At 55.2% G+C, this 227,170-nt stretch carries 230 protein-coding genes (2 of these 230 running past the window's edge); 122 read left to right on the plus strand and 108 right to left on the minus strand.

The genetic code is table 11. The annotated features are described in order from the left end of the window. The 4 genes from AC2T28_RS02890 to AC2T28_RS02905 form a co-directional block, all read right to left on the minus strand. On the minus strand, positions 1-916 hold the 5' portion of the coding sequence (locus tag AC2T28_RS02890; protein WP_486747439.1) for a DUF4139 domain-containing protein. It extends 707 nt beyond the left edge of the window; the window shows 916 of its 1,623 coding nt (coding positions 1-916); it begins with the start codon at positions 914-916; its stop codon lies off the left edge, out of view. Positions 917-1,189: 273 nt separating this feature from the next. After that, positions 1,190-1,522 (minus strand): hypothetical protein, encoded by a 333-nt coding sequence (locus AC2T28_RS02895; protein ID WP_486747440.1) that lies wholly within the window; start codon positions 1,520-1,522, stop codon positions 1,190-1,192. A 589-nt stretch (positions 1,523-2,111) separates the two neighbouring features. Further along, on the minus strand, positions 2,112-2,447 hold the full coding sequence (locus AC2T28_RS02900; RefSeq protein WP_486747441.1) for a hypothetical protein: 336 nt from the start codon (positions 2,445-2,447) through the stop codon (positions 2,112-2,114). Positions 2,448-2,574: 127 nt separating this feature from the next. Beyond that, positions 2,575-3,597, minus strand: coding sequence for an aspartate-semialdehyde dehydrogenase (locus tag AC2T28_RS02905; protein ID WP_486747442.1), 1,023 nt, complete (start codon positions 3,595-3,597; stop codon positions 2,575-2,577). A gap of 222 nt (positions 3,598-3,819) precedes the next feature. Between AC2T28_RS02905 and AC2T28_RS02910 the strand changes: the two genes are divergently transcribed. Further along, positions 3,820-4,974: a DUF3095 domain-containing protein gene (locus tag AC2T28_RS02910; protein WP_486747443.1), complete on the plus strand. Its 1,155-nt coding sequence runs from the start codon at positions 3,820-3,822 to the stop codon at positions 4,972-4,974. On the opposite strand, the gene AC2T28_RS02915 is transcribed toward AC2T28_RS02910, so the two are convergent. Further along, a complete protein-coding gene (locus AC2T28_RS02915; RefSeq protein ID WP_486747444.1) occupies positions 4,961-5,611 on the minus strand; it encodes a carbonic anhydrase in 651 nt (216 codons plus the stop codon). The two genes, AC2T28_RS02910 and AC2T28_RS02915, sit on opposite strands and share 14 nt — an antisense overlap. Before the next feature lie 175 nt (positions 5,612-5,786). Here AC2T28_RS02915 and AC2T28_RS02920 point away from each other — a divergent pair, with 175 nt between their 5' ends. The 3 genes from AC2T28_RS02920 to AC2T28_RS02930 all read left to right on the plus strand — a co-directional run bounded on the left by AC2T28_RS02920 (position 5,787) and on the right by AC2T28_RS02930 (position 8,359). Continuing rightward, complete coding sequence (locus AC2T28_RS02920) at positions 5,787-6,146, plus strand: hypothetical protein (RefSeq protein WP_486748007.1); 360 nt, start codon at positions 5,787-5,789, stop codon at positions 6,144-6,146. Positions 6,147-6,239: 93 nt separating this feature from the next. Next, the gene (locus AC2T28_RS02925; protein ID WP_486747445.1) at positions 6,240-7,622 is read left to right on the plus strand and encodes a leucyl aminopeptidase family protein; all 1,383 of its coding nucleotides are present in this window, start codon (positions 6,240-6,242) and stop codon (positions 7,620-7,622) included. Further along, on the plus strand, positions 7,619-8,359 hold the full coding sequence (locus AC2T28_RS02930; RefSeq protein ID WP_486747446.1) for a C40 family peptidase: 741 nt from the start codon (positions 7,619-7,621) through the stop codon (positions 8,357-8,359). Before AC2T28_RS02925 ends, AC2T28_RS02930 begins: the two co-directional genes overlap by 4 nt. A 22-nt stretch (positions 8,360-8,381) precedes the next feature. Here AC2T28_RS02930 and AC2T28_RS02935 read toward each other — a convergent pair whose 3' ends face one another. Then, positions 8,382-8,726: a DUF2794 domain-containing protein gene (locus tag AC2T28_RS02935; protein WP_486747447.1), complete on the minus strand. Its 345-nt coding sequence runs from the start codon at positions 8,724-8,726 to the stop codon at positions 8,382-8,384. 108 nt (positions 8,727-8,834) lie between these two features. Continuing rightward, positions 8,835-9,524 carry an ArsR/SmtB family transcription factor gene (locus AC2T28_RS02940; RefSeq protein ID WP_486747448.1) on the minus strand — a complete coding sequence of 230 codons (690 nt, stop codon included), beginning with the start codon at positions 9,522-9,524 and terminating at the stop codon, positions 8,835-8,837. Positions 9,525-9,883: 359 nt separating this feature from the next. On the opposite strand from AC2T28_RS02940, the gene AC2T28_RS02945 reads away from it, so the two are divergent. Further along, positions 9,884-10,360: a c-type cytochrome gene (locus AC2T28_RS02945; RefSeq protein ID WP_486747449.1), complete on the plus strand. Its 477-nt coding sequence runs from the start codon at positions 9,884-9,886 to the stop codon at positions 10,358-10,360. A 95-nt stretch (positions 10,361-10,455) separates the two neighbouring features. Here AC2T28_RS02945 and AC2T28_RS02950 read toward each other — a convergent pair whose 3' ends face one another. Beyond that, on the minus strand, positions 10,456-11,073 hold the full coding sequence (locus AC2T28_RS02950) for a TetR/AcrR family transcriptional regulator (RefSeq protein WP_486747450.1): 618 nt from the start codon (positions 11,071-11,073) through the stop codon (positions 10,456-10,458). Between the two features lie 138 nt (positions 11,074-11,211). On the opposite strand from AC2T28_RS02950, the gene mbfA reads away from it, so the two are divergent. The 6 genes from mbfA to AC2T28_RS02980 all read left to right on the plus strand — a co-directional run bounded on the left by mbfA (position 11,212) and on the right by AC2T28_RS02980 (position 16,679). Then, complete coding sequence (gene mbfA, locus AC2T28_RS02955; protein ID WP_486747451.1) at positions 11,212-12,186, plus strand: iron exporter MbfA; 975 nt, start codon at positions 11,212-11,214, stop codon at positions 12,184-12,186. A 108-nt stretch (positions 12,187-12,294) separates the two neighbouring features. Beyond that, entirely contained in the window at positions 12,295-12,645 is a 351-nt protein-coding gene (locus AC2T28_RS02960) for a hypothetical protein (RefSeq protein WP_486747452.1), read from the plus strand. A gap of 209 nt (positions 12,646-12,854) precedes the next feature. Then, complete coding sequence (locus tag AC2T28_RS02965) at positions 12,855-13,796, plus strand: AEC family transporter (RefSeq protein ID WP_486747453.1); 942 nt, start codon at positions 12,855-12,857, stop codon at positions 13,794-13,796. 121 nt (positions 13,797-13,917) lie between these two features. Further along, positions 13,918-14,751 (plus strand): S-formylglutathione hydrolase, encoded by an 834-nt coding sequence (fghA, locus tag AC2T28_RS02970; protein WP_486747454.1) that lies wholly within the window; start codon positions 13,918-13,920, stop codon positions 14,749-14,751. A gap of 3 nt (positions 14,752-14,754) precedes the next feature. Next, positions 14,755-16,224, plus strand: a complete 1,470-nt coding sequence (gene sthA, locus AC2T28_RS02975) for a Si-specific NAD(P)(+) transhydrogenase (protein WP_486747455.1) — start codon at positions 14,755-14,757, stop codon at positions 16,222-16,224. Further along, positions 16,224-16,679, plus strand: coding sequence for a YaiI/YqxD family protein (locus AC2T28_RS02980; protein ID WP_486747456.1), 456 nt, complete (start codon positions 16,224-16,226; stop codon positions 16,677-16,679). Before sthA ends, AC2T28_RS02980 begins: the two co-directional genes overlap by 1 nt. A gap of 87 nt (positions 16,680-16,766) precedes the next feature. Here AC2T28_RS02980 and AC2T28_RS02985 read toward each other — a convergent pair whose 3' ends face one another. Beyond that, complete coding sequence (locus tag AC2T28_RS02985) at positions 16,767-17,321, minus strand: hypothetical protein (protein ID WP_486747457.1); 555 nt, start codon at positions 17,319-17,321, stop codon at positions 16,767-16,769. A gap of 248 nt (positions 17,322-17,569) precedes the next feature. On the opposite strand from AC2T28_RS02985, the gene AC2T28_RS02990 reads away from it, so the two are divergent. The 3 genes from AC2T28_RS02990 to AC2T28_RS03000 are packed head-to-tail and all read left to right on the plus strand — an operon-like array spanning position 17,570 to position 20,083. Beyond that, positions 17,570-18,532 carry a DMT family transporter gene (locus AC2T28_RS02990; RefSeq protein ID WP_486747458.1) on the plus strand — a complete coding sequence of 321 codons (963 nt, stop codon included), beginning with the start codon at positions 17,570-17,572 and terminating at the stop codon, positions 18,530-18,532. A 16-nt stretch (positions 18,533-18,548) separates the two neighbouring features. Then, positions 18,549-19,169, plus strand: coding sequence for an HAD family hydrolase (locus AC2T28_RS02995; protein WP_486747459.1), 621 nt, complete (start codon positions 18,549-18,551; stop codon positions 19,167-19,169). Then, positions 19,166-20,083, plus strand: coding sequence for an ornithine cyclodeaminase family protein (locus AC2T28_RS03000; protein WP_486747460.1), 918 nt, complete (start codon positions 19,166-19,168; stop codon positions 20,081-20,083). Before AC2T28_RS02995 ends, AC2T28_RS03000 begins: the two co-directional genes overlap by 4 nt. Positions 20,084-20,241: 158 nt before the next feature. Here AC2T28_RS03000 and AC2T28_RS03005 read toward each other — a convergent pair whose 3' ends face one another. After that, positions 20,242-21,489 (minus strand): MFS transporter, encoded by a 1,248-nt coding sequence (locus AC2T28_RS03005; protein ID WP_486747461.1) that lies wholly within the window; start codon positions 21,487-21,489, stop codon positions 20,242-20,244. A gap of 158 nt (positions 21,490-21,647) precedes the next feature. Between AC2T28_RS03005 and zapE the strand changes: the two genes are divergently transcribed. Then, positions 21,648-22,721 carry a cell division protein ZapE gene (zapE, locus tag AC2T28_RS03010; protein WP_486747462.1) on the plus strand — a complete coding sequence of 358 codons (1,074 nt, stop codon included), beginning with the start codon at positions 21,648-21,650 and terminating at the stop codon, positions 22,719-22,721. A gap of 135 nt (positions 22,722-22,856) precedes the next feature. Here the strand turns inward: zapE and AC2T28_RS03015 are convergent, their stop codons facing one another. The 4 genes from AC2T28_RS03015 to AC2T28_RS03030 are packed head-to-tail and all read right to left on the minus strand — an operon-like array spanning position 22,857 to position 26,453. After that, complete coding sequence (locus AC2T28_RS03015) at positions 22,857-24,131, minus strand: bifunctional folylpolyglutamate synthase/dihydrofolate synthase (protein ID WP_486747463.1); 1,275 nt, start codon at positions 24,129-24,131, stop codon at positions 22,857-22,859. Further along, a complete protein-coding gene (locus AC2T28_RS03020; RefSeq protein ID WP_486747464.1) occupies positions 24,128-24,541 on the minus strand; it encodes a hypothetical protein in 414 nt (137 codons plus the stop codon). Before AC2T28_RS03020 ends, AC2T28_RS03015 begins: the two co-directional genes overlap by 4 nt. A 5-nt stretch (positions 24,542-24,546) precedes the next feature. After that, complete coding sequence (gene accD, locus AC2T28_RS03025; RefSeq protein WP_486747465.1) at positions 24,547-25,503, minus strand: acetyl-CoA carboxylase, carboxyltransferase subunit beta; 957 nt, start codon at positions 25,501-25,503, stop codon at positions 24,547-24,549. Positions 25,504-25,562: 59 nt separating this feature from the next. Continuing rightward, positions 25,563-26,453 carry a CPBP family intramembrane glutamic endopeptidase gene (locus tag AC2T28_RS03030; RefSeq protein ID WP_486747466.1) on the minus strand — a complete coding sequence of 297 codons (891 nt, stop codon included), beginning with the start codon at positions 26,451-26,453 and terminating at the stop codon, positions 25,563-25,565. Positions 26,454-26,754: 301 nt separating this feature from the next. On the opposite strand from AC2T28_RS03030, the gene AC2T28_RS03035 reads away from it, so the two are divergent. Both AC2T28_RS03035 and AC2T28_RS03040 read left to right on the plus strand, forming a co-directional pair. Continuing rightward, entirely contained in the window at positions 26,755-27,516 is a 762-nt protein-coding gene (locus AC2T28_RS03035; protein WP_486748008.1) for a DUF6478 family protein, read from the plus strand. Positions 27,517-27,527: 11 nt separating this feature from the next. Then, positions 27,528-27,905 carry a hypothetical protein gene (locus tag AC2T28_RS03040; RefSeq protein ID WP_486747467.1) on the plus strand — a complete coding sequence of 126 codons (378 nt, stop codon included), beginning with the start codon at positions 27,528-27,530 and terminating at the stop codon, positions 27,903-27,905. Here AC2T28_RS03040 and AC2T28_RS03045 read toward each other — a convergent pair. The 5 genes from AC2T28_RS03045 to gpmI form a co-directional block, all read right to left on the minus strand. Then, positions 27,902-28,654 (minus strand): isocitrate lyase/PEP mutase family protein, encoded by a 753-nt coding sequence (locus AC2T28_RS03045; protein WP_486747468.1) that lies wholly within the window; start codon positions 28,652-28,654, stop codon positions 27,902-27,904. The two genes, AC2T28_RS03040 and AC2T28_RS03045, sit on opposite strands and share 4 nt — an antisense overlap. After that, on the minus strand, positions 28,651-29,709 hold the full coding sequence (locus AC2T28_RS03050; protein ID WP_486748009.1) for a bifunctional transcriptional activator/DNA repair enzyme AdaA: 1,059 nt from the start codon (positions 29,707-29,709) through the stop codon (positions 28,651-28,653). Before AC2T28_RS03050 ends, AC2T28_RS03045 begins: the two co-directional genes overlap by 4 nt. A 137-nt stretch (positions 29,710-29,846) precedes the next feature. Then, the gene (locus AC2T28_RS03055; RefSeq protein ID WP_486747469.1) at positions 29,847-31,181 is read right to left on the minus strand and encodes a S41 family peptidase; all 1,335 of its coding nucleotides are present in this window, start codon (positions 31,179-31,181) and stop codon (positions 29,847-29,849) included. A 6-nt stretch (positions 31,182-31,187) separates the two neighbouring features. After that, positions 31,188-32,321: a murein hydrolase activator EnvC family protein gene (locus tag AC2T28_RS03060; protein ID WP_486747470.1), complete on the minus strand. Its 1,134-nt coding sequence runs from the start codon at positions 32,319-32,321 to the stop codon at positions 31,188-31,190. Then, positions 32,318-33,865, minus strand: coding sequence for a 2,3-bisphosphoglycerate-independent phosphoglycerate mutase (gene gpmI / locus AC2T28_RS03065; protein ID WP_486747471.1), 1,548 nt, complete (start codon positions 33,863-33,865; stop codon positions 32,318-32,320). Before gpmI ends, AC2T28_RS03060 begins: the two co-directional genes overlap by 4 nt. 234 nt (positions 33,866-34,099) lie before the next feature. Between gpmI and AC2T28_RS03070 the strand changes: the two genes are divergently transcribed. Then, positions 34,100-34,564, plus strand: coding sequence for a DUF1203 domain-containing protein (locus AC2T28_RS03070; RefSeq protein ID WP_486747472.1), 465 nt, complete (start codon positions 34,100-34,102; stop codon positions 34,562-34,564). Between the two features lie 20 nt (positions 34,565-34,584). On the opposite strand, the gene AC2T28_RS03075 is transcribed toward AC2T28_RS03070, so the two are convergent. Both AC2T28_RS03075 and AC2T28_RS03080 read right to left on the minus strand, forming a co-directional pair. Continuing rightward, positions 34,585-34,887, minus strand: coding sequence for a hypothetical protein (locus AC2T28_RS03075; protein ID WP_486747473.1), 303 nt, complete (start codon positions 34,885-34,887; stop codon positions 34,585-34,587). Positions 34,888-34,997: 110 nt separating this feature from the next. Continuing rightward, positions 34,998-35,489: a DUF6428 family protein gene (locus AC2T28_RS03080; protein WP_486747474.1), complete on the minus strand. Its 492-nt coding sequence runs from the start codon at positions 35,487-35,489 to the stop codon at positions 34,998-35,000. Positions 35,490-35,572: 83 nt separating this feature from the next. On the opposite strand from AC2T28_RS03080, the gene AC2T28_RS03085 reads away from it, so the two are divergent. Continuing rightward, on the plus strand, positions 35,573-35,899 hold the full coding sequence (locus AC2T28_RS03085) for an ArsR/SmtB family transcription factor (protein WP_486747475.1): 327 nt from the start codon (positions 35,573-35,575) through the stop codon (positions 35,897-35,899). 174 nt (positions 35,900-36,073) lie between these two features. Continuing rightward, positions 36,074-36,799 (plus strand): hypothetical protein, encoded by a 726-nt coding sequence (locus AC2T28_RS03090; RefSeq protein WP_486747476.1) that lies wholly within the window; start codon positions 36,074-36,076, stop codon positions 36,797-36,799. A 21-nt stretch (positions 36,800-36,820) separates the two neighbouring features. Here the strand turns inward: AC2T28_RS03090 and AC2T28_RS03095 are convergent, their stop codons facing one another. After that, entirely contained in the window at positions 36,821-37,750 is a 930-nt protein-coding gene (locus tag AC2T28_RS03095; RefSeq protein WP_486748010.1) for an ABC transporter ATP-binding protein, read from the minus strand. Positions 37,751-37,820: 70 nt separating this feature from the next. Between AC2T28_RS03095 and AC2T28_RS03100 the strand changes: the two genes are divergently transcribed. From AC2T28_RS03100 to AC2T28_RS03110, 3 genes are all read left to right on the plus strand, one after another. After that, positions 37,821-37,997, plus strand: a complete 177-nt coding sequence (locus tag AC2T28_RS03100) for a zinc-finger domain-containing protein (protein ID WP_486747477.1) — start codon at positions 37,821-37,823, stop codon at positions 37,995-37,997. Next, a complete protein-coding gene (locus AC2T28_RS03105; RefSeq protein ID WP_486747478.1) occupies positions 37,994-38,671 on the plus strand; it encodes a TIGR02117 family protein in 678 nt (225 codons plus the stop codon). The genes AC2T28_RS03100 and AC2T28_RS03105 overlap by 4 nt, the downstream gene beginning before the upstream one ends. A gap of 411 nt (positions 38,672-39,082) precedes the next feature. After that, entirely contained in the window at positions 39,083-39,313 is a 231-nt protein-coding gene (locus AC2T28_RS03110) for a hypothetical protein (RefSeq protein WP_486747479.1), read from the plus strand. Positions 39,314-39,430: 117 nt separating this feature from the next. Here the strand turns inward: AC2T28_RS03110 and AC2T28_RS03115 are convergent, their stop codons facing one another. Further along, complete coding sequence (locus tag AC2T28_RS03115) at positions 39,431-39,892, minus strand: hypothetical protein (protein WP_486747480.1); 462 nt, start codon at positions 39,890-39,892, stop codon at positions 39,431-39,433. Positions 39,893-39,935: 43 nt separating this feature from the next. On the opposite strand from AC2T28_RS03115, the gene polA reads away from it, so the two are divergent. Both polA and AC2T28_RS03125 read left to right on the plus strand, forming a co-directional pair. After that, the gene (gene polA, locus AC2T28_RS03120; RefSeq protein ID WP_486747481.1) at positions 39,936-42,737 is read left to right on the plus strand and encodes a DNA polymerase I; all 2,802 of its coding nucleotides are present in this window, start codon (positions 39,936-39,938) and stop codon (positions 42,735-42,737) included. A 203-nt stretch (positions 42,738-42,940) separates the two neighbouring features. After that, positions 42,941-43,318 (plus strand): hypothetical protein, encoded by a 378-nt coding sequence (locus AC2T28_RS03125; RefSeq protein ID WP_486747482.1) that lies wholly within the window; start codon positions 42,941-42,943, stop codon positions 43,316-43,318. Between the two features lie 36 nt (positions 43,319-43,354). On the opposite strand, the gene AC2T28_RS03130 is transcribed toward AC2T28_RS03125, so the two are convergent. The 3 genes from AC2T28_RS03130 to AC2T28_RS03140 all read right to left on the minus strand — a co-directional run bounded on the left by AC2T28_RS03130 (position 43,355) and on the right by AC2T28_RS03140 (position 45,177). Next, a complete protein-coding gene (locus tag AC2T28_RS03130) occupies positions 43,355-43,591 on the minus strand; it encodes a DUF2798 domain-containing protein (RefSeq protein ID WP_486747483.1) in 237 nt (78 codons plus the stop codon). A gap of 94 nt (positions 43,592-43,685) precedes the next feature. Beyond that, the gene (locus AC2T28_RS03135; RefSeq protein WP_486747484.1) at positions 43,686-44,438 is read right to left on the minus strand and encodes a hydroxypyruvate isomerase family protein; all 753 of its coding nucleotides are present in this window, start codon (positions 44,436-44,438) and stop codon (positions 43,686-43,688) included. A 160-nt stretch (positions 44,439-44,598) separates the two neighbouring features. Next, positions 44,599-45,177, minus strand: coding sequence for a DUF1285 domain-containing protein (locus AC2T28_RS03140; RefSeq protein ID WP_486747485.1), 579 nt, complete (start codon positions 45,175-45,177; stop codon positions 44,599-44,601). A gap of 64 nt (positions 45,178-45,241) precedes the next feature. Between AC2T28_RS03140 and AC2T28_RS03145 the strand changes: the two genes are divergently transcribed. The 4 genes from AC2T28_RS03145 to AC2T28_RS03160 are packed head-to-tail and all read left to right on the plus strand — an operon-like array spanning position 45,242 to position 51,943. Beyond that, positions 45,242-46,249 carry an AAA family ATPase gene (locus AC2T28_RS03145; RefSeq protein WP_486747486.1) on the plus strand — a complete coding sequence of 336 codons (1,008 nt, stop codon included), beginning with the start codon at positions 45,242-45,244 and terminating at the stop codon, positions 46,247-46,249. Continuing rightward, positions 46,246-47,136, plus strand: a complete 891-nt coding sequence (locus AC2T28_RS03150) for a DUF58 domain-containing protein (RefSeq protein ID WP_486747487.1) — start codon at positions 46,246-46,248, stop codon at positions 47,134-47,136. Before AC2T28_RS03145 ends, AC2T28_RS03150 begins: the two co-directional genes overlap by 4 nt. Next, entirely contained in the window at positions 47,133-49,904 is a 2,772-nt protein-coding gene (locus tag AC2T28_RS03155; RefSeq protein WP_486747488.1) for a DUF4159 domain-containing protein, read from the plus strand. Before AC2T28_RS03150 ends, AC2T28_RS03155 begins: the two co-directional genes overlap by 4 nt. Beyond that, positions 49,901-51,943, plus strand: coding sequence for a hypothetical protein (locus AC2T28_RS03160; protein WP_486747489.1), 2,043 nt, complete (start codon positions 49,901-49,903; stop codon positions 51,941-51,943). The genes AC2T28_RS03155 and AC2T28_RS03160 overlap by 4 nt, the downstream gene beginning before the upstream one ends. Positions 51,944-52,059: 116 nt before the next feature. Here AC2T28_RS03160 and pbpC read toward each other — a convergent pair whose 3' ends face one another. Further along, positions 52,060-54,060, minus strand: coding sequence for a penicillin-binding protein 1C (pbpC, locus tag AC2T28_RS03165; protein ID WP_486747490.1), 2,001 nt, complete (start codon positions 54,058-54,060; stop codon positions 52,060-52,062). Positions 54,061-54,155: 95 nt separating this feature from the next. Beyond that, positions 54,156-59,597 carry an alpha-2-macroglobulin family protein gene (locus AC2T28_RS03170; RefSeq protein ID WP_486747491.1) on the minus strand — a complete coding sequence of 1,814 codons (5,442 nt, stop codon included), beginning with the start codon at positions 59,595-59,597 and terminating at the stop codon, positions 54,156-54,158. 144 nt (positions 59,598-59,741) lie between these two features. Here AC2T28_RS03170 and AC2T28_RS03175 point away from each other — a divergent pair, with 144 nt between their 5' ends. Further along, positions 59,742-62,120, plus strand: a complete 2,379-nt coding sequence (locus AC2T28_RS03175) for a response regulator (protein WP_486747492.1) — start codon at positions 59,742-59,744, stop codon at positions 62,118-62,120. A 12-nt stretch (positions 62,121-62,132) separates the two neighbouring features. Here AC2T28_RS03175 and yaaA read toward each other — a convergent pair whose 3' ends face one another. The 3 genes from yaaA to AC2T28_RS03190 form a co-directional block, all read right to left on the minus strand. Continuing rightward, positions 62,133-62,906, minus strand: a complete 774-nt coding sequence (yaaA, locus tag AC2T28_RS03180) for a peroxide stress protein YaaA (protein WP_486747493.1) — start codon at positions 62,904-62,906, stop codon at positions 62,133-62,135. A 30-nt stretch (positions 62,907-62,936) separates the two neighbouring features. Continuing rightward, a complete protein-coding gene (gene recQ / locus AC2T28_RS03185; protein WP_486747494.1) occupies positions 62,937-64,994 on the minus strand; it encodes a DNA helicase RecQ in 2,058 nt (685 codons plus the stop codon). Positions 64,995-65,111: 117 nt separating this feature from the next. Continuing rightward, positions 65,112-65,399: a YggT family protein gene (locus tag AC2T28_RS03190; protein WP_486747495.1), complete on the minus strand. Its 288-nt coding sequence runs from the start codon at positions 65,397-65,399 to the stop codon at positions 65,112-65,114. A 130-nt stretch (positions 65,400-65,529) separates the two neighbouring features. Between AC2T28_RS03190 and AC2T28_RS03195 the strand changes: the two genes are divergently transcribed. The 5 genes from AC2T28_RS03195 (at position 65,530) to AC2T28_RS03215 (ending at position 70,161) form a co-directional block, all read left to right on the plus strand. Then, a complete protein-coding gene (locus AC2T28_RS03195; RefSeq protein ID WP_486747496.1) occupies positions 65,530-66,078 on the plus strand; it encodes an acyl-CoA thioesterase in 549 nt (182 codons plus the stop codon). Between the two features lie 48 nt (positions 66,079-66,126). Next, on the plus strand, positions 66,127-67,491 hold the full coding sequence (locus tag AC2T28_RS03200; RefSeq protein WP_486747497.1) for an MFS transporter: 1,365 nt from the start codon (positions 66,127-66,129) through the stop codon (positions 67,489-67,491). Continuing rightward, positions 67,488-68,357 carry a penicillin-insensitive murein endopeptidase gene (mepA, locus tag AC2T28_RS03205; protein WP_486747498.1) on the plus strand — a complete coding sequence of 290 codons (870 nt, stop codon included), beginning with the start codon at positions 67,488-67,490 and terminating at the stop codon, positions 68,355-68,357. The genes AC2T28_RS03200 and mepA overlap by 4 nt, the downstream gene beginning before the upstream one ends. Beyond that, positions 68,330-69,244, plus strand: coding sequence for an esterase-like activity of phytase family protein (locus AC2T28_RS03210; RefSeq protein ID WP_486747499.1), 915 nt, complete (start codon positions 68,330-68,332; stop codon positions 69,242-69,244). The genes mepA and AC2T28_RS03210 overlap by 28 nt, the downstream gene beginning before the upstream one ends. Positions 69,245-69,516: 272 nt before the next feature. After that, entirely contained in the window at positions 69,517-70,161 is a 645-nt protein-coding gene (locus AC2T28_RS03215; protein ID WP_486747500.1) for a queuosine precursor transporter, read from the plus strand. Between the two features lie 262 nt (positions 70,162-70,423). Here the strand turns inward: AC2T28_RS03215 and AC2T28_RS03220 are convergent, their stop codons facing one another. After that, positions 70,424-71,272 carry an aminoglycoside phosphotransferase family protein gene (locus AC2T28_RS03220; protein WP_486747501.1) on the minus strand — a complete coding sequence of 283 codons (849 nt, stop codon included), beginning with the start codon at positions 71,270-71,272 and terminating at the stop codon, positions 70,424-70,426. Positions 71,273-71,425: 153 nt separating this feature from the next. Between AC2T28_RS03220 and arfB the strand changes: the two genes are divergently transcribed. The 7 genes from arfB (at position 71,426) to AC2T28_RS03255 (ending at position 76,664) form a co-directional block, all read left to right on the plus strand. Beyond that, a complete protein-coding gene (arfB, locus tag AC2T28_RS03225) occupies positions 71,426-71,845 on the plus strand; it encodes an alternative ribosome rescue aminoacyl-tRNA hydrolase ArfB (protein ID WP_486747502.1) in 420 nt (139 codons plus the stop codon). A gap of 62 nt (positions 71,846-71,907) precedes the next feature. Beyond that, entirely contained in the window at positions 71,908-72,654 is a 747-nt protein-coding gene (locus AC2T28_RS03230; protein ID WP_486747503.1) for an SDR family oxidoreductase, read from the plus strand. After that, a complete protein-coding gene (locus AC2T28_RS03235) occupies positions 72,651-73,010 on the plus strand; it encodes a cupin domain-containing protein (RefSeq protein ID WP_486747504.1) in 360 nt (119 codons plus the stop codon). Before AC2T28_RS03230 ends, AC2T28_RS03235 begins: the two co-directional genes overlap by 4 nt. A gap of 3 nt (positions 73,011-73,013) precedes the next feature. Next, on the plus strand, positions 73,014-74,039 hold the full coding sequence (locus AC2T28_RS03240; RefSeq protein WP_486747505.1) for a P1 family peptidase: 1,026 nt from the start codon (positions 73,014-73,016) through the stop codon (positions 74,037-74,039). A gap of 113 nt (positions 74,040-74,152) precedes the next feature. Continuing rightward, entirely contained in the window at positions 74,153-74,638 is a 486-nt protein-coding gene (locus tag AC2T28_RS03245; RefSeq protein WP_486747506.1) for a c-type cytochrome, read from the plus strand. Between the two features lie 145 nt (positions 74,639-74,783). Further along, positions 74,784-75,326 carry an isopentenyl-diphosphate Delta-isomerase gene (locus AC2T28_RS03250; RefSeq protein ID WP_486747507.1) on the plus strand — a complete coding sequence of 181 codons (543 nt, stop codon included), beginning with the start codon at positions 74,784-74,786 and terminating at the stop codon, positions 75,324-75,326. 84 nt (positions 75,327-75,410) lie between these two features. Continuing rightward, the gene (locus AC2T28_RS03255) at positions 75,411-76,664 is read left to right on the plus strand and encodes a flavin-dependent oxidoreductase (protein ID WP_486747508.1); all 1,254 of its coding nucleotides are present in this window, start codon (positions 75,411-75,413) and stop codon (positions 76,662-76,664) included. Positions 76,665-76,764: 100 nt separating this feature from the next. Here the strand turns inward: AC2T28_RS03255 and glpK are convergent, their stop codons facing one another. The 3 genes from glpK to panB all read right to left on the minus strand — a co-directional run bounded on the left by glpK (position 76,765) and on the right by panB (position 80,009). After that, on the minus strand, positions 76,765-78,249 hold the full coding sequence (gene glpK, locus AC2T28_RS03260) for a glycerol kinase GlpK (protein WP_486747509.1): 1,485 nt from the start codon (positions 78,247-78,249) through the stop codon (positions 76,765-76,767). A 66-nt stretch (positions 78,250-78,315) separates the two neighbouring features. Further along, positions 78,316-79,173, minus strand: a complete 858-nt coding sequence (gene panC, locus AC2T28_RS03265) for a pantoate--beta-alanine ligase (protein WP_486747510.1) — start codon at positions 79,171-79,173, stop codon at positions 78,316-78,318. Further along, positions 79,170-80,009, minus strand: coding sequence for a 3-methyl-2-oxobutanoate hydroxymethyltransferase (panB, locus tag AC2T28_RS03270; RefSeq protein WP_486747511.1), 840 nt, complete (start codon positions 80,007-80,009; stop codon positions 79,170-79,172). Before panB ends, panC begins: the two co-directional genes overlap by 4 nt. Positions 80,010-80,174: 165 nt before the next feature. On the opposite strand from panB, the gene AC2T28_RS03275 reads away from it, so the two are divergent. From AC2T28_RS03275 to AC2T28_RS03300, 6 genes are all read left to right on the plus strand, one after another. Then, positions 80,175-81,653 carry an ABC transporter substrate-binding protein gene (locus tag AC2T28_RS03275; RefSeq protein ID WP_486747512.1) on the plus strand — a complete coding sequence of 493 codons (1,479 nt, stop codon included), beginning with the start codon at positions 80,175-80,177 and terminating at the stop codon, positions 81,651-81,653. Positions 81,654-81,825: 172 nt separating this feature from the next. Continuing rightward, on the plus strand, positions 81,826-82,773 hold the full coding sequence (locus AC2T28_RS03280) for an ABC transporter permease (protein ID WP_486747513.1): 948 nt from the start codon (positions 81,826-81,828) through the stop codon (positions 82,771-82,773). Next, on the plus strand, positions 82,770-83,585 hold the full coding sequence (locus AC2T28_RS03285) for an ABC transporter permease (protein ID WP_486747514.1): 816 nt from the start codon (positions 82,770-82,772) through the stop codon (positions 83,583-83,585). Before AC2T28_RS03280 ends, AC2T28_RS03285 begins: the two co-directional genes overlap by 4 nt. After that, entirely contained in the window at positions 83,582-85,180 is a 1,599-nt protein-coding gene (locus AC2T28_RS03290) for an ABC transporter ATP-binding protein (protein WP_486747515.1), read from the plus strand. The genes AC2T28_RS03285 and AC2T28_RS03290 overlap by 4 nt, the downstream gene beginning before the upstream one ends. After that, entirely contained in the window at positions 85,177-85,650 is a 474-nt protein-coding gene (locus AC2T28_RS03295; RefSeq protein WP_486747516.1) for a GNAT family N-acetyltransferase, read from the plus strand. The genes AC2T28_RS03290 and AC2T28_RS03295 overlap by 4 nt, the downstream gene beginning before the upstream one ends. After that, complete coding sequence (locus AC2T28_RS03300) at positions 85,643-87,100, plus strand: aldehyde dehydrogenase family protein (protein WP_486747517.1); 1,458 nt, start codon at positions 85,643-85,645, stop codon at positions 87,098-87,100. The genes AC2T28_RS03295 and AC2T28_RS03300 overlap by 8 nt, the downstream gene beginning before the upstream one ends. 71 nt (positions 87,101-87,171) lie before the next feature. Here the strand turns inward: AC2T28_RS03300 and pncB are convergent, their stop codons facing one another. From pncB to pncA, 3 genes are all read right to left on the minus strand, one after another. Continuing rightward, complete coding sequence (pncB, locus tag AC2T28_RS03305; RefSeq protein ID WP_486747518.1) at positions 87,172-88,461, minus strand: nicotinate phosphoribosyltransferase; 1,290 nt, start codon at positions 88,459-88,461, stop codon at positions 87,172-87,174. 61 nt (positions 88,462-88,522) lie between these two features. Continuing rightward, the gene (locus AC2T28_RS03310; protein WP_486747519.1) at positions 88,523-90,736 is read right to left on the minus strand and encodes a PAS domain-containing hybrid sensor histidine kinase/response regulator; all 2,214 of its coding nucleotides are present in this window, start codon (positions 90,734-90,736) and stop codon (positions 88,523-88,525) included. Between the two features lie 104 nt (positions 90,737-90,840). Then, entirely contained in the window at positions 90,841-91,434 is a 594-nt protein-coding gene (gene pncA, locus AC2T28_RS03315) for a bifunctional nicotinamidase/pyrazinamidase (RefSeq protein ID WP_486747520.1), read from the minus strand. A 97-nt stretch (positions 91,435-91,531) separates the two neighbouring features. Between pncA and trhO the strand changes: the two genes are divergently transcribed. Beyond that, positions 91,532-92,440: an oxygen-dependent tRNA uridine(34) hydroxylase TrhO gene (gene trhO / locus AC2T28_RS03320; protein WP_486747521.1), complete on the plus strand. Its 909-nt coding sequence runs from the start codon at positions 91,532-91,534 to the stop codon at positions 92,438-92,440. A gap of 63 nt (positions 92,441-92,503) precedes the next feature. Here trhO and gyrB read toward each other — a convergent pair whose 3' ends face one another. Both gyrB and AC2T28_RS03330 read right to left on the minus strand, forming a co-directional pair. Next, the gene (gene gyrB / locus AC2T28_RS03325; protein WP_486747522.1) at positions 92,504-94,921 is read right to left on the minus strand and encodes a DNA topoisomerase (ATP-hydrolyzing) subunit B; all 2,418 of its coding nucleotides are present in this window, start codon (positions 94,919-94,921) and stop codon (positions 92,504-92,506) included. Between the two features lie 84 nt (positions 94,922-95,005). Further along, entirely contained in the window at positions 95,006-95,599 is a 594-nt protein-coding gene (locus AC2T28_RS03330; protein ID WP_486747523.1) for an NAD(P)H-dependent oxidoreductase, read from the minus strand. A gap of 117 nt (positions 95,600-95,716) precedes the next feature. Between AC2T28_RS03330 and AC2T28_RS03335 the strand changes: the two genes are divergently transcribed. Continuing rightward, entirely contained in the window at positions 95,717-96,283 is a 567-nt protein-coding gene (locus AC2T28_RS03335; protein ID WP_486747524.1) for a TetR/AcrR family transcriptional regulator, read from the plus strand. Here the strand turns inward: AC2T28_RS03335 and AC2T28_RS03340 are convergent. The 8 genes from AC2T28_RS03340 to AC2T28_RS03375 all read right to left on the minus strand — a co-directional run bounded on the left by AC2T28_RS03340 (position 96,280) and on the right by AC2T28_RS03375 (position 104,179). Further along, complete coding sequence (locus AC2T28_RS03340; RefSeq protein WP_486747525.1) at positions 96,280-96,900, minus strand: LysE family translocator; 621 nt, start codon at positions 96,898-96,900, stop codon at positions 96,280-96,282. The genes AC2T28_RS03335 and AC2T28_RS03340 overlap by 4 nt on opposite strands. Next, the gene (gene recF, locus AC2T28_RS03345) at positions 96,897-97,994 is read right to left on the minus strand and encodes a DNA replication/repair protein RecF (protein WP_486747526.1); all 1,098 of its coding nucleotides are present in this window, start codon (positions 97,992-97,994) and stop codon (positions 96,897-96,899) included. The genes AC2T28_RS03340 and recF overlap by 4 nt, the downstream gene beginning before the upstream one ends. A 60-nt stretch (positions 97,995-98,054) precedes the next feature. Then, complete coding sequence (dnaN, locus tag AC2T28_RS03350) at positions 98,055-99,173, minus strand: DNA polymerase III subunit beta (RefSeq protein WP_486747527.1); 1,119 nt, start codon at positions 99,171-99,173, stop codon at positions 98,055-98,057. A 207-nt stretch (positions 99,174-99,380) separates the two neighbouring features. After that, entirely contained in the window at positions 99,381-100,793 is a 1,413-nt protein-coding gene (dnaA, locus tag AC2T28_RS03355; protein ID WP_486747528.1) for a chromosomal replication initiator protein DnaA, read from the minus strand. Between the two features lie 545 nt (positions 100,794-101,338). After that, entirely contained in the window at positions 101,339-101,602 is a 264-nt protein-coding gene (gene rpsT, locus AC2T28_RS03360; RefSeq protein WP_486747529.1) for a 30S ribosomal protein S20, read from the minus strand. Between the two features lie 219 nt (positions 101,603-101,821). Continuing rightward, positions 101,822-102,598, minus strand: a complete 777-nt coding sequence (locus tag AC2T28_RS03365) for an enoyl-CoA hydratase (protein WP_486748011.1) — start codon at positions 102,596-102,598, stop codon at positions 101,822-101,824. Between the two features lie 62 nt (positions 102,599-102,660). Then, a complete protein-coding gene (gene mutM, locus AC2T28_RS03370; RefSeq protein WP_486747530.1) occupies positions 102,661-103,512 on the minus strand; it encodes a bifunctional DNA-formamidopyrimidine glycosylase/DNA-(apurinic or apyrimidinic site) lyase in 852 nt (283 codons plus the stop codon). Next, positions 103,505-104,179 (minus strand): hypothetical protein, encoded by a 675-nt coding sequence (locus AC2T28_RS03375; RefSeq protein ID WP_486747531.1) that lies wholly within the window; start codon positions 104,177-104,179, stop codon positions 103,505-103,507. The genes mutM and AC2T28_RS03375 overlap by 8 nt, the downstream gene beginning before the upstream one ends. 83 nt (positions 104,180-104,262) lie before the next feature. Between AC2T28_RS03375 and ubiE the strand changes: the two genes are divergently transcribed. Together ubiE and ubiB are read left to right on the plus strand one after the other, a co-directional pair. Beyond that, positions 104,263-105,015: a bifunctional demethylmenaquinone methyltransferase/2-methoxy-6-polyprenyl-1,4-benzoquinol methylase UbiE gene (gene ubiE / locus AC2T28_RS03380; protein WP_486747532.1), complete on the plus strand. Its 753-nt coding sequence runs from the start codon at positions 104,263-104,265 to the stop codon at positions 105,013-105,015. Positions 105,016-105,018: 3 nt separating this feature from the next. After that, positions 105,019-106,548 carry a 2-polyprenylphenol 6-hydroxylase gene (ubiB, locus tag AC2T28_RS03385; RefSeq protein ID WP_486747533.1) on the plus strand — a complete coding sequence of 510 codons (1,530 nt, stop codon included), beginning with the start codon at positions 105,019-105,021 and terminating at the stop codon, positions 106,546-106,548. A 91-nt stretch (positions 106,549-106,639) separates the two neighbouring features. Here the strand turns inward: ubiB and AC2T28_RS03390 are convergent, their stop codons facing one another. Next, on the minus strand, positions 106,640-107,815 hold the full coding sequence (locus tag AC2T28_RS03390; protein ID WP_486747534.1) for an acetyl-CoA C-acyltransferase family protein: 1,176 nt from the start codon (positions 107,813-107,815) through the stop codon (positions 106,640-106,642). 219 nt (positions 107,816-108,034) lie between these two features. Between AC2T28_RS03390 and AC2T28_RS03395 the strand changes: the two genes are divergently transcribed. Continuing rightward, positions 108,035-108,601, plus strand: coding sequence for a helix-turn-helix domain-containing protein (locus tag AC2T28_RS03395; RefSeq protein ID WP_486747535.1), 567 nt, complete (start codon positions 108,035-108,037; stop codon positions 108,599-108,601). Here the strand turns inward: AC2T28_RS03395 and AC2T28_RS03400 are convergent. From AC2T28_RS03400 to AC2T28_RS03425, 6 genes are all read right to left on the minus strand, one after another. After that, positions 108,598-109,059: a hypothetical protein gene (locus tag AC2T28_RS03400; RefSeq protein ID WP_486747536.1), complete on the minus strand. Its 462-nt coding sequence runs from the start codon at positions 109,057-109,059 to the stop codon at positions 108,598-108,600. The two genes, AC2T28_RS03395 and AC2T28_RS03400, sit on opposite strands and share 4 nt — an antisense overlap. A gap of 377 nt (positions 109,060-109,436) precedes the next feature. Continuing rightward, positions 109,437-109,991 (minus strand): AAA family ATPase, encoded by a 555-nt coding sequence (locus AC2T28_RS03405; RefSeq protein WP_486747537.1) that lies wholly within the window; start codon positions 109,989-109,991, stop codon positions 109,437-109,439. A gap of 184 nt (positions 109,992-110,175) precedes the next feature. Next, positions 110,176-110,655 (minus strand): DUF1579 domain-containing protein, encoded by a 480-nt coding sequence (locus AC2T28_RS03410; protein WP_486747538.1) that lies wholly within the window; start codon positions 110,653-110,655, stop codon positions 110,176-110,178. Positions 110,656-110,822: 167 nt separating this feature from the next. After that, positions 110,823-111,173, minus strand: a complete 351-nt coding sequence (locus AC2T28_RS03415) for a hypothetical protein (protein WP_486747539.1) — start codon at positions 111,171-111,173, stop codon at positions 110,823-110,825. Positions 111,174-111,231: 58 nt separating this feature from the next. Further along, positions 111,232-111,726 carry a GAF domain-containing protein gene (locus AC2T28_RS03420; protein WP_486747540.1) on the minus strand — a complete coding sequence of 165 codons (495 nt, stop codon included), beginning with the start codon at positions 111,724-111,726 and terminating at the stop codon, positions 111,232-111,234. Between the two features lie 103 nt (positions 111,727-111,829). Beyond that, positions 111,830-112,216 carry a VOC family protein gene (locus AC2T28_RS03425; RefSeq protein WP_486747541.1) on the minus strand — a complete coding sequence of 129 codons (387 nt, stop codon included), beginning with the start codon at positions 112,214-112,216 and terminating at the stop codon, positions 111,830-111,832. Positions 112,217-112,396: 180 nt separating this feature from the next. On the opposite strand from AC2T28_RS03425, the gene AC2T28_RS03430 reads away from it, so the two are divergent. Both AC2T28_RS03430 and tdh read left to right on the plus strand, forming a co-directional pair. Continuing rightward, on the plus strand, positions 112,397-113,584 hold the full coding sequence (locus AC2T28_RS03430; protein WP_486747542.1) for a glycine C-acetyltransferase: 1,188 nt from the start codon (positions 112,397-112,399) through the stop codon (positions 113,582-113,584). Positions 113,585-113,598: 14 nt separating this feature from the next. Continuing rightward, complete coding sequence (gene tdh / locus AC2T28_RS03435) at positions 113,599-114,627, plus strand: L-threonine 3-dehydrogenase (RefSeq protein WP_486748012.1); 1,029 nt, start codon at positions 113,599-113,601, stop codon at positions 114,625-114,627. A 207-nt stretch (positions 114,628-114,834) separates the two neighbouring features. On the opposite strand, the gene AC2T28_RS03440 is transcribed toward tdh, so the two are convergent. Further along, positions 114,835-115,566, minus strand: a complete 732-nt coding sequence (locus tag AC2T28_RS03440; RefSeq protein WP_486747543.1) for a metallophosphoesterase family protein — start codon at positions 115,564-115,566, stop codon at positions 114,835-114,837. A gap of 173 nt (positions 115,567-115,739) precedes the next feature. On the opposite strand from AC2T28_RS03440, the gene AC2T28_RS03445 reads away from it, so the two are divergent. Then, positions 115,740-116,111, plus strand: a complete 372-nt coding sequence (locus AC2T28_RS03445) for a hypothetical protein (RefSeq protein WP_486747544.1) — start codon at positions 115,740-115,742, stop codon at positions 116,109-116,111. 13 nt (positions 116,112-116,124) lie between these two features. Here AC2T28_RS03445 and AC2T28_RS03450 read toward each other — a convergent pair whose 3' ends face one another. From AC2T28_RS03450 to AC2T28_RS03460, 3 genes are all read right to left on the minus strand, one after another. Further along, positions 116,125-116,718, minus strand: a complete 594-nt coding sequence (locus AC2T28_RS03450; RefSeq protein ID WP_486747545.1) for an ATP-dependent Clp protease proteolytic subunit — start codon at positions 116,716-116,718, stop codon at positions 116,125-116,127. A 144-nt stretch (positions 116,719-116,862) separates the two neighbouring features. Further along, positions 116,863-118,458: a phosphoglycerate dehydrogenase gene (gene serA, locus AC2T28_RS03455; protein WP_486747546.1), complete on the minus strand. Its 1,596-nt coding sequence runs from the start codon at positions 118,456-118,458 to the stop codon at positions 116,863-116,865. Positions 118,459-118,537: 79 nt separating this feature from the next. Beyond that, positions 118,538-119,686 (minus strand): phosphoserine transaminase, encoded by a 1,149-nt coding sequence (locus AC2T28_RS03460; protein ID WP_486747547.1) that lies wholly within the window; start codon positions 119,684-119,686, stop codon positions 118,538-118,540. Positions 119,687-119,984: 298 nt separating this feature from the next. Between AC2T28_RS03460 and AC2T28_RS03465 the strand changes: the two genes are divergently transcribed. The 7 genes from AC2T28_RS03465 (at position 119,985) to AC2T28_RS03495 (ending at position 125,433) form a co-directional block, all read left to right on the plus strand. Continuing rightward, positions 119,985-121,280: a DUF2330 domain-containing protein gene (locus AC2T28_RS03465; protein ID WP_486747548.1), complete on the plus strand. Its 1,296-nt coding sequence runs from the start codon at positions 119,985-119,987 to the stop codon at positions 121,278-121,280. A gap of 103 nt (positions 121,281-121,383) precedes the next feature. After that, positions 121,384-122,424 carry an AI-2E family transporter gene (locus AC2T28_RS03470; protein WP_486747549.1) on the plus strand — a complete coding sequence of 347 codons (1,041 nt, stop codon included), beginning with the start codon at positions 121,384-121,386 and terminating at the stop codon, positions 122,422-122,424. 192 nt (positions 122,425-122,616) lie between these two features. Further along, positions 122,617-123,492, plus strand: coding sequence for a phosphoserine phosphatase SerB (gene serB / locus AC2T28_RS03475; protein WP_486747550.1), 876 nt, complete (start codon positions 122,617-122,619; stop codon positions 123,490-123,492). Positions 123,493-123,497: 5 nt separating this feature from the next. Then, positions 123,498-124,256 (plus strand): TSUP family transporter, encoded by a 759-nt coding sequence (locus AC2T28_RS03480; protein ID WP_486747551.1) that lies wholly within the window; start codon positions 123,498-123,500, stop codon positions 124,254-124,256. A 70-nt stretch (positions 124,257-124,326) separates the two neighbouring features. After that, positions 124,327-124,647 (plus strand): ArsR/SmtB family transcription factor, encoded by a 321-nt coding sequence (locus AC2T28_RS03485; RefSeq protein ID WP_486747552.1) that lies wholly within the window; start codon positions 124,327-124,329, stop codon positions 124,645-124,647. Continuing rightward, positions 124,644-125,072: an SRPBCC family protein gene (locus AC2T28_RS03490; protein ID WP_486747553.1), complete on the plus strand. Its 429-nt coding sequence runs from the start codon at positions 124,644-124,646 to the stop codon at positions 125,070-125,072. Before AC2T28_RS03485 ends, AC2T28_RS03490 begins: the two co-directional genes overlap by 4 nt. A 46-nt stretch (positions 125,073-125,118) precedes the next feature. Then, on the plus strand, positions 125,119-125,433 hold the full coding sequence (locus tag AC2T28_RS03495) for a YciI family protein (protein WP_486747554.1): 315 nt from the start codon (positions 125,119-125,121) through the stop codon (positions 125,431-125,433). Between the two features lie 37 nt (positions 125,434-125,470). Here the strand turns inward: AC2T28_RS03495 and AC2T28_RS03500 are convergent, their stop codons facing one another. Further along, positions 125,471-126,469, minus strand: a complete 999-nt coding sequence (locus tag AC2T28_RS03500) for an asparaginase (protein ID WP_486747555.1) — start codon at positions 126,467-126,469, stop codon at positions 125,471-125,473. Positions 126,470-126,640: 171 nt separating this feature from the next. Between AC2T28_RS03500 and AC2T28_RS03505 the strand changes: the two genes are divergently transcribed. Both AC2T28_RS03505 and rlmN read left to right on the plus strand, forming a co-directional pair. After that, positions 126,641-127,177, plus strand: a complete 537-nt coding sequence (locus AC2T28_RS03505; protein ID WP_486747556.1) for an invasion associated locus B family protein — start codon at positions 126,641-126,643, stop codon at positions 127,175-127,177. Positions 127,178-127,365: 188 nt separating this feature from the next. Beyond that, a complete protein-coding gene (gene rlmN, locus AC2T28_RS03510) occupies positions 127,366-128,553 on the plus strand; it encodes a dual-specificity RNA methyltransferase RlmN (protein ID WP_486747557.1) in 1,188 nt (395 codons plus the stop codon). A 105-nt stretch (positions 128,554-128,658) separates the two neighbouring features. Here rlmN and AC2T28_RS03515 read toward each other — a convergent pair whose 3' ends face one another. Further along, positions 128,659-129,105: a hypothetical protein gene (locus AC2T28_RS03515; protein ID WP_486747558.1), complete on the minus strand. Its 447-nt coding sequence runs from the start codon at positions 129,103-129,105 to the stop codon at positions 128,659-128,661. Positions 129,106-129,331: 226 nt separating this feature from the next. On the opposite strand from AC2T28_RS03515, the gene AC2T28_RS03520 reads away from it, so the two are divergent. Beyond that, positions 129,332-129,541, plus strand: coding sequence for a hypothetical protein (locus AC2T28_RS03520; RefSeq protein WP_486747559.1), 210 nt, complete (start codon positions 129,332-129,334; stop codon positions 129,539-129,541). Positions 129,542-129,583: 42 nt separating this feature from the next. Here the strand turns inward: AC2T28_RS03520 and AC2T28_RS03525 are convergent, their stop codons facing one another. After that, a complete protein-coding gene (locus AC2T28_RS03525) occupies positions 129,584-130,432 on the minus strand; it encodes an LOG family protein (RefSeq protein ID WP_486747560.1) in 849 nt (282 codons plus the stop codon). Between the two features lie 74 nt (positions 130,433-130,506). Here AC2T28_RS03525 and AC2T28_RS03530 point away from each other — a divergent pair, with 74 nt between their 5' ends. The 4 genes from AC2T28_RS03530 to dapD all read left to right on the plus strand — a co-directional run bounded on the left by AC2T28_RS03530 (position 130,507) and on the right by dapD (position 133,461). After that, positions 130,507-131,427: a threonine/serine dehydratase gene (locus tag AC2T28_RS03530; protein WP_486747561.1), complete on the plus strand. Its 921-nt coding sequence runs from the start codon at positions 130,507-130,509 to the stop codon at positions 131,425-131,427. A gap of 38 nt (positions 131,428-131,465) precedes the next feature. After that, positions 131,466-132,065, plus strand: coding sequence for a GntR family transcriptional regulator (locus AC2T28_RS03535; RefSeq protein WP_486747562.1), 600 nt, complete (start codon positions 131,466-131,468; stop codon positions 132,063-132,065). Between the two features lie 72 nt (positions 132,066-132,137). Beyond that, entirely contained in the window at positions 132,138-132,575 is a 438-nt protein-coding gene (locus tag AC2T28_RS03540) for a hypothetical protein (protein WP_486747563.1), read from the plus strand. Between the two features lie 58 nt (positions 132,576-132,633). Beyond that, the gene (gene dapD / locus AC2T28_RS03545) at positions 132,634-133,461 is read left to right on the plus strand and encodes a 2,3,4,5-tetrahydropyridine-2,6-dicarboxylate N-succinyltransferase (RefSeq protein WP_486747564.1); all 828 of its coding nucleotides are present in this window, start codon (positions 132,634-132,636) and stop codon (positions 133,459-133,461) included. A gap of 77 nt (positions 133,462-133,538) precedes the next feature. On the opposite strand, the gene hutU is transcribed toward dapD, so the two are convergent. From hutU to hutI, 4 genes are read right to left on the minus strand one after another with little or no spacing between them, the layout of a single operon-like run. Then, entirely contained in the window at positions 133,539-135,218 is a 1,680-nt protein-coding gene (gene hutU, locus AC2T28_RS03550; RefSeq protein WP_486747565.1) for a urocanate hydratase, read from the minus strand. Continuing rightward, entirely contained in the window at positions 135,215-136,000 is a 786-nt protein-coding gene (hutG, locus tag AC2T28_RS03555) for an N-formylglutamate deformylase (protein WP_486747566.1), read from the minus strand. The genes hutU and hutG overlap by 4 nt, the downstream gene beginning before the upstream one ends. Further along, complete coding sequence (gene hutH / locus AC2T28_RS03560; protein ID WP_486747567.1) at positions 135,997-137,520, minus strand: histidine ammonia-lyase; 1,524 nt, start codon at positions 137,518-137,520, stop codon at positions 135,997-135,999. Before hutH ends, hutG begins: the two co-directional genes overlap by 4 nt. After that, positions 137,517-138,683, minus strand: coding sequence for an imidazolonepropionase (hutI, locus tag AC2T28_RS03565; RefSeq protein ID WP_486747568.1), 1,167 nt, complete (start codon positions 138,681-138,683; stop codon positions 137,517-137,519). The genes hutH and hutI overlap by 4 nt, the downstream gene beginning before the upstream one ends. 122 nt (positions 138,684-138,805) lie before the next feature. Here hutI and AC2T28_RS03570 point away from each other — a divergent pair, with 122 nt between their 5' ends. After that, entirely contained in the window at positions 138,806-140,173 is a 1,368-nt protein-coding gene (locus tag AC2T28_RS03570; RefSeq protein WP_486747569.1) for a formimidoylglutamate deiminase, read from the plus strand. On the opposite strand, the gene AC2T28_RS03575 is transcribed toward AC2T28_RS03570, so the two are convergent. Continuing rightward, positions 140,170-140,703 carry a HutD/Ves family protein gene (locus tag AC2T28_RS03575; RefSeq protein ID WP_486747570.1) on the minus strand — a complete coding sequence of 178 codons (534 nt, stop codon included), beginning with the start codon at positions 140,701-140,703 and terminating at the stop codon, positions 140,170-140,172. The genes AC2T28_RS03570 and AC2T28_RS03575 overlap by 4 nt on opposite strands. Positions 140,704-140,781: 78 nt before the next feature. Between AC2T28_RS03575 and hutC the strand changes: the two genes are divergently transcribed. Beyond that, positions 140,782-141,483 (plus strand): histidine utilization transcriptional repressor HutC, encoded by a 702-nt coding sequence (hutC, locus tag AC2T28_RS03580; RefSeq protein WP_486747571.1) that lies wholly within the window; start codon positions 140,782-140,784, stop codon positions 141,481-141,483. A 290-nt stretch (positions 141,484-141,773) separates the two neighbouring features. Here the strand turns inward: hutC and AC2T28_RS03585 are convergent, their stop codons facing one another. After that, entirely contained in the window at positions 141,774-143,345 is a 1,572-nt protein-coding gene (locus tag AC2T28_RS03585) for a choice-of-anchor L domain-containing protein (protein WP_486747572.1), read from the minus strand. A 137-nt stretch (positions 143,346-143,482) separates the two neighbouring features. Between AC2T28_RS03585 and AC2T28_RS03590 the strand changes: the two genes are divergently transcribed. After that, entirely contained in the window at positions 143,483-143,830 is a 348-nt protein-coding gene (locus AC2T28_RS03590) for a hypothetical protein (RefSeq protein ID WP_486747573.1), read from the plus strand. 17 nt (positions 143,831-143,847) lie between these two features. On the opposite strand, the gene AC2T28_RS03595 is transcribed toward AC2T28_RS03590, so the two are convergent. From AC2T28_RS03595 to AC2T28_RS03605, 3 genes are all read right to left on the minus strand, one after another. Next, entirely contained in the window at positions 143,848-144,903 is a 1,056-nt protein-coding gene (locus AC2T28_RS03595) for a transporter substrate-binding domain-containing protein (RefSeq protein ID WP_486747574.1), read from the minus strand. A gap of 77 nt (positions 144,904-144,980) precedes the next feature. After that, positions 144,981-146,048 carry a Hint domain-containing protein gene (locus AC2T28_RS03600; protein ID WP_486747575.1) on the minus strand — a complete coding sequence of 356 codons (1,068 nt, stop codon included), beginning with the start codon at positions 146,046-146,048 and terminating at the stop codon, positions 144,981-144,983. A gap of 4 nt (positions 146,049-146,052) precedes the next feature. Further along, on the minus strand, positions 146,053-147,624 hold the full coding sequence (locus AC2T28_RS03605) for a Hint domain-containing protein (RefSeq protein WP_486747576.1): 1,572 nt from the start codon (positions 147,622-147,624) through the stop codon (positions 146,053-146,055). A 318-nt stretch (positions 147,625-147,942) separates the two neighbouring features. Between AC2T28_RS03605 and dapE the strand changes: the two genes are divergently transcribed. The 3 genes from dapE to rnr all read left to right on the plus strand — a co-directional run bounded on the left by dapE (position 147,943) and on the right by rnr (position 151,852). Further along, positions 147,943-149,088 carry a succinyl-diaminopimelate desuccinylase gene (dapE, locus tag AC2T28_RS03610; protein WP_486747577.1) on the plus strand — a complete coding sequence of 382 codons (1,146 nt, stop codon included), beginning with the start codon at positions 147,943-147,945 and terminating at the stop codon, positions 149,086-149,088. After that, complete coding sequence (locus AC2T28_RS03615; protein WP_486747578.1) at positions 149,085-149,510, plus strand: GNAT family N-acetyltransferase; 426 nt, start codon at positions 149,085-149,087, stop codon at positions 149,508-149,510. Before dapE ends, AC2T28_RS03615 begins: the two co-directional genes overlap by 4 nt. An 80-nt stretch (positions 149,511-149,590) precedes the next feature. Continuing rightward, complete coding sequence (gene rnr / locus AC2T28_RS03620; protein ID WP_486747579.1) at positions 149,591-151,852, plus strand: ribonuclease R; 2,262 nt, start codon at positions 149,591-149,593, stop codon at positions 151,850-151,852. Positions 151,853-151,886: 34 nt separating this feature from the next. On the opposite strand, the gene AC2T28_RS03625 is transcribed toward rnr, so the two are convergent. Both AC2T28_RS03625 and AC2T28_RS03630 read right to left on the minus strand, forming a co-directional pair. Beyond that, entirely contained in the window at positions 151,887-152,303 is a 417-nt protein-coding gene (locus AC2T28_RS03625; RefSeq protein ID WP_486747580.1) for a DUF1801 domain-containing protein, read from the minus strand. Then, the gene (locus tag AC2T28_RS03630; RefSeq protein WP_486747581.1) at positions 152,300-153,001 is read right to left on the minus strand and encodes a glutathione S-transferase family protein; all 702 of its coding nucleotides are present in this window, start codon (positions 152,999-153,001) and stop codon (positions 152,300-152,302) included. The genes AC2T28_RS03625 and AC2T28_RS03630 overlap by 4 nt, the downstream gene beginning before the upstream one ends. An 85-nt stretch (positions 153,002-153,086) precedes the next feature. On the opposite strand from AC2T28_RS03630, the gene AC2T28_RS03635 reads away from it, so the two are divergent. Further along, entirely contained in the window at positions 153,087-153,812 is a 726-nt protein-coding gene (locus AC2T28_RS03635; protein ID WP_486747582.1) for a helix-turn-helix transcriptional regulator, read from the plus strand. Positions 153,813-153,872: 60 nt separating this feature from the next. Here AC2T28_RS03635 and AC2T28_RS03640 read toward each other — a convergent pair whose 3' ends face one another. The 6 genes from AC2T28_RS03640 to AC2T28_RS03665 all read right to left on the minus strand — a co-directional run bounded on the left by AC2T28_RS03640 (position 153,873) and on the right by AC2T28_RS03665 (position 161,136). Then, on the minus strand, positions 153,873-155,048 hold the full coding sequence (locus AC2T28_RS03640) for an ABC transporter permease (RefSeq protein WP_486747583.1): 1,176 nt from the start codon (positions 155,046-155,048) through the stop codon (positions 153,873-153,875). Between the two features lie 5 nt (positions 155,049-155,053). After that, the gene (locus AC2T28_RS03645) at positions 155,054-156,325 is read right to left on the minus strand and encodes an ABC transporter permease (RefSeq protein ID WP_486747584.1); all 1,272 of its coding nucleotides are present in this window, start codon (positions 156,323-156,325) and stop codon (positions 155,054-155,056) included. A gap of 87 nt (positions 156,326-156,412) precedes the next feature. Continuing rightward, the gene (locus AC2T28_RS03650) at positions 156,413-157,516 is read right to left on the minus strand and encodes an extracellular solute-binding protein (protein WP_486747585.1); all 1,104 of its coding nucleotides are present in this window, start codon (positions 157,514-157,516) and stop codon (positions 156,413-156,415) included. 84 nt (positions 157,517-157,600) lie between these two features. Further along, a complete protein-coding gene (locus AC2T28_RS03655) occupies positions 157,601-158,701 on the minus strand; it encodes an ABC transporter ATP-binding protein (protein WP_486747586.1) in 1,101 nt (366 codons plus the stop codon). Positions 158,702-158,994: 293 nt separating this feature from the next. Next, on the minus strand, positions 158,995-160,386 hold the full coding sequence (locus AC2T28_RS03660; protein ID WP_486747587.1) for an aspartate aminotransferase family protein: 1,392 nt from the start codon (positions 160,384-160,386) through the stop codon (positions 158,995-158,997). Between the two features lie 63 nt (positions 160,387-160,449). Next, on the minus strand, positions 160,450-161,136 hold the full coding sequence (locus tag AC2T28_RS03665) for a GntR family transcriptional regulator (protein WP_486747588.1): 687 nt from the start codon (positions 161,134-161,136) through the stop codon (positions 160,450-160,452). 140 nt (positions 161,137-161,276) lie between these two features. Between AC2T28_RS03665 and AC2T28_RS03670 the strand changes: the two genes are divergently transcribed. The 5 genes from AC2T28_RS03670 to AC2T28_RS03690 all read left to right on the plus strand — a co-directional run bounded on the left by AC2T28_RS03670 (position 161,277) and on the right by AC2T28_RS03690 (position 166,615). Beyond that, complete coding sequence (locus AC2T28_RS03670; RefSeq protein WP_486747589.1) at positions 161,277-162,362, plus strand: polyamine ABC transporter substrate-binding protein; 1,086 nt, start codon at positions 161,277-161,279, stop codon at positions 162,360-162,362. 113 nt (positions 162,363-162,475) lie between these two features. Continuing rightward, complete coding sequence (locus AC2T28_RS03675; protein ID WP_486747590.1) at positions 162,476-163,603, plus strand: ABC transporter ATP-binding protein; 1,128 nt, start codon at positions 162,476-162,478, stop codon at positions 163,601-163,603. Further along, positions 163,603-164,484 carry an ABC transporter permease subunit gene (locus AC2T28_RS03680; RefSeq protein ID WP_486747591.1) on the plus strand — a complete coding sequence of 294 codons (882 nt, stop codon included), beginning with the start codon at positions 163,603-163,605 and terminating at the stop codon, positions 164,482-164,484. Before AC2T28_RS03675 ends, AC2T28_RS03680 begins: the two co-directional genes overlap by 1 nt. Further along, entirely contained in the window at positions 164,481-165,296 is an 816-nt protein-coding gene (locus AC2T28_RS03685) for an ABC transporter permease (protein WP_486747592.1), read from the plus strand. Before AC2T28_RS03680 ends, AC2T28_RS03685 begins: the two co-directional genes overlap by 4 nt. Next, a complete protein-coding gene (locus AC2T28_RS03690; protein WP_486747593.1) occupies positions 165,296-166,615 on the plus strand; it encodes an NAD(P)/FAD-dependent oxidoreductase in 1,320 nt (439 codons plus the stop codon). The genes AC2T28_RS03685 and AC2T28_RS03690 overlap by 1 nt, the downstream gene beginning before the upstream one ends. Here AC2T28_RS03690 and AC2T28_RS03695 read toward each other — a convergent pair. From AC2T28_RS03695 to AC2T28_RS03705, 3 genes are all read right to left on the minus strand, one after another. Further along, positions 166,588-167,364, minus strand: a complete 777-nt coding sequence (locus tag AC2T28_RS03695) for a phosphotransferase (RefSeq protein ID WP_486748013.1) — start codon at positions 167,362-167,364, stop codon at positions 166,588-166,590. The two genes, AC2T28_RS03690 and AC2T28_RS03695, sit on opposite strands and share 28 nt — an antisense overlap. 151 nt (positions 167,365-167,515) lie before the next feature. Next, on the minus strand, positions 167,516-168,187 hold the full coding sequence (locus AC2T28_RS03700) for a flagellar hook capping FlgD N-terminal domain-containing protein (RefSeq protein WP_486747594.1): 672 nt from the start codon (positions 168,185-168,187) through the stop codon (positions 167,516-167,518). Between the two features lie 4 nt (positions 168,188-168,191). Next, a complete protein-coding gene (locus tag AC2T28_RS03705; protein WP_486747595.1) occupies positions 168,192-169,682 on the minus strand; it encodes a flagellar hook-length control protein FliK in 1,491 nt (496 codons plus the stop codon). Between the two features lie 239 nt (positions 169,683-169,921). Here AC2T28_RS03705 and AC2T28_RS03710 point away from each other — a divergent pair, with 239 nt between their 5' ends. From AC2T28_RS03710 to AC2T28_RS03735, 6 genes are all read left to right on the plus strand, one after another. After that, complete coding sequence (locus AC2T28_RS03710; protein WP_486747596.1) at positions 169,922-170,215, plus strand: rod-binding protein; 294 nt, start codon at positions 169,922-169,924, stop codon at positions 170,213-170,215. Continuing rightward, positions 170,208-170,567 (plus strand): flagellar export chaperone FlgN, encoded by a 360-nt coding sequence (gene flgN / locus AC2T28_RS03715; RefSeq protein WP_486747597.1) that lies wholly within the window; start codon positions 170,208-170,210, stop codon positions 170,565-170,567. The genes AC2T28_RS03710 and flgN overlap by 8 nt, the downstream gene beginning before the upstream one ends. 210 nt (positions 170,568-170,777) lie before the next feature. Next, a complete protein-coding gene (locus AC2T28_RS03720) occupies positions 170,778-171,626 on the plus strand; it encodes a flagellin N-terminal helical domain-containing protein (RefSeq protein WP_486747598.1) in 849 nt (282 codons plus the stop codon). 78 nt (positions 171,627-171,704) lie between these two features. After that, complete coding sequence (gene flaF, locus AC2T28_RS03725; RefSeq protein WP_486747599.1) at positions 171,705-172,076, plus strand: flagellar biosynthesis regulator FlaF; 372 nt, start codon at positions 171,705-171,707, stop codon at positions 172,074-172,076. A gap of 1 nt (position 172,077) precedes the next feature. Then, on the plus strand, positions 172,078-172,482 hold the full coding sequence (flbT, locus tag AC2T28_RS03730) for a flagellar biosynthesis repressor FlbT (protein WP_486747600.1): 405 nt from the start codon (positions 172,078-172,080) through the stop codon (positions 172,480-172,482). Continuing rightward, entirely contained in the window at positions 172,479-173,270 is a 792-nt protein-coding gene (locus AC2T28_RS03735) for a DUF1217 domain-containing protein (RefSeq protein WP_486747601.1), read from the plus strand. Before flbT ends, AC2T28_RS03735 begins: the two co-directional genes overlap by 4 nt. Before the next feature lie 94 nt (positions 173,271-173,364). Here AC2T28_RS03735 and AC2T28_RS03740 read toward each other — a convergent pair whose 3' ends face one another. Beyond that, complete coding sequence (locus tag AC2T28_RS03740; protein ID WP_486747602.1) at positions 173,365-174,693, minus strand: FliI/YscN family ATPase; 1,329 nt, start codon at positions 174,691-174,693, stop codon at positions 173,365-173,367. Between the two features lie 86 nt (positions 174,694-174,779). Between AC2T28_RS03740 and AC2T28_RS03745 the strand changes: the two genes are divergently transcribed. From AC2T28_RS03745 to AC2T28_RS03785, 9 genes are read left to right on the plus strand one after another with little or no spacing between them, the layout of a single operon-like run. Continuing rightward, positions 174,780-175,169 (plus strand): FlgB family protein, encoded by a 390-nt coding sequence (locus tag AC2T28_RS03745; protein WP_486747603.1) that lies wholly within the window; start codon positions 174,780-174,782, stop codon positions 175,167-175,169. 14 nt (positions 175,170-175,183) lie between these two features. After that, positions 175,184-175,576: a flagellar basal body rod protein FlgC gene (gene flgC / locus AC2T28_RS03750; protein WP_486747604.1), complete on the plus strand. Its 393-nt coding sequence runs from the start codon at positions 175,184-175,186 to the stop codon at positions 175,574-175,576. A gap of 22 nt (positions 175,577-175,598) precedes the next feature. After that, the gene (fliE, locus tag AC2T28_RS03755) at positions 175,599-175,895 is read left to right on the plus strand and encodes a flagellar hook-basal body complex protein FliE (RefSeq protein WP_486747605.1); all 297 of its coding nucleotides are present in this window, start codon (positions 175,599-175,601) and stop codon (positions 175,893-175,895) included. Positions 175,896-175,898: 3 nt separating this feature from the next. Next, a complete protein-coding gene (locus tag AC2T28_RS03760; RefSeq protein ID WP_486747606.1) occupies positions 175,899-176,171 on the plus strand; it encodes a flagellar biosynthetic protein FliQ in 273 nt (90 codons plus the stop codon). After that, the gene (locus AC2T28_RS03765) at positions 176,171-176,884 is read left to right on the plus strand and encodes a flagellar hook-basal body complex protein (protein WP_486747607.1); all 714 of its coding nucleotides are present in this window, start codon (positions 176,171-176,173) and stop codon (positions 176,882-176,884) included. The genes AC2T28_RS03760 and AC2T28_RS03765 overlap by 1 nt, the downstream gene beginning before the upstream one ends. Before the next feature lie 20 nt (positions 176,885-176,904). Continuing rightward, a complete protein-coding gene (gene flgG / locus AC2T28_RS03770; protein ID WP_486747608.1) occupies positions 176,905-177,690 on the plus strand; it encodes a flagellar basal-body rod protein FlgG in 786 nt (261 codons plus the stop codon). After that, complete coding sequence (gene flgA, locus AC2T28_RS03775) at positions 177,690-178,106, plus strand: flagellar basal body P-ring formation chaperone FlgA (protein WP_486747609.1); 417 nt, start codon at positions 177,690-177,692, stop codon at positions 178,104-178,106. Before flgG ends, flgA begins: the two co-directional genes overlap by 1 nt. After that, positions 178,106-178,846, plus strand: a complete 741-nt coding sequence (gene flgH / locus AC2T28_RS03780) for a flagellar basal body L-ring protein FlgH (RefSeq protein WP_486747610.1) — start codon at positions 178,106-178,108, stop codon at positions 178,844-178,846. The genes flgA and flgH overlap by 1 nt, the downstream gene beginning before the upstream one ends. Before the next feature lie 7 nt (positions 178,847-178,853). Next, complete coding sequence (locus AC2T28_RS03785; protein ID WP_486747611.1) at positions 178,854-179,351, plus strand: flagellar basal body-associated protein FliL; 498 nt, start codon at positions 178,854-178,856, stop codon at positions 179,349-179,351. A gap of 186 nt (positions 179,352-179,537) precedes the next feature. On the opposite strand, the gene AC2T28_RS03790 is transcribed toward AC2T28_RS03785, so the two are convergent. The 10 genes from AC2T28_RS03790 to AC2T28_RS03835 all read right to left on the minus strand — a co-directional run bounded on the left by AC2T28_RS03790 (position 179,538) and on the right by AC2T28_RS03835 (position 189,766). Beyond that, a complete protein-coding gene (locus AC2T28_RS03790; protein WP_486747612.1) occupies positions 179,538-179,939 on the minus strand; it encodes a hypothetical protein in 402 nt (133 codons plus the stop codon). Then, positions 179,939-181,024: a flagellar type III secretion system protein FlhB gene (flhB, locus tag AC2T28_RS03795; protein ID WP_486747613.1), complete on the minus strand. Its 1,086-nt coding sequence runs from the start codon at positions 181,022-181,024 to the stop codon at positions 179,939-179,941. The genes AC2T28_RS03790 and flhB overlap by 1 nt, the downstream gene beginning before the upstream one ends. After that, positions 181,021-181,797 (minus strand): flagellar biosynthetic protein FliR, encoded by a 777-nt coding sequence (locus AC2T28_RS03800; protein WP_486747614.1) that lies wholly within the window; start codon positions 181,795-181,797, stop codon positions 181,021-181,023. Before AC2T28_RS03800 ends, flhB begins: the two co-directional genes overlap by 4 nt. Next, positions 181,794-183,863 carry a flagellar biosynthesis protein FlhA gene (gene flhA, locus AC2T28_RS03805; RefSeq protein WP_486747615.1) on the minus strand — a complete coding sequence of 690 codons (2,070 nt, stop codon included), beginning with the start codon at positions 183,861-183,863 and terminating at the stop codon, positions 181,794-181,796. The genes AC2T28_RS03800 and flhA overlap by 4 nt, the downstream gene beginning before the upstream one ends. Positions 183,864-183,899: 36 nt before the next feature. Further along, entirely contained in the window at positions 183,900-184,541 is a 642-nt protein-coding gene (locus AC2T28_RS03810) for a transglycosylase SLT domain-containing protein (protein WP_486747616.1), read from the minus strand. 308 nt (positions 184,542-184,849) lie between these two features. Next, positions 184,850-187,231, minus strand: coding sequence for a hypothetical protein (locus AC2T28_RS03815; RefSeq protein WP_486747617.1), 2,382 nt, complete (start codon positions 187,229-187,231; stop codon positions 184,850-184,852). Continuing rightward, positions 187,228-188,097, minus strand: a complete 870-nt coding sequence (gene motA, locus AC2T28_RS03820; protein WP_486747618.1) for a flagellar motor stator protein MotA — start codon at positions 188,095-188,097, stop codon at positions 187,228-187,230. The genes AC2T28_RS03815 and motA overlap by 4 nt, the downstream gene beginning before the upstream one ends. A 77-nt stretch (positions 188,098-188,174) precedes the next feature. Beyond that, positions 188,175-188,786, minus strand: coding sequence for a MotE family protein (locus tag AC2T28_RS03825; RefSeq protein WP_486747619.1), 612 nt, complete (start codon positions 188,784-188,786; stop codon positions 188,175-188,177). Continuing rightward, complete coding sequence (locus tag AC2T28_RS03830; protein ID WP_486747620.1) at positions 188,786-189,235, minus strand: hypothetical protein; 450 nt, start codon at positions 189,233-189,235, stop codon at positions 188,786-188,788. Before AC2T28_RS03830 ends, AC2T28_RS03825 begins: the two co-directional genes overlap by 1 nt. A 9-nt stretch (positions 189,236-189,244) precedes the next feature. Further along, positions 189,245-189,766, minus strand: coding sequence for a flagellar basal body-associated FliL family protein (locus AC2T28_RS03835; RefSeq protein ID WP_486747621.1), 522 nt, complete (start codon positions 189,764-189,766; stop codon positions 189,245-189,247). 119 nt (positions 189,767-189,885) lie between these two features. On the opposite strand from AC2T28_RS03835, the gene fliF reads away from it, so the two are divergent. Genes fliF through fliP form a run of 4 tightly spaced genes read left to right on the plus strand, consistent with a single transcriptional unit; the run spans position 189,886 to position 193,187 of the window. Beyond that, on the plus strand, positions 189,886-191,562 hold the full coding sequence (fliF, locus tag AC2T28_RS03840) for a flagellar basal-body MS-ring/collar protein FliF (protein WP_486747622.1): 1,677 nt from the start codon (positions 189,886-189,888) through the stop codon (positions 191,560-191,562). Then, complete coding sequence (locus AC2T28_RS03845) at positions 191,562-192,158, plus strand: ABC transporter ATP-binding protein (protein ID WP_486747623.1); 597 nt, start codon at positions 191,562-191,564, stop codon at positions 192,156-192,158. Before fliF ends, AC2T28_RS03845 begins: the two co-directional genes overlap by 1 nt. Beyond that, positions 192,151-192,447, plus strand: coding sequence for a FliM/FliN family flagellar motor switch protein (locus tag AC2T28_RS03850; RefSeq protein WP_486747624.1), 297 nt, complete (start codon positions 192,151-192,153; stop codon positions 192,445-192,447). The genes AC2T28_RS03845 and AC2T28_RS03850 overlap by 8 nt, the downstream gene beginning before the upstream one ends. Next, on the plus strand, positions 192,444-193,187 hold the full coding sequence (fliP, locus tag AC2T28_RS03855; RefSeq protein WP_486747625.1) for a flagellar type III secretion system pore protein FliP: 744 nt from the start codon (positions 192,444-192,446) through the stop codon (positions 193,185-193,187). The genes AC2T28_RS03850 and fliP overlap by 4 nt, the downstream gene beginning before the upstream one ends. A 506-nt stretch (positions 193,188-193,693) precedes the next feature. Here fliP and AC2T28_RS03860 read toward each other — a convergent pair. From AC2T28_RS03860 to AC2T28_RS03890, 7 genes are all read right to left on the minus strand, one after another. Next, positions 193,694-194,797 carry a flagellar basal body P-ring protein FlgI gene (locus AC2T28_RS03860; protein WP_486747626.1) on the minus strand — a complete coding sequence of 368 codons (1,104 nt, stop codon included), beginning with the start codon at positions 194,795-194,797 and terminating at the stop codon, positions 193,694-193,696. Continuing rightward, positions 194,797-195,801 (minus strand): flagellin, encoded by a 1,005-nt coding sequence (locus AC2T28_RS03865; RefSeq protein WP_486747627.1) that lies wholly within the window; start codon positions 195,799-195,801, stop codon positions 194,797-194,799. The genes AC2T28_RS03860 and AC2T28_RS03865 overlap by 1 nt, the downstream gene beginning before the upstream one ends. A gap of 3 nt (positions 195,802-195,804) precedes the next feature. Beyond that, a complete protein-coding gene (gene flgK, locus AC2T28_RS03870; RefSeq protein ID WP_486747628.1) occupies positions 195,805-197,250 on the minus strand; it encodes a flagellar hook-associated protein FlgK in 1,446 nt (481 codons plus the stop codon). Between the two features lie 44 nt (positions 197,251-197,294). After that, entirely contained in the window at positions 197,295-198,587 is a 1,293-nt protein-coding gene (locus AC2T28_RS03875; protein WP_486747629.1) for a flagellar hook protein FlgE, read from the minus strand. A gap of 116 nt (positions 198,588-198,703) precedes the next feature. Further along, positions 198,704-199,540: a flagellar motor protein MotB gene (locus tag AC2T28_RS03880; protein ID WP_486747630.1), complete on the minus strand. Its 837-nt coding sequence runs from the start codon at positions 199,538-199,540 to the stop codon at positions 198,704-198,706. Between the two features lie 198 nt (positions 199,541-199,738). Beyond that, positions 199,739-201,352, minus strand: coding sequence for a GMC family oxidoreductase (locus AC2T28_RS03885; RefSeq protein ID WP_486747631.1), 1,614 nt, complete (start codon positions 201,350-201,352; stop codon positions 199,739-199,741). Between the two features lie 80 nt (positions 201,353-201,432). Then, positions 201,433-201,882, minus strand: coding sequence for an Lrp/AsnC family transcriptional regulator (locus AC2T28_RS03890; RefSeq protein ID WP_486747632.1), 450 nt, complete (start codon positions 201,880-201,882; stop codon positions 201,433-201,435). Between the two features lie 120 nt (positions 201,883-202,002). On the opposite strand from AC2T28_RS03890, the gene AC2T28_RS03895 reads away from it, so the two are divergent. The 7 genes from AC2T28_RS03895 (at position 202,003) to AC2T28_RS03925 (ending at position 207,763) form a co-directional block, all read left to right on the plus strand. Continuing rightward, entirely contained in the window at positions 202,003-203,151 is a 1,149-nt protein-coding gene (locus tag AC2T28_RS03895) for an amidohydrolase (protein WP_486747633.1), read from the plus strand. A 2-nt stretch (positions 203,152-203,153) separates the two neighbouring features. Further along, positions 203,154-204,344: a diaminopropionate ammonia-lyase gene (locus AC2T28_RS03900; protein WP_486747634.1), complete on the plus strand. Its 1,191-nt coding sequence runs from the start codon at positions 203,154-203,156 to the stop codon at positions 204,342-204,344. After that, a complete protein-coding gene (locus AC2T28_RS03905) occupies positions 204,337-205,503 on the plus strand; it encodes a M24 family metallopeptidase (RefSeq protein ID WP_486747635.1) in 1,167 nt (388 codons plus the stop codon). Before AC2T28_RS03900 ends, AC2T28_RS03905 begins: the two co-directional genes overlap by 8 nt. A 10-nt stretch (positions 205,504-205,513) precedes the next feature. After that, complete coding sequence (locus AC2T28_RS03910) at positions 205,514-206,263, plus strand: maleate cis-trans isomerase family protein (protein ID WP_486747636.1); 750 nt, start codon at positions 205,514-205,516, stop codon at positions 206,261-206,263. 98 nt (positions 206,264-206,361) lie between these two features. Next, complete coding sequence (locus tag AC2T28_RS03915) at positions 206,362-206,721, plus strand: hypothetical protein (RefSeq protein WP_486747637.1); 360 nt, start codon at positions 206,362-206,364, stop codon at positions 206,719-206,721. 258 nt (positions 206,722-206,979) lie between these two features. Beyond that, a complete protein-coding gene (locus tag AC2T28_RS03920; RefSeq protein ID WP_486747638.1) occupies positions 206,980-207,312 on the plus strand; it encodes a PilZ domain-containing protein in 333 nt (110 codons plus the stop codon). 118 nt (positions 207,313-207,430) lie between these two features. Next, positions 207,431-207,763: a hypothetical protein gene (locus AC2T28_RS03925; protein WP_486747639.1), complete on the plus strand. Its 333-nt coding sequence runs from the start codon at positions 207,431-207,433 to the stop codon at positions 207,761-207,763. 112 nt (positions 207,764-207,875) lie between these two features. On the opposite strand, the gene AC2T28_RS03930 is transcribed toward AC2T28_RS03925, so the two are convergent. Genes AC2T28_RS03930 through AC2T28_RS03940 form a run of 3 tightly spaced genes read right to left on the minus strand, consistent with a single transcriptional unit; the run spans position 207,876 to position 211,343 of the window. After that, positions 207,876-209,354: a heme biosynthesis HemY N-terminal domain-containing protein gene (locus AC2T28_RS03930; protein ID WP_486747640.1), complete on the minus strand. Its 1,479-nt coding sequence runs from the start codon at positions 209,352-209,354 to the stop codon at positions 207,876-207,878. Between the two features lie 10 nt (positions 209,355-209,364). Beyond that, positions 209,365-210,579 carry a COG4223 family protein gene (locus AC2T28_RS03935; RefSeq protein WP_486747641.1) on the minus strand — a complete coding sequence of 405 codons (1,215 nt, stop codon included), beginning with the start codon at positions 210,577-210,579 and terminating at the stop codon, positions 209,365-209,367. 50 nt (positions 210,580-210,629) lie between these two features. Further along, the gene (locus tag AC2T28_RS03940) at positions 210,630-211,343 is read right to left on the minus strand and encodes a uroporphyrinogen-III synthase (protein WP_486748014.1); all 714 of its coding nucleotides are present in this window, start codon (positions 211,341-211,343) and stop codon (positions 210,630-210,632) included. An 88-nt stretch (positions 211,344-211,431) separates the two neighbouring features. On the opposite strand from AC2T28_RS03940, the gene tsaD reads away from it, so the two are divergent. Genes tsaD through AC2T28_RS03965 form a run of 5 tightly spaced genes read left to right on the plus strand, consistent with a single transcriptional unit; the run spans position 211,432 to position 214,622 of the window. Beyond that, on the plus strand, positions 211,432-212,529 hold the full coding sequence (gene tsaD / locus AC2T28_RS03945; RefSeq protein ID WP_486747642.1) for a tRNA (adenosine(37)-N6)-threonylcarbamoyltransferase complex transferase subunit TsaD: 1,098 nt from the start codon (positions 211,432-211,434) through the stop codon (positions 212,527-212,529). Then, the gene (locus AC2T28_RS03950) at positions 212,526-213,491 is read left to right on the plus strand and encodes an NAD(P)H-dependent glycerol-3-phosphate dehydrogenase (RefSeq protein WP_486747643.1); all 966 of its coding nucleotides are present in this window, start codon (positions 212,526-212,528) and stop codon (positions 213,489-213,491) included. The genes tsaD and AC2T28_RS03950 overlap by 4 nt, the downstream gene beginning before the upstream one ends. 1 nt (position 213,492) lies before the next feature. After that, entirely contained in the window at positions 213,493-213,765 is a 273-nt protein-coding gene (locus AC2T28_RS03955; protein WP_486747644.1) for a YciI family protein, read from the plus strand. Further along, a complete protein-coding gene (locus AC2T28_RS03960) occupies positions 213,765-214,187 on the plus strand; it encodes an EVE domain-containing protein (protein ID WP_486747645.1) in 423 nt (140 codons plus the stop codon). Before AC2T28_RS03955 ends, AC2T28_RS03960 begins: the two co-directional genes overlap by 1 nt. Before the next feature lie 42 nt (positions 214,188-214,229). Next, positions 214,230-214,622: a DUF1761 domain-containing protein gene (locus AC2T28_RS03965; RefSeq protein ID WP_486747646.1), complete on the plus strand. Its 393-nt coding sequence runs from the start codon at positions 214,230-214,232 to the stop codon at positions 214,620-214,622. 263 nt (positions 214,623-214,885) lie between these two features. On the opposite strand, the gene AC2T28_RS03970 is transcribed toward AC2T28_RS03965, so the two are convergent. Beyond that, entirely contained in the window at positions 214,886-215,737 is an 852-nt protein-coding gene (locus AC2T28_RS03970) for a LysR family transcriptional regulator (protein WP_486747647.1), read from the minus strand. A 93-nt stretch (positions 215,738-215,830) separates the two neighbouring features. On the opposite strand from AC2T28_RS03970, the gene AC2T28_RS03975 reads away from it, so the two are divergent. Further along, positions 215,831-216,130 (plus strand): hypothetical protein, encoded by a 300-nt coding sequence (locus AC2T28_RS03975; RefSeq protein ID WP_486747648.1) that lies wholly within the window; start codon positions 215,831-215,833, stop codon positions 216,128-216,130. Positions 216,131-216,134: 4 nt separating this feature from the next. Further along, positions 216,135-216,785: a hypothetical protein gene (locus AC2T28_RS03980; protein WP_486747649.1), complete on the plus strand. Its 651-nt coding sequence runs from the start codon at positions 216,135-216,137 to the stop codon at positions 216,783-216,785. 71 nt (positions 216,786-216,856) lie between these two features. On the opposite strand, the gene ahcY is transcribed toward AC2T28_RS03980, so the two are convergent. Both ahcY and AC2T28_RS03990 read right to left on the minus strand, forming a co-directional pair. Further along, positions 216,857-218,251 (minus strand): adenosylhomocysteinase, encoded by a 1,395-nt coding sequence (gene ahcY / locus AC2T28_RS03985; protein WP_486747650.1) that lies wholly within the window; start codon positions 218,249-218,251, stop codon positions 216,857-216,859. A gap of 107 nt (positions 218,252-218,358) precedes the next feature. After that, on the minus strand, positions 218,359-218,673 hold the full coding sequence (locus AC2T28_RS03990) for a hypothetical protein (protein WP_486747651.1): 315 nt from the start codon (positions 218,671-218,673) through the stop codon (positions 218,359-218,361). A 211-nt stretch (positions 218,674-218,884) separates the two neighbouring features. Between AC2T28_RS03990 and AC2T28_RS03995 the strand changes: the two genes are divergently transcribed. Next, positions 218,885-219,478, plus strand: a complete 594-nt coding sequence (locus AC2T28_RS03995) for an HD domain-containing protein (RefSeq protein WP_486747652.1) — start codon at positions 218,885-218,887, stop codon at positions 219,476-219,478. A 15-nt stretch (positions 219,479-219,493) separates the two neighbouring features. Here the strand turns inward: AC2T28_RS03995 and AC2T28_RS04000 are convergent, their stop codons facing one another. Together AC2T28_RS04000 and AC2T28_RS04005 are read right to left on the minus strand one after the other, a co-directional pair. After that, positions 219,494-220,048: an ActR/PrrA/RegA family redox response regulator transcription factor gene (locus AC2T28_RS04000; protein ID WP_486747653.1), complete on the minus strand. Its 555-nt coding sequence runs from the start codon at positions 220,046-220,048 to the stop codon at positions 219,494-219,496. A 74-nt stretch (positions 220,049-220,122) separates the two neighbouring features. Continuing rightward, positions 220,123-220,743, minus strand: a complete 621-nt coding sequence (locus AC2T28_RS04005) for an SCO family protein (protein WP_486747654.1) — start codon at positions 220,741-220,743, stop codon at positions 220,123-220,125. A gap of 92 nt (positions 220,744-220,835) precedes the next feature. Between AC2T28_RS04005 and regB the strand changes: the two genes are divergently transcribed. The 6 genes from regB to addB form a co-directional block, all read left to right on the plus strand. Further along, positions 220,836-222,233, plus strand: a complete 1,398-nt coding sequence (gene regB / locus AC2T28_RS04010) for a sensor histidine kinase RegB (protein ID WP_486747655.1) — start codon at positions 220,836-220,838, stop codon at positions 222,231-222,233. A gap of 88 nt (positions 222,234-222,321) precedes the next feature. Continuing rightward, a complete protein-coding gene (locus AC2T28_RS04015; RefSeq protein WP_486747656.1) occupies positions 222,322-223,872 on the plus strand; it encodes a PAS-domain containing protein in 1,551 nt (516 codons plus the stop codon). Positions 223,873-223,920: 48 nt separating this feature from the next. Then, positions 223,921-224,400, plus strand: coding sequence for a tRNA (adenosine(37)-N6)-threonylcarbamoyltransferase complex ATPase subunit type 1 TsaE (gene tsaE / locus AC2T28_RS04020; RefSeq protein WP_486747657.1), 480 nt, complete (start codon positions 223,921-223,923; stop codon positions 224,398-224,400). Further along, a complete protein-coding gene (locus AC2T28_RS04025) occupies positions 224,393-225,382 on the plus strand; it encodes an aminoglycoside phosphotransferase family protein (RefSeq protein ID WP_486747658.1) in 990 nt (329 codons plus the stop codon). Before tsaE ends, AC2T28_RS04025 begins: the two co-directional genes overlap by 8 nt. Further along, complete coding sequence (locus AC2T28_RS04030) at positions 225,379-226,074, plus strand: nucleotidyltransferase family protein (protein WP_486747659.1); 696 nt, start codon at positions 225,379-225,381, stop codon at positions 226,072-226,074. Before AC2T28_RS04025 ends, AC2T28_RS04030 begins: the two co-directional genes overlap by 4 nt. Next, positions 226,067-227,170 carry the 5' end (the start) of a double-strand break repair protein AddB gene (gene addB, locus AC2T28_RS04035; protein WP_486747660.1) on the plus strand. The gene runs 1,827 nt beyond the window's last position, so 1,104 of the gene's 2,931 nt are visible here — the first part of the coding sequence; the start codon lies at positions 226,067-226,069; the stop codon falls past the right edge of the window. The genes AC2T28_RS04030 and addB overlap by 8 nt, the downstream gene beginning before the upstream one ends.

A 227,170-nucleotide genomic window follows, 5' to 3' on the forward strand; every position in this document is an offset into this window, starting at 1 on the left:
GTGGAGGCTCTGGCTGCGGCTCCTCGATTCGGCGCTGGCGTGTGTGCAGCTTGCTAGGCTCGATCTGTCCGATTGGCTCCACCGTCGACAAAACCAGAGTGACATCGGTCCAGTTTTCGCCAGTTTCCTGCTGCAAATAGGCCGCTCTCTCGATTGTCAGCTGCGGAGCATCGCCGGTTTCCAACCTAAAGTCATAAACCGGAGCCCAAAAACTCTCGCCACCATCAAGATAGTTCAGAACGATTTCTCCATCGCTGGCCTCATCTGCCTCGACCTCGACCGCGATATACAAACGATCTTCGGTTTCCAGGTCGATGGCTTCCAGCATTTGTTCAGCTGCGGCAAGCTCCTCTTCCAGAGCAAGCAGTTGGCGCTCAATTTGACGGGCTTCAATCTCGGCGTCCAGGACAGCCTGCCCGGCGGATTCGGCCTCGGCAGAGATCATCTGAGCAATGTCACGCAAGGTATCGGGACCTGCCTGGGCCAACCCTTCGTTTTCGCCTAGCTGTTGCAGAAATCCGATCGAGACCTCGGCGGCCTCTCCTTTGAGACCGGCACGTGTGGCGTCGTCCCTGACCGCCTGCATGCGATGTTCGATCTCCTCAACACGCGCCTCCGCCTCCGCGACCCTTGGATCGCCAATCTTTTGCGGAAGCGCATATTCATCTCGGAACACCGTGCCGATCTGGCGGGCTCCTGTCAGATCAATGCGCAGGGTTTCGAGTTCGGCGGTATCTGGCACGCTTTGGATAACCAGTCGATGTTTACCCGCCGGGATCTGAAATGCAGCGGTCCGGGTGATGGCTGCACTGTCGGGATACATGGTGACTGTGGTCACTGCGCTGGGAACGGGGATGGTATCGGCCCAGGCTGCAGTGGCGGATAGGGCTACCAATAGGGAAAGTGAAAAACGCATGGAAAACCTCAATAAATTCTGAGGCTAACCTTGCAAGGTCATGACTTTAAATCAAGTCTTGTAAGGGCGGGCCGTAACGCCTTGTCCCAGACAAGAAAAAACCCAAGGAAGCAACCCGAAAGCTCCCCTGGGCTTGTTCATCTGAACCTGACCGCCTGCTCTTGTTTTTATTATTGGCCTGCGATTGTTTTGTTGGTCTGTTCAGTTTTTGACTGTCCCGATTTTTGTTTGTTTTCGTACCGGTCTATTTTGGTCTGCCGGTTTTGAAACTCTTTAGGCTGTCTTTGTGCCCCGGATCTCTTCGAATTTGGAGGTAAGTTCGGCTGAAGGAAATCCGAGATAGCGGCAAGAGCAGATATCTACGTTGCTGTAGGCGTCTCTTAGACGGACGCGATTATCAACCTGCTTGAGATAGAAACCCTTGCTTTTCAGGCGACGACGCAAGTCAAACCAGCTGCATGCCTTGGCGAATTCTTCATAGAGATACATCCGTAGCGAAATGCCCATTTCACTGTCCCAACGATTGGTGGCACGAGCGCTAGCCCAGGCAGATTGCTTGAAGGTAACGTCTTGAATTTCTTGTTTTATGCTATGCTTGGCAAACATGACCGTCTCCTTCGTTATAGTGTGTCTCTATGCATATTAATTTAGCGTGAAAGACTACCAGCGGTCGATACGTGCAAAGGGCGATGGTGCCCCTCTTTGGAAGATAGCGCTGACCTAAAGGATAGTCTGGGATGTGTCTTTAGGCGTAAACCACCGGATTTTCATAACAATTTTAGTGATCTTCCTTCACAAACACCCTGACCAAGAGGAAACACCGCGAAGCGGCCCAGAGTTCCATCCACTGCGGTTTGCTTTGTGTGACTATGTCATCGAGAGTTTTTGATACAGGTTGATGAAATAGAGTTGTCAGAAATATTATTTATCTCGTTCTTATCTCAGCAATACGGCTGTTGGTGTGTACCTTGCAAAGGGGGGCTTTTTGTCCGCACCGCTGTCCAGTACGACTTACACGCATGGCCCCCAAAAGAAAAAACACAAGAAAGCAACCCGAAAGCTTCCTTGTGTCTTTGATTGCATGAATACCGAACCTATTGTTATTGCTCTTGTGGCCGGTCTTTGTGGTATTCAACTGTCCCGTATTACGCCGATCTACTACTTCTTGTTATTGTTATTGTCGATTTTTAGGGGGTTAAGCCGCGACCGCCTCACGTAATGTCACGAACTTGGAATTGAGCTGTTTTGAAGGGAAGCCCAGAAAACGGCAGGAGCAGATGTCTACGTTGCTGTAAGCGTCTCTTAGACGGACGCTTGTTTCGCCTTGCTTCAAATAGAAGCCCTTGCCTTTTAGACGACGACGCAAGTCAAACCAACTCCGAGCCTTGATAAACTCTTCATATAGGTAGCTCCGCAGCGATACTGCCATTTCGGTGTCCAGCTCTTTTTTTGTTGTTTTTGCACTGGCCCATGCGGATTGCTTGAATGTTACGTCTTGTAGTTCCTGTTCTATGCTATGCTTGGCGAACATAACGTGTTCCTCCGAAACTAATTACCTGTAACTTTAAATTAGCCTCAAATATGCACCTTTACCATTCGTGCAAAAGACCAAGGGGCCCCTCTTTCGAGGTGCCCCTTGTCCAAAAGGATAGGTCGGCTTAGCCCTTCTTGAGAACTTCACGTCCCAAAAGTTCAGCAATCTGCACTGCATTCAGGGCAGCACCTTTGCGCAGGTTGTCGGAAACACACCATAGATTCAAACCGTTATCGATTGTGCTGTCCTGACGGATACGGCTGATGAAGGTGGCAAAGTCGCCAACACATTCCAGAGGTGTGACATAGCCACCATCTTCGCGTTTATCGATCACCATGATGCCTGGCGACTCACGTAGGATGTCGCGGGCCTCGTCTTCATCCAGGAAATCTTCGAATTCGATGTTGATGGATTCCGCGTGGCCGACAAAGACTGGGACGCGGACACAGGTAGCTGTGACCTTAATCGCCTTGTCAACAATCTTCTTGGTTTCAGCGACCATCTTCCACTCTTCTTTGGTGGAGCCATCGTCCAGGAACACATCGATGTGCGGGATGACGTTGAACGCGATCTGCTTAGTGTAGACCTTGGGTTCAACTTCCTGACCGGGGACATATACGCCCTTGGTCTGGTTCCACAGCTCATCAATCGCATCTTTGCCCGAGCCGGAGACCGACTGGTAAGTCGAGACAACAACTCGTTTGATCTTGGCGCGGTCATGCAGAGGCTTCAGTGCCACAACCATCTGCGCGGTCGAGCAGTTGGGGTTGGCGATGATATTCTTCTTGGCATAGCCGTGAACAGCCTCGGGGTTCACCTCGGGCACGATCAACGGAACGTCCGGATCATAGCGGTACAGCGACGAGTTATCGATCACCACACAGCCTGCAGCCGCGGCCTTGGGTGCGTACTGTTTAGTCGCGTCGGAGCCTACGGCGAACAGAGCCATGTCCCAACCGGTGAAATCAAAGGTATCCAGGTCCAGGGTTTTCAAAGTTCGCTCACCAAAGCTGACCTCAGTTCCCAATGATCTTCTGCTTGCCACAACGGCAAGTTCATCAACTGGAAACTGGCGCTCAGCCAGGATATTCAGCATTTCACGGCCCACGTTGCCCGTGGCGCCGACGATTACGACGCGATAACCCATATGATCTCTCCAAATAAAAACCGGTCCTATGACCGGCTGCGATTCCTTATCGGGAAATACCCCTGCCGGAAAGGTCAGAAGCGTCAAAGGCCTTGGCTAGGTGCAGATAAGTGACTTTGTGCCTAATAACTGTGCAATCCCGTGATTGCGTCCCATGGCGAGCCCATAGATCTGGTCGCAAAATCAACTTGTCTGTTGCTGGATGAGCAGCGAAGGTTGGGCATGGCAACAGACAGCTTTTATAAGAACCTGCCGTTTGCAACGCAGTTTTTCGATCTTGCACAAGCCAAGACTTACACCCCACTGCCAAGCGACTGGCTGGTTGGATGCTGCGACATTGTCAGCTCAACCGGGCTGATCGCAGACGGGCGATACAAGACTGTTAATATGATCGGGGCTTCGGTCATATCTGCATTGACCAACGCAATGCTTGGGCGTGTCTTTCCATATGTGTTTGGCGGCGATGGGGCCTCTTTTGCTGTGCCCGCTGATGAAGAGGCCATCTGTCGTGACGTATTATCGAACCTGCGCAGCTGGGTATCTTCTGAGTTTGATGTCGAGTTGCGCGCGGCCCTATTACCTGTTGCAAGAATTCACGCCGAGGGATTGGAGGTCAGCGTGGCGCGCCATGCAGTTTCAGACTTGGTGGACTATGCGATGTTTAATGGTGGCGGGTTAAGCTGGGCAGATCGGCAAATGAAGGCCGGTGTCTTTTCCATCCAGCCTGCCGAACATTTCACGCCCCCAGATTTGACCGGTCTTTCTTGTCGGTGGAGCAATATCAAGGCGCAGCATGGTTCGATTTTGTCGCTGGTGATGCTGCCCGTTCAGGAAAAAGGCAGCCCGACATTTTCCAAGATCGTGGCCGAGGTGCTCACATTGGCGCGTCAGCTTGATCGGAGCGGCCATCCTGTTCCAACCAAAGGTCCGCCACTTGGGTATCCGCCACCAGGATTGTCGCTTGAATCACATATGTCACGGGGGAGAGTGCCCCATATACTAAGAACTCTTCGGTTGTTGCTGAACACAGCGGTGGCCGGGCTGATGTTCTGGAGCGGTCGCAGATTTGGGTCATTTGATCCTGGCCACTATCGCACAATGCTGAGCGTCAACTCAGATTTCCGCAAGTTTGATGATGGATTGAAGATGACGCTCGACTGCGATTCACATACGCGCGATCAACTGGTCGACGTGTTGAAACAGGCCAGGGAAGATGGCCATATCCGTTTTGGGGTGCATGAGCAGGAAGAAGCCATGGTCACCTGTATTGTGCCGTCGGCAACGCGGGATGACCATGTGCATTTTGTCGATGGTGCGGCGGGGGGCTATACCCGCGCCGCCGCACAGATCAAGTTGACTGACGTCAAACCTGGCTGAATGATTTCTGTTCAGGGTCAAAGCATTCCAAACCGCCTTCGCCGATATCGGTCCACAACCCATGAAGACTGAGTTCGCCTGACTTCACCCGTTCCTCGATAAACGGGAAGGTCATCAGGTTCTCAAGAGAAGCAACCACCGACTGGCGTTCGAACTGGCGCGCCTGCTGCTCTGGGTCTTCGATATCCGCAACGGTTTCGAACTTGGGTTTCAATATGTCCATCCAGCGACCCACAAAGCTGGTTTTCTCTTCCAGCTGCGGTGCTTCGCCTTTGCACATGTCGATGCAGCCCTGCACACCACCACACTGTGAATGGCCCAAAACGATCAGATGTGAGACCTGAAGTGCCGTCACCGCATATTCAATCGCGGCACTGGTGCCGTGATGGTCGCCATCGGGTTGGAAAGGTGGGACCAAATTAGCGATATTTCTATGGATAAAGAACTCGCCCTGGTCGGCTCCAAAGATCGAAGTGACGTGCACGCGGCTGTCGCAACATGAGATAACCATGGCGCGTGGGCGCTGTCCTTCGGTGGCTAATCGGCGATACCAGCCCTTATTTTCCTCGTAAGAAGTGGCCTTCCATCCGTGATAACGTGTCACAAGATAACTTGGCAGAGGTTTGGCAAAATCCATTTGTCGATCCCTGAGTTTGATAGTCCGGTGGGCTGATACACTGCATTGTTAGCAAATTCGAGGCATTTGATCACCCTGAAGAAACCTTTTGAAAACCAGTAAAGGTCAATTTTGGTCCCGTGCCGTGGGGGTACAGATATTTAGGGTGACCATAGTGGCTAACGTACTTACAGTAATGCACAACGAAACGGTCCGGCTTGATCCGGGCAAACTAAGCGAGCTTTACGCCCAATTGGGTGAGGCAGGCGCCGAAGATGTCGTGTGCCGTGCAATCGAAGAACTGGCAGTGCGGCTTTCGCATTGTGAGCGTCTGTGGCGGCAAGCTGACATGCCAAACCTGCGCAAAAGCTCGCGGTCGCTGATCGCGATTGCGGACCAGATTGGCATGTGTGCCATGGCGGGTGTTGCGCGCGATGTGACTGGCGCAATTGACAGCGAAGACCAGGCCGCGATTTCCGCGACACTGTTCCGGTTGTTGCGGATCGGTGAACGCTCGCTGACGGCAGTTTGGGAACAGCAAGACCTGTCGGTCTGATCAAAACCAAAAACACAGTTGTAAGCAGGGCTTGCAGATAGCGTGGTGCCAGATACTCTGGGGCGATATTGTCCCCACATCCGGAGTATCGTGATGCCGCCTGTCTTTGCCCTGCCTACTGAACAAGCCATTCCTGTTCACATTATCGAACAAGATGGATGTGCAGATTGGTTGGACCAACAACCCCAACAGGTCGCAGACTGGGCACAGGCAAACGGTTTTTCCGCCGCCTGTGGTCAGGTATTGGTGGTTCCGGGGGCCGACGGCAAGCCAAGTATGGCGCTTGCCGGGTACGGCACAGCTGCACAGCGCGCCCGACGTCGATTTGTTATTGCCGGGGCTGCCGAGAAGCTGCCCCAGGGCACCTATTCCATAGCATCAGGACTGGATCAGCAGGCGCTGGAAACCGAGTGCTTTGGCTGGTTGCTCAGCGGTTACCGATTTGATCGTTATCGCGGCCAGGCCGCAAAGGGTGCAGCGCTTGTGGCCCCTGAGGGTGTTGATTCGGCGGCTATTGAATCGCTGGTGGCAGCGGAATGTTTGACCCGTGATCTGATTAATACGCCGTCCTCTGACATGGGGCCAGACGAGCTACAGGCCGCAGCCGAATCCCTGGCCAAGGAATTCAACGCTTCTGTTTCGGTGACACTGGATGAGCAGCTGCTGGATAAGAACCTGCCGATGATCCACGCAGTTGGGCGTGCCTCAGACCGTCGCCCACGCTTAATTGACATGAATTGGGGCTCCACAGGGCCCAAGCTAACGCTGGTTGGCAAAGGCGTCTGTTTTGACACCGGCGGGCTGAACCTGAAGCCCGGTGCCAGCATGGGGTTGATGAAAAAAGACATGGGCGGATCGGCGGCGGTGCTGGGGCTGGCCCGGATGATCATGGCGGCAAACCTGCCAGTGCAGTTGCGGGTCTTGATTCCTGCGGTGGAAAATTCCGTGTCCGGTTCCGCCTTTAGACCCGGCGACATCCTGACTTCGCGCAAGGGTCTGACGGTTGAAATCAACAACACCGACGCGGAAGGCCGACTAGTATTGGCAGATGCATTGGTGCTGGCGGATGAGGGCAAGCCGGATTTGCTTATTTCTATGGCGACACTGACTGGCGCGGCGCGCGTAGCTGTTGGGCCAGATTTGGCGCCCTTTTTCACCGATGACGAACAGGTTGCGACAGCCCTGTCGACCTCGGCCGCACCGATGGCCGATCCGGTTTGGCGACTGCCATTCCACGAGCCCTATGAGGCCAAGATAGAACCCGGAATTGCCGATCTCGACAACGCGCCAGCAGGTGGCTTTGCCGGATCGATCACGGCGGCTTTGTTCCTGCGGCGCTTTGCCGGTGACAGCCGCTATGTGCATTTCGACATATATGGCTGGAACCCAACAGCCGCCCCTGCCCGACCCAAAGGCGGCGCGGGCCAAGGCACACGTGCCTTGTTTGCGGCCCTGCCCGGATTGCTGAACCTATGAACCAAAGCCAGATCACCCAACCTGTTGTTGACTTGTTGCGCGCACCGGATGGCGCCCGTGACCGTCAATTGATTTTGGGGGATCTGGTTGTTGTCAAAGATGAAAGCGATGGCTGGGCGCAGGTCGAGGCCGTGAAAGACGGTTACGCTGGTTATCTACCCAGCAGTTGTCTGGGCCCAATCAATCCTGTCACGCATTGGGTGAGCAGTGCCGCGACACATGTCTATACACAGCCTGATTTCAAATCGCGCGAAACATGTAGCTTAAGTTTGGGCAGCCGGGTGCAGGTTTTGTCCCCAAACGGCCGCTTTGCCCAAACAACAGATGGCTTTGTGCCGACATCCCATCTTGCGCCCATTGGCACCTATTTGGATGATCCGGTTGCAGTGGCAGAACTGTTTCTGGGCACACCTTATCTGTGGGGCGGCAACAGTCGGTTTGGCATCGACTGTTCGGGGCTGGTGCAGGTGGCATTGCTGGCCTGTGGCATCCCCTGCCCCGGCGACACTGGCCCGCAGGAAACATCTTTGGGGAAAGCCTTACCCGAGAAAGCGTTATATCAACGCGGCGATCTGCTGTTCTGGAAAGGCCATGTGGCATTTGTCCGCGACAGTGACACTTTGATCCACGCTAATGTGCACCACATGGCAGTGGCGCTGGAACCTTTGCTGTCGGCTATTGATCGCATTCTGGAACAAGGCGATGGCCCGGTAACATCGCACCGGCGGCTAGCCTAAAAAATAGCCCTGAACTGCGGCTCTACTTTACCGCCCGGATCAGCTGGCGCTCAAGAACCCGCAAGACTGTTTTTAGCTCGTGCCCACGCTTCAGGATTTGCCCGTCCATACTAACAACCGAGTACATGCCCTGCCGCTGACGCAGCTTGGGACGTTTCTCAATCCGATACAGGGGGTGTTCAGCCGTGCGCTTGAAGACAGAAAATACGGCCAATTCACGCAGGCAAGAAATCCCATAATCCCGCCATTCACCAGCAGACACCATGCGCCCATACAGGGACATAATCACCGATAGTTCTCGCCTGTCAAAGGCAACCTGAAGGGGGGCAGATGGGCTTGGAAACGACGGGGTGTGTTGAAAGCTCATGTAATAAGAGTCGCCGCAAACGGCGTATAAATCAAGCCTCTTTGCAAAGTTTGGCAATTCCCGATTGGGATTGCAGAGGTAGTCAGGTCAAGCAGCTCTGACCTGAGATCACCCAAAAGCCAGGGTCTCGGGACAAAGATCCAGGATCTCATCAAAGGCCCGGCGACCAGGCGCTGTGACAATCAGCCCGCGTTTATGACTGTGACGCTGAAGCCATCCAGCCTGTAGCCCATACTCCAAGATTTGCCGACCCAGCGGTCCTGCAACATGGTGCTTACGTTCAGTCCAATCCAAACAAGGGCGGGCAAAGACGTCCCGTGTATCGCCGTCAGGCAAGACCACACCGATGCGGTGCCAATACTCGGATGGAACCGCGCAATATCTTCCTTGCTCTTCGGTCATCATGCCACGCGTGAGAAATGCATTTGTCAAACTCACCGCGAGTGGACCGGCAAGATGGTCATAACAACTGCGAACGGTGGCCAAACTGCCCGCCTTGCGCTGTTGAGCCCGATACAGGCTATCGGCCGGGGCAATGGCAGCCAGTTGTTCAAGCGCCTGTGCAATCTCTGGCCCGGCCAATCTGTGATACACGCAACGGCCGCTTTTTTCGGACAGCACCAACCCCGCGTCTTGCAACATCCGAAGATGTGCCGTGGCGGTTTGCGGGGTAACGCCTGCTGCACTTGCAAGCTCTTTGTTGGTGAAGGCCCGCCCCTCCATCAACTCACACAGCATGCGTGTGCGACTGGCATCACCGATGGCCTGGCCAATAATATCAAATCGTGGAGTTTCCATAGGACGAGTTTAGCCCAATTTACACCGGCTCCATATCGAAAAGACTTCGACCCGTAACGAAGCTTTGAGCAGGCCATTTTGACGCAGATCGATGGGCCAAATCATCGTTCCCCAAAAGCCAAACTTACAACCCGCCCAGAAAAAGCGAATTCATCTCGTGGCTTAACGCAGAAATAACCTAACCGCGCGATAGTCGCACAACTGATAGCTTATAGAGAGCCCAGAGAACGGGCGCGCATAAAGAATATGTCACAAGACCATTTTTTACAGATTAGCACTTAGGCAGGATGACAAATGTTCGTTAATTTTGCACATTATTCAAACCGACCCATTGGGCAACTTCACCAAAAGGGGCAGCAATGAACCGCCGTATCCTATACATTCCCATACTCTCTGCTCTGGCGGTTTCCCTGACCTTGGCCACTCCGGGTCTGACCGCCCAAGAGCAAATTGTTGATAAGGGCGTAAAAAAGCGGGTTGCCCTCATGTTGACGGCCCAGGCTGCAATCGCCACCCTGACCGATATGATGGCAGGACGGGTGACGTTTCAGAGCGACAAGGCCCGCGCTGCCCGACGCTCTTTGATAAAAACCAACAGCAATATCGCCCGGCGGTTCAAAAAACCACATTGGGATCCCTTGACCAATGCACGTCCCGAAATCTGGACTTACTGGAGCGATTTTGAGGTTCAAGCTGAACTGGCCGAAGACGCGGCCAGACAGCTCAGCGTAAACAACATCAACGGACTGCGTCGCACCTTGCCAAACATGTTGCAAAGCTGCTTGAGCTGCCATGACAGTTATCGCACTGAGCCCAATGAGTTTATTACGCATTAGGTCGTATACCTGTCTGCGACGGTACATTTGTCGCGCCGTTGCAGTTTCCCTTTCTGAAACACGAGCAGGAATCCGCGCTGGTGACTAAGCCAAGCTCAAGTTCCGTAACGCGCCAGAAAGGTCTCTACGGCACCTGCAATGACCCGTTCGCGTTCGGCTTCGCTGAATTCGGTATCGATGTTGAAAACCATCCGCGGAAATAGGTCTGCCTTGCACAATTCGGCCAGCTGGTCAGCTGCTAGATCAAAATCTTCGATCTTCAGCTCTCCCCTTTCGGTGGCTTGTTCAAGGTACTCTTTGACCCGAGCCCGAACCATCATCGGGCCACTTTCATAGAATTGGCGCCCCAAATCAGGGAAGCGGTCCGCCTCGGCCACGCAGATACGGAACATCTTTTGACCAAAGTCCGAAAGAATCACCGAAAGAATTTGCCGCGCAGCCACCGTGAGGGCTTCCTGCGGCGTGCAGCAGGTTTCAACCATATCAACCGCGTCGCAGGCCTGCCGCGCACACTCGTTCCGGGCCACTTCCATGAACAACAGGCGTTTGTCCGGGAAATAGCTATATAATGTGGCCTTAGAGACCCCAGCAGCCCGGGCGATGTCATCCACACTTGCGCCCTCAAAGCCATCCGCCATGAACACATCCCGCGCGCCTTCGAGCACCTGATCAAATTTGCGGCCGGTCCGCAGGATAGTGGCTGGCTGATTCATTGAAGTCCCTTCAAAGCGCTGGCGCGTGTCATTTGCTGTAACTTAGCCTGTCAGGGCTGCCTTCAACAACCATTCTCACACAGGCTTGTGTCCTCTCACAAAGATGATACTTCTAGAATCATTCTAAAAGAGGTGATCATGCGTTTTTTCTCACATCGCAAGAATTTTTCCGAGCTGAGCGAACAGGAAATCATCAGTTTGGCCATTTCGTCCGAGGAAGACGACGCGCGGATATACCGTGGCTTTGCCGAGCGGTTGCGGAGTGAATACCCCGCCACCGCCAAGGTATTTGAAGGCATGGCTGTTGAGGAAGACCAGCACCGCGCCCGGTTGATTTCGCTGTTTCAGGACAGGTTTGGGGCAACCATTCCCTTGATCCGTCGCGAACATGTGGCCGGGTTTCACACCCGTCGCCCGGTTTGGTTGCAAGAGTCGCTAAGCCTGGAGCAGATCCGCAACGAAGCCAAAGCGATGGAACGCAATGCCGAGCGGTTTTACATGGCGGCGGCGGCGCGCAGCCGCGATGCTGCAACGCGCAAGCTGCTGGGGGATCTGGCGGCCGAAGAGGCCGGGCACCAGCATGCAGCGGATGATCTGGAAAAGACGCATCTGACCAGCGAAACGCTGAGCCAAGAGAACGATACCGCGCGACGCCAGTTCATTTTGACTTGGGTGCAGCCGGGATTGGCGGGGTTGATGGATGGTTCGGTGTCGACTCTGGCACCCATCTTTGCAGTCGCCTTTGCGACCCAAGATACCTGGACAACGTTTCTGGTTGGCATCGCTGCCTCCGTGGGGGCCGGTATTTCGATGGGCTTTACCGAGGCGGCCTCGGATGACGGAGCCCTTTCGGGTCGCGGCTCGCCGCTCAAACGCGGTATTGCATCAGGCGTGATGACCACCGTTGGTGGTCTCGGCCATGCCCTGCCCTATTTGATCACTGATTTCTGGACGGCCACAACCATAGCCATTGCGGTGGTATTTGTTGAGCTTTGGGCCATCGCCTGGATCCAGAACAAATACATGGAAACCCCGTTTTGGCGCGCCACGCTGCAAGTGGTTGTGGGTGGGGCCTTGGTTCTTGGAGCAGGCGTTCTGATTGGTAGTGGATAGCAATAATCAGATAATCGACCTAGGGTCCGCCAAAGCAATCCACAAAAACTGTCACCCTTGCACCGGTGCAACCATAAAACGACGAGCCAAAACAGAGCAGCCTAACCCATGACCGAGAGTATTTTTATTGCCGCGCTGTGCAGCGCCATGTTTGGTGGCACGCCAGAGGTTACCCACAGCTTCACCTATCCCACCGGTGCGGCCAGTATCCGGGTTGACTGTGAAAACACCAATCGGGTGATCGAATTTGGTCTCGACAAGCGCAGCAGCCTCGACAGCGTTCAACAGGCGCTGTTTGCCTCCGAGGTCACCGGCAAGGAACCTGTAGTGGTGATCATCGACCGTGACGGTGACTTTGGGCGCATTGAATGGCGCATCGCCCGCGCGGCCAATATTGCTGACGTGCCCTTTATCCTGTTCCCGGCAGAGCTAGCTGCGGATCTCGGCGTGGGCGGCTGACCCCGCACGCCGAAGTATTTGGGGCAAAAAGAAGGACTATCCCCCAACTCAAATGTGCTGCCTACATGTTGAGCGCTGCCGCACCACGCCTTGGCGTGGTGCGCGGCCCAAGGGGAGGAGGTCTCTGACAAGAGGCCGACGACGGGCGGGAGGGCTTGGGCCGCTATTCCTGCTTTGCCTTTGCGGCCCAGCACGCTACCACTTGGCGCATGATCGAGATCTTCTTTAGAACACTCCCCTTTTTTGCCATTATCGGATTGGGCTATTGGGCCGGGCGCACACGGTTTTTCAGCGCTGAGGCGACCGCCTATCTCACCAAATTTGTGTTCTATTTTGCGCTTTCGGCGATGATTTTCCGCTTTGCGGCCAACCTGTCCTTTGCCGAGATTTTTGATCTGCGGTTGATCCTTGGCTATTTGGCGGGGACTTTGGCTGTCTATCTGCTAGTGACGTTGGTTGCGGCGCTGCGCGGGCTGGATATGCCGACTGCGGCCGTCGAGGCGCAATGCGCAGCCATTGGCAATGTTGGTTTCCTCGGCTTGCCAATGATGGTGATCCTGTTTGGTGAGGCTTCAATCGGGCCGATGATGCTGGTGCTGAGCGTGGACCTTGTGGTGTTTTCCTCGCTGATCGTGATCCTGATCAACGCTGGTCGAGGATCGGGTTTGGGGCTTGATACGCTGAAACTGGTTGCAACTGGGTTGGTCAAAAATCCGATGATCGTTTCAATTTGTGCAGGTCTAACTTGGTCAGCATTGGCGCTGCCGATCCCAGCCCCAGCGAATGAGTTTCTAACTATTCTTGGCGGCGCGGCAACGCCGGGGGCGTTGTTTGCAATTGGCGCCTCGCTGGCGGACAAATCTGCCGAGCGCGTGCAGATTGCCGCCTGGCTCGGCTTTGCCAAACTGGCGCTGCATCCGCTGTTTGTGGCAATTGGAGTGCTGTGGCTGCTGCCGCTGGATGCCTATTCTGCCACCGTGGTGATTGCGGCGGCGGCGCTGCCCGTGGCCGGGAACGTCTATATGCTGGCGCAGCATTATGGGGTGGCCCCGCAACGGGTTTCGGCGGCGATTCTGTTGTCGACCATGGCATCGATTCTGACCGTACCCGTTGTCATTACCTGGGTGGGCACATTGGTATCACTGCCATAGAGGGGCCTTTGGGGCTCAACTGCTCAGATTCTGGCCAAAATTCCGCGCATTACCCCTGCCTCCTCTGGACCCTTGGGCCGCTGCCGGGTAGCGATGTGTCCAGAAAATATGGAGGCGATTGATGGAAACTCTGTCAGAAAACCGAGCCTTTGGCGGCACACAGGGTGTGTACCGGCATGCCAGCACGGCAACCCAATGCGACATGACCTTTGGTCTGTTCCTGCCCGAAGAGGCCAGCGACGGGCCGGTACCTGTGTTGTGGTATCTGTCGGGGCTGACCTGCACCCATGAAAACGCTATGACCAAGGCGGGCGCACAGGCTTGGGCGGCAGAGCAAGGAATTGCGCTGGTTTTCCCTGATACCAGCCCCCGTGGTGAGGGTATCGCCGATGACGAGGCCTATGATCTGGGTCAGGGTGCGGGTTTCTATCTCAACGCAACCCAGGCTCCGTGGGCACCTCATTTCAATATGTGGGATTATCTGGCGAGCGAGCTGCCAACCCTACTGGGCGACAATTTCGCAGTGGATTTAAACCGTCAGGCCATTACCGGCCACTCGATGGGCGGGCATGGCGCGTTGACACTAGCAATGGGGCTACCGGGGCGGTTCCGCTCAGTCTCAGCCTTTGCGCCAATTTGTAATCCAAGCGCCAGTGATTGGGGGCGCAAGCAGCTGTCTGCCTATCTGGGTGAAGACGAGGCGACCTGGGCACGTCATGACGCAACGCTGATGATGCTGGAAACAGGGTTTGACGGCCCGATCCTGATCGACACTGGCACAACGGACCAGTTCATCGATTTGCTGCAACCCGAAGCCTTGGCGCAGGCCATGACAGCACGACGTCAGGAGGGCACGCTACGTTTGCAGCGTGGCTACGACCACAGCTATTTCTTTGTCTCCTCGTTTATCGAAGAGCACATCATATTCCACGCCGAAGCGCTTTACCGGGACTGATCCATGACTGAATACGACTATGACCTAGTGATCATTGGCTCTGGCCCTTCGGGTCGGACCGCCGCCATCCAAGCCGGCAAACTGAAACGTAAGGTGTTGGTTATTGACCGACAAGACCGGCTAGGCGGGGTTTCTGTCCATACCGGAACCGTGCCATCGAAAACCCTGCGCGAAACCGTGTTGAACCTGAGCGGTTGGCGCGAGCGCAGTTTTTATGGCCGGTCCTACCGGGTAAAAGACCAAATCGCCGCCGAGGATCTGAAAGCGCGTCTGCATATGACGCTGGATCACGAAGTTGACGTGTTGGAGCACCAGTTCAACCGTAACCATGTGGAATGGCTGCCCGGACTGGCCAAGTTTGTTGGCCCCAACGAGGTTGAGGTTGCGACCGAGGCTGGAGACACCACGCGTGTCACCGGTAAGAACTTCCTGATCGCCACAGGTACCCGTACTTATCGCCCGGACTATGTACCGTTCAACGGCAAGACCGTGGTAGACGGCGACGAGTTCCTTGAGATGGCCGAGATCCCGCGCTCGCTAATTGTTGTTGGCGCCGGCGTGATCGGGGTGGAATATGCCACCATGTTCTCGACCTTGGATGTGCGGGTAACCTTGGTTGAACCGCGCGACACTTTCCTTGATTTTATCGACAGTACTCTGATTCAGGATTTCACGCACCAGATCCGTGAAAACGGTGTCGACCTGCGTCTTGGTTCTGCCATCGACAAGATCGAAGACACTGGAAAACATATCGAAGTGTCGCTGGAAAACGGCCGCCATGTGCGTGGCGAGATGCTGCTGTTTGCAGCCGGGCGCATGGGCAATACCGATGGGCTAAACCTCGACGCTGTTGGGCTGAAGACAGACCACCGCGGACGGATCAGCGTGACCCGCAAGACATACCAGACCGATGTGCCGCATATCTATGCCACTGGTGATGTGATTGGTCATCCGTCGCTGGCCTCAACATCCTTGCAGCAGGGCCGCGTTGCCGCCTGCCACGCGCTACAGGTCCCTACCGTACCCGAAAGCCCTTGGTACCCCTATGGCATCTATTCGGTGCCGGAAATGTCCACCTGTGGCATGTCCGAGGAAGAGCTGCAGGAGCGCGGTGTACCCTACGAGGTTGGCGTGGCGCGGTTCCGCGAAACTTCGCGCGGGCACATCATGGGGCTGGAACACGGCATGCTGAAGATGCTGATCAGCTTGAAAACCCGCCGGGTGCTGGGTGTTCAGATCGTCGGCGAAGGTGCGACCGAGCTGATCCACATCGCCCAGGCGGTGCTGAACCTACAGGGCACCGTGGATTACTTTGTCCAGAACACGTTCAACTATCCAACCCTAGCCGAGGCCTATAAAATTGCTGGGCTGGATGCATTCAACCGGATGCCAATTCCGGATGAGTTCAAGGTCCAAAACGAACCTGAGCCGGAGAAGAATCCAGCTGCGAAGTCTAGTAAGGGCAAAAAGTAATGGCGCTCTACATCGATGCGGATGCCTGTCCGGTCAAGGACGAGGCTGAGCGGGTCACCACCCGCCATAAGCTGAAGATGTATGTGGTTTCTAACGGTGGATTGCGCCCCTCGCGCAATCCATTTGTCGAGAATATCATCGTGGATGCTGGCGCCGATGTTGCCGACATGTGGATTGCCGAACGCTGTGGCAAAGGCGATGTGGTGGTGACCGGGGATATCCCATTAGCCGCCAAATGCATTGCAACCGGCGCCCGCGTGCTGCGCCACAACGGCGAGGCATTCAGCGAGGCCAATATCGGCCAGCAACTGGCGATGCGAGATCTGATGGCCGATCTGCGCGCCGCCAACCCACTGGGGGCTGGTGGCAGTGGCAAGGGCTTTACCAAAGCCGACCGGTCGCGGTTTCTGGAAGCACTGGAGCGGGAAATTAGGGCGGCTGCTCGAGCAACATAGCCAATTTCGCTGACCAACTTCCAAGACAGAGGCTTTTAGAATGCCGCTGCAACTGTCTTTGCTTTGACATTTCCAAGTAAGATTAGGCTAACGCTCCTCGACTTCAATCCACCCTTTGCAGCGCTCGGCATTGCCAAAATGTTGCGCATTCCAGCTAGTTTCTGAAAACTTTGCCTCGACCAAACCTGCCGAGAAGCAAGACAGGAAACGGTTTTTTTCTATATCTCCAGTTGGGGTCTCAATTTCCAATTCACTGATGAACGCTTCGAGCCTGTCCATAAGAACCAACACAGTACGCCTCTCGAAAGGCTCTTTGGAAAGGTTTTCTGTAATATCATAAATATGTTCATCCATTTTCGGGAGGAGCGCTTTGAACATATTGAACCGGTTTGCCGGGACAAGATCCAAGTCATCCCTGTTCTTGGCGAAAACAAGAACAAAGTTGGCCTCTTTACTTGAGACCCATTCTCCACTTCTATCAAATCTTTCATCGCCATCTTGTAGCAACAGATACTCATAGAACATGGGCGGCGCAGCATGCAAAATTACTTTGAGTGGTTCTTTTGAGTGGGCAATGGACACACTCAACGCAATAAACAAAACAGACCAGCATAGACCCAGCCTTTGTTGCAATACGGACAAAACAATCACCTCTAATTAGATTTAGTTCTATTTCACCTCACCTACTTAAGTTTAGTTTCTCTGACAATCAAACTTGGGACCGCCCCCGACCCTGGGTCGGTGCAGTCGCTGCAGATGCCCCCTCCTGTAGGAAGGTCGAGCACGGTCCGGGCTTTCTGCCTGACCTGCGCACGATTCCCTCCACTCCCCCCATTGCCACTCCCCACTCTTTGCGCCACTGATCAGACATTCACCACGTGAGGTCCCCGATGAGCGCACAAACCAAGATCAACATCTGGGGCATATTGGCCGCCATTGGTGCTGGCATCTCGTTCTCGGTCATCGACACGATCTTCAAATTTCTGTCCGGCGATTACCCGCTGTACGAAGTGGTATTCTTCCGTTCTGTTGTCGCGCTTGCTGTTCTGATGACAGTGATTGTGCCGCTGGAAGGTGGGTTTCATTTGCTGCGCACCCATCAGCCCCGTCTGCACCTGCTGCGCTGTCTGGCGGTGCTATTCGCCAACCTTTGTTTCTTTACCGGATTGGCACTGATGCCCATTGCCGAGGCCGTGGCGATTGCCTTTGCCACACCACTGATCGTCACCACCCTGTCTGTCATTTTCCTGAAAGAGAAAGTCGGTCCCTGGCGCTGGGGCGCGGTGGCCATGGGGTTTCTGGGCGTATTGGTGATCATGCGACCCGGCGCCGATACATTCCAGCCTGTTGCGATCCTGCCGTTTCTGGGGGCCTGCGGCTATGCCACCTTACATGTGTTGACCCGACGGGCGGGCGGCTCCGAGGCGGGTTCGACACTCGCATTCTATCCCATGCTTGGCTTTTTGGTGGTTGGTGCAATCGTGGGTCTAACATTGGGTGATGGGCGGTTTTCTGATGGCAGCAATCCAGCCATCGACTTCATCCTGCGCGCATGGATCTGGCCCGCACCCAGTGACTGGTTGCTGATTGTCGGCGTTGGTATTGCCGGGTCCATTGGCGGCTATTTGGCCAGTCAGGCCTATCGATTGTGCGAGGCTGGATTGGTGGCGCCGTTTGAATATATCGCCATGCCGATGGCGGTAATGTGGGGCGTGTTGGTGTTCAATGAATGGCCCGATTTGCAGGTTTGGATCGGCAGTGGCTTGATCATTGCCTCGGGTCTTGTTTCAGTCTGGCGAGAAACCCGGGCTCACCGTCCTGCTATTCGCCCGCGACCTCGTGCTAACGGATAATATGAGGAATTCAAGCATGCCTATTCACGCCGTTGTATTTGATATTGGCAAAGTGTTGTTGGAATGGGACCCGGAAGGGTTTTATGACAAGACTATCGGCGCCGACCGTCGCCGTGCGCTATTTTCCGAAGTCGACCTGCACGGTATGAACATCGGCGTGGATCGTGGCGATGATTTTCGCAGTTCGGTCTATGGGCTGGCAGATCAGCATCCCGAGTGGCAGGATGAAATCCGTCTCTGGCATGATAGCTGGCTGCAAATGGCTTCGCCCGAAATCCCTCACTCTACCCGCTTGCTGCGCGCCCTGCGTTCCAATGGCACCCCGGTGTTTGCGCTCAGTAACTTTGGCATCGGCACCTTTGAAATTGCCTGCAAAGCCTATCCGGTGCTGACTGAATTCGACCGTAGCTATGTTTCGGGCTACATGCAGACCATAAAACCCGAAGTCGAAATCTATGAAAGGCTCGAAGTCGATTGTGGTGTCGACCCAGAACACCTGCTATTTGCCGATGACCGCCCCGAAAACACCGAAGCCGCCGCTGCACGGGGCTGGCAAACCCATCTGTTTACAACCCCTCAGGGCTGGGCTGAGCGGCTTATGTCCGAGGGGTTACTGACCAAGGACCAGGCCAAATGAGCATTCCCATTATCGGCTTTGGCGAGGGCGATGCCCTATTGGATTGGATCGAATTTGCCGAGGCCCTGGCCAAGGGGCACGACCTGCCCAAGGCCGAGATCGGCGATACCTTTCTGTACCGCTCTCCCGATACACTGCTCAGCCGGTCCGCCTGGATTGATGGCATGGGGCTAGCTGTCAAAACCGCTAATATCTTCCCCGGCAATCCGGCTGCAGGCAAGCCGATGATCAACGGTGCCGTGAACCTGTACTCAGACGAGGACGGCGCGCTTGAGGCCTTGGTGGACTTTCACCTGGTAACCAAGTGGAAAACCGCAGGTGACAGCCTGTTGGGCGCGTTGCGGCTGGCCAACCCGGATGCGGCTGAGGTGCTGATCGTCGGCGCTGGCACGGTTGGGGGGTCGCTGATTGATGCCTTCTCGACCGGGTTTCCCAAGGCACAAGTCAGGGTGTGGAACCGCACCTTGGCCAAGGCTTCGGATCTGGTCGACACACGCCCCGGCACTCAGGTTGCGCCGGATTTAGAGGCCGCAGTGCGCAATGCCGACATCATTGTCACCGCCACCATGTCCTCATCTCCGGTGATTAAGGGCGACTGGCTGCAGCCCGGTCAGCATCTGAATATGATCGGTGCCTATCGCCCCGACATGCGCGAGGCAGACGACACCGCCCTCACCCGTGCGCAAATCTATACCGACAGCTTTGACACCACACTGGATCATATTGGCGAATTCATGATCCCGCTGGCCGCAGGCGTGATCCAACGCGACGATGTGCTGGGTGATTTCTATAACATCGACCAATTCCCTCAGAACGATCCCAACCAGATCACCCTGTTCAAAAACGGCGGCGGTGCCCATCTGGACCTGATGACCAGCCACCACATTCTACAGAAATGGAAAGCACGGTCCTGATACAGCCTACCCAGAACAGTGTTTCTTTTTGCCCAGAATACTCCGGGGGCCAGGCCTGGCCCCGGCTGCGCCGCGCAGCGGCGCCAGGCCCAAGTCAGTAAGGGGTATCGGCAAAGCCGATGGACCGCACGGGCGCGGGAGCCCATCGGAAGTCGCTATTAAGCCGGTTCAGCATTCAGGGTTGGCTTTGGGTTTTCCCGGATCGGCAGGTGCACAATGGCGCTGAATGCCCCAACACCAACACCGATCCACCAGACCAGCGTATAATCGCCATAAATGTCATACATCCGACCGCCCAGCCACACACCCAGAAAGCTGCCCAGCTGATGGCTGAAGAAGACGATGCCATAAAGCGTGCCCATGTAACGCAACCCGTACAGATGGGCGACCAACCCCGAGGTCAACGGCACAGTCGCCAGCCACATCGATCCCATTGCGACTGAGAAAATTATCACAGACATTGGTGTAATTGGCATCATGATGAACAGGGCCGCCGCAATGGTTCGGCCTGTGTAAATTCCGGCCAGGAGATATTTCTTGGAGTATCGCTTACCTGCCCAACCAGCCAACAAGGTGCCGCCAACATTGGCCGCACCGATCAGTGAAATGGCAACAGCACCCAATGCGGATGTGGTGGTGATACCAAGGTTGTGCAGCGCTCCTCCTGGCAGGATCGGGCCGCACATTTCAGTGATAAAAGCCGGGAAATGCGCGGTAACAAAAGCCAGCTGATAGCCGCAGCTAAAGAAGCCCAGAAAAATCATTGTATAAGACGGATCCTTGAACGCCTTGATCAGGATCGCGCCCATGCTTTCTTCGAGCTCAGCTTTCGAGGCTGTGGCCGGAGCCCGCATCAGCGGCAAGGTCAGTGTCAGCGACATCACGACCCCGGCAAAAATCAAAAATATCTGCTGCCAGCTGAGAAAGCCCAGCATCCATTCGGCCGTTGGTGCGCCAAAGATTTGGCCAGCGGATCCGGCTGCGGTGACAATGGCCAGCGACATAGAACGGTTCTCGTCGGAACTGGCACGGCCAACCACTGCAAGGATTACGCCAAAGCCGGTTCCTGCGATGCCAAAGCCCACCAGCCATTCGTAGGACTGCATTTCAAACGGTGTGGTAGAACCAGCGCTGAGCACCAATCCGGCAGCATAGACCAAGGCCCCCAGAATGATGGCTTTGCGGTCACCAATCTTTTCGGCCAGCGCTCCAAAAATAGGTTGCCCGATACCCCAGGCTAGATTTTGGATGGCGATGGCCAGTGAAAACTCGCTACGCGCCCAGTTGAATTCTTCGGCAATTGGGATCTGGAACACACCAAACGAGGCCCGCACCGCAAAGCTGACCATGATGATGACGCAGCCAACAATCAGGACCGGGGTAAACAAGGGGGCTTGGCGTGGCATTAGTCTCTCCTGAAATGCGTTCGGAAACCCTAGCGGGCCAGAACCCGCTGCTCAAATCAGGTTTTTTGTTGTTATGGATAAGCATATTTGATGTGAACCTGTCGAGGTGACAGCCCGTGGTGCTTTTCAAGCTTTCCGAGCCACGCTATGGCTGACGGATGAGTAATTTGACAACGCTGTATACCGACAAGATCGCCAAGGGCGAATTACGCTCTGATTCTGCACAAGAGGCGGTGTTGCCTCAGTTCGACCGGATCAGCGACGGGCTGCGGGCGGCACCGATCAAACGGGGGGTGTTCCGCAAGAAAACACCCGCCCCTGCCCCAAAAGGTTTGTATCTGTGGGGTGGTGTTGGTCGCGGCAAGTCGATGCTGATGGATCTGTTTGTCGATAGCCTGGGTGATATCCCGGTGCGGCGTGTGCATTTCCACGCCTTCATGCAGGAAATTCATGCCGCGATGCATCAGGCCCGCCAGAACGGGATTGAGGATGCGCTGGCACCGGTTGCGGCTGATGTGGCTGCAAGTGTCCGGGTGCTGGCTTTTGACGAAATGCAGATCAGCGACATCACCGATGCAATGATAGTTGGTCGCCTATTCGAAGCGCTGTTTGAGGCTGATGTTGTGGTGGTGACCACATCCAACCGGGTGCCGGACGATCTGTACAGGAACGGCTTGAATCGACAGCTGTTCCTGCCGTTCATTGATCTGATCAAGGACAAGATGGAAACTTGGGAGATGGTCAGCCCAACTGATTATCGACAGGACCGTTTGCAGGGATCGCAGGTCTATTTCACGCCGAACAACCATGAGGCATCCTTGGCCATTCAAACGATCTGGCATGATCTGTCTGGCGGTGAGGCGCAGCCCCTCGTGCTGCAGGTCAAAGGGCGCGAAGTCACCTTGCCCGCCTTTCGCAACGGGGTCGCCCGGGCGGCGTTTTATGACCTCTGCGGCAAGATGTTGGGGCCCGGTGATTACCTGGCGATTGCGGCTGAGGTGAAGGTTTTGATCCTAGAGGACATCCCCAGCCTGTCGCGCAGCAATTTCAACGAAGCAAAGCGTTTTGTGACCCTGATCGACGCCCTGTACGAAGCTCAAGTGCGGTTGATTTGCTCGGCGGCTGCAGTGCCCGAGATGTTGTATCTGGAAGGTGAAGGCACGTTTGAATTTGAGCGCACCGCCAGCCGTTTGCGTGAAATGCAGGGCGAGGACTGGGGACACGAGGACTAGAGCAATCAGCTCACAACCTCGCAACAAGGGGCGCTGCCCACTGTCTTATTTGGGGGCCCTGCCCCCGGGTCCGGCAAGCCACCCCTCCCCTAGGATATTTGCGGCCAGATGAAGAGCGGATTGGCGCGCTGAGGGTTAGCCGTTTTCCCGCAGGATGGCACCAGCCAGATAGAGCGACCCGCAGATCAGCACCCTCGCCCCTGGATCTTGCGCAATTATGGCAGCGAGGGCCAGAGAGGCACTGTCGGCGGTGGTTGTTATCATGCCAACCTTGGCAGCGGCGGCTGATGTGTCTTCGGCTGGGAGAGTGTTCACCTCGTCCGGGATAGAGATCGCAGTCAGACTGTCGGCGTGTTTGGCCAATGGGGCCATGTAGCCGGTTGCATCCTTGGTGTTGAGCATGCCGCAGATCAGGTGGGTTGGGCGTTTGGGCAGTTTAGCCAAAACATCCGCTAGGGCCTGTCCTGCAGCGGCGTTGTGACCGCCATCTAGCCAAAGCTCTGCTTTGGGCGCGGTTTCAACCAGCGGACCACTTTTCAATCGCTGCATCCGCGCTGGCCAGCTGGCATTGGTCATCGCGGATTCGCAGGCAGCCTCGTCAGCGCCAAGATGGCGCAGGGAGGCAAGGGCGGCACCGGCGTTTTGGATTTGGTGGGCACCCAGCAAAGCAGGGAGTGGCAGATCGAGCAGTCCCCGTTCGTCCTGGAACACCAGTCGCCCATGTTCTTCATACACATGCCAGTGTTGGCCATGCGCAATCAGCGGCGCGCCAAGTCGGGCGGCGGTGGCCTCGATGACCTCCATCGCTTCATCAGATTGCGGGCCAACCACGCAAGGAACTCCACGCTTGATAATCCCTGCTTTTTCAGTGGCGATTTTGGTCAGTGTGTCGCCCAGGAACTGCTCGTGGTCTATCGAGATAGGGGTGATGATGGTCAGCTCTGGCTTGTCGATCACATTGGTGGCGTCCAGCCGCCCGCCAAGCCCGACTTCGAGTAAGGTGTAATCAGCCGGAGTGCGGGCAAAGGCCAGCAGGCCAGCCACCGTGGTGATTTCGAAGTAGGTGATGGTTTCACCACCGTTCTGCTCGTAGCACTCGTCGAGGATCTTGGTCAGATGCTCTTCGGTGATCAGCTCTCCAGCCAAACGGATACGTTCGTGAAAACGGGCCAGATGAGGCGATGTATAGGCATGAACCGTTTTGCCAGCCCCTTCGAGACCGGCGCGGATCATCGCCTGGGTCGAGCCCTTGCCATTGGTGCCGGCCAGATGGATGACGGGCGAGAGCTTTTCCTGTGGGTTGTCCAGGACTGCCAGCAGGTTCCATACCCGGTCCAGTGTCAGATCAATGATCTTGGGGTGTAGCGCCATCATGCGGGCGAGGATTACGTCTGAGGTGTCTTGTGTCATAGCCAATTATCACATCGCTTGCTGTGTTCGTTCCAGAAACAGAACAGGCCACGACTGTACCCAAGTTCGTAGCTCTGATTCAAAGAGACAAAGAAGTAAAAAATCCAGAATGGTTGAGCGCGCGCAACAGGTTGTTGCCAACCATCCCCTGTCTCAACTGGATGCACGAACACAGAAAGGCCTTTTATTACCAAAGGAAAGTTGTCTGACGGAAATCCGCGTCCCCACTGGTATTCATCCATCGTGCCACCCATGGGCGGCCCCAATTCTGCCTGAACAGCTTTGATATCCTGCCTTGCCCAATTCGGGTTCGGGCCAATTTTGAAGTTCAGAACGACAATCGCCACCACGTTAAACAAAACGAAGGCGGCGATTGCCCATGACAGGAACCTGCCTATGACGCGAAGCAAGCGGCTTAGCTCGCAGCAGGTTGTGTTTCTTCAGAAGAAGCTGTTTCTTCCGCTTTCACATCTGGAGCTTCATCTGCCTCATCCGGAGCAGGAAGATCGCCAACAATCTGTGGCGGCATGTCCATCAACATACGGATGATTGTAATCAGCTCGCCCCGCAGCTCGGTCCGTTTGGTCACGCGGTCCAGAATACCGTGGTCGAGCAGGTATTCGGCGCGCTGGAAGCCCTCGGGCAGCTTTTCGCGGATTGTCTGTTCGATCACCCGTGCACCAGCAAAGCCGATCAGCGCGTTAGGTTCCGCAATGTGGACATCGCCCAGCATCGCATAAGACGCGGTGACACCACCGGTGGTTGGGTGGGTCAGAACAACGATGTAGGGCAGGCCTGCATCCTTGAGCATCTGCACCGCAATCGTGGTGCGTGGCATCTGCATCAGGCCCAAGATGCCTTCCTGCATGCGGGCCCCACCAGCGGCGGAGAACAGAACCAGCGGGCGTTTAAGCTCGACCGCGCGTTCAGCAGCGGCCAGAATTGCGTTGCCCACATACATGCTCATGGAACCGCCCATAAACGAGAAGTCCTGGGCAGCGGCCACAATCGGGGTGCGCCCGATGTCGCCTTCGACCACCAGCATGGCTTCTTTTTCGCCGGTCTTTTTCTGTGCTGCCTTCATCCGGTCAGGATAGCGTTTCTGATCCTTGAATTTCAGCGGATCGGCAACAGGCTCGGGCACGGCAATTTCTGTGAAAATACCGCCATCGAACAGCGCATCAAAGCGGGCACGCGGTGTGATTCCCATGTGGTGATCACAGTTGGTGCAGACCATTTGATTGTCGCTCAACTCGCGATGGAACAACATGGTTCCGCACTCTGAGCATTTCTGCCAGAGGTTCTCGGGGACTTCGCGGCGCGAGAAGATCGAATTGATCCGCGGCCGGACGTAATTTGTAATCCAGTTCATTGCAGGCCTCTGCTGGGGCAGTTTGACCCCCAGATAAGGCCCTACGCCGATAAATGCAATCAGCGGCGTATCGCAAGGCGCGCAACAAGCCAGCCGATCATCATCAACACGAAGTCTACCGCCATCCAAGGGCGCAGAGCTTCGACATCGGACATCTCATATGGCAGTAGGAACAGCGCGAGCCCATTCAGGCTGCTAGGCGAGGCAAACAGAACCAAAGCAGTAAAATTGTTGAAGAAATGAACTGCAATTGCTGGCCCTAATGTTCCAGAGCGGGCGGTAAGGTCTGCCATCAACAGACCAAACAAACCAGCCCAACACGCGATCAAAAGGGCATTGTCACCTGCCTCGGCTGGCAGGTAATGGCCCAGTGCGAAGAAGATTGACGGTGCGAGCAGCCAAACCAAGGGGTGACGGAATCGTGCCGCGAGCGTTTGCTGGATATAGCCCCGAAACAGAATTTCTTCGGCACCTGTTTGCACCAATAAAACCATCAGCGAGAAGGGGAGCAATGCAAGCCAAATCAGCAGCGGCAAGTTTGGCTGCATTGGGGCGCCCATCTGATAGGGCGGCAACACAAGTATAGCAGCACCCAAAGCCATCAGATACAGGCTGACCCGGCCAAACTGCTTCACCAACAAGCGTGGAGAACCGGTGATGCTAAATAGCGAGCGCTTTTGCATCAGGCCCGCGGCCACCGCTATGCCAGCGATGATAAACCCAAACCCACCAAGCAGTGCCAGCATCGCCGCAGGGTTAGACCCATCTATCAGCCCATCGTGCCAAGGGCCCGGAAAGGCGGCCGTTAGAAAGGAATTCGCGATCCAGAACAACAGATAGGCAACCAGAACCATAACCACAAAGCCAACGAGTAGGCGCCATAGCTGCGGATGCCGACGCGCTGTTTGAACAAGTGCCTCGTGCGCGTCATAGGCATGTCTGGCTGGCATTATCATTTACTCCATTCGAACCACGGCCCCCCTGAACGGGGTTTGAAACGTTGCACAAAAGAACTCTTAGGGGATGTCATGGGGAACCATATTCAGCCCGGTCAATGTATGTTGTGCTGACGGTATGCAGGAAAATACCCAATTTCAAGTCAGCCAAACCTCCACGCGTTACAGGCATGAAAAATTGGTTTTGATGAAGTGCTGAAATGGAACGAAAGCGAATTGCCCGTTTGTTTAACTAACGTTACATTGCTGGCAAATGCAGGGTAAAGAAGCGCCTGCCAAACAGTTCGAGGGCATTATGGGCGGGATTTTGGACAGGCTGTTTCATCAACGCGCCTTACGTCACTGGCGCCGGGATGCACGCCAGGCCGACCAGACAACGCTGTCCGAGCTGCGTGGGCAACGCAACCGGGCACGACAGTTGCGAACACATTTGGATCGCTTGTTGCACGTGGCCGAGGGGCGCTTGGCCTTGCCGCAGATCGGATCCTCGTTTTTCCCTAAACCCCATGGCACTGACTGGTCGTGGCGCCCTAGCCTATGGCGGGGGCCTTTGCCCGTTCCTGGCATTTCTTCGGTCCCGTCCAAGTCCAAACTGGGGGATGAAGTCCAGCTGTTTCACGATTGCACCTATTCGGAACTGACCCTGCGCCAGTTACGAAACACACGAGAGCAGGACCTGGCTCCGTTTGGGCTGCGCATGGATGTGTTCAAGTTTGATGGGTCGTTTCTGTCACTGGTCATTGACCTGCCACCCGGTGCGACAGAGGGCATGACCCGTCAGCACTTGGTACGCATCGACACCATCATCGAAACCGAGAAGCCGCAGGAAATATTTGCACGATTGAACATCAAGCACGGCCCCAACACCGAGCAATTGGTGCGGGAATTGCCACAGGGCGAGGCTGGCGTGGTGGTGGAATTCGATCTTGCCTATTCTCGTCTCAACGAAAAACGGATTGAAAAAATCTGGCTCGATCTGATTTTTGAATCCCCTGACATGAACCAAGTGATCCTGAGGGATCTGACGTTCTCACGTCATCTACGCGCCGCCATTTGAGGACCATAGATATGAGCGATCTGACACTCACCAAGATCCGGTTTAGCAACGGCGTTTGGGAAGGCAAGTTGAGCAACGCACCCGACACCGGGGCGCGGCCGGAAATCCAGGTGCGCCTGCTGGATCAATTGGTTGATGGCGTAACCCTGAAGGAAGGCGGCACCGGGACAGAATGGGATCTACATGTGACCGTGCCAAGCCATGCCTTGGCTGATGGCGTGCACAGCTTTGTCATTTATGATGCGGTAGCCGATACCAAGTTGGGCGATTTTACACTAATTGCAGGCGAAGCTGCAGCCGATGACCTGCGCGCCGAAGTCGAACTGCTGCGCGCAGAGCTAGATATGCTGAAACGGGCTTTTCGCCGTCACTGCCTGGAAACCACCTAAGTGATCGCCTGATAGCGGTCCGTTACGTCCTGCATAGCCCAGGCAAAGGGCTGCGGACCATAACTGGTGCGCGCAACACCGGCATTGGCCACTGTCTCACGTATCAGCCCCTCGCCGCGCATCATAACATTGACGGGTAGCGAACTGGCGTCACATATGCGCGCAATCAAATCCAAATCAGTCAAGCCCGGCACGAAAAAGCCACTGGCACCCGCCGCGGCAAAGGCTTTGGCACGATCAATCGCTTCCTCCAGAAGCCCCGCGTGCTGACTGGTATCCTTTTGTTTGAGAAACAAATCGGTTCGCGCGTTGATGAACAGTTCATCGCTTGCCGCACGAACAGCACGCAGCCGATCGCTTTGCTCGTCGATACCATAAAGCCCAGTTTCCCCAACGATCTGATCTTCAAAATTGATACCCACTGCGCCCGCTGCAATAATTTTGGCAACATTGCTGGTTAGCTCTGCGCCACCTGTCGCATAGCCGCCCTCAAAATCCACGCTAAGCGGCACATCCACCGTCTGAGCGATGCGCTCGGCGATCTGAGCCAAGAATGACAGCGGAATTTGCTCACCATCTCTGTACCCTTGTGCCTCGGCCACCGACCAGCTTCCCGTTGCAACAGCTAGGGCTCCGGCCTTGGCCACTGCAGCCGCGCTGCCTGCATCCCAGATGTTGTACAACACAAGTGGATTTCCCGGCACATGCAACGCGGCAAAATCCTGCGCCAATTGTGATTGTTTCGTCATTTCGAACCTCTGTAACTATTTTCAATTTCAATCAGCCGCTGCTTGCGCCACAGCCCGCCGCCGTATCCCGTCAATGTCCCATCTGCCCCCAGCACTCGATGGCAAGGAACAACCAGTGCCAGTTGATTGCTGCCATTTGCCCGCGCCACCGCGCGTGCAGCTGAGGGGCGGTCGATGGCCTGTGCGATCTGCGAATAGCTGCGGGTTTCACCGGCTGGTATGTTTCTCAACGCGCGCCAGACCTGTTGTTCAAACGCAGTCCCATGTTGTGCCAATGGGGTTTTGAAATCCGCATGCTCGCCCGAGAAGAAATGCCCCAGTTCCTTTGCCACTTGTGTCGTAGGGACCGGGCGGCCAAAACCGATGCCACCACTTACATTTTTTTCCAACTTGGCCAGCTCTCGAGGCAGTGCCTTGCGATCTATGAACTCCAATAAATGCAGCGCATGTTGACAGCTTACCGCGATCATCGATCCCAGTGGGGTTTCGATCCAGTCCGCTTGCAGCAAGGCATCGCTGGAAAACTGGCCGGGCGATTTCCCCAACAACCGGCCAAAGGCCTCACGAAAGGCACTGGCCGACTCAAAGCCCGCATCTATCTGCGCCGCAATGACCGGATCCCCAGAACTCAGTGCGGTAAAGCCTTCGCGCAGCCGCCGCTGTCGGGCCATTTCCAGAAAAGTCATGCCAAAGTGACGCTTGAAGCTACGTCTCACGGTTGAGGCATCCAAGCCCATCTCGGCGATGTCACCTTCAGACCATCGGTAGCTGGGACGCGCCTCAAGCGCCTTGAGCAGACGATCCACAATAGGGTCAGCAGCGGCCATCGGAGCCAGTGGATGACACCGCTTGCAGGCGCGAAATCCCGCCTCGATGCAGCCACCCGTTGTGGCATAGAATTGGCAGTTTTCAGGTTTTGGTTTGCGCGCCGGACAGGTCAGGCGGCAAAATATGCCTGTTGAAGTCACGCCAACATAGGCGCGCCCTTCGTAGCTGGCATCTCGGGCGAGCAGCGCATCGTACAGGGTGTTGGCATCGGGTAGGTCAAACATCATGCAGCTCTGATAACCAATGTGAACCCGCCCCGTCGCCGGAAATCGGGCGTCCATTTAAAATTGTGATCCTGAACAACAATAGCACAAAAAAGGGCCACCCAACTGGGCGGCCCTTAGTGTGCAATATTGCGTTGAACTTATTTGCCTGGAGCCAGAGCCGACATGCCAGTCAGAATGTCGATTGCATAAGCCAGCTGATAGTCGTTTTCGCGAAGCTCGGCTGCGGCCTCTGCCTTGGCGCGATCTTCTTCGATCTGACGAATTTCATCCTCGGACAGGCTGTCATTGTTCAGGCTGCCGCGCAGATCGGCCTCGGACCGGGAACGACGGGTATCTGCCTCGTCCTCGTCTGTGCTTGGGGCACGGCGCGGCTGTTCAACCACGATGTCAGGGGAAACGCCCAGCGCCTGGATCGAACGACCCGACGGGGTGTAGTACCGCGCTGTGGTCAGACGCATCGCACCATCACCGCGCAGCGGCATAACGGTCTGCACCGAGCCTTTGCCAAAGCTTTTGGTTCCCACAACAATCGCACGACGGTGATCCTGCAACGCACCGGCAACGATCTCAGATGCCGAAGCCGAACCGCCATTGATCAGCACAACAATCGGCAGGCCTTGGGCCAGATCACCCACTGTTGCGTTGAACCGTTCACCATCTTCGGGGTTGCGGCCACGAGTCGAAACAATTTCACCGCTGTCCAGGAATTCGTCGGAAACGCGGATCGCCTGATTCAACAAACCACCAGGGTTATTCCGCAAATCCAGGATCACGCCGTTGACGTTTTCAATGCCACCTGCCTCTTCGACCTGTTCGTTCAGGCCCGCAATCAGGTTTGGCGTTGTCTGGTCATTGAACGTAGAGATCCGCAGAACGACCGAAGAGCCCTCGGTACGGGCGCGCACGGCAGTCAGCTTGATGGTGTCACGAACGATCGACACATCAAACGGCTCTTCTTCACCCTCGCGCACAACAGTGATGATGATTTCAGACCCAACGGGCCCGCGCATCATGTCCACTGCCTCGTCCAGTGACAGGCCCAGCACGCTTTCACCATCTACGTGAGTGATGAAGTCGCCAGCTTCCATGCCAGCCTCGTCCGCCGGGGTGCCATCCATAGGCGACACAACTTTGACAAAGCCTTCTTCCTGCGTGACTTCGATACCAAGGCCGCCAAACGAACCACGTGTCTGCACGCGCATTTGATTAGCATCATCAGGCGACAAATAGCTGGAGTGGGGATCCAGCGACGAAAGCATGCCGCCAATGGCCGCTTCGATTAGTTCGGTTTCATCGACTTCTTCGACATACTGGACGCGGATACGCTCAAAAATGTCACCAAACAGGTCAAGCTGTTCGTAGACAGTTGCTGAGCGGGCGTTTTCTTGTGCCAGCAGCGGTCCTGCCACGTAAGTCGTCGCAAGGATTCCCGCCAGCGTACCGCCGACAGCTGCCATCGCAAACTTTTTCATGTACCTTTATCCATCCTTGTCGGTGCGGAACCAGATCTCTGGGTCCACGGGGCTGTCATTTGTTCTGACCTCTATATAGAGCGTTTCTGACCGGTCAGTTCCAGCCCCTTCACCGCTTAGTGACAATATCGCACCAATTTCTGGGGTTTGTCCGCCCATAAGCCCTATCGGAGTGCCCTTTGGGATGACCTGACCAGCTTCGCCAAACACTTCGGCCAACCCGGATAACACAAACAGCATATCAGGTTGCGGTTCCAGAATCACCACATTCCCTAAATCCAACAGCGGCCCTCGATATCGAATAGTGGCGGCCGTGGGCGAGGTCACAAGCGCACGAGGCCGCGCAGCAATCAATAATCCGGGACGAGAAATACCAGCAGCGTCCTGGGCCCCAAAGCCTCGCAAGACCAATCCTTGCACTGGGAGCGAGACCTCTCCCTTTTGATCACTGATGTCAGCGCCGATTTCTGCGATCTCACCTTCAACAATATGGGCAAGCCCACTGGCAAAACCCTCAAGTGTCTCAGTTGACGAGATTAAAATGGACGTGCGAACGGGGTCATGCGCAAACCGACGAGGCAGGTCTGTACGATCTGCAATTGCTGTTGAAAGCTTAGCACGCGCCTGCTGCACCCCGGCCAGTCCGGATTGTAGTGTATTGGCTGCGTTTTGCTGCAGCAATCGCAACATCTGCACCTCTTCCAAATTCAGCTTCAAGGCTTCGGCGCGGGCCTGCAACCCGGGTGTGACTTCGGCCAGCATCATCGCAGAGCGCGCCGACCCCAGAGGCCCCGACGGATGTAACAACAGCACGGGCGGAGCTGAGGTTTCAATGGTCTGCAAAATACCAAGTAGATCTGCCACTTCACTCTCTCGCGCTTTTAACTGCGCCAGCAGCTGTGCCTCGCGTCGGGCCACCTGCCGCAGCCCATCACGCATCGCCGCCAAACCCGCCTCATAGGCGCGCACGGTTTCAGTCAACGCCCTTACCCGATCACGCGCACTTTCGGCATCTTGCAGCTGCACTGTCGCCGCTTCCAACTGTTCACTTGCTCGCCGCGCGGCCTTGGCCGGGTTTTCCGCCGCGATTGCAGGAATTCCCGACAGAAACAGAATAAAAAATGCAGCACGTAAGATCATGCCAACAGGCTCTTTCCGGTCATTTCCTCAGGCTTGTCCAGCCCCATCAGCTCTAGCAGTGTCGGTGCCAGATCGGCCAGCCGCCCGTCGCGCAACTTGGCACCTTCGGGACCACCAACCAAGGCCAGCGGTACGAGATTAAGAGTATGGGCGGTATGTGGCTCACCGGTTTCGGGATCCACCATCACTTCACAGTTGCCATGATCTGCAGTGACCAACATAGCGCCGCCTGTTTTTTCAAGTGCGGCTACAACATGCGCCAACCCATGATCAACTGCCTCACAGGCCTTCATTGCGGCCTGCAAATCACCAGTGTGGCCAACCATGTCAGGATTGGCAAAGTTGGTTACGACCAGATCATATCCAGCCTCGATCGCCTCGACAAATTTCTGTGTCACCTCGGGGGCCGACATTTCGGGCTGTAGATCATAGGTCGCCACGTTTGGAGACTTTGGCATGAAACGATCTTCGCCCTGTTCCGGCTCTTCTTTGCCACCATTTAGGAAGAAGGTGACATGCGGATATTTCTCGGTCTCGGCCAGTCGGAACTGTGTTTTTCCCTGCTGTGAAACCCAAGCGCCTAGCGTATTGACGATTTCTTGTTTTGGATAAGCGGTCGTCATGTAGGTGTTGTGATCGTCCGAGTACCCCACCATGCCTAGCAAGGCAGCCAGTTTGGGACGTCGGCCTGTATCAAAGGCCTCAAAATCAGGCTGCCCAATGGCTGCCAGAATTTCTCGCGCCCGATCTGCGCGGAAATTTGTACAGAAGAAACCGTCCCCATCTTTGATTCCTTCATAACCCTCAATAACGGAGGGCTTGATGAACTCATCGCTATCTTCATGTAAGTCGTAGGCGACCCCAACAACATCTTCGGCATTTGGAAAGAATCCACAGGTCGGATAAGAACTATATTCGACATCTTTGTAGGCTGTCATGGCTCTGTAAGCGGCTTCGACACGTTCCCAGCGGTTGTCCCGATCCATTGCAAAATAGCGCCCCATCACGGTCGCTATTCGTGCGTTTTCGGGCAGACCTGCCTCAAGGGTCTCAAAATACTGCAGCGCGGATTTTGGTGCCACATCCCGCCCATCCGTTATGGCGTGCAGCCAGACCGGAACCCCCGCATCTGTAATCGCCTTAATTGATGCCAGGATGTGGTTGATGTGCCCATGCACCCCACCATCTGACACCAGCCCCATCAGATGAGCAGCCCCGCCAGTGGCCTTCAACTTGGCGATGAAATCCTGCAGCGCCGCGTTTTCAAAAAACGAGCCCTCTTCGATGGCTAAGTCAATCTGGCCCAGATCCATCGCCACAACCCGACCCGCACCGATATTGGTGTGGCCAACTTCCGAATTGCCCATTTGGCCGCTGGGCAATCCGACATCCGGCCCATGGGTGATCAACCGTGCCTGCGGTCCCTTGGACATGATTGCATCAAAGGTCGGTGTCTGTGCCAAATGCGGTGCGTCCGTTGCACCACCTTCACCACTGCCCCAACCATCTAGGATACACAAAACAACGGGTTTGGGCGTAGGCATGTCGGGGCTCCGGGCTCAGGGATAGTTGCCCGTCTTCTACAACCTCTGAACTGCGGGGGAAACAAGGTTCTCAGCGCGAACAGCATCGCGCCTTGGCGCGGTGCCATGCCCAACGGGAGGACGCCCTGTCAGGGGCAGACGACGGACGGGAGAGCTTTGGTCAGATGCGCAGGATCCGGGTCGCTTTGAACAGATCACTTAGGTCAGATTGGCAGCAACCAAAGGAGACACCCAATGACCAAGTTCACTGCTCTGCCAACCGACATTGTCCGCGCCTTGCAAAATGGCGGGCCGGATGCCCACGGGCAAACACCAGAACGCACTTTGTCAGACGGAGGTGGCAATCCCTGCCGCCATTGCCTGAAGTACATCCCCAAAGGGGCCGGAATGCTGATTCTGGCGCACCGCCCTTTTCCATCCGCCCAACCCTATGCCGAGACCGGGCCAATATTTCTGTGCGCCGACACCTGCGAACAACATTCCGGCGATCAAATCCCTGAAGTTTTCATCCAGTCACCGGACTATTTGATCAAGGGCTATAGCCAGGATGATCGTATCGTCTATGGCACCGGTGTCGTGACCCCCAAAACAGAGTTGAGGAGCCAGGCAGATATCATCTTTTCCGATCGCCGGGTGGCGTATATTCACATTCGATCATCACGGAACAACTGTTATCAGGCTCGGGTTGATCGGAGCTAAGCATCAGCCCTCCCAACGGCTCACCAGTCTACTCCTCCCCGCGACTGAGCACGCATTGCCTTAGCAAAGGTTTGCTGGAACCCACTTACTGAAATGTAGCCTCCGCCTTTGAGCGCACCGGCGGGGGCTGCCACGGACACACGGCCCGAGACCGAAAAGGTGCCGCGCCGGGGGTTGTAGTTTAGGCACTGGTTATCCCAGCAGTTCCGACCATCCTGCAACAGCATTTCAGAACTGCCATTCGCAGCTTGTCGCGTTGGATTGTTCGGAACATCGCAAGCCGCCACAAGTAGAAGAACCGGGACAACAAACAACGTCTTCATATTGATCTCCAAAAAAGCGTAGCGCCACAATGCAACGACGCTACTCTAATGTATGCTCGCGTTTCGCGTCTTAAAGCCTTCACTGGATCCTATGGCTATCGAAACCTCAGTTACGTGCAGCAGTTTGATTGGCTTTTAGCGGTTCCGCAATAAGCGGACGAAGCTGGCATCAAATTTATCGCAGCAACTGGTTTGCATTGAGCCGCCCCTTCGCTCAACATAACGCTGACTTTTTGAGCTTCAGGCGTTACCGATGCGATCTGGTAGCGTCGAAGACCTTTGTTCTTTAGCCCAAACTCGAAGTACAGCGGTGCATCTGCTAGATGCTTTACCTGTGATATACTCTTGGTCGCAATTGCTGAAAACTTGCTGGTGCTCATATGGGTCCCCATCTGCCCATCCAGCAGTTGCACATGGGTTTCTCGCCATTCACCGACATTGCCGCCGCAATCAATGCTGGTGATCGTGTTCTGTTTCAATTCGGTGACATGATACCCCCCACCGATCTCACCCTCGGCAGTTGCAAAAACCAGTGGCAGATCTTTCTCTTGGGTTTTCAATAGTGCCAGCACATCGTTCAGCGTTGTCAGTTCTTGTGTCATCGTGTAGATCTCCATGATATTTCAACATTTCAAGTATTGTTGAAATAATGCAATGTCAACGGCATTTCAACAGGAGTTGAATTATGAACGAAAGCCAAGTCATCGAGGCTTTGGGCGCACTGGCCCAAGAAACACGGCTACGCATTCTCAGGTTTTTGGTCACCAAGGGCAGCGATGGTGCCTCTGCCGGAGAGATCGGCGAAGCGGTTGACGCTGCATCTTCCCGAGCCTCGTTTCACCTGTCGACCCTTGCCAACGCCGGGCTGGTTACCGCTGAACGCAAGTCTCGCCATATCATCTATCGCGTCGATTTTAACGCCGTCGGAGGCATGATCGGTTATCTGATCAAAGACTGTTGCGGCAATCATAAGGACGTTGTGGCCTGCTGCGGGACCTCTCCCAACTGTTGAGAGGCATCAGTTACGCCCTAAGCCGGAACCAGATTGAGCGGAGGCATTTCGCTCGCTAAAATTACAGAGCCGACACCTAAGCGAGACAAAAGGATACCCACAAGTTTGAGACGCCCTGTACGAAGAAACCGGCGCATTGGCACCGAAGATTCAGGTTTCAAACGTCGCAACCAAATGCGCATTCCGGAAAGCTGGTGCGACAGGTATGGAAGTTATGCGTCCGACTACAAATCTCGGCTCGATCCTGACCTCATTATCTCGCTAGAAATCGGGCAAAATCAACTCAGTATGCTGTACGAAAACCCGTTGTCTGAATTTGGGTATGGGTGTTCACCCAGTGACGTCGAATACCTGCTCAGAAACTGCCAGGATACCGATGAACCCCTGCCAGAGCTCATCCTGTTCCGACAACCCACGCGTAAACAGACCATGCTAGACCCGGTTTGGGGTCGATTTATGTATTACGCGGAAGTTGAGAAATTTTCAGGTGCCGCCATTGTTCTAGAGGCTCAACACTATGGGAAGAAGTTGTATTGGCCGAGGAAGCTGACCCCAGACGATCAGAGCGAGCTCACCAGGCTTGCCTCGGATGGGCACATCTTTGCGCAAGACAAGCGCGGCTTTACTAGTCTGCTTACCGAGAGCGCACATCGAAATACAGTTTTATACCGCACGCTGCTACATGAGCTTGGCCATTTCCACCACCATCATACAGATGTTTTCAATCCAGACACGAGACTGTCAGAGGATACGGAAATCGCTGAAGACCTGCACTGGGCACGGCCGTCGACTGAGAAAGAAGCCTATGCACATCGCTATGCAGAGGATTGTTACCAGTCACTGCTTAGCAGGGGACTGGTTCCCTTTGACCCGATCAAAATGCCTTCAGAAGAAGCCTAGCCAGATCCGGCGTTAATTGCTCTAAGAGCTGGACGTTAGTGCCAGGAAAACATCTTCCAGGTCGGCTTCTTCGGTCTTCACATCGCGAATGGTGATCCCTGCGTTTCGCACGGCAGCCAGAACCTGTTCGGCGCTGGTGGTATTGCCGTGATACCGCAACACAACCGCCCCATCGCTGCGTAGTTCGGCCTCGATACCTGATGCCCGGGGCAGGTCCGTGACTGGCGCATCCGGGTGAACCACCATGGCCTTGGCATCCAGCCGACCCAGCAGATTGCTGGTGCTGTCGCGCGCGACCACCTCGCCTTGATTGATGATGGCGATCTCGTCGCACATCTCTTCGGCCTCTTCCAGGTAATGGGTGGTCAGGATGATGGTCATGCCCTGTTCATTCAGCTTGCGGATATTGTTCCACAGCATCTGACGAAGTTCGATATCCACGCCAGCGGTGGGTTCATCCAGCACCAGAATGTTTGGGTGATGCACCAGCGCCTTGCCCAGCAGCAACCGCCGCTGCATCCCACCCGACAGGGTGCGGGCATAGGCTTCGGCCTTGTCCTCAAGCCCGATCATGCGCAGGATCTCGTCACTGCGGCGTTCGGATTTCGGAACCCCGTACAGACCCGCTTGTACTTCCAATGCACCGCGAGGGCTAAAGAACGGATCCAGGTTCAGCTCTTGCGGCATCACGCCGATAGCAGCGCGGGATTGGCGTGGGTTGGTGTCCTGATCAAAACCCCAGATCTCGACCTTACCCGCGGTTTTCAGAACCAGACCAGCAAGGATATTGATCAGCGTCGACTTGCCCGCACCATTGGGCCCCAACAGGCCAAACACCGACCCGCGCGGCACTGTCAGGTCAACCCCTTTGAGCGCGTGCTTCTCGGGTTGTCCCTTGGCTGCTTTGTAGGTTTTGCGCAAACCTGTCAGCCGGATTGCATCCTGTGTCATCGCTGCTCTTGCCCCCAGTTTTGCCATGGCTCATAAAGCCCCTAACGGATTAGCAAGAGGACTGCCAGCGATGACCATCCAAGCGCCAGAAACCAAGATCGTCGACAGCTATAAAGTTGTCTGTGACGGCAGCGAGGGTGCATTGGGCCATCCCCGCGTCTATCTCCAAATCCCCGAGGATCTGGGTTGGGTCGAATGCGGCTATTGCGATTGCAAATACGTGCACAAAGATCACGCCGAAAAGTGAGCCGTTGGGGCAGGCGACTGCTGATCTGGCCTTTGGGTGTTGTTGCACTTTATTTGTCGGCAGCCCTGATTGGCGCGGTTGTTCCCGGGTCTTTGAAACCGGCAGCACAACGGGATGGGCCTGACACCGAGATCCTGCTGGTCGCTGGCCCAATTCACTATGATTTCCTGCTGCCACTCAACGCGTCCACCCAGGCGCGTTTTTCATTTTTGAACGACACAGACCTGCCTTTACAGCACCCAAATGCGCAGTGGCTGGTTATCGGTTGGGGCGCGCGCGACTTTTACACAACTGTCGGAAGCTATAATCAAGTTTCCGCAAGGGCGGTTTTCAAAGGTATCTTTGGAGACAGAGCGGTCATGCGGGTAGATGTTATAGGCGCTCTTAGAGACGACCTGGACCTGCCAGGGTTCACACTGAACAGCGGTGAATACGCTGCTTTGATGGAAGCCATTGCCGATAGCTTTAGACAAGACCCAAACGGAGAGCCCCGCCCTATCGACTTTACCGGCTTTAATGACACCGATCAGTTCTACGAAGCCAAAGGTTGGTTCAACATCCTGCGCACCTGCAACACATGGGTTGGCCGAATGCTACGCGCCAGCGGACAAAGGTTTGGAGCTTGGACGCCGCTCCCCTATTCAGTCACCCTTTCGAGATGGCTACACTGGTAGCTTCAGATGTACACTTAACACATAAAGGGGACGGGTAGATCCCACCCCACGGCCCCTAATTGTAACTCCAGCTAGGGGAAACTCAGGTGTAAACGCCAGCTACCCTAACCGCTCTGAGCGCAGAACGCCTGGATACCGCTCTTCTTTTTGCCGACGAAGCGAGCAAGATTGGGACCCGTCCATGCCCGAAATTCGGTACCATCGGAAAGGGTGCCATCACCCCAAACCGAATGCGTGGCAAAATCAGCGTAGCCAAAAGTAGCTTTGCCGCTGCGCCCATCTGAACATTTAAGATTGGCAGAACCATAGTTCCCCCAGGTGTTCTGCACCTGCCAATCGCCGCTACAAGACAGACCTGTTTCTGTCTGGCCAGACAACCTACCCTTGAGCCACCCAGTTGCGGAGCCAATCATGACTTCGCCGGTGCTAAAACAGGCCACCAACGGCGTGCAGCTATCCGGTTGTCCATTTTTAGGAACACAGTCTTTTGGCAACTGCGCAACAAGCGCGCTGCTGTCGGAGGTTTCTTGGACGCATGCAACCAAACCAAGCACAAGAACGGTTGCCGTTGTCACTCCAAATATCGACTTTCGCCCTTTTGGGGCTTTCATTCCTAGAAATTCCATAAAATCACTGTCCTAAATAAATCATCCGAGCAAAATGTAATAGCCATTGGCGACTGATAAAAGCAGCCTTCCATAGCTATTACAACAGGTTACTTTGCGCGTTGGATTTACCCACAGACCCCAAAACGGGGAACTAGGAACAAGGGTCGTCCATCAACAACTGCCCCGTCTGAACATCAATATGGTCCTGCGCCGCGTATCCGGATGCCCAATGAACAATCCCACCATCAACAGTGTCGCCCAGGCCATTGGGAAAACCAATTGCCCCCTTTACGGGATCCATCACTACGATCTCAGTCTCAAGACCATCAGCGCAGGATAAGGTCACGATCCTCATAAAATCGTCATCGCCGGGTATCGTACCTGTGCAAATCGTACCGTCGTTCAAATTGCCACTAATCGTACTGTCTTTGATACCGTTTACAGTGCCTAGGAACCAACGTGTTGTTTCGGTGCTAATGCACGCGAAAACGCGCTGGCAGTGGAATTTGTCCAAACTCATTGGGCAATTCGGGGCACCATAGGTTTCGGCCCGGGCGGTGGTTGTTGCCAGTGCGAGGGCACAAACAACGGCTGGCAGGTGAAGAACATTCATGCGATGTATTCCTTCGAAAAACGCGATCCGAGGAGCAGTAGATATGGACGGAACTTTTGGCAAGGGATGCCATCTGCATCTGATCGACGGCTCGGCCTTTATCTTTCGCGCTTATCACGCGCTGCCACCGCTGACGCGTAAATCCGACGGGTTGCCGATTGGCGCCGTGGCCGGGTTCTGCAACATGCTGCAGCGCTATGTCGAGGGCAACACTGGCCCGGACGCGCCAACCCATGTGGCGGTGATCTTTGACCATTCAGGCAAGACATTCCGCAACGACCTGTATGACCTCTACAAAGCCAACCGCCCCCCTGCCCCCGAAGACCTGCGCCCGCAGTTTCCGCTGACCCGTGACGCTACCCGGGCCTTCAACATCGCCTGCAAAGAAGTCGAAGGGTTTGAGGCCGATGACATCATGGCGACGCTGGCCTGCCAAGCGCGCGACGCTGGTGGGCGCTGCACCATCATCAGCTCGGACAAAGACCTGATGCAGCTGGTTGGCGGCGGCGTGGAAATGCTGGATGCGATGAAGAACAAACGCATCGACCGCGATGGCGTGATGGAGAAATTCGGCGTTGGTCCAGAGCGGGTAGTCGATGTGCAGGCGCTGGCTGGTGATAGCGTCGATAACGTCCCCGGCGCACCCGGCATTGGTATCAAGACCGCAGCCCTGCTGATCAATGAATACGGATCACTGGAAGAGTTGCTAGACCGCGCCGAGGAGATCAAACAGCCCAAACGTCGCCAGACGCTGATCGACAAGCGCGAGCAGATCGAGATGTCCAAGACTCTGGTGCAGTTGGACTGCAACATGGAGCTGGATTTCACTATCGAAGATCTTGAGGTGCTGGACCCGGACCCTGAGGTGCTGCTGGCTTTCCTTGCCGAAATGGAGTTCCGCACCCTGACAAAACGGATGGCCGATCAATTGGGCCAAGAGGCTCCGGTCATCCCCGAGGCATCGCCGCAGGCGGCCGAAGTTACAGCACCCGAAACGGTTCCGTTTGATCGTGACGCATACACCTGCGTGACCAGCGCCGAAGAGCTGCTGCCTTGGATCGACCAGATCCACCAGCGCGGCTGGGTGGCGGTGGATACCGAAACCACTGGTCTCGATTCAATGGTGGTGAACCTTGTCGGCATCTCGCTTTGTGTCGAACCGGGGCAGGCCTGCTACATCCCGCTGACCCACCGCGAGGCTGCTGCGGATGATTTGTTTGGGTCCGATGATCTAGCCGAAGGACAAATGCCTGTGGCCCAGGCGTTGGAGATGCTGAAACCGGTTCTGGAAGACCCCGCGATCATCAAGATTGGCCAGAACATGAAATACGACGCCAAGATTCTTGCCCGCCAGGACATTGTGGTAGCGCCGATTGATGACACCATGCTGATGTCCTACGCGTTGAACGGCGGCAAACATAATCACGGCATGGACACCCTGTCTGAACGCTATCTGGATCACACCCCAATCCCGATCAAACCGCTGCTGGGCACGGGTAAGTCCGCGATCACTTTTGACAAGGTGCCAATTAGCGATGCGGTCCCCTATGCCGCCGAGGATGCCGATATCACCCTGCGCCTGTGGCAAGTGTTCAAACCACAGCTGCATCAGGAAAAAGTCACCACCGTTTATGAAACGCTGGAACGCCCGCTGGTGCCAGTGCTGGCCAAGATGGAGATGGACGGCATCAAGGTCGACCGCGACACACTCAGCCGCATGTCCAACGCCTTTGCCCAGAAAATGGCGGGACTTGAGGCCGAGATTTATGAGCTGGCTGGGGAAACCTTCAACGTCGGTTCCCCCAAGCAACTGGGTGAGATCCTGTTCGGAAAGCTGGAACTACCCGGCGGTAAAAAGGGTAAGACTGGGGCCTATGCCACTGGGGCCGATATCCTTGAGGATCTGGCCACCGAACACGACTTGCCGGCGCGGGTGTTGGACTGGCGGCAGCTGTCGAAGTTGAAGTCGACTTATACCGACGCCTTGCAGGACCACATCAACGCCGACACTGGTCGCGTACATACCTCGTACCTGCAAACTGGGGCCAACACCGGCCGCATGGCCTCGTCCGATCCCAACCTGCAAAACATCCCGGTACGGTCCGAGGAAGGGCGCCGCATTCGCGAGGCCTTTATCCCCGAAGAGGGCAACGTGCTGCTGTCGCTCGACTACAGCCAGATCGAATTGCGCATTCTGGCACATATCGCAGGCATCGATGCGCTGAAACAGGCCTTTGCGGATGGCATCGACATTCACGCAATGACCGCGTCAGAGATGTTCAATGTGCCACTGGACGAGATGACACCTGACATTCGTCGACAAGCCAAAGGCATCAACTTTGGTGTCATCTATGGGATTTCCGGCTTTGGCCTGGCCCGCAACTTGCGTATTCCCAGGGCCGAGGCTCAGGGCTTTATCGACCGCTATTTCGAGCGCTTCCCCGGCATCCGCAAATACATGGACAACACGGTGGAGTTCGCCAAGGAGCACGGATACGTACAGACGCTGTTTGGACGCAAGATCCACACGCCCGAAATTGCTGCCAAGGGGCCGCGCGCTGGATTTGCCAAACGCGCCGCGATCAACGCACCGATCCAGGGCACGGCAGCTGACGTAATCCGCCGCGCGATGATCCGGATGCCGAACGCCATCGCCCACCTACCAGCGCGGATGTTGTTGCAGGTTCACGATGAACTGCTGTTCGAAGTGCCCAAGGACGCTGTGGAAGATACTATCACCACGGCAAAATCGGTGATGGAGAACGCCGCTGACCCGGCGGTGCATCTGGACGTTAAGCTGATCGTTGACGCAGGTCGCGGTGCCAACTGGGCAGAAGCCCACTAAAACGCTTCCGGCCTCACATCAGATCACACCCGCATGAAGCGCTCCATTGGAGCGTTTCATGCCACGCCCAACGGAAAGAGCGCCTCTGAAAAGAGGCCGATGACGGGCGGGAGCCCCCCTTCACTTTTGCATACCCCTTGCCATATCAAGATGACTGACAACACTCTTTTGCGTTGGACAGACCAAGCGGGGTATCACGGGCCATGAAATATGTCATTTCCACTTTAGCCTTCGCAATCCACTTAGGGCTTCCGAATGCCGTCGCAAGCCAAGATGCCTGGGGTTATGTTTCTCTAGAAGGCCACCAATACAGCGCAAGCCTGAACGAAGACGGAGCAGTGCTGGTGTCACGCTACCCTGTTGCTCGGTTTTCTGGCAGCGGGGTCATGACCGAAGTGATCACCGGTATTGAAACCATGTATCTAGGACGCGATTGCGATGCCTATTCCAAGGTATTGGGCACAGGAACGTGGGCCTGGGGCAATGGTGGGTTTGTTGTTCGGTTTGACTACAAGGAAATCTGGTTTCCGCGTCAGGAAATTGATGCAAACAACGATTTGGACTGCCCGCGTCAGTACTAGATGGTCACAAGTAGATCGCCGGAGCGCCTGCCTTGGTTAGCTCTCGCTTGGCTGGCGCACCAGTTTGGTCACAAGTTTCCGCACCATCGGGGCCACACCCAGCACCACAACAAAGGCAATGGGCCAGCTGAAAGTCCAGGCGGAAACCCAGGCGCCGAGGGTGTGCGTTTCAAAACCAAGGTTCTTGAGTGATACGACCAACGTAACAATACCTGACATCACGCCTGACAGGATGAACCCAAACAGGATCGGGGCAAAGCGGGCTGGGATCATTTAAAGCGGCCTCTGCAGTTGTGCGTCTGGGCAAAGTAGCAGCAATTGGAACGGTACTGCCAGTGCGCCTGTGCACACAAATGCGTGCATTCGCTCAGGACATCCAGGCCAGGCTGTCCTCGGTTCGTTTGGTTGATGGGGTGTACTCAGCACTGACCCACCCTTGATAGCCACTGGCATCAAACGCCGCGAAAAGGGCCTCAAAATCCACCGGTCCCTGCCCCGGTTCGCTGCGGGCGGGAGCCGCGCCAATTTGGATATGCGCGGCATGAGACGCAAAAGTCTCCCAGACCTGGGCCGCGTCGCCATGGATCATTTGCGCGTGATAGGCATCATACTGCAGGCCAACATTTTGCCGACCCACAGCTGCAAGCACTTCGATCGCCAAGTTGTAGTCGTCCAGGAAATACCCAGGCTGGTCGCCACTGTTCAACGGTTCGATGGTGAACTGTTGTTTCGGAGCCTGATCTGCGGCCCACTGCAAATTGCGGATAAAGGTCTGCTTTGCCTCTTCGCCTTTTTCATAGCCCGCCATCACATGGATCATCCCCGGTCGAAGCACCTCGGCGTAGCGCAGCACCCGGCGGATATCACGTTGAAAGCGATCCTCTCCCCCAGGAATGGCCGCATACCCAGGCTCCCCGCCGGTATAATTTGGTGGCGGTGCATTGATGAGCAGCAGTTCCAGACCATTACTCATCAAGGCCCGCTGGGTTTCCGTGGCTGCGGTCTCATAGGGGAACAGAATTTCCACAGCCTCAAACCCAGCTTCTGCCGCAGCTGAGAAACGGTCCAGATAGGGCAGTTCAGAAAATAGCAGAGATATGTTGGCTGCAAATTTGGGCATTGGGCACCTTTCGCGATTAAGGCTATCTGGTCCGGAGTTGGAGCTTATGAATTACTGCCACAAGATATGTAACAAGTGGTGCAGCGTTTCATTCAAATTGCGCACAATTGACGACCTTGAGCTACAGATTGCCGATATCAGCTACACAGGTTCTACTTCATCACTCCTCAAGCTCGGACGATGGGATGACCGGGAAAAACTGGCCTGACGACCACAGGCCAAACCACCCATCATGATGGGCGCCAAGATCAATCAAACGATAGAAACTTTTGCGATCAATCAGTGCCTCAAGATCGGCCCGGATCAGCACATACGGTGAGGGTTCTCCGGTCTCGGGATCTCGTTCAACGCGGATGGGGTGGTCTGGCCCGGCGATAGCATGATCGCCAACATGGGTGGTAAAGCTAAGTACCTGTTCAGGCCCGCTTCCCCGCGTTTCGAAATCTACCGCCACAAAGGGCGCGTCATCGACGATGATACCGACTTTTTCAACGGGGGTGACCAGGAAATACTTGCCGTCCTCACGTTTGAGAATCGACGAAAACAGTTTGACCAGCTCAAACCGGCCTATCGGAGTTCCGAGGTAGAACCAGGTGCCATCGCGGGCGATGCGCATGTCTAGATCACCGCAAAAAGCAGGGTTCCACAGGTGTACAGGCGGCAATCCGCCACCCCGGGCTGCTTTGACAGACGCAGCAATGCCCTCGGCAGATGGGCTCACGTGATTTTGTCCGCTCATTGGTTTTGCCATTCTCCCGCAACACGATAGAGTACCACCATATATTCGCGAGGAAGGGAATGTCATGTCCGAACCCGACGACCTGATGACTGAAATTGAGACTTTGCAGAAAAAGCTACAGCAGGCGCGGGAGTCCATCACCCGGCAATTCATTGGTCAGGAACGCGTTGTGGATCTCGCCTTATCGACCCTTTTATGTGGTGGTCATGGGCTGTTGATCGGTCTTCCCGGCCTGGGAAAAACACTGTTGGTGGAAACCCTCTCTACAGTCATGGGACTGGACGGAAACCGGATACAGTTCACACCTGATCTGATGCCTGCCGACATCCTTGGGTCCGAGGTCTTGGATACCGACAGTGATGGCCATCGCTCGTTTCGCTTTGTGCCGGGGCCAGTGTTCTGCCAGTTGCTGATGGCGGATGAGATCAACCGCGCCAGCCCCCGCACCCAATCAGCGCTGCTGCAGGCGATGCAGGAAAAAACCGTGACGGTTGCCGGCGAGGATCGTTCATTGGGCCAGCCATTCCATGTGTTGGCGACCCAAAACCCCATCGAGCAAGAAGGCACCTATCCCTTGCCCGAAGCCCAGTTGGACCGTTTCCTCCTGCAAATTGATGTTGACTACCCAACGCGCGACACCGAGCGAGATATTCTTCTGGCGACCACCGGCATAGAAGGCAGCAAGGCCACACGGGTTTTCTCGGCCGACGAGCTGATAGCGGCGCAAACCCTGCTGCGCCGGATGCCCGTGGGGGAATCAGTCATGGAACTGATCCTGGATCTGGTTCGTGCGTTTCGCCCCACAGAACCCGGTGTCTCTGAGCGGGTGGCACAGACTGTGGCCTGGGGCCCTGGCCCACGCGCGGCGCAAGCGCTGATGTTGGCGGTTCGGGCACGTGCCTTGTTGCAGGGACACATTGTCCCCAGCGCCGAGGACGTCATCGATATGGCTCAACCAGTATTGAGCCACCGCATGGCGCTGAACTTTGCCGCACGGGCGCGTGGAGACAGCCTGATTGAACTGATCGCAGACACGGCAGCTGAAATCACTCGGTCCAAGGCCGCTGCGTGACAGGCTCTATCGCCTCTCAAGCCACTGGGCTCCGGCACCGTGCCGAAGTAGAGGCGGGTAACCTGCCGCCATTGCTGGTGCAGGCAGAGCAGTTGGCTGGATCTGTCCTTCTTGGGGAGCACGGGCGCAGGCGTGCCGGAATGGGCGACGATTTCTGGCAGTACCGACCAGCCCAGCCTGGTGACGCCCGTAACATGATCGACCATCGTCGCTCGGCCATGGGGGATCAACAGTTCATTCGTGAACGAGAATGGCAAATTGCGCAGACCGTGCATGTGTGGGTCGATCAAGGTGGCTCCATGCAATTTGCATCGTCGCCCGACCTGCCACGAAAAATTGACCGGGCACGCAAGCTGGCGCTGGCGGCCTCGATTCTGATGGTTCGGGGTGGTGAACGGGTTGGCCTAACAGGCACCACGTTGCCACCCCGCAGTGGCAACATGCAGATCCTGCGTATGGCCGAAGCGTTGAGTATCGAAGACGACACCGACTATACCCCGCCCGAGCACCACGCGATGATCCCACATGCGCGTGGCATATTCATCTCTGATTTTCTTGGGCCGTTTGATGAGCTACAACTGGCCTTGGGCAAAGCCGCAGATCGGGGCCTACGGGGCGTCCTGTTACAGGTTCTGGACCCCAGCGAGGAACAGTTCCCATTTACGGGCCGCACCGTTTTTGAAAGCGTCAGTGGCGGTATGCGGCACGAAACACTCAAGGCATCGGCCCTGCGGGATCGCTACCTTGAACGTTTGGCTGAACGACGCGACGCACTTGATCAACTCTGCCGTGCGACTGGCTGGCGGATGGGGCTGCACCATACCGGAGACAGCGCCCAGTCTGCTTTGCTGTGGCTCTATCACGCGTTGGAAAGAACAACATCATGACGACCTTCGCTGGCATTGGCTTTACCGCACCCTGGCTTTTGCTAGGGCTGTTGGCGCTGCCAATTTTGTGGCTGTTGTTGCGCGCTGTGCCACCTGCACCGGTCCGTCGCGTATTCCCAGCAGTGACCCTGCTGTTGGGGCTCAGCGATGACGACAGTCTGTCTGACCGCACCCCTTGGTGGCTGTTGCTGCTGCGCATGCTGGCCGTTGCAGCAGCGATCATCGGCCTGTCCGGCCCTGTCCTGAACCCAGCGCAAAACGATACCGGCAGTGGTCCACTGTTACTGGTTCTGGACGCAAGCTGGGCCGGAGCAGACAACTGGCAGCAAACCAGCGAACAAATCTCGACCCAGCTTGGCGAAGCAGGCCGCGCAGGCCGCACGGTGGCTGTGTTGCGCCTGACCACCCCAGAACCGCTGCAGTTCCAGTCTGCCGATGCCTGGCGCAAGCGTGTGGCTGGATTGTTACCCCAGCCCTGGCAGCCATCAACTGAACAGATAACCGCCTCGTTTGACCAAATTGCCGCCGTTGAGACTGGGTTTGATACCCTGTGGTTCAGCGATGGTGTCCACTATGCCGAGCGAGAGCAGCTGACCACCGTGCTGCGCAGCCGCGGTGATTTGACAGTCCATCAGACCGCAACAAATACTCTAGGTCTGTTGCCTGCACAATTCTCAGACGGCGCTGTTGAGCTAAAGGCCATTCGCAGTGCGCCCGGACCGGCGCAACAGGTCTCAATTCTGGCCCAGGGGTTAGATCCGGGCGGCACCATGCGGAGCCTAGCTTCGGCCACTGCCGATTTCGCCGAAGAAAGCAAAACTGCCAGCGCCCGTCTGATCCTGCCTTCCGAACTGCGGGCACGGATCACTCGGTTTGAGCTGCAGGGGGCCGGATCGGCTGGAATGATTGCCCTGACCGACGACAGCCTGCGGCGGCGTGAGGTGGCGCTGATCTCTTCGCAGACCGACAACGAAGGACTGATCTTGTTGTCACCCCTGCATTATTTGCGTCAGGCCCTGCAACCTACCGCCGAGTTGTTCGAGGGATCCCTGGAAGATCTGCTGCCCGCCAACCCAGATGTCATAATCCTGGCAGATATGGCGCAGTTGCCGCCTGACGCGGAACAAGCACTGACCGAATGGATTGAGAGTGGCGGGATGCTATTGCGGTTTGCCGGGCCTCGGTTGGCAGCCAGCGATATCTCACGTTCCCAAGAGCACCCCTTGATGCCCGTGCGGTTGCGCAGTGGCGGCCGCAGCCTTGGCGGCGCCATGAGCTGGGGAGAACCAAAGACGCTCGCCCCTTTCCACGAAGAATCGCCCTTTTATGGGCTGCCAATCCCAGACGAAGTCACAGTCAGTTCGCAAGTGGTTGCACAGCCAGATCCGAACCTTGCTGACCGCGTCATTGCCGAGCTGGGCGATGGTACACCGCTTGTCACACGCAAGCCTTTGGGTCAGGGGCAAGTGGTTCTGTTCCATGTCACCGCCAATGCAGAGTGGAGCAATTTGCCGCTGTCCGGCCTGTTTGTTGACATGCTGGAGCGACTGGCGGTGTCCACCGCCGCCAAGCCACCCACCGCTACTGAACTGGAGGGAACCACCTGGACGCCACTCGGCGTTCTTGATGGCTTTGGCCGCCTGAATGATGCTGGATCACTGGCCGGGGTCGAGGGTGCCGATCTGATGGACGCGCCAGCAGGACCGAACCTGCGCCCCGGCCTTTATGACAGTGGCAGTCGAAAACTGGCCCGCAACGTGTTGCGACCTGGGGACGAGCTGTTGCCTGCATCTTGGCCTGTTGGCGTCCCCGTTATAGGAGCGTTTTCGGCCCCCGAGCGCGCGCTGGGTGGTGCGTTTCTCAGCCTTTCCCTTGTGTTTTTGATGCTGGACGTCGCTGCCTCTTTGGCGGTGTCAGGGCTACTGCATCTGTCGCGCGTAACTGGGTTGGTTTTGGGCTTGGCATTGGCTGCTTCGATTGGGCTAACTCCTGGCTCGACCCAAGCCCAGCAAAGCGTTGCGCCAATGGATCTCAGCTCTGAACTGGCATTGGCACATGTATTGACCGGGAATTCTGAGGTGGACTCGATTGCCCACAATGGGCTGCGTGGACTGTCTGAAACCTTGCTCTTTCGCACCTCGATCGAGCCGTCGGCTCCGGTAGGAGTAGATCTGGAACAGGATGAGCTTGCCTTTTACCCGATGTTATACTGGCCCATCACACCAGATCAGCCACAGCCTTCGGCCGAAGCCTATGCCAAGTTGAACAGCTATCTGCGAACCGGAGGCATGATCCTGTTCGACACCCGCGATGCCAATCTATCAGGGTCTGGAGCCAGCAGCGCCAATGCCCGCAAGCTCCAGCAACTTGCGCGACCTTTGGATATTCCGCCGCTGGAAACACTGCCAAGCGATCATGTGCTGACCCGCACTTTCTACCTTTTGCAAGCCTTTCCCGGCCGCCACCAGCGCGGCGAGCTTTGGGTTGAAGCCGCCCCCGCGAATGCCGAACAAATTGAAGGCATGCCATTTCGCAATCTCAACGACGGTGTCACACCGGTCGTGATTGGCGGCAACGATTGGGCGGCAGCCTGGGCTATTGATCAAAATGGGCGGGCCTTGTTGCCCGTTGGGCGTGGCTTTGCGGGTGAACGTCAGCGTGAACTGGCCTATCGGTTTGGCGTAAATCTGGTGATGCATGTTCTAACCGGAAATTACAAATCCGATCAGGTCCATGTGCCTGCGCTATTGGACAGGTTGGGACAATGACACAAACGATCCTGTTCGATCCCCTTGTCAACTGGGCGCTACTGTGGGTGCTGGCTGCTTTGTCACTGGTTAGTGTGGGCATTGCCCTTTGGCGGGGGCTATCCGGTTGGGCGCTGCGTGGTCTGGCGGCGCTGATACTGATCGCGGCACTCTCTGGTCCGGTGTATCAGGTCGAGGATCGATCCCCGCTTAGCGACATCGTTCTGCTTGTTTCAGACGAGACCGCCAGTAACCTGCTGTCTGACCGTTCGGCGCAGATGGTCAAAGCGCTGGACGAACTATCTGAACGGCTGGCGGCTCGGCCAAATACTGAAGTGCGACACGTCAAATTAAGCGATGGCGAAGGCGACACCGGTTCACAATTGATGGGCACAATTGCCGGGGCTCTGGCCGAAGAACCCCGTGCTCGCGTTGCAGGGATCATCGCTGTGTCAGACGGCCAGATCCACGATGCCGCTTCGGCGCCTATACTGCCCGCACCATTGCACCTGTTGATGACCGGCAAAGAAAGTGATTGGGACCGGCGCCTGATTGTCAGCAATGCGCCCAGCTTTGCCATCATCGGCGAACCGGTAAACCTGACCCTGCGGATCGAGGATCAGGGAGCCGCGCCCAACGATAGCCCACTAGCTCCGCTTGATATCTCCATCGACGGCGCCCCGCCCCAGCGGTTTTCCCTGCCGATTGGAAGTGACGTTGAGCTCCCACTGACCCTGCCGCACGGAGGGCGCAATGTCATTCAGTTTACAGTGCCCATGGAAGACGGCGAGCTGACCAATCGCAACAACACGGCATTGGTGCAGATCAACGGTGTACGCGACCGGCTGCGGGTGCTTTTGGTCTCGGGTGAGCCCCACCCCGGCGGTCGCACTTGGCGCAATCTGCTCAAATCCGATAGTTCGGTTGATCTGGTGCATTTCACAATTCTGCGCCCACCGGAGAAGCAAGATGGCGTACCTGTGGACGAGTTGTCACTGATCGCCTTTCCCACGCGCGAGCTGTTTCTTGAGAAGATCGATGATTTTGATCTGATCATTTTTGACCGCTACCAAAGGCGTGGCATTCTACCTGCAGTCTACCTCGACAATGTGGCCAGTTACGTAAACAAGGGCGGCGCAGTTCTCGTTGCGGCAGGGCCTGACTTTGCGACAGCTGACAGTATTTACCGCTCGCCCCTATCCACTGTATTACCCGCACGCCCAACAGCACGTGTGGTTGATTTACCCTACAAACCATCCGTCACTGAGTTGGGTAAGCGGCATCCTGTCACCGCCGAATTGGGCAACTCAGAGAACTGGGGCCGCTGGCTACGCCAGATCGAGGTGGATCTGCCGCAGGGACATACCGTCATGTCAGGCCTCGAGGATCGTCCGCTTCTGGTTCTGAACCGTGTTGGCGAAGGGCGCGTGGCTCTTTTGGCGTCTGATCATGCCTGGCTTTGGAGCAGGGGCTATGAAGGCGGCGGCCCACAGCTTGAGTTGCTACGCCGTTTGGCCCACTGGATGATGAAGGAGCCTGAACTGGAAGAAGAGGCCCTGAGCGCGGAGGCCACCGGGCAACGGATGCGTATCCTGCGCCGCACTCTTGACAGCTCCATAGGGCCTGTCACCATTACCCAACCTGACGGCAGCACGGTTGATCTTGAACTGAGCGAAGGAGCGTCCGGTCAATGGGAGACGCAATATGAAGGCCCCGAAATTGGCCTGTACCGGCTTAGCGAAGGGGAACAATCTGCTGTCATCGGCCTTGGCCCAGCCGCACCGCGAGAGTTCGAAGAAACCATTGCAACAGCTGACGTACTCAGGCCGGTGATCTCCCCCACGCGTGGCGGCTTGCTTCGCTTACAGGACGGAGTTCCGGTTTTACGTGATGTCCGGGCCGGGCGACCCGCAGCTGGGCGCGGTTGGATTGGGCTGACACCGCGAAATGCCTATGAGACGCTATCGGTGGTGCAGTCCCAGTTGCTACCGCCTTGGTTGGTGTTGCTACTGATGACGTTTTTCATAACCATTGCATGGATGCGCGAAGGGCGGCGGTAGCAAAACCAAGCCCTCCCATCCATCGTTGACCTCCTGACGGTGGTCGAACTCTCGTTGGGCATGGCGTATCGGCAAGAGCCGATGCACCGTATGGGCGCGGGAGTTTTTGAGGTGATCTATTCGACCCGCACAGTAGCACGGGTTGAGCGCCCTTCCCCATCAACCACCACAAGTGCCGAAAAGCCTTGACCTGGATTGGGAATTTCAAATTCGCGTTGGTGCTCGCCCTGCAGCACCGGCAGTCCATTTGCCAAAACCAAAAACGGTGCAGCCCCGCCCCGTAACTTCAGGGTGAGGGGCGCATCTTGAAGAGCCAGCCGGGCGCCATCAGGTGGGAATACCAATTGTGGTGCGTCGGCAGGTTCTTCAAAGGTCGCATCTCGAGGACGGAACCGGCGCAGAGGTTGGGGCAACTCGGCCGAGCTGACAATCAGCGTTGCGGGCGGCGGCGGTGGTAGCGGGTCGAAATCTGGCTTCAGGCGGCCAAAAGCCTCGAACAGGATTGGCGCGGCCATATCACCGCCAAACGCACCGGGCACAGGCGTACCATCGGCCCGGCCCATCCAGACACCAATCACATGCTGCCCATCCCAGCCCAGCGCCCAGGCATCACGGTGCCCATAGGATGTACCGGTCTTATAAGCCAAAACCTTGGCCCGAGCACCGGGAGGCGGCGACAGGCCACGCAAGATGTCCATCAAGTGCCAGGCCGCTTCGTCCGAGATCAAACGCCCGAGCTGGGCCATTGGGATTTCTTTTCGAACACGCAGGGCTGCGCCCTGCCCTCCAGCCGCCAACCCAGCATAGAGCTGCACCAGATCCTGCAGGCTGGTGCCGATGCCACCTATTGAGATGGCCAATCCCGGTGCGCCTCCGGGAAGTTCCGGTGTAGCCCCAGACTGGCGCAGGGCAGACATGATGCGCGGGGCACCCAGCTCGTGTGTCAGCTTGACCACCGGTATGTTCAGCGACAGCTGCAATGCTTCGCGCACCCGCAGATCGCCGCGAAATTCGCCGTCAAAATTCTGCGGTGCGTAGCCGTCAAAGTTGACCGGCCCATCGTGGATTAGGGTTTCAGGATGAACCAGCCCCTGATCAAAGGCCAATCCATAGATCAGCGGTTTCAGCGTTGAGCCGGGAGAGCGCAACGCCTGTGTCATATCGACAAAACCCTGACGGTTGTCATCACGGTATCCAGGCGACCCAACCGATGCCAATATTTCGCCCGACTTGTAATCCGCGACCATCATCGCCGCTGACAGGCGGTCGCCCCCTTGCTGGGCGGCAGTTTTCAACAACTGTTCCATCCGCGCCTGAACACCGGCGTCTATTGTCAAATCAAAGCGTTGCGTTTCAAGGTCGGACGCCAGCAAGCGATCTGCCAGATGCGGTGCCAACTGGGCAAAGGGCTGCATCTGACTCGGCATCGCCTCAGCCTGTGCCATTTGCATTTCATCAGCGTCGATCACTCCCTGCCGCTCCATCCGCACCAGCACCCGATCGCGTGCGTTGTGGGCAGCATCGAAAGCTCGGTCAGGACGGCGGCGTTCAGGAGACTGCGGCAGTGCCACCAACAGCGCTGCCTCCGATGCTGTCAAACGCCGGGGCTCTTTGCCAAACCATGCCAAGGTTGCGGCTCGTATCCCCTCAAGGTTTCCTCCGTAGGGTGCATGGGTTAAGTAGAGGGTCAGGATCTGTTGCTTGGTGAGTTGCCGTTCCAACGCCAAAGCCAGCCGGATTTGACGCAACTTACCTGACCAACGCCCGGTGCTGCCATCCTCCAGCAACCTTGCTACTTGCATAGTGAGGGTAGAGCCACCCGACACCGTGCGCCCATTCCAAACGGCCTGACCTACCGCTCGCAGCATAGCCCGGAAGTCCACACCTGAGTGTGTCCAGAACCGCTTATCTTCGTACCGCACAAGCATGGCCAGATAGTCTGGATCGACCTGATCAAGGTGAACAGACAGCCGCCAGATGCCATTCCCAACCGGATAGGCGCGTAGCAATTCACCATTGCGATCCCGCACCTCGGTTGAGGTTTCGGCGAGAGTGACCGGAAGATCGGTTCGGTCAATCCATCTGTCGAAAACTTGAAAACCAGCCACAAGCAGCACGGCAAGGAAGGAGGTACAGGCAAGCGCCCACCATTTCCTTCGTCGGTCCGGCCTCAAGTTCGGGCCGGACCCCTCAGTTGGTTTCGTCGGAGATGTCACCGGACTATGACACGGCCCGTTTCAGTGCGGGCGCGATAGGCTGGGCGGTACATATCCTCGACCGAGGCTGCCGGGTGGTGGAAGCTGCCGGGGGTAACAGCGCGGGCAATATAGCCCAGCGTCACCCGCCCAGTGCCCCGCAAATCTACGGCTGACAGGAACCGATCCGATCGGAACTCGCTATGCTCGGCCTCGCCCAGATCGAGCCAGTCCAAGTCACGCAGATCACCCGAGCGCAGCAGGTTGGGATTGTCGATCTCGATCCCGGCGGGCAGCGGATCATTGATCATCAGCCGCGCGCCCAGATCCTCGTGTGGGATGATGCGCAGAACGGTGACAAACCGATCGCCCACCGCAAACTCGCGGTCATCAATTCGGGTGCCGTCCAGCGTGTAGTATTCCCGTTCAAGCGTGAAGCCAGTACCACCTGCGTCGGGCGCGACCAAAGGCACGCCTAACGTGGTCAGGGTGATATCAGTGCTTCGCCCCGAAGCTGCAGAGATATCAATCGCTTGCCCTGCGGCATCCGCTTCCAGCACCTGAACAAAAGCCCCAGTCACGGGCTGGCCATCAACCAACAGGCCCGATTCCTCGGGTGTATCGATCAAGGCCTGCGCAGCCATCAAGGTCCATACGGCTTCTTGCGTGGACTTTTGCGCACTAACACGAACGATACGGTTGCTCAGGTCATCTCGATTGATGGCATCACTGCCTGCCTCGGCTGCCAAGGCCAGAACACCTGCCATATCACGATGATTGGTGCCAAAATCGGTCCGCCACAGCGAGGCTTCGGGCTTGATCCGGCCCAGCATATAACTGGCCCGTGTGAACATCTTATCGGCACGGGTTTGATCGCCGTAGGCCGCCAAGGCTGCCCCCAGTTGGGCCGCTGCCAGTGGGGTATCAAAAGCCTCGCCCTTCACATCCGAATAATACCGCAGATCCCCGATCGAGGCAGCGCCTTCCCGGGCAAGAACCAACAAGGCATAGGCTAAGTCACGGCCGCCCTTGTCGAAGTCTGAGGCATAGTTCACCCGGTTGCGCAGGTTATCCATTGCCTGGCGGAAAGCCTGATCAGGGACATCGTATCCTTGAGCCCGTGCGCGGCTCAGAAAATCACTGGCATAGGCATCCAGCCAGAAATACCCGCTTTCGGCCCGCCACAGACCAAAGGCCCCATTGCTGGCCTGGCGGGTCAGAACCTTGGCAATGGCATCCTCTACCCGTGCCTGCACCGCTGGTCCATTGCCTAGCCCCGAGGCCTGCGCGACCGAGGACAGATACAGCAACGGCATCGCCTTGGATGTGACCTGCTCGGTGCAGCCATATGGGTACTGATCCAACGAGCTGAGCAGTCCCGGAACGTCGAATTTCGCCAAAGGACCAGCCGAGAGAACCGCCTTGCCTGTTCCGGGGCGCAGGTTGGCAAAAACATCTTCGCTGAAACGGAAGTTATCCCCCGCCCCCAACGAAAACCGCCGGGTTTGTGAGACAACCGGATCATTGGCGCGCACAGGCAGACGCAGGGTCTGCGTCAGTATTTTGCCGTCAGGAGTAGTCACGTTCAGCTCAATCTCGGGGTCGCCAACTTGGGTCGCAACAACCAACAGGTCCAGAACCGCCTTGCCCTGTTCATTTAGATTGAAGCTCTCCGGCAAAGTTCCCAATTGCAGCCCAACCCCCAAGGCCTTGGCCGAGAGTCGCATCTCGCCACTTGGGCCATCGGCATGCACGACCTCAAGCAACACACGGCTTTCATCGCCGGGTGCCAGGAACCGAGGGGCCGAGGCGGTGACAACCACTGGATCGCGCACCAGCATGTCCTGCTCGGCTTGTCCAACCGCATGGCCGGACCAAGCGACCACCATTAGCCGCACCGTGCCATTAAAGGCAGGTAGATCTACGGGGAATTGGACCTCGCCATTGCCATCCACCTGCAACGGGCCTGAGAACACGGCCATCAGATCCTGCGTTGGAGGAGGCGACTGCATCCGCATGCCGCTGTCGGCGTCACCACCGGAGCGAACCCGTCCCAGCGCGCCGTTTTGACCATCGATCAGGCGACCATAGACATCACGCAGCTCCATGCCCAAACGGCGCTGACCATAAAAGTGCGCACTTGGGTCCGGGCTCTCAAAACCGGTGAGGTTCAGGATACCCAGATCCACAGCTGCCACGCTGAGCCAGACCTCGTCATCTGGTTTGGCCCCCTCAACACGAATTGTCGCGGTTTCTGTTCTGCGGGGGCGTGCCACTTCGGGCACATCCACGGTTACCGTCAACTGCTGGCCGGGTTGTTCGATACTGGCATGGGCCAGTCCCAGCGCCCGCGCAGGAGTTTTGTCATTGGCACCTTCCATCGGCTTGATCACCATGGCGCTGACATAGGCGCTGCTGCCCCAATCGTCGGTTACGGTCAGTGGAATCACGGTTTCCCCGGCGGGCACTTCAACCGCGTGACGTTCGATCAACCCGCTTGCCATCACCGAAATCAACGCAGTCCCAGCAGCCCTTGGCACAATGCGGAGCTGGGCAGTGTCGCCCGGCTGATAAGCCTCGCGGTCCAGTGACAGTTCCAGCCGGTCTGGCGTAGCAGACCCATCGGACGGAGCATACCAGCCTGCATAGAAATCCATTGCCGCCGAAACATGCTCGCTGCCGTCCAGCCGTTCGATCACCAGCTCATAGCGCCCCCAGTCAACTGGCTGCGACAGGGACAGAGGCGCGTCAGACAGTGTCGCCTCGCCAGTTGCAATACGGGTGCGGCGCGTTGTTGGCTCCCAGTTCCAGTTACCGTACAGCTGATACCATTGGTAATGGGTTCGAACCCGGTTCAGGGTCCATTTCACCTGCATCGGCATCGCTTCAAGTTCGGGGCTTAGGCCAATGATCTCAAATCCAGCCTCGCTCCCCTCACCGACAACATCTTCGAACAAGGGTTTGATACCGATAACCGGAGCTTCGGGGCGCACTGGCACGGTCAAACGACGTTCAACAGGACGAGCCGAACCATCGGCAAGCCGTGTTGTGACTGTGGCTGACATCGGCTTACCCTCAGCCGCCCCTGTTGGAATCGTGATCCCAACATTCGCCAATCCTTGGGCATCCGTTGTATCAGTACCAAAATAGCTGGTTTGGGTGGTGCTGCGATCATCGTAGCGGCCAAACTTATAGCCGGGCCAATCTTCAACCGTTGCAGCTGCGCGCAGGCTGACTTCGCCTTCAATTTTCAAACCGGCGCCGGGTGCGCCAAACAGGTAACGGGCCTCGATTGACAATGGCGGGCTATCGCCCGGACGCACGCCCCCCGAGGGCAGCTCTTGTGTGAAATCAATCCGCTCTGGCAAGAAATCCTCGACCAAAATCTGGCGACTGGCCAGAGCCGGAGCCTTGGGGTCGCTTTTTATGTCCAATCTCCAGGAACCACGAGGGGCTGACACACCGACAGGAAGTGAAAAGACGTGGCCACCAACCTGACCGCCATCAGAAATATGGCGACTGTATTCCACGCCATCCGGACGCGACAGGATCGCAATGAGTGGCAACCCACGAATGGCCTGTGCCTGGCTATCCCGCGCCAATGCGGTCACATGCATGACTTCACCCGCGCGATAAGCCCCGCGGTCAGTGGCCAGGAATACATCAACTGGACCAGGAGCCGGGCGGCCCTCTACCCCACGGTCAGACAAGTCAAATCCCGGATCTGTCAGAGACAGAAAACCAAAATCCGAATCGCCATTTTGAGCTAATATCAATGCTGGCGCGGCAGACCCGCGGCCACGCGACAGTCCCGGAGCAAAGCTGGCATAGCCGGTCTTGTCAGTGATGGCAGTGCCCAGCACCGCGTTGGCCCGCGACACCAGAGTGATCTCGACCCCGGATTTTGCCATAGCATCAGACAGGCCATTGATTTGCAAATGCAGACCATCGGCACCCGACATCGAACTGATCCCTAGATCAGACAGCACAAACCACTGCGTCGCTGCCGGGTTGTCATACGGGTCGGCTCCGGGGATCTTGGCGCTTAGCGCATAAATACCAACCGGTTGACCCTCGATAGCCTCGGCCAATGGCAGTCGGGTGGTCATAGTGCGATTTAAATCGCTCTGCACCTCGGCGCTGCCGGTCCAAACTTCCTGCGCGATGTCACTGGAAAAATACTCGTCCTGCCACTGAGACAGGGGGCGGCCAAACATGCCCTCTTGTACCGCGCGCAATAGATTCCGGTCGCTAACCCGGCGCAGTTGCAGTTCAACCTCGGTCAGGTTGACGGTTTCAATCGGTAGCGCAGCTAGATCGGACTTGGGCAAAACATAAGACCGTCCGGGGAAGCGGACCGATGGGCTGCGGTCGCGAACGTAGTGGGATAGCTCAATATCCTTGTACAATGTTTCACCGCTGGCGGCGGGCATTCCCCGACGCAGTGTCAGGCTGTAACGCTGACCATGTTCTGCCCCGTCGATACACAGCTGGCGCCCTGAGGCTTCGGCCACCATGCGGTCATCAGGAAGTTTCAAGTAGTCGCCATAGTCGACACCCGTTTTGACAAGCGCCTCAGAGAACTCGATGCAGATACGCGGTGCAGCGCTGTCGCTCTCAATTGTGCTATCGCTGACCCGGAATCCATATTTGGCGATGGCTTTGTCGAGCATTTCAGCCGTCGCCAGACGCGGTTGGATATCTTCGGCCAAACGCAACACAGGTAGCATGTCCCGACCACGACCAAGAACATCCAACGCCTTGGCCGCCGTAATCAGTGCGTTGACTTGGCCACCTTTGGATTCGCTACGCAAATAGCTGTTAATTGCCGCTGATAGGGCCCGTTCGCGCAGCAGGCGTTTCTGTCGGCTGCTATCGTTATGAACCTTCAGCAAATAGTCGGCGTAATCTGCCCAAAGATCCGCCCGATCGCCCACTGAAACAGCAGCGCCCATCCAACGCATTGCGGCCAGATTGCTCCCCACTTGTGCGCGAGAGCGGGCAGTTTTGATCAGCTGATCCAAACCACGATCACCTGCTGGATGACGCAGTCCAACGTCACGTGCCAGATCACGTGCACGCTCCAAGTCAGCCGCCCTCAAGAAGTCGATTTCTGAGGCGCGTCGCTCTCCCATAGAGCGAATCGACTCTGGGATTTGGCGTTTTTCAGCCGAAAACGCCCCTTCATATGGTGACGATTGGCCTATTGCGCTCTTGGGAAAGCAGGAATTCGATCTCGAATTGAAGGAGAAACCCGCACAGTTGCTCTGGCTTGCGCAGACGCGTACGCAACTCTGGAGGTCCGTATCAAAAATCGCTTGCAGATCAGACCCATAGAAGTCGACATCCTTGGTTGCGACAAATCGAAACGGCGGAACCGGCGACTCGGCCACCGCCGGAAGAATACTCGATAAGCCAATGATAAAAAACGAAAATACACCCAATATCGCGCGCAACATGACACCCTCCAAATCCACGTTCAGGCTGGCACGCAGTTAACCACATAGCAAGGACGTCAAAGTAGTTATCTCGGAACGCTTTTTACGCTCTGGATTGAACTGGGTGTCTAAACGCCCCATTTTTCGCCGTTGGAGTCCGCAGGGATGGCCATTGCTAATAAACTTGCTGATGAGCGGCGGGCCCGCTTAGCTGCAGAACGCTTGCTTGAGTTAAAGCAAGCGGAGCTGTCGGCTGCTAATCGCAAGTTGGGCCGCCACGCCCTTGCATTGACCAAACAAATCGGTGCGACACAGGCAGAGGTTGCCACCTTTAAAGACGAAGTTGCCACGGTCCGAGACGAGAATGAAAAGGTTAAATCCGACCTTCACGTCGCCAATGAAAAGATCGAAGTTGCCGAACGACGGCTGTGGCATTCGATCCAGACCATTCAGGATGGATTTGCGTTCTTTGATGCCGATAGCAAACTTATTGGCGCAAATACCTCCTATTTGAACATGTTCGATGAGCTGGAAGAGGTTTGCCCCGGAGTTTCCTATATTCGGATCCTGCAAATCCTGACAGACGAGGGCCTGGTTAACACCGGCAAGCACAACCCGGACGAATGGCGCAGTATGATGACCGACCGGTGGTTGTCCCCGACACCAGAACCGGTTGTGATCAGGCTTTGGAACAATAACTATATCAAACTCATTGACCAGCGGGGTCATGGCGGCGACGTCGTAAGCCTTGCCTTGGATATAACGTCAACGGTTCACTATGAAGAAGAGCTGCGTACGTCCCGTGCGCGGGCTGAGGCCGCAAATCGTGCAAAATCTGCGTTCCTGGCCAACATGTCCCATGAGATCCGCACCCCGATGAACGGGGTTGTGGGCATGGCTGAATTGCTGAATGACACCAGTCTGTCCGATGAGCAGCGGCTCTATGCCGAAACCATCAAAAACTCGGGCGAGGCCCTGCTCGTTATCATCAACGATGTGCTCGACTACTCCAAAATCGAAGCCGACAAGCTGGTCATACACAGCGAAGACTTTGATATGGAACGTTGCCTCCACGAGGTGGTGATGCTGCTGCAACCCACTGCTCGCGACAAAGGGTTGTCCATGCTGGTGGATTACGACCTGTTCCTGCCTACCCGCTTTGTCGGAGATCCAGGTCGCATGCGCCAAGTCCTGACCAACCTGGTTGGCAACGCGGTAAAATTCACCAAAGAAGGCCATGTGGCCCTGCGCATCACAGGCGTTCCCGACGTGGATGGTGCAACCTGCGCCGTTCATGTCTCCATCGAAGATACAGGGATCGGCATCCCCGAAGAAAAGATCCAGCACATCTTTGGTGAATTCAATCAGGTCGAAGATGAACGCAATCGCCAGTTTGAAGGCACCGGTCTGGGATTGGCAATTTCCAAGCGCCTGATCGAATTGATGGGCGGATCTGTCTGGGTCGAAAGCGAAGAAGGACAAGGATCCTGCTTTGGCTTCAGAATCCCGCTGCCAATAGCAGAGGGACCGCAGCCCGAGATTGCTGCTCTACCGGCTACTTTACGTCACGTCCTGATTGTCGATGACTTGTCCATGAATCGTGAGATTCTGGAAAAACAAATGCAGTTGCTGGGAGCAAAAGTAACAACCGCAACTTCTGGAACCGAAGCGTTAGAGAAAATGGATGACACCGTTGATCTGGTAATCAGTGATCATAACATGTCTGGAATGGATGGTGTGGAACTGGCCACTGCCCTGCGGCAAAAGGGCTGGAAAGATGTACCGTTCCTGTTGCTGAGCTCCAACTCAAACTTCGCCCAAACCAATTCCACGAAAGAACTGATCCAGGGAATACTACAAAAGCCCGTTCTTCGGGATGGTCTTTTCTCCAAACTTGCTGAGCTAGGCGCAGCAATACCCCAGAAAAAGTCGCCGCCACCGCATACCACAGAGATCGAGGTCGAAGCCAAAGAAACCAAGCCCACATCAGAGAAGGCTGAAGTCACTGAGCTTCCCAGTTTTCGCGCGCGCCATCGCGGCGGCGCATCCAAGAATGTGGCTGCAGTGACAGAAGCCCAACCTGTTCCTGCGACTAGTTCCCCTGCTGAGGTGGAGCAACTTAACAAGGAACCGTTGCACGACAAGCCCCGTCAAATGCGAATACTAGCCGCAGAAGACAACAAGACAAATCAGCTGGTCTTTCGTAAAATGGTCAAAGATCTGAACATCGACATTCGCTTTGCTAACAACGGAGTAGAAGCGGTCGAGGCTTTTGAAGATTTCAAGCCAGATCTGATTTTTATGGATATTTCCATGCCCAAAATGGACGGCAAGCAAGCCACAGGCGAAATCAGGAAGCTCGAATCCAAAACAGGTAGCCGCGTTCCAATCGTGGCGCTGACGGCGCATGCGATGGATGGAGATTCAGAGGGGATCTTAGCGGCCGGTTTAGATTTTTACTTAACCAAACCGCTGAGAAAAGCCGTGATTCACGAGCACATCGAAAAACATGCCCCGGAAGAGACGCAGTCGATCCAGCCTTAAAACAACTCGGCTTTATTTGCTCACGTATGGGCGCACAAACACCGGTTTTTCAGGTGTGGAAAGATCCGCCCGATAGGCGTACCCACCACTTTCAAAATCCAGCAGACTTTTAGGATCAACCAGCCGGTTCTGAATGATATAGCGCGCCATGGCGCCCCGGGCACGTTTGGCAAAGAAACTGACAACCTTGGGTGTGCCGTTCTTATCTTCCATGAATGCAGGCGTTATCAGGTCCAGCTTCAGCGCCTTGGGTGCTACCGCACCAAAATACTCCTGACTGGCACAGTTCACCAGAACCTGAGTACCGGTCGCTTCGCCTTGCGCATTCAACGACTTACTCAGCTGGTCACGCCAATAGTCATACAGGTTTTTGCCACGACGGGTTTTCAGCCGACTGCCCATTTCCAACCGATAGGCCTGAATGGCATCCAGAGGCCGCAAAACCCCATACAGGCCCGACAAGATGCGCAGATGGTCCTGTGCCCAGGCCATTTCCTCTTGGTCTAACGATCCCGCCTCAAGCCCCAGATAGGTGTCGCCAGCAAAAGCCAGTGCAGCAGGGCGCGTGACATCTGCGGCAGGGTCATCAGCAAAGGCCCGGAACCGGTCACGGTTCAGCTTGGCCAGATCATCGCTCAGGGACATCAGTTTTTTCAGCTCACCCAGCGTCAGATTGCGCGCTGTTTTGGCCAAACGAATGGCATCGTCCTGAAAATCTGGCTGCGTTACTGCTACATCACGCTCTGTCCAGTCCAGCCGTTTGGCCGGTGAGATGGCTACAAGCATCCCTGCCCCCTTGTTCAACTTCGGTCTTGTCTAACCCTGTGCACGCAGGACGTCCAGAAACGCTGATGCAAATCGTTCAGCGCGGCGGTCACCCAGCAATCGGTCCATCCCCGTCGCATCATCCGAGCGCATCTGTGCAACCTTGGCCAGCAGGCTGGCGGAGCAACTCAGCGGTTTTTGAGTACCATCGTCGCCCCGCACCAATTGCCCCTGCACTTCCAAAAGCGCGTCATAAACAGACCCAGCCGAACGACCTGCTAGTTTACGGCGGGCCGGGTGGGTTTCTTCAACAGCCCCGTTGATGACCTCAAGAAAGGTATCGCCATAGCGTTCCAGCTTCTTGGCCCCGACCCCGCCCACATGGGCCATCCCATCCAGATCAGTGGGGCGTGTTTCAGCCATTTCAATCAAGGTACGGTCCGGAAAAATCACATAGGCCGGAACTTTCTGCGCCTCGGCCAGCGCCCGGCGTTTGGCTTTCAAAGCCGACAACAGGGGCGCATCCTCTTCAGACACCAGTGCTTTGACCGCCGGACGACGATTAGCTTTCTTGATGGAATCCTTGCGCAGCTCAATCTCGGCCTTGCCCTTAAGCACCGGCAATGCTGCCTCGGTCATCTTTAGGGCGCCAAGGCGTTCGGGATCGGGTCGCACCAAATCATGCCCCATCATTTGCCGAAACACCGCCTGCCATTGCCGTTTGTCGTATTCGCCGCCACATCCGTAGACCGAGAGCTGATCATGGCGTCGGGCGCGGATTTTATCGGTGTCATTACCAACAAGGATATCGATCAAATGGCCCGAACCGAACCACTCTTCGGTGCGTAAAATAGCCGACAGCGCCTTGCGCACTGCAGTGGTGCCATCAAACACTTCGGCAGGCGTATCACACAGGTCGCAGTGACCGCAGGGTTCTGCCTCTTCGCCAAAATATCCCAGCAAGTTTTTGCGGCGGCAATACAGCGCCTCGGCAAGTCCCAGCAGGGAATTTAGCCGAGCGTGATCAGCGGCGCGACGCTCTGGTGGAGCAAGTCCCTCGTCAATCTGACTACGCCGCAATCGGATATCATCGGACCCAAACAGGGTCATGGTTTCTGCTGGCGCCCCATCGCGACCAGCGCGGCCAATTTCCTGGTAATAGGATTCAATACTTTTGGGCAGATCGGCATGGGCCACCCAGCGGATATCCGGCTTATCAATGCCCATGCCAAAGGCCACGGTGGCGACCACAATCAACCCATCCTCGCGGGCAAACCGGGTCTCAACACTCCGCCGGTCCTCGGCCTCCATACCGCCGTGGTAATGACAGGCCACATGGCCCTCATCCCGCAGGGCTTTGGCCAAGGCCTCGGTCTTGGCACGAGTGCCGCAATAGACAATGCCCGACTGCCCCTTGCGCGCTGCTGCAAAGCTGAGGATCTGCTGCCGCGGACTGTTCTTGGCAGCAAAGGCAAGGTGGATATTGGGGCGATCAAATCCCCGCAGAAAGGCACGCGGGGGGTGACCATCAAACAGTTTTTGGACAATCTCATCGCGGGTTTCTGCATCTGCTGTGGCGGTAAAGGCCGCCAACGGCACGTCCAGCGCTTGCCGTAACTCGCCAATACGCAGGTAATCTGGTCGGAAATCATGACCCCACTGACTAACACAATGCGCCTCGTCCACCGCGATCATGCTAACGCCAATGCGCCGCAACATACCCATCGCCGCGCCCGAGGCCAAACGCTCTGGCGCCATATAAAGCAGCTTCAGCCGTCCAGCTTCTAACGCTTCCCAAACAGCATCGGTTTCTTCTTGGGTATTGCCGGATGTCAGCGCCCCAGCTGCAACGCCCGCCTCTTGCAACCCGCGCACTTGATCCCGCATCAACGCAATCAAAGGCGAGATCACCACCGTCACCCCTTCGCGGATCAAAGCCGGCAATTGAAAGCACAGGGATTTACCGCCGCCAGTTGGCATTATCGCCAATACGTTCTCACCTGCGGTTACAGCGTCGACGATCTCTTCCTGCCCGGGGCGGAAAGCATCAAAGCCAAAAACATCGCGTAAAAGCGGGGAGGCGCCCGACAGGGCCGTGCTATCTGTCATGGGGGCGGAGGGCCTCGTCGTGAGTGTGCTGCTGCTCGTTTGGGCCGCACAATCTCACACCAAGATTCAAGGAGCAAGTGGTTGCCCGGCAGTGCAGCCGGGCAAGGCTCATCAGTCTTACATAAAGCCGAACATTGTTGGCAGAATGTATGCGCGCAGCGAGATGACAATCAAAATTGCAACCAGCGGTGCCAGATCCAACGGTTGTGTGTTGGGCAGGATATTCCGCAGCGGCTGATAAATTGGCTCTAACAGCCGGTTCAAACCATCCCAGATCTGCCCTACAACCTGTTGGTGCAGATTCAACACCTGGAAATTGATCAGCCAGCTCATGATGATATGTGCGATCATCACAAAGTATACCACACCCAGGATCAGATCCAGCGGTCCATAGATTGCCATCATTTGCACAATTCCTTTTCAGTTTGGCACACAGGTAAGCAGCCTCACCGCAAATCGCAAGCCTTCCGCAAGGTTGTGGTTGACGCCGCCTTTGCATGGGTCATGACAGGCACAGATTACAAAGGTCTTACCCATGTTCCCAATTGTTCGCCTGATCAAAGATCTGTTCCTTGCGCGCCGCATGCCGCCGCTGGGCCTGACTGATACCCATGTGTCGCATCACATCTGCTGGCCCTGGGATCTGGATATCTGGCTGGAGCTCAACAATGGCCGCGCCATGACACTGTATGATCTGGGCCGCACCATGAATGCACAACGAGTTGGGTTGATCGCTGCGATATCAAAACATCGTTGGGGGATGACCATGGCAGGCAGCACCGTTCGCTTTCGCCGCCGCATCCGCGGGTTTGAACGCTTTGAAATGCGCAGCCGGGCGGTGACCTGGGATGACAAATTCATCTACTTGGAACAGTCCATGTGGAAGAAAAATGGCGAATGCGCCAGCCATGTGATGTTTCGCTCTGCCGTGACCGGAAAGGGTGGCATCATCCCACCAGAACAAGTTCTGGCTGCAATGGGGCATACCGACACAACGCCACCACCAATGCCCGATTGGATCAAAGCTTGGTGCCAAGCAGACGCCACCCGCCCCTGGCCACCGATGCAAGATGAGCTTGCCTAAGTACAACCACCCCTGTCATACAACCTAAAAGACTTTTGGGGGATGAATATGCAGGCAGTTTCAAAGCGTAAGCGCATTTGGGGTTGGTATTTTTTCGATTGGGCGAGCCAACCTTACCACACATTGTTGGTCACCTTTGTCTTTGGCCCATTCTTTGCCGCCGTCGCTGCTGACTTCTTTATGGGCCAAGGGCTTGAAGACGAGGCGGCCAAGGCGCAGGCGCAAAGCATCTGGTCGCTGTGCCTGACCGTAACCGGATTGATCATCGGCTTTGGCGGCCCATTCCTAGGTGCTCTGGCGGATATTTCTGGCCGTCGCATACCTTGGATTGCGGCCTTTTCAGTCATGTATCTGGTCGGGGCATGGGGCCTGTGGTTCATGGATCCCGAAGGATCAAACCTGTGGTGGATGCTGATCAGTTTTGGCATCGGCTTTATCGGTGCCGAATTTGCACTCATTTTTGTAAATTCGCAGCTGCCTTCTCTATGTGACAAGGACGATGTCGGCAAAATCTCAGGGTCAGGGTTTGCCTTTGGCTACCTGGGCGGCGTCATCGCGCTATTCATCCTGCTGCTGCTGTTTGTTGAACAAGGCAACGGCAAAACTCTGGCTGGCCTAAGCCCAGCTTTTGGCCTGAACGCCGATGCCAAGGAAGGCACCCGCGCAGTTGGTCCAATCACCGCAATCTGGTTCGCTGTCTTCATGATCCCCTATTTCCTGTGGGTCAGGGATGGCAAAAGCACAGGCCAACGAGGCAGCTTTGGCGATGCAATTCGACTTGTGGTGCGATCCATTGCCAACCTGCGTAACCGGCTTAGCCTTGCCAGCTATCTCGGCTCGTCCATGCTGTACCGCGATGCACTAAATGGCCTCTATGGTTTTGGTGGAGTCTATGCCCGATTGGTACTGGGCTGGGAAATTACCTCAATTGGCATTTTTGGCATCGTTGCTGCAATTTCGTCTGCCATTTTTTGTTGGATCGGAGGTCGTGCTGACCGTCGGTTTGGACCCAAACCTGTTATCATCGCTTCCATCATTGTTCTGACACTGGTCTGCATCACCGTTGTTGGCATGTCACGCGAACAACTGTTTGGCATCCCGCTCGCCGAAGGTTCCACACTGCCTGACACGATATTCTTTGGCTGCGGTGTACTGATCGGCGGCTTCGGCGGAATCTTGCAGGCCACCAGCCGCAGCCTGATGGTGCGCCATACCAACCCAGAATACCCAACCGAGAGCTTTGGCTTGTACGGTTTATCGGGTCGCGCCACCGCCTTTCTGGCGCCAATGCTGATTGGGGTTGCCACCACTGTCACCGGCAGCGCACGCTTGGGCATATCGCCAGTGGTCGTCCTGTTTATACTGGGGCTGATTCTACTGATATGGGTCCGAGCCGAAGGAGATCAGGAGTGAAGCACCTACTTGCCAGTTTGTTTTTAGTTTTGAGTTTGACCAGTACGGCAAGCGCGGAAACCGCGGCCAAACAATTGTTCGGGGCCAAACCAACCGGCTCCAAACAAAAACCCGCCCCCTTTGGATCTTATGCCAAGGGATGTGTGGCTGGTGCGGTCCAGCTACCAGAAACCGGGCCAACCTGGCAGGCCATGCGCCTGTCTCGCAACCGGAACTGGGGCCACCCGGAAACCGTTGATTTCATAGAAAAGCTCAGCCGTTTTGCTGCCAGGCAACGGGGTTGGAAGGGCTTGTATATCGGTGACATCAGTCAGCCACGTGGCGGGCCGATGTTATCTGGCCACCGCAGCCATCAAGTTGGCCTGGATATTGATATCTGGATGTTACCCCCGGATCGACTCAACCTGTCAGCCAGTGCCCGCGAGAATATTTCGTCTATCTCTATGCGCCGAAACAAAGGCGCCTATGTGAACGCAAGCTGGACACCACAGCACCACGCCATCCTGCGGGCCGCTGCCAAAGACAAGCGCGTGGCCCGTATTTTTGTGTTCCCGGGTGCCAAGGTTCAGATGTGCAACGACGAAACCGGCGACCGTCGCTGGCTCCGTAAAATCCGCCCTTGGTGGGGGCATCACTATCACTTCCACGTACGCCTAAAATGTCCTAAAGGCGCGCGCGGATGCACCAACCAAGCGGAGCCACCCGCCGGGGATGGCTGCGCCGATGCACAGCAGTGGGTCAATAATATTCTAAACCCACCGCCGCCAAAACCCGTGGACCCCAACGCGCCAAAACCCAAACCTCGTCGTGATTACACACTAGCGGATCTTCCTCAGCAATGCGCCTCGGTACTTCAGTCAAACTAGCCTTCGGTCTTGTTGTTGCATCTACATTGGCGGTGGCAGCCTATGCTGCCGCCAAGCCAGCTCAAACGCAGCAAGGCACCGCAAGATACCTGGGCAGCTACACTTGGCGCATGAGCGAAGACTGGTTTGGCGGTTTTTCGGCCTTATCCATTAGCCAAGATGGTAAAGCCCTGACAGTGCTAAGTGATCGGGCAACGCTGGTCACAGCTCAAATCCAAAGATCGCAAGGCAATATCGCTGGCATCAAGGTCAAAACCACGCGCGCGTTGCGCTCCTCATCGGGCAAGTTCCTCAGAGGCCGCATTGTCGATAGCGAGGGTCTCGCCATCGCGCCGGATGGCACCATTTACATCTCTTTCGAAGGCATAGCACGCGTGGTGCGCCACAAAACCGCCAGCAGCAGCGCCCAGGTCCTCCCCCGACCAAAGGCATTTCGCAGATTACCTATCAACAAGGCCCTGGAATCGTTAGCGATTGATGACGCTGGGCACCTCTACACCCTGCCAGAGCGTGCCTTGAATAGCACCGGTGAAATCCCGGTGTGGCGCTGGGATGGAACGAATTGGGCCAATGCATTCAACCTTCCCTCACGTGATGGCTTTCTACCGGTCAGCGCCGATTTTGGCCCAGATGGGCGGCTGTATGTGCTAGAGCGTAATTATGGGTTGTTTGGCTTTAGCAGCCGGTTAAGGCGCTGGGATATCACCGCAGACGGCCCCGCAAACGAGTACACCTTGCTCAAAACCTCTCCCGGAAACCACGACAACCTCGAAGGCCTATCAATTTGGCGAGACAGCACTGGAACGCTTCGCGCTACTCTGATTTCAGATGACAATTTCTTGGCTTTGCAGCGCACGGAACTGGTTGAATACGCCCTGCCCGACTAACCCAAATCACTATATTTCAATCTCGTAGCTCTCCCGTGCCAACTGAGTGCCCTGGCTTTGCCAAGTCATCCACAGTTGACTTGGGCCCGGCGCCGCGCAAAAGCGCGGCGCCGGGCCCAACGGGAGGCAAATATCAAAGATGCTGACGACAGACGGGAGACCATCGATCTCTGGAACAGGCTTGCCAAATTCAGCAACCTCGGCTAACTGAGCCAGCCGTCTGCCAATCGGGCAGGCCAAGTCGCCGCTACCTTGTAAAAACGGGCTCAAAAATGAAACGTGCATATCTCCCCGGCATTCTTGCCATGGCTACCATTGTGGTGGCTTCAAACATTCTGGTTCAGTTCCTGGTCCTCGACGGCCTCCTCACTTGGGGCGCCTTTACCTATCCTCTTGCATTTCTTGTCACCGACATCATGAACCGCGTCTATGGAACCCAAGCGGCTCGCAAGGTCGTATTTGCTGGTTTTGTAACCGGTGTTTTCTGTTCGTTGGTTGGCAGTCAGATCATGCTGCAGGGCGATGGCTATACCTATGCCGCCGTTCCACTGCGCATCGCAGTTGCCTCGGGCACAGCCTTCCTGCTGGCCCAGTTGACCGATGTCGCCGTGTTCAACCGCTTCCGCAAGGGCTCTTGGTGGCGTGCGCCACTGGCTTCAACACTTATCGGTTCCGCGCTTGATACAGCCCTGTTCTTTACCATCGCATTTTCTGCCAGTGTGACGTTCTTCGGCCCCGACGCCGACGCTGCGATCAACTGGGCCTGGGAAGGTATGCCGTTCATGAACAGCGGTCCAATCGCACCTTTGTGGGTCACTTTGGGCTTTGCCGACTGGTTGGTGAAACTCAGCCTGGCGCTGATTGCTCTGGTACCGTTCCGCATCATCGTGGGGAAGCTGACACCCAGCACCACATGATTTTGTTTTGACATCTCCGTTTTTTGTGGCAGGCTCAGGCCATGCGTAACAACAGAAAGGAGGTGCTCTAATGTCTATTGGGAAATTGGGGTGTAGTGTCGGAACAGTTCTGGAGACAGCTTGCTAGGGCAGCCCTTGGCAAATTGAAAACTGGATTGGTAACCGCCTAACCGGCGCACCTCCGAAGCTCAAGAAGGGCTGTCCGTTACGCTTTCGGACAGCCCTTTTGGTTTTTAGAACCTGCTGTATGCAGTGGAGCTCGTCAGCTCTCATGCAATATTCCAAGCAGTGTCGACAGCATGCCTAGCTCAGCGTCCTGCTTCAGTTCCGGACCACTGCGCCAGGCAATTGATAGCGCGCATTTCACCGCAGCCCATTGCAGCAAACGATGACGATCCACCGAGAATGACTGCGACCAAAAATCAGCCAAATATCTGATCCTGGCTGGATCACCAACAAGAGTTGGCGCGCCCTTTGGGTTTCGCATCGCGTTGGCAAGTTCATAACACCGTTCGCCCAACACACCCTTGGCATCAAACGCACAGTACCCCCTTGTGCCCAGCATGACGTTGTCATGATGCAAATCCCCGTGCAAAGGGCGGATATCCTGTTGTGAGGCAAGAAGCTGTTTGGCTTTCCCCTGACACCAGCGCAGGTTCTGTTGATCGCAGTCGGCAAGGCCCGCCGAAAGTTTCAATTCAAACAATCCCTCAAACCACTGTTCCAAAACAGGCAGATCTTTGAGGCGCAAACTGCTGGTTTCTGCATGTATCCTGTTGGCTACTTTAACCAGCTCCTGGCTCGCCAGCTGATCCTGTCCGCCTCTTGTCAAATCCCCCAGTGCTCCACCATCCAACCACTCAATAAGCGCCGCGTTGGTGCTGGTTTGATAGATCTCAACCGCAGCGCACCCATTCATCGCCGCAAGAAACTCAAATCCCGGCCGCTCGTTGCCCATTGTTGGTTTTTTGTAGATCTTCAACACCGCCAAGCCGCCACAGCGGCGGCGCACCTTCCAGATTGTTGCGATTGCTGTTTCGGCAACAAGAACGGGGTCTGCAACCTGAAACTCGTCCAACACTTTTGGAGACACTGAGAATACTGTGTTCATCAATAACCCTAGCCAGGTCTAAGTTCGTATAATAATACTGCTTTTCAAATTTCTTATCTGCGCCTGCGTATAGCATAATCAGCGACGGGATCATAATTAGATAGAATACCTCTGTGCGACTTGACTGCGCAATAATCCAAAGGACACCTACAGATGCTGCGCATCAATGATCAAATCAGCCTCCAAGACTGGGAGATGTCAGAACAATTTGTTCGCGCATCCGGCCCCGGTGGGCAGAACGTCAACAAAGTTTCGACCGCAGTTGAACTACGCTTTGAGGCGGACCGTAGCCCAGCGCTGACCGGACCCGTTAAAAACCGCCTCAGGCGATTGGCGGGGCGTCGGTGGACCAAGGAAGGTGCCATTGTCATGTATTGCGACGAAACCCGCTCGCAACAACGCAATCGGGATCTGGTACGTGAGCGCCTGGCAGAGCTGATCCGCAAAGCGCTTGTCGCCCCAAAACGCCGTATCGCCACCAAGCCCACCCGTGGATCAGTCCAGCGTCGCATCACCGCTAAGAAACAGCGCAGCGAGATAAAAGCGACGCGGGGTAAAATCAGCGACGACTGAACCGCCGATTGCACCCAGCCGCAACACTGCTACCTTGCCGCTAAGTAAACGGGGAGAAGACCATGCGGCTAACAGGAAAGACAGCAATTGTAACAGGCGGAGCATCCGGGTTTGGGGCTGGAATTGTTCAGAAATTTCTGACCGAAGGCGCCCGCGTCATGATTGCAGACATCAACGGCGACGCCGCAGATATGCTGGCCGCCGAATGTGGTGAGGCTGCATTTGCACAGACTGTCGACGTAGGAAGCGCGCCATCAGTTGATCAGATGGCGCAGGCCGCTATCGACCTGTTTGGCCAGGTTGATATCCTCGTCAACAACGCCGGTGTTACCCACCTGCCAACCCCATTGGATGAGGTCAGCGAAGAAGATTTTGATCGCGTTTTCAACGTGAATATGAAATCGGTCTATCTCACTGCCCGCTCTTTGGTTCCTCACATGAAAGAACGTCGATCTGGAGCGATTCTGAATGTGGCGTCCACCGCTGGCATCTCACCTAGGCCAAACCTCAACTGGTACAACGCCTCCAAGGGCTGGATGATCACCGCCACCAAGACCATGGCGGTTGAATTGGCTCCGCAAGGCATTCGCGTAAACGCGATCAATCCTGTCGCTGGTGAAACCCCGTTGCTCAAATCCTTTATGGGTGAGGACACCCCGGAAATCCGGGCCAAGTTCCTGTCCACTATCCCAATCGGACGCTTCTCCACTCCCGAAGACATGGGAAATGCAGCCTGTTTTTTATGTTCGGATGAAGCCAGCATGGTCACAGGTGTTGCGATGGAAGTCGACGGAGGCCGTTGCATATGAGCCGGGTGAACCTTGCCGACAAACTGGCGCTTTTTAGCTCCCACTGGGACCCAAAAGTTGTGGCCGATTACAACAACAATGACGTTATGGTGGTTAAGTTCCAAGGCGAGTATCCCTTTCATTTCCACGCCGACACCGACGATTTCTTTCTCGTTCTCGAAGGTGAAATGGTGATGGACATAGAGGGCAAGGAAGCTGAAACCGTGCGCGCAGGCGAGCTTTTTATCGTGCCCAAGGGCGTTACCCATCGCCCACGTGCCGAGAACGAATGCAAAGTCCTGCTGATAGAACCAAAGGGCAAACCCAATTCAGGGTCGGGAGATCCAGCGACTGCTGCTCCTAAACCAAGGATCTAAAGCATGTTACCAGGCCCCAAGAACCTGATCACCGATATCCCCGGCCTCAAAGTTGGCAACGCACAAGACGATGCACTCAAGTCAGGTGCAACCGTGCTGACCGCTGACCGCCCCTTCACCGCGTCGGTGCATGTCATGGGCGGCGCACCTGGCACGCGTGAAACTGACTTGCTTGCAGCAGACCGGTCCGCCGGAGCGGTTGATGCGCTGGTTCTATCAGGTGGTTCTGCATATGGGCTTGATGCCTGTTCTGGCGTGGTCGATGGACTGCGGGCGCGCGGTCGCGGTTTCCAGTTGGGGTCAGCCATCATCCCCTTGGTACCCGGTGCAATTCTGTTTGACCTGCTAAATGGTGGCAACAAGGACTGGCATGAAAATCCCTATCGCGCCCTTGGCCGCGCGGCACTTGAAAAAGCCAGTGAAGACTTTGACATCGGCAGCTTTGGCGCAGGCAAAGGCGCGTTAACGGCAATGCTGAAAGGTGGGCTTGGCTCTTCCTCGCTGGTGCTAGACGATGGAACCACCGTCGGGGCCTTGGTCGCGGTCAACCCGTTGGGAAGTGTCACCACACCAGGGGATCGCCATTTTTGGGCAGCCCCATTTGAAATTGACGGTGAATTTGGCGGGTTGGGGCCAGATCCCGCCGCAGGTTTGATTGACCGCCAAGACAGCCGCAAGAAAAAGCGGATGCTGGAACAAGCCGGAAACCTGCCTGTGCCGGATGAACGTGGGAACACCACAATTGCAATTGTTGCAACCAACGCTCCCCTGACCAAGGCACAATGCCAACGGCTGGCAACGGCCGCGCATGACGGCATTGCTCGCGCCGCTGTGCCTGCGCATACCCCTTGGGATGGCGATTTGGTTTTTGCTCTCAGCACAGCCGACGCTGCATTGCAAAATATTGAACCGGATCAGGGCCTAATCGGTCACGCTGCGGCTGTATGCCTCAGTCGTGCTATGGCTCGAGCAGTTTATCATGCAACCCCAGAACCGAATGATTTGATGCCCTGCTGGAAAAGTCCCTGATTTGGCCAACTACGCGATTTTTAGCTGATATAGATCAAACTCGCGCTCCATCAGTTGACTATTGTCCCGCCAGGGCTCGTATTTTCATTAGCCACCAAAACTGGAGCAAACATATGAAACAACTCATCGCAGCTGCGTTTGTCAGCCTTCTGGCCGTTCCCGCATTTGCCGAAGGCGATGTCGCCGCAGGTGAAAAGGCGTTCAAAAAATGCAAAGCCTGCCACAGCGTGGTTGACGCTGCGGGTGAAGTCATTGTCAAAGGCGGTAAAACCGGCCCGAACCTTTGGGGCATTCCTGGCCGCATTGCAGGTACCGCCGAAGGCTTCAAATACGGCAAAGATCTGGTCTCTGCTGGTGAAGGTGGGCTGGTCTGGAACGAAGAATCGTTCACAGCATTTGTAACCGATCCCAAATCATATCTGCGTGAAGTCTCAGGGAACGGCAAAGCCAAATCCAAAATGTCGTTCAAGCTGAAAAAGGGTGGCGAAGACATCTATGCCTTCCTGGCCAGCGTCAGCCCTGCTCCTGTAGCAGAACCCGATGCTGAATCCGGAGCGGCCCCAGAGGCAGATGCCACAGAAGAACCAGCAACCAACTAAGCGTTGTTTCTTAGATCAATCCCTAAGGCCGCGACGACACGCCGCGGCCTTAGATGTGATTGCATTCCGGAACTTCTGATATTAGCGATGCATCCGGCAAAGCTTCCAGTTATCGCTGCCAACACGTAGTTATCGCGGATCCCGAATGAGCAATTTGATCCCAGCCTGGGTGAACGGCACTCTGACACCAACAGACAAACTTCTTGCCCACGAAAAAGGGCTAAAGCACAAAGCTGTCTCGGTCTTTGTTGTTAAAGGTCTTGAGATCCTTCTACAGCGCCGTGCGATGGGCAAATACCACACACCGGGTTTATGGGCGAACACCTGCTGCACCCATCCCATGTGGGAAGAGCAATCCGCGACCTGCGCGGTACGCCGCCTAGAGGAAGAGCTGGGTATCACCGGACTATACCCCGAGTTCCGCCACCATCTGGAATATCGTGCCGATGTCGGCAATAATTTGATCGAGCACGAGGTTGTCGATGTGTTTTTGGCACATGTACACCGGTCGCTGGAGCTGGATGTAAACCCCGATGAGGTGATGGAAACCCGCTGGGTGGACTATCACGACCTGATCGCCGAAGTGGCCCGCTACCCCGACCGCTTCACACCCTGGCTCAAAATATATCTGCAAGATCACGCTGATATCATTTTTGGCCCAGACCTGATTATCGCCTCTAAGACCTAAGCCCTACCGCTCAGTATTTATGCGTTCTTGCTCAACGCCCCTCCCAAGTGCATCCTAAGTGCCAAATTTTGGGAGGTATACTTTATGACTGTTCTTATCGCAGGTGGTGGCATTGCCGGGCTAACCCTTGGTCTCACCCTTCACCAAATCGGTGTACCTTTTCACATTTATGAATCTACATCCGAAATCAAACCAATGGGTGTCGGCATCAACCTGCAGCCCAATGCCGTACGTGAGTTGTTAGACCTTGATCTAGGCGATGAGTTGGATGCTATCGGCGTCAAAACGCAGCAATACGGCTTCTATTCCAAGCTTGGGAAAACCATCTGGGAAGAACCTCGCGGCACTTGGGCAGGCTATTCATGGCCCCAGTATTCAGTGCACCGGGGTGAGCTGCAGATGATGCTCTATCGCGTTTTACTGGACCGTGCTGGACCAGATTGCATCACGACAGGTGCCCGTGCCAGCGGCTTTAAAAACACAGACAGCGGCGCAACCCTGTTGCTGGCCGATGGCCGCCATATCGACGGAGACCTGGTGATTGCTGCCGATGGTATTCACTCGGCTTTGCGCGCACAGATCGCACCAGAAGAAGGGGCTCCGGTTTGGAATGGTCGAATTCTGTGGCGTGCAACAACCCGAACCAAGGCAATGCTGGGTGGCGCAGCCATGGTCATGATCGGACACGACCAAGTGCGCCTCGTCGCCTATCCAATCTCCAAACCGGATGAAAACGGCATCGCAACCCTCAACTGGATTGCCGAGAAAAGCTTCGACCCCTCGTCCCCGTGGAAGAAAGAAGACTGGAACCGCGCCGCTGACATCAACGATTTCCTACCTGACTTTGCTGACTGGCAGTTCGACTGGATCGATGTACCCGCCCTGATCAAAGGTGCTGAAGTTGTCTATGAATATCCGATGGTTGATCGCGACCCGCTGGTTCAATGGACTTTTGGCAATATGACCTTGATGGGCGATGCGGCACATCCTACCTATCCCGTTGGCTCAAACGGTGCCGGACAGGCGATCATTGATGCCCGCATCATCGGCGCCCAAATCCTGCAACACGGCGTAACAGCCGCGGCATTACAAGCCTTCGAAGACGATGTTCGCCCGGTGGCCACCGGAGTTGGTATAGCCAACCGCTCCGGCAACGGCCCCGATGGTGTGCTGCAACAGGTCGAGGATCTGTGCGGCGGTGACTTTGACGACATCGACAGCATCATTCCAACTGCCGACCTTGCCGCACATGCGGAAAAGTACAAAGCCTTGGCAGGGTTCTCAATCGAGACCTTGAACGCCAAGCCAAGCATTATCGCCAATGGTGCGCATATCTAGCCAAAAGCGCACGCGCCGCGCGTCAGCGCGGCGCCATGCCCAAAGCCGCCAAGAGTGTTCCGGCGCAGCCGGACATCCTGCGGGTGCGGAAGCCCCCGCTTCAGACCCCAATCACCGCCTGAACAGCGCGCTTCCATCGTGCATAAGCCGCTTCGCGGGTTTCCACGTCCAATTGCGGTTTAAACTCTCGGTCCAGCGCCCAGGTTTCGGCAAATCCAGCTTGATCCGGATAGATCCCGGCCCGCATGCCCGCCAGCCAAGCCGCACCCAGCGCCGTGGTTTCTTGCATCACTGGCCGGTCAACTGCCGCCCCCAGCAGATCCGACAGGCTCTGCATGGTCCAGTCACTGGCGCTCATCCCGCCATCAACCCTTAGGGTAACATTGGTCTCACCACCCCAGTCTGCCCGCATGGCCTCCCACAGATCTCGGGTCTGGTAGCCCACACTCTGCAGTGCCGCGCGGGCCATTTCAGCTGGCCCAGAATTGCGGGTCAGACCAAAAACAGCACCTCGGCTATCCGGCTCCCAATAGGGCGCACCCAATCCAGTAAAGGCCGGCACCAGAAGCACATCCTGACCGGGATCAGCATTTGGAGCCAGCTCTCCGGTCTGCGACGCATTACTGATCATTCCCATGCCATCGCGCAGCCATTGCACCGCAGCGCCGGCGATAAAAATCGACCCTTCCAGCGCATAGGTCGGCTTACCGTCCAACTGATAGGCAATGGTGGTCAGCATCCGGTTCTTTGAGGCAACTGGCACACCACCCGTGTTCAACAGCGCAAAGCACCCGGTACCATAGGTCGATTTCATCATCCCCGGTTCAAAACAAGCCTGCCCGATGGTGGCCGCCTGCTGATCACCCGCAACACCCAGTACAGGAATTTCACCGCCCAGAATATCCGCCTGTGTGACACCAAAGTCGGCAGCGCTATCCTTGACCTCTGGCAGCATTGCCATGGGCACATTCACCAGCTCGCAGATCTCAGTACTCCACTCACCCTGACGAATGTCATACATCAAAGTCCGCGCCGCGTTGGTGGCATCGGTCACATGTGCCGCGCCACCCGTCAGCCGCCAAATTAGAAAGCTGTCGACAGTACCAAACAGCAACTCGCCCTTGGTTGCACGCTCGCGGCTCCCTGGCACCTGATCCAAAATCCAGCTCACCTTGGTGCCCGAGAAATACGGGTCCAGCAGCAGCCCGGTCTTGTGGCTGATCATCTCTTCATGCCCTGCCTCGCGCAGAGCCTCACAAATCGTGGTGGTGCGTCGATCCTGCCAAACAATAGCATTGTGGATCGGCTTGCCGGTTTCCTTGTCCCAGACCACCGTCGTTTCACGCTGGTTGGTGATGCCAATCCCAGCAATGTCTGCCGCAGTCACTCCAACCTTGGCCATCACCTGCCGACAGGTGTCGACCGTGGTGTTCCACAGATCCTCAGGATCATGTTCTACCCATCCCGCCTGTGGGAAATGCTGCTCAAACTCTTGCTGAGCGCTCCCCGCAACCTGCATCTGATCATCGAACAGGATTGCCCGGGTAGAAGTGGTGCCTTGATCGATTGCCAGAATATAGGTCATGTCCGCCCCTTATTTATGTGTCGGGGCAAACACTAGCCGCAAAAATGCTACCGCTACCAGCCCCTACTAATCATTTAGTTGATCGACGGCGATATTATCAATCAGGCGAATGCCATCCATCCATGCTGCGGCCAATAGTCGAGCTGGCTTGGTTGGACGCTCCAGTATCTGCAACTGATCCTCGCACCGCAGGTCAAAATACTCGATATCGTTAAAGCCTGCCTGCTCCAGCTTGTCGCGGGCTTCATCTGCCAATGGGGCAAAACTTTCCCCTCCCACCAGACGAGCCGCCACCTGTTGCATGATTGGGTACAGCATTGCGGCACGCTCCAATCCCTCTGGCGAAAGCCGGAGGTTACGCGACGACATCGCCAACCCTGACTGCTCACGCACGGTCTCGCAACCGATCACTTCAATCGGGATATCCAGATCCCGTGCCATACGTCTGACCACCATCAGTTGCTGAAAGTCCTTCTGCCCGAAAAACGCCTTATGCGCCCCGGTTTGCAGAAACAGCTTGGCCACTACGGTTGCTACACCATCAAAGTGCCCCGGACGAAACTCGCCCTCTAGCCCAGCCGTCACACCGCGAACCGAGACATTGGTGGCATAGCCATCGGGGTAGATCTGGTCGCCATCCGGCACATAGATCACATCAACATCATAACCCGATAGCTTCTGCGCATCGTCATGCTCGGTCCGCGGATAATTGGCCAGATCCGAGGCATTGTTGAACTGCCGTGGGTTGACAAAGATCGTCACAATTACCCGGTCACAAGCAGTACAGGCGGCCTCGACCAGTGACAAATGCCCCGCGTGCAACGCACCCATAGTTGGCACCACGGCAACGCTTTCCCCAGCCCTGATCCAATCCGCATGTTTTGCCCTCAGATCACTTAGTTGACGCAAAATTGGAGCGGTCATTTTTTGGTACTCTTGCTGGGGGCCTGATCGGCAAACACATGTTCAGCGGCCGGAAATTCCCGTGCGCGAACCTCGGCTGCATAGGCAGCAATTGCAGCCTCGGCATCATTACCCAGCTCTGCATATCGCTTCACAAATTTGGCTTTGAACGCGGTGAAAAAGCCCAGCATATCGTCCACAACCAGAACCTGCCCGTCGCACCCGGCCGAGGCCCCAATACCGATGGTCGGAATTGGAACGTCCGCCGTGATCTGATCCGCCAGTTTCTGCGGCACTTTTTCCAGCACAACGGCAAAGGCTCCAACCTCTGACACGGCTCGGGCATCCGCCAGAACTTTGTCGGCCTGATCGTCCCTGCCCTGCACCTTGTAGCCGCCCAGTGTGTTGACCGATTGCGGCGTCAGGCCAATATGGGCCATCACCGGAATGCCACGGGCTACTAAGAAGCGGATGGTCTCACCCATCTCGACCCCGCCCTCCAGCTTTACGGCACCAGCACCGGTTTCTGCCATCAGCCGTGCCGCGTTGCGAAATGCCTGCTCTGGGCTTTCCTCGTAGGAACCAAAGGGCATATCGATGACCATCATCGCGCTTTGCAGCCCGCGGGTGACGGCCTGACCATGCAGAATCATCATCTCCATCGTGACGCCCAGCGTTGACGGCAACCCGTGCAGCACCATGCCAACACTGTCACCCACCAATACAAAGTCACAATGGTCATCCATCAGCCGCGCCATCGGTGTGGTATAGGCAGTCAGGCTAACAATTGGGGTTTTACCCTTGCGGGCGCGAATATCTTCGGCGTTTTGGGCCGTCTTTTTGGCAGTAGCGCTCATGGTGGTCCTGCAATCTGTTCGCGTTGCGCACGCATAGCAATTTACGCCACGTGCTTCCAGTGCGCGAAATGACCTCATGCCCTTGATTACGTAGCGCAAAGCGGGAACACTCTTGTTAAGGTGCCTATGCTTTGGCGCGCAAACAACCAGATGGGGAGATTGATTATGTCATTCAAATCACTAGTACTTGCGGCAAGTTCCGCGCTCGCGCTGGCCGCCGGTTCGGCTTCAGCCAAAGATTCGATCACCGTAGCCATGCAACTGGAGCCCCCGCATCTGGATCCAACCAGTGCTGCAGCTGGCGCCATCGACTCTGTCCTGTATTCAAACGTATTCGAAGGTCTGACCCGTTTCATGGGTGACGGTGCCGTTGTGCCCGGTCTGGCCGCAAGCTGGGAGATCTCGGATGATGGGCTGACCTATACATTCAACCTACAATCCGGCGTCACGTTCCATGATGGCTCAACTATGGACGGAGAAGACGTAAAATTCAGCCTCAACCGCGCCCGCGCCGAAGACAGCACCAACGCGCAGAAGGCGTTGTTTGCTGGTATAACCGATGTTTCTGTGATTGATCCGCAGACCGTCAAGGTCACACTGAACGAGCCCAACGGCAACTTCCTGTTCAACTTGGCCTGGGGCGACGCAGTTATTGTTGCCCCCGAGAGCATTGATGACATCAAAACCAATCCCATCGGCACCGGTGCATTCAAGTTTGCCAACTGGGTTCAGGGTGACAAAATCGAATTGACCCGTAACGATAGTTACTGGGGCACACCCGCAGTACTAAGCAGCGCCAACTTCAAATTCATCAGCGACCCGACCGCAGCTTTCGCCGCAATTATGGCCGAAGACATTGACGCATTTATTAGCTTCCCGGCCCCAGAGAACATCCCCCAGTTCGAAGCTGATCCAAGATTCCAGGTGCTCGTGGGTTCCACCGAAGGTGAAACCATCCTGTCGACCAACAACAAGCAGCCTCCATTTGACGACGTTCGCGTGCGTAAAGCCGTGGCCCATGCCATTGACCGTCAGGCCATCGTTGATGGAGCAATGTTTGGATTTGGCACGCCCATCGGCAGTCACTTTGCCCCGCATAACCCGGCCTATGTGGATCTGACAGCCAACTCGGCCTATGATCCGGAAAAAGCCAAGGCCCTGTTGACCGAGGCAGGCATGGCCGACGGCTTTACCACCACCCTGCACCTGCCGCCCCCGTCCTACGCCCGTCGTGGTGGCGAGATCATTGCTGCGCAGCTGGCCGAAGTCGGCATCAAGGCTGAAATCATCAATGTCGAGTGGGCCCAGTGGTTGGAAACTGTGTTCCGGGGCAAGGATTTTGGCCTGACCATCGTCAGCCATACCGAGCCAATGGACATCGGCATCTATGCCCGCCCCGAGTACTATTTCCAGTATGACAACAAGGGCTTCCAAGAGCTAATGACTGGGCTGAATGCCACCACAGACCCCGGCAAACGGATCGAGCTGATGCAAGAAGCGCAGAAAATAATCGCCGACGATTACGTCAACGGCTACCTGTTCCAGCTTGCCCAACTCAGCGTCGCCAAGGCAGGTGTTCAGGGCCTTTGGACCAATGCTCCGACTCAGGCCACCGACCTGACAGCAGTCAGCTGGGCCGAATAAGCCAATTACATCCAGTCAAAGGCCCCGGAAACGGGGCCTTTTGCATTTCCAGAGCGCATTGCGCACACAAGCTTTCTGCTCGGCTAAAGACAGACAAAAATCGTTAGTATCCTTACGTTTCTTGTCGTTCCCCCACTAGACCTGCGCGAATCGCACTCCTAACGTGGCGGCAATGTTACGCTATTCACTCAAACGCCTCCTCTCTCTGATCGTCAGCCTGGGTGTTGCCTCGCTGGTGATTTTCTTTGTGATCGAGGTGGCACCAGGTGATCCGGCATCCTTTATGCTGGGCATCAACGCACAACCCGACACCGTGGCCGCTCTGCGCGCCGAGTTGGGCTTGGACCAGTCCAAATTTGCGCGGTATATCGAATGGGTTAGCGGTATGTTGCGCGGTGATTTTGGCACCTCCTACACCTATCGCACGCCAGTGGCCGAAATGATTGCCGACCGACTCTGGGTGTCGCTCCCCCTCGCGCTTTACGCTCTTACCCTCTCAACCCTGATCGCCTTTCCTGCGGGCATCTACGCCGCCGCACGTCGTGGCAAAACCGGCGACATGGCAGTAATGGGCGCCACACAGCTGGGTGTTGCGGTGCCAAACTTCTGGTTTGCCATGATGCTGGTTCTGATCTTTGCCATCAACCTGCGCTGGTTCAATGCCGGGGGGTTTGTCGGCTGGGATAGAGGATTATGGACAGGCCTGCACTCACTGACCCTGCCTGCAATCTCACTCGCCTTGCCACAAGCCGCCATTCTGGCTCGCGTCATGCGGTCGGCGTTATTGGATATTCTGGGCGAGGATTTCATGCGCACCGCCCGCGCCAAAGGGCTTAGCCGCCGCCAGGCGCTATGGCGACATGGGGTGCGAAATGCGCTGATCCCGGTGCTAACCATTATCGGGCTACAGTTCTCGTTCCTGCTGGCCGGGGCCATCATCATTGAACAGGTATTCTACCTGCCTGGCTTGGGTCGACTTGTATTCCAAGCCATATCCGCCCGTGATCTGATCGTCGTAGAATCGGTCGTGATGCTGTTGGTCTTTGCAGTGATATCGGTGAATTTCCTGGTCGATCTGGCCTATGCCGCGGTTGATCCACGACTTCGGAGCCGCACATGACCCGCAACCTGATCATAGGCGCAACCCTTTCGTCGCTGGTGCTTCTGGCGGCGCTGGTCTCGTTCGTCTGGACGCCGTTTGACCACGCGGCCATGAACATCCCCGCGAAGCTGCAAACGCCAAACCCCAGCCATTGGCTGGGAACTGACCACTTTGGCCGCGACATCTTCTCGATGATCATGGTAGGGGCGCGCACCTCAATTGCGGTGGCACTAGTGGCCGTTGGCATCGGCATCTCGATCGGCATTCCATTGGGCCTGACTGCTGCCGCCCGCAATGGCGGCTGGCTGGATGAGTTGATCATGCGTGGTAACGATCTGGTCTTTGCCTTCCCCTCGCTGGTGATCGCCATCCTGATCACCGCCATTTTTGGCGCCGGTGCCATCAATGCCATCATCGCCATCGGCATTTTCAACATCCCAGTCTTTGCCCGCATCAGCCGCGGTGCTGCCCTGTCGCTATGGCAACGAGAATTTATCATGGCCGCCCGAGTGGCAGGAAAAGGTGCGGCACGAATCTCGGCCGAACACATCCTGCCCAATATTGCCAACTTGCTGATCGTGCAGGGCACAATCCAGTTCAGCCTTGGTATCCTGGCCGAGGCCGGCCTGTCCTACGTCGGCCTAGGCGCACAACCACCCACCCCAAGCTGGGGCCGCATGCTCGCAGATGCGCAGACCATGGTCAGCTTTGCCCCGCATCTGGCGCTGATCCCCGGTACTGCGATCATCGTAACCGTTCTGGGCCTGAACCTGATGGGCGACGGTTTGCGCGACTGGCTGGACCCCAAGCTACGGGTAGCCCGCACATGAGCCTGCTGGATATTCAAAACCTGTCACTGTCCATCAAGGACACTCAGATCCTGCGCAACGTCTCGCTATCTGTTGAACCCGGGGAAATCGTCGCCGTGACCGGTGAAAGCGGATCGGGGAAATCGATGACCTCGCTCGCGGTAATGCAGTTATTGCCAGAAATGGCCCAATGCAGCGGTGTGATCTCGTTAAGCGGCACCAACTTACTAAGCCAAACCGAGGCCCAGATGTGCGCCCTGCGCGGAACCTCGATTGGGATGGTGTTTCAAGAACCAATGACCGCTCTGAACCCAGTCAAAACCATCGGTGACCAGGTGATGGAAACCATCCTGATCCACAAGGCCATGCCGCCAGCCAAAGCACGGCAACACGCCCAAGAGATGCTGGAACGTGTAGGTTTGCCTGCCGACCGCTTCCCGCTCAGTCGCTACCCACACGAGCTGTCAGGTGGTCAGCGGCAGCGGGTGGTCATCGCCATGGCCATCGCCCTTCGCCCCAAGCTGCTGATCGCGGATGAGCCCACCACGGCGCTGGACGTCACCACACAGGCGCAAATCCTGAGACTGCTAAAAGACCTGGTGCAGGACTATGGCATGGGCCTGCTGATCATCACCCATGATCTGGCGGTGGTAGCAGATCTGGCCGACAAGATCACCGTCATGCGACACGGCAAGGTTGTGGAGGCAGGCCCAACCAAGCACCTGTTGCACAACATGCAGCACCCCTATACCCGAATGCTGTTTGCCGCATCAGACCATCAGGTCGCCTTGCCTGCCGCCCTAGCGCCGACACCGCTGCTCGAAATAACAAACGCCGTGCGTGACTACCGCCTGCCTCGAACTTCGTTGTTTGGTGCACCCGGATCCTTCCGCGCCGTCAAAGGAGTCAGCTTCACTCTGAACCGAGGCGAACGTCTGGGATTGGTAGGAGAGTCTGGATGCGGAAAATCGACCCTAACAAGGGCATTATTGGGGCTAGAACCATTGCAGGGCGGCGAAATCGTTCTGGATGGTCACCCTGTGACGACACACCAGCCCAGAGAGCTGCGCCGCAAAATGCAGGTGGTGTTTCAGGATCCTTTTGGCAGCTTCAACCCCCGCCACCGGGTCGATCGCCTGATCACCGAACCCTTCCATTTGCTGGACAGCCCACCCAAGGGCAGCTCCCGCAGGGACCTGATCGCCGAAACCCTCACAGCCGTTGGCCTATCCCCCGATGACGCCCACAAGTACATCCACCAGTTTTCGGGCGGGCAACGCCAGCGCATCGCCATTGCCCGTGCCCTGATCACCCGCCCCGAACTGATCCTGTTCGACGAGGCTGTCTCGGCGCTGGATGTCTCGGTTCGTGCACAAATCCTCGATCTTCTGGCAGAGCTGTGCGAAGCCTACTCTTTGACCTACCTGTTCATCAGCCACGACCTGAACGTGGTGCGCACCATCACAGATCGGGTTTTGGTCATGAAGTCAGGTGAAATCGTCGAACAGGGTGACACAGAGAGCGTATTCTCAAACCCACAGCATCCCTATACCCGGGCGCTGCTTGCCGCTGCACCCAAACTGCCCGACCTGAACAAAGGCACCGTTATTGCATGAGCCTGTCCCTTGCTCTCATCCTTCCACGCGAACGCGCCTTTTTGGCGGCGGCGCTTGCCCCCTATTTTGGCGAGGTTGCGCCCTGGGCATCGGTCAATCCCGATGACCGCGCTGAACAGTTCCTGCACCGCAAGGATGTGACTGCCTTTTGGATCAAGAAGGATACAGCGCGCATTGGCTTTGCCATTGTCCTAAACCTGCCGGACGACCGCCGGGAACTATCCGAGTTTGCCATCTTCACCAAACACCGACGTCATGGCTTTGGCTATGAGGCCGCGCAAATCCTGCTGCAGGAATTCCCCGGCCGCTGGCGCATGGGGCTGTCCAGCTACTCTAAACAAGCCGCCGGATTCTGGGGCACCTGCCTAAGTGGCATGCCAGGCGTGCGAGAGCTGCGCGAAGGCGCGCCCTACACCGAGCACCAGCTCAAAAGCTACACATTCGAGATTACAGGACCACATGATGACTGACACAAATCCTCTCTGGTTTGATCCCTCTAGCTGCCTGATCGGTGGCCAGTGGCGTACGCCTGTTGATGGCCAGACACTGCCACTGGTGAACCCCTCGGATGGCAGCGAAATTTGCCAGATTGCCCGTGGAGAAGCTGAGGACATTGATGCCGCAGTATCAGCCGCAGAAGCCGCACTGAACAGAGATTGGGGCCGGATGACCGCCCTCGAGCGCGGCCGCATCCTGACACGTATTGGCCAACTGGTACTCGAACGGGTCGATGAACTCGCCGCTTTGGAAGCTATGGACGTTGGCAAACCCCTATCCCAGGCCCGCGCAGATGCTGTGGCGCTGGCCCGATACTGCGAGTTTTATGGCGGTGCTGCAGACAAAGTGCATGGCGCGACCATCCCCTATCTGGACGGCTACACTGTCTATACCCTGCGCGAACCACATGGGGTGACGGGTCATATCGTGCCCTGGAACTATCCGATGCAGATCATCGGTCGCTCGGTCGGCGCGGCGCTAGCCATGGGTAACGCTGCCGTGCTGAAACCGGCCGAGGAAGCCTGTCTGACCGCCCTCGCCTTTGCCCATATAGCGCAAGAAGCTGGACTGCCGGATGGTGCATTGAACGTGGTGCCAGGGTTAGGCACCGAGGCTGGCGCGGCCCTGTCGGCGCATCCGGGCATCCACCACATCTCGTTCACCGGATCAGTGGCCACCGGTGCTTTGGTCCAACAAGCCGCTGGCAAAAACGTGGTACCCGTAACGTTGGAGCTGGGTGGCAAGTCGCCGCAACTTGTGTTTGACGACGCCGACCTTGATGCGGCCCTGCCATTCCTAGTCAATGCCGGGATCCAGAACGCCGGCCAGACCTGCTCGGCCTCCTCCCGCATTCTAGTCCAGCGCGGGGTCTATGACGAAGTGGTCGCCCGCATGAGCACCGCCTATCAAGAGCTGACGGTCGGACCGGCCAGCCAAGACCTGCACCTAGGACCACTGATTTCGACCCGACAAAAAGACATCGTCGAAGGCTTCCTGAGCAAAGGATCAGACCTAACCATTGCCGCCCAAGGCACCATCGCCGAAAGCGCCCCAACGGCGGGTGCCTATGTCCGCCCTACCCTGTTTTCCGATGTACCACACGACCACTCACTGGCCCGTGACGAGATCTTTGGCCCGGTTCAGGTCATCATTCCCTTCGATACCGAAGAAGACGCCATCGAGATCGCCAACGCCACCGATTACGGTCTTGTCGCCAGTATCTGGAGCCGGGATGGCGGACGGCAAATGCGGCTGGCCAAAAAACTAAAAGTCGGTCAGGTGTTCATCAACAACTATGGTGCCGGCGGAGGGGTCGAACTCCCCTTTGGTGGGGTTGGAAAATCTGGCCATGGCCGCGAAAAAGGGTTCGAAGCGCTGTACGGATTTTCACAACTCAAAACCGTTGCGGCGCATCATGGGTAGCGACCAGACGCCCAGAAAATTCTTCGAAGAATTTTGCACCGCAAATAGCAGAGCAGAACGGATTAAGCGGGCTAAACCTCGACCTTGATTCGTTCTTGCGCACCAACGCCAAACACCCGTTTGTAGCGTTCGACCTGATCCGCGGGGCCCATGGCCTTTTCCGGGTTATCCGACAGCTTGACCGTTGGTCGCCCATTAGCTGAAACAGCCTTGCACACCAGCGAAAACGGCACCAAACCATCATTCGGGACCAGCCCGCGGAAATCATTGGTCAGCAATGTCCCCCAACCAAACGACACATTAACCCGGTCCGAGAACTTGGCGTGCAATTCTGCGATCTTTTCCACATCCAGCCCGTCCGAGAAGATCACACGCTTGGTGCTCGGGTCCTCGCCTCGCTGCTTCCACCAATTGATAGCAATCTCGGCTGCAGTTGCTGGGTCTCCACTGTCGATGCGGATGCCCGTCCAGCGGTCAAGCCACTCTGGCGCGCGATCTAGGAAACCCTTGGTCCCATAGGTATCGGGCAAAATGATCCGCAGGTTGCCTTCGTGTTCATCCCGCCAGTCCGACAAAACATCATAGGGAGCTTGGGCCAGCTCCTGGTCATTATTGGCCAGCGCGGAATAGACCATCGGCAGTTCATGCGCATTGGTGCCGATCGCCTCAAGTTCTCGGCGCATGGCTATCTTGCAGTTCGACGTACCGGTGAACTTGTCACCTAGCCCTTCGCTCATCGCCTGTACACACCAATCCTGCCACAGGAACGAATGACGACGACGAGTGCCAAAGTCAGCAATTGTCAGGCCGTCAATCTGACGCAAGCGCTCGATTTTCTCCCAAACCTTGGTCATGGCGCGGGCATACAGAACCTGTATCTCAAACCGATCCAGCTTGTTCAAAACCGCTCGGCTGCGCAGCTCCATCAGCACCGCCAGTGCCGGGATCTCCCACAACATCACTTCGGGCCAGCTGCCCTCAAATGTCAGCTCATACTGATCGCCTTTACGTTCCAAGTGATACGGCGGCAAACGGAGCCCCTCAAACCACTCCATAAAGTCAGGCCGGAACATTTGGCGTTTGCCATAAAACGTATTGCCGCGCAGCCAAGTGCTTTCGCCACGCGAGAGCGTCAATGTACGAATATGGTCCAGTTGTTCGCGCAACTCACCCTCGTCGATCAGATCGGCCAATGGCACCTTGATCGAGCGGTTGATCAGCGAAAACGTGACCTGAGTGTCCGGCTTGTTGCGAAACACCGACTGGCACATCAAAAGCTTGTAGAAATCGGTGTCGATCAACGACCGTACGATCGGATCGATTTTCCATTTATGGTTATAGACCCGGGTTGCAATATCCACCGGTGACCTCATGCGTTGGTTCACAGGTTGATAGGACACCCAAGCCTGATGGGCAAGAAAATCAGCTATCTAAGCGGTTTTCACCCTTGGAGTGATACCTTTGCATCTCGGCCAGAACTTCACTGCGGTTTAACGGCTTGCTCAAGAATCCATTCATACCCGCCTCGAGGCATGCGTCCCGGTCGCTGTCAAAGGCATTGGCTGTCAAAGCGACGATAACTGGCTGCAACCCACCATTGTTTCGAATGGCAAGTGTGGCATCGATCCCGTTCATCACCGGCATCGACATATCCATGAACACCAAGTGCGGTTCCATGGACTGAACTTTTTCCACAGCTTCGCTTCCGTTGTGGGCAAATTCCAGTTCGACAGGGACATCGCGCAGGAACTTCCGCATCACCAAACGGTTCACCTTGTTATCCTCTGCTACAAGAACTTTCATCCCGTCGAAACCTTCGGACTGAATTGTCGATGCCCTCGTACTGTTGGGGCTGGATGAAATTGGAGACTGCGCCGTATCCAGCAGCAATTTCACTGTAAAACAGGATCCCATCCCAAGCTCCGAGGTCGCCTCGATCTCGCCGTCCATTGCCTCCGCCAGTTTCCGCGAGATGGTCAACCCCAAACCCGTCCCGCCAAATCGACGAGTCGTAGCAGTCTCGGCCTGTGAGAAACGCTCAAACACATGGGTGAGCTTATCCTGCGAAATACCAATTCCAGTATCAGTTACCGAAAATGACAGCTCAAGCCTGTCATCAACGGGCTGGATATCAACACCAACCGCGACTTCACCTTGTTCGGTAAACTTGAGAGCATTCCCAACCAGGTTCAAAATGATCTGGCGGATTCTGCGATCGTCACCATGAACACGTACAGGTAGTTCATCTGGTACACTCAGCTTCAGCTTCAAACCTTTTTGTACTGCCTGCGTCCGTAATAGGCACAAAGTTTCTTCGAAGCAGGTTCGCAATTCAAAGTCGACAAGGCTGAACGTCATCTTTTCTGCATCTAGTTTGGAGACGTCCAGCACATCATTGATCAACGCCAGCAAAGTCTTGGAAGAACTTAGGATCGTATCCGTATATAGTTTTTGGTTTTCATCCAACTGCGTCGCTTCCAGCATTTGGGCCATCCCGATAACCCCGTTCATCGGTGTCCGGATTTCGTGGCTCATAGTTGCCAAGAAGTCTGCCTTGGTTCGTTCACCCTCTTCCGCAGAAATCCGCGCTTCTTCAAGCTGCTGGGCATGCAAATGAGCTGCGGTAACGTCACGCTCAACCGCAACAACCATTTCCACCTCACCGTTAAAGCCACGCACCGGAACTTGGTTGGTCTCTATCCAGATCAGGGAACCGTCTTTACATCGACTTTTGAGCTCAACCCTAAATGGCAGTCCTTTCTCTCGGTTTGCAATCAACTTACTGACGGCTTCTGGGTCAGCTTCCTCGGTCCCCAATAACTCACAGGGGGTACGATCGATTGCCTCTGAATACGAATAGCCAGTAATCCGCGTGAAAGAATCGTTTACCCAGGAAATTTTACCGTTCCGATCAATAAGAAAAACGCTATCGCTGGCGTGTTCCGCAACCAGAGCTAGCCGCCTGGCCTGCTGTTGCTGTTCTTGCAGCAATGCGTTCGACACTTCCAATTGCTGGTGCTGTTCAAACTGGGCTTGCGTGTTCTTTCTGTGGCGATGAAAGTTATCGACCATGAAACTCAAGAACCATATCAACAGCGTATAAAGCATGGCCAAACCGGCCATATTTATGTGCTCACCTGCGTCCAACTGCTCTGGGTTTAGCCTCTCAACGACCAAAATGGCGATCGGTGTTAACCCGTAGATTGCTAAACGCACAGCGCCAGCCAGACGATTATAGGGAAAAACCAGACCAGCGTTGATCGTAGCGCTGATCAAAAGTCCAAGCGCAAACAGTGGTTCTGCTTGCGCATGTTGCGCCTCCCAAGACAGCCATACACAAGCCGACGTTGTTAGCGCTTGAAAACTTGCCGTTGCGGCACTGAAAATCATTATTCGGCGCATAGAATGGCCACGCTCAATCAGGCGTGGAACATTATGCAAGTATAGACAGTCGACCACGTCTCCAGTGAAGACAACTGTGATAGCGACCAGCCCAATAATCGGAGAGATGAGGAAACAAAGAATAATACCGGCAGCGACCGCAAAAATCTGGCGATTGGCAAAATGACGGATCCGGCCACGTGCGTAGCGCAGTAACAAGCCTTTGGGACTGTAGATCTGATTATAGTCGATCACTGGCCCCGAGGTTTGATCCCCCAGATCGGTCATTGGATTGCCTTAGAATGTTGCCACTTCAATGCCTAGGTAGCCCAATGTCCTTAACAATTAGAGACTCATTATTAACCTAGAGTCACTCCGGCATTTTGCATTTGCTTCAGCGCACCTTCCAGAGAGCCATCCATATCAATGGCACGACACGCAGCAAGCTCAACACGAACCCCATATCCATGACGTGCCGCATCCATAGCCGAGAACGCAACACAGAAATCCGTCGCCAACCCAACCATGGTTAACTCATTGATACCACGCTCTTTCAAATAGCCATGTAATCCGGTGGGTGTGGCTTGATCGTTCTCAAAGAAGGCGGAATAGCTATCAATGTGAGAACGAAAACCCTTGCGAATGATCAGGTCCGCATCGCTTTTCAAATCGGGATGAAACGCGGCGCCATTGCTTTCCTGAACACAATGATCCGGCCATAAAACTTGCGCCCCATAAGGCATTTGAGTTGTTTCAAATGGGGCTTTTCCACCATGAGATGAGGCAAATGATGAATGTCCAGCCGGATGCCAGTCTTGGGTCAAGATCACCGAATCATAGTCCTGCATCATTTGATTGATGGCAGGGACAATCACGTCGCCCTCTGGAACCGCCAATGCGCCGCCGGGGCAAAAATCGTTTTGAACATCGATGACAATCAGTGCTTTGGTCATTTTAATCTCCCGCTTTATTCCTTCTGGCTACGCATTGGTGACCCGCAGGTCAACGTGAGCCTTGAAATCAAGGCCTCTCCGTTCTATCGCATGCGCCATGTATGTAATCTGCGCGCTCTATCACTTCACCCGATTTTCCGACACTGCAGCCATCAAGCCAGCCCTGTTGGAGCTCTGCCTGAACAATCAGGTCAAAGGCTCTCTGCTTTTGGCCAACGAGGGCATCAACGGCACCATCGCCGGGCCGCGATCCGGCATCGATGCTGTTCTGGCCCATATTAGATCCCTGCCCGGCTGTGCCGATCTGGAATGGAAAGAGGCCACCAGCGAAGAACCTGCGTTTGGCAAGATGAAGGTGCGGTTGAAGAAAGAGATCGTCACCATGGGGCAACCCGATGTCGATCCCAAGGCGCATGTCGGCCACTACGTGGAACCCACAGACTGGAACGAGTTGATCCAGTCGGACGACGTCGTGGTGATCGACACCCGCAATGATTACGAGGTGGGCATCGGTACGTTTGAGGGCGCAATCGACCCCAAGACCCAGTCGTTTGGTGAATTCCCCGCCTGGTGGGAAGAGAACAAAGACCGGTTCCACAACAAAAAGGTCGCGATGTTCTGCACCGGCGGCATCCGCTGCGAGAAATCGACCAACTTCCTGCTCGGCAAAGGCGTGGAGGATGTCTATCACCTCAAGGGCGGTATCCTGCGCTATCTTGAGGAAACGCCTGCAGAAGACAGCACATGGCAAGGCGAATGCTATGTCTTCGACAATCGTGTTTCAGTTGGGCATGGCCTTGAAGTCGGCCCACATCAACTGTGCCACGGCTGCCGTCGCCCCCTACTTCCCGAAGACACCAAACACCCTGCGTTTGAGCACGGCGTATCTTGTCATCAGTGTGTTGATGAAACCTCCGACCAAGACAAGTCGCGGTTCCGCGAACGGCAAAAGCAGATCCAGCTTGCCCGTAAACGCGGCGACACTCACATCGGTGGAAGCCACTAACAAACAAGGGCCACCCAATTGGGCGGCCCTTTGTCTATGTCGCGATCTGATCAATCTGTGAAATCAGAAATCCAAGTTCTCGACACTCAGCGCGTTTTTCTGAATGAACTCACGGCGCGGCTCGACCACGTCACCCATCAGTTTGGTGAACAGGTCATCCGCCTCAACCATGTCATCCACCCGTACCTGCAACAGTGTGCGCGCATCCGGGTCCAAAGTGGTTTCCCACAGCTGATCCGGGTTCATCTCACCCAGACCTTTATATCGCTGCAGTGACAGGCCTTTTTCACCCTCGTCCAAAATCGCCTTGAGCAGCCCCAGCGGGCCATGGATTGTCTGACTGCGGTCCTTGCGCATCAAAGAGGCCGTGGTCGAATAGATCTCTTGCAGGCTTTGGGTAAAGCTGCCGGTCTTGCGTGCCTCACCCGAACGCAGCATTGGACCGTCCAGTGTACGCACTTCTTCGACGCCACGCAGAATACGGGCCAGACGGATACCATGATCCTGAGTGATCCGGCCCTGCCAGCCCTGCTCGTATTCCAGCGCAATTTGGTTCAGTCGCATCGCCACCTTGTCAGCAACGCCCTGCAAATCAGCGTCCACGGCGCCAGGTACAAAGGCACCCGCCACAGCCGCTTGTTCCAGAATATGACGAGGATAATGGGTTGGGAAAGCATCCAGCACCCGTTTCAGCCTGCGCGCCTCGTCAACCACACGGGTCAGATCCTGTCCGGCAAGTTCTTCACCAGAACCAAGCCGCAACACAGCTCCTTCGACACCCTGGTTGACCAGATAATCATCCATCTCGGACTGATCTTTCAGGTAACGCTCGGACTTACCACGGCTGACTTTGTACAACGGCGGCTGCGCAATATAGAGATAGCCACCCTCAATCAGCTCGGGCATCTGACGGTAGAAGAAGGTCAACAGCAGCGTCCGAATGTGAGCACCATCGACGTCCGCATCGGTCATGATGACGATCTTGTGGTAGCGCAGTTTTTCAATATTGAACTCATCCCGGCCAATGCCGGTGCCCAGAGCCATCACCAGGTTGCCGATCTCCTGGCTGCCCAGCATCCGGTCAAACCGTGCGCGCTCAACATTCAGGATCTTACCCTTCAGCGGCAAAATCGCCTGTGTCTGGCGGTCACGCCCTGTCTGCGCTGAACCACCAGCCGAGTCACCCTCCACCAGGAAGACTTCAGTTTTGGATGGGTCTTTCTCGGAGCAGTCTTTCAACTTACCGGCCAAGAAGTTCACATCCATCGCCGTCTTGCGCCGTGTCAGCTCCCGCGCCTTACGTGCGGCTTCACGTGCATGGGCTGCTTCGATAATCTTACCAACGATCTGCTTGGCCACATTGGGGTTTTCTTCAAACCACTCGGCCAGCTTTTCGTTCATCATGCCTTCAACCGCCGGGCGTACCTCGGAGCTGACGAGTTTATCTTTGGTCTGTGAGGAGAATTTCGGGTCCGGCACCTTCACCGACAATACGCAGGTCAGACCTTCACGGGCGTCATCCCCGGTAAAGCTAACCTTTTCCCGCTTGGCAATGCCGCTGGACTGGGCATAGTTGTTGATGGTCCGGGTCAACGCACCGCGGAAACCAGCCACGTGAGCGCCGCCATCACGCTGCGGAATGTTGTTGGTAAAGGGCAGCACCGTCTCGTGGTAGCTATCGTTCCACCACATCGCGACCTCAACACCAATGTCGTCGCGCTCACCCTTGATATAGATCGGCGCTTCCATGACGGATGTCTTGTGGCGATCCAGGTATTTGACGAACTCATTGACGCCGCCGTCATAGTACAGCTCAGATTCCAGCCGCTCGGCTGGGCGTTCATCAATCAGGATGATCTTTACGCCGGAATTCAGGAACGCCAGTTCGCGCAGACGCTTTTCCAGCGTTTCAAATGAGTATTCCAAGTTGCTGAACGTATCGGTCGAGGCCATGAACCGAACCTCAGTACCGGTCTCATCACCACATTCACCGACAACTTTCAGGTGCTCGGCCGTATCGCCGCGCTCAAACCGGGCAACGTGTTCTTTGCCATTGCGCCAGATCCGCAGCTCCAGCCAATCGGACAGAGCGTTCACAACAGATACACCCACACCGTGCAAACCACCGGACACTTTGTACGAGTTACTGTCGAACTTACCGCCTGCGTGCAGCTGGGTCATGATAACCTCGGCCGCTGAAACGCCTTCTTCGGCATGAATATCTACCGGAATTCCGCGACCGTTATCAAACACCGAAACCGAACTATCAGCATGGATTTTCACCCGCACATGGTCGGCATGGTTAGCCAGCGCCTCGTCGATACCGTTGTCGACCACCTCATAAACCATGTGGTGCAGGCCCGAGCCATCATCGGTGTCACCGATGTACATACCAGGACGTTTTCGGACCGCCTCCAAGCCTTTGAGAACTTTAATGGAATCCGCGCCATATTCTGCGGGGGCTTGCTCGGTTCCGGACATTCGCGTCTTCCTCTTAAACTTTGCGAATTTATACGGAATCCGAGCAAGGTTGTCACGCGAATCGCCCGATTTTTATAGGCAAATTCAGGCCGCTTTGGCGCCAAGCTTGGCGGCTTGGTCCAACCAGACCTTAACCTTGCTCTCAGCAGCGTCTGTCGCAGGTGCAAATGACGCAAATTTGGTCGGCGTAATACCCACAAATCCCAATATTTGACGGCTGATCACTTTCTTCACAGCGTTCCCATAAAACAATCGCAGAAACACCGATGGCGTATCCGAAGTCAGCAACACCCGTGCCGTTTTCCCCTTCAACATCGGTCTGGGCAACCCCATGAAACTGATGTTGCGGGTGTCAAATGTCCGTCCCGGCAACAAAGCCCGATCAAACAGCCCCTTCAGCTTGGCCGGAATCCCCCCCCACCACAGTGGGGTCGCCATCACAACATGGTTCGCCCACTCCACGTCGCTCAGAAAAACATCCAGATCCGGCTCCAATGGTTTGGAGTTCTGGTATCCGCTCTGCCCATAATCCATATCGAACGACATTTCAGACAAGTCATGAAAACGCACATCATGGCCTTGCGCTTGGGCGGCGTCCCTATAGGCTTGGCAAAGGGATTTCGACAGCGAGGTCTCACCGGGGTGACCGCTCAGGATCAGGATTTTCTGGCTGGACATTGGGGGCTCCAAATTGGCAAATTGACTACGGTCATTTTTATATGGAGATAAATTGACCGCGGTCAATTTCTAAATGGTAACGCTTCCGTGAACACACGCCCTCCTCAGCAAAGACGCTTGAAAACACGTGCAAAATTAATCGACGTTGCGCGTGAAATTGTAACCGTTCAGGGCTATTCCGCCCTGCGCGTCGAAGATGTGGTGGATCAGGCCGGTGTCGCCAAAGGCACCCTGTTTTCGCACTTCAAGGACAAAGACGGGCTACTTGCAGTGCTAATCGGTGCCGAGGTCATGACCTATCTCGACCAGATGGAAGCCAAGGGTCAGCCCAGCACAATCGACGAGATCATAGATCGCCTCACCCCGCTGCTGGATTTCACCGCAACCGACCGGGTGATCTTTGACATCATGCTGCGCTATTCCGGCTCGACCGGTGCCGAAATGGACGAGGTGGTAACTGCGGGCATAATCCGTCAGGTCACCATCTTTGCAGGGTGGCTGGCTGAACTACAAGGCACGGGCACGGTGCGCGATGACACTCCGCCGGACCTACTGGCCGAGGGCATCCAGGCCTTCATCTACCACGTTCTGGCCCTGTGGTTTTGCACGGAACACAATAAACCGGCTTCGCCCGCTGTCTCGCTACAGCCCTTTCTACACTCCTGGCTTGCACCCAAAGCTTAAAACAGCAAAATCGCCAGCCCAACGCAGATCAGCGCACCGCCCGAAACATAGTTGATCCGTCGCAACTTCTCGGGCGACGAGATGAATTGGCGCAGGTGATGGATCGATCCAGCCAGAACCAAATTGCCCAACAGCGGCACCATAAACGACAACACCACAATCGCCGCCAAATCACCCCAGGTCACCTGTGACAGGTCAAAGAACCCTGGCAACACCCCCATGTAGAACAACACCGCCTTGGGATTGCTCAGGATCACCAAGACCCCAGCCATGAACCCAGCCCAGGCACCGGGTTTCGTTAACGCCTTGTTTTCCTGCAGGCTATCCCCCGCATGGCGGATCAATAGCCCCCCCATAACAACAAACATCCCGCAGGCCACCCAGCGCAAAATGCCCATCGCGCCCTCGACCTCGGATACCAGCCAAGACACCCCTGCAACCGCCACCAGCGGCCACAAAATGTCTCCAACGGCCACACCCAACGCCAGCGGCCAAGCGCTGTTAAACCCGCTCGACAACGACCGCGCTGCCACAGCCAACCACACCGGCCCCGGCGTCAAAAACAAAATGAACAGCGCCCCGGAATACAGCACCAGATCCCAAACAGTTACGCTCATAACTGGGCCACCTGCGACTGACCTTCGGCTTCGGTGATTTCTAGCATCTGCGCCCGATCACCAAGCGTTGTAAACATCTCTGCCCCCGTCCCCGTCATCCAGGCCTGTGCCCCTAATCCACAAATCTCATCATACAATGCCGCGCAACGATCCGCGTCCAGATGCGCTGCCACCTCATCTAGCAACAACATTGGCGGCGCCCCATCGCGCTGCGCCAACGCCCGTGCATTTGCCAGAATCAGCGACACCAACAGTGCTTTTTGCTCACCCGTCGAACAGTCCTTGGCCGCAACACCCTTGGCCTCAAAGGTTCCGATCAGGTCGCTACGATGCGGCCCAACCAAAGTGCGCCCCGCCGCCAGATCCCGAAACCGGCTTTCGGCCAATGCCTCGCGGAAATCTTCTTCGCCACCCGGCATCGCCCCTTCGTTCTGGATCAACTCCAGCTCTGCTGCGGGAAAGGCGGTCTCCGCTCCGGCCTGCGCCACCTGCAAGTTCTCGATGGCCTGCACCCGCGCCTGATGCACCCGGTTTCCTGCCTCAGCCATCTGCCCTTCCAGCACCCGATACCAGGCCGGATCGCGCACCTGCTCTTTCAGCAACCGGTTCCGCTCACGCATAGCTTTTTCATAGGCCAACGAGGCCTCTGCATGGCCGGGGTCAAAGCTTAGAACAATGCGATCCAAAAACCGCCGCCGCCCCTCGGCCGCTTCGATCCACAGCCGATCCATTGCCGGAATCAGCCAGACCACCCGGCAAATTTTGCCCAAAGCAATCTGATTGGCGGCTTTGCCATCAATACGGATCTGGCGTGCAGCGCCACCTTCGGACCAGATTTCAATTTCATAGATCTGATGTGCTGCCTGCAATTGCCCAGTCAGCTTCCAGCCAACATCCTCGGCCCGGCGCGCCATATCGGCAGCCCCTGCCCGGCGCAAACCACGCCCGGGCGAAAACAGCGATACAGCTTCCAATATATTGGTCTTACCCGCCCCATTGGCACCAAAAAGAGCCACCGGGCGTCCGTCCAGCTCCATCTCCGCTCGCTTATGCGAACGAAAATGAGACAAGGTCAGCTTGGTCAAAGCCAGCATCGCCCGGCCTCATTTCTTTTAGCTAAAAATACTCCAGCCGGAGGCATCGCCGTCAGGCGATCAAACCCGCATCGGCATTACGACAAACACAGCGCTTTGGTCATTTCCTTCCCGCATCAGGGTTGGATCCCCGGACGAGTTGAACATGAACACGGCGTTCTCGCGATCCACCTGGTTAGCGATTTCCAGCAGGTATTTGGCGTTGAAACCAATTTCCAACCGCTCATCGCTATAGGCAACAGCCAGTTCTTCCTCAGCAGCACCGCTATCAGGCGCATTCACCGACAGAATCAAGCGATCCTCGTCCAATTGCAATTTCACCGCCCGCGAACGCTCGGACGAAACTGTCGCCACACGATCTACGGCCTGTGCAAATTCCTTGGCATCTACTTCCAGACGTCGGGTGTTGCCCTGTGGAATAACGCGTGTGTAATCGGGGAAGGTTCCGTCGATCACTTTGGAGGTCAGAGTGATGTCTGGCGTGGCAAAGCGCACTTTGGTTTCGCTAACCGAAACCGCAATTCCCATATCGTCATCATCCAGCAGCTTGCGCAGTTCACCCACGGTTTTGCGCGGAACAATAACACCCGGCATATCAGTCGCACCCGCAGGCAGATCGGCGTCAATGCGGGCCAGACGGTGGCCATCGGTAGCCACACAACGCAGCGCCTTGCCGATCTCACCATCAGCAACATGCATGTAGACACCGTTCAGGTAATACCGTGTCTCTTCGGTTGAAATAGCGAATTTGGATTTATCGAACAACCGCTGCAGCATCCCAGCTTTGGCAGTAAAGTTCGACTGATATTCAGATGACGCCATCACCGGGAAATCTTCACGCGGCAGTGTCGCCAGCGAGAAATTGGAACGTCCGGCTTCAACCGTTAGCCGCCCGGTGGCTGCATCAGCAGTCAAAGTCACCAGCGCCCCATCCGGAAGCTTGCGCACAATCTCGTGCAACGTTGTGGCCGCAACGGTAGTTGCACCTGCGCGTTCGACCTGTGCCAACGCTTTGTCGACAACCTCGATATCCAGATCGGTGGCACGGAACTGCACGTGTTCGCCTTCGGCCTCAATCAGAACATTGGCCAAAATCGGGATCGTGTTGCGGCGCTCCACAACTGACTGGGCCTGGGACACTGCCTTCAGCAGTGTTCCGCGTTCAATACTTATCTTCATTCCCTCAATCCTCTGCGAATGGCCGGGAAGGGCAAAATAACGTTTTACCCAAGCGGCACAAGGCTTTTCATGAATTTGTTCAGGGGAATGACCGGAGCGTCAAGAGTAGCAAGGGCACAACACCTGCATTGCTCAGGAACCGTTGCGTTAAGACACAAAAAAAACGGCCCCAGAAAATCTCCGAGGCCGTCTAAATCATGGCTTCTTTTATGCTTCTAACGCGCGACGCAGCATTTCGACATCTTCAGCGATCTGCCCATCGGTCTGCTTCAGCTCTTCGATCCGTTTGACACCATGCATAACCGTGGTGTGGTCGCGACCACCAAACCGACGGCCAATCTCTGGCAGCGACCGACTGGTGAGCTGTTTTGACAGATACATGGCCACCTGACGTGGTCGTGCAAACGACCGCAACCGTTTAGGGCCAATGATGTCAGACATACGGATATTGTAATAGTCGGACACCTTACGCTGAATTTCCTCAACGGTGATCTTGCGCTCGGACGCCCGCAGGACATCCGCCAAGCAATCCTGGGTCAGATCCATGTCGATCTCACGACCAACTAGCGAGGCAAAGGCAAACAGGCGGGTCAACGCACCTTCGAGTACGCGAACGTTGGTCGAGATCCGGTGCGCCAGGAATTCCAGAACACCATCAGCAATCTGCAGCCCGGGATAAGTGGCTCCGTATTGCTTGACCTTGGTCTGCAGGATTCCAAGACGCAGTTCATAGTCGGTTGGATGCAGGTCAACAACCAGACCACACTGCAGGCGTGATTTTACTCGATCTTCCAGATCTTTGATTTCACCCGGCGCGCGGTCAGCCGAAATGATGATCTGTTTGTTCTGGTCCACCAACGCATTGAAGGTATGGAAAAATTCTTCTTGTGTTGAACCTTTGCCAGCGATGAACTGCACATCATCAACCATCAGTACGTCAACCGAACGGAACAGGTGTTTGAAATCCATCATCCGACGCTCACGCAGGGCTTGCACAAAGCGATACATGAACTGCTCTGCCGACAGATACAGCACGTTCAGCTCAGGACTACGGGCTTTCAACTCCCAGGCGATAGCATGCATCAAGTGTGTCTTACCCAGACCAACACCACCATACAGAACCAGCGGGTTGAAGGTAACAGGACCACCTTCAGCTACGCGGCGTGCAGCGGCATGTGCCAATTCGTTGGGTTTGCCGACAACAAAGCTATCGAATGTGAACCGAGGATCCAAAGGCGCAGCCTGCAAAGCACCCAAACCATCCTGAGTAGACGCGGATGTGGGTGAAGCAGCTACGGCCGCATCAACATTTTGCTCTGTCAGCTCTACATACGGCTCTTCTGCGCGCTCAGGTGCCCGCGCAGGGCGAACTGGCGAATTTGCAGCAACTCTGAATGACAATCGCTGAACCGATTCTCCCGACAAACTAAACTCATGAATAATTAAGTCCGCAAAGTTTTGGCTGACGTAATTACCCATGAAATTGGTGGGTACATTGAATACCGCAACACCCTCTTCCACTACGTCAAATTCCAGTGGTTCAATCCACGTTGTATAATTATTCTGCCCAACAGTCTTCAGCAATTTCTGCCTCAGTTGGCTCCATTTATCCTGTGTCATCCCGCGCCTCATAACGTCCCGAATTTAGTGGCCTACTGACCCGTCTGCCTATCATCATAATGCATCGAACGACAAAGCTGCCCTAGGCGGTCCAGCGCAATACTGTCCCGCACCATTCCCTTTCAGAAACAGTCTCTCTGACGTCCGCAAAGTAAAAAACCCATGTTGCCACATGGACTTAGCCAACATTACACACACAACGCGACAGGGCTGCAACCTGGATCAACCCAGGGCAGTTTCATTCAATGCGCACGACAAAAACACGTCGTCCCTCTGAACTTGATGTCACGAAAATCCTCCTGATGCCCATCAGAAGTCTCGCGAGCAGCCTAGTCCCCCCAGCGAATGAATCGCTGTAGTAGTGGTAGCAACAAGGACCCCCGGCCATCAATCAAACTCTGATGTTGACTCGGGAATTGCCGAGAAAGAATCTCTTTTGACCTTAAGTCAGGTCAAAAAGAGTGACCCAAAAAACAAAGGCGCTGCAATTTGCAGCGCCTTTTTAATTTAAATTTACTTTAGCGATTGACCGCGAAAGTAAAGAATCAGCCCAGGGATTTAACGCGAGCCGACAAACGCGACATTTTACGCGCTGCGGTGTTCTTGTGGTAAACGCCTTTGGTTACACCACGCATCAGCTCGGGCTGAGCGGCGCGCAGAGCAGCAGCTGCAACGGTCTTGTCACCAGATTCGATAGCTTCCTCAACGTTACGCAGAAAAGTGCGGATGCGCGAACGACGGGCTTTGTTTACAGCAAAGCGCTTTTCGTTTTGACGAGCGCGCTTCTTAGCTTGTGGTGTATTAGCCATGGTATTGGACCTTACTTCGGGTTTGTGTTTCTGACGCGCGGTGTCAGCCAACCCGGATTGATCCACCGGTGTGATTCTAGCCTAGGCGGGCTGCACGCGCATGTATTGCGGCGTCATTTACCCAAGTTCAGCCCCTTTGACAAGTTGAGTCTTCAAATGCCCCTTCAAAAGCAAAAAAGCAGGCCACTGGCCTGCTCTCTCAAAACGATTCTGTTCAAATCACTTACCGCGGAACTGCGCTTCGCGTTTCTCCAGAAAGGCCGCCATACCCTCTTTCTGATCCTCGGTTGCAAACATCGAGTGGAACACCCGGCGCTCAAACAACATGCCTTCGCTCAAGGTCAGCTCATAGCTCCGGTTCACAGCCTCTTTCGCAGCTGCCGCAGTCAGCACCGATTTCTCAGCGATCTTCTGCGCCGCACCCATCGCTTCTTCGATCAGCTTTTTGGCTGGCACAACACGCGACACCAAGCCGGAACGTTCCGCCTCATCCGCTCCCATGAAACGACCGGTCAGGTTCATATCCATAGACTTCGACTTGCCAACAAAGCGTGTCAAACGCTGGCTGCCACCCATGCCGGCAATAACGCCTAGATTAATCTCGGGTTGTCCAAACTTTGCCGTTTCCGATGCAATGATGAAGTCACACATCATTGCCAACTCACAGCCACCGCCCAGCGCATAACCACTGACCGCCGCGATTATCGGCTTACGGATCGCCTCGATACGGTCGTTGGTGTCAGCAAAGAGGTTGGTGGTGAACACATCAACAAAGCTCATTTCCGACATCTCTTTGATGTCAGCACCAGCGGCAAAAGCCTTCTCCGAGCCGGTGATCACGATGCAGCGCACCTTGCCATTGGCATCCGCGTCTTCCAACGCTTGGCACAATTCCTTCAACAACTCGGTGTTGAGCGCGTTCAACGCATCAGGCCGGTTCAGTCTAATTAGAGAAACGTGATCCTGCACTTCGACGTTGATCGTCTCATAGGCCATGTTGTGAACTTTCATTATTCCGTTAGGAAAGATTTCTTATCACGCAAAACATCTCATTCAAGCTATCTTTGGCACTTGCCACAATAGAAGGTCGAACGACCAGACTGCGTGATTCGACCTATTATACCGTCGCAATCCTCACGTTTGCAGGGTTCTCCCTCACGTCCATAAACATCAAAGCTATGCTGAAAATATCCAAGATTTCCATCGGCTTGCCTGAAATCTTTCAACGATGATCCACCCGCTTTGATCGCATCGGCCAGAACTTGCCGGACCACCGGAACCAACGATGCGACTCGCCCAGAAGAAATTTGTCCCGCTTTGCGACGTGGCGATATCTTGGATCGAAACAATGCCTCGCAAACGTAGATATTGCCCAACCCGGCGATGATTCCCTGATCCAGCAGCGCCGATTTCACCGGCGTATTCCGCCCGTTAAACGCCTCAACCAGGTAATCCTCGTGAAAATCATTGCCCAGCGGCTCGGGCCCCAGAACCGTCAACAGCTTGTGTTGATCCGCTGTCGACGTGTCCAACAAGTCCATCGCCCCAAACCGACGCGGATCATTGAATGTAATCCGCGCACCATTATCCATGTCGAACACCACATGGTCATGTTTTTGCGCCGCCGGGTGGTCATGCACAAACTGCCCCAGCGGGTCGCCCGAAACCGTCATCCGCCCCGACATTCCCAGATGCACCAACAGTGTCTCACCCCGGTCCAGATCCGCCAGAATGTATTTCGACCGCCGCCGCAACGCTTTCACCCGCGCCCCGGTTAGCCGCTCCGCCATCCGCTCGGGAAAAGGCCAGCGCAAATCAGGCCGGTTCACCTGCGCCTTGGCAATCACTGCACCCTCCATCGCAGGAGTCAGGCCGCGCATCACGGTTTCAACTTCGGGAAGTTCAGGCATTTCTTTTCCTCAGCAAACAGGCGTCCAAAGCAAAGTCATGGGGATAATAGCGTTCAGTAGCAACGAGTATCGCTTGCGTTCCAGTCATGTGCGAGCTCAGATCAATTGTACGCTTTTCCCGAAAAGTTAGCTGGTAAGCGCATGGGGCACTCTTCAGAATTTCAACACCCTTACGTTTGCTAAGCTCTGCTAGAAAATAAGGCCCTTTTCGCAATTTCGGTCGCAGTCCCCCTGTCGTAAAAACCGCACCGTCCTTTATCCGAACCCGGAAACTTCCAAAATGGACCGCCAGAACTGCGCCGAACACTAGCATGATTAGTCCAAAGAGCAGACTCATTGCTCCCAACATCAAGGAATCGACACCAGAGGCACCAACCACACCTAGCACAAGTGCACTCACTCCCATCGCCGCCAAAAACAAGCATGCCAACACATGCCCGATAGGATAGCGGGATTCGATTGACCCGTCTCCTTCTGGCTCACGGGCCTTCGCTCCGATCCAAATTAGTCCCGAAATTCCTGCAATCATCCCTACAACAAAGGGCAGAAGCAGAGCATAACTCCACACCCCATCAGCACTCCTCAAACCAAATAGGCTGAGTGCGAAGAGAGCCCCTCCCCACAGGAAACGAACCAAGTATCTATCTTTAGGGAGCCGCAATTTCATAATCACCTGCTTCAAAATGGTCCAATTGTCTTCCCGGCCCGGGTGCCTATAAGAAGGAGCGGCAGTCGCAGAGGCAAGACCAAATGGCAAACACATCGCAGAACACCACCCACTTCGGGTTCGAAACCGTCCGCGAGGATGAGAAGGCAGGCCGCGTGCAGGGCGTCTTCAACTCGGTCGCCTCGAAATACGACATCATGAATGATGTGATGAGCGTTGGTATCCACCGGATCTGGAAAGACGCGATGATGGATTGGCTGGCTCCACGCCCCGGCCAAAAACTGCTGGATGTGGCGGGGGGCACAGGTGACATTTCTTACCGCTTCCTGAAACGCGCAGGCCACGGCCATGCCACGGTTCTGGATCTGACCACACCCATGCTCGAGGCCGGTCGCACCCGTGCCGAAGCAGACCAGATGTCCGACAGTCTGGATTGGGTCACCGGTGACGCCATGGCGTTACCTTTCAAAAACAACACCTTCGACGTCTACACCATCTCGTTTGGCATCCGGAACGTCACCCGCCCCCAAGAGGCCCTGAACGAAGCCTACCGCGTGCTGAAACCCGGTGGTCGGCTGATGGTATTGGAATTCAGCCAGCTGCCCAACCCGGCCATGCAAAAAGCCTATGACCTCTATTCCTTCAATGTGATCCCGCGCATGGGGCAGGCCATCGCCGGTGATTACGACAGCTACCAGTATTTGGTCGAATCGATCCGTAATTTCCCGGATCAAGACACGTTCCTGGGCATGGTGCGCAAAGCCGGATTTGAAAACGCCAAGTACCGCAACCTGTCGATGGGCATCGCCGCCCTGCATTCTGGCTGGAAAATCTGATCGATGCGCGGTCCTCACAACATCATCCGCCTGATCCGAACAGGCGCCACACTGGAACGCACCGGCGCCATGAGCGTGGTTTTGGACGCATTTGAGGCCCCCAAACCCCTGCGCATTCTCGCCCACACCCTTGGCTGGCCGTTCAAATGGCTTGGCTACAAGGGCAATCCCGACATGCCCCCGGCCACCCGCGCCCTCACCGCGCTGGGTCCGGCCTATATCAAGTTTGGCCAGATGCTCTCCACCCGCCCCGATCTGGTAGGCGAGGAGCTGGCACAAACCCTACGCGTGTTGCAGGACAAACTGCCCCCCTTCTCCAAAGCCGAGGCCATGGCCGAGGTCGAGCGCGAATTGGGCCGCCCAGTGGATGAGATCTTCTCAGAGTTCAGCGCCCCCATCGCCGCCGCATCCATCGCACAGGTCCACCGCGCTCGACTGGCGGAAAACGGCAAAGAGGTCGCCGTCAAAGTCCTGCGCCCCGGCATCGAGCGCGCCTTTAACAAGGATGTCGACGCCTTCTACTTCGCCGCACGCATCGTCGATTTGTTTGCCCCTAGCGCCCGCCGATTGAAGCCAATGGACGTCATCGAGCACTTTGATGGCGTCGTGCAGGCCGAGCTCGACCTCCGGCTCGAGAGCGCCTCAGCCTCGGAATTTGCCGCCAACACGGAAAAGGATGAGGGCTTTCAGCTCCCCTCCATCCAGTGGAACTATTCTGCCCGCCGGGTGATGACACTCGACTGGGCCGATGGCACCGCGCTGGGGGACAATGACGCACTGGATGCAGCTGGTCATGACCGCCGCTTGCTCGGCAACCGCGTGCTCAGCCTGTTCCTGCGCCACGCGCTGCGCGACGGCTACTTTCACGCCGACATGCACCAGGGCAACCTCAAGGTCGCGGCCAATGGCGATATCATCGCCTATGACTTTGGCATCATGGGCCACATTGATGAGTACACCCGCCGGGTCTATGCCGAAATTCTGTTTGGCTTCATCAATCGCGACTACAAACGCGTCGCCGAAGTGCATTTTGAGGCTGGCTATGTGCCAGCCCATCAGGATGTGGATGAATTCGCCCGCGCCCTGCGCGCTGTGGGCGAGCCAATCTTTGGCATGGACGCCAGCCATATCTCGATGGGTCGGCTGCTGAACTACCTGTTCGAAGTGACCGAGCGCTTTGGTATGGAAACCCGCACCGAACTGATCCTGCTGCAACGCACCATGGTCGTGGTCGAAGGTGTCGCCCGATCGCTGGATCCCCACATCAACATTTGGGAAACCGCGCATCCGGTGGTAGCCGATTACATCAAGAAAAGCATCGGTCCGCGCGCCGTCGCCAAGGATCTGCTGTCCACTGCCCAAGTCATGGCTCGCTTTGGCCCCCGTCTACCGGCATTGGTCGAATCCGCCCTGATTGCGCAATCTAAACCGGCTGACAATCACGCAGGATCACACAAATCCTGGATTGCTCCCGCCTTAACAGGCGCAATTCTCGGCGCAGGCCTGTTTGCCGCGATCAGCTATATCGTCTGATCCCCTACAACTTCATCTGGTCCTAAATATCCTCGGGGGGTGAATTGGCCTTGGCCAAGAGGGGGCAGACGGCCCCCTCCCCGCTCTCAGGTCAATGCCGCTCAATCGCCAGTGCAATGCCCTGGCCGCCGCCAATACACATGGTGATCAACGCCTTTGATCCACCGATCCGCTCCAGCTCATACAGCGCTTTCAGAGTAATGATCGCCCCAGTCGCCCCCACCGGATGGCCCAATGCAATTGCACCGCCATTGGGGTTCACCTTGGCCGGGTCCAACCCAAGTTCTTTGCTCACCGCCAGCGCCTGTGAGGCAAAGGCTTCGTTGCTCTCAATCACATCAAAATCATCCGCCGACAGGCCTGTTTTTGCCAGCAGGTTCTGCACCGCAGGCACAGGTCCAATCCCCATAACCTCTGGCCGCACACCAGCGTGTGCATAACCCAAGATCCGTGCCTTGGGTTTCAGGCCCGCCGCCTCGGCAGCATCAGCGGTAGCAAGAACCATCGCCGCTGCGCCGTCGTTGATACCGCTGGCATTACCGGCAGTTACGCGCCCGTCCTTCTGGAACACCGCCCGCAATCCCGACAGCTTCTCAAGGCTGCTAGCCGTGGGGTGCTCGTCCACCTCAAACGGCACCATGTCGCGTTTCACCTTGACCTCAACCGGGGTGATCTGGCTTTCGAAATACCCCGCCTCAATCGCCGCCGCTGCACGGGTCTGGCTGAGCAGCGCAAACTCGTCCATCTGTTCACGGGTTATGTCATGCTCGTCCGCTACGTTTTCCGCCGTGACCCCCATGTGCCCGGTGCCAAAGGGGCAGTTCAGCGCGCCCAGCATCATGTCCAGTGACTTCACATCCCCCATCTTCGCGCCCCAGCGTTGCTGCTGCATGATGAATGGGCTACGCGACATGTTCTCGGCTCCACCGGCCAAGGCGAATTCTGCGTCACCCAGAATCAGGGACTGCATCGCTGAAACAATGGCTTGCACCCCGGATCCACACAGCCGGTTCACATTCATCGCTGGCGTCCCGTTTGGAATACCCGCCTGCATCGCCGCCACCCGGCTCAGATACATATCGCGCGGTTCGGTGTTGATCACATGGCCAAACACCACAGACCCGATCTGCTCCGGCGCAACCCCTGACCGCTCCATCGCGGCCTTACTAACCGTTGCGGCTAAATCAATCGGTGCCGTGTTCGCCAGCGACCCGCCAAAGGTGCCAATGGCTGTCCGTGCGCCGTCCAGAATGACGATATCTGTCATGATTTCTCTCCCATCTCCTGTTCGCCGCTACTATGCGGTCGCAGCATTAACTTGTCTGCCAGAACGTGCCGTCACCGCCCGGTGACGCGGGGTGAAACCCGTGCACCAGGCGTGCACCCCCTCCCTGTGCACCGCCGCATCGCAGCGGATCACTGACCCAAAGATTAAGAACCGCAGCCAAATATTGACAACACCCGCGCATCAGCGCAGGACTCCGCTATGACGGAAAAAACAGACGATATCCTGACACTACTCCCCTCTCGCCTAAAAGAGGCCCGCCGAGCGCAAGGCCTGAGCCTTGAGGCGGTGGCCAATCTGTCGGGCGTGTCCCGGTCGATGGTCAGCCAGATCGAGCGTGGCGAAAGCTCGCCCACCATTGCCACCCTGTGGAACCTGACCCGCGCCCTGCAGGTAGATTTCGCTGGCTTGCTTGAGGCTAAGGATGCCCAAGACCACATCGACATTCTGCGATCCGAAGACGTGCCCAAGATCGAAAACATGGGCCACGGCTGTCGCATCCGCATCTTGTCTCCCCCCGAAGAGGCCGGCGGTCACGAGGTTTATGACATCCGGTTCGACAAAGGTGGCGCGTTGATCAGCCAGCCACACACCCGCGGCACCTTGGAGCAGCTCACCGCGCTCGAGGGCGACATCACTGTCACCTCGGGCAACGCCCGTAACCAGCTGCGCGCCGGAGACACCGCCCGTTATGCAGCAGATGTGGACCATTCAATCACCGCGCCAAATGGTCCGGCGCGAGTGTTTTTGATTGTGAAGAATGCTTAGGGAACCGGAGGCATTGGAGGAAGGAATAGAGTGATTTCACCCTTCCAGAGCATCAGGAAAGCAATCGCCGCCCAATAGCTCAGCACGAACAGTCCAATACGCAGTATCCACCTTTGATACGTGTGGCGAACAATCATTGATGAGAGCAAGTACGACGCAATGGAGATTATCAAAAAGAGACTCAGGTTGGGCAAATCGGGTTCTGCAATCAGCAAGAAACTACCGGCCAAGGGAAGCCTTTCAAAAACATAAACTGGGGCAATCGCAGCAATAAAAACTGCTGACACAACCCGACCTCGGGTCGGGCGAAATGTTTCGATCCAGTGTCCACGAGTATTGTTGAGCAGCCACCACAACATCGCGAAAGCATAACCGAGAATTAGCGAGAACCCAACGCCAAGTGGCGTTGAGACAGGCCAACCGTCAAGGTTTGGCCGCCACGCCCACTGATAAATCACGAAAATGAGACCACTTAGTGTGAGCGCAAGAGCCCTAGGTGGGGAATAGTGTACACTTGATGCATTCATTGAGTTGATGCCTTTAATGCAGATTGGGTTTTATCATCAGTCAAAAGTATTTCTTGTTTCACATCAGAAATGAAAGCTAAGGCAGCGCCCGACCTGGAGGGCGTTCTAAGAGTTCTCTTCCTCATTTGACTTCACTACACCAGTGACTTTAGTGAAACCTGAGACGTTGCAAAGCGCCTCCGGGGGGAGGTCGGGCGCTGACCGGTGGTTCTTCTGGGCGGGACACTGGTAGAAAGCCTCGTAGACTCTGGTTTTCAAGCCAAGAGATTACCTGAGTAGCCGCACATTTTGTGCGCCATCACAAAACACTACTGCGATTCCAGGGCGGTGAGAACAAAATCGACACGGTCTGAAACGCTCACCTTGGGAACCAACAGACTTTTGTAGCCCAGTTCAGGCAAGGCCGCTTTGATCCGCTCAAACTCACCAACCGCATCCTCAAAGCCATGTTTGCGCTCGGCGTCATTGCAGTAGATCTCTGGCCAAGGTGGGAACAGAAACACAATTCGGCGGTAATGGAGGTTGCCTCCCAAAGCCTCCTTGGCCCTCACCTTCGTTTCATTCCCCAACGCTACAGCCGCATCCACCAATCCTCGGTCAAAGAAGGTATAACTCGAAGGTTCTCCAACAATCTCCAAGTCCCTATGCGCCAAGTCCAAGGCACGTCGGGCGAAGGCCTCTGGTTTTTGCCATGGCAAGGCCTTCCCGCCACTTACCAGTTCTTCTTTGACAATCCGCCGCCCCGGCTCATCGACAGTGGCGTAGCCTCTCGCATTTAATGCGTTCAGCAAAGTCGTTTTGCCACCACATGAGCAGCCAGTGAATAGAATACGTTTGCTGGTTTCTGCTTGGTCGATGATCAATTGGTTGCCAGTGCTTCGAAGAAAATTGCTAGTTCACTGTGATCAGCGAGTAAGGCTGAGCCACAGAACGTTAGAAGTTGACCTTTAGGTCGCCGCGCCAGAAGACTTAGCGCAGGCATTTCTGACCATGAAGAATGCAAAATATTGCAGGGGTCGCAATCTACATCCCTGCCAATTCGCTCAGTCAAACACGTTTAAAATCCATCGTCCAGTTTGTTTCCCAGGTCTCGCCACCATCAAGCGACATCGCCTGTTCCCATCTCGGCGACGCCGTATCGGTTCGCATCCACAGGAACCGCACAGTCACTGATTGCCCCTCATGCGTGCCCTCAGCATAGAACGACCCCACACCACTCTCAAACTTACCCTTCACCGGCACGTCGAGCTGGTGGGGGTCATTCGCAGATAGCCACCAGATCGCCCAGGTTTGGCTGGGGACGTCAAAGGCCCGTAGGGCAATTGCACGGTAGGAACCGCTTGGAAACTCAAGCAAGTTGTCTTCTACGTTGCCATTCCCTCCAAGCACCAGGCGGGTTTCCGAACTGCCGTTGAACTCTTCCCAGTCGCTACATCCAGACAACCGCTCTTTGAGCCGACGATGACGCACCCGCCATTGACCAGCTTCAAAATCGAAATCATGAGAAATGTTTACTGCCTCTTGCATGTGACTGACCTTTGGTTTGTGCGATATGTTTGTTCACGTTATGTTCTTACGCTATTACTACGTCAATCTATGATCGAGCGCCCGAATTGCTTGCTCTATCCCAAAATGGCAGCGCCCTCTTGGGGAGGTCAGGCGCTGTCCGATGTTCCAGCGGGCAAAACACGGGATTATTTCACAAGCTTTTTGTCGACTTTCTTCAAGGTGAGGCATTCCTTTGTGTCGTCCAGTTCGACCCAGTCACCAACCTTATGTTGCTTGACGCAGTCCAAATACCATTGGGCAAGATCCAAATAGGCCTTCACATCTGCACCTATGTCGACGCCACATGATATCATTTTGTCTAAGATGTCGCTCGGAGTGAGGTCTCTACCTGTGTAGACAACTGTCGCAACATTGCAGACATTGCCCTTTGGCACCGAAACCAAGCCAACTTCGGGGCGAAAAGCAGGTAGAGCAAAAACCTTTCCTCTAGCAACATTGCCGTTGATTACAGGAACAAGAGCTTTCTTTGTTGTCACTTCGGTGGCCTCATGCGTGCAATATGCAATTTCTGAACCGGTAATAGCTTGCCCAATCCTAAGAAAACCGCTCCGCCACACAATACGCCGCTACGGACGCCAGCAGCAAATGTTCCTTGGCAATCTGCACCCGCTCCTCGGTATATTGCCCCTCGGCATCCAGCAGGTTCACTGTGGCCACCAACGTCCCGCCAACCACAATGGGTAGGTTCATCGCCGCCTGACAGCCCAGTGAATCGATCAACTCATAATCGGGATACAGCGTAGAAAATTCCTCGAGTTTGTTTGCAACAAAACACTCTTGCTGATCGTGCACCAATTCAAACCAGCTGTTACGAACAATCGGCTTGGTGCCTGATACCGGATAGCTTTGCGTATCGCTGGTATAGGCCCGCCGTGCCAGCTCTGCCTCCATGTCGATCGCTGTTACGGTAAACAGCTTCACTCCAACCAGCTCTTGGGTCAGCACATCCAGCGCTCCATAAGCTTGTTCAGGCGTGGTTGCGGCTGAAAGGTCCTGTTGGAAACGGGTCAGCGCGGTGGCTTGGGTCATGCAATATCTCCAATAAATCTCTAGCGCTTCAATACAGTAGCGCATGTGCTTTGTTGCACACTCATGTTTTGGGTCGCTGGCAGCAAGGCTATGTTTTGTTTTTCTAGTCCCAGATCTTCGGCTCCCAAAGCTCCACTTTGTTGCCCTCGGGGTCCATGATCCAGGCAAAGTGCCCGTTTTCATGAACTTCAGGCCCCTGCAAAATCGGCACTCCGGCCGTGGTGAGCCGCACAATCATACCATCCATATCATCAACCCGGTAGTTGATCATGAAGGACGAGGTGCTGGGCGCAAACCAATCGCTGTCCGCCGCCGAAGTTGCCCAAACAGACAACCCGCCATCCTCGCCGCCGTCCTCCCCCCAAAGCAGAATCGCCCCGCCGAAGTCCTCTAGCTTCAATCCAAGGTGATCCCGATACCATTGCGCCAACTGCTGCGCATCCTTGCCCGATTTGAGAAACACGCCCCCTATGCCCGTTACCTTTGCCATCAAACACCTGCCTTTCTGGATACTCCTGAAAGGTAGCTCACATTTCAAACCGATCATCCCTTTGACAGTGTTAAGCCAGAATCCAGTTTCACGGATTTTTTTCCGAAATAGTGAAATCCCCTATTTCGGAAATGCATCCGTTATGATAGATGCGCTTCCGAGGATAAGGAGTTCGCGCCCATGACCACTGCATTTCTGACTGACATTTCGAACACGCTGGCCCAGATCGAGTCTGATGGATTGTATAAACGGGAACGAATGATCACCTCGCCTCAGGGCGGCGAGATTACGGTGGGTGAACAGCAAGTCATCAACCTCTGTGCCAACAATTATCTGGGTCTGGCTGATCACCCCGACCTTATTGCCGCCGCGCGCGGTGTGATGGATGACAAAGGGTTCGGCATGGCCTCGGTTCGCTTTATCTGCGGCACCCAAGATATTCACCGCGAGCTGGAACAGCGACTGGCCAAGTTCTTAAACAAGGATGATTCGATCCTGTTTGCCGCCTGTTTCGACGCCAACGGCGGATTGTTCGAACCCCTGCTGGGGCCTGAGGATGCGATTATCTCGGACAGCCTGAACCATGCCTCGATCATCGACGGCATCCGCCTGTGCAAGGCTAAACGCTATCGGTACTTGAACAGCGACATGAACGATCTTGAAGCTTGGTTGAAACAGGCCCGCGAGGATGGTGCCCGACATATCATGATCGCCACCGACGGTGTGTTCTCGATGGATGGTTATCTGGCCAAGCTACCAGAGATCCGCGCATTGGCCGACAAATACGATGCAATTCTGATGGTTGATGACTGCCATGCCACTGGGTTCATGGGACCAAACGGCGCTGGCACACCAGATCACTTTGGGATCGACGTGGACATCGTGACCGGAACATTGGGCAAAGCACTTGGGGGGGCCATCGGCGGTTATATCGCCGGGCCGCAGCCAGTGATCGACCTGCTGCGGCAGCGGGCGCGGCCCTATTTGTTCTCTAATTCGCTGCCGCCATCTATTGTTGCTGCTGGCCTGGAGGCCATCCGCTTGGTTGAGGAAGGCGCCGATTTGCGCTCCCAACTGTTCGAGAACACCAAATTCTGGCGCGCCGGATTGGAAGAGCTAGGTTTTGACCTGCTGCCGGGGGAACATCCCATCGTGCCGGTCATGCTGGGCGAGGCGCAACTGGCTCAGGATATGGCCACCCGGCTGTTTGACGAAGGCGTTTATGTGTCTGGGTTCTTCTTCCCAGTGGTGCCACGCGGTCAGGCCCGCATCCGCACCCAGATGAACGCAGCACTGACCCGGGAAGAGCTGGAAAGTGCACTGGCGGCATTTGGTAAAGTGGGCAAGGATTTGGGGATCATCAAATGACCAGACCAAACACAATGAAGGCGCTGGAAAAATCCTTCCCCAAAGAAGGCCTGTGGATGACCCGCGCGCCAGTGCCTGAAATCGGCCCGGATGATGTGCTGATCAAGATCAAAAAGACCGGTATCTGCGGCACCGATGTCCACATCTGGAACTGGGACGCCTGGGCCGAGAAAACCGTACCAACTCCTCTGATCACTGGCCACGAATTTGCCGGTGAAATTGTCGAGTTGGGTCGCAATGTGACCGACCTGAAGATCGGCCAACGCTGCAGTGGCGAGGGCCATTTGATCGGCCATCAATCGCGCCAGTCACGGGCCGGCAAGTTCCACCTGGACCCGGAAACCCGCGGCATCGGTGTGAATGAACAGGGGGCCTTTGCCCAATACCTGCGCCTGCCTGCCTTTAACGTTGTCCCCCTGCCGGATGAAGTCTCAGACGATATCGGCGCCATTCTGGATCCGCTTGGCAACGCCGTTCACACAGCGCTCAGCTTTGATCTGGTGGGTGAAGACGTGTTGATCACCGGTGCTGGCCCTATTGGTATCATGGCCGCCGCCGTGGCCCGCCATGTGGGTGCACGTCATGTGGCGATCACCGATGTAAACCCTGACCGTTTGGCACTGGCTGAAAAGGTCGCCAACGTGCGCCCGGTCAATGTCGCCGAGGAAGACCTGAACGATGTGATTGCCGAACTAGGCATGACCCAAGGCTTTGATGTCGGGCTGGAAATGTCCGGCAATCAGGCTGCGATGGACCAAATGGTCGAAGCGCTGGTTATGGGTGGCCACATCGCCCTTCTGGGCATTCCCCCAGGCAAATCCCCGGTGGACTGGAGCCGCATCGTGTTCAAGGCGATCACCATCAAGGGTGTCTACGGACGCGAGATTTTTGAGACCTGGTATAAAATGATCGCAATGCTGCAAAACGGCCTGGATGTCAGCAAGGTAATCACCCACCGGTTTGCTGTGGATGACTTTGAGCAAGGCTTCGCTGCGATGAAATCAGGGCAAAGCGGTAAGGTTGTGCTGGATTGGGCGACCTAATTGAACAAACCGCAATCTGCTATTTGGTGGGAGGCTGGAGGGCACGAAATCCTATCGCTGTCACAATAGGCACATACCAGAACACTCTTAAAAAAATGACCTCCAGCCACACTAAAGAATAGCAGAACTATCCTTTAGTGTAGTTACCTTTTCGCACAAATGTCATTTTGAGACTAAACTCATTTGCGTCTAGAGTGCGTATTTCGCTCAGATTGGCAAAAGGGCAACACGTCCAGGGCCCGAGAGTACCCAGGCGTCGCGTCCCTCAAAGACCGCTGCGGTCAGTGGGCGTCCATAACCGGCTCCCGAATCCAGATTGATACGGTTCCCGCAATGTTCGGGTTGGTCCACTGGTGTATGCCCATGCACAACCAGCCAAGGGTGAGGCTCGCAAAAGTTTAAAAATTCCTTTCGAATCCATACCTTATCCTCCTCCACTTGTTCACCCAAAGGGATCCCGGGCCGGATTCCCGCATGCACAAACAACAACCCATTTTCCTGATGGTGGGTTGGTAAACTATCCAGAAGCCTAAGGTGTTTCTCGGGGATTGCCTCGTGGGCGCGGGCATGAACGCGATAAATACGGTCGCCGTCAGCGACGTCGACGCCATAAGATTCAAGCGTCTCAATTCCGCCGATACGGGGGTGCAACCAGTGATAACCAACCAGCAACTGTGAATCATTGCGGGGATATTCCTCCATAAACATGGAAAACATCCGGTCATGGTTCCCGGCCAACATCACCCAATTGCGACCTTCGGCCTGCCCCTTGGCCAGCAGTTCGATCACACCACGGCTGTCCGGCCCCCGATCGGTATAATCACCAAGAAACACGATCCGTGCATCCGGGCCACCATCTGCCTCGATACGGTCCAGCGCGGATTCAAGCATCTCAAGCTGCCCGTGGATATCGCCAATGGCGTAGATAGGTGTCGTCATGAATTCGTTCCTGAATATCTGAGATCCGAGTGTGCCCCAGCCAAATTTGCAAGGGAAGAGCTTGCAGAGGAAACAGTCAGGCCCCGCAAGCCCCAATTTTGTTGTCGACAACCCACGATATCAAAATACCTCAGGCTGCAACTAACGCGTTTCAAAAAGCTCAGGAGGGACAAATGAAGGGGTTATCGCAACTGTTTATGCTTGCAGGGATCATCTCGGTACTGATCGGAATGGTCTGGGGCATTCAGATGTCCGCCACTGGGGATCACACTTTGTCGCCTGCCCATGCTCATCTCAACCTGCTGGGCTGGGTCAGCATGTCGATCTTTGCCATCTACTATCATCTTATCCCGTCCGCCGCCGAAACCGTGATGGCCAAGGTGCATGTCGCGCTGGCCATCAGCGGTTTGGTTGTGGTTGCCCCCGGCATCGTCATGGCCATCACCGAACGGGGTGAAACACTGGCGAAACTGGGGTCGGTTTTGTCACTGGCCTCGATGCTGGTGTTTGCCGTGATCGTGGTAACCTCATCACGGCGAACCTAACCCCAGAATTTGATCAGCCGAGCTGATCGGCGCTTTGGATGATCTTGCCTGCCAGCCCGTAGTCAATCGCCTCGGGCGCGGTCAGCCAGAAATCGCGGGCTGTGTCAGCTGCGATTTTTTCAGCCGCCTGCCCCGTAGCCTCGGCAAACAGAGTGTCAAAACGCTCACGCATGATACGGATCTGTTCAGCCTGGATCATCATGTCAGTCACCTGACCACCAATACCGCCCGAAGGTTGATGCAACAGGAACCGAGTATTGGGCAAGCAATAGCGGTTTTCCTTTTTCGCGCCAACATAGATCAGTGCCCCGGCACTGGCGACCCAACCGGTGCCGATGGTGCGCACCTTGGGTTTGATGAACTTGATGACATCATGCACCATGTCGCCACTTTCGACGTGACCACCGGGTGATGAGATAAAGACGTTGATCGGATCATCCCCAGCCTCGGCCAGGGCCAGCAGATGTGCCGTAGTTTTCTGCGCCAGCTTGTCGTTGATCTCGCCGGTGACAATCACATTACGGCTTTGGAAAAACAGCGCGTCCAGTTTTCCCGCTGCCGCTGTGTCGTCTTGCTTCTTCGTGTCGTCCAACAGTTTTGAATACATGTCTTTCCCCTATGCCTATGCCTATGCGATTGATCCTTAGCGGCATAGCAACAGGACATGGGGGGAACTACAAGAGCCGCCGCCACAAAAAAGGGAACCGCCGTCACGACGATTCCCTAAAATTTTAGCGATCAACCCAAGTGCTTAGGCGACATCAAACTCCAGCGGTTTGATCTGGGTGAAATACCCAGTTTCAGCCAGCTTGGCGCGGGCCTCGGCAGGCACCTGACCGTCCACATAAAGCAAGGCAATTGCTTCGCCACCAGCAGAGGCGCGGCCCAAGGTAAAGTTGGCGATGTTGACGCCGTTTTCGCCCATGGTCTGACCCAGTGTGCCGATGATGCCCGGCACGTCTTCGTTGGTGGTATACAGCATGTGCGCGCCAACCTCGGCATCGATGTTAATGCCTTTGATCTGGATAAACCGAGGCTTGCCGTCGCTGAACACAGTGCCCGCAACCGAGCGCTCACGCTTGTCAGTCACAACGGTCACTTTAATGTAGCCATCAAACGAGCCGGATTTGTCCTGATTGGTGGTCGAGATCTGAACGCCACGTTCCTTGGCCACAACAGGGGCCGAGACCATGTTCACGTCAGGGTTGGCGCGTTTCATGATGCCCGCCACAACTGCACAGTTCAGTGCCGCCAGGTTCATCTCGGATGCTACACCATCATACAGGATGTTGATCGCGGTGATCGGCTCGTCTGTCATCTGGCCAGTAAAGCTGCCCAGGTGGTCGGCGAGATGGATCCACGGACCCATGATCTTGGCTTCTTCGGCGGTGACCGACGGCATGTTCAGCGCGTTTTCAACCGCACCGGTCAGCAGATAGTTCGACATCTGCTCGGCCACTTGCAGGGCCACGTTTTCCTGTGCTTCGGTGGTTGCCGCGCCCAGGTGCGGGGTGCAGACCACGTTGGGCAGGTTGAACAGCGCGTTTTCCTTGGCGGGTTCTTCGGCGAACACATCAAAGGCGGCGCCAGCGACGTGGCCGGATTTCAACAGCTCAGCCAGCGCTTCCTCGTCAACCAGACCACCACGGGCACAGTTGATAATGCGAACGCCCTTCTTTGTTTTGGCCAGGTTTTCACGCGACAGAACATTGCGCGTCTGATCAGTCAGTGGAACGTGCAGGGTGATGAAATCAGCGCGGGCCAGCAGCTCGTCCAGCTCAACCTTTTCAACGCCCATCTTGTCGGCCTTTTCCTCGCCCAGATAGGGATCATAGGCGACAACCTTCATTTTCAGACCATGCGCGCGGTCGCACACAATGCCACCAATGTTGCCGGCACCAATGACACCCAGTGTCTTATTGGTCAGCTCGGTGCCCATGAATTTGGACTTTTCCCATTTGCCCGCATGGGTCGAGGTGCTGGCCTCTGGGATCTGACGCGCCACGGCAAACATCATCGCAATCGCGTGTTCCGCAGTGGTGATCATGTTGCCAAACGGCGTGTTCATCACGATCACGCCCTTCTTGGATGCAGCTTCTTTATCGATGTTGTCGGTGCCGATACCAGCGCGCGCAATCACCTTGAGGTTGGTGGCAGCGGCCAGGATTTTCTCGGTCACTTTGGTGGCCGAGCGGATTGCCAGACCATCATATTGGCCGATCACTTCGGCCAGTTTGTCTTTGTCTTTGCCCAGGTCAGGCTGGAAATCGACATCAATGCCGCGGTCGCGGAAGATCTGAACTGCGGTTTCGCTAAGCTTGTCGGATACGAGTACTTTGGGAGCCATGGTTTTTGGTCCTTTTGAATTCTTTTGAGTGGGGAATGGTGCGTGGAACCACGCACCCTACACTGTCATAAGGGGCGGCTTAGGCCGCCTGCGCTGCGATTTCAGCTTCAAACGCCCAAGACAACCAAGGCAACATCGCCTGAATGTCAGCCGTTTCAACCGTGCCGCCACACCAGATCCGCAGACCTGCATGCGCATCGCGATAAGCGCCGATGTCATAGGCAATGCCTTCGACATCCAAACGTTTGGCCACGGCCTTGGCAAAACCGGCACCGTCCTGGATGCGGTCATCGGTGAACTTCAGGCAGACCGAAGTGTTCGACCGTGTCGCGTCATCATCGGCCAGATTGGCGATCCAGTCGTTGGCGTCGCAGAAATCAAACACAGCTTGAGCGTTTGCATCAGCACGGGCTTTCAGCCCTGCCAGGCCACCAATCGAACGGGCCCAATCCAGGGCAAACAGGTAATCCTCAACCGCCAGCATCGACGGCGTGTTGATGGTGGCACCGGTAAAGATACCTTCGATCAACTTGCCGCCCTTGGTCAGGCGGAAAATCTTTGGCAGAGGCCAGGCCGGAGTGTAGCTTTCCAAGCGCTCAACAGCGCGCGGGCTCAGCACGATCACACCGTGGGCCGCTTCGCCACCCAGAACCTTTTGCCAAGAGAATGTAGTCACATCCAGTTTGTCCCAGGGCAGGTCCATCGCAAAGGCCGCCGAGGTGGCATCACAGATAGTCAGACCATCACGGTCGTCGGCAATCCAGTCACCGTTTGGAACCCGCACACCCGAGGTGGTGCCGTTCCAGGTGAACACAACATCATTGGCAAAATCGACAGATGCCAAATCGACGATCTGACCGTAGTCGGCGGTCTTGGCTTCGGCCTCGATCTTCAGCTGCTTGACCACATCGGTGATCCAGCCCGCGCCGAAGCTTTCCCAGGCCAGCATCTCGACCTTGCGCTCGCCCAGCAGCGACCAAAGGGCCATTTCAACAGCACCGGTGTCCGACGCAGGGACAATACCGATACGATAATCAGCGGGGATGCCCAAAATCTCGCGGGTGCCTTCGATGGCATCCTTCAGCTTGGCCTTGCCAGGGGCTGCGCGGTGGCTGCGACCCAGAGGGGCGTCGGCCAGTTTGGACAATTCGAATGTAGGGGGTTTGGCACAGGGGCCCGAAGAAAAACGCGGGTTGGCCGGCCGCGTAGCCGGTTGCTGAGTAGCCATTGATGCTATCCTTACAGATAAGTGCCCTTCGTTGGGGAAGGGTGTCCCACCGCCGGAATTAATGCGCCGCAACGCAGCACGCAATGGGGAAACTTCACGATAACGTCGATTTATCGCGCAATTGCGACACCAAATGACTACGATCGGAAACTTTCAGCGGGCTGCAACAGCTCCTATAGCCCTCATTGGATGCAGAAAGCGGCAGGTCGCCCTTGTCACATATTGTCAGGATTCGTGGGGTGTTATTCTGTAAGACACATGCAATTCTACCTTAGATTTCATTTACCGGAGAGATTACATGCGGCGTATATTCCTGGCTCTATTGTGGGCCTTTACCTGGGCTGGTTCGGCTCATGCCTTTTGTGGTTTCTACGTCGCCAAGGCGGATGGCTCGCTGTATAATCAGTCGTCCAAAGTGGTTTATGTCCGTGATGGCAACCGGTCGGTGATAACAATGTCATCTGATTATCGCGGCGCGGCCAAAGACTTTGCCATGATCATTCCAACCCCCAAAGTTCTGAAACGAGAACAGGTTGGAACAGTATCACCAGAAACCATTACGCACTTAGATAGCTACACTGCGCCACGTTTGGTGGAATACAATGACTATGATCCTTGCCCACAAGGGCACGTGGAACCGGTAGTCGAATCTCCGGTTATTATCGAGGAAGCAGCAGGTGGCTTGTTTCGTCGCAAGGAAGACCCAATCTACCGTCGCGCCGATGCCTTGGGCGTCAAGATCAAAGGCAAATTTTCAGTCGGCACCTATGACATCCTGATCCTTGCGGCTGAACAGTCCGATGGGCTGTCCGAATTTCTAACAGGCGAGGGCTACAAGCTTCCCGACGGAGCCGAGGGCGTACTGCGCGATTACATCAAGATGGGCATGAAGTTCTTTGTCGCCAAAGTAAATCTGGACCGCCACAAGGCTAGCGAGGTAAAGGAACTGCCGCCTCTGCAAATCAGCTTTCGGTCTCGCAATTTCATGCTGCCCATCCAATTGGGCAAGATAAACAGCAACGGAACGCAGGACGCGCTGTTCTTTATGCTGACCCGAAAGGGGCGTGTGGAAACGGAAAATTACCCGGTCAATATGCTGCCCAGCAATTTCGACATTCCATCGTTTGTCGAAGACGATTTTGGTGGCTTTTACAAAGCCCTATTCACCAAAGCCGCGCCAAACTGGGGTGGCATCGTTACTGAATACGCCTGGGACATGCAGTGGTGCGATCCTTGCGCCGCTGACCCGCTCAGCCGGGCCGAGCTGAAAGAACTGGGCGTTCACTGGCTGAAGAATGGCGATAATCCAGCCAAGGACGTATATGTTACCAGGCTGCACGCGCGCTACACCAAAGGCCAGATGCAGAAGGATATTGCGTTCAAAGTCACCAGCAACCGTGAGAATTTCCAGGGGCGCTATGTGATGAACCATCCATTTGTTGGCGACGTCAGCTGCGAGGCCGGTGAAGAATACGTTGAACAACTGCGATTGCGTCTGCGGAAAGAGGCGGTCCAGATGTCCGAAGTTACAGGATGGCCAGCGCGAGATGTTGAACGAAAGATCCGCGCCACGGTGCCAAGGGGGTATTGGTAACACTACCTTTTCCCAGTCACCTCAAACAGCACGCTATGGCATTGCAAATAGGCTCTGCTGCGTGGACTGTATGGGCAAAGAGCTTGAAGACAGGTGTTGATACATGAGCAGACTGGCAATGGTGACCTATTCGGTCGCACTGATGATCATGGTAGGTTGGCTGCTGGTTGTTGGGCAATCGATCATGTTGCCGGTGCTGGTTGGCATTATCGCGGTCTACATCCTGACCACTGCGGCGGATGCCATGGTGCGCATCCCGGTCATTGGCCGCCTGCCCCGCCGCTGGCGCAGGTTGCTGGTGTTGCTGGCCATCACGGCGGCCTTTCTGCTGCTGGCCTCGTTCATCACCACAAATGCGGCGTCAATTTCGGCCGCCCTGCCCCAGTACACCGAAAACTTTGATGCATTACAGGACAGATTTCTGGCCTTTCTTGGCATCAAGGAGGCCCCACAATGGGCTAACATCGGCGAGCGCATTCTGGAGCTTCTGGATGCCACCACCCTGATGCCAGCCGCCGTGGCGACAATTTCTAATGGTGGATCAGTTATCATTGCCGCAGCACTCTATGCTGTGTTCATTCTGGCCGAGCTCGACAGCCTGCCTGACAAAACCCAACGCGCCATGGGCAACCCCGAGCAAGCCAGCCACACCTTGGAAATGGCGCGTCAGATCAACGAAAAGATCGGCAGCTATCTGGCCGCCAAGACCCTGGTCAACATCATCCTGGCCTTTGTGTCTTATGGCATTCTGATCATGCTGGGCATCAGTCACCCCGCGTTCTGGGCCATTATCATCGGGCTGCTGAACTACATTCCTTATATTGGGTCGATAATTGCGGTGGTGTTTCCGGTTACGGTCAGCCTGATCCAGTTTGCCTCGTTTGGCCACGCCGCAGTGGCGCTGGTCACATTGATGATCCCGCAGATTGCGGTGGGCTATTATATCGAGCCCAAGTTCCTGGGCCGTTCAGTCAACCTCAGCCCGTTCACCGTGCTGCTGTCGCTGGCGATATGGACTGCACTGTGGGGGATGATGGGGGCGATTCTGGCGGTGCCGCTGACGGCGATGGTAATGATTATTCTGGCCGAGATCCCCAACACGCGATTTATCGCGGTGATGATGTCGGAACGCGGCGACTTGTAGCTATAGCAAACTAAGGTCAGCGCCTGCCCGAGGTGGGGGCGAAGCACCCGCCTGGGGGGGGGCGGGCGGGTGCTGACCTTAGTGCCAGCAAGCAATGGTCCCTCTTCAATGCACCTTCATATCTTGGGCTGGTCCATTTCGCTTCCGCTCGGTATGAGGTGTGCAACTGCCGATACCAAACGGAGCCAACAGATGTATTTCGTCACCATTCTCTGCAATCCAGCCAATCCCTCATTGGATCCAGCGCTGGTCGATTCCCTGCGCAACGCGTGGGGTGGTGGCGATGCAACATGGCTGGCCCGGGACGAGGCCGCCGAGTTCCCGCTGGACACCCTGCCCGACAACCAATGGGAGGTTTGGGCCAACCTGCAGATCATGAGCGTTGATCTGGTGATTCAACCCACCGAGGGACGTCGTAAGAAGATGCTGCTGGCCGATATGGACAGCACCATGATCCAGCAGGAATGCATTGACGAGCTGGCCGAAGAGGCTGGCGTTGGTGCCCGCGTCAAGGACATCACTGCCCGCGCCATGAATGGCGAGCTGGACTTCAACGGCGCACTGACCGAACGGGTTGGCCTGCTCAAAGGTCTACCCGAGAGCGTGATCGCCAAGGTGCTGGACGAACGTATCACCCTAATGCCTGGCGGCCCTGCCCTGTTGGCGACAATGAAGGCCGATGGCGCCTATGCAGCACTGGTGTCGGGCGGATTTACTGCCTTTACCGCCAAGGTCGCCGCTGAACTGGGCTTTGACGAGAACCGCGCCAACTCACTGCATGTGGCTGATGGCAAGCTGACCGGCGAAGCGGGTCGCCCCATTTTGGGTCGTGAAGCCAAGGTTGAGGCACTGGAGCAGATCACCGCCAAGCTGGGCATCACCGAGGCCGATGTTCTTGCTGTGGGCGACGGTGCCAATGATCTGGGCATGTTGAAACGCGCCGGGGCTGGTGTTGCCCTGCACGCCAAACCCTCAGTTGCAGCCGAATGTGACATTCGTATCAACCACGGCGACCTGACCGCCCTGCTGTATGTGCAGGGCTACAGCCGCGACGAATTCAAAGGCTAATTATAATGCTAGAAGTGGGTTTTGAGACCCTATTGCTGTTATTGGCAGCAGGGTTTGTCGCTGGGTTCATGGATGCCGTTGCCGGTGGTGGTGGGCTGGTTACAGTACCGATTCTGCTGCTGGCCGGGGCCAACCCGATCACCGCTCTGGCCACCAACAAAATCCAAGGTCTGTTCGGCGCTGGCACTGCGGCGCTTGCCTATGCGCGCGGCGGGCACGTGAACCTGCGGGAACAGGCAGGCCCGGCGCTTATCGCTTTTGCGGCCTCGATTGCCGGGGCGCTGCTGGTCACGGTTCTGCCCACAGGCTGGATCCGAATGATCTTGCCGGTTCTGCTGATTGGTATCGCAGTCTTCTTTGCCACCAAAAAGGGACTGGGCGACATGGATCGCCATCGCCGCATGACGCCACTGGTGTTTGCCGCCACCATGGTCCCGCTTTGCGGCGCCTATGATGGATTGCTGGGGCCGGGTGCAGGCAGTTTCTACATGCTCGCATTTGTTTCTATGGCAGGCTACGGCATTCTAAAGGCTACCGCCCATACCAAATTGCTGAACTTTGCTTCCAACGCTGGCGCTTTGCTGGCCTTTGCCCTGGTAGCAACACCGTGGTGGTTCACCGGACTTGCCATGGGGGTTGCACAAATTGGCGGTGCTGTTGTTGGCGCCAAGGTCGCACAGAACAAAGGGGCGCGGATAATCAAGCCGCTTCTCGTTGTTACATCTGTCTCACTAGCACTCAAACTCCTTTGGGATATGATCTAAGCTAATACTGCCTGGACGACCCATTTTAATTAACTCTTGCATTAATTAACTCTTAGGTTAACATTATATCATGACACCACTATTGAAATCTTTTTCCGCTTTGGCTGATGAAACCCGCATGTCGATTGTTGAGCAGTTGATGGACCACGGCGAACTGCCGGCCGGGGATCTGGTACGCGGCTCGGGCATCTCGGCCCCGGCGATTTCACGACATTTGAAAGTCCTACGCCAGGCTGGTTTGATCCAGCAACGCGCCGACGGCACGCGGCGGCTGTATTCCGCCCGCCCCGAAGGACTGCAACTTATAGCAACATGGACCAAATCAAAGCACGAGTTCTGGGAAAGCAGCCTGGACCGACTCGAAGCGGCGATGATGGAGGACAACATATGACCGACCTAAGGTTGGAGCGAGACTTTTCGGTCACCCCTGATCGATTGTTTCAATGGATTAGCACGCCGGAAAAACTGCTGAAATGGTGGGGCCCCGAGGGCATGGACGTGCCCGTGCATGAACTTGATTTCAGCCGTACAGGCCCATGGTACTCGATCATGCGGAACGGTGAAGGCCAGCAGTTCAAGGTCTCAGGACATGTGACCCATGTGGACGCCCCAACGTCCGTTGGCTTCACCTGGGGCTGGCATGATGAAAATGATCAGCGCGATAGCGAAAGCCATGTGACCTTTACGGTGGTTGCCAATGATTCTGGCGCACGACTGGTCATTGATCACCGCGAGCTGGGAGATGACGACATCAGCGCCCGCCACGAGCAAGGCTGGACTTCGTCGCTGCACAAATTGGCGACAAATATCAACTGAACACTACCTTACTTTCACCCCGACTGCACAAGGAAAGGAAACAGTAATGTCCCAGTTCATTTTTGCCTATCACGGCGGCAAGAAGCCAGAATCACCTGAAGAAGGGGAAAAGGTCATGGCCCAATGGAACGCCTGGTTCGGCACCATGGGCGACGACCTGATCGTCCCTGGCGCACCGCTAGGTATGTCCAAAACAGTCGATGACAGTCACATTGCCGACGACGGTGGCGCCAACCCCTTGTCCGGCTATTCCGTGGTTGCAGCCGAAAGCATCGAAGCCGCCTGTGAAATCGCCAAGGGATGTCCAATGGTGCAAGATCACAGTGGGTCGGTGGAAGTCGCCGAAATTCTGGAAATGTAAGCAAATCGCCCGGCGCTTTCGCCGGGCGTTGTCACGATCAGAACAACAGTTCTGTTGTTGGCCGAACGACGCCGCAACTAATACCGCGACGGTTCAGGATCGGCGCATTCATGTATTTGACCGTTTCCGGATGAGTGGCATCCAAAACCCCCAATGACACCAGAATAGCCGCAATCGCGCATTCGCTGGCACGGGTGGCCCCATCGGCAATTTTCAGAGCAACACCCAGACGTTTCTCTGGAATGATGGCAATGAACACGGCCTCGGCTCCGGTCTTGATTGCCACTTTGCCACCCATGGCGCGCATCAGGTTGGTACAGGCACGAGTTTCGCCAGCCACCAGATCAGGGTGCGCGGTCATCGCTGCAACCAGTTGCTGCGCCGCTCCGGAGGATCGATCCGACCGATCCGCAGCCGAGGCAAACCAAGCCATCGACCGCGCCAGACCCGTTACCGTGGTGGCAAAGTTTGGTGCCGAGCAACCATCGATCCCGTAACAGGGGCTATCCTGCCCGGTGGTTTCCTCAAACGCCGACAAACAGGCCTGCTGCACCGGGTGGTCCATTTCAACATATTCAGGACCGGCCCCCATATGCTGCGCCAGCGTCAGGAACCCGGCGTGTTTACCGGAACAGTTGTTGTGAACCTGACAAGGGCTGGTGTCTGTTTTGATCAACCCATTTCGGGCTGGAACGTCATCAGGCAGCTGCGGACCACAACGGAAATCACTGTCGCTCAACCCCAGTTGAGACAGCCAGGAATTAACCCGGCTTGTGTGGATCTCGGCCCCATTGTGCGAGGCACAGGCCAGCGCAAGTTGTTCGCTGTTCAAGCCAAACTTTTCCGCCGCACCGGATGTGATCAGTGGCAGCGCCTGGATCATCTTGGCAGAGCTGCGCGGGTAGATCACAGCGTCTGGATCCCCCCAACTGCGCACCACTTGGCCGGTGTCGTCGCAGACAACAGCGTGCCCCAGATGCAGGCTCTCCAAAAGCTGGCCACGCCAGATTTCGGCCATTGGAACGGGTTTTATCATGATTCTGATCCCTTTTCTTGGCAAATTCCTGCCAATCGCTCTTTCACCAGTGGTGCTAATGACGTTAGTATGGTTGTGTCAACACGCGAGAGCAGCAGGCAAAGACGGTGACTTCAACGCCGCAGGCACTTTTGCGCAATTGAGGTAATGACAGTCTTGGAGTCGGGACAAATGGCATCGAAATTTGCCCACGTTATTGTGGGTCTGTGTCTGGCTGGTATAGCCGCCACCACAGCAACTGCACAAACCCCACAAAGCACCAACCGCGTTGCAGCCAACGTGGACTGGAGTGTTTTTCAGGGAGCGGACCCTTTAGAATGCTGGGGCGTTTCAGCACCCAAGGAATCGGTGAACACCCGCGACGGTCGTGTCGTGGCTGTGCGCCGCAGTGAAATTCAGCTTTTTGTGTTCTATCGACCGGACGGTGTCGCCAATGGCCAGGTGACCTTTACCGGGGGCTATCCCTTTGCGCCGGGGTCGACTGTGAATATGAAAGTTGGCGAGTCCGAGTATGAGCTGTTCACCGAAGGTGAATGGGCCTGGCCAGCAACCGAAGCTGATGACGCCAAGATCATCACCGCGATGAAACGGGGATCTAAGGCTATTCTGACAGCACGGTCGGCACGTGGCACACAAACACAAGATAGCTTCTCGTTGCTGGGCTTTACTGCAGCAGTCGAAGACGCCGACAAACGCTGCGCTCAATAAACGACCCCACAGAATTATCTGAGTTCCGGTTTCGCAAGAGTCCGGAACTTTGTTTTTACACTCCGGCCAGATTAGCCCAGCGCGTTCTCAAATCGGCGCGATGGTAACGATATTGCTCGAAATCTTTTGATCTTGGTGCAAACTCCTATATAGAGCCGCATCTGCCCTAATAGCACCGAGTCCCTGCCATGACCGCCGACGCACCGATCACCCAAGACGTAGTTACCATTCCTCGCAAACAGCCCGAGGGCGGTAAGATCAACCTTGTCGGCCAAACGCGCGAGCAGTTGCGGGAAACGCTGATCAAGCTGGGCACCAAAGAAAAGCAGGCCAAGATGCGGGTTGGGCAGATCTGGCAGTGGATCTACCAGTGGGGCAAACGCGACTTTGCCGACATGACCAACTTGTCCAAAGCGCTGCGAGCGGACCTGGCCGAGCACTGCGTCATCGAGATCCCCGAAGTGATCACCAAGCAGGTGTCCGAGGATGGCACCCGCAAGTATCTGGTGCGTATTGCCGGCGGGCACGAGGTTGAGGTGGTCTATATCCCCGAGACCGATCGCGGCACGCTGTGCATCTCGTCTCAGGTTGGCTGCACCCTGACATGCTCATTCTGCCACACTGGCACCCAAAAATTGGTGCGCAACCTGACCTCGGCTGAAATCATCGGACAGGTGATGATGGCGCGCGACGATCTGGACGAATGGCCGGTGCCCGGCACACGGTCAGACGACCGCACCCGGCTGCTGTCGAACATCGTGCTGATGGGTATGGGCGAGCCGCTGTATAACTTTGAAAACGTTCGCGACGCGATGAATATCGCTATGGATCCCGAAGGTATCCAGCTTAGCCGTCGCCGGATCACCCTGTCCACGTCTGGCGTTGTTCCCGAGATCATTCGAACAGCCGATGAAATTGGCTGCCTGCTGGCAGTGTCGTTCCACGCGACCACCGACGAAGTGCGCGACAAACTGGTCCCAATCAACAAACGCTGGAACATCGAGGCGCTGCTTGAAGCCCTGCGCGCTTATCCGCGCCTGTCGAATTCAGAACGGATCACCTTTGAATATGTGATGCTGGACCGCGTGAACGATAGCAAAGAAGACGCTCATCGTCTGGTCAAACTGATCAAGGGCATCCCGGCCAAGATCAACCTGATCCCGTTCAACGAATGGCCAGGTGCGCCGTACAAGCGCAGCTCGAACAACCGGATCCACACCTTTGCCGATATCATTCATGACGCCGGCTATGCCTCGCCCATTCGCCGCCCCCGTGGCGAAGATATCATGGCGGCCTGTGGGCAGTTGAAGTCAGCCACCGAACGCGCCCGCAAAAGCCGCAAGCAGATCGCAGCCGAGGCCGGGATTTCGAGCTGAGCTAGGGCTAACGCCTAAATCAAACTTGGCACTGCCCGGCGTCAAACCGGGCAGCGCAACATTTGCTCCGACTACCCCGTCACAAGTCTTTTACGGTATTTGCCGTCAGTCCAAAGGGGCAGAGAAATGCTTTGGGCGCATCCTACCGAGTTCGTCCAAAACTTTTGATCGCTTGCCATTGCCCCTATGGTACTCACGCGACGTGCGTCGCCCGTCGCGATCCTGAATTGTAATGACATAGCCGTAGCCTCTGTGGTCAGAAAAGAAACGCACCAGAAACGCACTGTAGTCTGAGACATCAACACCGTGTTTTTCGCAAAATTCCGGGAACGCGTTTTTGAACAAGGGAATGGTGGATTCGGCGTCCCCCTCGGGTAACGCGCCTTCCACCTGCCCGCTCAAAAAATCAGCAACCAAAAACCCATCGTCATTCGCGGCTGCCTCGGCATAAATGTTTGTGTGAATAGCATGATGTGGCACGACAAAGCTAAGCCCCCCAGAAAGAGAGTCAGCAAAATTGTGAGCAACACCGTGAAGTTTGGAGTGTTTCATGGGGCGAGGCTAAACAAAGGTAAAAACGCGTGCAAATTCCAGTGAGTGAACCAGTTCAGTATACAGTCAATTTCAAAATGTAACAATTTAACAAAACTTTACCCTTCTTTCACCCATAAGGCAGCCCGCCTCATTTGCCTCAAACTTTCCTCAATTCCGGTAAATTTCCGCCATGCTGAACAATCAGTTTCCATCCTGAGAACAATCGAAATCAGGAGAACTGAAAATGACACAGGCAGATATCGGCGGCAGCATGATCGAAGACGGCGTACTGGCTTTGGTACGTGACGAGAGAACAAAAGCACTAAGCGCGCGTGAGTGGAAATTCCGCCTCAAAGGCTATGGATATGCAATCAAAGACGTGAGCGGCGCACAGGTGCTGACCAGCTTGACCCAAGGTGTTGAACTGGGTGTTTTGCCGACAGACATGGCTTGATACCAACACAGACCTTTGATTGCAGAATAGATTTGCGGCGGACTATTTCTCCCGCCCAGGAAGATTATCGCGCGGCGGTGCGGGCTCCCAGTTTTCAATGAGCTCCATCGCCTCTTGCGCGGTATCAACAAACCGGAACAGGTCCAAATCCTGATCCGAAATTGTGCCGGCATCCGCCAGCGCGTCCCAATTGATCACCTTTTCCCAGAACTCCTTGCCAAACAGCAGGAACGGCACCCGTTCCATACGGCCAGTTTGGATCAGCGTCAGGCTTTCAAACAGCTCGTCCATGGTGCCAAAGCCACCGGGGAACACACAAATCGCCCGCGCCCGCATCAGGAAATGCATCTTGCGGATGGCGAAGTAGTGGAAGTTGAAGCTCAGATCCGGGGTCACATACTCATTTGGTGCCTGCTCGTGCGGCAGCACAATACTCAGCCCGATTGACGCTCCACCCGCATCCAGCGCGCCACGGTTGCCAGCCTCCATCACACCGGGGCCACCTCCTGTCACGATCACATGTTCGCGCCCGCCGGTTTCAATCGACTTTTCAGTCATCAACTTGGCGAATTCGCGCGCCTCGTCATAAAACTCGGACAGATCCGCGAGAGTCTGGGTCCGCGCCTGATCCTTTTTCACCGGATCAGGAATGCGCGCACCGCCAAACATCACGATAGTGCTCTCAATCCCACGCTCATCCAGCAGCAGCTCTGGCTTCAGCAGCTCCAGCTGCAACCGCACTGGCCGCAGCTCATCCCGGCACAGGAAATCCTCATCCGCAAAGGCCAACCGATAAGCCGGAGAGTCACTCTGCGGGGTCGAGGGCACATGTTCGGCCCGGTCCCGATCAGAATGGGCATCGCGAAATCGGCTGTGACGGTCGTCTTTCATAATGGGATCCTGCTTGCTTGTTTTCTTTCAGCCTATAAGGTCCATCGCCGCAACACTAGGCAAAGGCGCGTGAAATGGATTGGAAAACCGAAATTGAGGCCGCTGCAAAGCGCATAACCGGCCATATCCAAGTCACGCCCACGATGCAGATTGATTGCCTGGGTTTGAATAACCCGGTTGAGCTGAAGTTAGAGCACATGCAGCACACCGGCAGTTTCAAGGCACGTGGCGCGTTCAATACCCTGCTAAGCCAAGATGTACCCGCCGCAGGCCTGGTTGCAGCATCTGGTGGCAATCACGGTGCTGCGGTAGGGTATGCCGCCCATAAACTGGGCCACCCGGCGCGTATTTATGTGCCTGAAATGGCTGGCCCCGCCAAAATTTCTCTGATCAAGAACTCTGGCGCTGACCTGCAAGTGGTCGCTGGCGCCTATGCCAACGCACTGGAGCTGGCGCAACAGTACGAGGCTGAGACCGGCGCGATGCAGGTCCACGCCTATGACGCACCCGGCACCGTTGCGGGCCAAGGCACCTGTTTTGCCGAATGGCAGGCGCAGGGGTTACAGGCCGATACCGTGATTATCGCGGTTGGTGGTGGTGGGTTGATTGGTGGCGCGATGGCCTGGTTCAATGGGGCTAAGAAGATTGTCGCGGTCGAGCCGGAAACCTCCTGCGCCTTAAACGCCGCCCTTGCGAACAAAGCACCGGTAGATGTTGAGGTCTCCGGCGTGGCTGCCAATGCACTTGGCGCAAAACGCATCGGTAGCATCTGTTTCGATCTTGCAGTGACGCAGAACATTACATCGATCACGGTGCCCGACGTGGCAATCATCGACGCGCAGGCTGCCCTGTGGCGGAATCAGAGAATACTGGTTGAACCCGCCGGTGCCGCCGCCTTGGCTGCCTTGATGTCAGGTGCCTACCGCCGTGCCCCGAATGAACGTGTCGCGGTTTTGATTTGCGGCGGAAATATCGCACCGGATCCGCTGGGATAGGTCTTGCGGCCCGGTGAGTTGGATTTTATCTATTATCTATGACTGCAACAATCGCCGACTCCATCTATCAAAGCCTCAGCGACCGCATTGTCGCTGGCGACCTGCCAGCAGGTGAAAAACTGCGCCAAGATCATATCGCTCGCGAGTTTGACACCAGCCACGTCCCGGTGCGCGAGGCCCTGTTGCGGCTTGAGGCCCATGGATTGGCCCAATCGATCCCACGGCGCGGCACACGGGTAACGGCATTGGATCCGGGAGAGATCCGCGAAGTTATCGAAATGCGTGTGTCGCTTGAGATTTTGGCGCTAACCCATGCCGTTGCCAATCTGACCCCGGATGATCTGGACACAGCCGATGCCGCGCGTCTTGCCTGTGACGAGGCAGATAACATGATGGATTGGGAGCTGCTCAACCGCAAATTTCACCGGATTATCTTGACGCCTTGCGCCATGCCCCGGCTACTCTCAACGATCGACGATCTGCACATCGCCTCGGCCCGGCATCTGTTTGCCAACTGGAAACACCGCTGGACCCGCCGCACCGACAAGGATCACGCCGCAATTATCCAGGCCATGAGCCGCCGCGACGCCACCGCCGCCTGCGAAATTCTGCGCCGACATTTACGTAGGGTACAGTAAACTCAAGGTTGCCACATTTCTGACAAAACCATTCGTCATGGTTGTGCCAAGTCAAATTTGAGGTAGTCATTGATGTATTGTTTTTCTTTCACCGCAACCGGGTACGGCCACGCGCCCGATTTAAGCGCTGAATCAAGCCAGGCAATTTGCGAAAAGGCCCTTTTGGATGCCGTGCAGCCTGGCCTGTTCTCCGCAGGATTTGACTGCGACCAAGCAGAGTTTGAAAACAATATGTGGAAATTTCAGGCTCGAAAGAATGGGACCACCTATTTGGTTGGTTGTCAGGTAGCTTTTGGTCCCGACCATTGCGACGCACAGATCTTCATCCGCCACAAACGGGGAATGCTGGACAGGTTGTTAAGTCGCAATGTGCCTGCACCACAAAACTACAGCGAAAAGTCTCTCCGTGATGCGCTGAAGGTCCTTCCCGGGATTTCGGATTTACAAGAATCGCGGAAATTCCGCGAATTTGCTGCCAACAACACCGGAATTGCCGCAATACAGCAATGACCTGACCAAAAATTGCCGCTATGAAAGCCCGAACCAATCTGTTTTCGGAGCTTACACCATGTCCAACGCCCAGCTGGAAACCGCGATCGAAGCCGCCTGGGAGGCGCGCGACACCATCTCCCCTGCCACCAAGGGTGAGCAACGTGACGCGATCGAGGCCACACTGAACGCCCTCGACAGCGGCAGCCTGCGGGTTGCCGAGAAATTGGAGAGCGGCGACTGGCATGTGAACCAGTGGGCCAAGAAGGCTGTTCTGCTGGGCTTCCGCATCAAAGACATGGAATTGCAATCAGGCGGCCCGCAGGGCTCCAGCTGGTGGGATAAGGTCGACAGCAAATTTGCCGGCTGGGGAGAAGCCGAATACAAGGCCGCTGGCTTTCGTTCGGTGCCAAATGCCATCGTTCGCAAATCCGCCTTTGTCGCCCCCGGCGTTGTACTGATGCCATCCTTTGTAAATCTCGGCGCCTATGTGGACGAAGGCACCATGGTTGACACCTGGGCCACTGTTGGTTCCTGCGCTCAAATCGGTAGAAACGTGCACCTGTCGGGCGGCGTTGGCATCGGCGGCGTGCTGGAACCCATGCAGGCTGGCCCAACCATTATTGAGGACAACTGCTTTATCGGTGCCCGTTCCGAAGTGGTTGAAGGCTGCATCGTGCGCGAAGGCTCGGTTCTGGGCATGGGCGTCTACATCGGTCAGTCGACCAAGATCGTTGATCGTGAAACCGGCGAAGTCATGTATGGCGAAGTGCCACCCTACTCGGTTGTTGTGTCCGGCTCGATGCCATCCAAGAACGGCGTCAGCCTGTACTGCGCGGTGATTGTGAAGCGTGTTGACGCCAAGACCCGTTCAAAAACTGGAATCAACGAGCTGCTGCGCGACTAATATCTCGCTAAGCCTGAATGCAAAAAAACGCGCCCTCAGGGGCGCGTTTTCTTTTGGTAGGTTAGCTTCTTGCCAGCTTACAGAATGCCCGGCAGGTTCAAGCCATGCTCGCGGGCGCAATCCTTGGCGATGTCATAGCCCGCATCTGCGTGGCGCATGACACCGGTGGCTGGGTCATTCCACAACACGCGACCAACGCGGCGGTCGGCGTCCTCGGTGCCGTCACAGCATATCACCACGCCTGAGTGCTGCGAGAAGCCCATGCCGACGCCGCCGCCGTGGTGAAGCGACACCCAGGTCGCACCGGATGCGGTGTTCAGCAGCGCGTTGAGCAGCGGCCAATCTGAAACCGCATCCGATCCATCCTTCATCGATTCAGTTTCACGATTAGGCGAGGCAACCGATCCGGAATCAAGGTGATCACGACCAATCACAACTGGTGCCGACAGTTCCCCATTGCGGACCATTTCGTTGAACGCCAGCCCAGCCTTGTGGCGATCCCCCAAACCAATCCAGCAAATGCGTGCGGGCAGGCCTTGGAAGGCAATGCGCTCTTGCGCCATATCCAGCCAGCGATGCAGGTCTGTGTTGTCAGGAAACAGCTCCTTCATCTTGGCGTCGGTTTTGCGAATATCCTCGGGGTCGCCGGACAGCGCAGCCCAGCGGAACGGGCCAATGCCACGGCAGAACAGCGGGCGAATATAAGCAGGCACAAATCCGGGGAAATCAAATGCATTTTCCAGCCCTTCCTCCAGCGCCATCTGGCGGATGTTGTTTCCGTAATCCACCGTGGGCACACCCATGGCGTGGAACTCGCACATCGCCTCAACCTGCACCTTCATGCTGGCGCGGGCGGCCGTTTCCACTGCTTTAGGGTCTTTTTCGCGCATGTCTTTCCACTGTGCCATGGTCCAGTTCTGCGGCAGGTAGCCATTCACTGGGTCGTGGGCCGAGGTCTGGTCGGTCACGATGTCAGGGCGGGTGCCACCAGTCTTGGCGCGTTCCACCAGTTCCGCAAACACATCGGCGGCATTGCCCAGCAGGCCAACCGATTTCGCTTCACCCGCGGCGGTCCAACGCTCGATCATTTCCAGCGCTTCGTCCAGAGTTTCGGCCTTTTCGTCCAGGTATTTGGTGCGCAGGCGGAAGTCGATGCTGTCAGGGTTACACTCTACCGCCAGACAACAGGCGCCAGCGAACACAGCCGCCAAAGGCTGCGCGCCGCCCATGCCGCCCAGACCACCGGTCAGGATCCATTTACCTGTCAGGTCACCGCCAAAGTGCTGGCGGCCCGCCTCGGCAAAGGTTTCATAGGTGCCCTGCACAATACCCTGGGTTCCGATGTAGATCCACGAGCCAGCAGTCATCTGGCCGTACATCATCAGACCCTTTTTATCGAGCTCGTTGAAGTGGTCCCAGTTGGCCCAATGTGGCACCAGGTTCGAATTGGCGATCAGCACGCGCGGCGCATCCTTATGGGTCTGGAACACGCCAACCGGCTTGCCCGACTGCACCAACAGGGTCTGGTCTTCGTCCAGATTGCGCAGGCTTTCGACGATCATGTCGAAGTCTTTCCAAGTGCGCGCAGCGCGGCCAATGCCGCCGTAAACCACCAGCTCGTGCGGGTTTTCGGCCACATCAGGGTGCAGGTTGTTCATCATCATCCGCATCGGCGCTTCGGTCAGCCAGGATTTGGCGGTGATCTCAGTGCCGGTTGGGGGGTAGATGTCGCGGGTGTTCTTGCGGGGATCGCTCATGCTGCGGGCCTCCATGTCTGAAGATCGGTCAAAATTCGGGTGAGATGGGCGCGCAATTTGTTTGCGGGCTCAGGTTGATAGGTCCAGGGCGGGGTTTCCAGGCAATAGGTCGCCTGCGCCAGTTCCATCTGGATCGCGTGCAGGCCTTCGGCCGGGCGGCCATAGTGGCGGGTGGTCCATCCGCCTTTGAAGCGACCATTCAGCACCGAAGTGTAACCCTCGGCCGCCGCACAATGGGCCACGGTCATCGCCTCGATCGCCGCGTCACAGGTGGTGCCAAGGTTAGTGCCCACGTTGAAATCTGGCAGACGACCATCGAACAGGAACGGGATGTCACCCCGGATCGAGTGGCTATCATAGAGGATGGCAAAGCCGTGGATGGCCTTGACCCGTTCCAGTTCGGCCGTCAGCGCGGCGTGATACGGCGCGTGATAGGTATCGCGGCGGCGGATGATTTCTGCCTCGTCCGGTTCAGCACCATCCCGATAGATCCCCTGCCCGTCAAAATCCGTGAGCGGGCACAGGGTGGTGGTGTTCTGACCGGGGTACAGGCTTACCCCAGCCGGGTCGCGGTTCACATCAATCACATAGCGGTGGATCGGCGTGCGCACGGTGGTGACGTCATCAACCACGCCGTCATACAGCGTGTGGATATGCCAATCGGTATCAGCCAGCGCACGGCCGGTTTCGTTCAGGTTCTCCCAGACCTCGGGCGGGACATCGGTGCCGGTATGGGGCAGGCCCAGCACCAGTGGGCTGCCACCTTGGGTGACTTCGATCATTTCGCCACCTCGAGTGCGGCAGCCTGTGCCACCTGCCCGTCGCGCACCATCTGGCTGGCGATTTCGATCTCAGGCGCCAAATAACGATCCTCGCCCAAAGTTGGCACCTCGCCCCGCAGCAGTGCAATCACGTCTTGCAGCTTGGCCGAGGTTGCCAGCGGCGCGCGAGCCTCAACCCCCTGCGCCGAGCACAGCATCTCAACCCCCAAAATAACCGACAGGTTGGCGTTCATCTTGGTCAGGCGCAGGGCACCATGGGCCGCCATCGACACGTGGTCCTCTTGGTTGGCGGATGTCGGCGTGCTGTCGGTCACACAAGGGTTGGCGAGGTGCTTGTTCTCGCTCATCAGCGCGGCGGTGGTGACTTCGGCGATCATAAAACCCGAATTCAGGCCAGGATCAGGGGTCAGGAACGGCGGCAAGTCGTAGCTAAGTGTTGGGTCCACCATCAGCGCCACGCGACGTTGGGCGATGGCTCCGATTTCGGCCACGGCCAGCGCGATCTGATCAGCGGCAAAGCCAACATATTCGGCGTGGAAGTTACCGCCTGATACGATGCGCCCCTCGTTCACCAAAACCAGCGGATTATCGGTGACGGCGTTAGCTTCGATTTCTAACGTTCCAGCGGCCATGCGCAGCACATCCAGCGCTGCGCCTACCACCTGTGGCTGGCAGCGGATGCAGTATGGATCCTGCACGCGGGTGTCATCTTCGCGGTGGCTTTCGCGGATCTCTGATCCATCCATGATGGCCCGCATTTCGCGGGCCACGTCGATCTGCCCAGCATGTCCACGCAAGGAATGGATGTCAGCCAAAAGCGGCGCGGTGGACCCCATGATGGCATCGGTGGTCAGCGAGGCAATCACCATCGAGGCCTCGGCCATGCGCCAGGCATCAAACAGACCAGCCAGCGCGCAGGCGGTGGAGAACTGGGTGCCGTTGATCAGGCCAAGACCCTCTTTCGGGCCCAGCACAATCGGCTCTAACCCGGCCTTTTTCAATGCCTCAGCGCTAGACATACGCTGGCCATCAAATGTCGCCTCACCTGCGCCAATCATGGCCGCAGCCATATGCGCCAGCGGGGCGAGGTCACCCGACGCGCCAACCGAGCCCTGCGAGGGGATCACCGGGATCACACCGTGCGCCAACATCTGTTCGATCTGATCAATCACCAGCCAGCGCACGCCCGATGCCCCACGCCCCAGTGACAGCAGTTTCAGTGTCATCATCAGGCGGGTTTTGTCTTCGGGCAGCGGCTCACCCACGCCACAGCAATGCGACAGGATCAGGTTGCGCTGCAGGGTGGCGGTGTCCTTGGGCGCAATCTTCTTGCTGGCGAGTTTGCCAAAGCCGGTATTGATTCCATACACCGCTTCGTCGCCAGCGGCGGCCTTGGCAACCATTTCGGCGGCGGCTTCGACATCCGGGCGGGCGCTGTCGCTCAGCTGCGCCGGGGTCTGGTTTCGGTAGACATCGTTGAGCGTGGTCAAAGTCACCGCGCCGGGAAGAAGTGAGATCATAGTTCACCTTGATAGATACGAGAGTGAAGCGGGTTGAACCCGATACGATAAGAAAGTTCGGCTGGCGTCTGCACATCCCAAACCGCCAGATCTGCGCGCATGCCGGGGGCGATTTGGCCCGCATCTGTCAGGCCCAGCGCCTGTGCGGCGTTGCAGGTGACACCGGCCAGCGCCTCCTCAGGCGTCATCCGGAACAGGGTGCAGCCCATGTTCATGGTCAACAATAGCGAGGTCATGGGCGAGGAGCCCGGGTTGCAATCGGTGGCCAATGCCATGGGCACGCCGTGGCTGCGGAAATGCTCAATCGGCGGAGCCTGGGTTTCGCGGATGGTGTAGAAGGCTCCGGGCAGGATAACGGCAACCGAGCCTGACTGGGCCATGGCCTTGGCGTCGTCTTCGGTGGCGTATTCAACATGATCCACCGACAGCGCGCCATATTTTGCGGCTAGCAGGGTGCCGCCCTGATGGCTCAACTGTTCGGCGTGGAGTTTCACCGGAATGCCCAGTTCTTGCGCCACCTTGAACACCCGCTCGATCTGGTCGGGCATAAAGGCAATACCCTCGCAGAAGCCATCCACCGCATCGACCAGCCCCTCGGCATGGGCGGCGTGCAGGGTTGGGATGCAGACTTCGTCAATATAGGCGTCATCCCTGCCCTTGTACTCGGCTGGGGTGGCATGGGCGCCAAGGAAGGTTGTTTTGATCTGAACCGGGCGCAGTTCACCCAGACGGCGGGCGGCGCGCAACATGTTCAGCTCAGTCTCGCGGTCTAGCCCATAGCCCGATTTCACTTCGACCACAGTGGTGCCCTCGGCAATCAGCGCGTCCAGACGTGGCAGAGCTGAATTGACCAGCTCGTCCAACGAGGCCGAACGGGTGGCGGATACAGTCGAAACAATGCCGCCCCCGGCACGGGCGACTTCCTCATACGACGCTCCGTTCAGGCGCATTTCGAATTCCATCGCGCGGTCGCCGCCAAACACCACATGGGTGTGACAGTCGATCAGCGCCGGGGTCACAAGTCGCCCATCCAGATCGCGGGTTTCCCATTTGGCATAGCTCGCTGGCAGTTCTGATTCTGGCCCCGCCCACTGAATGGAGCCGTCCGACACCGCCACGGCCCCCGCAGGAACCAGACCATAGGGCTCTGATTCGGGGGTCATGGTGGCCAATTTTGCCTGTGTCAGAACGTAGTTGGATGGTTGCGTCATTGCGCCCTCGCAAATCTCTTGATGCGGGAAAGGTATGGGATTAAAGTTATTATGTCTATACATAAGAGGGTCAGATGCAGACAATATTCGCCAAGCGCGCCTATACCCATTCCGGCTGGGTCCACGATCTGCGGCTGAGCCATGACAGCGGACGGATCACCGCACTGTCAGCCAATGCAACGGCTGAGGTCGGGGATGTTCTAGTCGATACCCTACTGCCCTCACTGGGCAATCTGCACTCGCACACATTTCAGCGAGCTATGGCCGGGATGACCGAGGTGCGCGCAGCGGGGCGGGACAGTTTCTGGACCTGGCGCACATTGATGTATCAGTTTGTCGAGCATCTGAGCCCGGAACAGTATCAGGCGATTGCCGCGCTGGTGTTTATGGAGATGCAGGAGGCCGGATATGCCTCAGTGGGGGAGTTCCACTATGTCCACCACCAGCCCGGCGGGCAGCGCTATGATGCGGTCAGCGAGCTGAGCCAGCGGGTGTTTGCCGCAGCTTCGGAAACCGGGATTGGCCTGACCCATCTGCCGGTGCTGTACAGCTATGGTGGCGCTGGACGGACTGAGCTGAACGGCGGGCAGTTGCGGTTTGGCAATTCGGTAGATCAGTTTTCTGATCTGGTTGCGCAAACCCGCGAGGTTGCAGCCAACACCCTGCCCAAAGACGCCAAGGTTGGCATCGCCCCCCACAGCCTGCGCGCCACCTGCCCCGAAGATCTGCAACAGGTGCTGGACATTCAGGCTGGCAATCCGGTGCATATCCACATCTCGGAACAGCCAAAGGAAGTTGAAGACGTTCAAGCTTGGCTGGGTGCGCGGCCGGTGGAGTGGCTGTTGCAGAATGCACCGGTAGATCAGAACTGGTGCCTGATCCACGCCACCCATATGACCAGCGCCGAGACCCGCGATATGGCCAAATCTGGCGCGGTTGCGGGCCTGTGTCCGATCACCGAGGCGAACTTGGGCGATGGGCCGTTTAACGGGGTCGAGTATCTGGCCCATGGTGGCGCCTTTGGGGTTGGGTCGGATTCCAACGTTCGGATCTCACTCCCCGAAGAGCTGCGCACGTTGGAGTATTCCCAACGGCTGCGCGACCTGAGCCGCAATGTGATTATCCCCGGCGAAGGATCCGTTGGAGAGGCGCTGTATCTGGGCGCAGCCAAAGGCGGTGCGCAGGCTCTGGGTCGTGATGCTGGTCGGATCGAGGTTGGGGCGCTGGCGGATCTGGTGGCGATTGACAGCGATGTTCCTGCCTTATGCGCGTTGCGTGATGATCAAATTCTGGACGGGCTGTGCTTTGCCGCTGGAGATGACACCGTTACCGACCTGTGGTCGGCGGGGCGTCATCAGGTTCAAGGCGGACGGCATGTTGCGCGAGACAGTATCGTGGCTAATTACAAGGAAGCGGTCAGCAGCCTGCTTTCGGCGCTTTAAACCGGGGCAAAGTTGATTTGTAAAACCACCCCGTCATCGGACAGCGTTCCGGTGGCGGGGGTATCCAGAACCAGACCTTGGTGCTGTTCGAATGTACCGAGTGGCCCCATGCCCAGCTGGCCGGCTAAGACAAACAGGACGTTCTCTCCACCCTCTAAATCAATCGACCCGCCGTCTACAACACTGGCCTTTGCCTGAACGAATTGCGGATCAAAGATCACGTTGAAAGCCTGACAGGGACCGTCGGTCAATGTCGCGTCCAGCGATAGGCCACCGTCGAATTCAACGGGCTTACGCGGCTGCGCCACGTGTTCACCACCAGTTCCGCGCAGTATCAGCCCCTGCCCCGTTGCAATCGTGTGGATACGCGATAGACCCGGAAAAGCCGAAAAGGCGCCGTTTTGGGTGATGTCGGCAAAGCTGAGCCGCCAGGCCATTTGACCGTGAACCATACGCTGGGCTAGTTCTCGCGTTGTGCCTCGGCCATTCCTCCATGGTTCTGGCGCGATTTCATCCACCGAAAAGCGCATCACGGTTCCTTTGCAATCTTAGTTTAATGTAGACATAATGACATTAGGCCAGAGTTAATACCAGCATTGGAGCCACGTGTGCTGCCGCAAAAAAAGACCGGTTTTCAAGATGTCCGCGACGAAGTTCTGAAGCGGATCGAGGATCGGGTCTGGCCGCAGGGGGCACTGTTGCCAACCGAGCTGGAACTGGCCGCCGAGTTTGGTTGCGCCCGTGCAACCGTGAACCGGGCACTGCGGGAGCTGGCCGAACGCGGAATCATTGATCGCAAACGCAAGAGCGGCACGCGGGTGGCGGTGACACCGGTGAAACAGGCCAAGCTCGACATCGCGGTGATGCGTCAGCAGGTCGAGGAGATGAACGCCACCTATCGCTATGCCTTGGTCAAACGGCAGCAGATTGCCGCGCCGGCATGGTTGGCGTCGCAATTGGGCTTGGCCAGTGATGCGCAAGTGTTGCACCTGCACTGCATGCATTACGCCGATAACCAGCCATTTCAATTCGAAGAACGCTGGATCAATATTGCCGCTGTTCCCGAGGTGTCAGAGGCGGATTTTGAAAGCGTGGGACCAAATGAATGGTTGCTGGCCGAGGTACCATTTTCCAATGCCGAGATCGCATTTTCTGCCGTTGCGGCCAGTGAGCAATTGGCTGAATTTCTGACCTGCCTACTGAATGCGCCGCTGTTCCAGATGGAGCGGACCACCTGGTTTCAGCAACAGCCTGTTACTTTTGTGCGCATGACGTTTCACCCCGGATACCGGATGAGCACGCGGTATTGACCGGCACAGGTGACTGCGCCGTTCTGGTTCCGGATCTTGCCGGACTTGGTTTGTTTTAGTTTCAGTTCGTTACTAGTGGCGACGTCGCCAAAGCAGAGGTGGTCGGGGACTTTATCCCCCGAGCGTAAATGCACTCCGTATAGCGCCCCTTTCACAAGGGGGCCCGGTTCCAAGTGCCGGGCTTGTCAGGCCGGGCGGTGATCATGATCGCTGGGTAAACTGACATAAAAAGGGAAACACCAGGTAACCGGGGCGTACGCTGGGCGCGCAACACCCCGGACATTTGAAGCTTAGGACTTCAAGACCAGCTGGCTTTCATGCGCCTTGAGACTGGGGCGTACGGTTGGCCCATAGTTTTGCCAGTCTTCCATCAGGTCCAGAACCTCGGACCGGGTATCTGCATCAAAGGCATCGAGGGTTTCATCACCTGGGTGATAGCTTTCACTTTCGAGCCCATTGCCACTGACGATTTCATGCTGGTCAAACAACAGATGGACATAGGTCACCGGCTCACCATCCGCCTGCACGCGGATTGAGTGGTCATTGACCAAATGCTTGGCCTTGATCAGCACTTCGGATTGGCCAAACAGCAGCTCGGCCCGTTCTGAAGTGATCAGGACGCGGTGGTTGGCAGATAGCGCAATGCGGTCGTGATTGCCCAGCGCGCCGGGTGCAAAGACTACCGGAGCATCTGCGCCTTTGGCGCTCCGCTGGCTGCGCCCGATCCAGCGCAAGGGTTGCGGCCCGTGATCTCGAGTTACAACCATCGTGCCCAGTTCCAGTTGCTCGACTGGGACAAGGCCATCAACGGTATCAATCATAGTCCCGGCGACAAAGCAGGCTGGGGTGACCGTACTTGTATCTGTTGTGACATCGACAAACCCGACATCGGTGTTTCCCTGATCGTCTTCGACGGTGTAGGAAAACGTGTTTGTCTCGTCCTCGTCATTGACGATGGCAAAGGTGCCGTCAGCGTTCAATGTGACCTGCTCGCCGGTTGCCAGAGTGACTGTATCTCCGGCGCTGACAGGTTGGCCATTGATGTGAGTGATCGTCAGAGTGGAGCCTGTTGGGCCAACATCATTGCCCAGAACATCGATGCTTTCCGATCCATCGCCAGACACTGTGGCCACGTCATCGGTGGCAACCAGGGCCGTTTGAACCGAGTCGCCGGCGATCAGTAGGTTGGAATCATACTTCGCATCACCGGCGTCAGCGATACCGATCTTGATGGTGTTTTCCTCGCCCGGAATGACCGGCGCCTTGAGCGTCAGGGTGACGGTGAACCCGTCCATTTCAGTGTTGTAATTGTCATCTGACTGCGCGTTATCAACATAGAGGTTTTCGTTCGACCCATCGTTGATGTTGTCGATCGAAATGTCGCCTTCGCCAACCGTCAGTTCAGCCTGAACACCGTTGACCCAGACGCCCACGACATCGTTGAAGCCCTCGTTGACGTATTCCAGATACTCCTCGGACGAGAAGGTAATCTGCATAGTCAGGGTGGACCCGTCGGGGACAAAAGTCGCTTCGAACACTGCGGCGTCATAAGTTTGCTGGCCTGCAAGTGCGGTAAGGTCGCTGTCACCGCTGGTGTCGTGCTCGGTTGTTGTTGACGCTGATGTGTTCACGTCACCGCTGCTGTTGGTGATATCCGATGCATTGCCTGTGGACAGGATAACTCCGGTATCCGACGGCGTGATATCCGGCGCGGTTGCATCGCCGTTGGAATAAACCCCAGACGCTGAGGAATCGCCGGTATAGCTGGCGCTGACAATGGTAATGCCACTGCCGAACATAGAGTTCGCCATGTCAGCAGCTGAGGCGGAAGTATCAATGGGCAATTCTGAAGCAGTAGGCACGATATGTTCCTAAAATGATGTCTCAGTGCCCAACTAAACTTAATGGCTTTCAAAAAAGATAATTTTCCGATGGGCTTATTGTCTCCAGTCCAGCCATTTGGTTGACCACACCCCGGTTGCAGGGGTATGGCAGCGAAATGGAAAAGAAAAAGAAATCCCGTCAGCAGGTCTATACGCTTGTGGTTCAGATTGGCCGCAAAGAAGGCGACGGCCTGCCCAAAGGCGCAACTGGCGCGGCACTGATGATCTATGCTTCGGGCATCGATGAAGCCGAGGCTGTGCGCGAAACGGTGGCGATTTTGAAGCAGGCTGATACTGCGCCGCTAGACGTAACGGGCTATGGCACACTGGCTGACCGCGAGGCTGAGGGTCAGGACATCGGGTCAGAAGAGCGCGAGCTGATGCAGCGCGCACTAGAAGAGAACTCAGTGATCGTGGCGCAGATGACGCCATTTTTCGGCGACGAAGACACCACCGTACACTGACAATTTAGCCAACGTGTTCAGTTGCGCGCGCCATACCAGCGACGGTAGATCCTGTCATAGGTTCCGTCTTCGCGCAGGGCAAGCAGGGTACGGTTGACATCTTCAACCAGATCCGAACCGCTGGGAAAGGCAATTCCGTAGCTTTCTTTTAGAAAGACCGAGCCAACGGCCTGGCCGAAATGACTGCCTTGATGGGTGGCATAGTAGTTCAGAATTGGCGCATCAAAGACCACAACCCGGATGTCGCCCTCTTCGAATGCGGTCAGGAGTGGCTCCAGCCCGTCATAAGCACGGTAATCGATATCGCGGCGGTCCAGAAAACCTGCAGCAGTGGAGTTTTCGATGGTGCCAACCTGTTTGCCATACAGATCATTGACCGAATTGACCGAGCCGGTGATGGCGTCCACGGTCATCACTGCGGTGATCTTGGCCACAAAGATCGACACCACAAACAGGGATGACAACACCAGCATCACGCCAAACACGCGCCCCACCGGCGTACGTGGCACACGCTCTTCGAACCCACCGTTGACCACTAGATTCAGCGCCCACCAGAAGGACGGGAACCAAGCCTCTTTCAGCGGGCGATCAAAATAGGGTTGGGCCCGGCGTTCAAATCCCCACATCAGCATACCGCCACCCAGCAACAGCAGAAACGCTATGCCAATCGCAAACGCAAGATCCCAAGACAGCAGCGCCTTGGCCAGGGATGGCCCCTGCACATCGGACAGCGGCACCATCATTTGCAGGCCGCTTTCAAAGATTGGTTGGCTGAAATCCATTTCGACTTCACGGGCCGATGTAATCGAGATGTTGGCAATCGCAAGATCAGCCTCACCTGCTTTGACCTGCTCCAGCATATCGGAAAAACTATCGTGACGGTTGATTTTCACGTCCCAATCGAGCCGCTTGGATAATGCGGCAAGCAGTTCGATGGAAAAACCGGTATCGCGGCCATTTTCAACCAGGGAAAATGGCGGGCGGGTGACGGTGGAGACTGTCACACTCTGTGCAGCCAGGGAGGACCCCCAGACCAACAGCAGACAAATTAGGGAAAAAGCAGATCTGAGCAATGGGCCATTCGATCATAGAAACATGCGGTTTCCATTTTTCTTAGGCGGAACATTGCCAACGCGCAAGTGCCTGCAATTTAGGCAACGCGCCGTTCAGCCAATACTGTTGCATCAAAAGACCGCAACACTGGGTATTTGGATCGGCCGTGCTCGGGCAATTCAGAACGATCCAGGTTCGCAAGCAGGCTTGCAGCCAAGCGTTTTGGGTCTCGGCGCAATCGACCAATAAAGAGGCTTTCCACCACCGCCCCCGCAGCCAAGGGGGCCGCATGATCGGGGAGTATCAATTGCATATACGACATCGAGGTCGCAGCCAGATCAGGCTGGTATGCAGTTTGCGTCGCCACAAGATGTTGGGCAGGAACCAGAACAGATTGTTGGCCAAAGAGGTATTCAACTTCGGACCCGGAAATCACCAAGCGCTGAGAAGGCGCGACATCGATATCCTGCTGCAGGTTAAAGTATGGCGCGCGCAGCCGAATGGGGTGAAACGAGCCAACGTTTGGCACAGATCTGCGCACCACATGCAGCACCGGAACCGAGATGCCTTCACCGGTCAGCACCAGATCACCCCGTTTCAAGTTGGTCAGAGACTGATACCCATAGGGCGTCGCGATTGGGGTTTGAGCCGTCAAACTGGGCATTGGGCCCACAGGTTCGATCTGGTCAGAAAGCGCAACGTATTCGACATCAGGCGACACAAATCGGAATGGGCCGGGTTGCAGCAAGGCTTGAAGATCGCCCAGCCGCCAGGGTCGCGGAGACTGTAGCGGCATGATCTGAACCTGCCCACTGTCTACGCGTTCTAACGCCAACTGCCCCCAGCGTCGGGGCGCATCCCAGGAATATGTCATCCGCAACAGATCAGCGCGGGCGGCTTCTGACGGATTCAGCGTACGGTGCAAGACAGCACCGGACTGCTCTAATACCAGGTTCAACCCACCACCCGGCACCGCCCGGATTGCCAATTTAACGGGCCAGTCGCCCTCTTGGGCAAACAGGACCATAGGTTCCGGGCGTGAGGTGCTGGGTAATCGCATCTCGATGACCAACGAGCCCTGAACCAACAAGGCGTCCTGATCCGCCCCGGGCTGAGCAGCCTTGAATTGAGTGCGATGCGCCGAAGAAACTGCCAGCCAAGCCATCTGGTTATGCCACTTTGACAGCTGACAACAGCCGGGCCTCATAGCCTTTCAACGCAGGCCGCACTGATCCTCCATAACCGTCGCCGGTTGAAGGATCCAACTCGGGAAACAACGTGCAAATCTCATCAACTGCGGGCTGTTCCAACAGATTTGTTGTCTCGGGTCCTGGCAAGAAGCTTTCGGTTTCCAAGCCTTCCGAGAAGATCACCTGATGCTGGTCGAACATCACATGCACATAGGTCACATCACCGCCGGGGCGACGTGTCACCGAGCGGTCATTCAACAGATCTTTGGCAGCCACCAAAACCTCGCCTTCGCCGAACAGCAATTCGGCTAGGCTGTCACGCACAAGCACGCGGTGTTGCGGCGAGACCAGCAGGTCGCGGTGAGATCCAAAGGTTCCAGCCCGGATATGGATCGGAGCAAAATCGCCTTCGGCTTTGACCATACGGGCACCAACCCAACGGATAGGCTGCGCACCGTCGTCTCGGGTTTCGACCAAATCGCCCGGTTGCAGATCTTCAACCGCAACCTCGCCAAAAGGGGTGCGGATCAGGCTGCCCGCCACGAAACAGGGAATTGAGCTGACGTTGACGAAGCCAGTATCCGAGTTGGAGCCGTCGGTTGTGGCGTAGGTAAAGTTAAACTCGTCAGGATCACCGTCACCTGTCAGTGTTAGGGTGCCATCAGCGTTCAACAGCACTGTCTGGCCAGTGTTTAACGTGATCACGGTGCCTGCCGTAACAGCCTGACCATTTACATGTGTGATGGTCAGGGTGCTGCCTGTGTCATGTACATCGTTGGCCAGAACATCAATGGTGCGAGTGCCATTGGGATCAAGGTAGGTAGAGTCGTCCATTGCAACCAGGCTGGTCTGAACGGAATCTCCGGCGATCAGAAGGTTACTGTCATAACTGCTGTCAGACACGTCAGCGACACCGATACGGATGCTGTTCACCTCGCCTGGGTTCACATGCATGGTCAGGGTCATCGTAACCGTCAGCCCATCCATCTCGGTGTTGTAGGCATCATTCGAGTTATCGAGATACAAGTTTTCATTGTTAGTAGAGTTCACGTTACCCGGGTCAGCATCGCCATTGCCAATAGTCAGATCCACCTGTTGGCCGTTGATCCAAACCCCAACAAAATCCTGATAAACCGAGTTCTGGAATTCCGGATATTCCTCGGAGGAAAAAATGAACTGCATCGTCATCACGCCAGAATCGGGGATGAAGCTGACATCTAGGTACGAGGCATCATAGGTATTGGTGCCCGCCGCCGCGTTGAAATCGGAGTTGTTGTTTTCACCGCCAGTATTGCGGGATTGGTTGGTATCCTGGTTCGCCTGCCCGTTAGAGTTGGTGTATTGCGTCGCCCGACCGGTGGACAGAATGACACCAGTATCGCCAGGAGTTGCCCCGGGCGCGATACTGTCGCCATCGGAATAGATAGCCGAAGATCGGTTATCGCCAGAATAGCTGGCACTGACCACTGTGACGCCATCGCCAAAAATCGTCTCGGCCATCTGGGTGGCACTGGCATTTGTCTGATAGGTTAGTTCCGACGCTGCAACCATGTCTCTGCCTCATTCCTCGATGAGACAAAACACCCGTCGCGAGGGTTTACCCCCGTCAAGATACACGGACCCCGCCTGTTGACGGTGGTTGATTTGTGGTCCCGCTATTACGGTGACCGCTGTGCTCGGATGCCCTGCCTCGGGTCAGTTATTAACAAATCCCTAACATAAGGCAGGCAACCTGTCAGCCTTGTTGATCAGTTCACGCCAAGACGCTGCTTTTACGCCACATTTGCGATTCCATATGGTGAGAGCTTGAATTGCACCACGGTTGAATACGCGCTAGGCCAAGGCAACGCTGTTTTCCCGGAGCCCCAAATGCCCAATATCGATGCCGCCCGCCTGACTGCTGATCTGATCCGCTGCCCCTCGGTCACCCCTGTGGAAGGTGGAGCGCTGGTACTGCTGGAAAAGCTGCTGAGCGAGGCCGGGTTTACCTGCGCCCGCGCCGACCGGGGCGAGGTCAGCAACCTGTTTGCCCGTTGGGGAGACAAGGGCCACGCGCGAACCTTTGGATTTAACGGCCACACAGATGTTGTGCCGGTTGGGGATGAGGCCGCCTGGACAGTTGACCCGTTTGGGGCCGAAGAAAAGGATGGCTTCATGTATGGGCGCGGCGCAACGGACATGAAATCTGGCGTTGCCGCCTTTGCCGCTGCGGCGATTGATTTTGTGCGTGAAACGCCTCCGGACGGGGCGATTATCCTGACCATCACCGGCGACGAGGAAGGCGAGTCGGTGGACGGCACCACCGCATTGTTGGACTATATGGACGCCGAAGGCGAGCAGATGGCGGCCTGTCTGGTGGGCGAACCCACCTGCCCTGACAGCATGGGAGAAATGATCAAGATCGGCCGTCGCGGATCGATGACCGCGCGGTTTACCGTGACCGGTGTGCAGGGGCATTCGGCCTATCCGCACCGTGCCAACAACCCGCTGAACGCCATGGTGCGGCTGATGGATATTCTGGCCAGCCACGAGCTGGATCAAGGCACCGAGCATTTTGATGCCTCGACCCTGGCGGTTGTGACGGTGGACACTGGCAATAGCGCCACCAATGTGATTCCGGCGCAGGCCAAGTCAGCGGTGAACATCCGGTTCAACGACTCGCACTCCGGTGCCAGCCTGACCCGCTGGCTGGAGGATGAAGCCGCCAAGGTGGCCGAGGAATTTGGGCTGGAGATTGATATGACAGTGCGGATCTCGGGTGAGAGCTTCATCACCCCTCCGGGCGCTTTGTCTGACTTGGTGTCCAATGCAGTTGAGGCTGAGTGCGGGGTGAAGCCTGAGCTGTCGACAACCGGCGGCACATCCGATGCGCGCTTTGTCAAAAACCACTGCCCCGTCGTGGAGTTTGGACTGGTCGGCCGCACCATGCATCAGGTGGACGAACGGGTTGAGGTGGCGCAGATCCATCAGCTCAAGTCTGTCTACGCGCGGATCCTCAAGGACTACTTTGCATGACATACAAGATAGAGGTCACCCAAGACCACGAGACCTGCTTTGCCCTGAGACACCAAGTATTTGTTGATGAACAAGGTGTGCCGCAGGAAGAAGAGCTGGACGAGTTGGACCCAACGGCCAGCCATCTGCTGGCAACGGATCAGGGAACACCGGTTGGCACGGCGCGCGTGGTGTTTCAGGGCGACACCGCCAAGATCGGGCGCGTCTGTGTCATCAAATCCGCCCGCGGCACTGGTTTGGGTGCTGAGTTGATCAAGGCATCGGTAGAGCTGGCCAAAAACCAGCCTGACATCACCAAGGCCAAATTGGGCGCGCAGGTTCATGCAATTGGCTTCTATGAAAAGCTTGGGTTCACGGTTTATGGCCCCATCTATCTGGACGCGGGGATTGAGCACCGCGATATGGTTCAGGATCTGACATAGCCCCTTGCCTGCGCGGTGGCTCACCGCGCACTGCGCATTTTCCCAATGACCTCTCCTGCCTGCCATGTTAGGCGGGGGATATGAGCCGTATTCCTTCCAAGGCTGAAATCCTCGACTGGATTTCCGCCAACCCGACCCTCACCTCGAAGCGCGACATCGCCAAGGCCTTTGGTATCAAAGGATCTGACCGTATTGATCTGAAGCGCCTGCTGAAAGAGCTTGAGGCTGAGGGGCACCTTCAAAAGCGCAAGAAGAGCTATGGCGATCCGGATCGCCTGCCGCCCGTGACCGTGCTGCTGGTCAAGGCACCGGACGATAACGGCGATCTGTTTGCGCAGCCGCTGGAATGGCACGGTGAAGGCGTTGAACCAATTGTTCTGGTGATGCCACGCGCCAGTGATCCGGCTCTTGGCCAAGGCGACCGTATTCTGGCACGCCTGACCGTGGTGCATGAAGAAGACCACAATTATGAGGCCCGGCTGATCCGCCGTATCGGCAGCAACCCCAAACGGGTTCTGGGAATTTTCCGAAAACGCTCGGAAGGTGGTCGCATCGTGCCAATCGACAAATCAGCCTCGGCTGAGTGGATGGTTGCCGAAGACGCAACCCATGGCGCACGAGATGGTGAGTTGGTCGAAGCCGAACAGGCCGGACCCAAGGGCCGCATGGGCCTTCCCCGTGCTCGCATTGTTGAACGGCTTGGCGATCCATCTGCCCCCAAGGCTGTATCGCTGATTGCCATTCACCAGCATGGCATCCCGGATAACTTCCCCGATTCCGTGGTGGAAGAGGCCGACAAAGCCAAACCAATGGGCCTGAAGGGGCGCAAAGACCTGCGCGATATGCCGTTGGTCACCATCGATCCGTCAGACGCACGCGACCACGATGACGCCTGTTACGCCCATGCCGATGACGATCCCAAGAACCCCGGCGGGTATATCGTTTGGGTCGCCATTGCCGATGTCGCCGCCTATGTCCGCCCCGGCACCGCGCTGGACCGCGAAGCGCGTAAACGGGGCAATTCCAGCTATTTCCCCGACCGGGTTGTACCGATGCTGCCGGATCGGTTGTCGGGTGACCTGTGCTCGCTGCACGAAGGTGTGCCACGCCCTTGTATTGCGGTGCGGATGAAGCTGGACGCCGAAGGCAACAAGGTCTCGCACCACTTTGAACGCGCATTGATGCGGTCGGCCGCGTCGCTGCATTACGCCGAAGTGCAAGACGCCATGGATGGCAACCCAAATGATCGTACAGGTCCGCTGCTCGAAGAGGTAATCAAGCCGCTCTACGCTGCCTATGCATTGCTCAAGACCGCGCGCGCTGAACGGCAACCGCTGGAACTGGACCTGCCCGAGCGCAAAATTGTTCTGGATGACAAAGGCACCGTTCAGTCGGTCAACTTCCGTGAACGTCTGGACGCCCACCGACTGATCGAAGAGTTCATGGTTCTGGCTAATGTCGCTGCCGCTGAAACCCTGATCGAAAAACGCGCACCGCAGCTGTTCCGGGTGCACGAAGAACCCGCGCCCGAAAAACTGGATGCGCTGCGCGAAACCGCATCCGCTGCGGGTCTGACTTTGGCCAAGGGGCAGGTTCTGCAAACCCGCCATTTGAACGCCTTGCTCAATGCCGCCGCTGGCACCGACGAAGCCGAGTTGATCAACATCTCCACCCTGCGCTCAATGACACAGGCCTATTACGGTATCGAAAACTTTGGCCACTTTGGTCTGGCGCTGCGCAACTATGCGCATTTCACCTCACCGATCCGCCGCTATGCGGACCTGATCGTGCACCGGGCGCTGGTGACCTCGCATGGTTGGGGCAAAGACGGGCTGGACCCAGCTGAGGTCGAGAAGCTAGAGCAAACTGCCACCCATATTTCCGACACCGAGCGCCGGTCGATGATGGCCGAGCGGGACACCACCGATCGTTATCTGGCAGCGTTCCTGTCGGAACGCGTAGGCAACGAGTTCACCGGGCGCATCAATGGCATCGCCCGATTTGGTGCCTTTGTGAAGTTAGATGAAACCGGAGCTGACGGTCTTGTTCCTGTGCGCAGCCTTGGGCGTGAGTTCTTTCATTTTGACGCTGAGGCCGGCACCCTGATGGGATCAGACACCGGGCTGATCATTGCCATCGGCCAGCAGGTTACGGTTCGCCTGACCGAGGCCACCCCGGTCACCGGTGGGTTGCAGCTGGAGCTGTTGACGATTGAGGACAAGGCCCTGCCCCGTGGTGGCAGCCGCAGTCCGGCGGGCCGATCCGGCGGCAAACGTAAGCAAGCCAAGGCCAAGCGCAAGTCTGATAAGATCAAGCGCAAAGTTGTACGCAAACGGCGCTGACAGTGAAGAGTGCGTGCTTGCACGCACCACTCTCCTATCCGTCTGTCGACTGACGAATATGATATGTCAGCGCCCGTTTGATCAGCCAGCCATGGCGCATAGGTTCAACCTCGTCGGCCCGATCAAACAAGATCGCCCGCGTGCCTTCGACCCGATCCCAGGCAGGAAATGTCACTAGGTACTCGGGAATCAACTGGCTTTGGCAGTGCACAAACAAGCCAAACCGCGCAGACTTGGGTACGCCCAGCCGCACAGTTGATCCGCTTTTACTCTCCGGTGTCAGATAGGCGGGCTGTCCCCATTTCAATGTCTCCTCGATCCGCCCGGCGGCAGGCGTTTCTGCCGCCGTATCAAAGATCAATTCGCGCAGCGCCAGCAGGCCTTTACGAGCTTCAGCATCTTCTAGCTCAAAGGCTTGCTCAACCTTGGTACTGGCAAACGGATACTTCATGGCAATGGAACGGCCTCTTGGAACACACGGTCAACATAACCGGTTAGCTTTGGGTCGTCACTAATGCGGAGTACAAGTTTGGTTTGTACGGGGGTTGTTTGCATTGCCTGCAGCATCGACGCCACGCTGAAATCCGCGCTGGTGATCTTGCGGCCCAACAAAAACGGGCTGTCCTTTAGCAAAGCTGTGACCGCTTCGAGATCCTGGTCCAACCGGTCGGCTCTGTCTTTTCCACTGAAACGTCCGATACCGTTGAACGACAACCCACTTTTGACCGACTTGCGTATCGATTTGGTGATTGGACGGCGCACAAACCCCGGAATGTCCTTGAAATAGGTATCGCGGATGGTTGGCCAAACGTCGTCGTCCCCCCAGCGGTCTTGCACAACGTGGAAGTACAAAACGTCCTCGGCCATACGGGTTAGCGCGTGGCCATATGCCTTGTCGCGCGACGACAGGTCAGGATCAAAATCATTCCCTTTGCCTTCGAGATATTTGCGGATCTCCGTGCTGTCGGCGACCAATCCAGCAGGGGTTTTCATCACTGGCAACTTGCTGTGGGGCATCTTGCGGGGATCGTTCAGGTCCTCGCGCTGCCAGGCCTGACCCGAGTATTGCAGCAACAGGGCAGCTTTGACGCAAAAAGGGCTGAGGCTGAAGACATCACCGTTGCGAGGGTATGTAAGAAGGGTCAGCATGTGTTGTTTCCTAGTTCTGAAAGTTGTCCTCTTGCTAAACGCACCTAATGACAGTTTCTGTCATCAGGTGTAGGGATACTAAGATATGTCCAGAACCCATCGCCTGTTCCAACTGATGCAAGCCCTGCGCCAGGGGCCAGGTCCCAAAACCGCCGCCGGTTTGGGACAAGATCTGGGCGTGTCCGCCCGTAGCATTCATCGCGATATCGCCACGTTGCGCGAAATGGGGGCGGTGATTGATGGTGAGGCTGGCTATGGCTTTACCTTGATCGAAGACAACGCCCTGCCGCCGATGGGGTTTCGCGATACCGAGCTGGAGGCACTGGTGCTGGGTCTACGTGAGGTGCAGCAGATTGGCGATCCGGACTTGGCCGAGGCCGCGGCCGAAGCCTTGCGAAAATTGCAAGCACGACTGCCCGCAAGCCAGTCCAACCGGCTGCGTCATGCCGTATTGGCAGCGCATCGCTTCAAGCGTCCGGAAATACCACTCATTCCGGTCTCAAAGCTGCGCGAGGCGACCTGGGATGAGCTGGAAGTCCGTTTCGACTATTCTGACGCCAAAGGTGCCGCCACCAATCGGCAGGTCAAACCCCTGGGGCTGGTCTACTTTGATCATTCGACCGTTTTGGTCGCCTGGTGCCTGCTGCGGGATGATGTTCGGCTTTTTCGACTGGACCGGATGTCAGACTTTCAAGTGACAGATCAGAGCTTTCGCCCCCATCGCGTGGCCATGCTGCGGGATGCTTTGTCCCAATTGCAGGCCGATCGTGAGGCCGCCTGCCCTCCTACGCCAACTAAGTCTGCGCAGTAACCACAAATGGAAAAGGCCCCGGAAAACTCCGAGGCCTTGTTCTGTGTACTGTTGCCAGGTTTAGCTTGGCGACATGCCCCGCAAGCGCTCGGAGCGACGACGGAGCAGTTCCAGTGTCGCCAGAAGACAAATCGAAATCGCCACCAGGATTGTCGCCACTGCCAGAATGGTTGGTGAAATCTGCTCGCGTAGACCGATAAACATCTGCCAAGGCAATGTTTTCTGACCAGCTGACCCGACAAACAGCACCACAACCACCTCGTCAAACGACGTGATAAAGGCAAACAGACCACCCGAAATCACACCCGGCAGAATCAGTGGCATCTGAATTCTGAAGAATGTGGTGACAGGGTCTGCGCCCATATTAGCAGCAGCGCGTGTCAGCGAGCGATCAAAGCCCACAAGGGTTGCCGTAACCGTGATGATCACAAACGGTATACCCAGTACAGCGTGAGCCAGAACCACCCCAAAGTAAGTCCCCTGCAGACCTAGACGGCTGTAGAAGAAGTACATACCAGCAGCTGAAATGATCAGCGGCACAATCATCGGCGAGATCAGGATCGCCATGATAGCCCGACGGAATGGCACGTGGGGTTGGCTGAGACCGATTGCGGCAAGTGTACCAAAGCTAACTGACAGCAGTGTCGCCATCGGCGCAATCCGAACCGAGTTCCACAGCGCGTTCTGCCAATCCTGGTTGCTGAAGAAATCGCGATAGTGCTTGAGCGAATAGCCTTCGGGATCAAAACGCAGCATTTCAGGCGTAAAAGTAAAGAAGTCCTGAGAGTTGAAACTTAGCGGCATAACTACAAGGATTGGTGTGATCAGGAAGATAAAAATCGAGCCACAGATCACTCGGAATGTGTAGTGCCACAAGACTTGCCCAGACGTGAGGTAAGGCGCGAGATGTGCACGGTAGCGAGATGTGGCCAGCCAGAAGATGAACCAGCCAGCGAACCAGCCAAACAGGCCACCAACCACCGCAGCGGGCAGTCCAGCCATGGCAAAACCGGCGACAATAAAGATCGCAGCCAATGCCCAGCGGATTGGTTTTTCTTTGTCGGTCATACTAGCAAAGACAAATCCAAGCGCTGCCAGCAATATTGCACCAACCACTACCCCTATCGGACCGGACCCCTGAGAGGTGCCAACGAACAGTCCAAAGAAGGCCCCGGATGCAGCGGCAGTAGCCGCTACAAAGCCGGGAGTTTGATTTTCTACAGGTGTAAGAGCCATCTGTTTTATCCCAGCTTCACGTTGTCGATGCCCACAATCTTGTCATAGGCCCAGTACAGGACCAGCACGACCGCCAGCAGAATTGCGCCAAGCGCCGCCGCCAGACCCCAGTTGAGTGAGGACGAGATGTGGAAAGCAATCCGGTTTGAGATGAAGACACCTTTGGTGCCGCCAACCAATTCCGGGGTGATGTAGTAACCAATGGACAGAATGAACACGAGGATCGAACCCGCGCCAATACCTGGCACTGACTGAGGGAAGTAGACCCGCCAGAACGCGGTCCAGTTGGTTGCGCCAAGAGATTTGGCCGCGCGCAGGTAGGTTGGCTTGATCGTCTGCATCACCGAATACATTGGCAGGATCATAAACGGCAGCAGAATGTGGGTCATTGCCACGATTGTGCCGAACTGGTTGTTGATCATGACCAAGCGGGACTCATCAGCCACCAATCCCAGCCAGACCAGCGTTTCGTTGATCACCCCTTGTTGCTGCAACATGACTTTCCACGCCGATGTTCGAACCAGTAGTGAGGTCCAGAAGGGCAGAAGTACAAGAATCATCAGCATGTTTGATGTGCGTGCTGGTAAGTTGGCTAAGATCCAGGCAACCGGATAAGCCAGAATAATACAGCTGATGGTGATGACCATCGACATGAACATCGTACGCTTGAAGAGAACCCAATAGATCTGTTCGTCCTCGGGGCGCCATTCAGCACCCTCGGCACCTTTTTGCAGGTCAGCCGCGTTCAGGAAGTAGCCGTTGGTTAATTTTGGAGAATAGGTCTGGATAGTGCGCCAGGCATCTGGATCGCCCCAACCCTTATGAATCGCGATGAACTGTTCCTTGAACGGACCGCCGTTCTCGATATCCCATTTCTTGACCTTGCGGCCAGCCTTGCGGAACATCGAGGAAATCCCCGGCTTCTCGTAGTTTAGACGCGACCCGACCCGAGTATGCAATTTCGCCTCGGCCGCGATTTTCAGATCAGCTGCCAATGCCGCGTAAACCGCTTCATCCGGCGCCTCACCGCTGTTTGCATCCCAGTCCCTCAGCGCAACAACTGTGCGAGGCAAAGTTTCAGACACAATTTGGTTCTCGACCGATCGGAACAACATGTCACCGATAGGGAGAATAAATGTAATCAAAACAAATAGAAGCAGTGGTGCAACTAGCATCAAAGCTCGGATTTTTTGCATCCGAAGAGCACGGGCCAAGCTGCGCTTTAGCGGTGTGCCATCAGCCGCCAGCACCGGGCCGGACTGGGTTGTGTCGCTCATGTCTGGAGTCCCCGTCGGGTTTTTTTGTGGAGACAGGGCCCGCAACTAAGCGTGCGGGCCCTGTCCCAATATCAACTCAGGCCAGAATTATTTGGCCAACCATGCCTGGAATTTTGCGTCCAGATCGTCACGGTTGTCTGCCCACCATTCGTAGTCATAGGTGTGCACGTTACCGGCGTTTGCTGGATCAGTTGGCATGTGTGGTGCCATGTCGATGCCCAGAGTTTCGTGCTTACCAACCAGTGGAGCCGAAGAGGCACGAGCAGGACCGTACGAGATGTACTTGGCCTGATCCGCCAGACGCTGAGTGTCGGTTGCAAAGTGCAGATAGTCCATTGCACGGGCTTTACGCTCTGGGCTCAGGCCTGCTGGAACGATCCAACCGTCCAGATCGAACGACTGCATATCCCACAGCATTCCGATTGGCTGATTCTGCTCAGCAATCGCCGAGAACAGACGACCGTTGAAGGTCGAACCCATCACAACTTCGCCGTCAGCCAGCAGCTGTGGAGTTTCAGCACCAGCAGTCCACCAGACAACCTGGTCCTTGATGGTGTCCAGCTTGGCCAGACCACGAGCAACACCGTCAGCTGTGCCCAGAACATCATAGATGTCTTCTTTGGCTACGCCATCGCAGTACAGAGCCCATTCCATGTTGTCGATTGGACGCTTCTGCAGCGAACGCTTGCCGGGGTAGGCTTCGAGGTCGAAGATGTCACAAACCGAAGTTGGCGCAGTGTCACCAACCAGATCGGTGCGGTAGCCAAATGTGGTCGAGTATACGATCTGAGGCACAAAGCACTCGGACACGATCAGGTTGCCAAAGTCCTCGGAAGCCGAAGTTCCATCAGGGGCAGCAGCCAGAACAGCATCGTGATCGATTTCTTCAGCCAGACCTTCGTCGCACAGGCGCATTGCGTCGGAAGCAACAACGTCAACAACGTCCCAAGTTACGTTGCCGGCTTCGTTCATCGCACGGATTTTGGCAACAGCTTCAGCCGAGCTTTCATCGTTGATGATTTTGACGCCAGTTTTGGCGGTATAGGGGTCGTGGTAAGCGTTTTTCTGTGACGCAGAATAAGAACCACCCCATGACACGATGGTCAATTCGTTGGCCATATCCTGAGCCATTGCCATTGGTGCGCACAGTGCAGTTGTGGCCACCAGAGCAGACAGTTTGGTGAGTTTCATAAGTACTCTCTCCTTGTTAAATTTTGTTTTTTTATTCTATGGCCCCCGGTCTTTAAGTGCCGGGGGTTTAAGCCAGTTACCGAATCAAGCGTCCAGTGCGCGGCAATCTTCGGCCAGCCAACCAATTTCGATCTGTTGGCCTGGTTTCAGACGCACCTGATCAGGCGCATTCCGTGTTTTTACAAAGAAGTCATCCTTGCCGGCCACCCGCAAACGGGTCCGGAAAATGTCACCCATATAGATGAATTCCATGACTTCCGCTTTGAGTGTGTGGGCGCCTTCGGGCATCCGGTCTTTGTTGTATTCAACGCGCTCGGGCCGGATCGAAACACGGGTCCGTTCGCCAGCTTTAGAGACATTGATCGGCTTAGCGTCGATCAGGCCACCATCGTCCAGCTGAACCAAGGCAACCCCGTTGTTGATCTCTTTCACGACGCCTTCGAGCGTGTTGTTTTCACCGATGAACTGCGCAACAAAGCTGTTCTGTGGCTCTTCGTACAGTTTGTCTGGCGGTGCCAACTGTTGAATACGGCCATCCTCGAATACCGCAACACGGTCGGACATGGTCAGGGCTTCGGTCTGGTCGTGGGTCACGTAAACCACGGTGATGCCAAGACGGTGCGCCAGGTGAGTAATTTCAAACTGCATTTTTTCACGCAGTTGCTTGTCCAGCGCGCCCAGCGGCTCATCCATCAGAACCAATTCAGGTTCGAAAACAAGCGCACGGGCCAGAGCGATCCGCTGCTGCTGACCACCGGACAACTGGGCCGGACGACGGCCGCCAAAGGCTCCCATCTCAACCATGTCCAGCGCGCGCATCACTTTTTCTTCGCGCTCGGACTTGCCTAGTTTTCGAACTTCGAGCGGGAAGCTGAGGTTCTCGGCAATAGTCATGTGGGGGAACAGGGCGTAGTTCTGGAACACCATGCCAATGCCGCGCTTGTGCGGTGGAATGTTGTTGATCGAAGTGCCGCCTAGTCGGATATCACCATGCGTTGCGGTTTCAAAACCAGCAAGCATCATCAGGCAGGTGGTTTTCCCAGATCCTGACGGCCCAAGCATGGTCAGGAATTCGCCCTTTGGCATGGAAAGGTTAAGATCTTTAACGACGAGGTTTTCGCCATCATAACTCTTTTGGACACGTTCGAACTCTACGAACGCATCAAGGTTTGACGCATCAGCCAAAACAAACTCCCTGGTTTTAGATCTGGCAGATTGGCTCTGCACTTCTCACCGGGTCATGTAAACATACCTGTTCATTAGTATGCAACCGGTTGGTTCGATTATTATTTTAGGAGGCCTTTGCAATTGAGCGGGCCGATAAGCGGCAGTTGCCGAATAATTTGCGCCAAATCAGCCTTCACCGGCTCGCTTGGCGGCCTTATTTTATTACTCAAACAGCCCGGCACGCTTTTCAAAAAGTACATGCGCCGGGCTGAACAGAACTGTAGCAAACCTGAACTTGGCGGGTCAGAATTTTAGCCGGAAGTTAAAAGGTTTTGCTTCTGCAACTCGGCATAACACTCGTCCAACGCAAGACGAGCGCGTTCAATCAGGGTGTCGATCTCGGCCGGGGTAATGACCAAAGGCGGCGAGATGATCATCCGGTCGCCGACGTGGCGCATGACCAGGTTATTGGCAAAACAGCGTTCGCGACAGATGTAACCAGCGGTACCAGTTTCGGCAAACGGTGCCCGGCTGCCTTTGTTCGGAACCAAAGCGATCGAGCCCATCATGCCGACAATCTTGGCCTCACCCACCAATGGGTGGTCGGTCAATGCTTCCCACTTTTCCTTGAGATAAGGCGCTGCCACATCACGCACGTGATCGACGATACCCTCTTCTTCCAAGATGCGCAGATTTTCCAAGGCAACAGCTGCCGCTACGGGATGGCCGGAATAGGTGTAGCCATGGTTGAACTCGCCACCACCGATAACCGCCGCAATCTCGTCGCTGACGATTGAACCACCGATTGGCGCATAGCCCGAGCTGAGACCCTTGGCGATGGTCATGATGTCGGGGCGGATGCCCATGGTTTGGCTGCCAAACCAGTTGCCAGTGCGGCCAAAACCACAGATCACTTCGTCTGCGATTAACAGGATTTCATACTTGTCGCAGATTCGTTGGATTTCTGGCCAGTAGCTGGCTGGGGGCACAATAACGCCGCCAGCACCTTGAACCGGCTCGGCGATAAAGGCCGCAACACGGTCTTCGCCCAGTTCCAGAATCGCCTTTTCCAGCTCTTGTGCACGCATCAGGCCAAAGACCTCGGCATCCATATCACCACCCTCGGCCCACCAGTTGGGCTGTTCGATGTGGTGAATATCAGGAATCGGCAAGCCACCCTGAGCGTGCATTCCGCTCATCCCGCCCAGTGATCCGCTGCCAACCGAAGAGCCGTGATAGGCGTTGTGACGGCTGATGATGACAGACTTGGTCGGTTTGCCTTTTTCCGCCCAGTAGTGGCGCACCATGCGAATGTTGGTGTCGTTTGCTTCGGAGCCTGAGCCTGCAAAGAAGACATGGTTCAGATCACCCGGTGCCAGTTCGGCAATCTTGGCCGCCAGCGCAATTACCGGAGCATGAGTGGTCATGAAGAACGTGTTGTAATACGGCAGTTCGCGCATCTGACGGGCGGCCACATCGGCCAGCTCGTCACGGCCATAGCCAATATTTACACACCACAGCCCAGCCATGGCATCCAGGATCTCGTTGCCTTCGCTGTCGGTCAGAGTAATGCCGCTGGCACGCGTAATGACGCGCGCGCCCTTTTCGGCCAACTCACCGTTGGCAGTAAAGGGGTGCATATGATGTGCCGCGTCGAGAGCTTGCAACTCAGCTGTGGGCAAATGATTGGTGATTGCATTCATGGGAAAGCTCCTGATTCAGCAGTTCACCCAAGAATATGATCAAATTTTTTGATGTCAATCGAATCAGTTGATGGCGGCCACTCCCTGGCTCACCTGCTCCATTCCCTGAATAACATCTCTCTCCATGGCCAAGGCTGCAAGTTCAGGGTCCGACTTGTCCAATGCCTCAAGAATGTCCTTGTGGCGATCGGGAAAGCTCTGGGTACCAAAGCGGCCGCAGACCACCCGCAAGGACGGGCCAAAACGCAACCACAATCGGTCAGCCAAGTCAGTTAGAATTGGCGCATCGGCGTGACGGTACAGAGTTGTATGAAAGGCGTAGTTCTGTGCCAAGTAACCCGCGACATCACCCGAAGAAATCGCCCGATCCAATGCGTCATCGATGGCAATAAGTTCAGCGATATCATCCTGGGATATGCGTGCTGTTGCACGACGTGCAAGCTCACATTCTATTGTTTTTCTTGCATAAGTCATCTCGTCCAGATCATCCACACTTAGCTCGGGGACAGACACACGACGGTTGCCTTGGAACACCAGTGCCCCGTCTGAGATCAAACGGCGGATTGCCTCGCGCACTGGCGTCATGCCTGCGCCCAATGCTTCGGTCAGACCTTGGATCGTGACCGCCTGCCCTGGAGCCAAATCTCCAAACAGTATCTGCTCTCGCAGGGTTTGATAAACCACTTCATGCGCGGGCGCCTTGGTGTCACTTTCTGCCGCCTGCCGGGGCGATTTTCTAGGTGTCGTCACCTTGCCTTTTCCTCCTCATTTTTGAGCAGCTTGCGTAACGCCACTCGTAGTAAAAGCATAAACACTATTGCCCAAAGAGGCAAAACTTGATCAAATCTATTTTAGCCGGACGCGAAACCGGCACGCACAGGGAGACACACATGACACTCAAAACGATGACAATGACCGCCATCATCGCGCTGAGCAGCACCGCTGCTATGGCCGAAGAGGTTCGCGTCTACAACTGGTCCGACTATATCGACGAAGAACTGCTGACCAAGTTCGAAGAAGAGACCGGCATCAAGCTGATCTACGATGTATTTGACAGCAACGAAGTGCTGGAAACCAAAATGCTGGCCGGCGGCTCGGGCTATGATGTTGTGGTTCCTTCGGGCACTTTCTTGCAGCGTCAGATCACTGCGGGTGCATTCCAGCCACTGGATGTTTCGAAACTGTCGAACGCCGATAACATGTGGGATGTGATCAAAGATCGCACCGAAAAATATGACCCCGGCAACGTTCACTCGATCAACTACATGTGGGGCACCACCGGCATTGGCATCAATACCGCCAAAGTTGCCGAAGCTTTGGGCGACGACGCGCCTGTAGGATCCCTGGCTCTGGTCTTCGATCCTGCAAATATGGAAAAACTCTCCGAATGCGGGGTGCATTTCCTGGATGCGCCATCTGAAATCATTCCGGCGGCCCTGGCTTATATCGGTGAAGACCCTGACAGCCACGACCCGGACGTTATTGCCAAGGCCGAGCCCATCTTGACGGCCATTCGCCCCTATGTGCAGAAATTCCACAGCTCGGAATACATCAACGCACTGGCCAATGGCGACATCTGCGTGGCCATCGGTTGGTCCGGCGATGTTCTTCAGGCCCGCGATCGCGCAGCCGAGGCCGAGAACGGCGTAGAAATTGCCTATAACGCCCCCAGCGAAGGCTCGTTGATGTGGTTTGACCAAATGGCAATCCCGGTCGATGCCCCCAACCCCGAAGGTGCCCATAAGTTCCTGAATTTCATCATGGAAGCCGAGAACATGGCAGCGGCATCGAACTATGTCTATTATGCCAACGGCAACATGGCGAGCCAGTCCCTGTTGGAAGAAGACGTGATTGGCGACCCGGCGATCTATCCAGATGAAGCGACACTGGATAACCTGTACATCACCACGCCCTATCCGGCGAAGGTGCAGCGTACGGTCACTCGTCTGTGGACCAAAATCAAGTCCGGCACCTGATCTGGATGACAACTTTGGCAGGGCTCCGATTGGGGCCCTGCTTTTCTAACTGCACGGCTAATCGTGCAGAAAAGATTCTGCACCAATGATGTGCGACGGGAAGGGGACTTGGCTTGACGACTGCTGAATTCGAACCTTGGAATGATCCTCAGGCAAAGCCGCTGATCCATTTCCAAAATGTCACCAAACGGTTTGGCGAATTCACCGCCATCGATAACCTGACCATCGATATTTACGAGCGTGAGTTTTATGCGCTTCTTGGCCCATCGGGATGTGGCAAGACCACCTTGATGCGGATGCTGGCCGGGTTTGAGACACCAACCGAAGGGGCTATTCATCTGGCGGGTAAGGATATTGTAGGCGTTCCCCCGAACAAGCGTGCCACCAATATGATGTTCCAATCCTATGCGCTGTTTCCACATCTTTCGATCTGGGAAAACATCGCCTTTGGCCTAAAGCGTGAAGGCAAGCCCAAGGAAGATATTAAAGATCGCGTCGAAGAAATGCTGCGACTAACCCGTCTTGAGCAGTTCGCACGTCGCAAACCGCATCAGATTTCGGGCGGGCAACGACAGCGGGTTGCGCTGGCGCGCTCGCTAGCCAAAGCCCCCAAGTTGCTGTTGCTGGATGAACCGTTGGGTGCGCTTGATAAAAAGTTGCGACAAGACACCCAGTTTGAACTGATGGATATTCAGGAAAAAACTGGCACCACATTTGTAATTGTGACCCACGACCAAGAAGAAGCCATGACCGTGGCCAGCCGGGTTGCGGTGATGGACCATGGCAAGATCATTCAAGTGGCTACACCTGACCGGATCTATGAGACCCCTAATTCGGTCTATGTTGCTGATTTCATTGGTGATGTTAACATTGTTGAGGGCACAACCACTGCCAGCGGCGAAGACAGCTATTCTATCAGTTGGGCCGAGGGTCAGAAGCCCCTGCAAGCCACGTCATCTGCTACGTTTTCTGACGGGCAAAAATGCCATCTAGCGATCCGGCCCGAAAAAATTGCGATTTCGGCCGATCAGCCCACAGATGCCGCCAATGCGGTGCAGGGTAAGATCCTGGATATCGCCTATCTGGGTAACATCTCGACTTATCATGTTGAGCTGCCATCTGGCGCTGTGATCAAAGCACAGGCCGCAAACACCCGCAGGATTTCGCGCCGTAATTACACTTGGGAAGACTCTGTCTGGCTGTCCTGGACCGCCACGGCGGGCGTTTTGTTGGCCAGCTGATGCGCCGTTTTTTCCTGATTGCTGTTCCATACACCTGGCTGCTGCTGCTGTTTCTGGTGCCGTTTTTCATCGTTATGAAAATCTCACTGTCCGATTTGGCCCTGGCAATTCCGCCCTATGAACCCAAATTCAGTTGGGCTGATGGGATTTGGACTTATCTCAGCCAGTTGGATTTTGAAAATTTCATCTTTCTGACCGAGGATGACCTGTATTGGAAGGCCTATCTCAGCTCGCTCAAAATCGCCCTGATTTCAACCGTTCTGACGCTCATAGTTGGTTATCCAATTGCCTATGGTATGGCGCGCGCACCGTCGGAATGGCGCGCTACTCTGATGATGCTGGTGATCCTGCCGTTCTGGACCTCGTTTCTGATCCGGGTCTACGCTTGGAAGGGTATTCTCAGCAGCGAAGGCTACCTGAATCAGGTGCTGCTGTGGACGGGTATCATCGACACACCTTTGACGATTTTGAACACCAACACGGCCGTCTACATTGGCATTGTCTATACCTACCTGCCCTTCATGATTTTGCCGATTTATGCGGCTTTGGAACGTTTGGATGAATCGCTGATTGAAGCCGCTGAAGACCTTGGGTGTTCCCGCTTGAGCGCATTTTGGCTGGTGACAGTGCCATTGTCCAAATCTGGCATCATCGCGGGGTGCTTCTTGGTCTTTATTCCGGCGCTTGGTGAATTTGTCATTCCATCGCTGCTGGGTGGATCCAACACCCTGATGATTGGCAAGGTTCTGTGGGAAGAGTTCTTCTCGAACCGAGATTGGCCGATGGCAAGTGCGGTTGCCGTGATCCTGTTGCTGATCCTGGTGATCCCAATTGTGCTGTTCCAGCGCAACCAACAAAAACAGCAGGAGGCAGAGCTATGAACCGTTCCAGCTGGTTTAACGTGGTGTCTCTGACACTTGGATTTGCGTTCCTTTACATCCCGATGATCATTCTGATCATTTTCAGCTTCAACGAAAGCAAGTTGGTCACGGTCTGGGCTGGGTTCTCGACCAAGTGGTATGGCGAGCTGTTGCAAAACGAGGCCTTCCTGAATGCAGCCTGGGTAACCATCAAGGTCGCGGTGTTTTCATCAACGCTGGCAACAGTGTTGGGCACCATCGCAGCCTATGTCTTGGTGCGCGGTGGTCAGTTTATGGGGCGCACGCTGTTTTCCGGGATGATCTATGCGCCACTGGTTATGCCCGAGGTGATTACCGGTCTATCTTTGCTGCTCTTGTTCATTGGCATTGGGTTAGATCGCGGCGTGTTTACCATCGTGTTGGCGCATACCACATTTTCAATGTGCTATGTCTCGGTTGTTGTGTCGTCACGGCTGGTGACGTTTGACCGGTCACTGGAAGAAGCCGCATTGGATCTGGGGTGTTCGGCATCGCAAGCATTCCGGCTGGTGACCCTACCGATCATCGCGCCTGCCGTGATCTCGGGCTGGCTGCTGGCCTTTACCTTGTCGCTGGATGATCTGGTGATTGCTTCCTTTACCACTGGGCCTTCGGCCACCACCTTGCCGATCAAGATCTTTTCGGCTGTGCGATTGGGGGTTAGCCCCGAAATCAACGCCCTGTCGTCGATCATGATTGCCATCGTGACCATCGGTGTCATCAGTGCCTCTTTGGTCACCAAGTTTCAGATAACGCGACAAAAGCGCGAGGAGCAGGAAGCGGTGCGGAGCTGATGCGGCGCATCTATTCGGACTACGCCTATGGGCCGGGTCCGCGCGACAACTGCTGGTGGGATGACACCATTGCTGCACCTGCCTGGCCGGTGCAGCAGGATGAGTTGAGCGTCGAAGTAGCCGTCATTGGCGGAGGCTTTACCGGCAATTCGGCAGCGCTGCATTTGGCGCAAGCTGGGACAAGTGTTGCAGTGCTAGAGGCCAACACGCCAGGCTGGGGCGCCTCAGGGCGCAATGGCGGGTTCTGCTGCCTTGGTGGGTCTAAGCTGAGCGGCAAAACTATGCGACGGCGATTCGGGGCAAAGGCCGCCGAAACTTATGAATCTGGTGAAGTTGCAGCTGTGAACTTGGTGCGGGACTTGCTCAACACCCACGGGATCGAGGCAGAAACCCATTCGGACGGGGAAACACAGCTGGCACATTCGCCTCGCGCCATGGCACGGTTGCGAGCCACAGCTGCAGCCATGGAACGCGACGGCGAATCGTTTGAATTGCTGGGACAGAACCAGCTGGCTGATCAAGGATTGAACGGTCCCTTTTATGGCGCACTGACCACGCCGGTTGGGCTTGGACTGAACCCTAGGAAATATCTGTTTGGCTTGGCAAAGGCAGCACAAGACGCTGGTGCCCTGCTGTTTCAGGACAGTCCGGCGACTCGGCTTGCGTGTGAAAATGGCAAGCATATCATCACCACACCCAACGGCATATTGCGCGCCCAGCGCGTGGTGATAGCCACCAATGGATATTCATCCGAGGACCTGCCGAAATGGCTGGCGGGCCGCTATATGCCGACCCAATCAACCGCAATGGTAACACGCCCGCTGAGCGAGGAAGAGATTCGCGCGCAAGGATGGTTCAGCGATCAAATGGCTTATGACAGCCGCAACCTGCTCCACTATTTTCGATTGATGCCCAATCGGCGATTTTTGTTCGGAATGCGGGGCGGGCTGCTGTCCTCTCCACGGGCCGAAGCGGCGATTCGGCAGCAGCTGCGCCGCGATTTCGAACAGATGTTCCCGGCCTGGAGCGCGGTTGAGACCACGCATTGCTGGTCGGGCATGGTTTGCCTGTCGCGCAATCTGATGCCCTATGTCGGACCGGTACCCGAGGTTGAGGGCATGTTTGCCGGGCTTTGTTATCATGGGAATGGGGTGGCAATGGGCACTTATGCTGGTCGGATACTGGCGGACCTGGTCGTGGGTCAGACTCCCGATCTACCTTATTCAACCGCTATACAGGCTATGCCCCGCTTTCCGCTGGGCCGCGCCCGGCGCCTGCTGATGCCCCCCGCTTATCTGGCTTTGGGATTGATGGACTGAAGCGCCGAGAGTTCCAACGCCAGAGCATCGCCATCCCGCGTTCCGCCCTGCTCCATTTTCCACTGACAATAAGCTGCCATGCGCCAGTGGAACCAGGGTTTCAGCGCCGCTAGACGTTCAACGATTCGGTGATCCGGATAGGCCGCCAGAAACGTGTTTTCTTCGTCATGCGACAGTGGCGAACCACGGTACAATAGCTGCATCGCCGGAGACAGGAAAAGCGCCAGATCCTCGGTTGGGTCGCCCATTTGGGGGCATTGCCAGTCAATAAGTGTCAGGGTTCCATCATGTTCCAACAAATTGCCGGGCACCGGATCACCGTGAATCAGGACTGGCTTTTCATAAGCTGGCACTTCTGTGGTGGGACGTAATTGGTGCAAATGGCTGCTGTTCTGGCACAACGACAGGATTTTTAAGGTCTGCACCAAAAGGTCGGCGCTGCCATTGGCCCCCTCTGGCAACGTCGGTATGCCGACCTGATCATGCAAACGCCCCAAAAGCTGCGCAACATGTCCGGTATCAGCCTGCCAAATCTGCCCTTTGATATGAGAATAGGCCAGCCAGTGTTGCCCATGAAAATCGCCAGTTTCCAGCAATCGAGGCACCATTCCAGTGCCCGCCAACGCCATCAGGCTTGCCTGTTCCCTGCGCCAGTCATTGGCGAACAATGGATTCGATCCGCCGCCGCTATATAGTTTGATAACGGTCTGCCCGACCCGCCAAACACGGTTTGACCGGCCGCCCTGCAACCGCACGGGCCTAGCCTCGACCAGTCCACGCTGAGCAAGATGCGCAAAAAACTCGACTTCGAATGCATTATGCAGGGATGACAGGGCGGGCTCCGATCAACAGCTCCCCGGTATCCGGGAGGCAACAATCACGGAGCAAGCCCGCGTCGGTTTAGGTGTTTGGATTACGCAATGCGGTCACCGATGAGGCCAAAATTGCTGAGCCTCCCTCAAGAATCAAGACCACATCGTTACCCTGCATCTGAGTTTCGTTCACATTTGCATAAACTTCTGCGGTTTCAGATAGCATGGTTTCGCCACTGGTGTTCAGGCTTTCGAGTGTAAAGGAATAAGTACCGGTGGGAAGAGCCGAACCATCATCGGCCAGACCGTTCCACTGGTAGGGTTCGGCAGATACTGGCAGAGAAAGGCGCTGAACCTCGTTACCATCAGAATCAGTCACAATCATGTGCACTGTATCGGCGGCGGCTGCAGGGTTTGGTGCAACAGTGATCGGGTTCGTCCCGTCAAAGTAAGCGGGCGCTGCGGCCCGTGCTTCCATACCAACCCAGCCTGACATCGCCGCCATATTGGCCAGGCCCATTTGCTGAGCCATTGACTGAAGGATATCATTTGCTTCGGTCTGCTGTTCCACCATCGAGAATTGCGCCAGCTGGGCCGCATATTCAGACGAATCCATTGGCTCCAGCGGATCCTGATAACGCGCCTGTGCGGTCAGCATTTTCAGAAAGGTCTCATAATCTGAAGATGAAGCCTTGGTCGCCGCGTTCTGCGTGCTTTGTGGCTGTGTCGTTGAAGTTGCTGCGCCTACTGCTGTGGTCATGGTTCTATACCCTCATATCCATCCCGGTTTTACCGAGATTCAAGTTTTTCTGTGCCGCCTCTGGCTTGGTTTCTGTTGTAAGTTCGCTATCCCCACGTTCGGAAGAGCCTTGACCGGACATATTGCCTTGGCCTTCACCCATTTGGCCGGACATGCCTTCGCCACCAAATTCAAATTTCACATCCTCGAATCCCATACGACGGAACTCTTCGGACAGTTCATTGATATGGCGGCGCATCAGATCACCGGTTTCCGGACGTTCTGTTGTGATCATGACGGTTACCGATGTGTCGGTGGTCGAGACCCGCATTTTAACACGCCCCAGCTCTTCGGGGTTAAGCGCAACATCGATATTGCGCTCTCCCTTGGTGGCCAGTGCTTCGGCCAGTTGCACAGCAACCAGACGTGGCGTTTCAGGACGATTGGTTGTGCCCGGGCTCATCACGGCCTCGGTTAGCAATTGTGACAGACCTGCTGGTTCAACAAACAAAGGGTCCGCCATCAGGCTTGCCTTCGTCGGGTCCAGCGATACCTCTGCTTCGTTCCCCCCAATCAGAGGCGTCATGGCGGATTGTTCTGCCTGCCCGGTTTGATTCACCGCAGCGGCAGAAGAAGCTGTCTTAGGACGTGTAAGTTGAACAGTCGCGTCACCTTCTGTGTCATCCACAGATCTCGCTGATGCCTGCACGTCGTCTTCAGAGGCACTCATTTGCTGCAGAGCCTCATCCAGACCAGCCAGCCCTTGTCTATTTGCCTGTCCTTGTCCGGTGACGATTGCCTGTAACGCATTGGGATTTTGCTGAATGGCGGCTGCCGATGTCAGTGTCCCGTTGGTGGCGTTCGCATTCGTTGCCTGAGAAAAAGACCGTCCCGCAGCTGCAGTTTGCTGATTGGCTACATTAGTATTCAGGATCTCTTGTGTGGCTTCTGCGTTATTTGAAGCTCCAGGCGTTGCTGCCGCAATTTGCTGGCCGAGTTGCCCCGCAGTGGACTGTACCTGTGCGGTCTGCCCGACTGAGTGAGCTGAGGTAATCCGCATCTCTGCAGGGCTGCGATATGCATGTTGCCCTCTTCGAGGATCATCTAAGTTTACCTCGGCAGTAGAGTTCGGCTTTTCGGTGTTTTGTGATGCATTGGCTTTCGGCTCTGCCAATCCAGTTGATTGGGTTACGCCGCCCTCAATTGTACCGGGCGGTTGCCCATACCTACCGTTCTCAGCCAAAAACTGCGCCTGTTCACTGGACTGTTTATTGGGAACTGACGCGAGTTCAGCGGCCGGAATGGCATGATCCGCGTTCTCAACTTCTTCCGCAGTGCGACCTTCGTCGCCGTCATAGGACGGATTTAGATTGAGAGCATCACTATCACTGGTCTGCACCTCGGCCTTAGGCTCGTCCGCACCATCTGTAGAAGTCTCAGATTGTTTGGCGTCTACAGCGTCTCTGGTACGCTGAACGGTCGGCCCTAGACCTTGCTGATGTTTGTCAGCAGACATGTAATGGTTTTGAAAGTTCGCACCATTGCGAGCCGATTCACTAGAATCAGACCTTGGTGCCTTTGCACTTTTGACCGCATCAAAAGCGGTTCCTGAATGTAATTTTTCTAACATTTTGTTCCGGACATTCTATCTCGACACATCCTGAATAGACCAAACCGGTTACGGTAATTTTAACCGGTTATGGCGCAGTCTCTGAAAAATCGAAGAAATTCGTAGGTAATCACCTGGAGAGCAGAATGCCCAACCTTACACCTTCTATATCGCCTCCGATGCCCACTTCGCATCAAGTGGCGCCTAATCAACAAGACCCTCTGCGCAAGGCTGCAACGCAGCTAGAGGCCACATTTCTTGCGGAAATGTTGAAGTCTGCCGGACTGGGAGAAAGCCGCGAATCGTTTGGTGGCGGCTCTGGTGAAGACCAGTTTTCTACATTTCTTGTACGCGCTCAGGCGGAAAAAATGGCCCAGTCCGGCGGAATCGGTTTGGCCGAATCGCTCTACCAATCTTTGAAGGAGTCTCAAAATGACTAAGCAAAATCCACAAATTTTGATCAATGAGCTTGACTCGATCCTAGATAAAGAGCGCCTTGCACTGGTGAAAGGTGACCTAAGCAAACTGAGTGGATTGGTGACCAAGAAAGAAGCGTTGATCAACGATCTGAACGCCATATCCGAATTGGAGCGCGAAACGCTGACCCATGTGCAAGGCAAGGTATCACGCAACCAAGTTCTATTGGACAGCGCAATGGAAGGCATTCGCGCAGTGGCCAGTCGCATGGCTGAACTACGGCGCGTTCGCAAAGGTTTGGATGTCTACGACCAGTCAGGCCGCAAAACGCGTTACGCCACACGTGGCAGCGTTAGCCTGGAGAAGCGCGCCTGATAATTGGGATTTAGGGAAAATTCGAAACATACAACCAAAGGGGATTAGCACTCCATTAGCACCTACTGAGCCAATGTTCACCTGCATCTCGATACCGAGGTGGCGCGAACGCAAGAAGCCGAACGCACCAGTCAGAAAGACTTTCATGATGCCCGCGAAGGGCAAGGACATAGTGGGGACAAAGCGCCCCATAAGCGAAGGAAATATGCTATGACCAGCATTCTGACAAACAATGGCGCAATGGTTGCTCTGCAGACTCTGCAGTCGGTGAACAACGACCTCAACGATGCGCAAAACCAAATTTCAACAGGTAAGCGCGTGGGCGCAGCAAGCGATAACGCTGCTGTTTGGGCTATCTCCAAAACCATGGAATCCGACATCGCTGGCTTCAACGCCATCTCGGAAAGCCTGGCCGTAGGCGAAGCTACTGTTACTGTGGCTTCAGCTGGCGCTGAGCAGATCGTGGAAAAGCTGACTGAAATCAAAGAGCTGATCGTTTCTGCGCAGTCGGAAAACGTGGACCACGCGAAAATTCAGGACGATATCACCAAGAAAAGCGAACAGGTTGCTAGCATCATCGCTGCTGCCCAGTTCAACGGTGCCAACCTGCTGGCCACTGACATTGACGGCAACACAACCACAAGCCTGGGTGTTCTGGCCTCGCTGGATCGCGTTGGTGCAACTGGTACACCAACCGCGACTGAAATCAGCATTGCTACCGTTGATTTTGAAGCCAATATCGACCTGGCAGCCGACCTGACAGCGATCACAGACAGCGCCACTGCGGCCACAGCACTGGGTGAAATCGACGCCTTCCTGACCACAGCCATCGATGGCGCTGCGCAGCTGGGTGCCGACACGGCTCGCCTGAAAGACCAGGGTGAGTTTGTTTCCAAGCTGACCGACTCGATGAAAATGGGTGTCAGCTCGATGACCGACACCAACATGGAAGAAGCATCAGCTCGACTAAAAGCTCTGCAGACCCAGCAGCAGCTAGCAGTTCAGTCGCTGTCGATCGCCAACGGCGCGCCACAGACACTCATGACGCTGTTCCGTTAATGAATACCCGCCGGGGCGCAATTGTGCCCCGGCATCCCATCTCAGAGAATCTGTAGATAAGTGACGTAAGGAATTCACGTGAACGCACTCAGACATGCGAAGCAGGCTTACTCGGCGGCAAAAGCCCCGACACGCACTTTTAAGAACCTAGAATACGACGCCGTTGCCCGCATCACTCACAAATTGATCGCGGCTGCAAACAAGGGTCCCGATGGGTTCAACACGCTGGTGGCAGCTCTCACCGACAATCGCAGACTGTGGACCATCTTCATGGCCGACATCGCCAGCCCCAGCAACCAACTGCCGCGCGAGCTGAAAGAGCATCTGGTCTATCTGACCGAGTTCACAATGCAGCACACCAGCAAGGTTCTGGCTCGCGAAGCCGATGTCAGACCGTTGGTGGAAATCAACACGGCCATTATGCGTGGCCTACGCAGCGGAGCACCATGAAATGAGCGGATTGGTCCTAAAATTAGCCCCTAAAGAACGCGTCCTCGTGAACGGCGCGGTGATTGAAAACGGTGACCGGCGCAGCCGATTGTCGATCGTCACCCCCGATGCCAACATCCTGCGCCTGCGCGACGCCATCCATCCCGAAGAGGCCACCACTCCGGTGCGCCGGGTCTGTTACGCAGCCCAGTTGATCTTGTCGGGTGACATTGACGCCCAGGAGGACCGGCTGCCAATGCTGCGCCGGATCGAAGACCTGAGCCAGGTGTTCACCGACCCGGACAGCCGGGCATCACTGGCTGAAGCAACCGAAGCGGTCATTCAGAACAACCACTACAAGTGTCTGAAAGCATTGCGCACCCTACTTCCACGTGAGGACCGCCTGATCGCGGTGAACCAATCATGAGCTTTCAACCGATTCTCCCCTCAAATGGTATCGTTGGCTGGAACTTCTTGCAGGCAACGTATGACAAGCAGTTCGAGACATTTACCAAAGATGTAGTCTTGAAGCGTGAGACAGATTATTTTGTCGAGAATATCGGCAACGTCAAATCCGCAGAGGATTTGGTTGGTGATCGTCGCATGCTAGCTGTTGCACTGGATGCATTTAGTCTTGGTGACGACATTGACAAGAAAGCCTTTGTCGAAAAAATTCTGAAAGACGGCACTACTGCTGATGACGCCTTGGCCAACAGACTTGGCGATGAACGCTATGTAAAATTTAGCGAGGCATTTGGGTTTGGTCCTGGAGACTCGGTCAAAACCGGTATGGCCCAAGAAATGGCTGATCTGGTGTATACGAATAAGATCCAAGCCTTTGAAGCAGCCGTTGGCGAACAGGATCATGCCATGCGTGTGGCAATGTACGGTGAACGCGAAATTGTTACACTGGCAACAGATGACACAGGTGTTGATACCAAATGGTTCAACGTCATGGGCCAGCCTGCTTTGCGCGAAATGTTCGAAGTTGCTATGGGTCTGCCTGATAGCCTTGCAAAGATTGATCTCGACCAACAGCTGGAAACTTTCAAATCAAAGGCACAAATCGTCTTTGGCAGCGATGATATCAGCATCTTTGACGACCCTGAAAAAAGAGACCAACTGGTCAACACCTATCTTGCCCGTCAGCAGATTGCGGATTTTGATGTGTCACAATCCTCAGGTGCAACTGCATTGATGTTGCTACAGGGGTAACAACGTTTATCACGATAGAAAAAGGCGCGGTGGGTAGGACCCAACCGCGCCTTTTCTTATTTCTAGAAGCTCCTGGCTTCTCGTCTCGACAGTATTAGCGGCCCCCACCCGCACGCCGCAACATCAGGTTCAACCGATTGAAGCTGCTTTGAATGCCTTCTGGATCATTTTTGCCAAAAAAGCTGTCTAATTCAGGCCAGAGCCTTACGGCCTGATCGAGAATCAGATCACTGCCTTCGGAATACAATCCGGCACGGATCATCACTTCGGATTGCTCATAGGTGCCCAGATACTTACGCACGCTCGATATCATTTCATTTTCTTCAGGCGTGGCGGCGGCGGGTAAACTTCGGGAAACAGAACGCGACACATCAATGGCGGGAAAACGCCCCCGTTCTGCAATTTCGCGATTCAGGACAATGTGACCATCCAAAACACCGCGCAGAATATCAGCAATCGGCTCATCCATGTCCGATCCTGCAACCAAGACACTGAAAACCGCTGTAATATCCCCCTGCCCTTCGGCCCCAGGGCCCGCACGTTCACACAGACCAGTGATCAGAGGGGTAACTGAGGGTGGATACCCACGAAGCGCTGGCGCCTCGCCTGAGGCAACAGAGATCTCGCGGTGGGCTTCGGCAAAGCGGGTTACCGAATCGGCCAGGAACAGTACGTTTTTGCCTTGGTCACGAAAATGTTCGGCAATCGCCATCGCCGACCAAGCGCACCGCCGCCGGATCAAAGCAGATTGGTCCGAGGTCGCGGCCACAACAATCGCCCGTTTCATGCCCTCGGGGCCCAGAACATCATCAACAAAGTGGTTCACTTCTCGACCACGTTCCCCAATGAGTGCCATTACGACAACATCCGCGTCCATGTTCTGAGCCAATTGAGCCAGCAGCGTCGATTTGCCAACACCTGAGCCCGCGAACAGGCCGACTCGCTGCCCGCAAACGATGGGGAGAATCGTATTCATCACCGAAATTCCGGTCGCGAGTCGCGCACCCAACGGTTTTCGTTCGGCCGCACGTGGAGGCGGTGCCATCAGATCACACGGCTCACTTCCGCGCAGCATTGGGCGCCCATCTAGTGGGGCGCCAAATGGGTCAATGACACGGCCAATCCAGGAATCATCAGGCGCAAATTCTGGTGTTGGGTATAAAAGAACCGGATCAGAAATAGCGACTTGATTTGGCGCTACATCTGGCAACATGCTGATAAAGTTACTATTTATCATCATCACCTCGCCAGAAAGATTGTCCCCACCCTGACGCTTCAAAACCAGTCTGTCCCCGATTCGCGCAGCGCTGGTCAAACCTGATATTTCAATGACACCTCCCGATATTCCAGTCACGCGTCCCACGGGCGTGGTCAGCCGTTTACTGGCGATTTCTTGGGTCAGCGCATTAAAGTTTGCGGTCATTGTGGGTTCTCCAACAAGTTTCTGAAAACAATTTTTAAGGAATCGGGGTTAAGCCTTAGTTGAAATCAATCGAGGGAGAAGCCCCGATGTTCACAGAGCTGAATGTCTTTAAACTAGCAAATGCTATGGCGACCCATGCCGGGAAACGCCAGGCGCTGGTGTCGCAGAATGTCGCAAATGCCGATACGCCCGGTTACCACGCCAAAGACATAAAACCATTTTCCGAGGTCTTTGATGACGACACCCAACTGGACGGCATGCGTTCCAGTCGTAGCGGTCACCTGAACGGTTCTTCCGGTCAGGGGATGGATTGGGCTGTCACGACGACCGGCGCAGGCACCGACCCCAACAACAATTCTGTTTCTGTTGAAACAGAGATCCTGAAAGGGGTCGAGGTTAAGCGCCAGCACGACAAGGCACTGGCCATCTATAAATCTTCCATGAACGTGCTGCGTACCAGCCTTGGTCGCACCTAAGGAGGTATCGGACAATGAGTGAATTTTCTAATTCTTTGGCCGTTTCGGCCAGCGCACTAAAGGCTCAGGCAACCCGCCTGCGCCATGTGTCTGAGAATATTTCGAATGCGGACACCCCCGGCTACCGTCGGAAAACTGTGCCATTCGAAGCCGTTCGCGACATCAGCAGCGACGTAGAAAGCGTCGAGGTTGGTCGTGTTCATCTAGATCGCACCGAGCTTAGCAAGGTCTATGATCCTTCGCACCCGTTGGCAGATACCAGCGGCCACTACGAGGGATCGAATGTTGATCTGATGATTGAGATCGCTGACGCCCGCGAGGCCCAGCGCAGTTACGAAGCCAACCTGAAAATGTTCGATCAGACACGGCAAATGTCGTCATCCCTGATGGAACTACTTCGCAGATAACTAATAACTAAGGAGATCCAGAATGGATATTCGCAGTCTTTCCGCCGCTTCCGGCTATGCCGCAGCACGACCCGCCACCAAAGTTGACCCGAACCATTCGGGTGCCGATGCTGGCGCACTGATCAAAAACAGTTTTCAGGACTTTACCGCAACTCTGCAGCAAAGTGAGCAAACTTCAGTCGCTGCGATGACCGGTGGTGCTGACCCGCACGCCCTGGTTCAGGCCTTGGCTCAGACCGAGCTTGCTGTTGAGACCGCCGTGACCGTGCGCAACAAGGTTGTTGAAGCTTATCAAGAAATCCTGCGGATGCCGGTCTAAGCCATGATGAGCGAAGGGCAATTCTACGACACCTTGCGTCAGGCCATGTGGACCGCCGTGATGACGTCGACTCCTATTCTGACCGTGGCGCTGGTTGTCGGGTTGAGCATTGGCCTGTTTCAGGCGCTCACCTCGATTCAGGAAATGACCCTTACTTTTGTGCCTAAACTGGCCGCAATCATGGTCGTCTTCTGGATGACCATGGGCTTCATGACACGCACGATGCTGGCCTTCTTTCACGGCCAGATCATTCCCCTGATTATCGGAGCTTCGTAATGGAAACTGCAGGTTACGCCACTCTTTCCCGTCAAACGGGCCTAATGCGCGAAATGCAGGTTGTCGCGAACAACATCGCAAACTCAGCCACTACAGGTTACCGCCAGGAAGGTTTGATCTTTTCTGAATACATCCAGTCGGGCCCTGAACAATCATCCATGTCGATGTCACGCGCGAACATTCGCAACACGTCGATGGAGCAGGGTTCGCTGACCCAAACCAACGGAACGTTTGACTTGGCTATCGAAGGCGAGGCCTTCTTTAAGGTGGAAACTCCTGGGGGTGAGCGTTTGACCCGTGCGGGTGCCTTCTCCCCAAATGCTGAGGGCGATCTGGTAACTGCTGATGGGTATCGCGTGCTTGATGCCGGTGGTTCACCGGTCTTTGTTCCTGGTGACGCGGAAACTATCAACGTTGCCCCGGACGGTACGATCACTGCCGATGGTAACCCCGTTGGACAAATCGGCCTGTTCAAGCCAACTGAAACGCATACTCTGGTACGCGAAGATGGTGTGATGTTCCGCGCTGACGGCGACGTGGAAATAACCGAAGACGCGCAAATCCTGCAAGGGTTCGTCGAAGGATCCAACGTTAACCCGATGTCGCAAATGGCGCGCATGATCGAAATTCAGCGCGCCTATGAAATGGGCCAGAGTTTTCTAGAAACTGAAGACCAGCGCATTCGTAACGCCATCAAAAACCTAATTAAATAACACATCGTAGGAGAAACCCGATGCGTGCCCTAAAGATTGCAGCCACCGGAATGAGCGCACAACAACTGCGTGTCGAAACTATTTCGAACAACCTCGCCAACATGAACACCACTGCTTATAACGCACGTCGCGCCGAATTTGCCGACCTGCACTATCAGCAGGTTTCCCGTGCAGGCACGGTCAACTCCTCGGATGGTACAGTGCTGCCAACAGGTGTTCAGGTCGGTCTGGGCGTGCGCCCATCTGCTGTTTCTGTGCATCTGGCACAGGGGGCCCTGGCCAACACAGGAAATGACCTGGATGTCGCTATTGATGGCAAAGGCTACCTGGAAGTCACCATGGCAAACGGCGAAAGCGCTTATACCCGTGATGGCTCGCTTAAGCGGTCTGCTGAAGGACTGATCGTAACTTCGGATGGTTTGGCTGTCGCACCAGATATTACCATTCCTTCCGACGCCCAAAGCATTTCGATCAATGGCGAAGGTGAAGTATATGCTTATTTTTCGGAGACGCCCGAAGGTCAGCTGCTGGGCCAATTGACTTTGGCTGGTTTCTCGAACCCAAAAGGCTTGGAAGCACGTGGTGATAACTTGTTCACCGAAACCGAAGCTTCTGGTGCTCCGACTGTGTCCACCCCAGGTGAAGATGGACTGGGCTCGCTGCGCCAGGGTTACCTGGAAGGAAGCTCGGTTGATGCGGTTCGTGAAGTGACCGAACTGATCGAAGCCCAGCGCGGTTATGAAATGAATGCCAAAGTTATCTCGGCCGTGGACCAGATGATGGGCGCCACAACACAGGTGCGCTAATGAAACTGGTTCTGACATTTTTAGCTTTGGTAATGGCGCAGGCTAGCCTGGCCGATACTCTGGTGCCCACTCATACAGTTCGGGCCAAGCAAATCATCACTGCCGAGGACTTGGCCTATAAATCAGTAGATATCGCTGGTGCCTTTTCTGATCCCGCTGACGTCATCGGCCAAGAAGCCCGTGTTTCACTTTATGCGGGGCGGCCAATCCGCCCAGGTGACATTGGACCGCCAGCAATCATTGAACGCAACGATTTGGTGATGCTGACCTTTAATCGAGGTGGATTGTTAATTTCCACCGAAGGTCGTTCCCTTGGTCGTGGATCCGAAGGCGACATCATTCGTGCGATGAATTTGGCGTCGCGCACTACCATTTCCGGGCGCATCAGCGCTGACGGCTCGATTGAGGTAAGATAATGCACAAGAAATTGAAATTTGCCAGAATGGTGATCTTGGGTCTGGCGGTGCTGGGCGCTTGTGGTCGAATGGACCATGTGGGCAAGGCCCCCACATTTTCCCCTGCCAATGAGACACCTGAACATGTCGCTATGCTGTGGCAGGGTTTGCCAGCAACCAGTAATGCCCAGAGAGCCGTTGATGACTCATCTCTGTGGAGCGGAGAGCGTCAATCCTTGCTCGGAGACCGCCGTGCCGTTCGCAAAGGTGATATCCTTACCGTAGTCATTGAAATTGACGAAGAAGCCGAGATTTCAAATGGTACTTCACGATCTCGTTCAGGCGAAGAATCTATGGGGGTTTCCAACCTCTTGGGTGTTCCGCAACGCATTGATGAACACCTGCCCGAAGGAGCCTCGATGGCGACTGCTGTCGACTTGAACAGCAGCAGCAGCACCTCTGGCAAGGGATCGGTCAAACGAAATGAAAAGCTAACACTGCGCGTGGCTGCAACTATTGTGGACGTCCTGCCTAACGGAGTTCTGGCAATCAACGGATCACAGGAATTGCGGGTCAACTTCGAAATGCGCGAGCTGTTGGTAACCGGATATGTTCGCCCGGAAGATATCAGTCGCCAGAACGAAATCACTTACGACAAGATCGCATCTGCCCGTGTTTCCTATGGTGGCCGCGGACAAATCACCGATGTTCAGCAACCGCGCTACGGCCAACAGTTGCTTGATATCATTATGCCATTCTGAGGGTCCTATGTTAGCTAAACTCCTACCTGTAATTCTGCTCATCGTCGGTACCGGCGGAGGAATTGGTGCTGGCATCGTACTGGCTCCGGAACCAGCCGAACCAGTTGTTTCGGCTGAAGGCGAGGGCGAACACAGCGCCCCCGTCGCCGAAGAAGAACACCATGATGGCGAAGCCGAAGCCGAACACATCTACGTCAAGCTGAACAATCAGTTTGTCGTGCCAGTGGTTGAACGTGAAGAACTGTCAGCATTGGTCGTTTTGACACTTAGCTTGGAAGCAAACCAAGGCATGGGCGACAGAATTTATGCCTATGAGCCCAAACTGAGGGATGTGTTTCTGCAAGTTTTGTTTGATCACGCGAATATGGGCGGGTTTCGGGGCGCGTTTACCCGTTCAGACATCATGACACCGCTGCGCACAGCTCTACGCGAGGCTGCTCAAAGGGAACTTGGGAGCGATATTTCAGATGTTTTGATCATGGACATATCCCGACAGGACGTCTGACACACACAGCAAAATCCCAAACTTAAAAGCCAAACCCGCTTGGGTTTGGCTTTTTTATGGCTGATTACTTTTTGCTGGTGCCTCCCTCGGTTTTTACAAATCCAAGGCAATCTTGCGGTGCTTTACCCGATGCTCAGTCGTTCAGGCACTCGTGCTCCCAGTCTTATGGAAGCATCAATTTGCTGCTCAACTAAGACCCAGCAGCCGCGCTTCCATTTTCTTCATGCGGATCATTTTGGTGTTCTTCCGCTCTTGAGAGGCCATAGTTTCAACCGCATGTTTGCGACCAAAAGCCTTTCTGACCTGGTCCAAGGCCTTAAGTTTTCGCGCGGTCACTTGTGCCAATTCCATATTCAACTGGCGCCGGGTTCGGCTATGCCATCCCTGCCATAACAGGTCTGCTCCCAATGCCCGCATGGCATGATCCCGCTCGCTCTGCTCGCGTGTTTCTTTCATCTGAGCATCGAGTTTAGCCAGCTTGCCACGAAGCACAGCCTCTTCATCCAAAATGGGTTTAATTTTGGCGTGCTCCTGAAGGTACTGTGCTTCGGTCACCGCGGCCATTTGATCCAGCATCTTTTGCTTCATCAGATTTTCCCTTTGGCGCGCTTGCGCATTTCTTCGGCAAACCTGATGGCTGCTGCCACAGGTGCATAATGTTCTTCCAAAATCTCGTCGCCAATTTCGATGGTGGCGTGCAGTGCCCGTGCGGTTGGTGGGTCACTGTGAATTGGAATCGCGTTTTCGTTGGCAACGCGACGAATAACGGCCGCTACTTCATCCACCCCCTTGGCCACACAGGTCGGCGCGGTTCCGCGCTCACGGCCCCATTGCAGCGCAACCGCATAGTGGGTCGGGTTGACGATGATAACATCTGCTTTGGGAACTTCAGCAAGCATACTGCTCAGCGCAATTTCCTGGCCACGCTGGCGGCGTTTGCCCTTCATGTGTGGATCGCCTTCAGAATCCTTGGTCTCGTCCATGATTTCCTTGCGCGACATCATGTTTTTACGATGATGCTCGGCATGTTGAAAACCTGCGTCCACAACGCCAATGATAAGGGAAACCAGCAGGGCAATGCCCAAGAATTCCATTCCCAACTGGGCGAGCAACGCCACCACGGTAAAAGGGCTGGTTGCAGCGGATGCAACCATCTCGGGAAGCCGGATGTTGAAATAAACACCGAGGCAAATAGAGTAGACGATCAGCTTGGTAAAACTCTTACCGAATTCAAACAAACCAGAGCGACCAAATTTGTTCTTAGCGTTGGAAATAATAGATATCTTGGACAGCTTCATTTCCAGCTTGCTCGGGGCAAACACTAGCGCTTTTTGGCCAACAATAGACAGTAGAACCAAAACAAACGGTACGAAAAACCATGGCAGTACGGCGCCGGTGACGCCTGAAAGCAAACCGCCAACCGGCGCTGATGACGGGCCTTCGAAGAACAACTCGGCCAGCCGATCAGGTTGATCAAGCAAGGTCATCAAAGTGGATCCAAGCGCACTGATTGAACCAGCTCCAAATCCGTAGAACGCAATCACAAGGCCGGCATAGGCTGCAGCCACTGAGAGATCAGTGGATTTGGCAACTTCTCCTTTTTCCCGCGCCTTTTTGAGCTTTTCCGGCGTCGGGTCAAACGTCTTATCGGTATCGTCGTCCTGGCCACTCATGGCATGCCCCCGCCGGGATTAGCGAAGAAGCTCATAAGCGCATCGCTCCACACTTTCAGGATCATTGGGCTGGCCACCATCAAAATGAACAAACCACCAAATGTGATGAGCGGCGCGCCAACAAAGGCAACCATTAGCGATGGCATCGCACGGTTAATGACGCCCATTGCGAGATTGTACAGCACCGACGCAAGGACAAAAGGCGCCGCCAAGGTGAAGGCCAATGAGAAGGCCTGTGAAACGCGATATACGCCCCATTCGGACAGGCTGCTGCCGTTGGGGAATACACCCACGGGAAACATTTCGTAGGAGTAAATCAGAAATTCAGCAGCTCGCACATGTAGTCCCAGCATCATCGCCAGGGCCAAGCTACTAATCAACAGCACAGCCCCAATAGCTGGCATCTGCTCTTGTCCTATACCTCCCAACACCTGCGAGAGAGACGTCGCCTGTGCTGCCATTGTACCAGCAGTCTGGATGGCATGTACAAAAAAGCGAATAGTTGCACCAAGCGCCAACCCGATAATCGATTCCGTTACTGCAAAACCGGCGTAGTGCAACACCCCATCGGGCTGTGGAAGGGTCGGTATGGCTGGCGCAACGATGAAGGTAAACGCCACTGCAATGGCCAGTTTAATTCGCATCGAAACATATTGCTCACCAAACCCAGGCAGCATTGCAGTCAACGCCGACACGCGCAGAAAGACTATGGCACCGTGCCAAAACCCGGCGCCAAGAAGTGCCACCAGTTCAGGCGGCATAATCGGCGTCATGCTGCGACCATTCCTACCAGTGCCGGACGGGCATCCAAGCCAATTTCTTCGAATGACAGAACTGGGTTTGCGATGCCGCGCGCCTTGAGAATGGTGCGAAGATAGCGCCGACGACGCGTAGATGTGACAACCGCTGGAAAGATCCCGGTTTCGGAAATCGTATTCAAACGATCCGACATGCTTTCGGCCAGTTTGTTGAACAAATCTGGCGGCAAAGCAATGTCCATTCCACCACCTTGTGTTTCGATCTGATAGGTCGAAAAGGTATCTTCCCATTCCGGAGCCAACTGAACCAAGGGAATGCTCCCATCCTCGCGTTTCATCTCGGACACCAGCTGGAACCCAAGGCGTTGACGGACAAGCTCACAGATCATTTCAGGCTGGGTGGTATGCATCCGTGCCTCGGCGATCGACTCGAGAATGAGCGGCATGTTGCGGATCGATACACGCTCATCCAACAACAGGCGCAGCACGGAATGCAAAGTGTCTACCGGAACCTTGTCCGGAACCAATTCGTCCAGAAGCTTACGGTTGGCTTCAGCGCGGAAATCATCCGACAACTGTGTCATTTCATTCAACAGACGGCGCAGCGATTTCAATGTCAGCAGGCGCGAGAAGTTTTGTTTCATAACCTCAAGCAAGTGAGTTGCCAGGATTTCAGGTGGGCTCACGATTGTGGCACCAACCAGCGCCGCATCTTCTTGGTGCTTGGTCGAAATCCAGCGCGCAGGAGCTCCATATACAGGCTCGGTCACATCTGTGCCGCTCGGCAGGCTATCATGGGCGTCAGGCATCAGAGCCAGAACCATATCCGGGTGCAGCGTTCCACGCGCTTGTTCAACACCTTGCACCTTGATTACATAGGTGCCCATCAACAACTCGGGCTCATCGGTCAGTCGGATTTCGGGCAGGATCAGACCAAATACGCTGGCGACATGGGTTCGCATATTGGCAATGCGTGTATCCAGCCCAGTTCCGGCGTCCAGAACCATGCCAACCAAATCAGGTGCAAACTCCAAATGGACATCGTCCAGATCCAGAATGTCACCCAACGGTTTGGCAGCAACTTCCTCTTCGCCCTGCTCTATCTGTTCTTCTATTACCGCCTCTTCCTCATCCTTGGCCTTGCGGTACATTCGATAGGCATAGGCCCCAAGCACACATCCACCCAGCATAAAGGGAACAAATGGCAGGCCCGGCACCAGCGCAAACAGGCACATTAGAATGGAAACCGTTGCCAGCGCAGCTGGGTGTTTTCCCATCTGATCGGCTAGCGCAATATCCGTAGCCCCCTGATTGCCACCACGGGCCAACAGCAGGGCTGCAGCAATAGAAATGATCACCGAGGGAATTTGCGAAACCAGGCCGTCACCAACAGTCAGGATCGCATAGGTTTCAAAGGCGGCGCCAATTGGCATCCCTTGAACCAGAACACCCATAGCGAGCCCCATCACCAGGTTCATCATGGTGATCAGCAAACCGGCAATGGCATCCCCTTTTACGAACTTCGATGCACCATCCAGCGAACCAAAGAAGGTTGTCTCTTGCTGCTCACGCTCGCGACGTTCCTTGGCAGTTGCGTGATCAATTGCACCTGATGCAACATCCGCATCAATTGCCAGCTGCTTACCGGGCATGGCATCTAGGGCAAAACGAGCGCCAACCTCGGCCATCCTGGTGGCGCCTTTGTTGATCACCATGAAGTTCACGATCAACAGAACGCCGAACACCACAAGACCAAGGAAAACACTGCCGCCCATAACAAATTGGGCAAAACCCTGGATAACATTGCCGGCCGCATCCGTACCGGTATGGCCCTCACCAATGATCAGTTTTGTGGATGACACATTGAGCGACAGGCGCAGCATCAGGGATGCGAGCAACACAGTTGGAAAAGCCGAAAAATCCAAAGGTCGCTCGATAAACAGCGTGACGGTGAAGATCAGAATGGCAAGACCAAAAGAGGCCGCCAGCCCCACATCAAGGACCCAAGACGGCATGGGCAGGATCATCATCACAATGATCGCCATCAGCGCAAGAGCCAATAAAACGGTCGGAGAGAGCATTTCTTTTGTTGATAGATTAGGCACGGTGGTGAACTCTCATTCCATCATTATCAAAGCACTTGAGGATGCGGCGGAGCCTGCCATAGGGACAAGCGATCCCATGGAAATAGATCCCTGTGCAATCAGCGGTGCAGGTGAGTGAAGACTGGCCAACGGAAGCGGTCCGTCGGAATTTCTGCGCCGACGTGTACGGTTCGGCAATTCTGCGACTGTCGTAGCGGGAGACAAGTCTGCCCGAATACGGTCAAACCTTGCGGTATATCGGTTGGCATAGGTTGGTGTGCGCGAATGGTATGCGCCGGCTGCTTCGGACCAGTCGCCCTTTTCATCAAAAAGCCGCCGCAGAAACTGTGCTGCATATTGCGCATTGACAAGCGGGTCGAACATTTGGTCGATCGAGTCGAAAGCCTGCCCGTGCCATTTGAAATTGATCTGAAAACAACCAACATCAAAGCTGCGTGCGCCGCGCTTGAAATGCGAAAAAACATAGGCGCGGGCTTCATCTTCAGTCTGAAACCACTTCCCTGCACCCTCCATATTGACGGTCCAAGGCCAGGGCTGCAGGCCTTGACTGCCACCACGACCGGTTTCGGTTCGGGTGATGGTACGAAGCACATCCAAGGGTACGTCGTGGTTACGTGCTGCGCGCCGCGCCGCCATGTCACACAATGCAGCCACCTGAGGGGCCGCAGCCTGAGCAGGACCTAGGGGGTAATGGCTAAATAGCACAACACAACACAACAGCGCTCGGGTGATTCCCGCTCGTCCGAGACGATTTGCACAGCGCACGTCGGCTTTCAGGCCTATTTGTTTGTTTTTACTCGGCATTCTGCCAATTCCAATTCTGGGTCTACCCGTACTCCAAAGTAGGCCCAGAGAATTGACAAAGCGTTATCGAATTAACTAAAAAGCCGCCCGTTTTGGGGCAGCTTTTTGATTGGATGGTATTCTGCGGTACACACACACCTACAGAAATAGTCTATTCACTATTCCTGCTCTGCATCGCTCGAGACCCCTCGCAACAAGGCCTCAATGCTGTCTCGTGTATCAACACTGCTTTCAACCAAGGCTCGGGCATGAGCCAGAGGGGTCATTTCTTCAGGATCCTGCGCTCTTACATCGAGTTGAGCCGTTACTTCGGCAACCTGACTGAACTGTACATTCTCATCTGGCGCAATCGCCGCCAGGTTTTCTGAATGCCAGAACCCCCGTGCAGCAGCATCTATCTCTTCTTCGGCCAACAAGTATTCACTGGCACGGCCAAACTCACCATTTTGCCACAGAGCCTTTGCCCTAAGACCATTCGCCTCAGGACCATCCAGCCCCATCAGTTCCACCAAAGCCCGGTGCGGGAGATTCATCCCCAAGGCTGCTTCAGCCATCATCAACCGGCGCGTTTCATTGGCAGGTTCAAGCGCCAGCTTCATCAATAGTGATTGTGCCTGCTCGGAAAATCCCAAGTTCAACAGCCTGCGAGTCATCATTTCAGCTATTGGCGTCGCTTCTTTTGATGTCCCCTGCTCGGAAAAGATAAGTGCGTACTGAAGGAATGTTACATCGTCCGCCCGTTCCGTTAGAAGTGTCATGACGGGTTCAATGGCATTTGCACGAGCACTTGGTCCATCACGCTCTGTCAGGTTTGCCAAGGCCGTAAAGGCTTCGGCAAAATGACCAGTCAAAGACAGCGCCATGACCTCGGCCAAACGCAGATCGCTCCCCAGTTCGCCATCCCTGCTTTCTAATTCATAAGACGCAACCAGATCTGGTAGATCAGGCGACAGGGCTTTGCGTTCTTCAAAGCTGAGCTTGATCAGGTCAATCAATGCCCGCGGGGCATTTTCAGTACGCTCGGCAAGTTCCTCTTCCAACTCTTCCGCCATGACTTCAGAATCCCCGGCCAAATCAGCAAGTGCCGCCTGTGCCAAGTTGATATCAGGAACGTCCTCTACGCCAGTTCGGTCGACCGAACGCAGTGCGGCAGACGCCATATGCTGATCCCCAAGATCTGCAAACAAAGTACTGATTTCCGGTCCTAGGTGAACCCGAAGATGCACCGGCATACGCGCCAAAGTCTGCTGAATTGCTTCGGTATTAGCGTTGTTTTTTATAGTACCATCAGCAAGCGCGGCCCAAAAAGCAGTAGCGCCTTCACAGGCCTGCTGCCCAGAAAAGGGGTGCGGGTTTCCAACCTGCCCACCATCTAACAAAACAGACATCGCCCGAAGGGTGTCAGCTTGCGCGGTCCCTTCTGGTAGCAAATCCAGCGTAGTGCGTGCCTCTGCTCCAAAGCCAAAATAGAGATAAGTTTTGGCCAAGGTCAAAACGCTGTTTTGGTCAACTTGATCGAATTCTTGGTATAGCGAGGACCGGAGAGGACCAATTTGATCCGAAAACGGGGCGTCGCTGCCCCAGTTGTAAACCGCCACATCATTGACCCGAGTGCAGTGAGCCAACACTGTCTCGTTCTGGCGTTGCTGCGCCATAAGCCCCATATCCCGATCCACCGCTGTCGTGACAGACAGGTGATCAAGCGGATTCATCGGACGATCCTGTGTACCAAGCGGCGCAACGACGGTAGGCGCATCATCTTCGCTCACTTCGGTCATGATCAAGTCCAGCAACCCTTGGTTCGTTGCGCGGCCAATCTGTTGCAAAAGGCGGTGTTCAGACGCGTTAACAGCAGCAGCGCGCGCAGTTTCGTCCAGGTCCAAAAGAAGATTAACGGACGGCAAAGTCTCTTCTTCTGGTTGGGTATCAGTGTCCTGAGGTACTGCAGACTGCGGTGCAGGCAAAGTAACTGCAGCGTGTTCTTCTGGCGTTGGTGCGTTCTCTGTTTGCAGCTGGACAGTTCCAGAAGCAGACACTTGCCCTGCGACAGCTGCTGCAAGATTGAGTTCCAGTCGGGAGCCTTGAATCTGCCTTGGTGACAGATTGAACCGATACCCTGAAGCCTCAGCCAACGTGCCTAACGGCAACACACCACTTGTAGAAGAATAGGTCTGTCCTGCCTTACCATCTCGAATATCGATAACAAGATATCCGTCTTTTTGAACATATGACTTCAGTTCACACTCACACCCGAGTTGAAGGCGAAGCGGAGAGCCTGCTCCGTTTTGGCGCAGTGATTTAAGACGGTCACGGGGAATTCGATTAAACACTTGAGAAGTGTCAAAAACAGCAGCAGAATCGTTAATTTTTAAAGTTACAGTGGTGCCCGACTGTGTCAGCGACCATTTTGCATTGTCCGGCAAACGCATAACCAGACGGGAAAACCCGTCATGCTCGCCCGAACGGGCGACAATGGTCTCGGCCTGAGCCGGAATGGCCACCCACATGGTGGCCACAAATGCGAGTACCTGACGGATCATGCGGCTTCCTGCTTCACAGATTTCAGGGCTTCCTCCAACTCGGAGAAACCAGGACGAATATGTGAGGGCGTATTCTGACGCCCAACTTCGATACAAATGGCAGCAGCATGATTGTGCAGGTTTGCGACCAAAACTTCGCGGATCAACTGATAAAAGTGCCCGTCTTCTTCGGTAACGGCTTTCACTTTTGCAGCAAACGGACCCACCAAGCCATAGGCCAGGAACACACCCAAGAAGGTACCAACAAGCGCGCCACCAATCATTTTACCCAGGATCTCTGGTGGCTGATCAATCGAACCCATGGTTTTGATAATACCCAGAACCGCAGCCACAATTCCAAGCGCCGGCAGACCATCAGCAAGCGTTTGCAACGCGTGGCTGGAGTGCATCGCATGGTGGTGGTTTGCTTCGATTCGCTTTTCCAAAACCTCTTCGACCTGATGTGGGTCATCGTAATTCATCGATGCCGAACGCATGGTGTCGCAAATCAGGTTTACGGCTTCTTTGTCGGCCAAAATCTTTGGATATTTTCCAAAAACGGACGAATTTTCTGGGTCTTCAATATGCTGCTCCACCTCAACGGGGTTGGCACGGGCGATTCGAATGAGCCCAAACAGAAGACACAGCAGATCGCGGTAGTCATTTGGCTTCCATTTGGGGCCTTTGAAAACCTTACCCATGTCTTTCAGGGTGTGCTTGATACCAGCTGCGTCATTACTGATCATAAAGGCGCCAACACCGGCACCACCGATCATCATCAACTCAAATGGCATCGCCTTAATGATGATGCCCATCTTGCCGCCAGCGGCCAGATAGCCACCAAACACCATGGCAAAAATCAAAACAATGCCAATAATACCGATCATAGGTGTTCTCCGAATTTGGTTATCTTTTAGAAGTTTAGGTGAGTCGTCTTAAAACTTCCTAAGCTTCGGAGTTAGATTTATTCCGTTGGAACCGAGCCATTGCGACCGGCCAAAACGACGCTGATTGTATAAGCCGCCTCAGGGCTAAGTCCGGCCATGATTCCAGCCGCCGCCGTGGGCTTCATTCGAGCTAGAAAACCTGCCGCAAATCCAGGATCCATTGTCTCAAACAAAGGCGCTGCGTCTTTAGGTTTCATCTGCTCATACACCACCGTCAAGCGGGTTAGATCAGATTCGGTTGCACCATCCGCCAAGGATAGTGTCGCCTCAAGCTTGGCCTCAGCAGCCTGAAGAGCCGCTAACTTTTGGTTGATCGCCTGATCCGCCATTTCCATTGCCTTCATACGATCTTCGATCTCAGCTTCGCGGGCAGAAAGTACCTGCTCACGCTGCTGGAAAGCAGCAAGCATATGCTGCAGCTCGGCAGAAGAAGGTGTGTTGTCATCTTGGGCAACGGCACCAGAACCGGCTGTCTCAGCTTTAGGCAAACTTGCCACTTCCCGGGCGATTGCTGGTCCAGCTTCAAACCCCAGACGTAATGCAGCCGAGCCAATCAGCAGCACAGCCAACATGAACAAGGTTCCGACCCGTGTCCGCCGAGAACGTTTCGCTTTAGTTGCTTTAGTCATCAGGCAACCCGGCTTTGATTACGGTTATGACGAACAAACATGAGACCCGAAGAAGGTTTATCAGGATCATCTAGCGATTCGGCGCCTGTATCTTTTTCTGCTTTCAGGGCCGCAGCCAAAGCATCACTTTCCTCGTTGTTACGTGGAGCACTGGCCGTTTCAGCAACGGGCATGTCGTGCATTGATGCCATCATCAATTCAAGACGTTGAGCAACTGTTTCTGCGCGACCCGTCAGGTCATCCAAAACTTTGCTTGATCCATCTGATACTTCGCGTGCTGCTGTCAGGGATTTATTGAGATCATCAACCTGGGCTGACAGCACGGCAACCGCACCACCCACACCTTTTTCAAGGTCGTTAAACCGGTTCAGGCGACGTGCCAGCACAAAACAATAAAATCCGGCGCCAAGGGCTCCTGCCACAAGCAGGATATCTGCAATCATTTCCATCCTGTCCTCCTAGTTTAAAACAAAGTCCATTATCAGCAGATCTCGAACACGCCCCTGCCCGGTAGCTATGTTGATCCGCCGCAGCATCTGCGCTCTTAGTTTAGGTAAGGCCATCGGATCAGTTAGATCCGCAACCTCCAGCGCTCTGAGATAGCTGTTCAGCACGTCCACCACACGCGGCAGGATTCGCTCAACTTCTACTTGGTGAGCCAAGTCGACCTCCAACTGTGCGCGGAAGCGTAGATGTTTCAGGCCACTGGCTTTACGCAGTGTGATCACCAGTGGGTCCATTTCGATAAAAGCGATATTGGCAATATCTTCTGCCGACTCACCGCTATCTACCCCTGTTGGACCTGCTGATTCTCCATGAGCCGCTGCGGGTGCAGCGGTTTTTCCAAATGGCAGTAAGCCAGATTGAACCGCATAGAATCCACCACCGCCGCCAGCAATTGCTAGCACCAGCCCTATGATAAGAGGCATTTTACTCGGCTTCGCCGGTGTTTCTTCTATGTCTGCTACAGCGTCTGTCATGGCTTTCCCAAAATCATCGTGCAATCTCTTCATAACCTCATAGTGGCTAACCGAATGTTAAGGCCGATCCGTCAAAACAGTTGCAAGCCGATCAGAATGTCGGTGCGACGGAGGTTAAGGTGCAGCAGATCAAGAATGTCTGGGCAGGTTTGGATACGCGCAAGCGTCTGATCATCGTGGGATCCACGATCATTATGATACTTAGCGTGCTTGCAATGTCCCGTGTGGCGAATACGCCCACAATGAAATTACTCTATGCCGGGCTGGACAGTGCCGCGGCAGGACAAGTGGTACAATCGCTGGAACAGCGAGGTACTCAATATGAAGTGCGGGGCGGGTCCATCTATGTGCCCGTAGAGCAACGCGACGAGTTGCGGATGACCCTTGCAGGTGAAGGTCTTCCTGCAAACGGCAGCCGCGGCTATGAATTGCTCGATTCACTCAGTGGATTTGGCACAACTTCGCAAATGTTTGATGCCGCCTACTGGCGCGCAAAAGAAGGCGAGCTGGCCCGCACTATTGTTGCCGGCCCTCATGTAACTCAGGCCCGTGTGCATATCGCCAACACTGGATCGAATCCTTTTCAGCGTAGTGTAGAGCCAACTGCTTCGGTTTCACTGGTACCAACTGGGTCCCCTATTACCCCGGCACAGGCCAACGCAGTTCGCTTTCTTATCGCTTCGGCTGTGACTGGCCTTAACGTCGAAAACGTTGCTGTGATTGACGCCAATGGCGCACTTATCAGTTCGCCTGAGGCCGCGACAACCGCTGGTGCTGGGACCGATGACCGCTCGCAGTCGATTCGCGATCGGGTTGTTCGTCTGGTCGAAGCCCGCGTAGGCCAAGGCAACGCCGTGGTCGAAGTGAGCGTGGACATTGTTACTGACACCGAATCGATCCGCGAAAAACGTATCGATCCTGAAAGCCGTATCGCGATCAGTACAGATGTCGAAGAGCGCGCAGATTCTTCTAGCAACCAATCTGGAGAAGTTACCGTCGCTTCAAACATTCCTGATGGTGATGCAGCGTCTGGTGATGGTTCAAAGGCCAATACCAGCTCAACTCGGGAACGAGTAAACTATGAGATTTCCGAAACCGAGCTGCAGATTACCCGCGGACCAGGTGCGATTAAACGTCTGACAGTCGCGGTATTGGTAAACGGAGTTACCACGACCAACGAAGCAGGTGACACCGAGTTTGCCCCCCGCCCCGAAGAAGAACTGTCTGCGATGAAGGATCTGATTTCGGCTGCCGTGGGTTTTGACGCTGCAAGAGGCGACGTCATCACGCTAAAATCGATGGAGCTTCCGACGATTGAACCGCAGGGCACTGTCGTTTCAAGCTCGATCATGGACAATGTCTTTCTTGATGCAATGGGACTGATCCAAATTGCAGCAATGGCAATCGTCAGCCTGATTCTTGGCCTGTTTGTAATTCGACCGATATTTGCCAACAAAGTTCCACAAGGCGCTTTGGAGGGTCCCGAGCCTATGTCTGACCTACCGCAATTGGGTGGTGGTGATTTTATGAGCAACCCAAATATGGGCGCGGACATCGGTATGCCCCTAACGGGTGAGATTGATGACGGTTCCCAGTTTGGCGGAATGGCCGGCATCGGTGACATGGGCGGTATGGGTGACATGGGTGGAATGGGCGACGGCATGGGTGGACTACCAGCCCTGGGCGGTGGCTCCGAAGACCCCGTAGACCGCTTGCGCGCCATGATTGGTGACCGCCAGGAAGAAACGGTCGAGATTTTGCGCGGCTGGTTAGAAGAGAGTGAGGAGAAAGCCTGATGACTATTGCTCACCTGTTAGAAGATTTCGGCAACGCTGGGAAAGTTGAACCCGTTGCTGCAGTTTCAGATGAAGTTTTCGAAGAACAGAAACTGGCTTCGTTCGAAACTGGCTATACCGCCGGCTGGGACGACGCCGTTGGAGCACAAGAACGCGAAACCACCAAGGTATCTGCTACTCTTGCCAGCTCGCTCGAAGATATGAGCTTCACTTACCATGAAGCTCAGAATCAGCTGATCGAATCTCTGGATCCCATGTTCAAGGTTCTGACCAGTGCGATCTTACCTGACGCCATGGCAGCCAGCTTTGGCCACCACATCGTCGACCAGTTGACGAGCATGGCCAAAGGTCAAACCAGCCAACCAATGGTAATTTCCGTCGCCGCTGGCGAAGGGGCAGCGGTGCGATCTGTGCTCACCCAGTCCTTCTCGGTTGAGGTCAAAGTTAAAGAAGTTGCTGAGTTAGCTCCAGGTCAGGCCTATTTGTGCATTGGCGACCTAGAACGTGAAATCAACAGTGCGGCGTTACTAGATTCGATCCGCGAATCTGTCGACGCCTTCTCCTTCCAAGTCAAAGAGGATGCCAACTATGGATGATACCGCCAATCTCAAAGCGAAAACTGCGGACGCTGGAAACCCATTTAACTCGGTTCCGGTAGAGGTCGTGGTTTCCGTTGGCAAAGCCCGTCCTCTGATTCGGGATCTTGTTAACCTGGGCGAAAGCGCCGTCCTGACATTGGACAAACGGGTCGAAGATCCAGTTGATCTCTATGTTGGGGACCGGTTGGTTGCGCGCGGCCTGCTCGAAGAAATGGAAGGCGATCAAGCCGGACAGCTGGCAGTACGTTTAACAGAAATAGCCGATCTACAAAGCGGCCTGGGATGAACCAGAAGTCCCTTATTTTCCTTACACTAGCCGCAACCATGCTGCTGGTGATGCCACATGATGCACAGGCTCAAGAATTGAGCCTGTCGTTGGCAGATAACGGGTCGATTTCGGCGCGTTCAATCCAGCTTATCCTTCTGCTGACCGTGCTCAGCCTGGCCCCTGGCCTGGCAATCATGATTACATGCTTCCCTTTTCTGGTCACGGTATTGTCCATCGTGCGTCAGGGAATCGGTATGCAACAGGCGCCGCCGAATATGCTGATCATCAGCTTGGCGATGTTTCTGACTTATTTTGTTATGGAACCGGTGTTTAATGATGCCTGGATCAATGGCATCAGCCCCCTGATCGAAGAGCAACTAGGTGTCGAAGAGGCCATGACCCGTGCGCTTGACCCTTTCCGCTCTTTTATGGCCGCCCGACTGGATGCGGACACATTTTATGCGATGTCCGACCTGCGCCCAGGAACTCAGGGAATTGACCCAACTCCAGACGCCCCACTGTCTGTTTTGATCCCAAGTTTTCTGCTGTCAGAAATCTCACGTGCTTTTCAGATTGGTTTTCTGGTCTTTTTGCCGTTCTTGATCATCGATTTGGTGGTCGCCGCGATCCTGATGTCGATGGGGATGATGATGGTGCCACCGGCGGTTGTTTCACTGCCGTTCAAACTGGCGTTCTTTGTGGTTGCCGACGGCTGGAGCCTGATCGCTAGCGCTCTGGTACGCAGCTACTACCCCTAGCCTTTTCAATCTTTACACTTTTCAGACCTCCGACAGGTTCATCCCTGTCGGAGGTCTTTTCCGTATCTTGTGTCCGTTATTTGGTAACTCTCGGTGAAAGCCCCGGTTTGCCCAACCATGGGCAGTCACCGAGACCAAGGTATGCCACTTCAGCTTCACAACGGCTTTTGCTCTTGGATCAAGCACATTGACGCATATCCAAGCCAAGAGTGCGGCCTGATAAAAGCAAATCGCTCCATTTGGTGTATTAGATTACTAACCCGCAATCGTTGGCGGGAGTCACGGCCCGGCTGGTACGGTTCAACTCAGTACAAATTTGTGCGCCCCGACGGTCCTCATCCGTAAACGAGTTTGGATCCTTAGCATGCAGGCCGAACAGTCCACACTTGATCTATCCCTCGGGCACAGCGCCCCTGTCACGCGGATACCTTCCCCGCCAAAAGAAGCCCCGGCCCTGATTACCAGGACCGGGGTTTCCAATTTTTCGCTGCTAAGCTGGTTAGCTGCTAGCGTACAACAAACTCTGCATGCAGCGCGCCCGCAGCTTTCAGGCTTTTGAGAATGTCGATCATGTCGCGAGGCGAAACCCCCAGTGCATTCAGGCCAGCCACAACTTCGGACAAAGAAGTGGATTCAGGAACCTCAGCCAACTGGATGCCTGCTTCTTCCTCAAGAGCAACCCCAGTACGTGGAACCACTACGGTTTCACCATTAGCAAAGGGGTTGGGCTGCACTACAAGCGGAGCCTCTTCGATCCTAAGCGTCAAGTTGCCCTGAGCCACGGCGACCCGTGAAATACGAACATCGCTGCCCATAACAATGGTTCCTGACCGCTGGTCCACGACAACCCGCGCCTTGCGTTCTGGTTCGACCAGAATGTTTTCCATCCGGCCCACAGCATGTGCAGTCGAACGCGCCCGCGTACGAGTTATGTCAACTTCGACAGTGCCCGAGTCACGCATGATGGCGACGTTTGAATTAAATTCGCGATTTATGGCCTGCTCAATGCGGCCTGCAGTGGTGAAGTCAGGCTCCCGAAGAGCCAGGCGCATTGTTGTCAGCGACGACAGATCAAATTCGATCTCACGCTCAACCCGGGCTCCTGAAGGAATGCCGCCGGATGTTGGTACACCCTGTGTGACTGATGCGCCCTCACCTTCGGCAACGGCGCCACCGGCAAGAATAGTTCCCTGTGCTACCGCGTAGATCTGCCCATCAGCAGCATTTAGCGGTGTCATGATCAGAGTTCCACCCAATAGGCTCTTAGAATCACCAATTGCAGAAACCGTAACGTCAATCTGTGCCCCCACCCGCGCAAACGGTGGTAGGCTGGCGGTTACAAAAACCGCTGCAACGTTCTTGGGGCGGAACTGCTCGCCCGTCACGTTAACGCCCAGGCGTTCCAGAATGTTGGACATGATTTCCTCGGTGAACGGTGAGTTCCGTAACCCGTCACCGGTGCCGTTCAAGCCCACAACCAGGCCGTATCCAACAAGATCGTTGCCACGGACACCGTCAAATTCCACCAAATCCTTCATGCGAATTGCCGAAGCCTGTAGCACTGATGGAATCATCAGGCAGGCCAGTAATATGCGAAAATACTTAGTCATTACATGAACCTCAGCAAGGACAGTTGGGAAGAACGCGATGTTACTGTGTACAGGGCTTCCAGCTGAAATTGCGTCTCTTCCAGTCGGGTGGCAGTATCGAACGGATCCGCCTGCGTCAGTTCATTTTTGCTCAGCGACAGGCTTGTCGTAGCAGCTGCATTTCGAATTGCCGCCTCTTCGATCCGCGCTTCTGTAAAGCCCAGATCAGCCTGCACCCCAGTCAACCGGTTGCGTGTATCCAGCAACTCTGTGCTGGCGCCTGACAACAGATCAGTCTGGACCGCCATCGAGAGGGTCATACCAGATTCAGTTGCCAATGCACCGATCGCAAAACTCTGCAGGGCTTGCTTAAAGTTGTCGTCGTCAGCACGCAGGGAAATGTTGACCTGCTCATTTGGTCCAACGTTGACAGATGACATCGAGGTCGTAGAGCCCTGGTACATCACTGCATCGAATCCAGCAGGATCATTAAACCAGTCCTTCACGGCCTGGATCATGTCTGCTGCAGTCGTATGAGGTGAAGCCTCGGTAACCAGTGCAGCCATCAATGTATCAACATCGGCCAGCGGCACGTCTGTGGTTGCAGTGCCGGCAAACAGGCTACGGCCAGCGACCTGACCATTCAGCGAGCGGATCGATTCTTCGAGATACAAACGAGATTGCCCAGACAACAGGTTGGTGTTGTTTTCACTGGTGGTTCCGGTAGTCGCCAAAATATCGTTGCTTAGGTTACTAGCATTGTCATTGATCTTAGAGATGTAGCCTTGGGCCGAAGACGCAAACAGAGACGATTCCGTTGTGGCAATTTCATATGCGTCAAGGCGCGACAGGCTGCGTTCGATATCTGACAGATAAGTAAAGTCACCGCCAAGGCGGGTGTTGAGATCAGCGGCCTTGCCAGTGCTCAACTCTTCAGTAAGTGTTGCGAGGTTTTCCTTCAGCTCCGCGGTGCGCGCCCGTAGAAAAACACTATGCGCCATATCTCCAAAAGATGTGATGGTCATTCATTAAATCCTTAGAAGGGTGTCCATTAGCTCGTCGACGACCGTCAGCACCTTGGCATTGGCGGCATAGGCCTGTTCGATCAGCATCAGATTTTGTAGCTCTTCATCGCTATCTACCGCTTGAGCCAATTCGATCTGGTTCATCGCGCCAAAACTTGCCGAGGCAAAGCTAAGGGTTTGGTCAGCGGCATTGGTGGATTGCGTAAAATGCGACAGCAAATTTGCACTCAAAGTAGCAGCAGTCACATTTGTCGTTCCAAGGCCCGGCGAGGTAACAGGACGCATAACTGCAAGTGCATCAGTGTAGGCCTGAAGCAGGCGCGCATCACCAGCGTTTCCAGGAGCTGCTGCATTCAAACCATCGCGAAGCCGCCATGATTCAGCGTCACCATCCATCGACACTTTTTCGTTGAGTTGGAGGCGGTTCGCGATCCCTACAAAGTTTGTAGGATCATAGAAGTTACCTTCATCGGTAAACAGGCCGGGGTCAGTGATCCCTAATGTGGTATCCAGTGTTGGATCCTGAAACCGCTCAATCAGGTCTTGTGCCATAGCATCAAGATCTTCCTGGGCTTCAACCGAAAACTCGTCGCGAATTTCGAACTGAGCTGCCAATGTTCCACCACGCAGCGCACCACCTTGGCTGGTGACAACTGGGATGCCGTTGATTTCAATCCCAGACAACAACCCATTGGCTTGTGTCATATGCGGCATGGTATCAGGCTTGGCATCAAAGGTTAGTTCGGCTGGTTTACCGTCCAGAAGGATCGCCCCGCCAACTGAAAACAAGGCAACTTGGCCATTGTCACGCTGGATTACATTGACAGGAATGATCTCATTCACTTGGTCAATCAATCGAGCACGCTGATCCATCAAAGCGGCACTATCCATACCACCCGCCTGTGTAACCATGATCCGTGCGTTCAGTTTGTGAACGTCTTCTAAAGCACGGTTTATCGTTTCTACCTGGGTGTCGATCGATCTCTCGGCATTGGTTCGCAGGTCACGCAAGCCTTCGGCTGCAGACGAGATTGAATCTGCCAGGGCTTCCGCCTGCAACGACAAGTCGTTCAAACGTGGGCCAGAATCCGGGCGAGACACCGCTTCGATCAAGCTGCTGTCGAAATTCGTCAATCGCGAGACAATTGAAAACGGATCATCCACAGAACCAACAAGCTTCTGCATTCGATCATAGAAGTCGGACGTGACTTGCGCCCCGCCCAGTTCTGCTTCGGTGCTCCGGCGATTTGCCAGAACTGCAGGATCGATGTTGCGGTTGATACCACTGATCCGGACCCCAGGTGTACTGGCACTGCTGGTCAGTTCCAGACTACGCTTGGCGTAGCCTGGAGTCATTGCATTGGCCAGGTTTTCCGATACCACCGAGGATGCTCGGCCGGCAGCAGTCAACCCGGTCATCGCCGTATTGAGGGCTGATGTAATAGACATGTTTTGCCTTTTCTAAGAGTCCAGATCGTTAGATGTCAGCGCGATTAGCGCTTGATGTTGGTTGTTTCCTGCAACATCTCATCCACAGTTTGGATAATCTTGGCGCTTGACGAATAGGCCCGCTGTGTCTGGATCATATTGGTCAGTTCGGTGGCTACATCTGTTTTGGATTCTTCGCGGGAATAGCCCATTATATCACCGGTTGGGCCATCACCCGCATCCCACAAATAGAAATCGCCACTTTCATTCGTCGGCATATATGTTTGCGAGTCCAAAGACTTCATGCCGTTTAGGTTCGCCATGTCGACCAATGGGATTTGGTACAGTACCCGAGTAGAACCATTGTCATAGCTGGCACGGACCAGCCCATCAGGATCAACCTCTACACCAGTGAAAGTACCAACAGGTGATCCGTCTTTTGTAACACCTGCCATATTATACTGATTGGCAAGTTGCGTCATGCCATCGCTACTGCCAAGCTCACCAATGTTGATTTCCATCGGTCCGCCGGCAACGTTCACAATCATAGAGCCTGTCGCCGAATCATATGCACCACCGGTTGTTGTAGTCACCGAGAGCAAAGCGCCACCTGCGGTGCGGCTATCCTCGAAGGTCATGACATATTCGCCAACAATTGCACCCCCAGACGCAGAATCGCGCAGAACCATTGTCCATTCATTGGACGATCCGGTTCCAGGTACTGTTGGCGTGAATTCAACTGAGATGTTCTCGGAATTGCCTAGGTTATCGTAGTATTCGATCGGCAGATTTTCCGCACCGGATGTTGAACCAGCAATGGTTGACGACGCGGGAAGGTTCACGCCCAAATTAACTGTGGTAGTTGGCTCACCAGTCACCTGCGTCACATTGAACTGTACTGGTTCCAGGCCGGTTGAGCTCCCGCGTGAAAATGCAGGAATGGAACCATCAGCGTTTGCTGGCCAACCAAGCAGTGCCAGACCCGTATCTGTTGTCAGAAGACCATCAGCGTTGGTTCTGAATGACGCAGTGGTGGCTAGCTTCATAACCGGATCACCATTGCCGAGCTCATTTACAGAGGCTACGGGCAGCATGCCGCGGCCACGCACCGCAAGATCTGTCGAGTTTGTGGTTGATACCAACGTGCCACGCTCATCAATCAGACGTGTTGTTGTTGCCCGAACACCACCAGCTGAATAGGTGCCACCGCTAGACGATACCATCGAATGGAAGTCGGTTTGCACTCGCTTGTACCCAGCAGTGGACGAGTTTGCGATGTTGTCGGAAATAGAGGCCAGTCGACTGGCATTCGCGGAAAGTCCGGCTACACCGGCATTCAGCGAGGAAGAAATGGTCATGAGATACGCCTTTCTGCTGCATCAAATCTTTCTTGACGTAACAGGTAACGCAATTGCCATTAACGGGCGGCTAACAGATAAAATTCGATCTATCTGTTAGCCGCAGTTTCTTTGTTTTACTTGCGTAAAAGAATGATTTCGATGCGATTGTTCCGCTCGGACATGGGGTCTATCGCCGATAATTTGCGATCCGCGTGCCCAGTTACGCGGTGGATCCGATCCGAATCCATACCACCCGATTCGAGAAGTCTTCGCGTTGTATCAGCTCGAGAACTCGACAATTCCCAGACCGGATTATTCGCCAGTACAACTGGGTGAGACCGGATGTGCCCACTAATGGCGACATCGTTGCTAACCACCCCGGTGACCCGTGCAACCATTCGCATCAAGTCGCGGAACAACTGGGTAGGTGCGTCCCGGCCTTCCTCGAACAACGGCGCATCATCGGTTGCGAACATCTCAATGATCAAACCCTCATCGGTAACCCTGGTTACGATGTGGCGAGCCAGTTCAACACTGACCTGACTTTCACCGCTACGCCCCTGCAACATTTCCTCGATGGCTTGAAACTCTTCGTTTTCAGCAATCTTGGTAGCATCTTGATCCAATCCGGTTTCACCCCGGGTCTGCTGACCATCGATCGGATTGATATCAGAAGCGCCACTACCACTTTGTGGCTTAATCTCTTCAGCAAACATACTGTCGCCACTAAAGGCGCCATCACCGCCGCCGGAAACACGGCTCACGGGAATTGAAGGCGAAAAGTAATCCGCCAGCCCCCTACGTTGCTTTTCAGTCGTTGCGTTCAACAGCCACATCAACATGAAGAAGGCCATCATCGCGGTCACGAAGTCGGCATATGCCACTTTCCACGCGCCACCATGGTGACCATCGCCACCACTGACTTTTTTCTTCTTGATGATAATGGGCGCTACACCGTTTTGTGCGCTCATAATCCACTACCTTTTATCACCCATAACCGGGATAGCAGCGGGGGTCTTAAACTGGTCTTAACAGATAAAGTTGTCGACAGTTAAGACAGGTAAACACGGTCTTTGCGGTTTCGGACACCCGGAAAAAATGCCTGCAGCACCCAGTGCAACATGGCATACATCAGTTATCTAAACACTCTGCTAAGGCCAACAATCGCGCTACACCAGCTCTCTGCCCCGGATCATATCTGCAGCTTTTTCTGCGATCATGATTGTCGGCGCATTAGTATTGCCTCCTATCAACCGTGGCATCACCGAGGCATCCACCACCCTTAGACTTTGCAACCCGTGAACCTTTAATTCCGGATCAACAACAGCCAGTTCGTCCCGGCCCATCTTGCAGGTTCCAACCGGATGATAAATCGTATCAGCTCGTGACCGGATATGCTGTTCTAGCGCTGCGTCGTCAGGTTCATTCGAGATAAACAGTTCTTTATGCTGATAGTTGGCCAACGGTGACGCGGACATAATTTGCCTCGCCTTTCGGGTGCCCTGCATCAGCACCTTTAGATCATTCGGATGGGAGAGAAATTGCGGATCGATTAGTGGTGCAACCATCGGATCGCCGGATACCAACCCAACTCGGCCACGCGACTCAGGGCGCAATACACAGACATGGCAACTGTATCCATGCCCTAAATGTAGCTTACGGGCGTGATCATCGACCACCGAAATCACAAAGTGCAGCTGAAAGTCTGGGCGATCTAGTTGTGGGTCAGTCTTTAGGAATGCAGCCCCTTCGGCAAACGGAGTAGAGATCATACCTTTGCCAGTTTTGCGCCACCGCTTGATATGCTTTAGCAAGCTGATGCTTCCTGGTAACGAGATGCCGAAATTGTCCCGATCCCTGGTTTTGTAAGCAAGGGTAAAATCCAGATGATCCTGCAGGTTGTGCCCTACCCCTGGCAGTTCATGCACCATATCGATTCCATGCGGCTGAATATCTTCTGGGCGCCCTACCCCGGACAGTTGCAGCAAATGTGGTGAGTTGAAACTTCCGCCGCATAAGATCACCTCCCGCTTGGCCGTGACTTGCTTGTCTTGCCCCCTCTTTCGATAAGTAACCCCAACCGCTCGCTTGCCCTCAAAGATAACTCGGGTGGCATGGGCCTGGGTAATCACGGTCAAATTTGGCCTGTTCATCACTGGGTGCAAATAAGCCGCTGCTGCCGAGCACCGCTCGCCATTGCGTTTCGGATCATGGAACTGCGTAACCTGATACAGGCCTATGCCTTCGTTATCACCAGTATTGAAATCCTCGCAGCGACGATGCTGAAGTGTTTCGCCAGCTTCTATGAAAGCTGAAGTCAGCGGTCGCGGAGACTTCTGTTCGCTGACCTGCAGCTCTCCTGCCCCGCCATGCAACTCACAGCTGCCACGTTCATTGTGCTCGGACTTGCGGAAATACGGCAAAACCGATTCCCAATCCCATCCATCGCAGCCCAGATCCGCCCACTCATCGTAATCACCAGCATGTCCGCGCACATAAAGCATGGCATTGATAGCGCTGGACCCACCCAATGCTTTGCCGCGGGGCTGGTATCCCTTGCGCCCGTTCAGGCCCGGTTGTGGTACTGTTTCATAGGCCCAGTTGTTGATCTTGGGACGCCCGGGAAGCATGGCGACAACGGCAGCTGGCGCGCGCACCAATATACTGTCACCACGACCTCCAGCTTCGAGCAAACAAACCGTCGTATCAGGATCTTCACTTAACCGCGCCGCCAAAGTTGACCCAGCCGATCCCCCACCGACAATGACATAGTCAAATTGCATATCTTGCTCCGCCCATGATCAGTCATGCCAGACTGGCGTTTTTGCCTAACCTGTCCAGCTTGACGAGGCGTCAGCGCTTATCACAGTACGTCCAGCGACGCCTTGACCCGGTCCATCACGATCGAAGTCTTGAAACGGCTAATGTTGGATTCGTCAAAGAAATGTTCCTGAGTGAAGGCCTCGTATTCCTTGAGATCACTCACCACGAGGATCAGCATGAAATCCGCCTCGCCCGTTGTGTAGTAGCACTGCTGCACGCAGGGCGCGTTGCGCATCTTGCGTTTAAAACTGTCCAGATGGGCGCGGTTTTCCCGCTCCAGAATCACTTCGACAATGATAGTCATCTCGCGCCCAAGTTTCGCCGGAGACAGAACCGCGATCTCTTTCTCGATCGCGCCGGTTTCGCGCAGTTTCTTGAGTCTCTTCTGAACAGCCGGCGGCGATAGCCCTACATCCTGACTGAGGGCATCTGCTGTCAGGCGGGCGTTGCCCTGAATCAGGCGCAATATGTCGAGGTCTTTGTCATCCATGGTCTGAAATTCATCAAGAATGGGATCATCCGCAACAAAATTCGTAACGCGGATGATCAACTTCGACTTCGATACTCGGTTTAGCTTTGTAGACTGGCGCACAAGGGAGACCGAACCATCATGAATGAGCTTCACAACCGGCTAGTTGAGCTGCGGCAGGGTTTTCACCGCCACCCGGAGCTTGGCTTTCAGGAAGAGCGGACCAAGGCCAAAGTGGCTGAGCACCTAGAGACGCTGGGGCTGAAGGTTCATCTGGGCGTTGGGGTTGTTGGAGTTCTTCGCCGGGGTAGCGGTAATCGCGCCATCGGCCTGCGTGCGGATATGGATGCTTTGCCGATTTCCGAGCGCTCCACACATTCTTATGTGTCACAGAACGACGGGGTGATGCATGCCTGTGGTCACGACGGACATATGACGATGCTCTTGGGGGCTGCTGAAATCCTGTCACGGGATTCTGGTTTTGACGGAACTGCCGTATTCATCTTCCAACCCAACGAGGAACACGGCCTAGGTGCTAAAGCAATGATCGACGAGGGCGTGCTGGATCGTTTTCCGGTCGAAGAGATCTATGCCATCCATAATTTACCCGGCGCGCCCTTGGGTCAGGTTTCAACACGGCCCGGGCTGATTTGCAGCAGTGAGAGCCTGTTTGAAATTACGATCACGGGACAGGGCGGCCATGCATCAATGCCGCAGGTTGGAGTGGATGCCATCACCGTGGGCTCCGAGGTGGTCTTGGCATTGCAAACCATCGTGTCGCGAAAATTGCCGCCAGCGTCGGGTGCCGTTGTATCAGTGACCGAATTCATCACAGATGGTCAGCGCAATGTTCTGCCGGGTCAGGCCATACTAAAAGGTGACGTCCGTACACGATCTCCGCAAGACAGAGACACGGTTGAACGTTTCATGCGACAGATTGCAGAAGGTATCGCCAAAGCGCACGGGGTGTCTGTTTCGGTCAAGTTTGCAACCGAGTTTGTTGAAACCATAAACGCAGACATCCCTGTCGATGCAGTCGTGCGGACCTCTCTATCTCAAGCGCTCGACACCATCCCCAACCGCGAACCTATGAGCTTTTCTGAGGACTTTGCCCATTTCAGCGCCGCAGTCCCCGGATGTTTCCTGCTACTTGGAAATGGCGAAGCTGGCGCAAATGCGAAGCCCCTGCACGCTGACGATTATGACTTCAACGACGACCTGCTCCCAATTGGGGCCGCTTTCTGGGCGGCGCTGGTTCGCGACAGACTGCCCACCGACAAAGGACAATGACCATGGACGCCTATACCGACGCCCAACTTCACCATGCAGCTGGCAATCATATCAGCGGAACAGCTGCCAACGATGTTTTGACGGAACAGGACTTTGCCAATGCCTGGGATGAAATCACGGCTTGGGATGGTTACGAGCCAACACCGCTGGTCGATCTGGAAGCCTTGGCAGGCACACTGGCCGTTTCGAAAATTTTATACAAACACGAAGGACCGAGGTTTGGGCTGGGCAGCTTCAAAGCACTGGGCGCAGCATATGCAGCGTTGCGTGTTCTTCAGCGCGAGTTATCGCAGCGGATAGGGCAGGGGGCTAGCCTCTCTTCTATACGCAACGGTGAGCATGCCGACATCTGTTCCGAGATCACATTGGTGTCGGCCACCGATGGCAATCACGGTCGCTCACTCGCCTGGGGCTGCCAGCGGTTTGGTGTACCATGCCGCATCTACATCCACGCCGAAGTCAGCGAAGGCCGGGCCCAAGCAATGCGGGACCTAGGGGCCGATGTTATTCGCATTGACGGGGACTATGACGATTCGGTCGCCCTTGCCCGCAATGAGGCCGAAGAAAACGGTTGGTTTGTGGTCTCTGACACCTCTTGGCCCGGATACTCAGCTCCGCCCCGCGATGTGATGGCCGGATATGGCGTGATGACCCGCGAGGTTTGTGAGGCGCTGGATCAAGCCCCTACTCATGTGTTCCTGCAAGGCGGTGTTGGCGGATTGGCGGCATCAGTCGCGGCTGCGCTGCGGCAGTATTGGAAAGACAACTCTCCACGCGTTGTTGTAGTCGAACCAGAACTCGCGGCCTGCCTGTTTGAAAGTGCCAAGGCAGGAACGGCGACAACGGTTGAGATTGCCGAGGAAACGATCATGGCAGGCCTATCCTGTGGTGAACCGTCGCAAATGGCATGGGAGATTCTGGAGCAGGAAGCGGCGGATTTCCTGACTATCCCAGAATCAATCGTAGCTCCCACCGTCCGCTTGCTCGCCCGGCCACTGGATGGTGATCCGGAAGTTGAGGCTGGGGAAAGTGCGGTTGCTGGGTTGGCCGCGTTGATCGCTGCGCGCCAAAATCCAGAACTTTCCAACACGCTTGGCCTCAACTCCCAGTCGCGTGTGCTGCTGATCGGCTCCGAGGGAATCACCGACCCTGAGATTTTTGCATCCATCATGGCAGGCGAAGACAATGGCTGATGCCCCAATCCGCGGTTTTCCAAGCAAGGAGTTTGAGGCACGAACCTCCAAAGCCCAGGCCCTGATGGCCGAGGCTGGATTGTCCGGACTATTGCTAATGACAGAACCCGAGGTTCGCTACTTTAGCGGATTTCACACCCTGTTTTGGCAAAGCCCCACACGCCCTTGGTTCCTGTTTGTCCCCGCCCAAGGCAAACCAGCAGCGGTTATCCCCGAAATCGGTGCAGCTTTGATGAAGCAAACCTGGATTGAAGACATTCGGACCTGGAGTGCCCCATGCCCCGATGACGATGGCATCAGCCTGTTGACCGAGTTGCTAATGCCCCTGTCCAATGTACGCGCCAAGATTGGTGTGCTCAAAGGGCACGAAACCTCGTTACGAATGCCGCTAGGAGATTATGAACGGCTAACTACCGCGTTGCCTGGCCTGCAGATCGAGGATGCAACTGGCCTGGTTCGCAGCTTGCGCATGGTGAAGTCAGAGCTTGAGATCGATAAACTGTCTCATATCTGCTCAATCGGGTCGCAGACATTTGCACAAGTTCCCGAATTCGCAGGGGCAGGTAAGCCACTCGAAGAGGTGTTCCGCTCCTTCCGCCGCGCCGCCTTGGCCAATGGTGCGGATGATGTGCCCTATCTGGTTGGAGGCGCTGATCAGGGTGGCTATCACGATGTGATTTCGCCGCCATCACAACGCCCGTTGCAGGGTGACGATATCCTGATGTTGGACACCGGCGCCACGTGGGACGGGTATTTTTGCGATTTTGATCGGAACTTTGCCATTGGACACGCCGATGACCTGTCGCGTCGTGCGTATGACGTTCTTTGGCGGGCAACCGAAGCTGGTCTTTCAGCAGCACGTGCTGGAACCACCTGCCGAGAACTATTTCAAACGATGCAATCAGTCATTGCTGAAATGGATTCCTCAGGCGGGGATGTTGGCCGTTTGGGTCACGGGCTGGGCATGCAGCTGACCGAATGGCCCTCGCATGCGGCATTAGACGATACAGTCATTCAGGAAGGCATGGTTCTTACTCTGGAACCATCATTGAGTTATGGCGATGGCCGCATCATGGTGCATGAAGAAAACATCGTAATCCGTGCTTCGGGTGCCAAGCTGTTGTCCGCCCGCGCGGCCCCTGAACTACCAGTGATTTGAGGTCTGTGAGATGAAGCTAGATTTTGAAACAGACGGTGGCATTGGAACCCGCGCCACGCTTGGCACCATTGTCTTGTCCACCGATGAATCGCTGGAACCCGAGTTTGCGCGCATGATGGCGATGGACGAGGTGGCGCTGTACCACAGCCGCATTTCCATGGTGGCCGAGATCCGATCAGACACGCTTCGTCAAATGGAGCAAGACTTGCCAACCTCGGCCCGGTTGCTCCCATCAGCTCTGGATTTTGACGTCATCGGGTACGGCTGCACCTCGGCCGCTACTGTGATCGGGCAGGCAGGTGTGGCCCGCGCCATCAATTCGGTGATCCCGGGCGCTCAAGTGACAGACCCTTTGACCGCCATCATCGCCGCGCTAAACGCGCTTGGGGTCCGTCGGCTTGGGTTTGTCACACCTTATATACCCGAGGTTTCTGCACAGATGCGGCAGAAACTAGAGGATGCCGGTTTTGAGATCTGTGCCTTTGGCTCGTTCGAAGAAGATGACGATCGCGTCGTGGCGCGCATTTCACCTACTTCAATTGCAACCGCCATCGAACAGGTCGCCGAAACCGCCGCGTGTGATGCCATCGTGGTGGCCTGCACCAACCTGAGGTGTCTTGGCGTGATCGAAGCCTCTGAACACCGCACTGGCGTTCCGGTGATTTCCAGCAATCAGGCCCTGGCTTGGCATATGTTGCGATTGGCAGGAGTTTCGGATCAACAAGACGGAATGGGGAAACTGTTCAAACAAATTTTGTAGGCTGGCCAGAGGTTTCTAACCGAGGAACTAATCTCCCGATGGACAAGTCGGAACCTGAAACTTAGTCTGAGCGTTATTCACACACCTGAGTTTCATACATGATTTCAAAATCGACCAAAGCCTTTATCTTATTCTTCTTGATAAGCGTTCTTGTTTTTCTGGCTTCCGACAAAGTTTCACGTCTTTCCGGTAAGACACTTAGGTTAGGCGATAGCACTGAAACCGTTGTTGGCTTGGTCTGCAGAAAACAAGAAGCGTATTGCAATCCAGAACTTAGTGAAGAAGGGGCTGTGGCGTTCCTTCGTGAAAGTGGATGGAATCCCGACGAAATAGATGAAACCACTGGCTCAGTCGGCATTGGGTTTAGTGCCCCCAAAAGGAGCATTGAGTATTTTACCTTAATCAAATGGTGCCATGTCGGTGCAACAACGGGTAATTTTCCTTGCGTAGCCCTCTGATCTAAGGACGGGCAAAGCGTGTCGTTTCAGGTGTTGTTCAAAGAGAATTCAGTCGGAAAAATGGTGCCGAAGGGTATTCAGGTGAGAGGTGTCCAGTTGCCTTGTAGTTATCTGGACGCCTACTACTTCCGAAGATTTCTGAGGTTAATTCATATTGATTGGTGAAAATCGTCGCTCGAATCCGCCACGGAAGCCAAGAATTAACTCCTGACGTGCCAACATCAGACTGTGTTGAACAAGTTTGCAGGTGCTCGTGTTATGAATAAGCCCCAATCGATTTTCAGAACTCCAATCCCAACAGAACCTCGGGTTTCGCTGAACCTTCCATGCACACTTCAGCTACTTGAAAACACGCTCAAAGCGGAGGTTTTCAACGTCAGCTATAGCGGTATTGGTGTGACTATTGGCGAAGATCAAACGGCGTTTTCGTGGAAGGCTCTAAGCGCAATCTCGGTACCGGATCTTGGTGATTTCGAAGTATCCGTCCGCTGGAGAAGGGGGAACCGATTGGGCCTGAAGTTCAAATCCAAACGGACCGCCCGACCGGTGCTAAGTGCCTATTTCAAGAAAACTGGGAATTACCCTGTTTAATCACACTAATTTGGCATTAAAAATGCCAAAGGCTTGCCCGTTTTTGAATCGGGCAGCAAACCCATACGTTTTGAAGAACCAAAAGCAATTTGTTTTGGCCCTCTAGATTTGGCGAGATATGGAAAACTTTGAAGATTTTTGCTCTAATGTTCATCAGGATGCCGGGGTGGACTTTGGTTACGAGCTTACACAGCTCACTTATGGAACGGCTGCATACTTTCATGACAACGAAGAACTCCAAGCTGTGCTGGCTGATATTGCTCAATTGATGTCGGAAAATAAAATGGAGAAGGCCCGAATAATCACTGAGGAATGCTCATCTATTCTGCTGCTGCGCCAAGGACATGAGCGCTCAGACTTGATCACTATGGTTGAGATGATCGAACTGGCTATAGAAGACGACTTTGCAGACTACAGAGATACCAACAAAAGGCTGGATCAACTCGGGTAAAGGAACGCCAGTGGACAATTTTCACGCGCTTCAACTCAACCAACTGAGCGACAGCGGCAGATGTGAGTTACGAGAATAGCGCGCAGACTGAACCTGCGCGCTATTCGAAAGTCTACTTGGCCCCGTTTTCTTCCAAGACCTGCTGCGTGGGCTCAACGTCCGGCAAGACAAGTTCGACTTCCTCAACATTGTCCTGATCAGCCGGAGCTTCCTGAGGTCTACCAACAATCAACGGCAGCATGTGCACACCCGTTGCGCTGGCAATTTCTGGCGTTTCAGGTGTGGTCCAGGACAGCGTATCAAAACTCGAGCAGTGCTCACAAACGGGTTCCCACTCGGCGTGAATATGGTGGCAGTTCTCGCAAACCCATTGAGGCCCGCGTGGCGCATTCAACGCGCTGGCCAGCCAGCCCTGAACAACCGAATCCGAAGCACCTTCGCCACGCTCAATCGCCGCCATCAGGGTCAGAGCGCGAGCATCTGGTGCGCGCTCAACCAGATCGTCCAGCGCCCGACGTGCTTGGGGGAAATCCTCGGCAACAATGTTTAGTTCGGCCATGACAAGGCGGGTTTCGTCGTGGTTAGGCTGCAATTTGGCCAGCTGGGCAAATCGCGTCAGACGTTTCTTGGCATCTTCGTCCGGTTCGATACTAGCAAAGGCATGTGCCAATTCTGGATGAGGCTGGACATTCCAGGCCTTTTTCAAAACCTGCGTAGCATTCCGCTTTTTTCCCTTTTTGATATAGGCGCGCGCGGCCAGGGCAGCGGCAGGCACAAGGTCAGGAGACAAGCGGTTTGCCTCGATCGCCTGTTCTTGTTGTTCAAGCAATGCACCTTCTTCCACAATGGCTCCGGCTGCTGACAGGGCCAACACCGCATCACGGCGTTTAAATACATCCCGTGGGAGAGTGCCGGTTTTAAGCTTGGTCGATAGTGTTTTACGAGCTCCAGACCAATCCTCGGCCTGTGCTTGCAACTTTAGCAATGTGTCCTGCACTTCTTCGTGCTTGGGGCGCATCGCCAGTGCCTTCTCGGCCAGTTTGCGCGCCGTCTCGGTGTCACCCTCGGACAGCTTTTGCTTCATGATACCGCGCACTCCGACAAACCGGGTGGACTGATTGGTAACCAAGCGTTTGTAAACCTCGGCGGCCTTCTTTGTATCGCCCGACATCTCTGCCGCCTGAGCGGTTAACAGATCGGTTAGTTCCGGTTTTTGCAGGAACTTTTCGGCGCGCGCGGCCTTGGCCATTGCCAACCTGCCTTCTCCTGATGCAAGCGCCATAAGCCCGTCGGACAAGGCCTGGTATCCTTTGCGCTCGCGCCCTTTATCAAAGTAGCGCGAAATCGCTGTGTCATCTCCGTTGAGAAACTTCAGCGTCGCAATTAACAGTGACACCACTTTAAGGAACGACCAAACCAGCGCGACCAATACAACCATGGCAATTACGGACTGCAGCGCGCCCAGCGTATATTCAGTCCCTGCAACGGTGATCTGAACACCCCCTGCAGTTTCCATCAGGATGCCAGCCCCAAAGGCCAACAAGGCGCTAAGGACAACAAAAACGAGGATCTTTAACAGTGACCAGAGCATGGCAGCTCCCTTAATTGACGTTCAGGCTTTGGGCCAAGGAATCGGCGGCAGAAATAGCGGCCTGGCGTGTTTTAGCGGCGGTTTCCCAGTCAGACAGGACTTGGCGTGCGGCCTCAGGTAGCGCTTGGATTTCAGTCAGCGCGGCATCTAGCTGCCCCGTTTGGATTGCAGCTTCAGCCCGGGATAAAATAGCATCGGGATCATCGCCCTCGCGCGGAGCAACCGATCGAGCCCCCAGGTGACGCTGTGCAAAAGCCACTAAACCACCTGTACCGGCAGTTTCCTCACGCGCTGACGCAAGCGCGGCACGCGCCGCAGGAGCAAAATCAGCTGTCAAAACAGTAAGTGTTGCAACACCTTGGTCAGCGGTTTCCAGCAACTCGGGTGGAACAGAAACATCTACACCTTTAAGGTCATTTAGTATTGAACCATACGCCGTCCCCGCGTCCAAATTGGAACGTAAACGCGCAACCATTGTCTGAGCGCTTGCAATACGAGCGGATTCAGCACTGGCTGCATCAAGAGCCTGCGCCTCGGCGACCATCTGCTCCACTTCTGCACGCTGTGCCACCAGGCTTTCCTGCAATTTAGCCAATTCGGCCTCATAGGCAGCAACTGCATCCGGAGAGGCGCCTTCGCTAATTGGGCGTTTTTCCAAATCACTCAGACGTTTGGAAAGGGTCGCGGTGCCATTCTCCATCGCCTTAATCCGCTCATTTGCCGCATTTAGATTGGATGTAAGCGGTTCGATTTGTGCAGTGAGAGCCTCAATTTTGGCGTTCACTCCAGCCAAATCTGGGGCCTTGTTAGCTTCGATTTGTGCCTGCAACCGGGCAAGTTCATCATCAGTCTCGGCCTGATTATCCAGCAACAATGAGATATCTGCCGCAGCGGATGATTTCATGCCTTCGGGCAGAAAAGACTCCAGTACATTGGACTGACCCGCGACAAACCCCAAGCCGGCGGCCACTAAACCACCCAAGAACGCCATTCCAAATCCGCCGCGCTTTTCAACAACACGTTCAACAGCAGCTGGCTGCTCTACGGTCTCGGTCTCGGTCTCGGTCTCGGTGGAAGAGTTTGCGTCAGCCTCGGCTTCGTCAACCGGATCTGAAACAACTTCTTCAGCGGTAGCTTCAGCTACCGTTTCATTTGGGTCTGTTGGTAGCGGATCATCGCTGGGGTCGGTGTTGCTCACCTGATCTGAATTCTTGTTGTCAGCCACGCTGGCTTCCCCCTCGATTCTCAAAATTAATACACATAACCTGCGCGACACTACTGCGCTGTTCGACTGCTCTCAACCCGAGTCAGACGTTTGACAATTTTGCCAATCTCATGCGCCATGGACTGCGAATCTGGCGCCTTACATATATGCAAACTTTTGTAATTCAACGCTTTTAACGGCTCAGCCACCGCCTCACTCATCGCAATTAGATGGATTTTGGCATCGTTTGGGCAAAGGTCGGCAAATTGTCGCGCAGTGCGTGGCGAAAAAATTGGTGCCACTACTTCAGTTGACGAAGACAAAACCGCCTTAGCCTCTGCTGTCAAAGTCTGAAGAGGCTGATCATAAATGACTTGTTCACGGCAATTTATGCCCTCAGCAATCAGCCTTTCAGAAACATCTCCTCGTGCATGTCTTCCGCGTAAATGCAACACCGTCCCACCCAGCCCACGTGCTAATAAGCCATCTATCAGATCATCTGCAGTGGCTCCGGCGAACTCTGCTTTCCATCCTGCATTTTGAGCTTCGAGCGTGGTACGTTGTCCAACACAATACGCAGTCAAACCTTTGCTCCCCAAAGCGCCAACTGCGGCTATAACCCCGTTGGAAGATGTGAATATCACGGCGTCGATATCGGCAAGATCGATATTCTCACCCAAAGTCTGTACTGCAAGCAACGGCGAATAAATCACTTGCACCCCGTCACGGACACCATCTGCGAGCTGCGCGACAAATTGCTGTGCTGACTCCAGCGGGCGTGTCATCAACAAGACCACCATGCCGTTCCCTCGGGATTGTTTGCCAATGGCTTAGGTGGTAGCCCCGGTCGCAGTATGATGCAACGGTAAGTAGATGACCCAAACACTGACAATTCTGGGACTTGAGAGCAGCTGCGACGACACAGCGGCGGCGGTGGTGCGGCAGGTTGGCGATGAATTGCCAGACGTGATGTCATCAATCGTCTTTGGGCAAAACGAACTTCATAGCGCCTATGGTGGCGTGGTGCCGGAAATCGCTGCCCGCGCCCATGCAGAAAAGTTGGATTTATGTGTGCGCCAAGCTCTGGAGGCGTCAAAGCTGTCGCTGGCCGATCTAGATGCAATTGCCGTAACTGCAGGGCCAGGATTGATTGGTGGCGTGATGTCTGGTGTGATGTGCGCCAAAGGGATCGCAGCTGCCACTGGTTTGCCATTAGTTGGCGTGAATCACTTGGCTGGTCATGCACTTACGCCACGGCTAACGGATGGCATTGAATTCCCTTACTTAATGCTGCTGGTTTCCGGTGGGCACTGTCAGTATCTGATTGCACGTGGCCCCGAAGACTTTACCCGCCTTGGTGGCACAATTGATGACGCACCGGGTGAGGCCTTTGACAAAACAGCCCGATTACTGGGGCTTGCACAGCCGGGTGGCCCGTCGGTTCAGGCCGAGGCTGAAACTGGCGACCCCAAGAGGTTTCGGTTTCCACGCCCGATGCTGGACCGGCAAGACTGCAACCTGTCCTTTTCAGGCCTGAAGACCGCACTAATGCGGATGCGGGATCAGGTTGCCGCTGAGAAAGACGGCCTGACCCGACAGGACCGCGCTGACCTGTGTGCTGGGTTTCAGGCTGCGGTGGTTGATGTGTTGGGCAAAAAAACCCGCCGCGCAATTGGCCTGTATTTGGACGAAAACCCCGCAACACCTACTGTTGCTGTTGCTGGCGGAGTTGCTGCAAATACAGCAATCCGGGCTGAGCTTGAGAGGGTTTGCGCCGAAATGGGCGCGGCATTTACCGCGCCTCCTCTTCACTTATGTACCGATAACGCAGCCATGATCGCCTATGCCGGGCTTGAGCGTTTTAGACAGGGCGAGCGTGATGGCATGGATCTGACTGCGCGGCCAAGGTGGCCGTTGGACCAAACCAGCCCAGCCATGCTGGGGAGCGGTCGCAAAGGGGCCAAGGCATGAGCATTTCAGTTTTGGGATCAGGCGCTTTTGGTACGGCTTTGGCCATTTCACTGGCTGGCAACGCACCAGTTACCCTCTGGGCGCGCGATTTAGATCATGCGCGCGCCATGCTATCGGATCGTGAAAACAAAAAGCGCTTGCCCGGAGTTCCGTTGCCTTCAGCTTTGTCCGTGACGGACAGTTTTGACAAAGCTGCTCAAAATGAAACGTTGCTGCTGTTGGCGGTTCCGATGCAAAAACTGCGATCTGTATTGCAGGAACATGCGAGCGTTCTGGCTGGGAAAACTCTCGTTGCCTGTTGCAAAGGGATAGAACTGAAAACCGGATTGGGCCCAATCGCAGTTCTGAACGAAGAACTGCCCAGCGCCAATCCAGCATTGCTGACAGGCCCCAGTTTTGCCGCCGATATTGCGCGTGGCTTACCCACCGCGCTGACACTTGCTTGCGAAGACAGCGCGGTGTGCAAAGATCTGCAGCAACAGCTGACCACGACCAATCTACGGCTCTATCGCACCACCGACACCACTGGTGCTGAACTTGGTGGCGCCTTGAAGAACGTCATGGCAATTGCTTGCGGCGCGGTTATTGGAGCAGGCTTAGGCGACAGTGCACGTGCAGCCCTGATGACTCGGGGCTACGCCGAAATGCAGCGCATGGCATTGGCCTGTGGTGCCCGGGTAGAAACCTTGGCTGGTCTATCCGGGTTTGGGGATCTGACCTTGACCTGCAGTTCAGACTTGTCACGGAACTATCAGTTTGGCCTGGCGATTGGTCGTGGTGATGGCTTTGACCCAACAATTACAGTCGAAGGTGCCGCAACTGCCCGCGCTGCAGCGGTCAAGGCCAGTGATATGCAAATCGACATGCCAATCACGCAGACGGTAACCAATCTGGTTGATCAGAGCTTGACGATTGGCGAGGCAGTGGCTCTTTTAATGACAAGACCATTAAAAGAGGAATAAAATGCTAATTGCTTTGATCGCTCGTGATAAACCCGAGCACCTGCAAACACGTCTCGATAACCGTGCTGCGCATCTTGCCTATATCGAAGAGACCGGCGCTGTTGCTCAGGCTGGGCCTTTGCTAGACCAAGAAGGCAACATGGTTGGCTCGCTGATCATTTTGGACGTCGATGACATGGCCAACGGGCAAAGCTGGGCTGACAACGATCCCTATGCCAAGGCTGGATTGTTCGAAACCGTTGATCTGATCACTTGGAAAAAGGTCATTGGCTGATGGCGTATTGGCTGTTCAAATCCGAACCTTCGACCTGGAGCTGGGATGACCAAGTTGCCAAGGGCGACGCCGGTGAGGAATGGGACGGCGTGCGCAACTACCAGGCACGTAATTTCATGCGTGAGATGAAGATTGGCGATCGAGGGTTCTTTTACCACTCGCAAAAAGAAAAGTCGGTGGTTGGAATTGTCGAGGTTTGTGCCGAGGCACATCAAGACAGCACCACCGACGATGCCCGTTGGGAATGCGTAGACATCAAGGCGGTGCGTGGTTTTACTCAGCCAGTGAGTTTGGATCAGATCAAAGCAGATCTACGGCTTGAAGAAATGGTTCTCGTAAGAAATTCAAGACTGTCGGTACAGCCCGTTAGCAACGATGAGTGGCAGCTTATCTGTGGGTTGGGTCAAACAGAGGCGGATTAACGCCCGGACCGGCGAAAATAATAAACGACTAGGGAGAGTGACATGGAAATTCTGAGCGTTCTTGCCGCCGCGGCGGTTGCTTTTGCTTTGGGTGCGGTTTGGTACATGGTTCTGGCCGAACCGTGGATGAATGCCGCAAGTGTACCCCGTGACGATAATGGACAGCCGGTGAACCAATCGCCAAAACTGTTTGCGCTGAGTTTTGTTTTAACTCTGGTTGTTGCCGGCATGATGCGCCATGTCTTTACACTGGCTGGCATTGATGAACTTGCCAAAGGGGTCGTTGCAGGCGCTGGAATTGGCTTGTTTTTCATCTCACCCTGGATTGGCATCAACAACTTGTACGCCAATCGCCCCGTTCGACTCACCCTGATTGATGGTGGCTATGCGACGCTAGCCTGTGCGGCGATGGGGCTGGTTCTGACGGTTCTGTAATAGAACCAAGTCTACCAATTTAGGCATTGGGCGTGTCTGAATGTGAAAAAGGGAAGGTCCGAGATTGCTCAGGACCTTCCCTCTCACCCCGCGTGCTCCCAATCCACCACACGCGTATGAAATATCTGGTTCCTGGCCATCCTGACCTGGTATCTATGGGTAACCCATCTGCGCTTGATTCCGCAAACTCTAAGCTCAGACAATAACTCTAAAATGCGATAAGTCTTTGCGCTAGTTTAGACATTCACGCCCTTCGCACGGGTTCAATGCTTAGTCCCCTCAATGCTCCCACATTGCTCAGCAAAGGTTCGGTAGAGGTGATCCATCAATAGGCGAACACGCGGATTGTGCAGAATATCCTGATGCGTAAGCGTCCAGATTTCCTTGTCAGGGATCAGCTCAACCTCCGGCAATCTGACCAAACCAGGGTCACCCTCGGCCATAAAGCACGGCAACAACCCAATGCCCTGCCCCCGCCGCAAAGTATCAGCCACAACTGTCAGTGAATTTGCCAAGAATGCCGGTCTGGCATTTAGTAACGGTTGAATTGTTGGCGGGTAATCCAATGCGATCCAACGATCCACATCTGGTCTTTGGTTCAGATAGCTAGGCGCGCCGTAAACAGCCAACGGGCTGTTCGCGACCTTACGACCCACGGCCTGTTCTGGTGGTTCGCTGGTGATACGTACAATCACATCAGCCTCTCGCCGATGAACCCCGCGAAAACTAGACGTGGTTTCGATTGTCAGCTCGATCATTGGATGGGTACGCATGAATACATCCAGGGGGTCTGCCAAGACTTTGTGATACAGGTCTTCCAACACGGACAAGCGCACAGGACCGGCCAAGCTACCGTCTTGGCCAAAAGCCAGACGATCAATGGCATCTATTCCAGCCGTCACGCCTTGGGTCAGGTCCATCATGCTCTGACCAAAAGCAGTCAGAACGTACCCCTCCTGTCGGCGCTCGAACAACGCGCTGCCAAGATCATCTTCCAGTGCCCTAATACGCCGCGAGACTGTGGCGTGAGTTGTTTTTAGTTCCAATGCGGCAGCCCGGATCGAGCTGGCCTTGGCCATTGCGCGAAAAATACGCAGATCATCCCAATTCTTCATGGATCGAATTCTAACCACATCATCTCATTTTTGGACAGTTCTAATCCAGACACTGATCAATGCACATTGGTTTCTGTAAACACAGGAGCCAACATGACTTACGAAGTTACCCTACTCACCGCCGACATCCGCGACCCCTTGAACGGTGAAATGAACCTAGGATTGGTTCACGAAGGCAATCAAGCCGCCGAGATTCAGTATCGCTGGACGAACGAGGCGTTCACCGCAACTTTTATCGGCCTCGCCCCGGCCATGCCCGTTCCGGCGCACCCCACTGAATTCATCGCACGCCCGATCGCAGCCATTCGTGCGCTGATAACGCCAGCGCACCGTTTCCCAAGCGAAGTGTTTCAGGACAACCGGGTTTCAATTGATCTCGAGAACAAAGGATAAAGACATGAAGTTATTCAACACTTTTGTTGCTGCAGGTATGATTACAGCAGGCGCCAGCACCGCCGATGCAAACCAATCAAACGCCATCGTCGCCTTGTTTAACGGAACCAACAGCCTCACAGAACAAACCGCCCAAGATCTGGGCTGTTCGGTTTATCGCAGTGGTCCAATCTTTGCCCAACAGGGCTCACTAAAGATCGAGGAGCCTACCAGCTATGCTGTTCTGACCTGCGACAATCCAGTTCTGGCGGATCCAGTCGCACGCACCCATCTGACTGGAACCGTTGCGGTTTTCGAGGGAGATCTGTCTTTGTTCCCAGCCGCTTACGATACCGCAGGTCTTGGAGAACGCCAGTACATTCTTAAACTCGGATATTACAACAACAGTGATATCAACCAGCGGGATCCAGATCTGGCAACACTGGGTTCGATCGCAGAACAACGTGATGGTCACTGGACTAACGAAGCGTTCCTGAACGTGGATGATGCGATGGGCATGGCAACGCCTGACGAAGTGGTGGTCATTTATTATGACACTGCCGATCAGGCGACAGCATTTCGCGACAACAACCAGGATATTCTGGAAAAAGTTGGAGCCTTTAATCGCGCTCATCTGGCGGGTTTCACCTATCTTGTGGGCTCAGCCACCCAGTAATCAACCAACCCATGAAAAAGGCCGCCGTAGTATCACTACGGCGGCCCAAATATTTTCAAGCAGTATTCTGCTTAGTAACGATAGTGCTCTGGCTTGAACGGGCCTTCGGCGGAAACGCCGATGTAAGACGCCTGTTCATCGCTCAGTGTGCTCAGCTTCACACCAATACGATCCAGGTGCAGCTTGGCAACTTTCTCGTCCAGGTGCTTGGGCAGGATGTAAACGTCGTTGTTATACTCGTCGCCTTTGGTCCACAGCTCGATCTGAGCCAGAACCTGATTGGTGAACGAAGCAGACATAACAAACGACGGGTGGCCTGTGGCGTTACCCAGGTTCAGCAGACGACCCTCGGACAACAGGATCAGACGAGCGCCTGAAGGCATCTCGATCATGTCGACCTGGTCTTTGATGTTGGTCCACTTGTGGTTCTTCAGGTTTGCGACCTGAATTTCGTTGTCGAAGTGGCCAATGTTGCCAACAATAGCCATGTCCTTCATCTCGCGCATGTGCTCGATGCGGATCACGTCTTTGTTGCCGGTCGTGGTGATGAAGATGTCAGCGCTATTGACGACGTCTTCCAAAGCTACAACTTCGAAGCCATCCATGGCGGCCTGCAGGGCGCAGATTGGATCAACTTCGGTAACTTTAACACGGGCGCCAGCGCCGCTCAGAGAAGCAGCCGAACCTTTGCCTACGTCACCGTAACCACAAACAACCGCAACTTTACCGGCCATCATTGTGTCAGTGGCGCGACGGATGCCGTCAACCAGCGATTCTTTACAGCCGTATTTGTTGTCGAACTTCGATTTGGTGACCGAGTCGTTCACGTTGATCGCTGGGAAAGGCAGCTGACCCAGTTTCACCAGTTCGTACAGACGGTGCACACCTGTGGTGGTTTCTTCCGAAACGCCTTGGATCGCGTCACGCTGTTTGGTGAACCAGCCTGGGCTTGCCGCCAAACGCTTTTTGATCTGAGCAAAAATTGCTTCTTCTTCTTCCGAACCAGGTACGTCCAGAAGACCAGTTTCGCCAGCTTCAACACGGGCACCCAGCAGGATGTACAGCGTCGCATCGCCACCATCGTCCAGGATCATGTTGCATGGGCCATCTTTGAATTGGAAGATTTGGTCCTGATAGTCCCAATGCTCAACCAAAGTCTGACCTTTGACCGCATAAACTGGGATATCAGCCGCTGCGATAACGGCTGCCGCGTGGTCCTGGGTGGAGAAGATGTTGCACGATGCCCAACGCACTTCGGCGCCTAGCGCTACAAGTGTTTCGATCAGAACAGCGGTCTGAATGGTCATGTGCAAAGAGCCGGCGATCCGGGCACCTTTCAATGGCTTGCTGTCGCCATATTCAGCGCGCAATGCCATCAGGCCTGGCATCTCTGTTTCAGCGATATCCAGTTCTTTACGGCCAAACTCGGCCAGTGTGATGTCCTTGACGAAATAGTCTCCGGCCATTGTCTTCTCCAATCCGGTTTGAATTAAGTTAGGCAGGCCCTAACACCGCATTTGTTTATATACAACGAAGATACCGGATTTAGGCTCAGGATTGGTAATTGAAGTGCCTAGCCTGCCTTGCCTTTTGGCTGCCGCTCTGGAGCCCGGTCAAAGTAATCGGTCCCAACGGCGACAATACAGCTAATTCCGTTGGCCTGTGTCATTAAAACAGTAAAAGTTCCTGTTTGATCAGAGGACCAAATTTCAACCATTGAATTGTCATCAGGAGCTGTTTGCAGGCCGCCAGATGTTAATTTTTCAGAGTATTGTTTTTCCAATTGGTGAACCACGTCTTCTCGGTCCCCACAAGTCACGGCATAGGCTGGTGGCGCTGTTGCAGCCATCCCAAAAACCATCGAAATTCCCATCAGCCGCTTGAACATACCAGACACCTTTCGTTACCATTTCGATACACCAGAGAGGTCATCTGAGAGTGAGCCAGTTTCCCCCCATACAGTTAATATTAGGATTTGGCCGGTGTTTTTCAAAACACGGCGCCTCAACATATTGTTTCTAATGGGTGATATTGGCGTGAGTTTAGCCTCGACTTCCAATAACTCATTTCGATAAGATTGAAGACAAAGGACCAGCCCAATGGCCAAACCACCACGCGCCTGGCAACGAATGCTTTCCGGGCGCAGACTAGATTTGTTGGATCCAACGCCTGTCGATATCGAAATTGATGATATTGCACATGGCTTAGCCTTTGTGGCGCGCTGGAATGGTCAGACAAAAGGTGATTTTGCCTATTCGGTTGCTGAACATTCCTTACTGGTAGAAACGTTATTTGGGCGAATTAGTCCAAAGGCACCAACAAAGTGGAAACTTGCCGCACTTCTGCACGATGCACCGGAGTATGTTATTGGAGATATGATTTCCCCAGTTAAGGCAGCCGTCGGGCCATCTTATGGAGAACTGGACGATAGGCTAGCAGCTGCAATCCATCTGAGGTTTGGACTGCCTGCAACTATTCCTGCCACGGTTAAAAGACAGATCAAGAAAGCCGATCACATTAGTGCTTGGATGGAGGCTGTTCAGATCGCTGGCTTTTCACCGCAAGAGGCTAACAAACTGTTTGGCAGGCCTGATCCAAACCTGACAACCAATTTGACGATTCAACTCAGACCACCCGTTGCGGTACGCATGGACTATGTAGCACGCCATGCGGAACTGATGGAACTCTTGTAGCAACCTAAGATTGCTTTATTTCGGGCTTCGCTTTGCCAGAATACGCTGCAAAGTTCGGCGGTGCATGTTCAAACGCCGCGCGGTTTCCGAAACGTTGCGGTCACATAGCTCATACACTCTTTGGATATGCTCCCAACGCACTCGGTCAGCACTCATGGGGTTATCCGGAGGTGGTGGCAGTTCGTCTGGCTGGGCGAGCAATGCATTTGTGATATCAGTCGCATCGGCTGGCTTGCTCAAGTAATCGGTTGCCCCGATTTTCACCGCAGCAACAGCTGTCGCAATCGCTCCATACCCCGTAAGAACTACTATACGGCTGTCTGGACGTTTTTCGCGCAGCACTTCTACAACATCCAGTCCGTTTCCGTCCTCTAGACGTAGATCTACGACTGCATAAGCAGGCGGCCGTGCGGTTGCGATTGCGCGACCTGCTGCGACCGATCCAGCGGTCTCCACTTCAAACCCACGTTTCTCCATCGCTTTGGCCAAACGCCGCAGAAATGGTTCATCGTCATCAACCAACAAGAGGGTCTTGTCTGGTCCGAAGTCCAGAGGAGCCGTTTCTGCCATGCTTTGTCCTTTGCGACCGGGATTTGCCCTTAGTAATCAATAATATTACCGGGCGGACTAAAAACGTCAAACAGCTACATGTTTTCGAGGAAGCAGCCGATCTGGTCAGCCATTTTCTCCGGTTCTACATCACGGCGGAAGAATTCAACAAAGCCCTGCTCGGGCAGCACCAAGTAAGAAAACGTTGAGTGATCCACCAAATAGTACTCATCCTCAGCCGGTTGCGCCTTAAAATATGTCTTATAAGCGAGGCTTGCTGCCTTAACTTGATCTACAGAACCGGTCAGCCCAATCATTTTGTCATGCAGATTGAACGCAAAGTCTCCAACGACCTCGGGTGTGTCTCGTTGTGGATCGATTGAAATAAATACCGGTGTGACGCTTTGCCCCCGCTCTGCAAGCACCTCAACAGTGTCCACATTGCGAGACACATCCATCGGGCAGACATCCGGACAGAAGGTATAACCGAAATAAACCAGTGCAGGTTCGGTGATCACATCTTTGTCAGTTACCGTCTCAGCCTTGGAATTTACCAATTCGAATGGACCACCAATCTGAGCTGAGCCACCAGCGATCTGGGTTGTACGGCATTGAGCAAACTGGTCAGACCCTTGTTGGCGTTGGGTCATAACCCATACGCCACCTAACAAAGTAGCAATAGAAACAGCGGCTATAACGGCATATTGAGGCTTCATGAGATCACGCCTTGAAAGCTAAGTGATGTGTTGATCGTTGTTCGAGTCAGACCTATCAACAAATACAGCCGATGCAACCGGAGCCAAACAGCATGAGCGAGTCATCTATTGGCCTGATGAGTGGTCAGCAGCGGAGCCACTGGATCAGATTGCGTACATTGATCTTGTTACGCTGGGTTGCCATTGGCGGTCAGATCACAGCAATTTGGGTTGCGCACAATCTGTACAATCTGCAGCTCGAGCTAGGCCTGTGCTATTTGGCCGTTGGTGTATCGATGGTCGCCAACATGGTTGCCATGTTTGTGTTTCCTGAAAACAAGCGACTTTCCGAGTTCGAAAACTTTCTCACAGTCCTGTTTGACTTACTGCAGCTGTCATTTCTTCTTTATTTGACGGGCGGTTTGAACAACCCGTTTGCAATGCTGGTTTTGGGGCCTGTGACGATCTCGGCCAATATGATGCGCTTGCGTTCCACTCTGATTATTGGCGGCACAGCTATCATCCTTGTAACTTTAATGGCCGAATTTCACATGCCTCTGCGTACAGCTCAGGGATTTATTCTGCGCATCCCTGACATCTTTGTTTTTGGCAATTGGACTGCCATCATCATCGCCGTTTTATTTCTTGGGGCTTATTCTCATCGGATCAGCTCAGAAATGCGGTCAATGTCTGATGCGCTCGCTGCGACTCAGCTTGCCCTGTCACGGGAACAAAAACTGACCGACTTGGGAGGCGTTGTAGCCGCTGCGGCTCATGAATTGGGCACACCACTTGCAACCATTAAGCTCGCGAGCGCTGAATTGATCGAAGAACTTGATGATCGTCCTGATCTTCGCGTTGATGCAGCGCTGATCCGCGAACAAGCTGACCGTTGCCGTGACATTCTTCAGGACATGGGCCGCGCCGGCAAGGATGACTTACATCTGCGCCAGGCCCCCATATCCACTGTTATCCATGAAGCCGCTGAACCACATATGCATCGTGGTAAGTTCATTCATTTTGAAGAATGTCCCGACGAAGGGGGAGATTTTCAGCAACCGACTATCCTTCGCAAGCCTGAGATCATCCACGGAATTCGAAATCTTGTGCAAAACGCAGTGGACTACTCCCGTGCCAATGTCTGGGTTGATTCAAGTTGGACCGACGACACCATCGCCATACATATATATGATGATGGCAGTGGTTTCCCCACGCATCTGTTAGGCCGAATTGGTGATCCCTTTATGCGCCAAGGGCGTAGCGACAAAGACCGCAAGGCTCGCCCTGAGTATGAAGGCATGGGGCTGGGCCTATTCATTGCCAAAACTTTGCTTGAACGCACCGGTGCCAGTTTGCACTTCGCCAATGGCTCGGATCCGTCACAAAGTATTAGTATTCATGCGGACCGGCCTGGCGCAATTGTCGAGGTCACTTGGCCGCGTAATAAGATTGATGCATTAGAGGGTGACCACGCCGTTCCGATTGGGCACAATCAACCGATAGAAATTTAACTATTCATCTTTAGGCAACCAGTTAAACATCAATTAACTATTATTGAGGCAAGATAGGGTTAACAAGAGATCAACTAGGCAGGACAACATGCAAAACATCGTCTCATTCGAATGGCTTGTTTTGGCAACCTTATGCGTCGCCACCGCAGCTGTTGCTGTCTGGTGGTTATCACCAGCCCCCGGTCAACGGGGTATGGAACATGACTTACTGACTGGTGATAGCCGGACAGATGCAGTTTTCCTATTCGACGATGCAACGTTGATCGGCTGGTCCACCGGAGCGCGGAAGCTAATAGGTGAACATGCAGAAGGGTTTAGCTGGAACACATTGCGTGACCAATTGGCACGAAGCTATCCTGGCCTTCCCCAATCGCCCGGTTTTCTCAAGGATGTTGGCCCTCTGGTCCTATCCGGAACCGCATCAGCCGAATCTCACGAAGCCCATTGCGAATGGATCGACGGCATAACCCGCGTTCAACTGCGCCGCAGCAGCACCGAAGTTAAAGACAAAGCTCTGGACCAAGAGCTCACCACACTACGCGCTGCGGTTCATCAAGCCCCCTATCCTGTATGGCTGCAGTCAGAAGATGACGAAGTCACCTGGTCAAACCTGGCTTATGACAACCTGAGCCAGAAACTGCGCGGCCGGAACGTTGATTTTGCGGATCCTTTGTTTGCTGATCTTTCCGAACCTATGACCAGTGGCAAGGCCGAGCGCATCTCAATCCCTCTGCCCGGCAGCAACAAGAAGCTGTGGTACAACATTTCAACCACCGAAACCGAGGCTGGATGGTTATGCCACGCGGTCGACATCAACGCCGTGGTTGATGCCGAAGTCGCCCAGCGCAATTTCGTACAGACCCTTGCGAAAACCTTTGCACAACTTTCAATTGGCCTCGCAATCTTTGACCGCAACCGCCAACTGGTGTTGTTCAACCCGGTTTTGATTGACCTGACCGCCCTGCCCGCCAATTTCCTCAGTTCTCGTCCAAATTTGCTTAGCTTTTTTGACCGTCTGCGTGATCAGCGCATGATGCCCGAACCTAAGAATTATACCAGCTGGCGCCATCAAATGGCTGACCTTCTCGAGGCTGCAGCAGAAGGTCGCTATCAGGAAACTTGGTCATTGCCGTCGGGTTCGGTTTATTCGGTCAGCGGTCGCCCGCACCCTGATGGAGCTGTTGCCTTCTTGTTTGAAGACATCACCGCCGAAATCACCCTGACCCGTCAGTTCCGTTCCGAGTTGGAAATGGGCCAGTCGATCATGGATCAAATGGACGAAGCGATCGCCGTGTTTGCCAACGATGGCACCATGACGTTCTCGAACACAGCTTATCATAATCTGTGGCAGATGGATCCTGATGCCAGCTTTGCCAAAGTATCCATCGTGGACGCATGTCGTGTTTGGCAGGATATGTGTAACGCAACACCAACTTGGGGCGAATTGCGGGACTTTGCGACCGGCCATGAAAGCCGCGAACAATGGTGGAGCAGCGTTCAGTTACGTAGCGGTAAACCCATGATTTGCAAAGTTTCTCCGATCCAAAATGGTGCAACCATGGTGACCTTCCGCGCATCGAACCAAACGATTGCTCCGCCGGAACAAGAACGGTTTAAGATCACTCACCAAGAGAGCTAAGGCTGACAACCGCTTGCAGCCTCTGACACACAGAGGCATTGTAGCGGGATGACAAATAGCCCCGTGACTCTCACGCTTTCCTCTCCACAGGAAACTGCCGATCTGGCCACACGCATCGCCGCGGCTCTCAGCCCCGGCGATTGCCTTTTGCTAGGGGGTCCAATTGGTGCCGGCAAAACGCATTTTGCACGTCATCTCATCCAATCATTGCTAGATACCCCCGAGGACGTCCCCTCGCCCACTTTCACACTTGTACAAACTTATGATGTCCCGTCTGGCGAGTTGTGGCATGCAGACTTGTATCGGTTGTCATCTTTAGATGAGATTGAAGAGCTCGGCCTAACCGAAGCATTTGAAAATGCTATCTGTTTGGTGGAGTGGCCAGATCGCCTTGCTGAACTCACCCCGGTGCACGCATTGCACTTATCTCTTTCGCTGGATGTGGCAGAGGCTGACGCACGGACTCTGACCCTAAACTGGAGCGATGCCAAATGGCAGCCGCTGATCAACCGGATAGCCCATGACTGATCGACAAAAATTGGCTCTGGCCTTTCTGGCAAAAACAACCTGGGGTGCCGCTCACTGTGTCCCACTCGCCGGCGATGCCTCAAACCGCCGATATGACCGATTAACCAATCCGAATACGGGCAACACAGCCGTTTTGATGGATGCACCACCCGAAAAAGGTGAAGATGTTGAATCCTTTACGTACATTGCACGCTATTTACGGGATCAGGGACTTAGTGCGCCTGCCATCCTGGCCGAAGATATCGAACAAGGGTTTCTGCTGATCGAAGATCTGGGTGATGATTTGTTTGCGCGCGTCATCCATAATAATTCATCATTTGAAATCCCCCTTTATGAAGCAGCAACCGATGTGCTGGTTGCTCTGCACGAGGCTCCAATGCCTGACTTGGAGCCACTTGGCCCACGCCTAATGGCGGAAATGGACAAAATTGCCTTTGAAAAATATGGGGTTGATGTCGACGCTGGGCGAACAGCTCGTTTCATTGATCGATTTGAAGACATTTTACGGCAGACCGTCACCGGCGACGTGGTTTTGGTTCAACGGGACTATCATGCGGAAAACCTGTTGTGGCTGCCAGATCGTGAAAGTGTTGCGCGGGTTGGCCTGTTGGATTTTCAGGCCGCACGGGCCGGCCACCGGGCCTATGATCTGGTCTCGCTTTTGCAAGATGCCCGTCGGGACGTACCTGCAAGTATCGAGATGCGGATGATTGATCGCTACATTGCAAAAACCGGAGTGGACGAACCAGGATTCCGTACCGCCTATACTGTTTTGGGGGTTCAGCGAAATCTCAGGATTCTGGGGGTATTTGCTCGGTTAGGCCTGGACTATGGAAAACCACAATATATCGAGTTGATCCCAGGTGTTTGGGATCACATGAACCGCGGGCTGGAACACCCAGCCCTCGCCCCTGTTTCCGATATCATCCGAGGGGCAATTCCCGCGCCCACACCGGAATTTCTAAGCCGGTTCAAACCATGACGCAGAAAAAACCAACATCTGTCATGTTGTTTGCAGCTGGGTTTGGCACCCGGATGAAGTCGCTGACGCGTGACCGCCCGAAACCCTTGATTGAGGTTTCAGGTAAACCTTTGATCGATTATACACTGGATCTGGTACATGAGATTGAACCAGACCAGATCGTCGCAAATATTCATTACCATCCGGACCAACTGCGCCGTCATTTGGAGCCAAAAAATGTGACGATCAGCCACGAAAGCCCAGATATCTTGGATACCGGAGGCGGATTGCGTCATGCCCTACCATTGCTGGGCGATGGTCCCGTTTTCACTACAAACGCCGATGTCGTGTGGAAGGGCCCTAACCCATTACAGTTGGCACAAAACGCGTGGAATCCAAGCCAAATGGACGCCCTTTTGGTTTGTGTGCCTTTGAACAGAGGCATTGGCCGTAAGGGGGCAGGCGATTTCACAGCAGATGAAACCGGCCGGATCAGTCGGGGCGGTGATCTTGTTTATGGTGGCGTTCAGATCCTACAAACCAGCGGATTACATCAAATTCCGGATAAGGCATTTTCATTGAACGTTTTGTGGAACCAGATGCATGACGCCAATCGACTGTTTGCGATTGAGTATCCCGGTTATTGGTGCGACGTCGGGCATCCCGAAGGAATTGAACTGGCAGAAGACCTGTTGAAACCAAAAGATGTTTGAAAACTCCACTTCCCCACGTGTTTTTGCCCTGCCTTGCGGCACCGATTTCCCGCACGCTCTGGTAAAGGGGCTCGTTCAGCGTAGCGTTAATCAGCCGCCCGAGGCATTGGCGCGGGTTGAACTGATCGTAAACACTCAGCGCATGGCCCGCAGAATTCGCAGCCTGTTTGACGCCGGCCCAACGTTATTGCTCCCGCAGATGTCATTGTTGAGTGATCTGTCTAAACGGGCAAGCCTGCATGGTTTGCCTCCCGCACTTCCTCCGCTACGCCGACGGTTGGAATTGTCGCAACTGATTGCAAAACTTTTGGATGCCCAACCTGATCTCGCGGCACGGTCATCTTTGTATGACTTGTCTGATAGTTTGGCCGCATTGATTGATGAAATGCAGGGCGAAGGTGTCAGCACCGACACCATACGCGGGCTTGATGTGTCTGATATGTCGGGGCATTGGGCCAGGGCGCAGGCCTTTATCGGCATTGCTGACGAATTCACGATCACCCAAGACGGTGCGATGGATGCGCAGGCTCGCCAAAGGCAATTGGTACTGGACCTGATCGAATGTTGGCAAGACAATCCACCGCAACATCCTGTTATCTTGGCAGGGTCCACCGGTTCGCGTGGAACTACGCTGTTGTTAATGGAAGCAATTGCCAAACTCCCCCAAGGTGCAGTGGTTCTGCCGGGGTTTGACTTTGATCTGCCGGGTGAGGTTTGGGAAGGGTTGGACGATCCGCTGGTTTCCGAGGATCACCCACAGTTCCGTTTCCACAAACTCATGCGAAATCTTGAGCTACAGCCAAGTGCCATCATACCTTGGGCTGATGGACACCCTCCAGCCCCTGCTCGTAACAAGCTGGTATCATTGGCTTTACGCCCAGCCCCAGTTACCAACGCCTGGATGGTCGAGGGCCCACAACTAACCGATCTGGACAAAGCAACCCAAGGCATGGTGTTGGTCGAGGCACCAAGCCCCCGGTCCGAAGCGCTGGCAATTGCTTTGCGCCTTCGCCAAGCAGCCGAAGATGGCCAAACCGCCGCGCTGATTTCCCCTGACCGAATGTTGACTCGCCAGGTTTCGGCGGCTTTGGACCGG

The sequence above is a fragment of the Parasedimentitalea nitratireducens genome (assembly GCF_057444295.1).

Excerpts from the sequence above, each read along its gene's own strand:
- fliP (WP_486747625.1), top strand. The coding sequence starts at position 192,444 with ATGAACCAGAAGTCCCTTATTTTCCTTACACTAGCCGCAACCATGCTG.
- pncA (WP_486747520.1), bottom strand. The coding sequence starts at position 91,434 with ATGACCAAAGCACTGATTGTCATCGATGTTCAAAACGATTTTTGCCCC.
- glpK (WP_486747509.1), bottom strand. The coding sequence starts at position 78,249 with ATGACCTATATTCTGGCAATCGATCAAGGCACCACTTCTACCCGGGCA.
- AC2T28_RS02940 (WP_486747448.1), bottom strand. The coding sequence starts at position 9,524 with ATGGAAACTCCACGATTTGATATTATTGGCCAGGCCATCGGTGATGCC.
- hutH (WP_486747567.1), bottom strand. The coding sequence starts at position 137,520 with ATGATCTCACTTCTTCCCGGCGCGGTGACTTTGACCACGCTCAACGAT.
- motA (WP_486747618.1), bottom strand. The coding sequence starts at position 188,097 with ATGATCGGTATTATTGGCATTGTTTTGATTTTTGCCATGGTGTTTGGT.
- AC2T28_RS03330 (WP_486747523.1), bottom strand. The coding sequence starts at position 95,599 with ATGTCCAGCCAGAAAATCCTGATCCTGAGCGGTCACCCCGGTGAGACC.
- dnaN (WP_486747527.1), bottom strand. The coding sequence starts at position 99,173 with ATGAAGATAAGTATTGAACGCGGAACACTGCTGAAGGCAGTGTCCCAG.
- AC2T28_RS03250 (WP_486747507.1), top strand. The coding sequence starts at position 74,784 with ATGAGCAATTTGATCCCAGCCTGGGTGAACGGCACTCTGACACCAACA.
- AC2T28_RS03950 (WP_486747643.1), top strand. The coding sequence starts at position 212,526 with ATGAGCATTTCAGTTTTGGGATCAGGCGCTTTTGGTACGGCTTTGGCC.
- AC2T28_RS03220 (WP_486747501.1), bottom strand. The coding sequence starts at position 71,272 with ATGAACACAGTATTCTCAGTGTCTCCAAAAGTGTTGGACGAGTTTCAG.
- serA (WP_486747546.1), bottom strand. The coding sequence starts at position 118,458 with ATGGCTCCCAAAGTACTCGTATCCGACAAGCTTAGCGAAACCGCAGTT.
- ahcY (WP_486747650.1), bottom strand. The coding sequence starts at position 218,251 with ATGGCCGGAGACTATTTCGTCAAGGACATCACACTGGCCGAGTTTGGC.
- AC2T28_RS03480 (WP_486747551.1), top strand. The coding sequence starts at position 123,498 with ATGCTAGAAGTGGGTTTTGAGACCCTATTGCTGTTATTGGCAGCAGGG.
- AC2T28_RS03670 (WP_486747589.1), top strand. The coding sequence starts at position 161,277 with ATGACACTCAAAACGATGACAATGACCGCCATCATCGCGCTGAGCAGC.
- flgN (WP_486747597.1), top strand. The coding sequence starts at position 170,208 with ATGACTAAGCAAAATCCACAAATTTTGATCAATGAGCTTGACTCGATC.
- AC2T28_RS02990 (WP_486747458.1), top strand. The coding sequence starts at position 17,570 with ATGAGCGCACAAACCAAGATCAACATCTGGGGCATATTGGCCGCCATT.
- AC2T28_RS03720 (WP_486747598.1), top strand. The coding sequence starts at position 170,778 with ATGACCAGCATTCTGACAAACAATGGCGCAATGGTTGCTCTGCAGACT.
- AC2T28_RS03440 (WP_486747543.1), bottom strand. The coding sequence starts at position 115,566 with ATGACGACACCTATCTACGCCATTGGCGATATCCACGGGCAGCTTGAG.
- AC2T28_RS03155 (WP_486747488.1), top strand. The coding sequence starts at position 47,133 with ATGACGACCTTCGCTGGCATTGGCTTTACCGCACCCTGGCTTTTGCTA.
- AC2T28_RS03710 (WP_486747596.1), top strand. The coding sequence starts at position 169,922 with ATGCCCAACCTTACACCTTCTATATCGCCTCCGATGCCCACTTCGCAT.
- dapD (WP_486747564.1), top strand. The coding sequence starts at position 132,634 with ATGTCCAACGCCCAGCTGGAAACCGCGATCGAAGCCGCCTGGGAGGCG.
- AC2T28_RS02925 (WP_486747445.1), top strand. The coding sequence starts at position 6,240 with ATGCCGCCTGTCTTTGCCCTGCCTACTGAACAAGCCATTCCTGTTCAC.
- AC2T28_RS03215 (WP_486747500.1), top strand. The coding sequence starts at position 69,517 with ATGAAACGTGCATATCTCCCCGGCATTCTTGCCATGGCTACCATTGTG.
- tsaE (WP_486747657.1), top strand. The coding sequence starts at position 223,921 with ATGACAAATAGCCCCGTGACTCTCACGCTTTCCTCTCCACAGGAAACT.
- dnaA (WP_486747528.1), bottom strand. The coding sequence starts at position 100,793 with ATGACACAGGATAAATGGAGCCAACTGAGGCAGAAATTGCTGAAGACT.
- hutG (WP_486747566.1), bottom strand. The coding sequence starts at position 136,000 with ATGATCGAAGTCACCCAAGGTGGCAGCCCACTGGTGCTGGGCCTGCCC.
- AC2T28_RS03050 (WP_486748009.1), bottom strand. The coding sequence starts at position 29,709 with ATGATGTTTGACCTACCCGATGCCAACACCCTGTACGATGCGCTGCTC.
- AC2T28_RS03990 (WP_486747651.1), bottom strand. The coding sequence starts at position 218,673 with ATGTTCAAGCGGCTGATGGGAATTTCGATGGTTTTTGGGATGGCTGCA.
- AC2T28_RS03735 (WP_486747601.1), top strand. The coding sequence starts at position 172,479 with ATGAGCTTTCAACCGATTCTCCCCTCAAATGGTATCGTTGGCTGGAAC.
- AC2T28_RS03110 (WP_486747479.1), top strand. The coding sequence starts at position 39,083 with ATGACTTCGCCGGTGCTAAAACAGGCCACCAACGGCGTGCAGCTATCC.
- AC2T28_RS03160 (WP_486747489.1), top strand. The coding sequence starts at position 49,901 with ATGACACAAACGATCCTGTTCGATCCCCTTGTCAACTGGGCGCTACTG.
- AC2T28_RS03845 (WP_486747623.1), top strand. The coding sequence starts at position 191,562 with ATGACTATTGCTCACCTGTTAGAAGATTTCGGCAACGCTGGGAAAGTT.
- AC2T28_RS03890 (WP_486747632.1), bottom strand. The coding sequence starts at position 201,882 with ATGGATGACAAAGACCTCGACATATTGCGCCTGATTCAGGGCAACGCC.
- AC2T28_RS03280 (WP_486747513.1), top strand. The coding sequence starts at position 81,826 with ATGTTACGCTATTCACTCAAACGCCTCCTCTCTCTGATCGTCAGCCTG.
- AC2T28_RS03745 (WP_486747603.1), top strand. The coding sequence starts at position 174,780 with ATGTTCACAGAGCTGAATGTCTTTAAACTAGCAAATGCTATGGCGACC.
- AC2T28_RS03825 (WP_486747619.1), bottom strand. The coding sequence starts at position 188,786 with ATGACTAAAGCAACTAAAGCGAAACGTTCTCGGCGGACACGGGTCGGA.
- AC2T28_RS03055 (WP_486747469.1), bottom strand. The coding sequence starts at position 31,181 with ATGAAAAAGTTTGCGATGGCAGCTGTCGGCGGTACGCTGGCGGGAATC.
- flgA (WP_486747609.1), top strand. The coding sequence starts at position 177,690 with ATGAAACTGGTTCTGACATTTTTAGCTTTGGTAATGGCGCAGGCTAGC.
- AC2T28_RS03115 (WP_486747480.1), bottom strand. The coding sequence starts at position 39,892 with ATGAATGTTCTTCACCTGCCAGCCGTTGTTTGTGCCCTCGCACTGGCA.
- AC2T28_RS02895 (WP_486747440.1), bottom strand. The coding sequence starts at position 1,522 with ATGTTTGCCAAGCATAGCATAAAACAAGAAATTCAAGACGTTACCTTC.
- AC2T28_RS03920 (WP_486747638.1), top strand. The coding sequence starts at position 206,980 with ATGAATAAGCCCCAATCGATTTTCAGAACTCCAATCCCAACAGAACCT.
- AC2T28_RS03680 (WP_486747591.1), top strand. The coding sequence starts at position 163,603 with ATGCGCCGTTTTTTCCTGATTGCTGTTCCATACACCTGGCTGCTGCTG.
- AC2T28_RS03000 (WP_486747460.1), top strand. The coding sequence starts at position 19,166 with ATGAGCATTCCCATTATCGGCTTTGGCGAGGGCGATGCCCTATTGGAT.
- AC2T28_RS03705 (WP_486747595.1), bottom strand. The coding sequence starts at position 169,682 with ATGTCTGCTGACAAACATCAGCAAGGTCTAGGGCCGACCGTTCAGCGT.
- arfB (WP_486747502.1), top strand. The coding sequence starts at position 71,426 with ATGCTGCGCATCAATGATCAAATCAGCCTCCAAGACTGGGAGATGTCA.
- AC2T28_RS03005 (WP_486747461.1), bottom strand. The coding sequence starts at position 21,489 with ATGCCACGCCAAGCCCCCTTGTTTACCCCGGTCCTGATTGTTGGCTGC.
- AC2T28_RS03095 (WP_486748010.1), bottom strand. The coding sequence starts at position 37,750 with ATGACACAGGATGCAATCCGGCTGACAGGTTTGCGCAAAACCTACAAA.
- AC2T28_RS03135 (WP_486747484.1), bottom strand. The coding sequence starts at position 44,438 with ATGCCCAAATTTGCAGCCAACATATCTCTGCTATTTTCTGAACTGCCC.
- AC2T28_RS04030 (WP_486747659.1), top strand. The coding sequence starts at position 225,379 with ATGACGCAGAAAAAACCAACATCTGTCATGTTGTTTGCAGCTGGGTTT.
- AC2T28_RS03700 (WP_486747594.1), bottom strand. The coding sequence starts at position 168,187 with ATGACCACAGCAGTAGGCGCAGCAACTTCAACGACACAGCCACAAAGC.
- AC2T28_RS03530 (WP_486747561.1), top strand. The coding sequence starts at position 130,507 with ATGGATTGGAAAACCGAAATTGAGGCCGCTGCAAAGCGCATAACCGGC.
- AC2T28_RS03685 (WP_486747592.1), top strand. The coding sequence starts at position 164,481 with ATGAACCGTTCCAGCTGGTTTAACGTGGTGTCTCTGACACTTGGATTT.
- panB (WP_486747511.1), bottom strand. The coding sequence starts at position 80,009 with ATGAGCGCTACTGCCAAAAAGACGGCCCAAAACGCCGAAGATATTCGC.
- AC2T28_RS03030 (WP_486747466.1), bottom strand. The coding sequence starts at position 26,453 with ATGCCAGCCAGACATGCCTATGACGCGCACGAGGCACTTGTTCAAACA.
- AC2T28_RS02960 (WP_486747452.1), top strand. The coding sequence starts at position 12,295 with ATGACCGAGAGTATTTTTATTGCCGCGCTGTGCAGCGCCATGTTTGGT.
- AC2T28_RS03955 (WP_486747644.1), top strand. The coding sequence starts at position 213,493 with ATGCTAATTGCTTTGATCGCTCGTGATAAACCCGAGCACCTGCAAACA.
- AC2T28_RS03285 (WP_486747514.1), top strand. The coding sequence starts at position 82,770 with ATGACCCGCAACCTGATCATAGGCGCAACCCTTTCGTCGCTGGTGCTT.
- tdh (WP_486748012.1), top strand. The coding sequence starts at position 113,599 with ATGAAGGCGCTGGAAAAATCCTTCCCCAAAGAAGGCCTGTGGATGACC.
- mbfA (WP_486747451.1), top strand. The coding sequence starts at position 11,212 with ATGCGTTTTTTCTCACATCGCAAGAATTTTTCCGAGCTGAGCGAACAG.
- trhO (WP_486747521.1), top strand. The coding sequence starts at position 91,532 with ATGTATGTAATCTGCGCGCTCTATCACTTCACCCGATTTTCCGACACT.
- AC2T28_RS02915 (WP_486747444.1), bottom strand. The coding sequence starts at position 5,611 with ATGGATTTTGCCAAACCTCTGCCAAGTTATCTTGTGACACGTTATCAC.
- polA (WP_486747481.1), top strand. The coding sequence starts at position 39,936 with ATGGACGGAACTTTTGGCAAGGGATGCCATCTGCATCTGATCGACGGC.
- AC2T28_RS03170 (WP_486747491.1), bottom strand. The coding sequence starts at position 59,597 with ATGTTGCGCGCGATATTGGGTGTATTTTCGTTTTTTATCATTGGCTTA.
- AC2T28_RS03035 (WP_486748008.1), top strand. The coding sequence starts at position 26,755 with ATGGGCGGGATTTTGGACAGGCTGTTTCATCAACGCGCCTTACGTCAC.
- AC2T28_RS03470 (WP_486747549.1), top strand. The coding sequence starts at position 121,384 with ATGAGCAGACTGGCAATGGTGACCTATTCGGTCGCACTGATGATCATG.
- AC2T28_RS03430 (WP_486747542.1), top strand. The coding sequence starts at position 112,397 with ATGACCACTGCATTTCTGACTGACATTTCGAACACGCTGGCCCAGATC.
- AC2T28_RS02920 (WP_486748007.1), top strand. The coding sequence starts at position 5,787 with ATGCACAACGAAACGGTCCGGCTTGATCCGGGCAAACTAAGCGAGCTT.
- AC2T28_RS03300 (WP_486747517.1), top strand. The coding sequence starts at position 85,643 with ATGACTGACACAAATCCTCTCTGGTTTGATCCCTCTAGCTGCCTGATC.
- AC2T28_RS03980 (WP_486747649.1), top strand. The coding sequence starts at position 216,135 with ATGAAGTTATTCAACACTTTTGTTGCTGCAGGTATGATTACAGCAGGC.
- AC2T28_RS02910 (WP_486747443.1), top strand. The coding sequence starts at position 3,820 with ATGGCAACAGACAGCTTTTATAAGAACCTGCCGTTTGCAACGCAGTTT.
- AC2T28_RS03615 (WP_486747578.1), top strand. The coding sequence starts at position 149,085 with ATGACATACAAGATAGAGGTCACCCAAGACCACGAGACCTGCTTTGCC.
- regB (WP_486747655.1), top strand. The coding sequence starts at position 220,836 with ATGAGCGAGTCATCTATTGGCCTGATGAGTGGTCAGCAGCGGAGCCAC.
- flgH (WP_486747610.1), top strand. The coding sequence starts at position 178,106 with ATGCACAAGAAATTGAAATTTGCCAGAATGGTGATCTTGGGTCTGGCG.
- AC2T28_RS03640 (WP_486747583.1), bottom strand. The coding sequence starts at position 155,048 with ATGGCTCTTACACCTGTAGAAAATCAAACTCCCGGCTTTGTAGCGGCT.
- AC2T28_RS03635 (WP_486747582.1), top strand. The coding sequence starts at position 153,087 with ATGTCCAGAACCCATCGCCTGTTCCAACTGATGCAAGCCCTGCGCCAG.
- AC2T28_RS04015 (WP_486747656.1), top strand. The coding sequence starts at position 222,322 with ATGCAAAACATCGTCTCATTCGAATGGCTTGTTTTGGCAACCTTATGC.
- recQ (WP_486747494.1), bottom strand. The coding sequence starts at position 64,994 with ATGACAGATAGCACGGCCCTGTCGGGCGCCTCCCCGCTTTTACGCGAT.
- AC2T28_RS02980 (WP_486747456.1), top strand. The coding sequence starts at position 16,224 with ATGGCGCTCTACATCGATGCGGATGCCTGTCCGGTCAAGGACGAGGCT.
- AC2T28_RS03145 (WP_486747486.1), top strand. The coding sequence starts at position 45,242 with ATGTCCGAACCCGACGACCTGATGACTGAAATTGAGACTTTGCAGAAA.
- AC2T28_RS03485 (WP_486747552.1), top strand. The coding sequence starts at position 124,327 with ATGACACCACTATTGAAATCTTTTTCCGCTTTGGCTGATGAAACCCGC.
- flhB (WP_486747613.1), bottom strand. The coding sequence starts at position 181,024 with ATGAGTGGCCAGGACGACGATACCGATAAGACGTTTGACCCGACGCCG.
- AC2T28_RS03995 (WP_486747652.1), top strand. The coding sequence starts at position 218,885 with ATGGCCAAACCACCACGCGCCTGGCAACGAATGCTTTCCGGGCGCAGA.
- AC2T28_RS03875 (WP_486747629.1), bottom strand. The coding sequence starts at position 198,587 with ATGACCATTTCTTCCTCGCTGAATGCCGGTGTAGCCGGACTTTCCGCG.
- AC2T28_RS02965 (WP_486747453.1), top strand. The coding sequence starts at position 12,855 with ATGATCGAGATCTTCTTTAGAACACTCCCCTTTTTTGCCATTATCGGA.
- AC2T28_RS03340 (WP_486747525.1), bottom strand. The coding sequence starts at position 96,900 with ATGAGCGTAACTGTTTGGGATCTGGTGCTGTATTCCGGGGCGCTGTTC.
- AC2T28_RS02900 (WP_486747441.1), bottom strand. The coding sequence starts at position 2,447 with ATGTTCGCCAAGCATAGCATAGAACAGGAACTACAAGACGTAACATTC.
- AC2T28_RS03600 (WP_486747575.1), bottom strand. The coding sequence starts at position 146,048 with ATGGCTTGGCTGGCAGTTTCTTCGGCGCATCGCACTCAATTCAAGGCT.
- ubiB (WP_486747533.1), top strand. The coding sequence starts at position 105,019 with ATGCGCGGTCCTCACAACATCATCCGCCTGATCCGAACAGGCGCCACA.
- rnr (WP_486747579.1), top strand. The coding sequence starts at position 149,591 with ATGAGCCGTATTCCTTCCAAGGCTGAAATCCTCGACTGGATTTCCGCC.
- AC2T28_RS03885 (WP_486747631.1), bottom strand. The coding sequence starts at position 201,352 with ATGCAATTTGACTATGTCATTGTCGGTGGGGGATCGGCTGGGTCAACT.
- AC2T28_RS03850 (WP_486747624.1), top strand. The coding sequence starts at position 192,151 with ATGGATGATACCGCCAATCTCAAAGCGAAAACTGCGGACGCTGGAAAC.
- AC2T28_RS03535 (WP_486747562.1), top strand. The coding sequence starts at position 131,466 with ATGACTGCAACAATCGCCGACTCCATCTATCAAAGCCTCAGCGACCGC.
- AC2T28_RS03465 (WP_486747548.1), top strand. The coding sequence starts at position 119,985 with ATGCGGCGTATATTCCTGGCTCTATTGTGGGCCTTTACCTGGGCTGGT.
- AC2T28_RS03765 (WP_486747607.1), top strand. The coding sequence starts at position 176,171 with ATGGAAACTGCAGGTTACGCCACTCTTTCCCGTCAAACGGGCCTAATG.
- gpmI (WP_486747471.1), bottom strand. The coding sequence starts at position 33,865 with ATGCCTACGCCCAAACCCGTTGTTTTGTGTATCCTAGATGGTTGGGGC.
- AC2T28_RS03240 (WP_486747505.1), top strand. The coding sequence starts at position 73,014 with ATGTTACCAGGCCCCAAGAACCTGATCACCGATATCCCCGGCCTCAAA.
- AC2T28_RS03650 (WP_486747585.1), bottom strand. The coding sequence starts at position 157,516 with ATGAAACTCACCAAACTGTCTGCTCTGGTGGCCACAACTGCACTGTGC.
- AC2T28_RS03895 (WP_486747633.1), top strand. The coding sequence starts at position 202,003 with ATGAATGAGCTTCACAACCGGCTAGTTGAGCTGCGGCAGGGTTTTCAC.
- AC2T28_RS03175 (WP_486747492.1), top strand. The coding sequence starts at position 59,742 with ATGGCCATTGCTAATAAACTTGCTGATGAGCGGCGGGCCCGCTTAGCT.
- AC2T28_RS02930 (WP_486747446.1), top strand. The coding sequence starts at position 7,619 with ATGAACCAAAGCCAGATCACCCAACCTGTTGTTGACTTGTTGCGCGCA.
- AC2T28_RS02945 (WP_486747449.1), top strand. The coding sequence starts at position 9,884 with ATGAACCGCCGTATCCTATACATTCCCATACTCTCTGCTCTGGCGGTT.
- AC2T28_RS03790 (WP_486747612.1), bottom strand. The coding sequence starts at position 179,939 with ATGAAGCAAAAGATGCTGGATCAAATGGCCGCGGTGACCGAAGCACAG.
- zapE (WP_486747462.1), top strand. The coding sequence starts at position 21,648 with ATGAGTAATTTGACAACGCTGTATACCGACAAGATCGCCAAGGGCGAA.
- flgK (WP_486747628.1), bottom strand. The coding sequence starts at position 197,250 with ATGTCTATTACATCAGCCCTCAATACGGCGATGACCGGGTTGACTGCT.
- AC2T28_RS03140 (WP_486747485.1), bottom strand. The coding sequence starts at position 45,177 with ATGAGCGGACAAAATCACGTGAGCCCATCTGCCGAGGGCATTGCTGCG.
- AC2T28_RS03590 (WP_486747573.1), top strand. The coding sequence starts at position 143,483 with ATGGAAAAGAAAAAGAAATCCCGTCAGCAGGTCTATACGCTTGTGGTT.
- fghA (WP_486747454.1), top strand. The coding sequence starts at position 13,918 with ATGGAAACTCTGTCAGAAAACCGAGCCTTTGGCGGCACACAGGGTGTG.
- AC2T28_RS03420 (WP_486747540.1), bottom strand. The coding sequence starts at position 111,726 with ATGACCCAAGCCACCGCGCTGACCCGTTTCCAACAGGACCTTTCAGCC.
- AC2T28_RS04000 (WP_486747653.1), bottom strand. The coding sequence starts at position 220,048 with ATGGCAGAAACGGCTCCTCTGGACTTCGGACCAGACAAGACCCTCTTG.
- AC2T28_RS03070 (WP_486747472.1), top strand. The coding sequence starts at position 34,100 with ATGACCAAGTTCACTGCTCTGCCAACCGACATTGTCCGCGCCTTGCAA.
- rlmN (WP_486747557.1), top strand. The coding sequence starts at position 127,366 with ATGACCGCCGACGCACCGATCACCCAAGACGTAGTTACCATTCCTCGC.
- AC2T28_RS03275 (WP_486747512.1), top strand. The coding sequence starts at position 80,175 with ATGTCATTCAAATCACTAGTACTTGCGGCAAGTTCCGCGCTCGCGCTG.
- AC2T28_RS03075 (WP_486747473.1), bottom strand. The coding sequence starts at position 34,887 with ATGAAGACGTTGTTTGTTGTCCCGGTTCTTCTACTTGTGGCGGCTTGC.
- AC2T28_RS03445 (WP_486747544.1), top strand. The coding sequence starts at position 115,740 with ATGAAGGGGTTATCGCAACTGTTTATGCTTGCAGGGATCATCTCGGTA.
- AC2T28_RS03815 (WP_486747617.1), bottom strand. The coding sequence starts at position 187,231 with ATGATCCGTCAGGTACTCGCATTTGTGGCCACCATGTGGGTGGCCATT.
- AC2T28_RS03965 (WP_486747646.1), top strand. The coding sequence starts at position 214,230 with ATGGAAATTCTGAGCGTTCTTGCCGCCGCGGCGGTTGCTTTTGCTTTG.
- AC2T28_RS03760 (WP_486747606.1), top strand. The coding sequence starts at position 175,899 with ATGATGAGCGAAGGGCAATTCTACGACACCTTGCGTCAGGCCATGTGG.
- gyrB (WP_486747522.1), bottom strand. The coding sequence starts at position 94,921 with ATGTCCGGAACCGAGCAAGCCCCCGCAGAATATGGCGCGGATTCCATT.
- AC2T28_RS03785 (WP_486747611.1), top strand. The coding sequence starts at position 178,854 with ATGTTAGCTAAACTCCTACCTGTAATTCTGCTCATCGTCGGTACCGGC.
- AC2T28_RS03540 (WP_486747563.1), top strand. The coding sequence starts at position 132,138 with ATGTATTGTTTTTCTTTCACCGCAACCGGGTACGGCCACGCGCCCGAT.
- AC2T28_RS03230 (WP_486747503.1), top strand. The coding sequence starts at position 71,908 with ATGCGGCTAACAGGAAAGACAGCAATTGTAACAGGCGGAGCATCCGGG.
- AC2T28_RS03450 (WP_486747545.1), bottom strand. The coding sequence starts at position 116,718 with ATGTATTCAAAACTGTTGGACGACACGAAGAAGCAAGACGACACAGCG.
- AC2T28_RS03290 (WP_486747515.1), top strand. The coding sequence starts at position 83,582 with ATGAGCCTGCTGGATATTCAAAACCTGTCACTGTCCATCAAGGACACT.
- AC2T28_RS03410 (WP_486747538.1), bottom strand. The coding sequence starts at position 110,655 with ATGCAAGAGGCAGTAAACATTTCTCATGATTTCGATTTTGAAGCTGGT.
- AC2T28_RS03365 (WP_486748011.1), bottom strand. The coding sequence starts at position 102,598 with ATGGCCTATGAGACGATCAACGTCGAAGTGCAGGATCACGTTTCTCTA.
- AC2T28_RS02995 (WP_486747459.1), top strand. The coding sequence starts at position 18,549 with ATGCCTATTCACGCCGTTGTATTTGATATTGGCAAAGTGTTGTTGGAA.
- AC2T28_RS03235 (WP_486747504.1), top strand. The coding sequence starts at position 72,651 with ATGAGCCGGGTGAACCTTGCCGACAAACTGGCGCTTTTTAGCTCCCAC.
- AC2T28_RS03210 (WP_486747499.1), top strand. The coding sequence starts at position 68,330 with ATGCGCCTCGGTACTTCAGTCAAACTAGCCTTCGGTCTTGTTGTTGCA.
- AC2T28_RS03195 (WP_486747496.1), top strand. The coding sequence starts at position 65,530 with ATGTTCCCAATTGTTCGCCTGATCAAAGATCTGTTCCTTGCGCGCCGC.
- AC2T28_RS03040 (WP_486747467.1), top strand. The coding sequence starts at position 27,528 with ATGAGCGATCTGACACTCACCAAGATCCGGTTTAGCAACGGCGTTTGG.
- AC2T28_RS03970 (WP_486747647.1), bottom strand. The coding sequence starts at position 215,737 with ATGAAGAATTGGGATGATCTGCGTATTTTTCGCGCAATGGCCAAGGCC.
- flbT (WP_486747600.1), top strand. The coding sequence starts at position 172,078 with ATGAGCGGATTGGTCCTAAAATTAGCCCCTAAAGAACGCGTCCTCGTG.
- AC2T28_RS03520 (WP_486747559.1), top strand. The coding sequence starts at position 129,332 with ATGACACAGGCAGATATCGGCGGCAGCATGATCGAAGACGGCGTACTG.
- AC2T28_RS03930 (WP_486747640.1), bottom strand. The coding sequence starts at position 209,354 with ATGCTCTGGTCACTGTTAAAGATCCTCGTTTTTGTTGTCCTTAGCGCC.
- AC2T28_RS04025 (WP_486747658.1), top strand. The coding sequence starts at position 224,393 with ATGACTGATCGACAAAAATTGGCTCTGGCCTTTCTGGCAAAAACAACC.
- AC2T28_RS03865 (WP_486747627.1), bottom strand. The coding sequence starts at position 195,801 with ATGACCATCACATCTTTTGGAGATATGGCGCATAGTGTTTTTCTACGG.
- rpsT (WP_486747529.1), bottom strand. The coding sequence starts at position 101,602 with ATGGCTAATACACCACAAGCTAAGAAGCGCGCTCGTCAAAACGAAAAG.
- fliE (WP_486747605.1), top strand. The coding sequence starts at position 175,599 with ATGGATATTCGCAGTCTTTCCGCCGCTTCCGGCTATGCCGCAGCACGA.
- AC2T28_RS03630 (WP_486747581.1), bottom strand. The coding sequence starts at position 153,001 with ATGCTGACCCTTCTTACATACCCTCGCAACGGTGATGTCTTCAGCCTC.
- AC2T28_RS03255 (WP_486747508.1), top strand. The coding sequence starts at position 75,411 with ATGACTGTTCTTATCGCAGGTGGTGGCATTGCCGGGCTAACCCTTGGT.
- AC2T28_RS03880 (WP_486747630.1), bottom strand. The coding sequence starts at position 199,540 with ATGAGCGCACAAAACGGTGTAGCGCCCATTATCATCAAGAAGAAAAAA.
- AC2T28_RS03100 (WP_486747477.1), top strand. The coding sequence starts at position 37,821 with ATGACCATCCAAGCGCCAGAAACCAAGATCGTCGACAGCTATAAAGTT.
- dapE (WP_486747577.1), top strand. The coding sequence starts at position 147,943 with ATGCCCAATATCGATGCCGCCCGCCTGACTGCTGATCTGATCCGCTGC.
- recF (WP_486747526.1), bottom strand. The coding sequence starts at position 97,994 with ATGCTGGCTTTGACCAAGCTGACCTTGTCTCATTTTCGTTCGCATAAG.
- AC2T28_RS03090 (WP_486747476.1), top strand. The coding sequence starts at position 36,074 with ATGCGCATTCCGGAAAGCTGGTGCGACAGGTATGGAAGTTATGCGTCC.
- AC2T28_RS03125 (WP_486747482.1), top strand. The coding sequence starts at position 42,941 with ATGAAATATGTCATTTCCACTTTAGCCTTCGCAATCCACTTAGGGCTT.
- AC2T28_RS03570 (WP_486747569.1), top strand. The coding sequence starts at position 138,806 with ATGCAGACAATATTCGCCAAGCGCGCCTATACCCATTCCGGCTGGGTC.
- AC2T28_RS03245 (WP_486747506.1), top strand. The coding sequence starts at position 74,153 with ATGAAACAACTCATCGCAGCTGCGTTTGTCAGCCTTCTGGCCGTTCCC.
- AC2T28_RS03525 (WP_486747560.1), bottom strand. The coding sequence starts at position 130,432 with ATGAAAGACGACCGTCACAGCCGATTTCGCGATGCCCATTCTGATCGG.
- serB (WP_486747550.1), top strand. The coding sequence starts at position 122,617 with ATGTATTTCGTCACCATTCTCTGCAATCCAGCCAATCCCTCATTGGAT.
- AC2T28_RS03960 (WP_486747645.1), top strand. The coding sequence starts at position 213,765 with ATGGCGTATTGGCTGTTCAAATCCGAACCTTCGACCTGGAGCTGGGAT.
- AC2T28_RS03575 (WP_486747570.1), bottom strand. The coding sequence starts at position 140,703 with ATGCGCTTTTCGGTGGATGAAATCGCGCCAGAACCATGGAGGAATGGC.
- AC2T28_RS03490 (WP_486747553.1), top strand. The coding sequence starts at position 124,644 with ATGACCGACCTAAGGTTGGAGCGAGACTTTTCGGTCACCCCTGATCGA.
- sthA (WP_486747455.1), top strand. The coding sequence starts at position 14,755 with ATGACTGAATACGACTATGACCTAGTGATCATTGGCTCTGGCCCTTCG.
- AC2T28_RS03390 (WP_486747534.1), bottom strand. The coding sequence starts at position 107,815 with ATGACAGATATCGTCATTCTGGACGGCGCACGGACAGCCATTGGCACC.
- AC2T28_RS02950 (WP_486747450.1), bottom strand. The coding sequence starts at position 11,073 with ATGAATCAGCCAGCCACTATCCTGCGGACCGGCCGCAAATTTGATCAG.
- AC2T28_RS03505 (WP_486747556.1), top strand. The coding sequence starts at position 126,641 with ATGGCATCGAAATTTGCCCACGTTATTGTGGGTCTGTGTCTGGCTGGT.
- AC2T28_RS03395 (WP_486747535.1), top strand. The coding sequence starts at position 108,035 with ATGACGGAAAAAACAGACGATATCCTGACACTACTCCCCTCTCGCCTA.
- hutI (WP_486747568.1), bottom strand. The coding sequence starts at position 138,683 with ATGACCCCCGAATCAGAGCCCTATGGTCTGGTTCCTGCGGGGGCCGTG.
- AC2T28_RS03660 (WP_486747587.1), bottom strand. The coding sequence starts at position 160,386 with ATGAATGCAATCACCAATCATTTGCCCACAGCTGAGTTGCAAGCTCTC.
- AC2T28_RS03460 (WP_486747547.1), bottom strand. The coding sequence starts at position 119,686 with ATGGCTACTCAGCAACCGGCTACGCGGCCGGCCAACCCGCGTTTTTCT.
- AC2T28_RS03835 (WP_486747621.1), bottom strand. The coding sequence starts at position 189,766 with ATGACAGACGCTGTAGCAGACATAGAAGAAACACCGGCGAAGCCGAGT.
- AC2T28_RS03625 (WP_486747580.1), bottom strand. The coding sequence starts at position 152,303 with ATGAAGTATCCGTTTGCCAGTACCAAGGTTGAGCAAGCCTTTGAGCTA.
- AC2T28_RS02935 (WP_486747447.1), bottom strand. The coding sequence starts at position 8,726 with ATGAGCTTTCAACACACCCCGTCGTTTCCAAGCCCATCTGCCCCCCTT.
- mutM (WP_486747530.1), bottom strand. The coding sequence starts at position 103,512 with ATGCCTGAACTTCCCGAAGTTGAAACCGTGATGCGCGGCCTGACTCCT.
- AC2T28_RS03910 (WP_486747636.1), top strand. The coding sequence starts at position 205,514 with ATGAAGCTAGATTTTGAAACAGACGGTGGCATTGGAACCCGCGCCACG.
- AC2T28_RS03015 (WP_486747463.1), bottom strand. The coding sequence starts at position 24,131 with ATGACACAAGACACCTCAGACGTAATCCTCGCCCGCATGATGGCGCTA.
- AC2T28_RS03900 (WP_486747634.1), top strand. The coding sequence starts at position 203,154 with ATGGACGCCTATACCGACGCCCAACTTCACCATGCAGCTGGCAATCAT.
- accD (WP_486747465.1), bottom strand. The coding sequence starts at position 25,503 with ATGAACTGGATTACAAATTACGTCCGGCCGCGGATCAATTCGATCTTC.
- AC2T28_RS03295 (WP_486747516.1), top strand. The coding sequence starts at position 85,177 with ATGAGCCTGTCCCTTGCTCTCATCCTTCCACGCGAACGCGCCTTTTTG.
- AC2T28_RS03200 (WP_486747497.1), top strand. The coding sequence starts at position 66,127 with ATGCAGGCAGTTTCAAAGCGTAAGCGCATTTGGGGTTGGTATTTTTTC.
- AC2T28_RS03915 (WP_486747637.1), top strand. The coding sequence starts at position 206,362 with ATGATTTCAAAATCGACCAAAGCCTTTATCTTATTCTTCTTGATAAGC.
- AC2T28_RS02905 (WP_486747442.1), bottom strand. The coding sequence starts at position 3,597 with ATGGGTTATCGCGTCGTAATCGTCGGCGCCACGGGCAACGTGGGCCGT.
- AC2T28_RS03605 (WP_486747576.1), bottom strand. The coding sequence starts at position 147,624 with ATGGTTGCAGCGTCGGAACTAACCTATCAGACAAATGCCAGTGCCACC.
- AC2T28_RS03830 (WP_486747620.1), bottom strand. The coding sequence starts at position 189,235 with ATGGAAATGATTGCAGATATCCTGCTTGTGGCAGGAGCCCTTGGCGCC.
- AC2T28_RS03500 (WP_486747555.1), bottom strand. The coding sequence starts at position 126,469 with ATGATAAAACCCGTTCCAATGGCCGAAATCTGGCGTGGCCAGCTTTTG.
- AC2T28_RS03375 (WP_486747531.1), bottom strand. The coding sequence starts at position 104,179 with ATGAAATTGCGGCTCCCTAAAGATAGATACTTGGTTCGTTTCCTGTGG.
- yaaA (WP_486747493.1), bottom strand. The coding sequence starts at position 62,906 with ATGCTTGTAGCCATCTCACCGGCCAAACGGCTGGACTGGACAGAGCGT.
- AC2T28_RS03130 (WP_486747483.1), bottom strand. The coding sequence starts at position 43,591 with ATGATCCCAGCCCGCTTTGCCCCGATCCTGTTTGGGTTCATCCTGTCA.
- AC2T28_RS04005 (WP_486747654.1), bottom strand. The coding sequence starts at position 220,743 with ATGAAGCCTCAATATGCCGTTATAGCCGCTGTTTCTATTGCTACTTTG.
- ubiE (WP_486747532.1), top strand. The coding sequence starts at position 104,263 with ATGGCAAACACATCGCAGAACACCACCCACTTCGGGTTCGAAACCGTC.
- flhA (WP_486747615.1), bottom strand. The coding sequence starts at position 183,863 with ATGCTCTCTCCGACCGTTTTATTGGCTCTTGCGCTGATGGCGATCATT.
- AC2T28_RS03860 (WP_486747626.1), bottom strand. The coding sequence starts at position 194,797 with ATGACTAAGTATTTTCGCATATTACTGGCCTGCCTGATGATTCCATCA.
- AC2T28_RS03940 (WP_486748014.1), bottom strand. The coding sequence starts at position 211,343 with ATGACACGCCCGCTGGAGTCAGCACAGCAATTTGTCGCGCAGCTCGCA.
- AC2T28_RS03080 (WP_486747474.1), bottom strand. The coding sequence starts at position 35,489 with ATGACACAAGAACTGACAACGCTGAACGATGTGCTGGCACTATTGAAA.
- AC2T28_RS03905 (WP_486747635.1), top strand. The coding sequence starts at position 204,337 with ATGGCTGATGCCCCAATCCGCGGTTTTCCAAGCAAGGAGTTTGAGGCA.
- AC2T28_RS03190 (WP_486747495.1), bottom strand. The coding sequence starts at position 65,399 with ATGATGGCAATCTATGGACCGCTGGATCTGATCCTGGGTGTGGTATAC.
- hutU (WP_486747565.1), bottom strand. The coding sequence starts at position 135,218 with ATGAGCGATCCCCGCAAGAACACCCGCGACATCTACCCCCCAACCGGC.
- AC2T28_RS03515 (WP_486747558.1), bottom strand. The coding sequence starts at position 129,105 with ATGAAACACTCCAAACTTCACGGTGTTGCTCACAATTTTGCTGACTCT.
- AC2T28_RS03060 (WP_486747470.1), bottom strand. The coding sequence starts at position 32,321 with ATGATCTTACGTGCTGCATTTTTTATTCTGTTTCTGTCGGGAATTCCT.
- AC2T28_RS03645 (WP_486747584.1), bottom strand. The coding sequence starts at position 156,325 with ATGAGCGACACAACCCAGTCCGGCCCGGTGCTGGCGGCTGATGGCACA.
- panC (WP_486747510.1), bottom strand. The coding sequence starts at position 79,173 with ATGACCGCTCCAATTTTGCGTCAACTAAGTGATCTGAGGGCAAAACAT.
- AC2T28_RS03085 (WP_486747475.1), top strand. The coding sequence starts at position 35,573 with ATGAACGAAAGCCAAGTCATCGAGGCTTTGGGCGCACTGGCCCAAGAA.
- AC2T28_RS03975 (WP_486747648.1), top strand. The coding sequence starts at position 215,831 with ATGACTTACGAAGTTACCCTACTCACCGCCGACATCCGCGACCCCTTG.
- AC2T28_RS03690 (WP_486747593.1), top strand. The coding sequence starts at position 165,296 with ATGCGGCGCATCTATTCGGACTACGCCTATGGGCCGGGTCCGCGCGAC.
- flgG (WP_486747608.1), top strand. The coding sequence starts at position 176,905 with ATGCGTGCCCTAAAGATTGCAGCCACCGGAATGAGCGCACAACAACTG.
- AC2T28_RS03800 (WP_486747614.1), bottom strand. The coding sequence starts at position 181,797 with ATGACGCCGATTATGCCGCCTGAACTGGTGGCACTTCTTGGCGCCGGG.
- AC2T28_RS03925 (WP_486747639.1), top strand. The coding sequence starts at position 207,431 with ATGGAAAACTTTGAAGATTTTTGCTCTAATGTTCATCAGGATGCCGGG.
- AC2T28_RS03740 (WP_486747602.1), bottom strand. The coding sequence starts at position 174,693 with ATGACCGCAAACTTTAATGCGCTGACCCAAGAAATCGCCAGTAAACGG.
- flgC (WP_486747604.1), top strand. The coding sequence starts at position 175,184 with ATGAGTGAATTTTCTAATTCTTTGGCCGTTTCGGCCAGCGCACTAAAG.
- tsaD (WP_486747642.1), top strand. The coding sequence starts at position 211,432 with ATGACCCAAACACTGACAATTCTGGGACTTGAGAGCAGCTGCGACGAC.
- AC2T28_RS03495 (WP_486747554.1), top strand. The coding sequence starts at position 125,119 with ATGTCCCAGTTCATTTTTGCCTATCACGGCGGCAAGAAGCCAGAATCA.
- AC2T28_RS03425 (WP_486747541.1), bottom strand. The coding sequence starts at position 112,216 with ATGGCAAAGGTAACGGGCATAGGGGGCGTGTTTCTCAAATCGGGCAAG.
- AC2T28_RS03045 (WP_486747468.1), bottom strand. The coding sequence starts at position 28,654 with ATGACGAAACAATCACAATTGGCGCAGGATTTTGCCGCGTTGCATGTG.